General features: G+C 75.6%; 191 protein-coding genes, 2 tRNA genes, 3 pseudogenes and 1 riboswitch (2 of these 197 cut by a window edge). Of the genes and pseudogenes, 113 read left to right on the top strand and 83 right to left on the bottom strand.

All coding sequences use genetic code 11. The annotated features are described in order from the left end of the window. From IPO09_05375 to ttcA, 4 genes are all read right to left on the bottom strand, one after another. Positions 1-791, bottom strand: partial view of a phosphopentomutase gene (locus IPO09_05375; GenBank protein ID MBK9516782.1) — the 5' portion only. It extends 373 nt beyond the left edge of the window; 791 of the gene's 1,164 nt are visible here — the first part of the coding sequence; it begins with the start codon at positions 789-791; its stop codon lies off the left edge, out of view. A 142-nt stretch (positions 792-933) separates the two neighbouring features. Continuing rightward, entirely contained in the window at positions 934-1,614 is a 681-nt protein-coding gene (deoC, locus tag IPO09_05370; GenBank protein ID MBK9516781.1) for a deoxyribose-phosphate aldolase, read from the bottom strand. A gap of 3 nt (positions 1,615-1,617) precedes the next feature. Continuing rightward, complete coding sequence (locus IPO09_05365; protein ID MBK9516780.1) at positions 1,618-3,129, bottom strand: zinc-ribbon domain-containing protein; 1,512 nt, start codon at positions 3,127-3,129, stop codon at positions 1,618-1,620. After that, a complete protein-coding gene (gene ttcA / locus IPO09_05360) occupies positions 3,126-4,073 on the bottom strand; it encodes a tRNA 2-thiocytidine(32) synthetase TtcA (protein MBK9516779.1) in 948 nt (315 codons plus the stop codon). The genes IPO09_05365 and ttcA overlap by 4 nt, the downstream gene beginning before the upstream one ends. Here ttcA and IPO09_05355 point away from each other — a divergent pair. Next, the gene (locus tag IPO09_05355) at positions 4,072-4,335 is read left to right on the top strand and encodes a TIGR02300 family protein (protein ID MBK9516778.1); all 264 of its coding nucleotides are present in this window, start codon (positions 4,072-4,074) and stop codon (positions 4,333-4,335) included. The genes ttcA and IPO09_05355 overlap by 2 nt on opposite strands. A 3-nt stretch (positions 4,336-4,338) precedes the next feature. Here the strand turns inward: IPO09_05355 and IPO09_05350 are convergent, their stop codons facing one another. Continuing rightward, on the bottom strand, positions 4,339-5,064 hold the full coding sequence (locus IPO09_05350) for a TonB-dependent receptor (GenBank protein MBK9516777.1): 726 nt from the start codon (positions 5,062-5,064) through the stop codon (positions 4,339-4,341). A gap of 123 nt (positions 5,065-5,187) precedes the next feature. On the opposite strand from IPO09_05350, the gene IPO09_05345 reads away from it, so the two are divergent. The 16 genes from IPO09_05345 (at position 5,188) to IPO09_05270 (ending at position 23,462) form a co-directional block, all read left to right on the top strand. Next, a complete protein-coding gene (locus tag IPO09_05345) occupies positions 5,188-6,105 on the top strand; it encodes a heme A synthase (GenBank protein MBK9516776.1) in 918 nt (305 codons plus the stop codon). A 3-nt stretch (positions 6,106-6,108) separates the two neighbouring features. Beyond that, a complete protein-coding gene (cyoE, locus tag IPO09_05340) occupies positions 6,109-7,032 on the top strand; it encodes a protoheme IX farnesyltransferase (GenBank protein MBK9516775.1) in 924 nt (307 codons plus the stop codon). After that, a complete protein-coding gene (locus IPO09_05335; protein MBK9516774.1) occupies positions 7,029-7,463 on the top strand; it encodes a DUF420 domain-containing protein in 435 nt (144 codons plus the stop codon). The genes cyoE and IPO09_05335 overlap by 4 nt, the downstream gene beginning before the upstream one ends. 6 nt (positions 7,464-7,469) lie before the next feature. Next, positions 7,470-9,200, top strand: a complete 1,731-nt coding sequence (locus IPO09_05330; protein MBK9516773.1) for a serine/threonine protein kinase — start codon at positions 7,470-7,472, stop codon at positions 9,198-9,200. 204 nt (positions 9,201-9,404) lie between these two features. Then, on the top strand, positions 9,405-9,929 hold the full coding sequence (locus tag IPO09_05325) for a carbonic anhydrase (GenBank protein MBK9516772.1): 525 nt from the start codon (positions 9,405-9,407) through the stop codon (positions 9,927-9,929). Between the two features lie 455 nt (positions 9,930-10,384). Beyond that, positions 10,385-10,633 carry a hypothetical protein gene (locus tag IPO09_05320; protein MBK9516771.1) on the top strand — a complete coding sequence of 83 codons (249 nt, stop codon included), beginning with the start codon at positions 10,385-10,387 and terminating at the stop codon, positions 10,631-10,633. Next, positions 10,630-10,872: a hypothetical protein gene (locus IPO09_05315; GenBank protein MBK9516770.1), complete on the top strand. Its 243-nt coding sequence runs from the start codon at positions 10,630-10,632 to the stop codon at positions 10,870-10,872. Before IPO09_05320 ends, IPO09_05315 begins: the two co-directional genes overlap by 4 nt. A gap of 131 nt (positions 10,873-11,003) precedes the next feature. Then, positions 11,004-13,655, top strand: a complete 2,652-nt coding sequence (locus IPO09_05310; protein ID MBK9516769.1) for a glycosyltransferase — start codon at positions 11,004-11,006, stop codon at positions 13,653-13,655. 11 nt (positions 13,656-13,666) lie between these two features. Further along, the gene (locus IPO09_05305) at positions 13,667-15,478 is read left to right on the top strand and encodes an ABC transporter ATP-binding protein (protein MBK9516768.1); all 1,812 of its coding nucleotides are present in this window, start codon (positions 13,667-13,669) and stop codon (positions 15,476-15,478) included. Positions 15,479-15,481: 3 nt separating this feature from the next. Then, positions 15,482-16,663, top strand: coding sequence for a hypothetical protein (locus IPO09_05300; GenBank protein ID MBK9516767.1), 1,182 nt, complete (start codon positions 15,482-15,484; stop codon positions 16,661-16,663). Then, on the top strand, positions 16,660-17,361 hold the full coding sequence (locus tag IPO09_05295) for a ChbG/HpnK family deacetylase (GenBank protein MBK9516766.1): 702 nt from the start codon (positions 16,660-16,662) through the stop codon (positions 17,359-17,361). The genes IPO09_05300 and IPO09_05295 overlap by 4 nt, the downstream gene beginning before the upstream one ends. After that, entirely contained in the window at positions 17,351-19,372 is a 2,022-nt protein-coding gene (locus tag IPO09_05290; GenBank protein MBK9516765.1) for a sulfatase-like hydrolase/transferase, read from the top strand. The genes IPO09_05295 and IPO09_05290 overlap by 11 nt, the downstream gene beginning before the upstream one ends. A gap of 29 nt (positions 19,373-19,401) precedes the next feature. Next, a complete protein-coding gene (locus IPO09_05285) occupies positions 19,402-20,889 on the top strand; it encodes a metallophosphoesterase (protein ID MBK9516764.1) in 1,488 nt (495 codons plus the stop codon). Between the two features lie 53 nt (positions 20,890-20,942). Next, the gene (locus IPO09_05280) at positions 20,943-21,842 is read left to right on the top strand and encodes a DMT family transporter (GenBank protein MBK9516763.1); all 900 of its coding nucleotides are present in this window, start codon (positions 20,943-20,945) and stop codon (positions 21,840-21,842) included. 55 nt (positions 21,843-21,897) lie between these two features. Next, positions 21,898-22,626 carry an Ig-like domain-containing protein gene (locus IPO09_05275; protein ID MBK9516762.1) on the top strand — a complete coding sequence of 243 codons (729 nt, stop codon included), beginning with the start codon at positions 21,898-21,900 and terminating at the stop codon, positions 22,624-22,626. Then, positions 22,623-23,462 (top strand): c-type cytochrome, encoded by an 840-nt coding sequence (locus IPO09_05270; GenBank protein MBK9516761.1) that lies wholly within the window; start codon positions 22,623-22,625, stop codon positions 23,460-23,462. Before IPO09_05275 ends, IPO09_05270 begins: the two co-directional genes overlap by 4 nt. A 4-nt stretch (positions 23,463-23,466) precedes the next feature. On the opposite strand, the gene IPO09_05265 is transcribed toward IPO09_05270, so the two are convergent. After that, positions 23,467-25,767: a tetratricopeptide repeat protein gene (locus IPO09_05265; GenBank protein ID MBK9516760.1), complete on the bottom strand. Its 2,301-nt coding sequence runs from the start codon at positions 25,765-25,767 to the stop codon at positions 23,467-23,469. Between the two features lie 114 nt (positions 25,768-25,881). On the opposite strand from IPO09_05265, the gene IPO09_05260 reads away from it, so the two are divergent. Next, a tRNA-Ala gene (locus IPO09_05260) sits at positions 25,882-25,954 on the top strand. 69 nt (positions 25,955-26,023) lie between these two features. Here IPO09_05260 and IPO09_05255 read toward each other — a convergent pair. Then, the gene (locus IPO09_05255) at positions 26,024-27,244 is read right to left on the bottom strand and encodes a mechanosensitive ion channel (protein ID MBK9516759.1); all 1,221 of its coding nucleotides are present in this window, start codon (positions 27,242-27,244) and stop codon (positions 26,024-26,026) included. 268 nt (positions 27,245-27,512) lie between these two features. Between IPO09_05255 and IPO09_05250 the strand changes: the two genes are divergently transcribed. The 4 genes and pseudogenes from IPO09_05250 to amt all read left to right on the top strand — a co-directional run bounded on the left by IPO09_05250 (position 27,513) and on the right by amt (position 33,243). After that, the gene (locus IPO09_05250; protein MBK9516758.1) at positions 27,513-27,791 is read left to right on the top strand and encodes a hypothetical protein; all 279 of its coding nucleotides are present in this window, start codon (positions 27,513-27,515) and stop codon (positions 27,789-27,791) included. A 209-nt stretch (positions 27,792-28,000) separates the two neighbouring features. Continuing rightward, positions 28,001-30,798, top strand: a pseudogene (locus tag IPO09_05245) (HAD-IC family P-type ATPase). A gap of 219 nt (positions 30,799-31,017) precedes the next feature. Further along, the gene (locus IPO09_05240) at positions 31,018-31,617 is read left to right on the top strand and encodes a hypothetical protein (GenBank protein MBK9516757.1); all 600 of its coding nucleotides are present in this window, start codon (positions 31,018-31,020) and stop codon (positions 31,615-31,617) included. Between the two features lie 192 nt (positions 31,618-31,809). Continuing rightward, on the top strand, positions 31,810-33,243 hold the full coding sequence (gene amt / locus IPO09_05235) for an ammonium transporter (protein ID MBK9516756.1): 1,434 nt from the start codon (positions 31,810-31,812) through the stop codon (positions 33,241-33,243). A 102-nt stretch (positions 33,244-33,345) separates the two neighbouring features. Here amt and IPO09_05230 read toward each other — a convergent pair whose 3' ends face one another. The 6 genes and pseudogenes from IPO09_05230 to IPO09_05205 form a co-directional block, all read right to left on the bottom strand. Next, a complete protein-coding gene (locus tag IPO09_05230) occupies positions 33,346-34,344 on the bottom strand; it encodes a paraslipin (protein MBK9516755.1) in 999 nt (332 codons plus the stop codon). A 55-nt stretch (positions 34,345-34,399) separates the two neighbouring features. Next, a complete protein-coding gene (locus IPO09_05225; protein ID MBK9516754.1) occupies positions 34,400-34,819 on the bottom strand; it encodes an NfeD family protein in 420 nt (139 codons plus the stop codon). A 63-nt stretch (positions 34,820-34,882) separates the two neighbouring features. After that, on the bottom strand, positions 34,883-35,287 hold the full coding sequence (locus IPO09_05220; protein MBK9516753.1) for a nuclear transport factor 2 family protein: 405 nt from the start codon (positions 35,285-35,287) through the stop codon (positions 34,883-34,885). Between the two features lie 7 nt (positions 35,288-35,294). Continuing rightward, complete coding sequence (locus IPO09_05215) at positions 35,295-36,143, bottom strand: DUF4010 domain-containing protein (GenBank protein MBK9516752.1); 849 nt, start codon at positions 36,141-36,143, stop codon at positions 35,295-35,297. 45 nt (positions 36,144-36,188) lie between these two features. Continuing rightward, positions 36,189-36,584 (bottom strand): annotated as a pseudogene (locus IPO09_05210) (MgtC/SapB family protein). Then, complete coding sequence (locus IPO09_05205) at positions 36,581-37,012, bottom strand: hypothetical protein (protein ID MBK9516751.1); 432 nt, start codon at positions 37,010-37,012, stop codon at positions 36,581-36,583. The pseudogene IPO09_05210 and the gene IPO09_05205 overlap by 4 nt, the downstream one beginning before the upstream one ends. Between IPO09_05205 and IPO09_05200 the strand changes: the two genes are divergently transcribed. Further along, positions 37,011-37,547 (top strand): four helix bundle protein, encoded by a 537-nt coding sequence (locus IPO09_05200; protein MBK9516750.1) that lies wholly within the window; start codon positions 37,011-37,013, stop codon positions 37,545-37,547. The genes IPO09_05205 and IPO09_05200 overlap by 2 nt on opposite strands. On the opposite strand, the gene IPO09_05195 is transcribed toward IPO09_05200, so the two are convergent. Both IPO09_05195 and IPO09_05190 read right to left on the bottom strand, forming a co-directional pair. Beyond that, entirely contained in the window at positions 37,537-38,091 is a 555-nt protein-coding gene (locus tag IPO09_05195; GenBank protein MBK9516749.1) for a four helix bundle protein, read from the bottom strand. The genes IPO09_05200 and IPO09_05195 overlap by 11 nt on opposite strands. A gap of 89 nt (positions 38,092-38,180) precedes the next feature. Continuing rightward, positions 38,181-38,549 carry a hypothetical protein gene (locus IPO09_05190; GenBank protein ID MBK9516748.1) on the bottom strand — a complete coding sequence of 123 codons (369 nt, stop codon included), beginning with the start codon at positions 38,547-38,549 and terminating at the stop codon, positions 38,181-38,183. On the opposite strand from IPO09_05190, the gene IPO09_05185 reads away from it, so the two are divergent. Both IPO09_05185 and IPO09_05180 read left to right on the top strand, forming a co-directional pair. Beyond that, complete coding sequence (locus tag IPO09_05185; protein MBK9516747.1) at positions 38,548-38,880, top strand: P-II family nitrogen regulator; 333 nt, start codon at positions 38,548-38,550, stop codon at positions 38,878-38,880. The two genes, IPO09_05190 and IPO09_05185, sit on opposite strands and share 2 nt — an antisense overlap. A gap of 65 nt (positions 38,881-38,945) precedes the next feature. Then, positions 38,946-39,782: an EamA family transporter gene (locus tag IPO09_05180; protein MBK9516746.1), complete on the top strand. Its 837-nt coding sequence runs from the start codon at positions 38,946-38,948 to the stop codon at positions 39,780-39,782. A 120-nt stretch (positions 39,783-39,902) separates the two neighbouring features. Here IPO09_05180 and IPO09_05175 read toward each other — a convergent pair whose 3' ends face one another. From IPO09_05175 to IPO09_05165, 3 genes are all read right to left on the bottom strand, one after another. Beyond that, positions 39,903-41,366, bottom strand: a complete 1,464-nt coding sequence (locus tag IPO09_05175; protein MBK9516745.1) for an ammonium transporter — start codon at positions 41,364-41,366, stop codon at positions 39,903-39,905. A gap of 275 nt (positions 41,367-41,641) precedes the next feature. Continuing rightward, positions 41,642-43,078: a response regulator gene (locus IPO09_05170; GenBank protein ID MBK9516744.1), complete on the bottom strand. Its 1,437-nt coding sequence runs from the start codon at positions 43,076-43,078 to the stop codon at positions 41,642-41,644. A 128-nt stretch (positions 43,079-43,206) separates the two neighbouring features. After that, positions 43,207-43,872, bottom strand: a complete 666-nt coding sequence (locus IPO09_05165; protein ID MBK9516743.1) for a helix-turn-helix domain-containing protein — start codon at positions 43,870-43,872, stop codon at positions 43,207-43,209. On the opposite strand from IPO09_05165, the gene IPO09_05160 reads away from it, so the two are divergent. The 3 genes from IPO09_05160 to fusA all read left to right on the top strand — a co-directional run bounded on the left by IPO09_05160 (position 43,871) and on the right by fusA (position 48,054). Continuing rightward, positions 43,871-44,932 carry an SPASM domain-containing protein gene (locus IPO09_05160; GenBank protein ID MBK9516742.1) on the top strand — a complete coding sequence of 354 codons (1,062 nt, stop codon included), beginning with the start codon at positions 43,871-43,873 and terminating at the stop codon, positions 44,930-44,932. The genes IPO09_05165 and IPO09_05160 overlap by 2 nt on opposite strands. A 134-nt stretch (positions 44,933-45,066) precedes the next feature. Beyond that, entirely contained in the window at positions 45,067-45,906 is an 840-nt protein-coding gene (locus tag IPO09_05155; protein ID MBK9516741.1) for a M23 family metallopeptidase, read from the top strand. 75 nt (positions 45,907-45,981) lie between these two features. Next, positions 45,982-48,054 (top strand): elongation factor G, encoded by a 2,073-nt coding sequence (gene fusA, locus IPO09_05150; GenBank protein MBK9516740.1) that lies wholly within the window; start codon positions 45,982-45,984, stop codon positions 48,052-48,054. Here the strand turns inward: fusA and IPO09_05145 are convergent. Continuing rightward, a complete protein-coding gene (locus IPO09_05145; protein MBK9516739.1) occupies positions 48,017-49,525 on the bottom strand; it encodes a hypothetical protein in 1,509 nt (502 codons plus the stop codon). The two genes, fusA and IPO09_05145, sit on opposite strands and share 38 nt — an antisense overlap. 51 nt (positions 49,526-49,576) lie before the next feature. Then, positions 49,577-50,380 carry an inositol monophosphatase gene (locus IPO09_05140; GenBank protein ID MBK9516738.1) on the bottom strand — a complete coding sequence of 268 codons (804 nt, stop codon included), beginning with the start codon at positions 50,378-50,380 and terminating at the stop codon, positions 49,577-49,579. A gap of 156 nt (positions 50,381-50,536) precedes the next feature. On the opposite strand from IPO09_05140, the gene IPO09_05135 reads away from it, so the two are divergent. Further along, positions 50,537-50,815: a hypothetical protein gene (locus tag IPO09_05135; protein ID MBK9516737.1), complete on the top strand. Its 279-nt coding sequence runs from the start codon at positions 50,537-50,539 to the stop codon at positions 50,813-50,815. Next, a complete protein-coding gene (locus IPO09_05130) occupies positions 50,815-52,617 on the top strand; it encodes a histone deacetylase (GenBank protein ID MBK9516736.1) in 1,803 nt (600 codons plus the stop codon). The genes IPO09_05135 and IPO09_05130 overlap by 1 nt, the downstream gene beginning before the upstream one ends. Before the next feature lie 23 nt (positions 52,618-52,640). On the opposite strand, the gene IPO09_05125 is transcribed toward IPO09_05130, so the two are convergent. After that, a complete protein-coding gene (locus IPO09_05125) occupies positions 52,641-53,165 on the bottom strand; it encodes a TlpA family protein disulfide reductase (protein ID MBK9516735.1) in 525 nt (174 codons plus the stop codon). A 188-nt stretch (positions 53,166-53,353) separates the two neighbouring features. Here IPO09_05125 and IPO09_05120 point away from each other — a divergent pair, with 188 nt between their 5' ends. Then, positions 53,354-54,703, top strand: a complete 1,350-nt coding sequence (locus tag IPO09_05120) for a hypothetical protein (GenBank protein ID MBK9516734.1) — start codon at positions 53,354-53,356, stop codon at positions 54,701-54,703. Continuing rightward, complete coding sequence (locus IPO09_05115; protein MBK9516733.1) at positions 54,703-55,788, top strand: hypothetical protein; 1,086 nt, start codon at positions 54,703-54,705, stop codon at positions 55,786-55,788. Before IPO09_05120 ends, IPO09_05115 begins: the two co-directional genes overlap by 1 nt. Positions 55,789-55,894: 106 nt before the next feature. On the opposite strand, the gene mpl is transcribed toward IPO09_05115, so the two are convergent. The 3 genes from mpl to IPO09_05100 all read right to left on the bottom strand — a co-directional run bounded on the left by mpl (position 55,895) and on the right by IPO09_05100 (position 59,730). Next, entirely contained in the window at positions 55,895-57,322 is a 1,428-nt protein-coding gene (gene mpl, locus IPO09_05110) for a UDP-N-acetylmuramate:L-alanyl-gamma-D-glutamyl-meso-diaminopimelate ligase (GenBank protein ID MBK9516732.1), read from the bottom strand. Positions 57,323-57,576: 254 nt separating this feature from the next. Then, the gene (locus tag IPO09_05105; protein ID MBK9516731.1) at positions 57,577-58,749 is read right to left on the bottom strand and encodes a beta-lactamase family protein; all 1,173 of its coding nucleotides are present in this window, start codon (positions 58,747-58,749) and stop codon (positions 57,577-57,579) included. Positions 58,750-58,752: 3 nt separating this feature from the next. After that, positions 58,753-59,730 carry an LD-carboxypeptidase gene (locus IPO09_05100; GenBank protein ID MBK9516730.1) on the bottom strand — a complete coding sequence of 326 codons (978 nt, stop codon included), beginning with the start codon at positions 59,728-59,730 and terminating at the stop codon, positions 58,753-58,755. A 298-nt stretch (positions 59,731-60,028) separates the two neighbouring features. Between IPO09_05100 and acs the strand changes: the two genes are divergently transcribed. The 4 genes from acs to IPO09_05080 all read left to right on the top strand — a co-directional run bounded on the left by acs (position 60,029) and on the right by IPO09_05080 (position 64,819). Then, positions 60,029-61,924: an acetate--CoA ligase gene (gene acs, locus IPO09_05095; GenBank protein ID MBK9516729.1), complete on the top strand. Its 1,896-nt coding sequence runs from the start codon at positions 60,029-60,031 to the stop codon at positions 61,922-61,924. 43 nt (positions 61,925-61,967) lie between these two features. After that, entirely contained in the window at positions 61,968-62,675 is a 708-nt protein-coding gene (locus IPO09_05090) for an FKBP-type peptidyl-prolyl cis-trans isomerase (protein ID MBK9516728.1), read from the top strand. Positions 62,676-62,859: 184 nt separating this feature from the next. Continuing rightward, positions 62,860-64,083 carry a carboxypeptidase regulatory-like domain-containing protein gene (locus IPO09_05085; protein ID MBK9516727.1) on the top strand — a complete coding sequence of 408 codons (1,224 nt, stop codon included), beginning with the start codon at positions 62,860-62,862 and terminating at the stop codon, positions 64,081-64,083. Positions 64,084-64,117: 34 nt separating this feature from the next. Further along, a complete protein-coding gene (locus IPO09_05080) occupies positions 64,118-64,819 on the top strand; it encodes an HAD family hydrolase (protein ID MBK9516726.1) in 702 nt (233 codons plus the stop codon). A gap of 31 nt (positions 64,820-64,850) precedes the next feature. On the opposite strand, the gene IPO09_05075 is transcribed toward IPO09_05080, so the two are convergent. From IPO09_05075 to IPO09_05065, 3 genes are read right to left on the bottom strand one after another with little or no spacing between them, the layout of a single operon-like run. Beyond that, positions 64,851-65,315 carry a GNAT family N-acetyltransferase gene (locus IPO09_05075; protein ID MBK9516725.1) on the bottom strand — a complete coding sequence of 155 codons (465 nt, stop codon included), beginning with the start codon at positions 65,313-65,315 and terminating at the stop codon, positions 64,851-64,853. Positions 65,316-65,324: 9 nt separating this feature from the next. Continuing rightward, complete coding sequence (locus IPO09_05070; GenBank protein MBK9516724.1) at positions 65,325-67,247, bottom strand: hypothetical protein; 1,923 nt, start codon at positions 67,245-67,247, stop codon at positions 65,325-65,327. A gap of 5 nt (positions 67,248-67,252) precedes the next feature. Continuing rightward, entirely contained in the window at positions 67,253-67,663 is a 411-nt protein-coding gene (locus IPO09_05065; protein ID MBK9516723.1) for a hypothetical protein, read from the bottom strand. A gap of 123 nt (positions 67,664-67,786) precedes the next feature. Here IPO09_05065 and IPO09_05060 point away from each other — a divergent pair, with 123 nt between their 5' ends. Continuing rightward, entirely contained in the window at positions 67,787-68,221 is a 435-nt protein-coding gene (locus IPO09_05060; GenBank protein MBK9516722.1) for a pyridoxamine 5'-phosphate oxidase family protein, read from the top strand. 31 nt (positions 68,222-68,252) lie between these two features. On the opposite strand, the gene IPO09_05055 is transcribed toward IPO09_05060, so the two are convergent. Both IPO09_05055 and IPO09_05050 read right to left on the bottom strand, forming a co-directional pair. Continuing rightward, positions 68,253-69,317 carry a chemotaxis protein gene (locus IPO09_05055; GenBank protein MBK9516721.1) on the bottom strand — a complete coding sequence of 355 codons (1,065 nt, stop codon included), beginning with the start codon at positions 69,315-69,317 and terminating at the stop codon, positions 68,253-68,255. A 90-nt stretch (positions 69,318-69,407) separates the two neighbouring features. Then, the gene (locus IPO09_05050; protein ID MBK9516720.1) at positions 69,408-70,421 is read right to left on the bottom strand and encodes a methyl-accepting chemotaxis protein; all 1,014 of its coding nucleotides are present in this window, start codon (positions 70,419-70,421) and stop codon (positions 69,408-69,410) included. Between the two features lie 222 nt (positions 70,422-70,643). Here IPO09_05050 and IPO09_05045 point away from each other — a divergent pair, with 222 nt between their 5' ends. Genes IPO09_05045 through IPO09_05025 form a run of 5 tightly spaced genes read left to right on the top strand, consistent with a single transcriptional unit; the run spans position 70,644 to position 75,913 of the window. Further along, the gene (locus IPO09_05045) at positions 70,644-71,111 is read left to right on the top strand and encodes a hypothetical protein (protein MBK9516719.1); all 468 of its coding nucleotides are present in this window, start codon (positions 70,644-70,646) and stop codon (positions 71,109-71,111) included. Between the two features lie 2 nt (positions 71,112-71,113). Then, the gene (locus tag IPO09_05040) at positions 71,114-72,700 is read left to right on the top strand and encodes a type IV pilus twitching motility protein PilT (GenBank protein MBK9516718.1); all 1,587 of its coding nucleotides are present in this window, start codon (positions 71,114-71,116) and stop codon (positions 72,698-72,700) included. A gap of 26 nt (positions 72,701-72,726) precedes the next feature. Beyond that, on the top strand, positions 72,727-73,869 hold the full coding sequence (locus IPO09_05035; protein MBK9516717.1) for a hypothetical protein: 1,143 nt from the start codon (positions 72,727-72,729) through the stop codon (positions 73,867-73,869). A gap of 8 nt (positions 73,870-73,877) precedes the next feature. Beyond that, positions 73,878-74,300, top strand: coding sequence for a hypothetical protein (locus IPO09_05030; protein ID MBK9516716.1), 423 nt, complete (start codon positions 73,878-73,880; stop codon positions 74,298-74,300). Between the two features lie 8 nt (positions 74,301-74,308). Next, a complete protein-coding gene (locus IPO09_05025) occupies positions 74,309-75,913 on the top strand; it encodes a methyl-accepting chemotaxis protein (GenBank protein ID MBK9516715.1) in 1,605 nt (534 codons plus the stop codon). Between the two features lie 51 nt (positions 75,914-75,964). On the opposite strand, the gene IPO09_05020 is transcribed toward IPO09_05025, so the two are convergent. Beyond that, on the bottom strand, positions 75,965-76,735 hold the full coding sequence (locus IPO09_05020; GenBank protein ID MBK9516714.1) for a DUF481 domain-containing protein: 771 nt from the start codon (positions 76,733-76,735) through the stop codon (positions 75,965-75,967). Positions 76,736-76,886: 151 nt separating this feature from the next. Between IPO09_05020 and IPO09_05015 the strand changes: the two genes are divergently transcribed. The 3 genes from IPO09_05015 (at position 76,887) to IPO09_05005 (ending at position 80,313) form a co-directional block, all read left to right on the top strand. After that, complete coding sequence (locus IPO09_05015; protein MBK9516713.1) at positions 76,887-79,433, top strand: DUF3516 domain-containing protein; 2,547 nt, start codon at positions 76,887-76,889, stop codon at positions 79,431-79,433. Between the two features lie 241 nt (positions 79,434-79,674). Beyond that, complete coding sequence (locus IPO09_05010) at positions 79,675-79,872, top strand: hypothetical protein (GenBank protein MBK9516712.1); 198 nt, start codon at positions 79,675-79,677, stop codon at positions 79,870-79,872. A 78-nt stretch (positions 79,873-79,950) separates the two neighbouring features. Continuing rightward, positions 79,951-80,313: a hypothetical protein gene (locus tag IPO09_05005; protein ID MBK9516711.1), complete on the top strand. Its 363-nt coding sequence runs from the start codon at positions 79,951-79,953 to the stop codon at positions 80,311-80,313. 35 nt (positions 80,314-80,348) lie between these two features. On the opposite strand, the gene IPO09_05000 is transcribed toward IPO09_05005, so the two are convergent. The 4 genes from IPO09_05000 to IPO09_04985 are packed head-to-tail and all read right to left on the bottom strand — an operon-like array spanning position 80,349 to position 83,877. After that, on the bottom strand, positions 80,349-80,720 hold the full coding sequence (locus tag IPO09_05000) for a peptide chain release factor-like protein (protein ID MBK9516710.1): 372 nt from the start codon (positions 80,718-80,720) through the stop codon (positions 80,349-80,351). After that, the gene (locus IPO09_04995) at positions 80,717-81,421 is read right to left on the bottom strand and encodes an ABC transporter ATP-binding protein (GenBank protein MBK9516709.1); all 705 of its coding nucleotides are present in this window, start codon (positions 81,419-81,421) and stop codon (positions 80,717-80,719) included. The genes IPO09_05000 and IPO09_04995 overlap by 4 nt, the downstream gene beginning before the upstream one ends. Further along, positions 81,414-82,631, bottom strand: coding sequence for an ABC transporter permease (locus IPO09_04990; protein ID MBK9516708.1), 1,218 nt, complete (start codon positions 82,629-82,631; stop codon positions 81,414-81,416). The genes IPO09_04995 and IPO09_04990 overlap by 8 nt, the downstream gene beginning before the upstream one ends. Further along, positions 82,621-83,877 (bottom strand): efflux RND transporter periplasmic adaptor subunit, encoded by a 1,257-nt coding sequence (locus IPO09_04985; protein ID MBK9516707.1) that lies wholly within the window; start codon positions 83,875-83,877, stop codon positions 82,621-82,623. Before IPO09_04985 ends, IPO09_04990 begins: the two co-directional genes overlap by 11 nt. 119 nt (positions 83,878-83,996) lie before the next feature. Here IPO09_04985 and IPO09_04980 point away from each other — a divergent pair, with 119 nt between their 5' ends. The 7 genes from IPO09_04980 (at position 83,997) to IPO09_04950 (ending at position 92,281) form a co-directional block, all read left to right on the top strand. Further along, a complete protein-coding gene (locus tag IPO09_04980; GenBank protein MBK9516706.1) occupies positions 83,997-84,293 on the top strand; it encodes a cytochrome c3 family protein in 297 nt (98 codons plus the stop codon). Positions 84,294-84,547: 254 nt separating this feature from the next. Continuing rightward, entirely contained in the window at positions 84,548-86,125 is a 1,578-nt protein-coding gene (locus tag IPO09_04975) for a transglutaminase (GenBank protein MBK9516705.1), read from the top strand. Beyond that, entirely contained in the window at positions 86,122-87,039 is a 918-nt protein-coding gene (locus IPO09_04970) for a hypothetical protein (GenBank protein MBK9516704.1), read from the top strand. Before IPO09_04975 ends, IPO09_04970 begins: the two co-directional genes overlap by 4 nt. A 29-nt stretch (positions 87,040-87,068) precedes the next feature. After that, the gene (locus tag IPO09_04965; GenBank protein MBK9516703.1) at positions 87,069-88,943 is read left to right on the top strand and encodes a tetratricopeptide repeat protein; all 1,875 of its coding nucleotides are present in this window, start codon (positions 87,069-87,071) and stop codon (positions 88,941-88,943) included. An 18-nt stretch (positions 88,944-88,961) separates the two neighbouring features. Next, positions 88,962-90,209: a hypothetical protein gene (locus IPO09_04960; protein ID MBK9516702.1), complete on the top strand. Its 1,248-nt coding sequence runs from the start codon at positions 88,962-88,964 to the stop codon at positions 90,207-90,209. A 5-nt stretch (positions 90,210-90,214) separates the two neighbouring features. Next, positions 90,215-91,438 carry a hypothetical protein gene (locus tag IPO09_04955; GenBank protein ID MBK9516701.1) on the top strand — a complete coding sequence of 408 codons (1,224 nt, stop codon included), beginning with the start codon at positions 90,215-90,217 and terminating at the stop codon, positions 91,436-91,438. A 75-nt stretch (positions 91,439-91,513) separates the two neighbouring features. Beyond that, positions 91,514-92,281, top strand: a complete 768-nt coding sequence (locus IPO09_04950; protein ID MBK9516700.1) for a class I SAM-dependent methyltransferase — start codon at positions 91,514-91,516, stop codon at positions 92,279-92,281. A 15-nt stretch (positions 92,282-92,296) separates the two neighbouring features. Here IPO09_04950 and IPO09_04945 read toward each other — a convergent pair whose 3' ends face one another. Next, positions 92,297-93,499, bottom strand: a complete 1,203-nt coding sequence (locus IPO09_04945; GenBank protein MBK9516699.1) for a GNAT family N-acetyltransferase — start codon at positions 93,497-93,499, stop codon at positions 92,297-92,299. Between the two features lie 153 nt (positions 93,500-93,652). Between IPO09_04945 and IPO09_04940 the strand changes: the two genes are divergently transcribed. The 5 genes from IPO09_04940 (at position 93,653) to IPO09_04920 (ending at position 99,524) form a co-directional block, all read left to right on the top strand. Then, the gene (locus tag IPO09_04940; protein ID MBK9516698.1) at positions 93,653-94,627 is read left to right on the top strand and encodes a fumarylacetoacetate hydrolase family protein; all 975 of its coding nucleotides are present in this window, start codon (positions 93,653-93,655) and stop codon (positions 94,625-94,627) included. Then, positions 94,624-95,286, top strand: coding sequence for a maleylacetoacetate isomerase (gene maiA / locus IPO09_04935; protein MBK9516697.1), 663 nt, complete (start codon positions 94,624-94,626; stop codon positions 95,284-95,286). Before IPO09_04940 ends, maiA begins: the two co-directional genes overlap by 4 nt. After that, positions 95,283-96,455, top strand: a complete 1,173-nt coding sequence (locus IPO09_04930) for a VOC family protein (GenBank protein MBK9516696.1) — start codon at positions 95,283-95,285, stop codon at positions 96,453-96,455. Before maiA ends, IPO09_04930 begins: the two co-directional genes overlap by 4 nt. Before the next feature lie 21 nt (positions 96,456-96,476). Continuing rightward, positions 96,477-97,631, top strand: coding sequence for a homogentisate 1,2-dioxygenase (locus IPO09_04925; GenBank protein MBK9516695.1), 1,155 nt, complete (start codon positions 96,477-96,479; stop codon positions 97,629-97,631). A gap of 174 nt (positions 97,632-97,805) precedes the next feature. Next, entirely contained in the window at positions 97,806-99,524 is a 1,719-nt protein-coding gene (locus IPO09_04920) for a B12-binding domain-containing radical SAM protein (GenBank protein ID MBK9516694.1), read from the top strand. Positions 99,525-99,585: 61 nt separating this feature from the next. On the opposite strand, the gene IPO09_04915 is transcribed toward IPO09_04920, so the two are convergent. Next, the gene (locus tag IPO09_04915; GenBank protein MBK9516693.1) at positions 99,586-100,152 is read right to left on the bottom strand and encodes a hypothetical protein; all 567 of its coding nucleotides are present in this window, start codon (positions 100,150-100,152) and stop codon (positions 99,586-99,588) included. A 104-nt stretch (positions 100,153-100,256) separates the two neighbouring features. On the opposite strand from IPO09_04915, the gene alr reads away from it, so the two are divergent. The 7 genes from alr to IPO09_04880 all read left to right on the top strand — a co-directional run bounded on the left by alr (position 100,257) and on the right by IPO09_04880 (position 111,273). Beyond that, the gene (alr, locus tag IPO09_04910) at positions 100,257-101,438 is read left to right on the top strand and encodes an alanine racemase (GenBank protein ID MBK9516692.1); all 1,182 of its coding nucleotides are present in this window, start codon (positions 100,257-100,259) and stop codon (positions 101,436-101,438) included. Between the two features lie 126 nt (positions 101,439-101,564). Next, positions 101,565-102,629, top strand: a complete 1,065-nt coding sequence (locus IPO09_04905) for a tetratricopeptide repeat protein (GenBank protein ID MBK9516691.1) — start codon at positions 101,565-101,567, stop codon at positions 102,627-102,629. Positions 102,630-102,643: 14 nt separating this feature from the next. Next, positions 102,644-104,140 carry an exo-alpha-sialidase gene (locus IPO09_04900; GenBank protein MBK9516690.1) on the top strand — a complete coding sequence of 499 codons (1,497 nt, stop codon included), beginning with the start codon at positions 102,644-102,646 and terminating at the stop codon, positions 104,138-104,140. Between the two features lie 155 nt (positions 104,141-104,295). Beyond that, positions 104,296-106,968, top strand: coding sequence for a protein kinase (locus tag IPO09_04895; protein MBK9516689.1), 2,673 nt, complete (start codon positions 104,296-104,298; stop codon positions 106,966-106,968). 134 nt (positions 106,969-107,102) lie between these two features. Continuing rightward, the gene (locus IPO09_04890) at positions 107,103-110,105 is read left to right on the top strand and encodes a phosphoribosylformylglycinamidine synthase (protein MBK9516688.1); all 3,003 of its coding nucleotides are present in this window, start codon (positions 107,103-107,105) and stop codon (positions 110,103-110,105) included. Next, on the top strand, positions 110,102-110,905 hold the full coding sequence (locus IPO09_04885; GenBank protein ID MBK9516687.1) for a phosphoribosylformylglycinamidine synthase subunit PurQ: 804 nt from the start codon (positions 110,102-110,104) through the stop codon (positions 110,903-110,905). Before IPO09_04890 ends, IPO09_04885 begins: the two co-directional genes overlap by 4 nt. A 2-nt stretch (positions 110,906-110,907) precedes the next feature. Beyond that, the gene (locus tag IPO09_04880) at positions 110,908-111,273 is read left to right on the top strand and encodes a CZB domain-containing protein (GenBank protein ID MBK9516686.1); all 366 of its coding nucleotides are present in this window, start codon (positions 110,908-110,910) and stop codon (positions 111,271-111,273) included. 69 nt (positions 111,274-111,342) lie between these two features. Here IPO09_04880 and IPO09_04875 read toward each other — a convergent pair whose 3' ends face one another. After that, a complete protein-coding gene (locus IPO09_04875) occupies positions 111,343-112,464 on the bottom strand; it encodes a branched-chain amino acid aminotransferase (protein MBK9516685.1) in 1,122 nt (373 codons plus the stop codon). A 108-nt stretch (positions 112,465-112,572) separates the two neighbouring features. On the opposite strand from IPO09_04875, the gene IPO09_04870 reads away from it, so the two are divergent. The 3 genes from IPO09_04870 to IPO09_04860 all read left to right on the top strand — a co-directional run bounded on the left by IPO09_04870 (position 112,573) and on the right by IPO09_04860 (position 115,789). After that, on the top strand, positions 112,573-112,974 hold the full coding sequence (locus tag IPO09_04870) for a hypothetical protein (protein MBK9516684.1): 402 nt from the start codon (positions 112,573-112,575) through the stop codon (positions 112,972-112,974). Positions 112,975-113,061: 87 nt separating this feature from the next. Then, entirely contained in the window at positions 113,062-114,546 is a 1,485-nt protein-coding gene (locus IPO09_04865; protein MBK9516683.1) for an amidase, read from the top strand. A gap of 142 nt (positions 114,547-114,688) precedes the next feature. Beyond that, positions 114,689-115,789, top strand: coding sequence for an aldo/keto reductase (locus tag IPO09_04860; protein MBK9516682.1), 1,101 nt, complete (start codon positions 114,689-114,691; stop codon positions 115,787-115,789). Here IPO09_04860 and IPO09_04855 read toward each other — a convergent pair. Beyond that, entirely contained in the window at positions 115,776-116,315 is a 540-nt protein-coding gene (locus IPO09_04855; protein MBK9516681.1) for a hypothetical protein, read from the bottom strand. The two genes, IPO09_04860 and IPO09_04855, sit on opposite strands and share 14 nt — an antisense overlap. Positions 116,316-116,353: 38 nt before the next feature. Beyond that, positions 116,354-116,626, bottom strand: a complete 273-nt coding sequence (locus tag IPO09_04850) for a hypothetical protein (protein ID MBK9516680.1) — start codon at positions 116,624-116,626, stop codon at positions 116,354-116,356. 221 nt (positions 116,627-116,847) lie between these two features. On the opposite strand from IPO09_04850, the gene IPO09_04845 reads away from it, so the two are divergent. Further along, positions 116,848-117,183, top strand: a complete 336-nt coding sequence (locus tag IPO09_04845; GenBank protein MBK9516679.1) for a hypothetical protein — start codon at positions 116,848-116,850, stop codon at positions 117,181-117,183. A gap of 29 nt (positions 117,184-117,212) precedes the next feature. On the opposite strand, the gene IPO09_04840 is transcribed toward IPO09_04845, so the two are convergent. Further along, positions 117,213-118,094, bottom strand: a complete 882-nt coding sequence (locus IPO09_04840) for a hypothetical protein (GenBank protein ID MBK9516678.1) — start codon at positions 118,092-118,094, stop codon at positions 117,213-117,215. 130 nt (positions 118,095-118,224) lie between these two features. On the opposite strand from IPO09_04840, the pseudogene IPO09_04835 reads away from it, so the two are divergent. The 3 genes and pseudogenes from IPO09_04835 to IPO09_04825 all read left to right on the top strand — a co-directional run bounded on the left by IPO09_04835 (position 118,225) and on the right by IPO09_04825 (position 123,271). Then, a pseudogene (locus tag IPO09_04835) lies at positions 118,225-118,581 on the top strand (VOC family protein). A gap of 313 nt (positions 118,582-118,894) precedes the next feature. Then, positions 118,895-122,533: a DNA polymerase III subunit alpha gene (dnaE, locus tag IPO09_04830; protein ID MBK9516677.1), complete on the top strand. Its 3,639-nt coding sequence runs from the start codon at positions 118,895-118,897 to the stop codon at positions 122,531-122,533. A gap of 207 nt (positions 122,534-122,740) precedes the next feature. Next, complete coding sequence (locus tag IPO09_04825) at positions 122,741-123,271, top strand: helix-turn-helix transcriptional regulator (GenBank protein ID MBK9516676.1); 531 nt, start codon at positions 122,741-122,743, stop codon at positions 123,269-123,271. Positions 123,272-123,489: 218 nt separating this feature from the next. Here IPO09_04825 and leuB read toward each other — a convergent pair whose 3' ends face one another. The 4 genes from leuB to leuC all read right to left on the bottom strand — a co-directional run bounded on the left by leuB (position 123,490) and on the right by leuC (position 128,207). Continuing rightward, complete coding sequence (leuB, locus tag IPO09_04820; GenBank protein ID MBK9516675.1) at positions 123,490-124,551, bottom strand: 3-isopropylmalate dehydrogenase; 1,062 nt, start codon at positions 124,549-124,551, stop codon at positions 123,490-123,492. A 104-nt stretch (positions 124,552-124,655) separates the two neighbouring features. Next, a complete protein-coding gene (locus tag IPO09_04815; GenBank protein MBK9516674.1) occupies positions 124,656-126,200 on the bottom strand; it encodes a citramalate synthase in 1,545 nt (514 codons plus the stop codon). Beyond that, positions 126,197-126,796 (bottom strand): 3-isopropylmalate dehydratase small subunit, encoded by a 600-nt coding sequence (leuD, locus tag IPO09_04810; GenBank protein ID MBK9516673.1) that lies wholly within the window; start codon positions 126,794-126,796, stop codon positions 126,197-126,199. The genes IPO09_04815 and leuD overlap by 4 nt, the downstream gene beginning before the upstream one ends. A 13-nt stretch (positions 126,797-126,809) precedes the next feature. Continuing rightward, positions 126,810-128,207, bottom strand: a complete 1,398-nt coding sequence (gene leuC, locus IPO09_04805; GenBank protein ID MBK9516672.1) for a 3-isopropylmalate dehydratase large subunit — start codon at positions 128,205-128,207, stop codon at positions 126,810-126,812. A 153-nt stretch (positions 128,208-128,360) separates the two neighbouring features. Here leuC and IPO09_04800 point away from each other — a divergent pair, with 153 nt between their 5' ends. The 4 genes from IPO09_04800 to IPO09_04785 are packed head-to-tail and all read left to right on the top strand — an operon-like array spanning position 128,361 to position 133,880. After that, the gene (locus IPO09_04800; GenBank protein MBK9516671.1) at positions 128,361-129,572 is read left to right on the top strand and encodes a threonine ammonia-lyase; all 1,212 of its coding nucleotides are present in this window, start codon (positions 128,361-128,363) and stop codon (positions 129,570-129,572) included. Continuing rightward, on the top strand, positions 129,569-130,159 hold the full coding sequence (locus IPO09_04795) for a sigma-70 family RNA polymerase sigma factor (protein MBK9516670.1): 591 nt from the start codon (positions 129,569-129,571) through the stop codon (positions 130,157-130,159). Before IPO09_04800 ends, IPO09_04795 begins: the two co-directional genes overlap by 4 nt. Then, entirely contained in the window at positions 130,156-133,431 is a 3,276-nt protein-coding gene (locus IPO09_04790) for a protein kinase (protein MBK9516669.1), read from the top strand. Before IPO09_04795 ends, IPO09_04790 begins: the two co-directional genes overlap by 4 nt. Beyond that, positions 133,428-133,880 (top strand): hypothetical protein, encoded by a 453-nt coding sequence (locus tag IPO09_04785; GenBank protein ID MBK9516668.1) that lies wholly within the window; start codon positions 133,428-133,430, stop codon positions 133,878-133,880. The genes IPO09_04790 and IPO09_04785 overlap by 4 nt, the downstream gene beginning before the upstream one ends. Before the next feature lie 10 nt (positions 133,881-133,890). Here the strand turns inward: IPO09_04785 and bioF are convergent, their stop codons facing one another. The 3 genes from bioF to IPO09_04770 all read right to left on the bottom strand — a co-directional run bounded on the left by bioF (position 133,891) and on the right by IPO09_04770 (position 142,903). Then, positions 133,891-135,078: an 8-amino-7-oxononanoate synthase gene (gene bioF, locus IPO09_04780; protein ID MBK9516667.1), complete on the bottom strand. Its 1,188-nt coding sequence runs from the start codon at positions 135,076-135,078 to the stop codon at positions 133,891-133,893. Between the two features lie 95 nt (positions 135,079-135,173). Next, positions 135,174-136,244, bottom strand: coding sequence for a biotin synthase BioB (bioB, locus tag IPO09_04775; GenBank protein MBK9516666.1), 1,071 nt, complete (start codon positions 136,242-136,244; stop codon positions 135,174-135,176). A 224-nt stretch (positions 136,245-136,468) separates the two neighbouring features. Beyond that, positions 136,469-142,903 carry a hypothetical protein gene (locus IPO09_04770; GenBank protein MBK9516665.1) on the bottom strand — a complete coding sequence of 2,145 codons (6,435 nt, stop codon included), beginning with the start codon at positions 142,901-142,903 and terminating at the stop codon, positions 136,469-136,471. Positions 142,904-143,231: 328 nt separating this feature from the next. Here IPO09_04770 and IPO09_04765 point away from each other — a divergent pair, with 328 nt between their 5' ends. From IPO09_04765 to IPO09_04750, 4 genes are all read left to right on the top strand, one after another. Continuing rightward, complete coding sequence (locus tag IPO09_04765; protein MBK9516664.1) at positions 143,232-143,999, top strand: hypothetical protein; 768 nt, start codon at positions 143,232-143,234, stop codon at positions 143,997-143,999. Between the two features lie 102 nt (positions 144,000-144,101). Next, positions 144,102-145,493 (top strand): DNA repair protein RadA, encoded by a 1,392-nt coding sequence (gene radA / locus IPO09_04760; GenBank protein MBK9516663.1) that lies wholly within the window; start codon positions 144,102-144,104, stop codon positions 145,491-145,493. A gap of 85 nt (positions 145,494-145,578) precedes the next feature. Continuing rightward, positions 145,579-146,859, top strand: a complete 1,281-nt coding sequence (locus IPO09_04755) for a PLP-dependent transferase (GenBank protein ID MBK9516662.1) — start codon at positions 145,579-145,581, stop codon at positions 146,857-146,859. A gap of 172 nt (positions 146,860-147,031) precedes the next feature. Continuing rightward, complete coding sequence (locus IPO09_04750) at positions 147,032-149,254, top strand: OmcA/MtrC family decaheme c-type cytochrome (protein ID MBK9516661.1); 2,223 nt, start codon at positions 147,032-147,034, stop codon at positions 149,252-149,254. A 3-nt stretch (positions 149,255-149,257) separates the two neighbouring features. Here the strand turns inward: IPO09_04750 and glpK are convergent, their stop codons facing one another. Together glpK and IPO09_04740 are read right to left on the bottom strand one after the other, a co-directional pair. Next, a complete protein-coding gene (glpK, locus tag IPO09_04745) occupies positions 149,258-150,736 on the bottom strand; it encodes a glycerol kinase GlpK (GenBank protein MBK9516660.1) in 1,479 nt (492 codons plus the stop codon). Between the two features lie 81 nt (positions 150,737-150,817). Then, positions 150,818-151,660, bottom strand: coding sequence for an alpha/beta fold hydrolase (locus IPO09_04740; protein MBK9516659.1), 843 nt, complete (start codon positions 151,658-151,660; stop codon positions 150,818-150,820). Between the two features lie 83 nt (positions 151,661-151,743). Between IPO09_04740 and IPO09_04735 the strand changes: the two genes are divergently transcribed. From IPO09_04735 to IPO09_04685, 11 genes are all read left to right on the top strand, one after another. After that, positions 151,744-152,052 carry a DUF3467 domain-containing protein gene (locus IPO09_04735; protein ID MBK9516658.1) on the top strand — a complete coding sequence of 103 codons (309 nt, stop codon included), beginning with the start codon at positions 151,744-151,746 and terminating at the stop codon, positions 152,050-152,052. Beyond that, a complete protein-coding gene (locus IPO09_04730) occupies positions 152,052-152,912 on the top strand; it encodes an ABC transporter substrate-binding protein (protein ID MBK9516657.1) in 861 nt (286 codons plus the stop codon). The genes IPO09_04735 and IPO09_04730 overlap by 1 nt, the downstream gene beginning before the upstream one ends. 234 nt (positions 152,913-153,146) lie before the next feature. After that, entirely contained in the window at positions 153,147-155,051 is a 1,905-nt protein-coding gene (locus IPO09_04725) for a PAS domain-containing protein (GenBank protein ID MBK9516656.1), read from the top strand. Positions 155,052-155,252: 201 nt separating this feature from the next. Next, positions 155,253-155,516: a hypothetical protein gene (locus tag IPO09_04720; protein ID MBK9516655.1), complete on the top strand. Its 264-nt coding sequence runs from the start codon at positions 155,253-155,255 to the stop codon at positions 155,514-155,516. Next, positions 155,513-155,833 carry a helix-hairpin-helix domain-containing protein gene (locus IPO09_04715; protein ID MBK9516654.1) on the top strand — a complete coding sequence of 107 codons (321 nt, stop codon included), beginning with the start codon at positions 155,513-155,515 and terminating at the stop codon, positions 155,831-155,833. Before IPO09_04720 ends, IPO09_04715 begins: the two co-directional genes overlap by 4 nt. 153 nt (positions 155,834-155,986) lie before the next feature. Then, a riboswitch (cobalamin riboswitch) is annotated at positions 155,987-156,154 on the top strand. A 155-nt stretch (positions 156,155-156,309) separates the two neighbouring features. After that, positions 156,310-158,142 carry a TonB-dependent receptor gene (locus IPO09_04710; GenBank protein ID MBK9516653.1) on the top strand — a complete coding sequence of 611 codons (1,833 nt, stop codon included), beginning with the start codon at positions 156,310-156,312 and terminating at the stop codon, positions 158,140-158,142. Next, on the top strand, positions 158,139-159,485 hold the full coding sequence (locus IPO09_04705) for a hypothetical protein (GenBank protein ID MBK9516652.1): 1,347 nt from the start codon (positions 158,139-158,141) through the stop codon (positions 159,483-159,485). The genes IPO09_04710 and IPO09_04705 overlap by 4 nt, the downstream gene beginning before the upstream one ends. Before the next feature lie 173 nt (positions 159,486-159,658). After that, positions 159,659-160,555: an ABC transporter substrate-binding protein gene (locus IPO09_04700; protein ID MBK9516651.1), complete on the top strand. Its 897-nt coding sequence runs from the start codon at positions 159,659-159,661 to the stop codon at positions 160,553-160,555. Next, entirely contained in the window at positions 160,552-161,598 is a 1,047-nt protein-coding gene (locus IPO09_04695; GenBank protein MBK9516650.1) for an iron ABC transporter permease, read from the top strand. The genes IPO09_04700 and IPO09_04695 overlap by 4 nt, the downstream gene beginning before the upstream one ends. Positions 161,599-161,609: 11 nt before the next feature. Next, positions 161,610-162,425 carry an ABC transporter ATP-binding protein gene (locus IPO09_04690; GenBank protein ID MBK9516649.1) on the top strand — a complete coding sequence of 272 codons (816 nt, stop codon included), beginning with the start codon at positions 161,610-161,612 and terminating at the stop codon, positions 162,423-162,425. Between the two features lie 47 nt (positions 162,426-162,472). Continuing rightward, positions 162,473-163,324, top strand: a complete 852-nt coding sequence (locus IPO09_04685) for a 1,4-dihydroxy-6-naphthoate synthase (GenBank protein ID MBK9516648.1) — start codon at positions 162,473-162,475, stop codon at positions 163,322-163,324. Between the two features lie 21 nt (positions 163,325-163,345). Here IPO09_04685 and IPO09_04680 read toward each other — a convergent pair whose 3' ends face one another. Beyond that, the gene (locus IPO09_04680) at positions 163,346-164,257 is read right to left on the bottom strand and encodes a hypothetical protein (GenBank protein ID MBK9516647.1); all 912 of its coding nucleotides are present in this window, start codon (positions 164,255-164,257) and stop codon (positions 163,346-163,348) included. Between the two features lie 60 nt (positions 164,258-164,317). Here IPO09_04680 and galU point away from each other — a divergent pair, with 60 nt between their 5' ends. Together galU and IPO09_04670 are read left to right on the top strand one after the other, a co-directional pair. Further along, positions 164,318-165,181 carry a UTP--glucose-1-phosphate uridylyltransferase GalU gene (galU, locus tag IPO09_04675; protein MBK9516646.1) on the top strand — a complete coding sequence of 288 codons (864 nt, stop codon included), beginning with the start codon at positions 164,318-164,320 and terminating at the stop codon, positions 165,179-165,181. Between the two features lie 20 nt (positions 165,182-165,201). After that, on the top strand, positions 165,202-165,933 hold the full coding sequence (locus IPO09_04670; GenBank protein ID MBK9516645.1) for a hypothetical protein: 732 nt from the start codon (positions 165,202-165,204) through the stop codon (positions 165,931-165,933). Here IPO09_04670 and IPO09_04665 read toward each other — a convergent pair. Then, a complete protein-coding gene (locus IPO09_04665) occupies positions 165,930-166,373 on the bottom strand; it encodes a hypothetical protein (GenBank protein MBK9516644.1) in 444 nt (147 codons plus the stop codon). The genes IPO09_04670 and IPO09_04665 overlap by 4 nt on opposite strands. Before the next feature lie 190 nt (positions 166,374-166,563). Here IPO09_04665 and priA point away from each other — a divergent pair, with 190 nt between their 5' ends. The 6 genes from priA (at position 166,564) to IPO09_04635 (ending at position 175,202) form a co-directional block, all read left to right on the top strand. Continuing rightward, entirely contained in the window at positions 166,564-168,771 is a 2,208-nt protein-coding gene (gene priA, locus IPO09_04660; protein MBK9516643.1) for a primosomal protein N', read from the top strand. A 45-nt stretch (positions 168,772-168,816) separates the two neighbouring features. After that, a complete protein-coding gene (locus IPO09_04655) occupies positions 168,817-171,780 on the top strand; it encodes a DUF4388 domain-containing protein (GenBank protein MBK9516642.1) in 2,964 nt (987 codons plus the stop codon). 154 nt (positions 171,781-171,934) lie between these two features. After that, positions 171,935-173,017, top strand: coding sequence for a hypothetical protein (locus tag IPO09_04650; GenBank protein MBK9516641.1), 1,083 nt, complete (start codon positions 171,935-171,937; stop codon positions 173,015-173,017). A gap of 91 nt (positions 173,018-173,108) precedes the next feature. Next, on the top strand, positions 173,109-173,678 hold the full coding sequence (def, locus tag IPO09_04645; GenBank protein MBK9516640.1) for a peptide deformylase: 570 nt from the start codon (positions 173,109-173,111) through the stop codon (positions 173,676-173,678). Positions 173,679-173,891: 213 nt separating this feature from the next. Then, positions 173,892-174,545: a hemolysin III family protein gene (locus IPO09_04640; GenBank protein ID MBK9516639.1), complete on the top strand. Its 654-nt coding sequence runs from the start codon at positions 173,892-173,894 to the stop codon at positions 174,543-174,545. A gap of 54 nt (positions 174,546-174,599) precedes the next feature. After that, a complete protein-coding gene (locus IPO09_04635) occupies positions 174,600-175,202 on the top strand; it encodes a class I SAM-dependent methyltransferase (protein ID MBK9516638.1) in 603 nt (200 codons plus the stop codon). Positions 175,203-175,258: 56 nt separating this feature from the next. On the opposite strand, the gene IPO09_04630 is transcribed toward IPO09_04635, so the two are convergent. The 21 genes from IPO09_04630 to IPO09_04530 all read right to left on the bottom strand — a co-directional run bounded on the left by IPO09_04630 (position 175,259) and on the right by IPO09_04530 (position 195,960). After that, complete coding sequence (locus IPO09_04630) at positions 175,259-175,768, bottom strand: ribonuclease HI family protein (protein MBK9516637.1); 510 nt, start codon at positions 175,766-175,768, stop codon at positions 175,259-175,261. A gap of 263 nt (positions 175,769-176,031) precedes the next feature. Further along, the gene (locus IPO09_04625) at positions 176,032-176,775 is read right to left on the bottom strand and encodes a hypothetical protein (GenBank protein ID MBK9516636.1); all 744 of its coding nucleotides are present in this window, start codon (positions 176,773-176,775) and stop codon (positions 176,032-176,034) included. A gap of 24 nt (positions 176,776-176,799) precedes the next feature. Next, positions 176,800-176,871 (bottom strand) — tRNA-Ile (locus tag IPO09_04620). A gap of 49 nt (positions 176,872-176,920) precedes the next feature. Next, positions 176,921-179,170 (bottom strand): RNA polymerase sigma factor RpoD, encoded by a 2,250-nt coding sequence (rpoD, locus tag IPO09_04615; protein ID MBK9516635.1) that lies wholly within the window; start codon positions 179,168-179,170, stop codon positions 176,921-176,923. A 98-nt stretch (positions 179,171-179,268) separates the two neighbouring features. After that, entirely contained in the window at positions 179,269-181,194 is a 1,926-nt protein-coding gene (gene dnaG, locus IPO09_04610; GenBank protein ID MBK9516634.1) for a DNA primase, read from the bottom strand. 58 nt (positions 181,195-181,252) lie between these two features. Further along, the gene (locus IPO09_04605) at positions 181,253-181,702 is read right to left on the bottom strand and encodes a GatB/YqeY domain-containing protein (GenBank protein MBK9516633.1); all 450 of its coding nucleotides are present in this window, start codon (positions 181,700-181,702) and stop codon (positions 181,253-181,255) included. 25 nt (positions 181,703-181,727) lie between these two features. Beyond that, the gene (locus IPO09_04600; protein MBK9516632.1) at positions 181,728-181,922 is read right to left on the bottom strand and encodes a 30S ribosomal protein S21; all 195 of its coding nucleotides are present in this window, start codon (positions 181,920-181,922) and stop codon (positions 181,728-181,730) included. A gap of 155 nt (positions 181,923-182,077) precedes the next feature. After that, positions 182,078-182,404 carry a phosphoribosyl-ATP diphosphatase gene (gene hisE / locus IPO09_04595; GenBank protein ID MBK9516631.1) on the bottom strand — a complete coding sequence of 109 codons (327 nt, stop codon included), beginning with the start codon at positions 182,402-182,404 and terminating at the stop codon, positions 182,078-182,080. Continuing rightward, a complete protein-coding gene (hisI, locus tag IPO09_04590; protein ID MBK9516630.1) occupies positions 182,405-182,788 on the bottom strand; it encodes a phosphoribosyl-AMP cyclohydrolase in 384 nt (127 codons plus the stop codon). It abuts the gene before it with no gap. Beyond that, positions 182,785-183,552, bottom strand: coding sequence for an imidazole glycerol phosphate synthase subunit HisF (hisF, locus tag IPO09_04585; GenBank protein ID MBK9516629.1), 768 nt, complete (start codon positions 183,550-183,552; stop codon positions 182,785-182,787). Before hisF ends, hisI begins: the two co-directional genes overlap by 4 nt. A gap of 27 nt (positions 183,553-183,579) precedes the next feature. After that, positions 183,580-184,329, bottom strand: coding sequence for a 1-(5-phosphoribosyl)-5-[(5-phosphoribosylamino)methylideneamino]imidazole-4-carboxamide isomerase (hisA, locus tag IPO09_04580; protein MBK9516628.1), 750 nt, complete (start codon positions 184,327-184,329; stop codon positions 183,580-183,582). Next, positions 184,330-184,953, bottom strand: coding sequence for an imidazole glycerol phosphate synthase subunit HisH (hisH, locus tag IPO09_04575; GenBank protein ID MBK9516627.1), 624 nt, complete (start codon positions 184,951-184,953; stop codon positions 184,330-184,332). Then, on the bottom strand, positions 184,950-185,570 hold the full coding sequence (gene hisB / locus IPO09_04570; protein MBK9516626.1) for an imidazoleglycerol-phosphate dehydratase HisB: 621 nt from the start codon (positions 185,568-185,570) through the stop codon (positions 184,950-184,952). The genes hisH and hisB overlap by 4 nt, the downstream gene beginning before the upstream one ends. Beyond that, the gene (hisD, locus tag IPO09_04565; GenBank protein MBK9516625.1) at positions 185,567-187,018 is read right to left on the bottom strand and encodes a histidinol dehydrogenase; all 1,452 of its coding nucleotides are present in this window, start codon (positions 187,016-187,018) and stop codon (positions 185,567-185,569) included. The genes hisB and hisD overlap by 4 nt, the downstream gene beginning before the upstream one ends. Positions 187,019-187,093: 75 nt before the next feature. Beyond that, positions 187,094-189,550: a hypothetical protein gene (locus IPO09_04560; GenBank protein MBK9516624.1), complete on the bottom strand. Its 2,457-nt coding sequence runs from the start codon at positions 189,548-189,550 to the stop codon at positions 187,094-187,096. Between the two features lie 12 nt (positions 189,551-189,562). Next, positions 189,563-189,721, bottom strand: coding sequence for a hypothetical protein (locus IPO09_04555; protein ID MBK9516623.1), 159 nt, complete (start codon positions 189,719-189,721; stop codon positions 189,563-189,565). 9 nt (positions 189,722-189,730) lie between these two features. Continuing rightward, on the bottom strand, positions 189,731-190,159 hold the full coding sequence (locus IPO09_04550) for a hypothetical protein (GenBank protein MBK9516622.1): 429 nt from the start codon (positions 190,157-190,159) through the stop codon (positions 189,731-189,733). A 24-nt stretch (positions 190,160-190,183) separates the two neighbouring features. Then, a complete protein-coding gene (locus IPO09_04545) occupies positions 190,184-192,001 on the bottom strand; it encodes a carbamoyltransferase (GenBank protein ID MBK9516621.1) in 1,818 nt (605 codons plus the stop codon). 17 nt (positions 192,002-192,018) lie between these two features. Continuing rightward, positions 192,019-192,507 (bottom strand): hypothetical protein, encoded by a 489-nt coding sequence (locus IPO09_04540; GenBank protein ID MBK9516620.1) that lies wholly within the window; start codon positions 192,505-192,507, stop codon positions 192,019-192,021. Then, a complete protein-coding gene (locus IPO09_04535; GenBank protein MBK9516619.1) occupies positions 192,504-194,030 on the bottom strand; it encodes an AGE family epimerase/isomerase in 1,527 nt (508 codons plus the stop codon). The genes IPO09_04540 and IPO09_04535 overlap by 4 nt, the downstream gene beginning before the upstream one ends. Positions 194,031-194,124: 94 nt before the next feature. Then, positions 194,125-195,960 (bottom strand): alpha-amylase, encoded by a 1,836-nt coding sequence (locus IPO09_04530; GenBank protein MBK9516618.1) that lies wholly within the window; start codon positions 195,958-195,960, stop codon positions 194,125-194,127. Between IPO09_04530 and IPO09_04525 the strand changes: the two genes are divergently transcribed. After that, entirely contained in the window at positions 195,911-198,937 is a 3,027-nt protein-coding gene (locus IPO09_04525; GenBank protein ID MBK9516617.1) for an alpha-amylase, read from the top strand. The genes IPO09_04530 and IPO09_04525 overlap by 50 nt on opposite strands. Before the next feature lie 128 nt (positions 198,938-199,065). Here IPO09_04525 and pulA read toward each other — a convergent pair whose 3' ends face one another. Next, positions 199,066-202,635 carry a pullulanase-type alpha-1,6-glucosidase gene (pulA, locus tag IPO09_04520; protein MBK9516616.1) on the bottom strand — a complete coding sequence of 1,190 codons (3,570 nt, stop codon included), beginning with the start codon at positions 202,633-202,635 and terminating at the stop codon, positions 199,066-199,068. A 215-nt stretch (positions 202,636-202,850) separates the two neighbouring features. Between pulA and IPO09_04515 the strand changes: the two genes are divergently transcribed. Then, complete coding sequence (locus IPO09_04515) at positions 202,851-204,482, top strand: DUF3459 domain-containing protein (GenBank protein MBK9516615.1); 1,632 nt, start codon at positions 202,851-202,853, stop codon at positions 204,480-204,482. A gap of 4 nt (positions 204,483-204,486) precedes the next feature. Here the strand turns inward: IPO09_04515 and IPO09_04510 are convergent, their stop codons facing one another. Further along, on the bottom strand, positions 204,487-205,653 hold the full coding sequence (locus IPO09_04510) for an ROK family transcriptional regulator (protein ID MBK9516614.1): 1,167 nt from the start codon (positions 205,651-205,653) through the stop codon (positions 204,487-204,489). Positions 205,654-206,107: 454 nt separating this feature from the next. Between IPO09_04510 and IPO09_04505 the strand changes: the two genes are divergently transcribed. The 8 genes from IPO09_04505 to IPO09_04470 all read left to right on the top strand — a co-directional run bounded on the left by IPO09_04505 (position 206,108) and on the right by IPO09_04470 (position 212,657). Next, positions 206,108-206,947, top strand: coding sequence for a hypothetical protein (locus tag IPO09_04505; GenBank protein MBK9516613.1), 840 nt, complete (start codon positions 206,108-206,110; stop codon positions 206,945-206,947). A gap of 8 nt (positions 206,948-206,955) precedes the next feature. Then, positions 206,956-208,917, top strand: coding sequence for a hypothetical protein (locus tag IPO09_04500; protein ID MBK9516612.1), 1,962 nt, complete (start codon positions 206,956-206,958; stop codon positions 208,915-208,917). Positions 208,918-209,145: 228 nt separating this feature from the next. Then, a complete protein-coding gene (locus IPO09_04495) occupies positions 209,146-209,310 on the top strand; it encodes a hypothetical protein (protein ID MBK9516611.1) in 165 nt (54 codons plus the stop codon). Then, a complete protein-coding gene (locus IPO09_04490) occupies positions 209,307-210,185 on the top strand; it encodes a hypothetical protein (GenBank protein MBK9516610.1) in 879 nt (292 codons plus the stop codon). Before IPO09_04495 ends, IPO09_04490 begins: the two co-directional genes overlap by 4 nt. Before the next feature lie 113 nt (positions 210,186-210,298). After that, complete coding sequence (locus IPO09_04485; protein ID MBK9516609.1) at positions 210,299-210,463, top strand: hypothetical protein; 165 nt, start codon at positions 210,299-210,301, stop codon at positions 210,461-210,463. A 520-nt stretch (positions 210,464-210,983) separates the two neighbouring features. After that, on the top strand, positions 210,984-211,139 hold the full coding sequence (locus IPO09_04480) for a hypothetical protein (GenBank protein ID MBK9516608.1): 156 nt from the start codon (positions 210,984-210,986) through the stop codon (positions 211,137-211,139). 130 nt (positions 211,140-211,269) lie between these two features. Then, positions 211,270-212,289 carry a hypothetical protein gene (locus IPO09_04475; GenBank protein ID MBK9516607.1) on the top strand — a complete coding sequence of 340 codons (1,020 nt, stop codon included), beginning with the start codon at positions 211,270-211,272 and terminating at the stop codon, positions 212,287-212,289. 77 nt (positions 212,290-212,366) lie between these two features. Beyond that, positions 212,367-212,657: a hypothetical protein gene (locus IPO09_04470; GenBank protein ID MBK9516606.1), complete on the top strand. Its 291-nt coding sequence runs from the start codon at positions 212,367-212,369 to the stop codon at positions 212,655-212,657. On the opposite strand, the gene IPO09_04465 is transcribed toward IPO09_04470, so the two are convergent. The 6 genes from IPO09_04465 to IPO09_04440 form a co-directional block, all read right to left on the bottom strand. After that, on the bottom strand, positions 212,647-213,531 hold the full coding sequence (locus tag IPO09_04465; protein ID MBK9516605.1) for a sugar ABC transporter permease: 885 nt from the start codon (positions 213,529-213,531) through the stop codon (positions 212,647-212,649). The two genes, IPO09_04470 and IPO09_04465, sit on opposite strands and share 11 nt — an antisense overlap. After that, positions 213,531-215,417 carry a sugar ABC transporter permease gene (locus tag IPO09_04460; protein MBK9516604.1) on the bottom strand — a complete coding sequence of 629 codons (1,887 nt, stop codon included), beginning with the start codon at positions 215,415-215,417 and terminating at the stop codon, positions 213,531-213,533. The genes IPO09_04465 and IPO09_04460 overlap by 1 nt, the downstream gene beginning before the upstream one ends. Positions 215,418-215,479: 62 nt before the next feature. Beyond that, a complete protein-coding gene (locus IPO09_04455) occupies positions 215,480-216,658 on the bottom strand; it encodes an extracellular solute-binding protein (protein ID MBK9516603.1) in 1,179 nt (392 codons plus the stop codon). Between the two features lie 65 nt (positions 216,659-216,723). Continuing rightward, a complete protein-coding gene (ugpC, locus tag IPO09_04450; GenBank protein ID MBK9516602.1) occupies positions 216,724-217,818 on the bottom strand; it encodes a sn-glycerol-3-phosphate ABC transporter ATP-binding protein UgpC in 1,095 nt (364 codons plus the stop codon). 247 nt (positions 217,819-218,065) lie between these two features. Further along, on the bottom strand, positions 218,066-218,884 hold the full coding sequence (locus IPO09_04445) for a hypothetical protein (GenBank protein MBK9516601.1): 819 nt from the start codon (positions 218,882-218,884) through the stop codon (positions 218,066-218,068). 259 nt (positions 218,885-219,143) lie between these two features. Then, on the bottom strand, positions 219,144-221,780 hold the full coding sequence (locus tag IPO09_04440; protein MBK9516600.1) for a chemotaxis protein: 2,637 nt from the start codon (positions 221,778-221,780) through the stop codon (positions 219,144-219,146). A gap of 129 nt (positions 221,781-221,909) precedes the next feature. Between IPO09_04440 and IPO09_04435 the strand changes: the two genes are divergently transcribed. After that, positions 221,910-223,025: a VIT1/CCC1 transporter family protein gene (locus IPO09_04435; GenBank protein MBK9516599.1), complete on the top strand. Its 1,116-nt coding sequence runs from the start codon at positions 221,910-221,912 to the stop codon at positions 223,023-223,025. A gap of 322 nt (positions 223,026-223,347) precedes the next feature. On the opposite strand, the gene IPO09_04430 is transcribed toward IPO09_04435, so the two are convergent. Further along, positions 223,348-223,734 (bottom strand): PilZ domain-containing protein, encoded by a 387-nt coding sequence (locus tag IPO09_04430; protein MBK9516598.1) that lies wholly within the window; start codon positions 223,732-223,734, stop codon positions 223,348-223,350. A 64-nt stretch (positions 223,735-223,798) separates the two neighbouring features. Continuing rightward, positions 223,799-224,206, bottom strand: coding sequence for a hypothetical protein (locus IPO09_04425; GenBank protein ID MBK9516597.1), 408 nt, complete (start codon positions 224,204-224,206; stop codon positions 223,799-223,801). A 221-nt stretch (positions 224,207-224,427) separates the two neighbouring features. Between IPO09_04425 and IPO09_04420 the strand changes: the two genes are divergently transcribed. The 3 genes from IPO09_04420 (at position 224,428) to IPO09_04410 (ending at position 226,983) form a co-directional block, all read left to right on the top strand. Next, positions 224,428-226,170, top strand: coding sequence for a gamma-glutamyltransferase (locus tag IPO09_04420; GenBank protein ID MBK9516596.1), 1,743 nt, complete (start codon positions 224,428-224,430; stop codon positions 226,168-226,170). A gap of 149 nt (positions 226,171-226,319) precedes the next feature. After that, a complete protein-coding gene (locus tag IPO09_04415; protein MBK9516595.1) occupies positions 226,320-226,775 on the top strand; it encodes a phosphate-starvation-inducible PsiE family protein in 456 nt (151 codons plus the stop codon). Continuing rightward, positions 226,753-226,983 carry a hypothetical protein gene (locus IPO09_04410; protein ID MBK9516594.1) on the top strand — a complete coding sequence of 77 codons (231 nt, stop codon included), beginning with the start codon at positions 226,753-226,755 and terminating at the stop codon, positions 226,981-226,983. The genes IPO09_04415 and IPO09_04410 overlap by 23 nt, the downstream gene beginning before the upstream one ends. Positions 226,984-227,005: 22 nt before the next feature. Here IPO09_04410 and IPO09_04405 read toward each other — a convergent pair whose 3' ends face one another. Continuing rightward, positions 227,006-228,328 (bottom strand): DUF1704 domain-containing protein, encoded by a 1,323-nt coding sequence (locus IPO09_04405; GenBank protein ID MBK9516593.1) that lies wholly within the window; start codon positions 228,326-228,328, stop codon positions 227,006-227,008. A gap of 160 nt (positions 228,329-228,488) precedes the next feature. On the opposite strand from IPO09_04405, the gene IPO09_04400 reads away from it, so the two are divergent. Continuing rightward, positions 228,489-228,510: the 5' portion of a hypothetical protein gene (locus IPO09_04400; protein MBK9516592.1), read on the top strand. The gene runs 464 nt beyond the window's last position; 22 of the gene's 486 nt are visible here — the first part of the coding sequence; its start codon is at positions 228,489-228,491; its stop codon lies off the right edge, out of view.

The following is a 228,510-nucleotide window of genomic DNA, read 5'->3' as shown; positions in this document are numbered from 1 at the left end:
GCGGTGCGCGCCAGGCCGTCGGCGTTCCCCTCGGTGTGGACCTCCTCGGTGATCCCCTTGCGATCGTAGATGTCCGGGATCTTCCCCACGCCCACCACCGGCACCCCCGCCTCCACCAGCCGCTCCAGCACGGTGCGCTCCGGCGTGGCCAGGGCGAAGTCCCTGCGGTGGTAGGTGCGCCGGTAGGCGCCCGGGGTCCCCACGAAGGGCCGGGCGATGACCCGCGCCACCTTCCAGGGGTCGAGCAGGGCCCGGGTGAGGCGGCACCAGGCGTAGAGGGTCTCGAGCGGCACCGTCTCCTCGTGAGCGGCGATCTGGAAGACCGAGTCGGCCGAGGTGTAGACGATGGGCCGCCCGGTGCGCTGGTGCTCGGCGCCCAGCCGGGCCACGATCTCGGTGCCGCTGGCCACCTCGTTGCCCAGCACCCCGGGCACCCCGGTGGCCGCCACGAAGGCCTCCACCAGCTCGGGCGGGAAGGCGCGCGGGAAGGTGCGCAGCCCCTCGGCCAGCACCACCCCCATCATCTCCCAGTGGCCGGTGATGGTGTCCTTGCCATGGGAGCGCTCGGCCATCTTGCCGAAGTAGGCGCGCGGCCGGTCGGTGGGCGGCACGCCGGCCACCTCGGTCAGGTGCCCGAGCCCCATGGCGCCCAGGACCGGCAGCGACAGGCCGCCCACCGCGCGGCTGACGTTGCCGATGGTGTCCGACCCCTCGTCGCCGTACTCGGCGGCGTCGGGCAGGGCACCGCAGCCGGCGCTGTCGGCGACGAGGATGAGGGCGCGGCGCTTCACCCGGGCAATGTAGCCGGGGAGGGCGCGCCGGTCAGCGACCCGGATGTCCCGTTTCGGCCCGGCCCGGGCGGCGCGCCGGCCGGCCTGGGCGGCGCGGGTCGGCGCGGGGCCGGGCGGGCGGCGGGCGGCCGGGCGGCCGGTCTCAGAAGCCGCCGGTGACGATGCCCACCGACCCCGACGCGCCGATGCGGCTGGCGCCGGCGCGCAGCAGGGCCAGCACCTGGGAGGCGGTGCGGATGCCGCCGGAGGCCTTCACGCCCACCTGGTCGCCCACCACCTGCCGGAGCAGCGCCACCACCTCGGGGGTGGCGCCCCCCGGGCCGAAGCCGGTGGAGGTCTTCACGTAGGCGGCGCCGGAGGCCCGCACCACCGCCGCCGCGGCCACCACCTGGTGGCGGTCGAGCGCCGCCGTCTCGAGGATCACCTTGACCGGCACGCGCACCGCCCGCACCACCGCGCTGAGGTCGTCGAGCACGGCGGCCCACTGGCCCGCCAGCACCAGCGGCAGCGCCACCACCAGGTCGAGCTCGTCGGCGCCCAGCGCCACCGCCGCCGCCGCCTCGGCCACCCGCGCCGCGGTGGTGCCGGCCCCGAGCGGGAAGTCGACGACCACCGCCGTGCGCACCGCCGAGCCGCGCAGCCGCTGGCGCACCTCGGCGGCGAAGGCGGCCCGCACGCAGACCGCGGCGAAGTGGTGGGTCCGCGCCTCGTCGCAGGCCGCCTGCACCTGCGCCAGGGTGGCCTGCGGGGCCAGCACGGTGTGATCGACGTACGGGGCCAGGTCGCGCGGGCTGCGCACCCCTTCGGGCGGGACGGGGGCCATGGGCTAGAGGGCGGTGCTCAGCGCCAGCGGCACCGAGACGTCCACCGGGTCTCCCGAGAAGGCGGGGAAGATCATGCGCCGGGCCGCGCGCACCAGGCACTTGCCGAGCGGGCTCTTGTCGAGCTCGGCCTCGGCGATCCAGGCCGACTGGACCACGCCGGAGGGCTTGATGGTGAGCATGAGGGTGGCACGCCGGCCGTCCACCCTGAGCCCGGGGCTGTCCTTGACCGCCTTGGTGACGCAGGCGCCGTAGGCGTTGGCGTTGGCGGCCATGGTCTGGCGCACCGCCACCTCGTCGAGCGCCGCGCGGCCGGAGTCGAGCTCGGTGCGCGCCACCGCCGCGCCGGGGGCCGGGGCCGCGTCGCCCTTCTTCTCCAGCAGGTCGAGCAGCCGCTTGTCCTTCTTGCCGATGGTGAGGTTCTGCTGGCGCAGCCGCTCGCGCAGGTCGCCGCTGCCACCCCCGCCGCCCACCGACTCGAAGCCGGCCTCGCCGCCCACGCCGCGCGGCGGGCCCTGGGCGCCCTTCTGCTCCAGCGGCGCCTCGGGCGGCAGCTCCACCGGGAGCGGCTCGGGCGCCGGCGCCGCGCCGCGCACCTTCTCGGCCGGCATCACCATGGTCTGCGGCGGCGGGGCCTCCTGGTAGCGGGACCTGGTCGAGGCGTCCGGCGGCCACCGGCGGGCCTGCTGCACCCGCCAGACCGAGAAGGCCAGCCCGCCCGCCACCAGCAGGCCGAGCGCGCCGACCATCCAGACGTAGAGGATGGGGTGCCGCTTCTTGTTCTGCAGGAGCCACTCGGCCGTGACGCGCGGCCGGTGGGTCGGGTCGGACTCGTAGAAGAGGTGGTGCTGGTCGGTGCTCTCGATGCGCGGGCCGTCGAACTCGGAGGCCACCGTGACGGTGCGTGGCGCCGCTGCCGGGGACGCCTCGAGCGGCGGCATGAGCGGCGCGGGGGGGAGGCCGTCGTCGAGGCCGGCCAGGGGGTCGGGGTCGGGGGCCGAGGCCGGGGCCGAGGCCGGGGCCGGGGCCGGGGCCGGGGTCGGGGTCGGGGTCGAGGTCGGGGCCGGGGCCGGGGCCGAGGTCGAGGTCGAGGTCGGGGTCGGGGTCGAGGTCGGGGTCGAGGCCGGGGCCGGGGGCGCCGCCGCGGCCCGCGGCGCCGGGAACGAGCGGGGCGGCGCTGCGGGCGGAGGCGGAGCGACCACCTTCGGAGCAGGCGGCGCCGGAGCCGCAGGCGCCGGGGCGGCCGGACGGGCCGCGGATGGCGGCGGCGGCGGCCAGGCGGCGGGGCGGGCCACCGGAGCGGCCTGAGCCACCGGAGGCGCCGCTGGGGCCGGCGCCGCTGGAGCCGGCGCCGTCGGGGCCGCGGCCGACGCCGGGGCCGCCGGGGAGGCCGGGGAGGCCGCCTTCACCTGGATGACGTGGCCGCACTGCCGGCAGGTCACCTTGAAGCTGCGGCCAGCGACCTTCTCATCGGCGATGGAGTAGAGCTTGTGACACTGGTCGCAGGTGAAGTTCACGGGCCGGCGAGCTTACGGAGCGGGGGGTTCGAAGGCAAGGAGACACGGCCATCCGTCGCACCCTCCTCCTCCTCACCCGAGTCGATCCACGGATCCAGCCCCGTCCCGGCCGCCACCTGGGCCGCCAGCCCGCGGTCGAGCAGGTAGGCCGGCATCACCTTGCCGAGGGCGTTCAGGAGGTTGCCCTTCACCGCGGCGTGCTCGGCCGAGAGCTCGGCCAGGAGCGCCTTGACCCGCCGGCGCCGCAGCTGCGGCTGCGCCCCGCACACGTCGCAGGGCACGATGGGGAAGCCCTTCAGGGCGGCGAAGGCGGCGATGTCCTCCTCGGCGGCGTAGACCAGCGGCCGGATGACGGTGTTGCGCCCGTCGGCGGAGCGGAGCAGCGCCGGCATGGCCTTGAGCGAGCCGGCGTAGAGCGCGTTGAGCAGCAGGGTCTCCACGAAGTCGTCGCGGTGGTGGCCCAGCGCGATCTTGGTGCAGCCCTCCTCCACCGCCACGTTGTAGAGGACCCCGCGCCGCAGCCGGGCGCAGATGGAGCAGGGGGTCTTGCCGGGCCTCACCAGCCGCTGCACCTCGCTCCAGAGCGGGCGGCTCACCATCCGGTAGGGGACGCGCACCCGCTGGAAGTGGCCCTCGACCACGCCGGCCGGGTAGCCCGGCTGCCCCTGGTCCAGGTTGACCGCCACCAGGTCGAAGCGGATGGGGGCCCGCGCCTGCAGCCGCATCAGGACGTGCAGCAGGGTGTAGCTGTCCTTCCCGCCGGAGCAGCCGACCAGGATGCGGTCGCCCGCCTCGACCAGCCCGAAGTCGGCGATGGCCTGCGCGGCGGCCCGGGTGATGCGACGCTCCAGCCTCTCGACTTCCTGCATCTTTCTTTTCCTTTGACGCGCCCGCCCCCCTACGCTAAACGCGCCTCTCTCCGGCGAACGGGAGGGGGGAATCATGCCTGTGAAGGACCTCGGCTCCAAGCACGCCTGTTTCAAGTGCGGGACCAAGTTCTACGATATGAAGAAGCCCGTTCCGGTCTGCCCGAAGTGCGGGGCCGACCAGCGCGAGAGCCCCGCCCTCAAGGCCCCTCCGTCGGAGAAGCGCTCGCGCGCCGCCGCCAAGGTGGTCGAGCCGGTGGTGGACGAGCTGGAGGCCGTCGAGGAGCTCGACGAGGAGCTCGACGAGGACGACGAGGACGAGGCGGAGGACGACGCCTAGTCCTCAGGGGTAGCTGAACCCGAGGGTGGCCGCGCCGCCGGCCGGCACCTCGATGACCAGGCGCTTCTCCCCGAAGCGCTCGTGCCACGCCACCGCCTGCCAGCTCCCTGCCGGCACCCCCGGCAGCGTGAACGCGCCGCCCCGGCCGGTCACCGCCACGAAGGGCGTCTCGGTCACCACCACCGCCGCCGACATCCACGAGTGGACGTCGCAGCCCACCCGGATGACGCCCGGGCGCGCCAGCCGGCGCGGCGCCTTCCCGTCCTGGAACGGCATGGGCACGTTGAAGGCGGTGGCCACGCCGGCGTAGCCGTGCACGTTGTGGAGCACGGGGTCGCCGTTGCGCAGCTCCAGGGTCGAGCCGGGGGCGGCCGCCTGCACCCGCGGCAGGTAGCGGCAGCGGCGCTGGTCCAGCGTGAGCGTGCGCGGCAGGGCCGCCTGGCCCGGCACCTCGACCCGGACCACCACGTTCTCCAGGCCGCCCTCGGAGACCAGCACCACCTCGTCCGGCACGGCCGGCCCGCAGGTCTCGCGGTCCTTGTCGGTGGGCAGGGTGGCGCCGGCGGCGGGCGGCGTGCCGGTGAAGACCACCCGGCCGGTCACCTCGGCGGCGCCGGCGGACCGGGGGGCCAGGGACAGCAGGGCCAGCAGGGCCAGGACGGCCTGTCCGGCCAGGCGGGGCGGCGCGGGGGTGGTGGAGCGCGGCGGCTGGGCGGGGTGGCGGGTCATGACGACTCCGGGAGGACGTGGCGCCGGGGTGGCGGCGGAGTGGGCGGCAGCGGAAGGACCCGCTTGGAGCCCGGGAACGGCCGTTGACCCCCTGCGGGTCCATACCTATATCGTGCGCCGAACATGCGCGAGCACCGCTTCGCTGTCGCCACCGCCATCGCCACCTTCGTCCTCCTGGTCATCGGGGGCATGGTCCACCCCACCGGCTCCTCGCTGGCCTGCCCCGACTGGCCGCTCTGCAACGGGCAGTTCTTCCCGCCCATGCAGGGGGGCATCCTCTACGAGCACGGCCACCGGCTGGCGGCGCTGAGCGTCTCCTTCCTCACCGTGGCGCTCTGCGTGCTGGTCTTCCGGGAGCGGCGGGAGCGCTCGCTCCGGGCCATGGCGCTCTCGGCGGTGGCGCTGGTGGGGGTGCAGGCCTCGCTGGGCGCGCTCACCGTCATCTACAGGCTCCCGCTGGTGGTCTCGGCCAGCCACCTGGCCACCTCGATGGCCTTCTTCGGCCTGGTCATCCTGCTGGCCCACCGGCTCCGCCCCGAGGCGCCCCGCGCCCCCGCCCTGCCCCGCGCCCTGGCCGGCCTGGCCACGGCCGCGGTCTACCTCCAGATCGTCCTGGGGGCGCTGGTGCGCCACACCGGCTCGGCGCTGGCCTGCGGCACCGACCTGGGCCTGTGCGAGGGCCGGCTCTGGCCGGCCTGGGGGCCGGCGCAGGTCCACATGCTCCACCGGCTCGGCGGCTACCTGGTGGCGGCGCTGGTGGTGGCGGCCGGCCTGGCGGCCTGGCGCGCCTCGGCCGGCGGACCTGCCCTGCGCCGCCGGCTGGCGCTGGCCGCGCCGCTGCTGGTGGTGGTGCAGGTGGGGCTGGGGCTCCTCACCGTGGCGAGCTACGTCTCGCTGGTGGTGGTCTCGCTCCACCTGGCCACCGGCGCGGCGCTGCTGGCCACCCTGCTGGTCCTCTTCCTCCAGCTCGGGCCGCGCGGCGCCCGCGCCGAGGCCGGCCCGCACGGCCGGCCGCTCGACCTGGCCGCCGCCCCGGGCTGACCCATGACCACTCCCCCAGCTCCCGCCCCGGCCGTCGAGGCCGTCACGCTGCGCCCCCCGGCCACCGCGCTGGCCTTCGTGCGCGAGGTGCTGCTGCTGGCCAAGCCGCGCCTCTCCGGCCTGGTCATCTTCACCACCGCCGGGGGCCTGTGGCTGGCCCCGGGCACCATCGCGCCGGCGCGGGCCATCCTGGCGGTGCTCTGCACGGCCGCGGTGGTGGGCGCGGCCAACTCGCTCAACTGCTACCTGGAGCGCGAGACCGACGCGCTGATGCGGCGCACCCGCGACCGGCCGCTCCCGGCCGGCCGGCTCGACCCGGTGGTGGCGCTGGCGCTCGGCCTGCTGGTGCCGGTCTTCGCCCTGCCGGTGCTGGCGCTGACGGTGGGCCGGCTCACCGCCTTCCTGGCGCTGCTGGCGCTGATCTCCTACGTGGCCATCTACACGCCGCTCAAGCGGCGCAGCTCGCTGGCCCTCTTCGTGGGGGCGGTGCCCGGCGCCATCCCGCCGCTCATGGGCTGGACCGCCGTGACCGGCCGGCTCGACCCCGGCGGCCTGGCCCTCTTCGCCCTGCTCTTCGCCTGGCAGCTGCCGCACTTCCTGGCCATCTCGCTCTACCTGAAGGAGGACTACGCGCGCGGCGGCATGAAGGTCTTCTCGCTGGTGCACGGCGACGTGGTGACGCGCCGCTGGATCGCCGGCACCAGCCTGCTGCTCCTGCCGGCGGCCCTGCTGCCGGTGGCGCTCGACCTGGCCAGCTGGGGCTACGGCTTCGTGGCGGTGGGCGCCTCGCTGGCCTTCACCGCCTTCGCGGTGGCAGGGCTGGGGGCGCGCGGCGAGTCGCCCCGCTGGGCCCGCCAGGTCTTCCTGGGCACCCTCCTCTACCTCTCGGTCCTCATGGTGGCGCTGATCGCCGGGGCCCGGCCGTGAGCGTGGCGGAGTGGCTGCCGGCCTGGAACGCGGCGCTCAACGCCCTGGCCGGCGTGCTGCTGGTGAAGGGCTTCCGCGCCATCCGCGCCGGGGACCGGGAGCGCCACCGCCGCCTCATGGTGGGCGCGGTGGCGGTGTCGGCGGTCTTCCTGGTGAGCTACCTCACCCGGGTGGCGCTCACCGGCACCCACCGCTTCCCCGGCGAGGGGCCGCTCAGGTGGCTCTACCTCGCGATCCTGCTCTCGCACACCGTGCTGGCCGCCGCGGTCGCCCCCATGGCCCTGCGGGCGCTCTTCCTGGGCCTGCGTGGGCGCTTCGCCGATCACCGCCGCCTGGCCCGGATCACCTTCCCGATCTGGGTCTACGTGTCGGTGACCGGGGTGCTGGTCTACCTGCTGCTCTACCAGGTGGCGCCGCGGGTGGGGTCGTGAGCAGGCGTGGCTGACGAGCGCCGCCCCGGCGGGGAGCCGCCCGGCGCCCCAGGCACCCTGACCCGCCTCATCGAGGACGTGGTGCGCGGCGCGCCGGACCCAGCGCGGGGCGCCGCCTGGACCGACGGCCTGCGCAGCGGCACCGTCATCGGGCGCTACGAGCTCCTCCGCGAGGTCGGCCGCGGCGGCTTCGGGGTGGTCTGGGAGGCCCGCGACCGCGAGCTCGGCCGCACCGTGGCCTTCAAGGCCCTGCGGGTTCGCGGCGAGGCCTCCCGCGAAAGGCGGCTGCTGGCCGAGGCCGAGGTGGCCGCTCGCCTCTCACACCCCAACATCGTCACCGTCCTCGACGTGGGGCGCGGCGAGCACGGCGTCCACCTGGTGCAGGAGTTCCTCACCGGCGCCACGCTCTCCAAGCGGCTCGCCGAGGGCCGCCTTCCGCTCCGCGAGGCCCTGCGCGTCGCCGTCGCGCTGGCCCGCGGCCTGGCCCACGCCCACGCCCACGGCGTGGTCCACCGCGACCTCACCCCGGGCAACGTCCAGCTCTGCGATGACGGCCAGGTGAAGCTGCTCGACCTCGGCATGGCCGCGGCCCTCGGCCGCAGGAAGCTGGAGGGCGGAACCCCGGCCTACATGGCCCCCGAGCAGGCCGAGGCGGCGCCGGAGGACGAGCGGACCGACGTCTACGCGCTCGGCGTCCTGCTCTACCGGATGCTCGCCGGCGTGGCCCCGCAGGAGGCGGACGCGGCCGGCCGGGCCCGCTCCGCGTCGCGCGGGATCGAGGTCGCGGAGGCCCCTGCCCTCGGCGCGCTGGTCGAGGCCATGCTGGCCCGCGCGCCCACCGAGCGGCCGAGGGACGCGGCGGTGGTGCTGGAGGCGCTGCAGGAGATCCAGGAGGCGCTCCCCCGCTCCACCTCCGGCCCGAGCCGCGTCCGCGTCCGGCCGGCCCCCCGCGTGCGCTGGGTCACCGCTGGCGTGGCTGCCGGCCTCGCCGCCGCGGCGCTGATCGGGCTGCCGGCCGCGCTCTGGCTGCGTGGAGGCGGCCCGCCCGCCGAGGCCGCCGCGGCCACGGTGGCCCCGCTGGTCCTGGCCGCCTCGTCGGCGCTGCTGCCCTGCACCTGGAAGCAGGTGCACCGGGTGGACTTCGACACGCCGGTCCCCGGCGCGCGCTGGCGCAACGGGGAGTTCAAGGAGCAGGGGCTCGCAACCCGGGACGGGCGCGGCGCGTGGCGCCAGGCGTCGGACTGGAATCAGCTGATCCTGCCGGCGGGGCAGAGACGGCCCGACGTGTTCGCCGTGGAGGCCTCGTTCCTGGCGGCGCCCGTCACCGACCACGCGGTCACGGTCACCCTCCACGCCTACGGTGATCCCGCCGGCCCCATCGACCACACCTCCAGCGACGTGGTCCACGGCCGCGGCATCGTGCTCCTCCAGGCCCCCGGGAACCCTCCCCGCTTCGAATGGGGGATCCCCGACGGCGTGAACACGCGGATGGTCAGCGCCAAGGGCACGCTGCCGGCCCCCTTCACCGGACGTTGGCGGACCCTCCGCATCGAGGGCTCCCGGTCGCGCTGCTGGCTGCGGGCCTCGCTGGATGGGCAGCCCCTGGTGATCGAGACCGGCGCCTGCGACCTGGAGGGGGGCAGCTTCGTGCTGACCGCCGGCGGCGCGGCCTACGTGTCGGCCGACGTCCTCTGGCGCGAGTTCCGGCTCAGCGAGGGGGACAGCGGGTGCCAGTGAGCGATCCGCCGGAGGCCCGCTCGAGACCCGGCTCGGCCTCTCGAGGGCCACCGCCTGCAGCCGCGAACCCCAGGCACCGCCCGACCAGGTGGGCTCGGACAGGCCGCAAGGGTCCGTTGGCGCCCTCCTGGCACCGGACAGGCGCGGACGGTGCCGGTAGGGCTCCCGGCACCCCGTCCACACCCATCCGAAGGAGGTCCGGACATGGCGACCGCACGGCAGCAGGTCCTGCAGGCCAACGAGGAGTACGTGAAGCGCTTCGGAGATCTGGACACCTTGGCGATGCCGCCGGCCCGCCACTTCGCCATCCTGACCTGCATGGACGCCCGGCTCGATCCGGCCAAGTACGGCGGGCTGCGCGAGGGGGACGCCCACGTCATCCGCAACGCCGGCGGCCGGGTCACCGACGACGCCATCCGCTCGCTGGTCATCTCCCACAAGCTGCTGGGGACCACCGAGTGGCTGGTGGTCCACCACACCAACTGCGGCATGGAGACCTTCACCGACCAGGTGATGCGCGAGCTCCTGGGCGCAGCCTGGACACCGCCGTCTTCGACGGCCGCGGCTGGCGCGACGTGGGGCGCGGCCCGGGCTCCACCGAAGGCGAGTTCATCGACTGGCTCACCATCGACGACCAGGAGGCCAGCCTGGTGCGGGACGTGCGGCGGCTCCGCACCCACCCCCTGGTACCGAGCGACGTCGCCATCTCGGGCTTCATCTACGACGTGAAGAGCGGCCGCCTCCGCGAGGTGCCGGCCGCCACCGAGGCGGGCGCCTGGCAGCCCGCCGGGCCCCCGCCCCAGCCGCTCCAGCCAGACCGGCGACCTGGACGCTAGTCGGGCGAGGGCGGTTGGGAAACACCGTTCGTGCCGAGCAGAGCGCCTGCCCTGCAGGCGCGAAGTCGAGGCACGCCCTGCGGCCACGGGGCGCCTCCCGACGTCGCCTCGCCAGGGCGAAGCGACGCTCGGGGCGAACGGGGTGGCCGCGAATCGTGCGCGGGCGTTTGGGCCCGCCGGACCAGCGCGCCGCTGAGGCCCGGCCGATCCGGCTGCGCACCGGCGCACGCGCGCCGAGCGTCCGGCCTCCCAATGCCCGGGGCGGCCCCCTTCACCCGGCGTTACAGTAGCCTCACGGGATCGTCCCGGGGCTCTACGCCCCGTCGAGGCGCTCCGCGAGGTGACGCCGTGATCGCCTATGACAGCGCCAGCTTCAGCGCAGGGCAGGACGCCGGGGCGCGTACCTCGGCGTGCCTGGCGCGGCACGCCGCGCTCCGCCTGGTCGAGGAGGCCCACTGGTGGAACCGCTGGCGCCGCCGCCTGATGGCCCAGGCCCTGGTCTCCTGCGCCGAGGAGCTGGAGGAGGCCGCCGACGCGACCCGCCCGCCGGCCCCCGACGGCGACGCCGCACCACCCCCCGAGGAGCAGCGCCCATGACCTTCAAGGAAGTCCTTGCCTCGGTTGGGCGCCAGCTCCTCGGCGGGGCGTGGAACCCCCTGGCGCGAGGCGCCTGGTGCCGCGCCCAGCGGCGCCTGCTGGTCCCGCCCGGACGCTCGGTCGTGTGGGTGCGCGGGGAGCTGCTCCCGTGGGCCGAGTGGGGCGCGCAGCACGGCTACTTCGAGGTGGAGCGCATGGACGGGCTGCCGTACCTGCGGAGGCTCGGGGCCACGACCTGAACGGGTGAATTCCGGCCCCGGCCTGCCCGTCTGCTGGGCATGGCGGTGTGCTATACCCCGGCGGGTTTCCCCGGACTCACACCACGAGCTGCACCGCCCAGCACCGGCCGCCAGGAAGGCGGCTCGCCTTGATGCCACAGGCCTCCGCCCCAGCCGCCGCCGCGCCGGCCCCCGCCCCCCTCCCGCCCAGGGTCTGGGTCGATGGGAAGTTCCTCCGCCTCGGCGACGAGAAGTTCTGGGTCAAGGGCGTCACCTACGGCCCCTTCGCCGGGAACTCGCAGGGGCTCTTCCTGCCCGAGCCGGACCAGCTGGAGCGCGACCTCCGCCAGATCCGGGAGCTCGGCGCCAACACGCTGCGCCTCTACCACGCCCCCACCCCGGCGGTGCTCGACCGGGCCCAGGCCCACGGCCTGAAGGTGCTGGTGGACATCCCCTGGTCGAAGCACCGCTGCTTCATCGACGACCCGGCCGACCAGGAGACCGGCCGGGCCGCGGTGCGGGAGACGGTGCGAGCGCTGCGCGGCCACCCGGCGGTGCTGGCCTACAGCGTGGTCAACGAGATCCCCACCGACGTGGCCCGCTGGTCGGGGCACGACCGGGTGGAGCGCTTCATCGACGAGCTGGTGGAGATCGGCCGGGCCGAGGACCCGCAGGCCCTCTTCACCTTCGCCAGCTACCCGCCCACCGAGTACCTGCAGCCGCGGGCCGTCGACTTCTACACCATGAACGTCTACCTGCACGCCCGGGAGAGGTTCCGCTCCTACCTGGGCCGGCTGCAGAACCAGGTGGACGAGAAGCCCCTGCTGCTCGGCGAGTACGGCATCGACTCCATCCGCAACGGGGTGGAGGAGCAGGCGGCGCTGGTGGGGATGCACCTCGAGGAGGTCTTCCGGGCCGGCCTGGCCGGCAGCTGCGTCTTCTCCTTCACCGACGACTGGCACACCGGCGGCCACCCCATCACCGACTGGGCCTTCGGCCTGACCGACCGCGAGCGCCGCCCCAAGCCGGCGTTCGCGCGGGTGGCCCGGACCTTCCGCGCCCCCAGCCCCCTGCCGCCGCTGCCGCGCACCCCCAGGGTCTCGGTGGTGGTCTGCAGCTACAACGGGTCGAAGACCCTGGACGGCTGCCTGCGCTCGCTGGAGCGGCTGGTGTACCCCGACTACGAGGTCATCCTGGTGGACGACGGGTCCACCGACGCGGTGCCCCAGATCGCGGCCCGCTACCCCTTTGCCCGCTACCACCACCAGCCCAACCGCGGCCTCTCGGCGGCCCGCAACACCGGGCTCGGCCTGGCCCGGGGGGAGCTGGTCGTCTACACCGACGACGACTGCTTCGCCGACGAGGACTGGCTCTACTTCCTGGTGGCCGAGCTGCTGCAGCACGACGCCTCGGCGGTGGGCGGGCCCAACTTCCTGCCCACCAAGGACGGCCCGGTGGCCGCCTGCGTCTCGGCCAGCCCCGGCTCGCCGGCCCACATCCTCATCGACGACCACGTGGCCGAGCACATCCCCGGCTGCAACATGGCCTTCTGGCGGGACCGCCTCCAGGCCATCGGCGGCTTCGACCCGCTCTACACCAAGGCCGGCGACGACGTGGACGTCTGCTGGCGCCTGCAGGCCGAGGGCGACACCATCGTCTACAGTCCGGCCGCCATGGTGTGGCACCACCGGCGCGCCACCGTGAAGGCCTACCTGAAGCAGCAGCGCGGCTACGGCGAGGCCGAGGCCCTGCTGAAGCGCAACCACCCCGAGAAGTTCCAGGGGTTCCAGGCCAACCTCTCCTGGCGCGGCCGCATCTACACCCGCGCCGGCGTGGGGGTGAAGCTGGGCAGGCCGGTCATCCACTTCGGCCCCTTCGCCACCGGCCTCTTCCAGACCATCTACAGCGCCCCGCAGGTCTGGTGGCCGCTGCTGGCCACCTCCATCGAGTGGTGGGTGGCCATCGCGCTCATCCTGGGCCTGGCGGTGGTGGCCGAGCCCAGCCTGTGGCTCTCGCACGGCGCCTGGACGGTCTGGTCCAACCTGGGCAACCCGCTGGTCTTCCTGCCGGCCACCATGGTGCTGGCCACGCTGGCGGTGGCCTGGCTGGTGGCCGGGCAGGCCACCCCGCCGGTGCACCAGCGCCGCTGGTGGTCGCGGCTGCTCATCGCGGCCATGCACGTGCTGCAGCCGGTGGCGCGCGGCTACGCCCGCTACCAGGCGCGCTTCCGCACCCGCCACGTCTCCGAGCCGCTGCACGCCCTGTCGCGCCGGTGGGAGGAGCGGGCCGGCGGCCTGCTGGGCCGGCGCGAGCTGGCGCTGTGGAGCGAGGACGGCCAGGGGCGCGACCAGCTGCTGGAGCGGCTGGTGGCCCAGGCCCGCGCCCAGGGCGCCATGCTGCGCGCCGACTCCGGCTGGGAGCCCTTCGACCTCACCATCCGCGGCGACCGCTGGAGCAACGTGGAGCTGACCACGGTCACCGAGGAGCACGGCGGCGGCCGCCGCCTCACCCGGGTGCGCGCCCGGCTGCGCGCCACCCCCTCCCTCTACGCCATCCTGGCCGCCACCTCCTACCTGATGCTCTTCGTCTGGCTGTGGGAGCCGGCCTGGGAGGTGGTCATGGCCGCGCCCGCCACCATGGTGGTCGCCGTGGTGATCTCCTCGTCGCGGCGGCTGCGGCGCGTCGCCATGGCCAGCGTGCTCTCGGTGGCCGAGGCCCTGGGGATGTCGGTGGTGGGCGCGCCCGGCGCGCTGCGGCGGCCGGAGGGCGCCGCCCCGGTCGCCGCCGGCGCCACCCTGCCTTGACGGCCCGCCCCGTGCCCTCCCCACGCCCCACCGTCCGGCGCGTCCTCGGCTACCTGCGCCCGCACCGCCTGCGCTTCGCCGGCGGCCTGGCCCTGACCGGCCTGGGCATCCTGCTCGACCTGGTCAAGCCGCTGCCGCTGGCCCTGGTGCTGGACGTGGTGCTCTCGGGCCGGCCGCCCGGCCCGCGCCTGGCGCCGCTGGTGGGCGGGCTGGAGCCGGGGGCGCTCCTGGCGCTGGCCGCCCTCGCCATCGTGCTGGTCTCGGCCGGGCGCGGCGCCCTCACCCTGGCGGCCAACTACCTCACCATCGACATCGGGCAGCGGATGGTGAACGACCTCCGCACCGACCTCTACGCCCACCTGCAGAAGCTCTCGCTGCGCTTCCACTACCAGCAGCAGTCCGGCGACCTGCTCTTCCGGGTCATGTCGGACACCTTCTGCATCCAGTCCATGGTGATGAACGGCCTGCTGCCGCTGGTCAGCGCCGCCGCCACCCTGGGGCTGATGTTCTGGGTGATGCTGAGCTTCGACTGGCAGCTGGCGGTGGTCTCGCTGCTGGTGGTGCCGCCGCTCTACCTGGCCATCAGGCACCTCTCCGGGCGCATCCACGGCCACGCCGCGGCGGCGCGCCAGGCCGAGAGCGAGCTCTACAGCCGGGCCGGCAGCACCATCGGCGCCGTCAAGCTGGTGCAGGCCTACGGCCGCGAGCAGGCGGCGGTGGACGAGTTCCGGCGCGGCAGCGAGCGCAGCCTGGCGCTCTCGCTCCGGCTCTACAGCTCCGAGAGCTTCTTCGCCCTGGCGGTGGAGACCCTGCTGGCGCTGGGCACGGCCGGCCTGGTCTGGCTGGGCGCCCGCCACGTGCTGGACGGCGCCCTCACCATCGGCAGCCTGACCATCTTCCTCTCCTACCTGCGCGACATGTACCAGCCCATCCAGTCCATCAGCCACAACCTGGCGGAGCTGGCGGCGTCGCGGGCCGGGCTGGACCGGGTCTTCCAGGTCCTGGACCTCGAGCCCGACGTGGCCGACGCGCCCGGGGCCCGGCCGCTGCCGCCGCTGCGGGGCGAGCTCACGCTGGAGGACGTCACCTTCGGCTACGGCGACGCGGTGGTGCTGGACCGGGTCAGCCTGCGGGTCCGCCCCGGCGAGCGCATCGCGCTGGTGGGGCGCACCGGCGCCGGCAAGAGCACCCTGGCCGGGCTGCTGCTGCGCTTCTTCGACCCGCAGCGGGGGCGGGTGCTCCTGGACGGCCACGACCTGCGCGAGGTGACGCTGCGCTCGCTGCGCCAGCAGGTGACGCTCATGCTGCAGGAGCCGGTGCTGTTCCACTCCTCGGTGGCCGACAACATCGGCTTCGGCGACGCCACGGTGAGCCGGGAGCGCATCCAGGAGGCGGCCCGCCGGGCCGAGGCCGACGGCTTCATCCGCGAGCTCCCGCAGGGCTACGACACGGTGCTCGGCGAGGAGGGGCAGACCCTCTCCGGCGGGCAGCGGCAGCGGCTGGCGCTGGCCCGCGCCCTGCTGCGCGACACCCCCATCGTGCTGCTCGACGAGCCCACCAGCTCGCTGGACCTGGCCACCGAGGAGCTGGTGTGGCGCAACGTGGAGGCGCTCCTGAAGGGCAAGACCGCGCTGATCATCGCCCACCGCCTCAGCACCGCCCGCCTGGCCGATCGCATCGTGGTGCTGGAGCGCGGACGCATCGTCGAGGTGGGCAGCCACGACGAGCTGCTGGCCCGCGGCGGCGACTACGCCCGGCTCTGGCAGCGCCACGCGCTCACCCGCACCGTCGCCGAAGACGCCATCCCCGCCACCTGGGACTGACCGATGCCCCCGACGCGCAGGCTCAAGCTGGTGGTGCTGGGGATGATGGGCCGCTGCCCCTTCGGCGGCCAGACCTGGCTGTACCTCAACTGGCTGCGCGGCCTGGCCAGCCTGGGGCACGAGGTCTGGTACGTCGAGGACGACGCCACCTGGCCCTACGACCCGCGCGCCAACGCCATCAGCGGCGACCCGGCCTACGCGGTGGAGTACCTGGGCCGGGTGCTGGCCCGGGTCGGCCTGGGCGACCGGTGGGCCTACCGGGCCCTCTGGCAGGGCGCCGACGCCTGCCACGGGCTGTCGCGCGCCGGGCTCCTCGACCTGTACCGCAGCTGCGACGCCATCCTCAACGTCTGCGGCGCCACCGTGCTCAACGACGACCACCGGCTGGCCCCGCGCCGCGTCTACGTCGAGACCGATCCGGTGGGCAACCAGCTCGAGCTGGCGGTCGGGAAGCAGAAGACCTTCGAGGTGCTCTCGGCCCACGACACCATCGTCACCTACGGCGAGAACTACGGGCGGCCGGGGTGCGGGGTGCCGCTGACCGGCCCCTTCCGCTACCTGACCACCCGCCAGCCCATCGACCTGGGCCTCTGGCCGGCGGCCTTCGACGCCGCCGCGCCGCACTACACCACCGTCGGCAACTGGCGCCAGCAGGGGCACGACGCGGTCTGGAACGGCGAGACCTACCACTGGAGCAAGCACCACGAGTTCCTCAAGTTCGTGGACCTGCCGCGGCGCGCCGGCCGGGCCAGCTTCGAGCTGTGCCTCAACATCGACGACCAGGCCGACCGGCGCCTGCTGGAGGGCCACGGCTGGCGGCTCACCTCGCCGCTCCAGATGTCGCTCGACCCCTTCGGCTACCAGGCCTTCTTCCGCGGCTCGCGCGCCGAGTGGACGGTGGCCAAGGACCAGAACGTGCGCCTGCAGAGCGGCTGGTTCTCCGAGCGGGACGCCTGCTACCTGGCCACCGGCAAGCCGGTGGTGGCCCAGTCCACCGGCTTCGAGCGGTTCCTGCCCACCGGCGAGGGGCTCTTCGCCTTCCGCACCATGGACGACGTGCTGGCCGCGGTGGACGTCATCGAGACCGACTACCCCCGGGCCTGCCGGGCCGCCCGCGCCATCGCCGAGGAGCACCTCGACGCCACCCGCGTGGCGCGGAAGTTCCTGGAGGACGTCGGCCTGTGACGGTCCTGATCGTCAACGCCGACGACTTCGGCTACAGCCGCGGCATCAACCGCGGCGTCGTCGAGGCCTTCGACCGGGGCATCGTCACCTCCACCAGCCTGATGGTGGACGCGCCGCAGGCCGCCGAGGCGGCGGCCCTGGCGCGGGCGCGCCCGGGGCTCTCGCTGGGGCTGCACGTCAACTTCACCAACGAGGAGGAGCGGCTGGTCGAGTTCACCGATCCGGCCGCCTGCCGCGCCGACCTCCTGCGCCAGGTGGCGCGCTTCGAGGCCCTGGTGGGGGGGCCGCCCAGCCACCTCGACTCCCACCAGCACGTGCACCGCGGCCACACCCCGCGCCCCATCTTCCGGGAGGTGGCCGCCCGGCTGGGGGTCCACCTGCGCGACGAGCCGCCGGTGGTCTACAAGGGCGGCTTCTACGGCCAGTGGCAGCACGGCGTCTCGGAGCCCGACAAGATCGGCGTCCCCTTCCTGGCCAGGATGCTCCGCCAGGAGCTGGCCGAGGGCGCCTACGAGCTGTGCGTGCACCCGGGCTACTACGACGAGGCCGCCAGCTTCGTGTACCACCGCGACCGCGAGCTGGAGCTGGCCACCCTCACCGATCCCTCCATCCGGGCGCTGGTGGACGAGCTGGGCATCCGGCTGGTGGGGTGGCGCGGGCTGCAGGGCGTGGCGCCGGAGCCCGGCCGTGGCGGCTGAGCTCCCGCCGCCGGCCGCGCCGGGGGCCGAGGCGCCCGCCGCTCCCGCCCCCCCAGCCGCCCCGCTGGTGGCCGCCGCCGCGCCGGTGCCCTCCGCCGCCTGGCCCACCGCCCTGCTGGCGCTCGGCCTGGCGGCGCCCAAGGTGGTGCAGTGGGGCCTGCCCGAGGCGGACTGGGACCGCGTCGGGGAGTACCTCACCGACCTGGCCACCAGCACCCACGAGGACCTGCTCTTCGCCCTGGGGAGCGGCGCCGCCTTCCAGGCGGCCGCCTGGGCGGCGCGCCGGCGCCCCGGCCTGGCCCGCGCCCTCGACCGGCTGCTGCTGGCCTGGGGCGCCGCCTGCGTGGCCTTCGCGGTGGCCAGCGTCCAGATCTTCGCCTCCCTGCGCTCACCGCTCACCTACCCGCTCCTCTACCTGGCCGGCGACCTGGCCAGCATGCGCTCCTCCCTGGACGCCTTCGTCGACTGGCGGCTGGTGGCCGGGGTGCTGCTGGCGCCGGCCGCCTACCTGGTGGCCGTGGCGGCGGCGCGCCGCCTCCGCCCCTGGCCGGCGGCGCCTGGCCGCCTGGCGCTGGTCGCGCTGGCGGCCGGGCTGCTCGGCCTGGTGGGCTTCGGCTGGGCCACCGCCGAGGGGCGCTGGAGCGACCGCTCCGACCGCCTCATCGCCCGCAGCCCGCACCTGGCCTTCCTGGGGTCCTGCCTGGAGGAGCTGACCGGGCAGCACGCCGAGTCCATGGACGTCCCCTACGGCCCGGAGGACCTGAAGGACTTCGAGCTGCCGGCGGCGCGCACCCGGCAGGCGCGGCGGCCGCTGCCCGGCAAGCCCCCCACGAACGTCATCCTGCTGGTGCTGGAGAGCACCGGCACCCGCTACCTGCAGGCCTACGGCAGCCGCTACCGCACCACCCCGAACCTGGTGGCCGAGTCGCGGCACCTGCTGGCCTTCGACGCCTTCTACAGCCACGTGGGGCTGACCTCCAACGCCATGGCGGCCATCACGCTCTCGGTCTTCCCCTACATGACCTGGCGCGAGTACACGGTGGAGTACCCCCGCCTGCCCGGGAAGACGCTGGCCCAGCTCTTCAAGGCCGAGGGGCGCCGCACCGCCTTCCTGCACACCGGCGACCTCGACTACGTCAACCAGCGCGGCTTCCTCGAGGGCCGCGGCTTCGACGTCCTGTGGGACTTCCGCGACCTGGGCGCCGCCGAGCGGCTCTCCTCCTGGGGTGGCGAGGACCGGCACCTGGTGGACTCGCTCTTCCGCTTCGTCGACCAGGCCAAGGGCAAGCCCTTCTACGTGATGGCCTGGACCATCCAGAGCCACCACCCCTACGACCCCAGCCCCGACCGGCCCCTGGTGGACTTCTTCGGCGCGGACCTCCCGCCCGACGACTACGACCTGGGGCGCTACCTCAACACCCTGCTCGAGGCGGACCGCCAGCTGGGCCGCCTCTTCGCCGGGCTGCGGGAGCGCAACCTGGCGGACGACACCCTGGTGGTCATCACCGGCGATCACGGCGAGGCCTTCGGCTCGCCCCACCAGACCTGGGGCCACGGCTTCCGGCTCTACGACGAGGGGATCAAGGTGCCGCTGCTGGTCTGGAGCCCGCGCCTGATCAAGAAGGGCCGCCACCTGCCCACCGTGGGCAGCCACGTGGACCTCAACCCCACCGTGGCCGACCTGGCCGGCCTGGCCGGCGACGCCTCCTGGCACGGCCGCAGCATGTTCGACCCGGGCCGGCCACCGCGGGCCTACTTCTACGCGGCCAACGACGACTACCTGCTGGGCGTGCGCGAGGATCAGTTCAAGTACGTCTACAACCTGACCGCCGGGCGCGAGGAGCTCTACGACCTGGCGGCCGATCCCGACGAGCAGGTCAACGTGGCGCCCCTCCACCCGCTCAAGTGCCAGCGGCTGCGGCAGCGCGTCGCGGCCTGGCGCGAGCACGAGGCCCGCCACATGGAGCAGCTGCGCGCGGCCACCCCGCCCGCCCCCCCCGACCGGGAGTAGGGGCCGGCGTTCTCTGCTACAAGGAGGGCGTGCCCCCCGCCCCGCCGCGCGACCTGTACGTCGTCTCGGACCTGCACCTGGGGCGCGGCCGCAGGCCCGAGACGCGCCGCTGGTCCCGCCTCGAGACCTTCCTCTACGACGACGACTTCCTGGCCTTCTGCCGCTGGCTCTGCCGCGACGCGCAGGGCCACGCCGCGCTGGTCCTGAACGGCGACGTCTTCGACTTCCTGCGCATCGAGCCGGACCCGGCCCCCGGCGCCCGCGCCACCGAGCGGCGCTTCGGGCCGCCGGCCACCCCCGAGGTGGCGGCCGGCATGGCGGCGGACATCCTGGTGGGCCACCCCCAGTTCCTGGACGGCCTGTGCGTCGTGCTGGCCGCCGGCCACGAGGTGATCCTCCTGCCGGGGAACCACGACCTGGAGAGCCAGACCGACGAGGTCCGCGCGGTGGTGCGGCGGGCCGTGGAGGCCCGGCTCAGCGCCCTGCGGGCGCCGCCGGGCGCCGCCGAGCGGCTGCGCTTCGAGGCCTGGTTCCTGTTCGAGCCGGGGCGGGTCTGGATCGAGCACGGCTGCCAGTACGACCCGGAGAACGCCTTCCGCTACCACCTGCGGCGCGGCCTGTCGCGGCAGGCGGCCGAGTCGGCGGCCGAGGGCGACCTGCCGCTGGGCAACTTCTTCCAGCGCTACCTCTACAACGCCTTCGGCTCCATCACCTTCATCGTCCCCTCCACCCGCGCCAACTACCGCTACTTCCGCTGGCTGCTGGCCAACGAGCCGCGCCTGCTCCTGCAGGTCACCTTCAGCCACGCCCGCTTCCTGGCCCAGCTGCTCCGGCGCCTGGCCCGGATGCCGGTGGACGGCTGGCGGGAGGAGGCGGAGCAGGCCCACCAGGCCGAGCTGGCGGCGCTGGCCGGCCGCCCAGGCCTGGGGGAGGCGCTGCGTGCGGTGGACGCCCTCAAGGCCACCGGCGCCGACGCGGTGCAGGCCATGAGCGGGATGGTGCGCCAGGGGACGCGGGTCGGGGTGGGCGTCCTCGGGGTGGCGGTGCTGGCGCTGGGCGTCTTCTCGGCCTCCTCGGTGGCCATCGGCGCGCTGGAGGCCGGGGTGGGGTGGAAGGCCCTGCTGTCGCTGCTGCTCTACCTGCTCTTCGCGGCCATGACCGCGGTGGGGCTGGTGGCCGCGGCGATGCGCATGCCGCGCGACGAGCCCCCCCACCACCAGCGCGACGCCGCCGCCAGGGTGGCGGCGCTGGTGGGCGTGCCGCTGGTGGTCTTCGGCCACACCCACGAGGAGGTGGTGGAGCCCCTGGCGCTCCCGGCCGGCCCGGGCTGGTACTTCAACACCGGCACCTGGATCGCGGTCTTCACCCACGACGTGCTCCTGCCGCGCGAGCGGGTGCAGCTCACCTTCCTCAGGGTCCGCGGCGCCGACGCCGAGCTGCTGCGCTACAGCCCCGGGCGCGACGCCGCGCTGGCGGTGGTGCTGCTGGAAGAGGACCCGCGGGACCCGTTCGCCTGAGGAGCCGCCCCCTGTCCACCCGCCAGCCCATCGACGCCTCGGCCCTCGGCCTGATGGTGCTCCTGTGCGCCCTGTGGGGGCTGCAGCAGGTGGCCATCAAGGTGGCGGCGCCGGACGTCGCGCCCATCATGCAGGTGGCGCTCCGCTCCGGCCTCTCGGCGGGGCTGGTCTTCCTCTGGTCCCGCGCCCGCGGCGTGCCGCTCTCGCTGCGCGACGGCACCCTCGGCCCCGGGCTGGCGGCCGGCGCGCTCTTCGCCGCCGAGTTCCTCTTCGTGGCCGAGGGGCTGCGGCGCACCTCGGCCTCGCACATGGCGGTCTTCCTCTACACCGCCCCCATCTTCACGGCGCTGGGGCTCCACCTGACGGTGCGGGCCGAGCGGCTGGGGCGGCTCCAGTGGATCGGCATCGCGGTGGCCTTCGCCGGCATCGCGGTGGCCTTCGGCGGCGGGCTGGGCGTCCCGCCGGGCGGCGCCGCGCCCGGGGCCGGCGGCGGCGACGCCCTGACGGCGCTCTCCGGCGACCTGCTGGCGGTGCTGGCCGGCGCCGCCTGGGGCGGCACCACGGTGGTCATCCGCACCTCGCGCCTCTCCGACGCCCCGCCGGCCCAGACCCTGCTGTACCAGCTGGTGGGCGGCTTCGCCCTGCTGCTGGCGGCCGCGGCGCTCACCGGGCAGGCCGGCCAGGTCTCCCTCACCGGCGTGGCGCTGGGCAGCCTGCTCTTCCAGGGCGTGGTGATCTCCTTCGCCAGCTACCTGGCCTGGTTCTGGCTCCTGACCCGCTACCTGGCCTCGCGCCTCTCGGTCTTCTCCTTCATGACCCCGCTCTTCGGCGTCACCTTCGGGGTCCTGCTGCTCGGCGAGCCGCTCTCCGGCGCCTTCCTGGTGGGCGCGGCGCTGGTGCTGCTGGGCATCACGCTGGTGAGCGGGGCCGGCCTGCTGCGCCGCCTCGCCTGACGCCCCGGCGGGTGGGGGCCACGCCCGGCCCGCCGCCTTGGTAGCATCCGGCCGCATGCCCACCCTCGACCGCGCCCCCGCCCCCGCCGTCCCGTTCCTCCTCGCCCTCGCGCTGGCCGGGCTGGCCGGCTGCGGTGGGCCGGTCCGCGTCGAGCTCGAGCCGGCCTCGCTCAAGCTCTTCGGCCGCGGCCAGGCGGCCACGCTGCACGCCACCCCGCGCCTCGCGGGGGGCCAGCCGGACCAGTCGGCCGTCTGTGCCTGGTCCTCCTCGGATCCCGCGGTGGCCACCGTGGCGGGCGCCCACAACTCGGCCACCGTCACCTCGGTGGCCCCGGGCACGGCCACCATCACCTGCGCGGTGGGCCAGGTCAGGGCCAGCGTCACCGCCGCGGTGCGGGCCGTGGCGCGGGTCGCGGCCGGGCCGTCGCCGGCGGCGCTGCAGCTGGCCGACGAGCGCCGGCCGCTGCTGCTGCAGGTGGCGGTCTTCGACGATCAGGGCGCGCCGGTGGCGGGGCGCCTGGTCTTCACCCGCTGCGACGACGAGGCGGTCTGCCGCGGCGACGCGCGCGGCCAGCTCTGGGCCACCGGGGAGGGGCGCACCAGCGCCACCGTGACGGTGGAAGGCGTCAGCACCACGCTGCCGGTGGTGGTGACCGACGTCCGCACCGAGGCCACCCGGCCGCAGGTGCTGAAGCGCGGCTACATGGAGGACCTGGAGCGCCAGGTGCGCCGGCGCGAGGCGGCCGAGGCCGCCGCCGCGGCCAGGGCGGCGGAGGCCCGGTGAGCCGCCGCGCCGCCCTCGCCCTCCTGGCCCTGGCGGGCTGCGCCTACTACGAGGTCCCGCGCTTCGACGCGCCGCAGCGGCTGGGCGGGGTGCTGGTGCCCGCCGAGACGCTCAACCGCGGCGCCCGCGCCTACATGACCTCCTGCCGCCCGTGCCACGGCCACCTGGGCGACGGCAAGGGCCCGCAGGCGGTGGGCATGGCGCCGCCGCCGCGCGACCTGCGGCTCGGCATCGTCTCCTTCGCCTCGGTGCCGGCCGGCAGCCTGTGGCGCGACGAGGACCTGGTGCGCACCGTCCGCCACGGCCTGGCCGGCACCGGCATGCGGCCCTGGAGCGACGTCTCCGACCAGGACCTGGAGGACATCGTGGCCTTCGTGAAGACCCTGGCGCCCCGCTTCCGCACCGAGGCGCCCGAGCCCGCGGTGGCGCGCTCGGCCGACCCGTGGACGGGCCGCCGCGCCGAGGGCGCCCGGCGTGGCCGGGCCGTCTACCACGGGGTGGCCCGCTGCCAGGCCTGCCACCCGGCCTACGCCACGCCCGCCGAGATCGCCGCCTTCGCCCACGCCGCCGGGGTGCTGGCCGAGCCCAGGCCGGACGCCTCGCAGCCGCTGTCGGTGGCCTCCGACTTCGGCCGCCTGCTGCGGGCCACCGACTTCCGCGAGGGGCCGCTGCGCGCGGTCCGGCCGGGGCAGGAGCCGGCGGACCTGTACCGCGCCATCGCGGCCGGCCTGGGCGGCACCGCCATGCCGACCTGGAAGGGCGTCCTGCCGGAGGAGGACCTGTGGGCCCTGGTCCACTACGTGGACGCGCTGGCGCGCGGCGAGGCCGCGCGGTAGCCGGTCAGCGCTTCTTCGGCCTGGCCCTGGCCGGCGGGGCGGGCGCCGGCGCGGCGGCGGGCGTGCCCTCGAGCAGCCGTCGGGCCGCCTCCACGCTGGCCGCCCGCGGGCAGACCTGCACGTAGCGCTCCAGCCGCGGGCGCGCCGCCTCGTCCACCTCGCCGGCGGCGTCCGCGCCCAGCTTGCCGGCCCCCCAGAGCGCCTCGCAGCGCGCCGGGTCCTTCTCCAGCGCCTTCACGTAGAGCGGGAAGAGCACCTCCGGCCTGGCCCCGCGCGACCGCTCGGTCTCCGCCATCTCCACGAAGGCCGCGGCGGCGCCGCCAGGGCTCCCCTGCCCGTACTCGGTGATGGCCAGGTCGAGCTCGGCCAGCGCCTGGGGCACGTTCTTCTGGTCGCGCAGCAGCCGCGCCAGCGCCACCCGGGCGTCGGGGAACGGCTTGCCCAGCTGGATGGAGCGCTCGTACTGCCCGCGCGCCCGGTCGGCGTCGCCCTGCGCCCGGTAGGCGTCGCCCAGCAGCAGGGCGATGCGGGGGTGGTCGCCGGCGCGGGCGGTGGCCTTCTGCAGGAGCTCGGCGGCCCGCAGGGCGCCGCCCTCGGTGGCCAGCAGCGCCTCGGTGAGATCGACGTAGAAGGCCACCCGCTTGCCGTCGCCGTTGACGGCCCGCTGGATGGAGGCCACCGCGGCGGCGGTGTCGCCGTCGCGCAGCTGGCGGCGGCCGATGAGCCAGGGGAGGTCGGGGCTCTGCGGGTCGAGCTCCAGCGCCTTCTTCTCGTCGGCGGCGCCCTCGGCGGCCTTGCCCTGCGCGTAGAGCACCGAGCTGCGGACGGCCAGCGCCAGCGCCTGCTGCCGGCCCGAGACGTCGCCGCCGGCCAGCGCCTGGCGCACCGACTGGGCGGCCTGGTCGTAGAGGCCGCGGTCGAGCAGCAGCAGGGCCCGGCCCAGCAAGGAGGGGACGTGGTCCTTCTGGAGCCGCAGCGCCAGCTGGTAGGCCGCCTCGGCCTGCGCCTCGTACCCCTCGCCGCGGCGCCGGTACTGCTCGGCCAGCTGCTGCGCCAGGCGGGCGTCGCTGGGGTTGGTCTTCTGGGCGCGCACCAGCCAGTCGCGGGCGCCGTCGAGATCGCCGGCGTTCATGAGCAGCACGCCCAGCGTGCCGGTGAGCAGCGCCGTCTGGCGCGCCGGCTCCTCCAGGGTGCGCGTCAGGTCGGCGATGGCGGCGGCGGCGTCGCCGCCCCCGGCGCGCAGCAGGGCCTCGGCGGCGATGAGGTGCGAGTGCGGCCCGATCCGGCGGGCCGCGTCCACCTGCACCATGGCCTCGCCCTTCACCGCGTCGCCCTCGGCGTGCTCGGCCACCCGGAGCGCGTCCACGTAGGCCAGGAAGGCGTGGCCGGCCAGCGAGTCCTCGTCGAGCGTGAGGATCTCCCTGGCCTTGTCGGCGGCGCTCCGGTAGCCGGAGGCCGAGTCGCGCGCGATCAGCTCCTGGGTCTCCTTGAGGAGCCGGCTGATGGCCTCGTCGCGCTCCTTGCGGCCGACCGAGATCACGTACCAGCCGCCCAGGACGAGGGCCAGCACCACCGCCAGCCCGATGGAGCCGAAGATGGCCGCCTTGGCCCCCCGGCGGCGCGCCGGCGCGCCGGCCGGGCCGAGCTCATGGGTCTGGGTGCCGTACTTCTCGGCCAGGGCGGCCGCGTAGGCCTCGCCGGCGGCGCGCCGCACCGGCGGCGGCGTGGGGATGGGCTGCGCGGCGGGCGCCCCGGCGGACCGGCCGCCGGAGGGTCCGGGGGCTGGAGCCGGCGTCGTGGCGCCGGACACCCCGACCTCCAGGGCCGCGGGGGCGGCCTCCACCGCGGCCGGACGGGCCGGCGGCGGCGGCGCCGGCGGCGCCACCACCACGCCGTGCTTCTCCAGCGCGGCCAGCACCTCGGGATCCGACGGGGCCGCCTCGGCCGCCCGCCGCAGCGCCGCCTCGGCCTCGGCCCGGGCGCCCAGCCGGGCGTGCAGGTGGCCGGCCAGCAGGTGCGCCGCCGCGAAGTTGGCGTAGGACGCCAGCGTCGGCGCCAGCTCCTCGAGCGCCTTGCGGTCCTTGCCCTGGTCGGCGTAGACGCGCGCCAGCAGGACCCGGGCCCCGGGATCGTCGGGGTGGGCCTTGACGCCCTTCTTGCAGACCACCATCGCCTCCATGAACCGACCGGCGGCCAGGTAGGCCTCGGTGAGCGGGCGGTAGGCGTCTGAGACGGGATCGGCGGCGAACGCGTGCTCCAGGGCCGCGAGCTCCGCGGCCGAGAGCTGTCGCTTGGGACCGGGCATGGGCGAACCGAGGATTAACACGGGGGCCGAAGGTGCTCAAACCCGCCACTTGACACCCCGGCCCGGACCCCGCTAAGCAACGCATCCCCCAGCGACCTCTGGGGGGTTTTTCCTGGGGATGTAGCTCAGCTGGGAGAGCGCTAGAATCGCACTCTAGAGGTCGTCGGTTCGATCCCGATCATCTCCACAGTCCATGAGGGCCCGGTTCGCCACGGCAGACCGGGCCCTCGTCTCGTCCGGGGGCCGGGACGGCGCCTCAGGGCCCGGGCGCGGCAGGCGCGCCGGGCGGGGCGCCGGGCGGCAGCGACTCGACGTGCAGGCTGCGGGTCGGGAAGGCGAAGCCCGAGCCGCCCTGCTCCACGATCTCCATGAAGCGCAGCAGCAGCTCGCCGCGCAGCCGGCCGAACTCGTCGAAGTCGGCCGCCTGCAGCCAGGCCATCACCTCCACCGAGAGGCTCGAGTCGGCCAGGGCGACGAAGCGGACCACCGGCGCCTCCGGCCCGCGGGCCGGGTGGGCGGCCAGCTCGGCCGCCAGGGCGGCCAGGATGGCCCGCATCTGCGCCGCGGTGGTGGCGTAGCGCAGCCCCAGCGTGGCCGAGAGACGGAAGCGGTCGCGCGCGGCGAAGGACTCGATGCGCATGTCCGCCAGCTTGCCGTTGGGCAGGGTGACCAGCGTCCGGTCGAGGGTGCGGATTCGGGTGGACCGCATCCCCACCACCTCCACCGTGCCCTGCGTGCCGTCCACCTGCACGTAGTCGCCCACCCGGAACGGCTGGTCCACGCCGATGGCCACCGAGCCGATGAGGTTCTCCACGGTCTTCTGCGCCGCCAGCGCCACCGCCAGGCCGCCGATGCCGAGGCCGGCCAGCAGGCTGGTGACCTGGAACCCCAGCTCGGTGAGCACCGCCACCATCCCCAGGGCCAGCGCCGCCGCCTTGGCGCTCTTGCGCAGGAGCGGCACCAGGCCGTGCAGGCCCGGGTTGGAGCGGGTGGTGGGGGCCTCGGCCAGCACGCCGAAGGCCACGTCGATGGCGCGGAAGGCGCCCCAGAAGACCGCCAGGAAGAAGCCGGCCTTGACCCCGCGCCCCAGCGCGTCGTCGAAGGCTGCGTCGAGGGCCAGGGCCGGCCGGAGGCCGCTGGCCACCACCAGCGCCCAGAAGAGCGTGACCGGCTGCGCCAGGCGCGCCAGCAGGAGATCGTCCCAGGTGGACTGGGTGCGCGAGGCCACCTGCCCGAGGGCGCGGCGGGTCAGCCAGGCGAGCACCCACCCCAGCGCCAGGGCGAGCACGGCTGCCAGCGGCAGCGCCACCCACTGCCACCAGAGCAGGCCGCGGGGGCCGACCCCGAGCAGCGGGGCCGGCAGGAGCCCCGCCAGGAAGGAGGGCGCCTGGCGCTCCAGCTGCGCCAGCCGGACCACCGCGGCCGCCGCCGCGACCTGCGTCGGGGAGAGGGTCCCCCTCGACTCCGCGTCGTCGATCGGGGTCGAGGTCGAGGTCGAGGTCGAGGTCGAGGTCGAGGTCGAGGTCGAGGTCGAGGTCGGGGTCGAGGTCGAGGTCGGGGTCGAGGTCGAGGTCGAGGTCGGGGTCGAGGTCGGGGTCCCTTCACCCGGCTCGGCCGCGGCGACGCCGAAGGCGAGGAGCAGCGCGGCGAGGCTGGCGACGGGGCGTGAGGTCATGGCGCGCGGAGGATAACGCATGCCCGCCGCGGCGGGTCTCGGGTACCATCCGGCGCCGGAGGTGGCACCGATGGCGAGGCAGGCGATGCACCTGTTCGGCGAGGGCACGGAGCTGGTGCGCGTCTACCTGGCGGCCGCCCTCGACGAGGCGCAGGCGGCGGAGCGGGCGCTCGACGCTGCCGGCCTGACCTACGCGGTGGAGGTCGAGGAGTACCTGACCCGCACCATCCTCGGGTCCGGCTCGCCGCGGCAAGGGGTCGGGGTGTGGCTCCTGGAGTCCGACCTGGACGCCGCCTGCGCCGCGCTGGAGCAGGCGGGCCTGGAGAAGGGGCTGGTCGTCCGGGGCTGAGCGCCGCCGGAGCGCGCCCTACCCCTCGCCGGATCGGGGGTCCCCGCCCAAGGCGCCCGGCGCCCGGGCAGGCCGCCCCGCCCGGTCCTGGCGCGCCCGCCCTTCGCCCACCGCTGCGCCGTCGAGTCCCTCTCGGGTCATTCCCCCGAGGGCGGCCATTGGCCGCATGTCTGGCGCCCGGCGCCGGCGGGGTTAACCTCCAGTGCACCATGACCAACCCGCCGCCGGCGGGCGCCCAGCCAAGCTGGCACGCCCTCTCCGCCGACGACGCCCTGGCCCGCACCGGCAGCGCCTCGATCGGCCTCTCCAGCGATGAGGCCGCGCGCCGCCTCGCCACCCACGGCCCCAACCTCCTGGTCCGCTCCGGCGGTGACGGCGGCTGGCGCATCCTGTGGCGGCAGGTCGACAGCCCGCTCATCCTGGTGCTGGTGGGCGCCGCGGTGGTGGCGGCGCTGCTCGGCGAGGTGACCGACGCCGCGGTGGTGGGCGCGGTGGTGGTCCTCAACACCCTGATCGGCTTCTTCCAGGAGTACCGCGCCAGCCGGGCCATCGAGGCGCTGGCCGGGATGGTGCCGGAGAACGCCACGGTGGTGCGCGATGGGGCCCGGCGCGGCCTGCCGGTGGCCGAGCTGGTGCCCGGCGACCTGGTGGTGCTGGCCTCCGGCGACAAGGTGCCGGCCGACCTGCGCCTGCTGGCGGTCAAGGGCCTGCGGGTGGAGGAGGCGGCGCTCACCGGCGAGTCGGTGCCTGCCGACAAGGACACCCTGGCCCTGCCGGAGGCCACCCAGCTCGGCGACCGGCGCTGCCTGGCCTTCGCCGGCACGCTGGTCTCGTCCGGCACCGCCACCGGGCTGGTGGTGGGCACCGGCCAGGCCACCGAGCTGGGCCGGATCTCCGGGCTGCTGACGCAGGCCGAGTCGCTGGAGACGCCGCTGACCCGGGCGCTGGCCCAGGTGGGCAAGGCCATCACCTGGTCCATCCTGGCGCTCACCGTGGTGATGCTGGCGGTGGGCACCTGGCGCTCGGTGGGCCAGGGCGTGGCGCTGGGCGACGCGCTGCGGGAGATGCTGGTCTTCTCCATCTCGCTGGCGGTGGGCGCCATCCCGGAGGGGCTGCCGGCCATCGTCACCATCGCGCTGGCCATCGGCGTGCAGCGCATGGCGGCGCGGCGGGCCATCATCCGCAAGCTGCCGGCGGTGGAGACGCTGGGGGCCACCTCGGTCATCTGCTCGGACAAGACCGGCACCCTGACCCGCAACGAGATGACGGTGCAGGTCCTCTGGACCCCGGCCGGCACGCTCACCGTGGAGGGGCACGGCTGGGCGCCGGCGGGGCGCTTCCTCTCCGGCGGGCAGCCGGTGGCCCCGGGGCCCGAGGCGCGCGACCTGCTGGCCGCCGGCGCGGTCTGCAACGACGCCACCGTGGAGCCGGACGGCGGGGGCTTCGCGGTGGCCGGCGACCCCACCGAGGCCGCCCTGGTGGTGGCGGCGCGCAAGGCCGGGCTGGAGACCGCGCCGCTGCGGGCCGGCGCGCCCCGCCTCGACGCCATCCCCTTCGAGTCGGAGCACCAGTACATGGCCACGCTGCACCGCTGGCCGGACGGCCGGCGCCGCCTGGTGGTGAAGGGGGCGCCGGAGGTGGTGCTGGCCCGCTGCGCCGCCCGCGCCGGCGGCGGGGCCCTGGCGCCGGAGGCGGTGCTGGCCGAGGTGGAGGGGCTGGCGGCCCGCGGCATGCGGGTGCTGGCGGTGGCGGCCCGCGCCTGGGACGGGCCGGGCCACGAGCTCGGCCCCGCCGACGTGGCGGGCGGGCTCGAGCTGCTGGGGCTGGTGGGCATGATCGACCCGCCGCGCCAGGAGGCGGTGGAGGCGGTGGCCGCCTGCCGCGCCGCCGGCATCCGCGTCAAGATGATCACCGGCGACCACCGCGGCACCGCCCAGGCCATCGGGCGGCAGCTCGGCCTGCTGGCCGAGGGGGAGAGGAGGCCCTCACCGGCGCCGAGCTCTCGGCCACCTCCGACGAGGACCTGAAGGCGGTGGCCACCACCACCCACGTGTTCGCCCGGGTCTCGCCCGAGCACAAGCTCCGCCTGGTGCGGGCGCTCCAGCGCAGCGGCCAGGTGGTCGCCATGACCGGCGACGGCGTCAACGACGCCCCGGCGCTCAAGCAGTCCGACATCGGCGTGGCCATGGGCATCACCGGCACCTCGGTCTCCAAGGAGGCGGCCGACATGGTGCTCACCGACGACAACTTCGCCACCATCGTGGCGGCGGTGGAGGAGGGGCGGCGGGTCTACGACAACCTGGTCAAGTCGCTGGCCTTCGTCCTGCCCACCAACCTGGGCCTGGCGCTCATCTTCGTGTGCGCCGTCTTCGCCTTCCCCTTCGACGCGGCCACCCAGACCCTGCTCCTGCCGGTGCGCCCGACCCAGCTGCTCTGGATCAACCTGGTGGCGGCGGTGGCGCTGGCGCTGCCGCTGGCCTTCGAGGCCAAGGAGCGCGACGTGATGCGCCGGCCGCCGCGCCCGCCGCGCGAGCCCATCCTCTCCACGCTGGTGCTGCGGCGCACCGTGGTGGCGGCGGTCCTCATGACCGCCGGCTCGGTGGGGCTCTTCCTGTGGGAGTGGCACCACGCGCTGGCCGCCGGGGAGTCCCCGGCCCTGGCGCTGGCCGAGGCGCAGACCCTGGCGGTCACCTCGGTCATCTTCTTCCAGGTGCTCTACCTGATGGAGAGCCGCTCGCTGACCCGCTCGCTCTTCGCCAGCAGCATCCGCGACAACCCGGCGGTGCTCCTGGGCGTGGCCGCCATCCTCGGCCTGCAGGCCCTCTTCGTGTACGCGCCCTTCATGCACCGCGTCTTCGGCACCGCGCCGCTGGCGCTGGCCGACCTGGGCCGGGCGGCGCTGGTGGCCTCCGTGATCCTGCCGGTGATGGTGGTCGAGAAGCTCGTCACCCGGCGGGCCAAGCGCCCGGCCTCCGGAACGGTGGCGGCCCCTCCAACCGGGCGCTGAGCGGGTGCCGCCTACCCCCCGGGCGGAGCGGCGCAGGGTCTGCGCGGCTGTCCCTCTCCGCCCCCACGCCACGCCGCTCACCCCGATAGCGCGCCTGCGCGCTGGCCGAGGGTGGCGCCGGGCGTCAGGGGGTTGACGCCCGCCAGAAAGGCCGAATGATTTCGGCCATCTGGGAGTGGCACGCGCCCTGCTAATAGTCTCCCCAGGAGCGACCACGCCATGCTGACCATCGACCCGACCGATCCCACCTCGCCGGCCCGCCGCGCCACCACCTTCGTGGACGAGGTCGTCAAGCGCGCCCGCGGGCTCACCCCGCTGGTCGAGTTCTTCCGCGCCCACCTCGAGGCCGGCGCCCCGGGGGCCGCCCGCACCTCGGCAGAGCACCTGGTGGACCTCCTGACCCTGGGCGTGCGCTGGCGGCTGCACGCCCGCGGCCCGCTGCGGCGCCCCACCGCCCGCCCCGACCACGACGCCATCTCCTCGCTGATGGTCCGGCTGCGCGCCGCCGGCCGCCCGGGCGCCGAGGTGGCTCGCCTGAACGCCTGGAACGAGTTCGCCCTGGCCGAGTGCTGCCCCGAGGCGCTCGACGAGGCGGTGGAGCTGGCCGCCTGGTTCGAGCCGGCCGCGGAGGCCGCGCTGGGCCGCTGCGGGGCCGGCGTGGAGGCGCACCTGGAGCTGCTGCGGGCCGAGGTCCTGTCCCGCTCGCTGCGGGAGCGGCGCCTGGCCGCCCCGGTGGCCAGGCTGCAGCTGCCTGTCCGGCACTCCTCGACCGGCAGCGTGCCGCGCCCCTCGGTGGCGCGGGCTGGCAGGGCCTCGTAGCCGCCGGCGGGGCCGCCCTCACCGCGCGCACCACCTGCCGCCCTTTCGAGCAGCACCCCGCGGCGGTGGGCGAATCCCCACGAAACCAGCGTTTCCCCTCCGGGCGTGCCCCTTGCAGTCGGGCAGGGCCAGGGCGCGCGTACCGCACGGCGCGCTCCGCACCCTGGACCTTCCACGAGGAGACGCCGCCCGATGAGACACCTGTCCCCACGCGCCACCCGCGCCCTTGCCACCGTGGCCTCCGTCGCCCTGCTGTTCGCCGGCAAGGCCCTCGCCCAGCCCGCCGCCGAGGCCGCCCCGGTCTTCACGCAGGCCATGGCCGACTCCATCGCCAGCCAGAAGGTGGCCATGGACACCATCTGGGTGATGCTGACCGCCTTCCTGGTCTTCTTCATGAACCTGGGCTTCGCCCTGGTCGAGTCCGGCTTCTGCCGGGCCAAGAACACCGTCAACATCCTCTTCAAGAACTTCGTGGTGTTCGCGGTCTCGTCGCTGGTCTTCCTGGCGGTGGGCTACGGCCTGATGTTCGGCGACGGCAACCCCATCGTCGGCACCAGCGGCCTCTTCTTCGCCAGCGGCGCCGACAACAGCCCGGCCATGGGCGACGCCTACCAGGGCGTCTACAAGTCGCTCAGCTGGACCGGCGTGCCCCTGTGGGCCAAGTTCTTCTTCCAGCTGGTCTTCGCCGGCACCGCCGCCACCATCGTCTCCGGCGCCGTGGCCGAGCGCATCAAGTTCTCCTCCTTCCTGATCTTCACGCTCTTCCTGGTCGGCATCATCTACCCGATCGGCGGCCACATGATCTGGGGCGGCGGCTGGCTGGCCGGCATGGGCTTCCTCGACTTCGCCGGCTCCACGGTGGTCCACTCCATCGGCGGCTGGTCGGCCCTGGCCGGCATCATCGTGCTCGGCCCCCGCATCGGGAAGTACGGCGCCGACGGCAAGATCAACGTCATCCCCGGCCACAACATGACCTCGGCCGCCATCGGCGTGTTCGTGCTCTGGTTCGGCTGGTTCGGCTTCAACCCGGGCTCGACCATGGCGGCCGACGGCGCCTCCATCGCCCACGTGGCCACCACCACCAACGTGGCGGCCGCCGCCGGCACCATCTCCTCGATGATCGCCGCCTGGGTCTTCCTGAAGAAGCCCGACCTCGGCATCACCCTGAACGGCTGCCTGGCCGGCCTGGTGGCCATCACCGCCCCGTGCGCCTTCGTCAGCGTGGGCAGCGCGCTGGTCATCGGCCTGATCGCCGGCCTGCTGGTGGTCGCGGCCGTCATCTTCTTCGACAAGATCAAGATCGACGACCCGGTCGGCGCCACCGCCGTGCACCTCGCCAACGGCGTCTTCGGCACCATCGCGGTCGGCCTCTTCGCCGACCCGACCGTGGCCCCCTGCGCCTCGGTCGCCAAGCCCGGCCTCTTCTTCGGCGGCGGGATGGCGCAGCTCACCCCGCAGCTGATCGGCGCGGCGGTGGTGGGCGCCGGCACCTTCGTGGCGGCGATGGTCTTCTGGTACATCACCAAGGCCATCACCGGCGGCATCCGCGTCACCGCCGAGGAGGAGATCGAGGGGCTCGACATGGGCGAGCACGGCAACGTCGCCTACCCCGAGTTCCACCGGTAGCCGCCCCCCGGGACGCCCCGGGACGATCGACGGGGGCTCGGCCAGCGGCCGGGCCCCCGTTCCCTTTGACCCCCGCCCCGCCGGCGGGCCAGGGGCCGCGCCCTACGGCTGGCGCGGCGGCATGGACGGCGGCGCGCCGGGCCGGGGCGCGGCGGTGGTGCGCAGCGGCTCCTGGGGCTTGCCGGTCTTGAGCACGTTCATGGCCAGGGCGATCATCGAGCCCACGTCGGAGAGGCTGGCCGGCAGGACCACCGTGTTGGTGGTCCTGGCGATGTGGCCGAACTGCTCGACGTACTTCTCGGCCACGCGGAGCTGCACCGCCTCCACGCCGCCCTCGGAGTTGATGGCCTCGGCCACCTTGCGGATGCCCTCGGCGGTGGCGGTGGCGATGGCCTGGATGGCGTGGGCCTGGCCGTCGGCCTCGTTGATCTGCTGCTGCCGCTTGGCCTCGGAGGCCTTGATGACCTGCTGCTTCTGCCCCTCGGCGCTGTTGACGGCGGCGTCGCGCTCGCCCTCGGAGCCGAGGATGACGGCCCGCTTCTCCCGCTCGGCCCGCATCTGCTTCTCCATGGCGGCCAGCACGTCCTGCGGCGGGGTGATGTTCTTGATCTCGTAGCGCAGCACCTTGACGCCCCAGGCGGCCGAGGCCTTGTCGAGCTCGGTCACCACCTGGGAGTTGATGTAGCCGCGCTCCTCGAAGGTGCGGTCGAGCGAGATCTTGCCGACCTCGCTGCGCAGCGCGGTCTGCGCCAGCTGGCTGATGGCGTAGTAGTAGTCGGAGATGCCGTAGCTGGCCCGCTGCGGGTCGAGCACCTTCAGGTAGATCAGGCCGTCCACCGCCACCTGCACGTTGTCGCTGGTGATGCAGATCTGCTCGGGGATGTCGAGCGCCTGCTCCTTCAAGGTGTGGCGGTAGCGGATGACGTCGATGAAGGGCAGCAGGATGTGGAAGCCGGCGTCGAGCACCGCCTGGAACTTGCCGAGCCGCTCCACCACGAAGGCGCTCTGCTGCGGGACGACCACGGCGGTCTTGACGACCACGAAGATGGCGAAGATGGCCACCACGATGGAGATGACGAGGGCGGCGCTGACGGATTCCATGAGGGTCCTTCCTTGGGGCCCGTGCGGCGGCCCGGGTGTGGGTCGAGGCGCGCCGCTACTCGGCGCGCAGCCAGAGGGTGAGGCCGTCCACGCGCTCCACCAGGCAGCGCTGCCCGGCCTTGAGCGGGATGCCGGAGGTGGCGCGGGCGGTCCACGGGGTGCCGCGCAGCTCGGCCTTCCCCTCGCCGCCGGCCGGCAGGTCGGCGAGCAGCACCGCCTGCTCGCCCACCAGCTCGGCGGCGCGCTCCGGCTGGCGGTTGAGGCGCCGCAGCATCGGCCCGCGCAGGGTCACCAGGCCGACCAGCGAGAGGACCGAGAAGGCGAACCACTGCACGGTCTCGGAGAAGCCGAAGGCCGCCAGCGGCGCCACCAGCAGCGCCCCCACCCCGAAGAACAGGGCGAAGAAGCCGCCCGGCGTGGCCACCTCGAACGCCAGGAGCGCGATCCCGGCCAGCACCCAGAGCCACCAGATCATGTGTGGGCCCCCTCCACGAGCCGGCCAGGATGGTAGCACCGGCCGGGACTTCGGGTGGACTGTTCAGCTGCGCAGCTCGGGCTCTGGCGGCCGGGCCCGCGCCTGCCCTGGCGCCAGCTGCGAGGCCTGGTGGTGGCACAGTCGCCAGGCCCCCTCCTCCCGCACGAAGAGGTTGGTGGCCACCAGGCGCGCGCCCTGCACCAGCTCGTGGCAGGTGACGAAGGCCACCTCGCCGAGCAGGTGGGCCTGGGCCAGCGTGCAGCGCACCTCGGGCGCGCCGCCCGACTCGAGGATGGCGCGGAAGCTCCCCAGCACCTCCTCGCGCCCGTCGAGCACGTCCCAGCCGGGGTGCACGCAGGCCACCGGCGCCTGGCGGGCCCACAGGGCCGCCATGGCCTCCACGTCGCGCGCCGTGAACGCGCGGTAGAACGCCTGGTTGGCCTCGAGGACCTCGATGTCTTGCTTCATGGCCCGGTCATAACGCCCAGGCCAGGGCCACGCCGCCGGCGCCGGCCGCCAGCATGGCGAGGAGCGCCACCAGCACGCGCCGACCGAACGGCCAGCCGCCCAGCACCGCCGCCATCACGCCCTTGGCCAGCGTGTTGGAGGCGGCCCCCAGGAAGATGGTGGTGGCGGCCACCTGGTGGGTCACCTCGACGCCGCCCAGCCGGGCCATCGAGAGGGTGATGGCGTCCACGTCGGTGGTGCCGGCCAGCAGGCCGGCGGCGTAGGTGCCGGCCGTGCCCAGGTAGAGCGCCGCCGCCTTGCTGCCCAGCAGCACCACCGCGAAGAGCAGGGCGAACTGCAGCGCCCGCCCCAGCTCGAAGGGGTTGGTGAAGGTCACCGCGGCCCCCTCCGTGCCCGACCGCCGCGAGCGGAGCCAGAGCAGCAGGCTGGCCACCAGCCCCGCCGCCGCGGCCGCCGCCACCGGGAAGGCCAGGTCGGCCTGCAGCGCCGGGTTGACCACCGCCACGATGGCGAAGACCCGCACGAACATGATGGTGGAGGCCAGCACCACCGCCAGGGCCGCCGAGTCGGCCAGCTCCGGCCGCTCGCGCGCCCGGCCGGACATGGAGAGGGTCACCGCGGTGGAGGAGACCAGGCCGCCCACCACGCCGGTCAGCCCCAGGCCGCGCTGCGGCCCGAGCAGCCGGATGCCGGCGTACCCAACGAAGGAGAGGGCCGAGATGAGCACCATGAGCCGGCCCACGTCGAAGGGGTTGAGCACGTCGAGCGGCCCGAAGGTCCGGTCGGGCAGGAGCGGCAGCACCACCACCGCCACCACCAGGAACTTCAGGGTGGAGGCCACGTCCTCGCGGCTCATGGCCTGGGCCAGCCTGCGGGTGGTGGGGCGCGCGGAGAGCAAGAAGGTGGCCACCACCGCCACGCCGGCCACCACGAAGATGCGCCGGCTGGTGGGCTCGATCACCCCGCGGGTGCAGGCCAGCACGCCCAGCAGGAAGGAGAGCAGGAAGGCGGCCTCGGAGGTGATGCCGCGGCCGCGGTCGCGCGACACGTCCCCCTGGTAGTTCACCACCAGGAAGGCCACCAGCGCGCCGAGCGCCATGAGGGCGAAGAGCGGCCCGAGCTCGCGGGCCGCCAGGGTGGCGACCCCGCCCACCAGGGCGAAGAGCGGGTGGGTGCGGGCGCCGCCCAGGAAGGGATCGGTGGGCTGCTCCGGCGCCGAGCGCTCGCGCTCCAGGCCGATGAGGAGCCCGGCGGCGGCGGCCAGCCCGAGGGAGACGAAGGGCTCGTACTCGGTCATCGGGGAGATGGTACCCCCGGTTGGCGGGAGGGGACAGGCGGGGCGGCGCGCGATATCGGCGCGGTCGGGGTCGGGGTCGGGGTCGGGGTCGGGGTCGGGGTCGGGGTCGAGGTCGGGGTCGGGGTCGGGGTCGGGGTCGGGTCGGGGTCGCGGTCGGGGTCGGGGTCGGGGTCGGGGTAGGGGTCGGGGTCGGGGTCGAGCTGGTTGCTCACCCTCTCCCCCAGCTTGCTGGGGGAGAGGGCCGGGGTGAGGGGGCCGCCAGGGGTCAGGGCGCCCACTCGTCGCTGCTGCTCGCACTGGCACGCTCGCGCCGGGCTGCGCCCGTCACTGCGCGTGCGGCGTACTCCTGAGACGCGCCGGGTGGGCTCGGGCTCATGGGTGCCGTCGTTCATGTCGCGCTCCTTCTCGGGGTGAAAGGAGCGCGACATGAACGACCACCACTCGCTCTTCGCTGATCACACGGCAACGGTTCCCCGCGGGTTCACCTCTTCTCCGGCCTCGGGTCCCGCGGGTTCCTCTTCATTGGCCTCGGGTCCCAGGGGTTCCTCCTCCACTGCCTCGGGTCCCAGGAGTTCCTCCTCTCCATCCTCGGGTCACCAGGGTCCCTCCTCCTCTCCGCTCGGCGCGGGCGGGGTCTCCCTCCCCCACCACCGGCTCATCGCCTACGGCGTGGCGCTGGAGCTGCTCGCGGCGGTCCGTGCGGCCCAGGTGCGTGACCCCAAGCTGCGCGACGAGGCGCTGCGCTCGGCCAAGTCGGCGAGCCTCAACACGGCCGAGGGCGCGGGCCGGGTCTCGCGCCCGGACAAGGCCCGCTCCTTCGCCATCGCCCGCGCCGAGGCCGGCGAGGCCGCGGCGGCGGTGGAGATCGCCGCCTCCTGCGGGGACGCCTCCCCGGCCGCGGCGGCCCGGGTGAACCAGGTGGCCCACCGGCTGGTGGCCCTGCTCACCGGGCTCATCCGGTAGCCGGCCGGGGGCGGACCGTGGGAGCCGAGGGCAGTCGCCTCGGCTCCCCCGGCCTCCCTCGCCGCAGCAGCCCGCGCAGCAGCGCCCGCACCCGGGCGGCCAGGGCGATGCCCTGCCGGGCCACCTCCTCGTCGAGCGCCCCGATGGCCGCCGCCAGGTCCAGCGCCCCGGCCACCTCGTGCACCGAGCCGTCCGCCTGCCGGAAGTACCGCCGGCGCACCCCCGGCCGATCGTCGGGCAGCCCCTCGCACAGGTTCAGGAACGCCGACTTGGCCGCCCGCGTGGCCTGGTCGCGCAGCTCCGCGTCCGCGATGCCCGCCGTGCAGACCGCCCGCGCCAGCTCCCTCGCCACCCGGTACGCGTCGAGCCGCTGGAAGGGGAGGACTGGTGCTGCAACGGAAACCGCAGCAGGGAGAGCACCGGGGGCGGCCGCCGGAGCAGCTGGATTGGCCACCGGAGCAGCGGGATCAGCCACCGGAGCAGCGAGATCAGCCACCGGAGTGTGAGAGAGCGTCTGGAGCGGAGCGTCGAAGTGTGTGTGCATTGCAGCCTCCTCACCCGCAGGGGGAGGCTGCAATGCAAGCCCGTCCCGCTCCAGCCGCTCGAACACCGTCGAGGTCGTCGAGGAGCCCCTCACCCCGGCCCTCTCCCCGGAGGGGAGAGGGAGAGCGCAACTTCGAGGTCGGGGTCGGGGTCGGGGTCGGGGTCGAGGTCGGGGTCGGGGTCGGGGTCGGGGTCGGGGTCGAGGTCGGGGTCGGGGTCGGGGTCGGGGTCGAGGTCGGGGTCGGGGTCGAGGTCGAGGTCGGGGTCGGGGTCGGGGTCGGGGTCGGGGTCGGGGTCGGGGTCGGGGTCGGGGTCGAGGTCGAGGTCGAGGTCGAGGTCGGGGTCGAGGTCGAGGTCGAGGTCGCCGCCGAAGCCGCCCCCCCCCCCGGCACCCTCCGTGCAAGCGCCCCCTCCCAGGCGCCTCGCACCTGGCGCTGCCCGCCGAGGAGGCGTCCGCATGACCAAGCTCGAGGCCATCGTTCCCCCGGGCCGGCTGGACGACGTGAAGCGCGTCCTCTCCCTCGACTGGGTGGGCGGGCTCACCGTGACCGAGGTGAAGGGCGCCACCGGGGTGGCCGGCGGGCGGTACCGCGGCGTGGCCACCCCGCCCGACCTGGCCCCGCTGCTGCGCATCGAGCTGGTGGTGCCCTCCCCGCTGGCGCCGCGCCTCCTGCACGACCTGACCCGCTGGCTCCGCACCGGCCGCGCCGACGACGGGCTGCTGCACGCCGGGCCGGTGGACGAGGTGGTCAGGCTCCGCACCGGGGAGCGGGGCGAGGGCGCCCTGTGAGGTGACCGCCCGGCCGGGTCCCCTCCCTTCGCGCCCGCGCCGGCCCGTGCCATGGTGCGCGCCCCATGCGCGGCGACCGGGCCATCGGAGCGGGCCTGACGGCCCTGGCGGCCGTCCTCTGGGGCGGCTGGTCGCTGGTGCTGCGCCCGGCCGGCCTGCCGCCGGCGCAGGCCGCCTGGCTGGCGCTGCTGGTGATGGCGCTGCCCCTGCCGCTGGTGGTGTCGCGCGCCCCCTTCCGCGACCGGGGCGCCGTGGTGGCGCTGCTGCTGCTCGGGGTGGCCGACGCCGGCAGCGTGGGCTTCTACTTCGCCGCCATCGACCGCGGCCCGGTGGCGGTGGCGGTGCTGACCCACTACCTGGCGCCGCTCCTCGTCACCCTGCTGGCGCCGCTCCTCACCGGCGAGCGCCGCTCGCGGCGCGCCCTGGTGGCCACCCCGGTGTCGCTGCTGGGGCTGGCGCTGCTGGTCTGGCACCCGGGCGAGGAGGTGGCCCTGGTGACCGCCGGGCTGGGCGCCACCAGCGCCGTCTTCTACGCCGCCTTCGTCTTCGCGGCGCAGCGGGCCGGGCGGTCCTTCTCGCCGCCGGCCGTGGTGTCCTTGCACGCGCTGGTGTCGGCCGGGGTGCTGCTGCTGGTCTTCGGCGGCGGGGCCATCCCGGACGCGGGCCCGGGGGCGCTGCGGGTGGGCCTGGGCTCGCTGGTGTGCGGCGTGCTCGCCACCACCCTCTTCTTCCGCGGGGTGAACCTGATCCCGTCGGCCGTGGTGGGGGCGCTCTCCTACCTCGAGCCCCTCACCGCCGCGCTCATCGGCTGGGCGGCCTTCGGCGAGACCATCGACGGGGTCGGCCTGGTCGGCGCGGCGCTGGTGCTGGCGAGCGGCGTGGCCGTGGCCACGGAGCGCTGAAAAAAGAGACGTCCGGGGATCACTCGATCCCCGGACGCCTCACCCGCGCGCAGCAGACCCCTCTGCTGCCCGTTCCCAGGCCTCTGCCCCCCCGCGGGGGCGAGGCCAGCCCTGCACCCGCTACTCGTGGCTCGGCGACAGCGCGCCGACCGCGGCCGGCGACCTGGAGGGCTCACCCCCCCGCGGCGCCAGCCCGTGCGTCGGGCCGGAGTCGAAGACGTAGCCGTGCACGCCCATCTCGTCGATGTCGAGGCCGGCCACCTCCGACTCGGCCGAGGCCCGGTTGCCGACCAGCTTGCCGATGACCCAGAAGGTCAGCGCCGCCACCGGGGCCACCCAGAGGACGTTGGCCACGATGCCGATCAGGTTGGCGTAGAGCTGCCCGGCGTCGCCGTAGAAGAGGCCGGTCACCTTGCCCGCCACGCCGTTCCAGCCCTCGCCGTACTTGCCGTTGGCGAAGAGCCCCAGCGCCACGATGCCCCAGGCGCCGTTGACGCCGTGCACCGCCACCGCGCCGACCGGATCGTCGACCTTGAGCCTGGTGTCGATGAAGATGGCCGCCACCACCACCAGCACGCCGGCGATGGCGCCCACCAGGATGGCCGCCCAGGACTCGAGGAAGGCGCAGGGAGCGGTGATGGCCACCAGGCCGGCCAGCATGCCGTTGGCCAGCCAGGTCGGGTCGGGCTTGCCGAACTTGATCTTGACGAAGACGTAGGCGCCGAAGGCGCCAGCGGCGGAGGCCAGCATGGTGTTCAGGGCCGCGATGGCCAGCTGGGTGTCCATGCCCGACAGCGTGGAGCCGGCGTTGAAGCCGAACCAGCCGAAGGCCAGGATGAAGGTGCCGGTCATGACCTGGGCGATGTTGTGGGCCGGGATGGGGTTGACCCGGCCGTCGGAGGTGTACTTGCCGATGCGCGGGCCGATCATCTTGGCCAGCACGAAGGCCATCACGCCGCCGGTCATGTGCACCACCGAGGAGCCGGCGAAGTCGACGTGGCCGTGGCCCAGGCCGAAGTTGGCGCCGAGGTCCGCCAGCCAGCCGCCGCCCCAGACCCAGGCGCCGTAGATCGGGTAGATGAGGGTGGAGATCACGAAGGAGAAGATGATGAAGCTGGTGATCTTCCAGCGCTCGGCCGCCGCGCCGGTGGGGATGGTGCAGGTGGTGTCCATGAACACCATCTGGAAGAAGAACATGGTGGCCACCGCCGGCGTGAACATGGCCGGCGGGAGCATGAAGCCGCTGGTGCCGAAGAGCTCGAACGGCTTACCGAAGAGCTCGACGGCGAACATCGGCGAGGAGAGCGTGGCGTCGCCGCCGAAGGTGGGCATGGGGCCGAACGAGCCCATCTGCAGGCCGAAGCCGACGAAGTAGAAGCCCAGGATGCCGATGGCGTAGACGAAGAAGTTCATGCCCATGGTGTGGGCCACGTTCTTGGCCCGCGTCAGGCCGGTCTCCACCAGGGCGAAGCCGGCCTGCATGAACATCACCAGGGCGCCGGCCAGCACCGTGTAGACGATGTTGAGCGCGGTCTGGGTGTCCGCCAGGTTCTTCGCCAGCTCTGCGACGGTCGGATCAGCCATCTTCTCTCCCTGGGGACCAAGAGGTGTCGTGAAGGTCGCCCGGACCTGCCGGGCGTCGAGCGTGTCGTTCGCCAGGCCGGTAGTGCAGCCGCCGTGCCGCCACCGGAAGGCGCTGGGACGCCGCATTTCGCACGAACGGGCCCGATCCATGGGCAGCGCCCGGGCAAGCCGGTGCCCGGATCACGGGCATGGCGCCCACGCCCTCGGCGCGGCCAGCGCGCCTGGGCCCAGGGGCGGACGTGGTCGGGCCGGGGAGGACTCCGCCCGCCCCGGCCTCAGCCGATCAGCGCCAGCAGGTCCTGCTTGATGGCCTCGCGCACCGGCTCGTCGCCGGCGGCCAGCAGGGCCCGCTCCAGCGTCTCGGCGGCCTTGCGGCGGAAGCCCTTCTCCTCGTACAGCCCGGCCAGCGCGCGCAGGGCCGGCAGGTAGCCCGGCCGGAGCTCGGCGGCGCGCTCGAAGGCCGTCATGGCGGCGAAGGCGTCGCCGCGCGCCCGCAGGGTGCGGGCCAGCTGGGCGTGGGCCTCGGCCGACCAGGGGTCGGCCCCGATGGCGGCCTCGAAGGACGCCTGCGCCTCGGGCAGCCGGTTGGCCAGCAAGAGCTCCTTGCCGCGGGCGATGTGCGGCGCGGCCAGGGCGGCGCCGGTGGTGGGGCGGGAGGCGGTGGACTCCAGCACCGCCTCGATGCGCCTGAGCACGTCGTCGAAGCGGAAGGGCTTCTCGATGTAGTCCTCCGCCCCGTAGGCCTCGCGGGCGTCCTGGGCGAAGCGCCAGCCGCGGTAGACGGCGGTCATCATGATGACCGGCACGTGGCGGGTGCGCGGTGAGGACTTGATGCGGCGGCAGGCCTCGAAGCCGTGCACCTTGGGCAGCATGGCGTCGAGCAGCACCAGGTCGGGCACCAGCGCCTCGCACTTGGCCAGCGCCTCGGCGCCGTCGACCGCCACCTCCACCGCGAAGCCGTGCTTCTCCAGGGCCCTCTGCACCAGCAGCCGGATCTCCGCCTCGTCGTCCACCACCAGCACGGTGCGGCGGCCAGCGGCCCGCACCGCCAGCACCACCTCCTCGCCGGCGCCGGGGCGGCCCATGGGCTCGTCCTCGCCGGGCAGGATGGGCGCACCGCTCTCGACGGCCACCAGGTCGTCGTCGGCCAGCTCGGGCAGCACGTCCTCCGCGATGAGCACCTCCACCTCGGGCGGCTCGGCGGCGGCGCCGGGCGGGAGCACCGCGGCCAGCACCGGCGGCGGCCCAGGGTCGGCCAGCGGCCCGCGCCAGGTCGCCTCGCCCCGCTCGCGGGCGTCGTAGGCCTGGGTGATGGCCTGGCGGGCGGCCGACTGCACGCAGACGTAGGCCGAGACCTCCCGCCCCGTGACGAACCGGACCTCCGAGAGCACCCGCTCGTCGTGCGGCGTGGACATGGCCAGGTGGAGCCGGCCGCCCTCGTCGGAGAGCGGCAGGATCAGGTCGTGGTCGGCCACCAGCCGGGGCACCAGGTCGAGCAGCGAGAGGTCGATGACGCAGCGGGAGAGGTCCACGCCCGGCACGCCCTGCTTCTCAGACAGGACCTCGGCCAGGTGGCCCTGGTCCACCCCCATGGCCAGGAGGCGCGAGCAGAGCCGCTCCCCGTGCGCCTTCCCCTCGCGCCAGGCCTGATCGACCATGGCCTGGGTGGCCACGCCCCGCTGCACCAGCAGTACGCCCGTCGGAGTGGACACCGTGCGGCCTCTCGCCGGCCCCCCACCTGCGGGCCGGAGCCGGGAGCTTACCGCGGCGCCGTCAGCGGACGGTCCGTGTCGGAGGAGCCGCGACGAAGGGGGCCCTTCGGGGGCTGCGGCGGGACGCCCTACCCCACCGTGTCGGCGTAGGTCATGACCAGGAACATCACCGCCTCGCCGCCCGACCGGTTGCGGTAGACGTGCGGCACGTCGGCCTCGAAGACGATGGCGTCGCCGGCGTCGAGCTGCTCGCGCCGGCCGTCGGCCTCGATCTCCACCGACCCCTGCGCCACCACCAGGTTCTCCACCGTGCCGGGGTTGTGGGCGTCGGCCTTCTCGGCGGCGCCCGGCCTCAGGGTCAGCTGGTAGAACTCGACCCGCCGCGGGGAGTCGAAGGGGAAGAGGGCGCGCGAGCTGAAGGCGCCGTCGTGGCTGGTGAGCAGCTTGGCCTGCCCGGCCCGCAGCACGTGCACGCTCCCCTCCTGCCGGGCGCTGATGAGGCCGGAGAAGGGCACGCCCAGGGCGCTGGCGATCTTCCAGAGCACGTTGATGGTGGGGGCGCTCTGGCCCAGCTCGATCTGCCCCAGCATGGCGCGCGACACGCCGGAGAGGCGGGCCAGCTTCTCCAGCGAGAGGCCGCGCTGCCCGCGCAGCCGCCGCAGGTTCGAGCCCACCACCGGCGTCAGGTCGGACGCCGCCGCCGCCACCTCGCGCGGCTCACCGGCCGCCTTGGACTCGGGCGCGGCCGTCCGCCCGCGCCCTCTCTTGACGGTCCCCTCGCGTGTGCTCTTCATGGGTGGAGACTTTTCCGTTACAACGGATCACTTGTCAACGCGCCTCCCCCACCCCGCCGGCCCCTGGCGCCTCACCCTGGTCACCGACCCGGACGACTGCACGCTGGCCTGCGACATGTGCGAGTGCGGCCAGGCGCGCGCCGCGGCGGGGCCCCGCGCCGGCCCGCCCCGCCGCATGGACCCGGCCCTGGCGCTCTCGGCCCTGGCCCAGCTGCGGGGCGGGGCGCTCCGCGAGGTCATCCCCTCCACCATGGGCGAGCCCCTGCTGTGGGCCGGGTTCGACGCCCTGCTCGACGCGCTGGCGGCGACCAGGCTGCGGCTCAACCTCACCACCAGCGGGACCTGGCCAGGGCGCGGCGCGGCCGCCTGGGGGGCGCGCCTCTACCCGCTGGCCAGCGACGTCAAGGTCTCCTGGAACGGGGCCACCGCCGCCACCGCCGAGGCCATCATGGCGGGGCTCGACTTCGCCGCGGCGATCGAGGGGGTGCGCCAGGTGGCGGCCGCCCGCGACGAGGCGGCGGCGCGCACCGGGGTGCGGGGCCGGCTCTCCTTCCAGGTGACGGCCCAGGCCGGGAACGTGGACGAGCTGCCCGACCTGGTGCGGCTGGCCGGCGCCCTGGGCGTGGACCGGGTCAAGGTGAACCAGCTGCAGCCGCGGGCGCCGCACCTGCTGGCGCGGGCGCTGACCCGCAGCGCCGCCGGCCTGGCCCGCTGGAACCGGGCCGCCGCCGCCGCCCGGGCCGCCGCCGCCGAGGTGCGCCGCCCCGCCGGGCCGCTCGAGCTGGCCGGCTGCGGGGAGCTGGCGCTCGACCCGGCCGCGCCGGCGCCGCTCGGCCCCTGCCCGTTCCTGGGGCGCGAGGCCTGGCTGCTGCCCGACGGGCGGCTGGCCCCCTGCCCCCACCCGGCCGCCTGGCGGGGCGAGCTGGGCGACTTCGGCAGCGCCGCCGCCTCGCCGCTGCGGGAGCTCTGGACCTCCAGGGCCTTCCGGACCTTCACCGAGCGTCACGAGGAGCACCCGGTCTGCGCCGCCTGCCCGCTGCGCCGGCCGGGCGGGGCCTGAGGGGCCGCCAGGAGATCCCCTCGCGTCGCCGCACCCCCTGAAGCGCCCGCCGCGCCGGCGCGCCGTGCCCTCCCGCGCGGCCCCCGGCCAGCCGGGGTTCCCCCGCCGCCGGATCCGCGGCAGGATCCCGGCCCATGCTCGCCCCGCTGATCCTGGCCGCCCTGCTGCCGGCCGCCACCGCCGAGGTCTCCCCGCCCCGGGCCCGCCCGGGCGACGCGGTGCTGGTCACCGTGGCCGGCGCCGAGGCCGCGCCGGAGGGCGCCCTGCTGGGCCGCCCGCTCCGCTTCTTCCCGGCCGGGGAGGGCCGCTGGCGGGCCCTGGCGCCGCTGCCCACCGAGGCCGCCCCGGGGCCGGCCGCGCTCTCCCTCTCCAGCGGCGGCGCGCCGGTGCCGGTGGCGCTCGAGATCGACGCGGCCGCCTTCCGCGCCACCCGGCTCTCGGTGGCGCCGCGCTTCCTCTCCCCGCCCGCCTCGGCCGCCGCCCAGATCGCCGCCGACGCGGCCGCGCTGGCCGAGGCCTACCGGCAGCCCTTCGAGCCGCCGCTCTTCGGGGCGGCCTTCGGGCGCCCGCGCGTGGCCGAGGTCACCGGCCGCTACGGCGACCAGCGGGTCTTCAACGGCACCGCCGCCAGCGTGCACTACGGGCTGGACCTCGACGGCGCCCGCGGCGACCCGGTGCTGGCCGCCGCCGACGGCGTGGTGGTGCTGGCGCGCCGCTGCTACCACTCCGGCTGGACCACCGTCCTGTGGCACGGCGCGGGGGTCTACTCCTCCTACCTGCACCAGGCGGCGGTGGAGGTGGGCCCCGGCGCGCGGGTGGCGCGGGGCCAGCGCATCGGCCAGGTGGGCTCCACCGGCCGCTCCACCGGGCCGCACCTCCACTGGGGCGTCAAGGTGGACGGGCTGTGGGTGGACCCGGAGTCGGTGCTGCGCCTCGACCTCGGCGACCCGCCCCGGCCGGCCCCCGCCCCCTGAGCGACCGGCCGCCCCGCCGCTCCCGTGGCCGGCTCGGCGCCGCTCGGGGCTATGCTGCGCCTCGGGAGGAGCGCCATGGGAGGGGACGAGGCGGGGCCATCGAGGGCCGCGACGAAGCGCATGCGGGCCATCCGCAACCTCGGGATCATGGCCCACATCGACGCCGGCAAGACCACCGTCACCGAGCGGCTGCTCTTCGTGGCCGGCCGGACCCACAAGATGGGCGAGGTGCACGAGGGCCAGGCCGTCATGGACTGGATGGAGCTGGAGCGCGAGCGGGGCATCACCATCACCGCCGCCGTGACCAGCCTGGCCTGGCGCGGCCACGACCTGCACCTGGTGGACACCCCCGGCCACGTGGACTTCACCGTGGAGGTGGAGCGGTCCCTGCGGGTGCTCGACGGGGCGGTGGCGGTCTTCGACGCGGCCCACGGGGTCGAGCCGCAGTCGGAGGCGGTGTGGCGCCAGGCCGACCGCTGGCGGGTGCCGCGCCTGGCCTTCGCCAACAAGATGGACCGGGTGGGCGCCGACCTCCCGGCCACCCTGGCCTCGCTGCGCCGCCGCTTCCCGGACCACGCCTTCGCGGCCGTGCAGCGCCCCCTGGGCGCGGAGGCGGCCTTCGCCGGCTTCGAGGACCTGGTGGCGCGCACCACCGTGCGCTTCCTCGACCGCGACGACCCGCGCGCCTTCACCGCCGCGCCCGGCCTGTCGCCGCAGGGAGAGGCGGACCGGCGGACCCTGCTGGAGCTGCTGGCCGACCACGACGACCAGGCCGCCGAGGCGCTGCTCTCCGACCGCGACCTCGACGAGGCGGGGCTGCGCCAGGCCATCCGGCGCGCCACCGTGGCGGGGCGGTTCGTGCCCCTGCTGTGCGGCTCGGCGCTGCACAACCAGGGGCTGCCGCAGCTGCTCGACGCCATCTGCGACTGGCTGCCCTCGCCGCTCGACGTGGCCCCGCCGGAGGGGCACACCCCGGCCGGCCAGCCGGTGCCGCCGCGCCCCGCCGACGAGGCCGGGCCGCTGCTGGCGCTGGCCTTCAAGGTCTCCCTGCTCGACGAGCGGCGCCGCTTCGTCTTCCTGCGGATCTACGCCGGGCGGCTGGCCGAGGGGGACGAGGTCTGGAACGCCAGCCTGGGCCGGGCCGAGCGGGTCTCCCGCCTGCTCCTCATGCACGCCGCCCAGAAGACCCGCCTGGCCCAGGCCGCGGCCGGGCAGCTGGTGGCGGTCATGGGGCTCAAGGAGACCCGCACCGGCGACACCCTGTGCCACCGCGACCACCCGGTGCTGCTGGAGCGGCTGGGGGCCTGCACCCCGGTGGTCTCGCAGGCCATCGAGCCGGCCGCCCAGGCCGACCGCGACCCGCTGCTGGAGGCGCTGGCGCGGCTGGCCGACGAGGACCCCTCCATCACCTTCGGCGAGGACCGCGAGACCGGCCAGCTCCTGGTCTCGGGCATGGGTGAGCTGCACCTGGAGGTGGTGGCCGAGCGGCTGCGCCGCGAGTTCGGCCTGGCGGTGCGCACCGGGGCGCCCCAGGTGGTGCTGCGCGAGACGGTGTCGGCCGCCGGCCTGGGCGAGGCCACCTTCGAGCGGCTCCTCGACGGCGCCCCGGTCTTCGGCCAGGTGGCGGTGCGGCTGACGCCGCTCGGGCGCGGGGCGGGCCTGGTGGTGGAGCTGGCCCCGGCCGCGGCGGCCCTGCCCTTCCTGCGCGGCGAGGCGCTCGAGCTGCTGCTGGCCGGCGCGCGCGAGGGCGCGGAGAGCGGGGTCCTGCAGGGCCACCCGCTGCAGGACGTGCGGGTGGAGGTGACCGGCGCGTCCTGGCGCGAGGGCGCCTCCCGCCCGTTCGCCTACAAGGTGGCGGCGGCGGCGGCGGTGCGCCAGGCGGCCGAGCGGGCCGGCCCGGTGCTGCTGGAGCCGGTGGCGCGGGTCGAGGTGGTGGCGCCGGCCGAGCACCTGGGCGACGTCATCGCCAGCCTGGACCGGCGGGGCGGCACCATCCTCGACGTGGCGGAGCGCGGCGCCGCGGTGCGGCTGGTGTCCGGCGAGGCCCCGCTGCGCCGGCTCTTCGGCTACGCCACCGACCTGCGCTCGCTCACCCAGGGGCGCGCCACCTTCACGCTCCGGCTGGATCGCTTCGACGTGGCGCGCTGAGCGCCTGGCCGGCCGGCAGCCAGATCCGCGCCCGGGTGCCGCGCCCCGGCTCGCTCTCCAGGGTGAACTGCCCGCCCATGGCGCGCACCAGGCCGTGGCTGACGGAGAGGCCGAGGCCGCTGGCCCCGTCCGCCTGGTTGGTGGTGAAGTACGGCTCCAGCACCCGCCCCAGGTGCTCCCGCGGGATGCCGGGGCCGTGGTCCTCCACCTCGAGGAGCACCCGCTCGCCGTCCCGGCGGGTCCGCACCACCACCGCGCCCGGGGTGCGGCCCCCGGCCGGCAGGGCCTGGGCCGCGTTGGTCAGCAGGTTGAACAGCACCTGGACCAGGCGCGCCGGGTCGGCCTCCACCGCCCCCGCCCCGCCGTCCTCCACGGCCACCACCTCGGCCTGCCCCAGCTCGTGGCGCAGCAGCCGCACCGCCGAGTCGATGACGGGGCGCAGCTCGACGCTGGTGGCCCCCACCCGATCCGGCCCGCGCGAGAAGAGCGCCAGGTCCAGCACCACCTCGCGGATGCGCTGGGCCGCCTGGCCGATCTCGACGGCCGCCTCGCGCAGGTCCGCGGTGGCCGGGGGCGCCTGGGCCGCGCCCAGCTCGGCGTGCAGGAAGCCGGAGTTGGCGGTGATGGCGGAGAGCGGGCTGTTGATCTGGTGGGCCACGCCACCGGCCAGCCGGCCCAGCGCCGCCAGCCGGTCCTGCTGCGCCAGCGCCTGGTGGGCCAGGGCCAGCTGCGCGGTGCGCTCCTCCACCGTCCGCTCCAGCCGCGCCGACAGCGCGGTGAGCCGCTGCGCGTCGCCGGTGGCGCGCCCCACCAGCTCGGCGCCGATGGTCAGCGTGGCCACCAGGAAGCCGACGTCGAGCAGGTACGGCGCCGCCAGCAGCTGCCCCGCCGTGAGCACCTCCACCACCGCCGTGCCCAGCAGCACGGCGAAGCCCGCCAGGTGGGGCCAGGAGCCGGGCACGCCGGCCAGGGCGCCGCGCAGGTAGCGCCCGGCCGGCACCACCATGGCCAGCAGCGCCAGCAGCAGGGCGGCCCCGCCCAGGGGCGTGACGTCCGCGGTGTGGTAGCGCAGCCCGAGCGCCGGGACGTCGTGGGCGTGGACGGTGGCGCGGGCCAGCGCTCCCGGCCAGGGGCCCAGCAGCGCCACCCCGGCCAGGCCGACGCCCAGGAGCCGGTGAAGCCAGCCGCCGCGGCGCGGCGGCGCCCCGTGACCCGCGCTGTAGTGGAGCCAGGCCAGCGCGTGCAGGGCGCCCGCCGAGATGGCGAGCCGGCTGGCCGGGACGATCACCGAGGGCGCGGCGCTCAGGGTCTGCGGCACGCTGGCCAGGCTGTAGGCCGCCGCGGTGAGGGCCACCAGGCCGAACAGGCGCAGGTGACCCCAGCCGGGCGCCCGGCCGAAGCCCAGGCAGAGCATGGCCACCAGGATCTCGAGGGCGGCGGCGGTGGCGGAGAGGGACGACGCGAGGGTCATGGCCTGGGGTCGGACGGTGCGTCGGCAGCATAGCCAAAGGCCCGGCGGGGGTCACATGGGCTCACCCCGCGAGGCCTGGTGGATGAGCGCCAGCAGCCTGGGCTGCAGCGCTGGCGACGCCGCCACCACCCCGCCGCTCTCCAGCACCCGGTCGCCGCCCTCGAGGTCGGTCACCACCGCCCCGGCCTCCCGCGCCAGCAGGAGGCCGGCCGCCAGGTCCCAGGGCTTGAGCCGGGCCTCCCAGAAGCCGTCGAAGCGGCCGGCCGCCACGTAGGCCAGGTCGAGCGCCGCCGACCCGAGGCGCCGCACCCCGCGCGCCCGGGTCACCGCGGCGCCGAAGACCCGCAGCAGCACCTCGTGCCGCTGGAACACGTCGTACGGGAAGCCGGTCACCAGCAGCGCCTCGCCCACCTCGGCGCAGCCGGAGCAGCGCAGCGGCACGCCGCCCAGGGTGGCGCCGCCGCCGCGCGAGGCCAGGAAGAGCTCGCCGCGCAGGGGGTCGCAGGTGGCCCCGGCCACCACCCCGTGGGCGTCGCTGGCCGCCACCGTGACGGCGAAGTGCGGCAGGCCGTGGGCGTAGTTGGTGGTGCCGTCGAGCGGGTCGACCACGAAGCGCAGCCCGCCGCTGGCGCCGCCCGAGGCGCCCGACTCCTCGGCCAGCACCGCCGCCCCCGGGAAGCGCTCGGCCAGCAGCGCCAGCACCGCCGCCTCGCTGGCCCGGTCGGCGTCGGTGACGAGGTCGATGGTCCCCTTCTTGTCGATGGTGCGGGCCTGGCCCCATCGGGCCCGCAGCACCGCCGCGCCCGCCTGCGCCGCCGCGGCGCACCCCGCCAGCAGCTCCGCCGCCTCCCGCACGCGCCACCTCGCCCGGCGCCGGTCCGTGGGCGCCCTCCCCCTGGCCGCGCCATCGCGGCGGGGGGCGGGGAGGATACCGCGCGCCGGCCCGCCGCGGACGCCCGCCGCGCCCCGTCGGAGCCGAGCCCCGGCGCGGCCCCCTGCTAGACTGCCCGCATGAACCTGGCCCTCGCGGTCGTCCGCACCCTCTACCTCGCCTTCGTCGTGGTCTACCTCCTGGTGGCCCTCCCCTGGGGGCTGCTCGTCAGCAGCGAGGCCAAGCTCGGCACCGTGGCCGTCGGGCTGGACACGGTGCAGCGGGTCGCCACGGCCGCCTGGCTGGCGGTGGCCTGGATCGCGGTGGAGACCGCCTTCGCCTGGGTGAAGGTCTGGCTGGCGCGCCGCAAGGCGGCCGCCGCCACCACCGCCGCGCCGCCCGCCGCGCCGGCCACCTGATGCCGCTGCGCGCCCTCGGCCGCCGGCTGCTCGGCCTGCTGGCGCGCCGCCCGGTGACGCTGTGGCACGACCCGCGCTACCGGCTCCCCCTCTCCGGCGTGGAGGCCTCGGCCGGCATCGAGCCGCGCCGGGCCGACTTCGCCGCCTGGTGGCTGGCCACCTCGGGGGCCGTGCCGCGCCAGCGCATCCTGGTCCCGGCGCGCCTGCCCATCGCCGAGCTGGCGCGGGTCCACACGCCCCGCCTGCTCGAGTCGCTGGGCCGCCCCGAGGCGCTGGCCTCCATCTTCGGCGTGGACCCCGGGGAGGTGGCGGTGGACGAGCTGATGGACACCATCCGGCTGGCCTGCGGCGGCACCCTGGAGGCCACCCGCGAGACGCTGCGCTCCGGCCACCCGTCGCTCAACCTGCTGGGCGGCTTCCACCACGCCGGGCCCGACGCCGCCGGCGGCTTCTGCCCGGTCAACGACGTCTCGGTGGCCATCGCCTCGCTGCGCGCCGACGGCTTCCGGGGGCAGGTGGTGATCCTGGACCTGGACGCCCACCCGCCCGACGGCCTGGCCGCCTGCCACGCCGGCGACCCCACGGTCTTCGTCGGCTCGCTCTCCGGCTCGGACTGGGGGCCGCTGGCGGAGGTGGACGAGACGGTGCTGCCCGAGGGCTGCCCGGACGACCCCTACCTCTCGGCGCTGGACGGCCTGCTCTCGCGCGCCCCGCGCCCGGCCCTGGCCTACGTCATCGCCGGCGGCGACGTGCTGGCCGGCGACCGGATGGGGCGGCTCGGCCTGACCCTGCGCGGCGCGCGCCGGCGCGACCTCGCGGTGTCGCGCTGGCTCGCCGGCGTGCCGCAGGTCTGGCTGCCGGGCGGGGGCTACACGCGCGACGCCTGGCGCGCGCTGGCCGGCACCGGGCTGGCCATCGCCACCGGCTCGCTGCGCCCCATCCCCCCCGACGCCGACCCGCTCTCGTCGCGCTTCGCCGGCATCTCGGCCGGGCTCTCGCAGCTGGAGCTGGGTGACTCCGGCGAGCTGACCGCCGAGGACGTGGAGGAGGCGCTGGGGCTGCGCCCCGAGCGGCAGCGGCTGCTGCTGGGGTTCTACACGGCCTCCGGCATGGAGCTGGCGTTCCACCGCTACGGCGTCTTCCAGCAGCTGTCGCGCCTGGGCTACGCCGACTTCCGGGTGGCCTTCGACCAGGGCGGCGCCGGCGAGCGGCTGCGGCTCACCGGCGTGGCGGACGGCCAGACCCATGTGCTCATCGAGGCCATCCTGGAGAAGCGGCGCTGCCTGGGGGTGCCGGTGCTCTACATCCACTGGCTCAGCCTGCGCCACCCGCGCGCCCGCTTCAGCGAGCGGCGCCCGCAGCTGCCGGGGCAGGAGGCGCCCGGGCTCGGCCTGGCGCGCGAGGCCGGCACCATGCTGGCGCTGATGGCCATCCGGCTCGGGCTGGGCGGCGTGGCCTTCCGGCCGGCCCACTACCACTCGGCCTTCACGGCCCGCCACGCCTTCACCTTCGTGGACCCGGCGCGGCAGGGGCGCTTCGAGGCCCTGATGCGCGACCTGGCCGACCAGCCGCTGCTGCAGGCCACCCGGGCGGTGAGCGAGGGGCGGGTCCTCATGAACGGCGCGCCGTACACCTGGGAGGCCGAGGAGATGGTCTACTGGCTGCGCGAGTCGCCGGCCGAGCCTGGCGAGACGGAGCGCGAGCGGTCCGAGACCACCTTCGCCCTGGCCCCCGGCCCGGCGCTCCCCCTCCCGCCGTGCCCCGCCGCGGGCGGACCGGCGGACCGGCCCGGCGCGGGCTGAGCGGGCGGCCCGGCCCCGGCATCTCAGCCGGCCGGGACCGGCTCGGCCAGCAGCAGCTTCACCTCGCGCGCCAGCTCCGCGGCGTTCTTCGCCTCGTACCCCTGGTGGACGAAGCGGACCAGCCCGGCCCGGTCGATCACCAGGGTGGTGGGCAGGCGCTGCACGTCGAGGCGCTCGGTGTGGCGGGCGCCGCCCTTGTCCCACAGCACCGGGAAGTCGAAGGGGGTGGCCGCCAGGTAGGCCTTCACCTGGGCCAGGTCCTCGTCCACCGAGACGCCGTAGACCCGCAGCCCCTCGGCGGCGTGCGCCCGGGCGAGCACCTCGAGCGCCGGCAGCTGCTCGCGGCAGGGCGTGCACCAGGTGGCCCAGAAGTCGACCACCCGGACCGTGCCCGGCGAGTCGGAGAGCCGCACCTCCCGCCCCTGCAGGTCGGGCGCCACCACCTCCGCCGGCTTGCCCAGGAGGGGTGAGACCACCAAGGAGGACCGGCCGGTGGCGCAGCCGGCCAGGGCGAGGAGGGCGACGGTACGCAGGGTGCGCCAGGTCATGACGGACCATTCTAGGTGGTCGGCGACGCACGCGCCCCCATTGGCCCGTCGCAAGTGGGTTTTTTCCCACCCGGACTGATCTCGATCAATTTCGCCCCATATCCCCTGTGCGATGGTCCGTGGGCCGTGCCGCCGGAACTTCCCGGCGCAGCGGGCATGGCCCGCTCCAACGGCACGCCGAGGTCCCGATGCGCACCACTCCACGCTTGTTCGCCGCGGTCCTCGCCGTCGCCACCGCGACGGCCTCCAGGGCCGACGTGGTCGAGGCCACTTCCACCACCATGGTGACCGCCGGCCAGCAGCTGCGCGGCGCCCCTGCGGGGAGCACCCCACAGCTCGACACCGTGGCGCCCGTCTACGAGATCCTGACGGTCACCGCCCGGGAGCTGCGCAACCCGCTCTTCGAGAACCTGGAGGTGGTGGTCTCGGGCTGGGGCTCCTACGACCTCGGCGAGGTGCGCTGGAGCTCCGGCACGCCCGACAACTTCACCGGCGACCTGACCACCGGCTACGTCCGCGGCCAGCTGCTCGACCGGCGCATCACCCTCAGGGCCGGCCGCGCCTACGTGGCGGCCGGGGCCGGGCGCATGCTGCAGCTCGACGGCGGTGACCTGCTGGTCCGCCTGCCGGGCGGCCTCTCGGTGGCCGGGTTCGCCGGCCTGCCGGTGGCGCAGCGCTTCCGCACCCGCGCCGGCGCGCAGAGCTGGAACCCGGCCGGCGGCGACATGGCCTACGGCGGGCGGCTCGGCTGGACGCTGCCGCTGGCCGGCGCCTACGGGCGCGGCCTGGAGGTGGGCGCCTCGATGGTGGTGGTCACCGACGACGGCGACACGGTCCGCGAGGACGCCGGGCTCGACCTGCGCTTCCAGCCGGTGGCCGGGCTGGTCTTCACCGGCACCGGCACCTACAGCCTGGCGGCCGGCCGGCTGGCCGAGGCCAGCCTGGTGGCCCTCTGGACCGCCTCCCGCAAGCTCTTCCTCACCGCCGACCTGCGGCTGACCGCCCCCGACCTGTTCCTGTCGCAGACCTCGATCCTCTCGGTCTTCACCGACACCGAGCGCAAGGACGTGGGCGCCGGCTTCCGCTACCAGCTCACCGAGGCCACCTCGGTGGGCGTCGACTACCACGCGCTCATCGAGCCCACCGGCGAGGCCTCCAAGACCGAGCTGGGGCACGAGGCCGCGGCGCGGGCCGAGTGGGACCGCGCCGACACCCGGCTGGGCGGCGAGGTGACCTACCTGACCACCGGCGGCCTGGGCTCCACCAAGAACGGCTACGTGGGCGGGCGGCTCTACGGCCGCCGCGAGCTGGGCCGGGCCTTCCTGGCCGGCGACGTGGTGGCCCACGTCCTCCAGGAGGCCGTCAACGGCCAGAAGAGCGCCTTCACCGGCACCCTCTCCGGCGGCTACCAGCTGGCCCCGGGCTGGAGCGCGGTGCTGGCCGGCCGCGCCGGCGTCACCCCGTTCCTCGAGCAGCAGGCCGACCTCATGGTGAAGCTCGTGTACAACCAGACCTACCGCGTGCGGGAGGTGAAGTGATGAACCGCCACCTGCTCGTCGCCGTGACCGCGGCCTTCCTGGCCGCCTGCGCGGCGAAGGACACCAAGCCGGCCGCCCGGGTCGATCCGGAGTTCGTCTTCCCGCACACGCCGCACGTGGAGGGCGAGGTCGACTGCCTGTCCTGCCACGCCTCCATCGTGAAGGACAGCACGCTCGAGGCGCGGGTGCGCCACGTGGCGCTGCCCAAGAAGAACTCCGACGCCTGCAACGGGTGCCACGACGACAAGGAGTTCAAGGACAAGATCTCCAAGAAGGTCATCCCGGCGCGCACCCGGGCCTTCTCGGTGCGCTTCAACCACGCCGCCCACCTGGCCAAGCCGGGCGTGACCTGCACGCAGTGCCACACCGCCCTGCCCGATCCGGGGCAGGAGGCGCCGCCCCGCCTCAGCATGAGCGCCTGCACCGCCTGCCACCAGCACCAGCGGGACTTCGCCGAGGCGCGCTGCACGCCCTGCCACGTGGACCTGAAGCAGTACGAGAAGCCGGTGGCCGCCTTCCAGCACGCCGGGGACTTCCTGAAGACCCACGGCCAGCTGGCCCGCCCCACCGCCGAGAGCTGCGCCCAGTGCCACGAGCAGACCTACTGCGCCGACTGCCACTCGGCCACCACCGCCCCGGGGCGCCAGGCCGTCATCTTCCCCGAGGCCGTGCAGCGCGACTTCATCCACCGCGGCGACTACGTCTCGCGCCACATGATCGAGGCGGGCGCCAGCCCGGCCTCCTGCCGCAAGTGCCACGGCTCCAAGTTCTGCGAGTCCTGCCACGAGCAGCAGAACCGCTTCCAGCCGCCCACCTCGGCCCTGCAGCCCATCAACCCGCACCCGTCGGGCTGGGGGCTGAACAAGGCCGGCGGCAACTTCCACGGGACGGCGGCCCGCAAGAACATCGTGGCCTGCGCCGGCTGCCACGACAACGGGCCCACGGCCATCTGCATCAACTGCCACAAGTCGGGCGACCTGGTCCCCGGCACCGGCCAGCCGATGCCCAGCCCGCACCCCGCCTCCTGGAACAAGAAGATCTCCGACATCGCCAAGAACAAGATGTGCGGCGCCTGCCACACCTGACCTGACGCTCGGCTCCCTCCTCGGAGCCCTTGGGCCCGGTCGCCGCGAGGTGGCCGGGCCCGTTCTCTTGAAGGGGTCGGGGTCGGGGTCGGGGTCGCGGTCGCGGTCAGCTCCGCCCGAGCGCCGCCAGCAGCTTCCCCCAGACGCCGCCGAAGGCGCCGTTGGACATGGCCACCACCACGTCGCCGGGGCGGGCCTGGGCCGCCACCGCGGCCACCAGGGCGTCCACCTCGGCGAAGGTCGCGGCCGGGGTGCCGGCCGCCGTGAGCTCACGGCAGACGGCCGCCACGTCGAGCCGCTCCGACTCCGGCACCCGGTCGGTGGGGGCCGGGGTGAGCAGGAAGACGCCCGCCGCGCCGCTCCAGGTGGCGGCGGCGGCATAGTCGGCCTGGTGCAGGTTGCGCCGGCTGGTGTTGGAGCGCGGCTCGAAGCAGGCCAGCAGCCGCGCCCCGGGGTGGCCGCCCTGGATGGCGGCCAGGGTCTTCTGGACCGCCCGGGGGTGGTGGGCGAAGTCGTCCACCACGGTGACGCCGCCGGCCACGCCGCGCACCTCCTGGCGGCGCTTCACGCCGTGGAAGGCCGCCAGCCCGGCGGCGATCTCGGCGGGCGAGAGCCCCAGCGCCGTGGCCGCGGCGGCCACGCCGAGCGCGTTCTCCACGTTGTGGGCGCCGCCCACCGGCAGGAGCACCTCCGCCAGCGGGGCGCCCTGGCGACTCAGCGTGAAGCGGGCCCCGTCCGCCCCCAGGCGGAGGCCGCGCGCCTCCCAGTCGGCCCCTGGCCGATCCACCGCGTAGGTCTCCACCCGGCAGCGGGCCCGGCCAGCGATGCGCAGCACGCTCTCATAGGAGGCGCAGGCCGCCAGGAAGCCGTCCGGGGGCATGAGGTCGGCGAACCGCTCGAAGGCCGCCTCGTAGTGGGCCTCGTCGCGGTAGATGTCGGCGTGGTCCAGCTCGCAGCTGGTGAAGATGGCGGTGCGCGGCCGGTAGTGCAGGAACTTGGGCCCCTTGTCGAAGTAGGCGGTGTCGTACTCGTCCCCCTCGACCACGAAGTGGGGGCCGGCGCCCAGCCGGTAGTTGGACTCGAAGTCGCGGGTCACGCCCCCCACCAGGAAGGACGGGTCGCGGCCGGCGTGGTGCAGCAGGAAGCCGAGCATCGCCGAGGTGGTGGTCTTGCCGTGGGTGCCCACCACCACCACGCCGTGGCGCGGGGCGATGAACCGCTCGCCCAGCGCCGCCGGGAAGGAGAGGTGCGGCAGGCCCCGCTCGCGCATGGCGACGGCCTCGGGGTTCACCTGGCGGACCACGTTGCCCACGATGACCAGGTCCGGCCGGGCCCGGTCGAGGTTCTGGGCGGCGTAGCCGCTCATGGCCTCGATGCCCCAGCGCTCGAGCTGGGTGGACATGGGCGGGTAGACGTTCTCGTCCGAGCCGGTCACCTCGTGCCCGGCCGCCTTGAGCATGCCGGCGAACGAGCCCATGCCCGTGCCGCACACGCCGATGAGGTGCACCCGCTTCACCTTGGACCAGTCGACCACGCACGCCTCCGCCAGCACCGACCCCGACCTCGACCTCGACCTCGACCCCGACCCCGACCTCGACCTCGACCCCGACCCCGACCCCGACCCCGACCCCGACCCCGACCCCGACCTCGACCTCGACCCCGACCCCGACCCCGACCCCGACCTCGACCTCGACCCCGACCCCGACCCCGACCTCGACCCTGTGGCCCCCTCACCCCGGCCCTCTCCCCCACGGTGTGGGGGAGAGGGTGAGCAGACCGACCCCGACCTCACCCGACCCCGCAGCCCCCGGCCACCGCGTCGTGGAACCTGCGCCGCAGCGCCAGCATCCGCCCCTTGTGCACGCCCACCGGGTGGACGTGGTTGGTGAGCAGCACCGCCACCAGCTCCTCGTCCAGGTCCAGCCAGAGCGAGCAGCCGGTGAACCCCAGGTGGCCCAGGCCGCCTCGCCGCCCCAGCCCCAGGCGCGTGCCCAGGCTGGAGGCCTCGCCGCTGGGCGTGTCCCAGCCGAGCGCCCGCGCCGAGCCCGGGGTGGCGTCGCGGGCGGCGAAGAGCGCGGCCTCGGGCGGCACCACCGAGGCGCGCCCGGCCAGGGCGTCCAGCCAGGCCTGGCCGATGGCCGCCACGTCGGCGGCGGTGGAGAAGAGCCCGGCGTGGCCGGCGGCCCCGCCCATGGCCCAGGCGTTGTCGTCGTTGACGGTGCCTTGCAGCCGCTCCTCGCGGGCCTCGCTGAAGCCGGTGGGGGCGCAGGCCCGGCCGGCCAGCCGCGCCAGCGTGGCGGCCGGCTCCAGCCCGTCCACGAAGAGGGTGGCGGCCAGGCCGAGCGGGTGGGCCACCCGGGCCTGGAAGAGCGTCGGCAGCCGGCCGCCCAGGGCCCGCTCCACCACCATCCCGAGCGCCATGAAGCCCGGATCGGAGTAGACGGCCCGGGTCCCGGGCGGAGCCTCCAGCGGCTCGTGCAGCAGCGCCGAGGTCACGAGGGCGCGCCCCACCGAGAAGGGACCGGACAGCGCGCCGAAGGGGGGGCGGGCCGCCGGCGGCCGGAAGACCACCCCGGCCTCCGGGTCGCCGGCCACCAGCTGGTGCCAGGGGCGCCACCAGGCCAGCCCGCTCGAGTGGGCCAGCAGCTGCCGCACCGTGACGCGCTCCTTGCCCTCCGCCTCGAAGCCGTGGAGCCAGCCGGCCGCCGGCGCGTCCAGGTCGAGCAGCCCCTCGGCCACCGCCTGGGTGGCCAGCGTGGTGGTGCACAGCACCTTGGTCAGCGAGGCCACGTCGAACAGATCGTCCGGCCCGAGCGGGCGCAGGCCCGGGGCGGGCAGCGTGCCGTACCAGCCCTGGTGCACCAGCTCGCCGCGCCGCGCCACCACGGCCGAGAGCGCCGCGGCCACGCCCTCGGCGCGCCCCTGCTCCAGCACCTGGGTGACCGCCGCCAGCTCCGCCACCGGTCAGGCCTCCCGCGGGGCCAGGCGCGTGGGCGGCGGGGTGGCGGTGGCCCCCTCGTCGAAGAGCAGGCGCGGCGGCCCCTCCTCGCCGGGTCCGGGCGCCACCAGGGTGGCCCGCGGACCGAGCGGCAGGGCCAGGTTGCGGTCCTCGTGGCCCACCGGCAGCCCCTCGATGGCCGGCACGCCGAGGGCCCGCACCAGCTGGCGCACCACCTCGGCGGCGGCGCCGTCGCCGTCGTCGCAGGCGGTGAGCTGGCCCACCGCCACGCCGGCCAGGTGGTCGAGCGCGCCGGCCAGGCGCAGCTGCGTCAGGGTGCGGTCGAGCCGGTAGGGGCGCTCGCCCACGTCCTCCAGCACCAGGATGGCGCCGTCGAGCGGGGGCAGGTACGGCGTGCCGCACAGGGCGGCCAGCAGCGTGAGCGAGCCGCCCAGGAGCGGCCCCGAGGCGCGGCCCGGCACCAGCGTGGCGGTGCCGACCAGTCCGGCCCCCGGCGCCGGCGCGGACCACGGGCCGGCGGGCGGGGCCCGCCCCGTGAGCAGCGCGGCCAGGTGCTCGATGGCGTCGTCGGGGGCGCGCCCCAGCTGCGTCACCACCGGCCCGTGCACGGTGGCCAGGCCGGCGCGGTTGAGCAGGGCGTGCAGGGCGGTCACGTCGGAGAAGCCCACCAGGATCTTGGGGCGGGCCAGCAGCGGCGCCGGGTCGAGGTGGGGCAGCAGGCGCATCACGCCGTAGCCGCCGCGGGCGCAGAAGATGGCCCGCGCCTCGGCGTCCCCGACCGCCTCGCGCCACTCCTCCAGGCGCCGGGCGTCGCCGCCGGCCAGGTAGCCGGTGCGGGACGACAGGTCGGCGCGGTGGCGCGGCCGCAGCCCCAGCCGATCGCGCAGCACCGCCAGCCCGGCCTCGAAGGGCGCCGGGTCGAAGGGGCTCGACGGGGCCACCACCCGGACCACGTCACCGGGCACGAGCGGCGGAGGGCGGATCACGGCGGCAGGATACCCGCGCGGGATCCCCGGGTCGAATCCGCGGCGGCGACGCGCCGCTGCGACCCCGCGTGAACGGCGGCGGCCGCCCGGCGCGACCCCACCCCGCCGTCCAGGCCGCACCGGGCCGGAGAGGCCAGGACCACGGGCCCGGGCGGCGCCTGGCCGGGGCGGGCGCCATGTGGGTGCTTGGAGGTGGAGGTGGCGTTTGTTAACGTCCTCGGTCCCCGGACCCATCCCCCTGATCCTGCGCGCCGCCGCTGCGCGCCGCCGCCACGCAGCCGAAAGGAGCACCGAGATGCCCACCAAGCCCCAGCTGGAAGGCGAGGTCTTCTACCCGACGGCCGAGGTCGTCGCGCAGGCCCGCGTCAAGAGCTGGGACGAGGTCGCGGCGCGCGCCTCGGCGGACCTGGAGGGCTTCTGGGGGGCCGAGGCCGAGGAGCTCGAGTGGTACCGCAAGTGGGACAAGGTGCTCGACGACTCCAAGAAGCCCTTCTTCCAGTGGTTCAAGGGCGCGCAGTGCAACATCGTGCACAACGCCCTGGACCGCCACCAGCGCACCTGGCGCAAGAACAAGCTCTCGCTCATCTGGGTGGGCGAGCGGAACGAGGTCCGCACCTACTCGTACTTCGCGCTCAACCGGGACGTCTGCAAGTTCGCCAACGTCCTCAAGGCCATGGGCGTGAAGAAGGGCGACCGCGTCACCATCTACATGCCGCGCATCCCGGAGATCGTCATCGCCATGCTGGCCTGCGCCAAGATCGGCGCGATCCACTCGGTGGTCTACGGCGGGTTCTCGGTGGACGCGCTGCAGGGGCGCATCGAGGACTCCGAGTCGAAGGTGGTGGTCACCGCCGACGGCGGCTTCATGAACGGCAAGGTGGTGGAGCTGAAGAAGATCGTGGACGACGCCGTCCGCAAGTGCCCCACCGTGGAGACCGTCATCGTGGTGCAGCGCACCGCCCACGAGATCCGCATGGAGGCCGGCCGCGACTACTGGTACCACGAGCTCATGAAGCTGCCGCTGGCCACCGGCAGCTGCCCCACCGAGGTGATGGACTCGAACGACCCCCTCTACATCCTCTACACGTCGGGGACCACCGGGAAGCCGAAGGGGCTGACCCACGGCCACGGCGGCTACATGACCGGCATCCACGCCACCCTGAAGTACGTCTTCGACATGAAGGACGAGGACCGCTACTGGTGCGCCGCCGATCCGGGGTGGGTGACCGGCCACAGCTACATCGTCTACGCCCCGCTGCTGTGCGGCGCGACCACCTTCATGTACGAGGGGGCCCCCACCTACCCGTACCCCAACAAGTGGTGGTCGCTGGTCGAGAAGTACGGCATCACCATCCTCTACACCGCCCCCACCGCCATCCGCGGCCTGATGCGCTTCGGCGCCTCGTGGCCGGCCCGCCACGACCTCTCCACCCTGCGGCTGCTCGGCTCGGTGGGTGAGCCCATCAACCCCGAGGCGTGGAAGTGGTACCACCGCGAGATCGGCCGCGGCCGCTGCCCCATCATGGACACCTGGTGGCAGACCGAGACCGGCATGTTCCAGATCACGCCGGTCCCGTCGATGCCGCTCAAGCCGGGCTCTGCCGCCAAGCCGTTCTTCGGGCAGGAGGCGGTGGTGCTCGACGAGAAGGGCGCCGCGGTGGCGGACGGCGAGGAGGGCTTCCTGGTCCTCAAGAAGCCCTGGCCGGCCATGGCCACCACCATCTACAAGGACGCCGAGCGCTGGGCCAAGACCTACTGGACCACCTACCCTGGCATGTACTGCGCCGGGGACTCGGCCAAGCGCGACAAGGACGGCTACTTCTGGGTCATCGGCCGGACCGACGACGTCATCAAGGTCTCCGGCTACCGGCTCGGCACCGCCGAGGTGGAGAGCGCGCTGGTGTCGCACCCGGCCGTCTCCGAGGCGGCGGTCATCGGCCTGCCGCACGAGGTGAAGGGCCAGGCCATCCACTGCTACTGCGTGCTGCGGCAGGGGCGCGTGGCCTCCGACGATCTGGCCGAGGAGGTGCGCAACCACGTGGCCACGCACATGGGCCCCATCGTCAAGCCGGAGAAGGTCACCTTCGTGGACACCCTGCCCAAGACCCGGTCCGGCAAGATCATGCGGCGGGTCCTCAAGGCGCGCGCCCAGGGGCTGCCCGAGGGCGACGTCTCGACCCTGGAGGACTAGGGCTCGACGGGCGGGGGGCCTCCGCGGTATCCACTCCCCGCCCCTGCCGTCCCCACCCAATGGAGACTCACCAGTGAAGACCGCCCTCACCGCCACCCTCGCCGCCTCCCTGCTCCTCGCCGCCTGCGCCCCCTCGGCCCCGCCGAAGCCGGCGCTCAAGACCGACGACGACAAGACCGTCTACGCGGTGGGCGTGGCCATCCACAAGAGCCTGGAGACCTTCGCCTTCACCCCGGCCGAGCTGGACCTGGTCCTGGCCGGCATCAAGGACGCCGCGGGCAACAAGGCGGAGGTGAAGCTGGAGGAGAAGCAGAACGACATCCAGAAGCTGGCCCTGGCGCGCCGCGCCGCCGCCGGCGCCGCCGCCCAGAAGTCGGGCGGCGAGTACCTGGAGAAGGCCGCCAAGGAGCCGGGCGCGGTCAAGACCGCCTCCGGCCTGATCTACATCCCGGTCAAGGAGGGCACCGGCGCCGCGCCGGCGGTGACCGACCAGGTGAAGGTGAACTACAAGGGCAAGCTGACCGACGGCAAGGTGTTCGACGCCTCCGAGAAGCACGGCGGTCCGGCCACCTTCCCGCTCAACGGCGTCATCCCCTGCTGGACCGAGGGCGTGCAGAAGATGAAGGTGGGCGGCAAGGCCCGCCTGGTCTGCCCGGCGGCCATCGCCTACGGCGACCGCGGCGCGGGCGGCGACATCCCGCCCGGCGCCACCCTCGACTTCGAGGTGGAGCTCCTCGAGATCGTGAAGTAGCGGCGCAGGCGGCCCCGCGGGGCCGCTCTGGTGGTCGCCACTGGAGCCGGGGGGTCCGCGGGAGCGGGCGCTCCGGCTCCTCGCTTTCCTGACGTCGCCGGGGAACGGGGTGGCCCGGGGGCGCGCCGAACGGCTAACCTGTCCTCCCCGGCCGCTCCTGGACGGCCCGCCGAGAGGAGGTCACATGAAGCGCGCGCTCATCCCCGCCATGGTGGCCACCTCGGTGCTGCTGGCCGGCTTGCTGGGCTTCCTGGCCTGGAAGCGGTTCCTGGCCGCCCCCCCGCCGCCACCGCCCGCCGCCGAGCAGGTGGCCCACGCCCCGGCCGCGCCAGCGGCGGTCACCACCCCGACCCACGCCGAGGCCGGCCACGGGGCGGAGGCGGCGACCCCGACCCCGACCGCGACCCCGACCCCGACCGCGACCCCGACCGCGACCCCGACCGCGACCCCGACCGCACCCCCGGCCCACCGCGACGGCCACGGCGAGCCACCATCCGCCGGCGCCGATCGGCGCAGCGCGGCGCAGCGCGACCTCGAGCGCCAGCGCGCGCAGGAGGCCGCCAACGCGGCCATCTTCTCCGACCGGCCGTCCACCGGAGACGAGCCGCCGGAGCCCGGCCAGGTCCGCAGCGGGCCGCGCATCCCGACCCTGCGCGCGCCCAACCGCGCCATCGCCCGGGCGCCCTACCTGGCCCAGCCCCTCCCCGCGCCGCGCGCCCCGCGCGACCAGGCCTCCCCGCGGGACGCCCCGATCCACCGCGCCACCGGCCCGACTCCCGCGCCGGCGTCGGGGCCGGCCCGCGCGCCGGGTGGCCCCCGCCTCACCGGCGCCATCTCCGGCACGCTGCGCCGCGCCGCCGGGGCCCCGCTGCCGGGCACCACCGTGCTGGCCCTCACCAGCGCCGGCGACGACGCCTTCGAGACGGTCACCGACGACGAGGGCTTCTTCCTGCTGGCCGCCCTGGAGCCGGGGCGGTACCTGCTCTTCGCCGGCCTGGGCGGGGGCGGGGCCGCGCGCCTGCCGGCCCGCGCCGTGGAGGTGGCCAGCGGGGCCGTGTCGCGCGCCGACCTGCGCGAGCCGGCCGGTGGCGCCACCGTCCGCGTCCGTGCGCTCGGCGCCTCGGGGGCCCCGGTGCCCGGCCAGGCCGTGCTGGTGGCCGGCCCGGTGCCCGCCCCGGCCTCCCTCCCGGCGCTGCTCGGCAGCGACGCCATCTTCTTCCCCGAGCCCGGCGCGGGGGGCGTGCTGACCCGCGTCCCGGCCGGCGTCTACACGCTGGTGCTCCTGCAGGAGGCCGGCGCCCCGCCGCGGGTGGCGCGCCAGCGCGTCCTGGTGCGCGGCGAGGGCGAGCAGCAGATCGAGCTGCGGCTCCCGGCCGACGTGCTGGTGGCGCGGCCGGACGCCGGATGACCCGCGGCGCTGGCCGGCGCGGCGGGGGCGCGCCGTGACGCTCCGCGCGCTCGACGAGCCGGGCCCCTTCGAGGCGGTGCTCTTCGACTTCCACGCCACCCTGGTGGACCAGGGAGACCCGCACGCCTGGCTGGAGCTGGCCTGGCGGCACGCGGCCCGCCCCGCGACGGCGCGAGACACCCTGGGGCCGGCCCGCGCCGACCGGCTGGCCGCCTGGGTCGACCGCATCTGGGAGCACGTGCTGGAGGTCGACCCGCACAACCAGCGCGACCTGTCCTCGCGGCGCCACCGGGAGGTCTACGATACCCTGGTGGCCCGCCTCCCCGAGGTGGACCCGGCGCTGTCCCAGGCCCTCTACCAGGTCATGCTCGAGACCTGGATCCCCTACGACGACGCCCTGCCGGTGCTGCGCGAGCTCAGGCGGCGCGGCCTGAAGCTGGCCCTCATCTCCAACGTGGGCGTCGACGTGCGCAGCGTGCTGGAGCGCGGCGGGATGGCCGGGCTGTTCGACGCGGTGCTCCTCTCCTTCGAGGTGGGCGCCGTGAAGCCGCACGCGCCCATCTTCGAGCGGGCGCTCTCGGCCCTGGGCGTCGCCCCGGGCCGCGCCCTCATGGTGGGCGACAGCGCCCGCGACGACGCCGGCGCGGCCCAGCTGGGCATCCGCACCCTGCTCCTCCCGCGCACCCGCGGCGCGGTGCACGGGCTGGACCTGGTGCTCCGGCTGGTCGGGCCGTGAGCCGCGGCCGGGCCGGCCCGACACGGGCACCTCAGATCGGGCGCACCCGCTTCCAGTAGACCAGCTCCCCGACCCCCGGCAGCACCAGCCCCGGGAGGGCGCCCACCCGGCTCCAGCCGTGCCGCTCGTAGAAGCCCTGCGCCGCCTCGTTGAAGTCGGAGCAGAGCAGGAAGGCGTGGGCGCACCTGGCCGCCACCTCGGCCTCGAAGGCCGCCAGCAGCGCGGCGCCGGCGCCGCGGGCCTGCGCCTCGGGCAGCACGGCCATGAGCCGGAGGTAGCCGCCCAGGCCGAAGGTCCCGTCCCGCAGGTACCAGGCCAGCCCGGCTGGACGTCCCGCCTCCACCGCCAGCAGCAGCCCGTCGCCGCGCGCCAGCGCCGCGGTCAGGTCGAGGGCGATGCGCCCTTCGCTCCGCCCGTAGCGGACCAGCAGCGGCAGGCGCGCCAGCCCGGTCGCCAGGGCGGGGAGGTCGGCGGCGGTGGCGGGGCGGAGCTCCATGGCGGTGCCTCAGGGTGCGCCGGGCGTGGCCCAGGAGTCCAGCGACGGGGTCGGGGTCATGACCAGCGGCACTGCGCCCCCCAGCAGCGTGGCGCTGACGACCCTCGTGGCCCCCGCCGGCAGGTCGAACCAGAGCCGCGCGCCGGCCGGATCCGCGGCGGCTGGACGGCCGTCCACCCACCAGTCGAGGCCGGGCACCGGCGCCGCCAGGGTCAGCCCCTCGAGCCCGTGCGCTCCGTGGTTCACCACCTCGGCGGCGCCGTCCGACCGGTAGCGGACCTCCACCTCGCCGAGGGCCCGCAGCCGGTCGCCGGCGTCGGACCAGGGCAGCGAGACCAGCCGGCCGGCCGCCGCGTGGCTGGCCAGGCGGGCGAAGGCCTCGTCGAGGTCCGGGGCCACCTCCAGCCCGCCGCCGGGCGCCCGCCGCACCGCCAGCCGGGCCTCGGCCTGCGCCCCGCGGGTGCTGGCCGGACCAGCGCCCAGGTAGGTGTGGCCCACGAAGAGCCCCTGGTCCCGCTCCAGCCGCGCCAGGGCCTCGTCGGAGAGGGCCGCCGCCAGCTCGGCCGGGGGCGCGTAGAAGAAGCTGGTCTGGAAGAGCCAGAGCCCGGGCTCGCCTGGCAGGGGGTAGAGCACCGGGCAGGGCGCGCCGGGCGGCGCCGCGGCGAAGAGGTCGGCCGCCTCCACCCGCCGGAAACCGGCCACGTCACCGGCCGCCCAGCCCCACCGCACGCCGCCCTCCACCAGCAGGTCGGTGATGCCCGGGGCGCCGCCGGTGGCGCCGCGCGCCGACAGCGCCTCGCAGTTCACGTACGGCTCGTGGTCGATCCAGACCGCCGGGGCCCATCGGGCCGCCGCCTCGAGCCCGGCCGCGACCTGCGCCCGGTCGTCCCGCCCCTCGCTGACGGAGTGGAGCGCCACCTCGGAGCCGGCGGCCGCCAGCCGCCAGGCCAGCGCCGCGGTGGCCGGATCCGCCAGCGTGCCTGGCCCGGGCCAGGCGAAGAAGCTCCGCGTCACGGCCAGGCCGCGCCCCAGCAGCCCGGCCCCGGCGCCGCCCTCGGCGCGGGGGTCGGAGTGGCCGTACAGCACGGCGCGCAGGGCGCCCGCCTCGGTCCGGTCGGCGTGGTCGGTGAGCACCACCGCCGCGCCGGCGCCTCGCGGCCAGCGCAGCGGGACCAGCGGCCCGGCCCCGCCGGGCGCCCGCGGCCAGAGGGTGGCCTCCAGGTGGTCCTCCTGCCCCGGGAGGCGCTGCGCCAGCGGCCAGGGGCGCTTGCGCTCCAGGCCGGCGTAGCTCCGCGCCGCCTGCCCGTCGAGGCGGGGCAGCGCCTCCAGGCAGTCGCGGTAGGTGGCGAAGGGGCGCTCGGCCGCGTCGTCGAGGTAGAGCGTGGCGGTGAGCCCGTCGTCCCGCGGCGTGGCGGCCAGCGCGGCGGCCACCAGCCCCGGCCCGCCGGTGAGCAGCGCCGGACCGGCCCAGGCCAGGAGCGGCGTCCCCCGGCCGGTGCGGACCGGCCGATCGAGCGGCCTCGCCCTGAGGTCGCGCCCCACCGCGCCGGGCCAGGCGCCGGCCCAGCCGAGGCGCAGCGCGGCCCGCTCCAGCCCGGCGGCGCGCCGCCAGCGCAGCCGCACCGAGAGCCGCCTGGCACCGCCCGGGCGCGGCGCCAGGCGGACCTCCGCGTCCAGGGCCGGCGCCTGCGCCAGGCCGACCAGCGCCCCGTCCGGCTCGGTCCGCCAGGTGAGCGGCAGCGCCAGATCGGCGGCCGCGGGGCCCGCCCCGCCGGGTCCCTCCGGGCCAGCCCGGTCCGGCCCGTGGGCGGCGCCGGGCGCCGCGCGCACCTCCAGGCCCACCGCCAGCCGCAGCACCGGGCCGCCCAGGTCGAGCGCGAACGTGGCCGGGGCGGCGGCGACCAGCAGCGCGAGGAGGGGCGGCAGCGCCACGCCTGCTACCGCACCCACTCCGCCGGCTCGAGCGTCAGGAGCGCCAGCGCCTGGCCGTCGTCCTCCGCCGGCGACGCCGAGACGCGGAGCTCGACCCGGCACGGGGCGCCGTCGCGCACCAGCACCATGGCCACCGGCACCCGGTCCACCCGCCCGCCGGCGATGGCGGCGGCGATGGCCGCGCGCACCGGGCACTGGGCGCAGCGCGGCCCGCGGCCGCAGCCGGCGTCGCGGGCGTTGAGGCAGCCCATCAGCTCGCCGGCCGGGCGGTCGAAGGGGGCGCGAGCCCAGCCCGCCAGCAGCGCGCCGGCCGGGCCATTGGCGGCCACCACGCCGGCGTCGGGCCGGCACAGGAAGGCGGGAACCTCGAGGCCGTCCAGCAGGGTGGCGGCGGTGGGCCTGGCGGCGTGTCTCACGGGTCTCGCGTCCTCTCCGGCTGGCCCGATCATGGCGCGATTCCGCCCGCAGGCCTAGGGCCCCGGAGTCCCGCCGGGGTGCGGTATGCTGCCACTTCTCCTCCAGCCACCAGCCAGGCCGCCATGACGGAACGCGACTACGCCACCCTGCTCGCCGCCTACCGGACCGCCATCCTCACCACCCGCGGCGCCGATGGCCACCTCCACTCCCGCCCCATGGCCATGCGCCAGCGGGTGCGCGGCGAGGAGATCTGGTTCGCCACCTCCATCGGCTCCAACAAGTGCAAGGACCTGGACCACGAGCCGCAGTGCGCCCTCTCGTTCACCGGCGAGGAGGGCCAGCCCACGCTCTCGGTCTCGGGCACCGGCGAGGTGATCCGCGACCGCCGGCTGATGCGCGAGCTGTGGGACGCCTCCTGGGCCCGCTGGTTCCCCGGCGGCCCCGAGGCGCCCGAGGCGGCCCTGATCCGCGTCATCCCGGAGCACGTGGAGCGCCACGGGCCGGGGCCCGGCCGGCTGGAGGTGCTCTTCACCGCGGCCAGGCGGGCGCGCCGCTGACCGGGCCACGCCGGCGCGTCGCCCACCCCGGCTAGTCCGCCACCGCCCGCTTCAGGCCGCTGGCCAGGTCGTTGAGGGCCTTGGCCTCGGTGGCCACCGCCTGGGTGGAGCTCATGGTCTCCTGGGTGGCCAGGTAGATCTCGTTCATGGCCTTCAGCACCTGGTCGATGCCGTGGTCCTGCTGCTGGGCCACCGTGGCGATCTCCCGGGCCGCCCCCGACGACTCCTTGAGGGCGTTGGCCAGGCGCCGGATGGTCTCGCCGGTGCCGGCCGCCACCGAGGCGCCCTGCTCGGCGCGGCGGATGCCCACCTCGGCGGCGGTCATGGCCGAGAGCATGGCCTTGTGGACCTCGGAGAGGATGCCCTTCACCTGGGCGGCGGCCCGCTTGGCGTCCTCGGCGTGGTGGCGCATCTCGGCCACCACGTCGGCGAAGCCGACGCCGGCCGGCCCGGCCTTCTGGGCCTCCACCACGGCGCGGTCGGCCAGCCGCTGCGAGCGGTCGGCGATGTAGTTCACCACCGAGGCGATCTCGAAGATGTCGCGCATCCGGCCGTTCAGCCCCTCGATCTTCTGCGACAGGGCCTTCACCTCGTCGGCCAGCTTGGACATCTCGCCCTGGCTGGTCTCCACGGCGGCCAGCCCCTCGGCCGAGACGCGGGCGCCCTGCTGCGCCAGGCCGATCACGGTCTCGGCGGTGAGGGCCGCCTGGGTGGCGGTGTGGCCCAGCTGGCCCATGGTGGCGGTGGTCTCGCGCACGCTGGCGGCGGTCTCGGCCGTCATGCTGGAGAAGGCGCTCACCGAGGAGAGCAGCGACTGGGCCGCCGACACCAGGGTGCGGGCGGTGTCGAGGAACTCCTCGCGCTTGGCCGCCTCCGACCGCACCAGCAGGTCCTGCTGGCGGCCGGCGATGGAGGCCAGCACGCCCAGGAAGAGCGGCGCGGTCCAGATGATCCAGAGCAGCGGCCGCGCCTGGGCCTCCACCAGGCCCTGGACGGTGAGTCCGGCTGGCCCGAGCGCCGCCTCGATCACCGAGCCGGCCAGCGGGAAGAGCAGGCCAAAGGCCGCGCCGTAGAAGAAGTACCTCCGCGTGTACATGGTGCTCCTGCGTGGGGTCCGGGGGTGCCGGATTCTGGATCAACGGGGCCGGCCTCGCCAGTCCTGCGACCCCGGATCGCGACGCCTACCTCACCCTACGCGCGGCCCCGGCGTCGCCTTGACCGCCTGCCGCAGCGCCGTGGCCAGGTCGTTGAGGGCGCGCGCCTCCTTGGCCACCTCCAGCGTGGAGGCGGTGGCGCCCTCGGTGGCGTGGGAGATCTGGGCCATGGCGCGCAGCGCCACCTCCACCCCCTGCTCCTGCTGCTGGGCCACCCGCGCGATCTCGCGGGCCGCCCGGGCCGACTCGCCCAGCGCCGCCTCGAAGGCCTGCACCACCCGCGGGGTCTCCCCGGCCTGCAGCGCGCCGGCCTCGGCGCGCACCGCCCCGGCCCGGGCCAGCTCCAGGGCCCCGCCCATGGTCCGCTGGGCCGCGGCCAGCGCCTCGGCCAGCCGCTCCGGCAGGCGCGCCCCCGGGCGGTCGACCCCCGCGGCGGCCACCACCTCGGCCAGGCGCCCGTCGAGCGCCTCGATGCGGGCCGCCAGGTCGCGCACGTCGTCGGCCAGCTGCACCAGATCGCCGTGCACCGCCTCGGCCTGGCGCAGCCCCTGGTCGCCGGCCCGCTCGGCCTTGAGCGCGATGCCGACCACCTGCTCGGCCGAGAGGGCCGCCGCGCTGGAGGCCTGCGCCAGCGCGTGCAGCGTGCCGGAGGCCTGGCGGACGCTGCCGGCGGTCTCCTCGGTGGTGGCGGTGAAGTTGGAGACGTTGCCCAGCAGCCCCTGGGCCCTGGCGAAGAGCTCGGAGGCGGTGCCCTGCAGGCTCTCGCGGCGCGCCTGCTCCAGCGTCACGATCTCGCCGCTCTGCCGCACGATCTCGCTGCTCTGGCGGACGATCTCGCCGTGCTGGCGCACCAGCACGTGGCCCAGGCCGCCCAGCACCACCGGGGTGGTGGCCATGATCCAGAGGAGCGGCTGCCCTGCGAAGGCCGCCGCCAGGGCCTCGGGCGAGACGCCGCCGTGGCGCGTCCAGGCCTCGAGCAGCGTGCCGAGGACGGGCAGGCCGACGCCGACCAGGGCGCCGTAGAGATCGTAGCGGGTGCTCCTCATCGCGGGTTCCCCTCCGGGTGTGAAAGCGGCGGGATTCTGCTCCCGGATGGCGCGCCGCGCCAGAGGCGGGGGCGCGCAGCCACCCGGGCGCGGTCACCCGGCCCGGGGCGGGTGGCGCCGCCGGCCGGGTGCCGTCGGACCCGGGGGTCCGTGACGTCCCGGCCCTCGACCCGCGCCACCGCACGGGTCCGGTGGGCACGGCCTTCGCACCGTGCCTCCGCCATGGACGAGCTTCGGGTCCCCAAGCGGAAGGTCTCGGTGCAGGTCATCATGCCCGGCGGCGTGGCGCGGCAGATGGCCCTCTTCCTGGCGGAGGCGGCGCCCGGCCACGCCGGACCCGAGGTGCCGCTCGATCTGCTCAACGGGCGGGACGACTTCATCCCGGCGCTCGACGAGGCCGCCGGGGCCATGAGCTTCCTGCACCGACCCGGCGTGCCGGTGGTGCGGGTGGCGCGCGCCCTCGACGCCGACGCCGACGAGGTCACCCTGCCCACCGAGCACGAGGTGGAGGTCCAGCTGCAGGACGGGACCGCCCTCGGCGGCCTGGTCTCCTTCGTGCGCCCGCCCGACCGGACCCGCCTGGTGGACGTGCTCAACGAGCCCCAGCCCTTCTTCCGCCTGATCCAGGGCGAGGAGATCGCCTACGTCAACAAGCGCCACGTCGCCTGCGTGGCCCTCCGCACACGGTGACCATGTCCCGCCTCGACCCCCTCATCGACCGCCTGTACGCCGAGCCCGGCTCGGAGCTCTCCCTGGTGACCGGCCAGGGCGCCAGCCTGTCCACGCCACGCGGGGACCAGCTGCTCATCAAGCAGCCGCTCACCACCCCGCAGATCGTGGGGGCGCTCACCGAGATCCTGCCCGAGGACCTGCGCCCCGGCTTCCCCCAGCCCGGCCCCACCACCTTCAACTACCTGGCCCCGGCCGGCGCGGTGGAGGTGCGCTTCGCGCTCGAGGGGGCCCTGGCGCGGGCCCAGGTGCTGCGCCGCGTCGCCGTCGCCCCGGCCCGGCCGGCCGGCCCGCTCGACCTCGACCTGCCTGGCACCCCGGTGGGCCAGTCGCCGCGCCGCACCCCCAGCGGCGCCTCGCCGGCGGTCATCATCCCCCCCGCGCCGCCCCCCGCGGCGCCGGCCACGCCGGTCCAGCCCGCCGCGACCGCGCCGGCGCTCACCGTCCCGGCCCCGGCCGATCCGCGCGCCGCCTTCGACGCCCTGCTGGAGGCCATGGTGGCACGCCGCGCCTCCGACCTGCACCTCTCCAGCGACAACCCGCCCAGCCTGCGCATCGACGGCGACATCACGCCGGTGCTGGGCTACGGCCCCCTCTCCCCCGAGCGGCTCAAGGACATGCTCTGGACGGTGGCCCCGGAGAAGAACCGCGAGGAGTGGCACGCCCGCAAGGACACCGACTTCGCCCACGAGACGGCCCAGGCCCGCTTCCGCGTCAACGTCTTCTGCGACCGCAAGGGCATCGGCGCGGTGCTGCGGCAGATCCCCACCGAGATCCTGACCGCCGAGAAGATGGGGCTCTCGAAGCCGGTGCTGGACCTGTGCCACCTCAGCAAGGGGCTGGTGCTGGTGACCGGCCCCACCGGCTCCGGCAAGTCCACCACGCTGGCGGCCATGATCGACCACGTCAACCGCACCCGCGAGGACCACATCATCACCATCGAGGACCCCATCGAGTTCGTGCACCCCAACCGCAAGTGCCTGGTGAACCAGCGCGAGGTGGGGGTGCACACCAGCGGGTTCAAGGCGGCCCTGCGGGCCGCGCTGCGCGAGGACCCGGACGTGGTGCTGGTGGGCGAGCTGCGCGATCTCGAGACCATCGCCATCGCCATCGAGACCGCCGAGACCGGCCACCTGGTCTTCGGCACGCTGCACACCAACACCGCCCCCTCCACGGTGGACCGGATCATCGACCAGTTCCCGGCCGACCGGCAGGCCCAGATCCGCATGATGCTCTCCGAGTCGCTGAAGGGCGTCATCGCCCAGACCCTGTGCAAGAAGATCGGGGGCGGGCGGGTGGCGGCCCTGGAGGTGCTGCTGTGCAACTCGGGCGTGGCCAACCTGATCCGCGAGGGCAAGACCTTCCAGATCCCCTCCATCATGCAGACCGGCAAGGCGGCCGGCATGGCCACCCTGGGCGACTCGCTGCTGGAGCTGGTGAAGAAGAAGCTGGTGGAGCCGAGGGAGGCCTGGGCCAAGGCCGTCAACAAGGCGGAGCTCAAGGGGCTGCTGGAGCGGGCCGGCATCGCCTTCGATCCCGCCGCCGCGTGAGCCGCGAACCTGCTAGGACTGTGGGCGTGCGCCCCACCCGGCCCTCCACCCTCCCCGCCGCCCTGCTGGCCGCCGCCGCCCTGGCGCTGCCGCTGGCCGCCCGCCCGGTGGACGTCGCCGACGGGCAGCTCACCGTGCACGGCGACGGCCAGTGGGCCTACCAGCGGACCACCTCGGGCAACTCCTTCGGCGAGGCCACGCCGGACGGCAACTACGACACCGCCATGTTCGACCTGGTGCTGTCGGCCCGCCCCTCCCCGGACCTGGTCATCTCGGCCCAGCTCGGCTTCGATCCCCAGGAGGTGGAGGCCGAGTGGGTCTTCGCCGAGTGGCGCTTCTCCGAGCAGCTGCGGGTGCGGGTGGGCAAGGTGCAGCAGCCCATCGGCAACCTGAACGAGCTGCGCTTCGCCGGCACCACCCGCGCCTTCTTCACCCTGCCCACCTCCGTCTACGGGCCGGCCAACGTGACCGGCACGGCCTACCTGGGCGCCGGGCTGACCGGCCTGGCCATCAGCGAGGACGGCTGGACGGTGGCCTGGGACTTCTACGCCGGGGCGGTCAAGCTCTCCGAGCTGGAGGGCTACCGCGGCCTGGAGTCGGGCGGGGGCGACGCCCTCCTGGACCTGGCCCCCGAGCCGCAGCAGGGGCGCGATCTCCTGGGCGGCCGGCTCAGCCTGACCACCCCGTCCGACCTCACCGTCCGGCTCTCCGGCTACGGCGGCCACCTCACCAAGGACGAGGGGAAGAGCGAGACCTTCCTGGTGGCGGGGCTCTCGGTGCAGCACCGCGGGGAGCGGCTCTGGCTCGACGCCGAGGCCTTCCTCACCGCCGAGATCGGCACCGAGCGGGCCTGGTCGGGCTACGCCACCGCCGCCTGGTGGTTCACCGAGCACCTCCAGGCGGCCCTGCGCCTGGAGGCCCACCGCACCACCCTGGACGGCTACGCCGGCTCGAGCCCGCTGCTGCGCCACCAGGAGGTGGCGGCCAGCCTGAACTACTGGGTCAGCCCCAGCCTGGCCTTCAAGGCCTCCTTCCACCAGGTGGAGGGCAACCGCTTCGCCTACCCGGAGGAGACGCTGGGGCGGCCCACCACGCCGCGCGACCTGGTGGACTCGCCCCCGCCCACCGGCACCGGCGTGCTCGTCGTCGGGACCCAGTTCGCCTTCTAGGCCAGCCGATGCGCCCCGCCCTCCGCCTCCTGGCCGTCCTGCTGCTGTGCGCCGCGCCGCCGGCGCTGGCCGAGGACTTCAAGGTGGTGGTCCACCCGGACAACCCGGCCGGCGAGCTGGGCCGGGTGCAGGTCTCGCAGCTCCTCCTCAAGAAGGTGCTGCGCTGGCCGGACGGCACGCCGGCCATGCCGGTCGAGCCCGCCTCCGAGCGGCTGCGCCGGCGCGTCGCCGAGGCCGTTCACCAGAAGAGCCTCAACGCGGTCCGCTCCTACTGGAACCAGCAGATCTTCTCCGGCCGCGACGTCCCCCCCCTGGAGAAGGCCGGTGACGCCGAGGTGGTGGCCTACGTGCGGGCCAACCCGGGCGCCATCGGCTACGTCTCCCCCACCGCCGACGTCACCGGCGTGAAGGTCGTGGCCGTCAGGCCCTGAGCGTCCCCATGTCCTCCGGCCTCAAGTTCCGCCACAAGATGGTCCTGCCGGCCGCGGCCGTGGTGGCCGCCGCCCTGGTGGCCACCGGCGTCTCGGCGGCGCTCTCCAGCCGGGCCTCGCAGGAGCTGACCCGCGTCGAGCGGGAGCACGCCCCGGCGCTGGAGGTGTCGCGCGACCTGGAGGAGCTGCTGGCCCGGCTGCAGGGGCAGCTGCGGGACTCGGCCGGCGCCGAGGACCTGGCCGGCCTGGAGCTGGCCGACGGGCTGCACGCCGAGATGGGCCGCCGCATCGAGCTGGCGGAGGCGGCCGGCCTGGAGGAGGAGCAGGCCGAGCGGCTCCACGGGCAGGTGGACGAGTACTACCAGCTGGCGCGCCACACCACCGAGCGGCTCATCCGGCGCGACAAGGGCGAGGTGGTGGTGGCGGCCACGCAGGCCATGGCCGGGCGGTTCCGCGCCCTGGGCGGCGAGCTGGCCGACCGGACCGCCCGCGCCCGCGCCTCCATGGCGACCGGCTTCGAGGCGGCCCGCCGGCTGCAGGCCCGCTCGGCGGCCCTGGGCGCGCTCATCATGATCCTGGCCGCGGTGGGGGCCACCGCCTTCTCCTGGTGGCTGGCCGCCGGCCTGTCGCGCCCGCTCGAGACCCTGCACCGGGCCGCCCTGCGCATCGCCGAGGGCGACCTGACGGTGCCCATCGAGGTGACCTCCGGCGACGAGGTGGGGGCGCTGGCCGGCGCCTTCCTGCGCATGACCGGGCGGCTGCGCGAGATCATCGCCACCCTGGGCACCGCCTCCGGCGACCTCTCGGGCGCCGCCGTCGAGCTGGACCAGCTGACCCGGGCGCAGACCGCGCTGCTGGAGCGGCAGGCCACCGGCATCGCCCAGACCAGCACCACCACCCGCCAGCTGGAGCAGACCTCCGCCCTGGCCTCCAGCCGGGCCACCTCGGTGCTGGACGTGGCGCGGCGCGCCGCCGACTTCAGCCTGCAGGGGCAGGGCTCGGCCCAGCAGTCGGTGGAGGGCATCCGGCAGATCCAGGACTCGGTGGGGCGCATCGTGGCCCAGAGCACCCTGCTGCTCGACCAGGCCCGCGCCGTCGGCGAGATCGTCGAGACGGTGAAGGACCTGGCCACCCAGTCGCACGTCCTCTCCCTCAACGCCTCCATCGAGGCGGTGCGGGCCGGCGAGGCCGGCAAGGGGTTCGGGGTGGTGGCGGCCGAGGTGCGGGCCCTGGCCGAGCAGTCCGGCCAGGCGGCGGCGCGCATCGGCCGGATGGTGCAGGAGATCCAGGCCGCCATCCAGGCCACCCTGGACCTCACCGAGCGCTCGCGCCGCGGCATGGAGGGCAGCCTGGACGCCATCCGCGCCTCCGGCCAGAGCCTGACGCACATCGGCGCCATCGTGAAGGAGACCAGCGAGGCGGCCCTGCAGATCGCCACCGCGGTGCAGCAGCAGTCCACCGGGGTCGGCCAGATCGCCGGCGCCATGCGCGACCTGGACGCCGGCATGGAGGAGACCCTGGCCCGCATCCAGGGGCTGGAGCAGGCCGCCGCCCACCTCAAGGCCACCTCGGTGCGGATCTCCGAGATCGTCAGCGGGTTCCGGGTGGAGTGAGCCGGCGCCGCGGGCCCCGGGCCGGGGCGCGCGGGCCGGCGCGGGACCCTGCTAGAAGCCGACCTCCAGCAGCGCGGTCAGCGCGGTGTCGGTCTTCACCTTGCCCGCCGCCGGCAGGCTGTCGTGGCTCACCGTGTAGCCCACCCCGAAGGTGACGGCCTGGGTGAGCCGGCTGGAGAGCTTGCTGACCGACTTGGCCAGCACCCGCGACTCGCCGTTGAGGGCCGTCATGACCTCCGCCTCCTCGGTGAAGAAGACGTCCTTGGAGAAGCCGTAGCGGAAGGCCAGGCCGAGGCGCGGGGCGATGAGCTCGACGCCCGGCTGCGGCCCGATGGGGGTGCCGTAGTACTGGTAGCGCGCCTCGTAGCCGTAGCGCAGGCCGAGGTCGGTGCGCAGCGCCAGCTTCTGCCAGTCGGCCTCCTTGACGTCCACCCACTGGGCGCTGGCGCCCAGCTCGCTGATGGTGCGGTACTCCACGCTGGCCACGTGGTCCGTCTCGGCCCCGCCGATGACGAACACCGTCCAGGTCTCGCCGAGCTTCCGGTCCAGCCGGACCTGGCCGGCGGCGCTGAGCGCGGTGGTCTCGCTGGCCGCCCCCGGCGACCGGTTCTGGCCGTAGGCCCCGGACGCCTTGGCCGAGAGGATCCAGCCGAGGGTCTCGCGGCTGGCCTGCGCCGCGCCGGTGAAGGTGGTGGTCTCGGAGTTGCCGGTCAGGACGATGAGGCCGGCGCCCACCGTGCCCTTCCACTCGACGGGCTTGGCCTCCTCGGCCAGGGCGATGAGCGGGAGGGTGAGCAGGGCAGCGAGGGCGAGGCGGCGCATGGTGGGCTCCTGGTGGTGGTGACGGTGCGGCGCCCGGCGCCTGTCGCACCGGGGGTGCGGGCAAGATAGCCCGGACGCGGGAGATGCGCACCAGGTCGCGGCGGGGGCGCCCTACCGCCCCGCCGGCCCGCGCGGTAGCTTGCCCCCGCCCATGACCGAGCCCACCCGCGAGGCCCCGCTCGCCGCCCTGCTGCCCGCCCCGGGCGAGACCCTGGCCCTCGACGCCGTCCTCGACCGCTTCGTCGGCTGGGCCAGCCGGGCCGGCCTGGTCCTCTACCCGCACCAGGAGGAGGCCCTGCTGCACCTGCTGGACGGCACACACCTGGTGCTGGCCACGCCCACCGGCTCGGGCAAGTCGCTGGTGGCCACCTTCCTGCACTTCCTGGCCCTGGCCCAGGGGCGCCGCAGCTTCTACACCTGCCCCATCAAGGCGCTGGTGAACGAGAAGTTCTTCGACCTGTGCCGCCTCTTCGGCCCGGAGCGGGTGGGGATGATGACCGGCGACGGCGCGGTCAACCGCGACGCCCCCATCCTCTGCTGCACCGCCGAGATCCTGATGAACCTGGCGCTGCGCGAGTCCACCCTGCGCGACGACGCGGTGGTGATGGACGAGTTCCACTACTACGGCGACAAGGAGCGCGGCGTGGCCTGGCAGGTGCCGCTCCTCACGCTGGAGAAGGCCACCTTCCTGCTCATGTCGGCCACCCTGGGCGACACCGCCGAGGTGGAGGCCTCGCTGCAGGAGGTGACCGGGCGCGCGGTGGCGGCGGTGCGCAGCGCGGTGCGGCCGGTGCCGCTGGAGTTCGAGTGGCGCGAGACGCCGCTGCACGAGACCCTGGAGGAGCTGGTCAAGGCCAACAAGGCGCCGGTCTACCTGGTCAACTTCACCCAGCGGGCCGCCGCCGAGCAGGCCCAGAACCTGATGAGCGCCACCTTCTCCACCAGGGAGGAGAAGGAGGCCATCAAGCTGGCGCTCGACGGGGTGCGCTTCGAGTCGCCCTACGGCAAGGAGCTGCAGCGCTTCCTGCGCCACGGGGTGGGGCTGCACCACGCCGGGCTGCTCCCCACGTACCGGCTGCTGGTGGAGAAGCTGGCGCAGCAGGGGCTGCTCAAGGTGGTCTCCGGCACCGACACGCTGGGCATGGGGGTCAACATCCCCATCCGCACCGTGCTCTTCACCCAGCTGTGCAAGTTCGACGGCGAGAAGGTGCTGGTGCTGCCGGCGCGCGACTTCCACCAGATCTCCGGCCGGGCCGGGCGCAAGGGGTTCGACGAGCGCGGCTACGTGGTGGCGCAGGCCCCCGAGCACGTGGTGGAGAACAAGCGGCTGGCCGAGAAGGAGCGGTCCGGCAAGAAGGTGGTCAAGAAGCAGCCGCCCACCAAGGGCTACGTCCACTTCGACCGGCTCACCTTCGAGCGGCTGCAGGTCAAGGCGCCGGAGCCGCTGCAGAGCCGCTTCGAGCCCAGCTTCGCCCTGCTGGTCAACCTGCTGCAGAGCGAGACCAGCGAGGTGGGCGGCGGCTACGGCCGCCTGGTGCGGCTCATCGCCCGCTCGCACGGCACCGAGGTGCTGCAGCACCGCCACCGGGTGGCGGCGGCGCAGCGGCTGCGCACCCTCAAGGCCGCCGGGCTGGTCCAGCTGGAGCGGGTCGAGGGCTGGCGCGGCGCCTACCTCCGGCCGGCGCCCGGGCTGCAGCGTGACTTCTCGCTCTTCCACACCCTCTCGCTCTACCTGCTCGACACCCTGCCCAAGGTCCCGCGTGAGTCGGAGACCTACGCGCTGGACCTGCTCTCCATGGTGGAGTCGATCCAGGAGAACCCCGACCAGATCCTGTGGAAGCAGCTGGACCGGGCCCGCGGCGAGGCGGTCAACCGGATGAAGTCCGAGGGCATCGAGTACGACGAGCGCATGAAGCTGCTGGAGGAGGTGGAGTACCCCAAGCCCAACCGGGACTTCGTCTACGCCACCTTCAACGAGTTCGCCGCCAGGCACCCCTGGGTGGGCGCCGAGAACATCCGCCCCAAGAGCGTGGCCCGCGAGATGGTGGAGCGGTTCATGACCTTCGGCGAGTACGTGCGGGAGTACGAGCTGCAGCGCAGCGAGGGGCTGCTGCTGCGCTACCTCACCGAGAGCTACAAGACGCTGGTGCAGACCGTGCCGGAGGGGTACCGCGACGAGGTGACCGACGACGTCATCGCCTTCCTGCGCACCACGGTGCGCGGGGTGGACTCGTCGCTGCTCGACGAGTGGGAGCGGCTGCGCGACCCGACCTTCCAGGCCGCGCCGCTGGCCGCGCCGGAGCGGGTGGTGGGGCCGCCGCCCATCTGGGCCGACGCCCGCGGCTTCGCAGCGCGCCTGCGCACCGAGCTGCACCGGCTGCTGCTGGCCCTCTCCCGGAAGGACTGGGAGGGCGCCGCGGCGGCCCTGCGCGCCGGCGAGGGGGCCTGGACCCCGGCCCGCCTGGAGGCGGAGCTGGCCCCCTACTTCGAGGCCCACCCGCGCATCGACGTGACCCCGGCGGCCCGCAAGCCGCACCAGACCTTCGTCACCGCCCTCGGGCCGCGCCGCTGGGAGGCGGTGCAGCGCCTGGTGGACGAGGCCGGCGAGGTGGACTGGATGCTCCAGTGCCAGGTGGACCTCAGCGGGGACTTCGACCCCGACGCCCCGCTCCTGACGCTGCTGCGCGTCGGGACCTGAGCGCCCGCCACGCCGGTAGGGCGGCCCTTCGGCCCGCCGTGCGGGCAGGGTGGCCCGGCCCCGCCGAACCCTTCCGCCCCTCCCCGGGCTCCAAGGCTCCATGGCCACCTCCGCCACGACCACCACCGAAGCCACCGACGTCACCGTGACCTCCGAGGCCCGCGCCCTGCTGGAGGGCCACCTGGCCGGCGCCGGCCCCGGCAGCACCATCCGGATCCACGTCGGCCGTGGTTGAGGGGGCGTGAGCTATCACCTGTCCCTGGATGGGGCAGCCGACGAGGCCGCAGACCTGGCGCTCACCGCCAACGGGATCCCGTTCCTGGTGGAGGCGCGCCTGCGCCACCTGGTGCCGGGCCTGCGCATCGAGGTCCAGCGCGTGCTGGGGCGCGAGGGGCTGGTGGCCTGGAACGCCGGCGGCGAGCCGGGCGGCTGCGGCTAGGGGCGGGCCGCGGGGGCCGCCGGCGCACAACTGCCCCGTTGACTTGCCCCCTCGATCGGGCGGATACATCGCGCCCCGATGGTGCCCGACCCCCTGCCCACCTCCGCCGTGCCCCGGCGCTGGCCCCGCGGCCAGAAGTTCACCCTCTCCGTCGCCGGCCTCGAGGCCGAGCAGGCGCACCGCGAGGTGGTGAACGGCGCCCGCTCCAGCGGCCGCGCCTCCCTGCAGGCCGCCCTGGCGGCCTGGGCCGCGCCGCTGCAGGTGAGCGCCGGCGACGGGGTGCTCCTCGGCGAGCTGCGTGGCCAGAAGAAGGGGCTCAACGACCTGAGCCGGGCCCTGCAGGACGCCGGCATCGAGGCGGCCGAGGTGAAGGCCGCCATCGACCGGCTGGTGCTGGCCGGGCTGGCCGAGCCGGTGCCGCTGGCCTCGCAGGTCGCGTAGGGCCGCCCCGGGCGCCCGGCGCCCGCCCCCCGCCTTCAGTCGAAGTCCTTCCGCTCCGCCTTGCGCGCGGCGCGGTGCTTCTTCTCGCCGATGCGCCGCTCCTTCGAGCCGCGGGTGGGCCTGGTGGCGCGGCGCACCTTGGGCTCCACCCCCAGGGCGGCCAGCCGCTCCCGCAGCCGCTTCAGCGCCTCGCCGCGGTTCTGCGCCTGGCTGCGCCGCTCGGTGGCGGTGACCGTCACGCCGCTGGGGCGGTGGACCAGCCGCACGCCGCTCTCGGTCTTGTTGCGGTGCTGGCCGCCCGGGCCGCTGGCGATGAAGAAGGCCTCGTCGCACTCGGCCAGCAGGGCCTCCTCGGGCAGCGCCACGGCGCGCCGGGCCAGGGCGCGGAAGGCCGCGGTGGTGGTCATGGTCCCTCCCTGCGGTTGGGCCGGTCGGAGACGATGCGGCCGTCCACCAGCTCGATGATCCGGTCGCAGCGCGCCGCCAGGCGTGGGTCGTGGGTCACGATGAGGAAGGTGACGCCGGCCCTGGCGTTGAACTGGCGCAGCAGCGTGAAGATGGCGTCGGCGCTGACGGTGTCGAGGTTGCCGGTGGGCTCGTCGGCCAGCACCACGCTGGGCGCCATGGCCAGCGCCCGGGCGATGGCCACCCGCTGCTGCTGGCCGCCGGAGAGCAGGTTGGCGCGCCGCTGGGCCACCGCCCCCAGCCCCACCTGCCCGAGCAGGTGGCCGGCGCACTCGGCCATGTCGGGGGTGAGCCGGCCGCGCGCCGCCGCCATGGGCAGCATGACGTTCTCCAGCGCGGTGAACTCGGGCAGCAGGTGGTGGAACTGGAAGACGAAGCCCACCGCCTTGCCGCGGTAGCGGGTCAGCCCGTCGTCGTCGAGCGCGCCGGTGTCCTGGCCGCCCAGCACCACCCGCCCCTCGGTGGGCCGGTCCAGCAGGCCGATCAGGTTGAGCAGCGTCGACTTGCCCGAGCCGGAGGGGCCCATCAGGGCGGTGAACTCGCCCCTGGCCACCGAGAGGTCCACCCCGTGCAGCACGCGGGTGCGGACCACCTCGCCGTAGTCCTTCACCACGCCCTGCAGCTCGAGGACCGGCTCAGCCACCGCGGATCACCTGGGCCGGATCGAGGCGGGCGGCGTGCCGGGCCGGGTACCAGGCCGCCAGCAGGCCGGTGCCCAGCGCCACCGCGGAGGCGGTCAGGAACAGGCGCGGGGTGAGCGCCATGGGGAAGAGCGACTCGCCGTAGGGGTTCTTGACGGCCCGGGCGAAGAAGCCGGACAGGCCGGCGCCGATGAGCCCCCCCGCCACCGAGCCGAGGATGCCCACCACCGCCCCCTCGATGAGGAAGACCCGCATCACCAGCCCGGTGCTGGCGCCGGTGGCCTTGAGGATGCCGATCTCGCGGCTCTTCTGGATGACCGAGACCCCCAGCACCGAGGCGATGCCCAGGGCCACCGAGATGATGACGAAGACCTGGATCATCACCGAGGAGGAGCTCTGCGCCTGCAGGCCGGAGAGGAGCTGCTGGTTGAGCTTCATCCAGCTGTCGGCCTGCAGCCCGGTGGAGGCCCCCAGCACCTGCGCCGTGGCCTCGGCCTGGAAGACCTCGTCCACCTTGGCCTCGATGGTGGTGGCGCCGCCCACCAGGTCGAGCAGGGTCTGGGCCTGGCGCAGCGAGACCAGCACCCAGCGCTGGTTGACGTCCTTGTTGCCCACGTCGAAGAGCCCGGCCACGGTGAAGACGTCGCCGCGCCCCTCGGCGCTGGTGAGGCGCAGCTTGTCGCCCACCTCCAGCCCCAAGTCGTGGGCCAGCACCGTGCCGATGACGGCCTCGGCCCCCTCCACCCGGAAGCTGCCGGAGACCACCTTGGGCGAGACGTGGACGACCTGGTCGAAGGAGACCGGGTCGATGCCGCGCAGCGCCACCGAGCGGGAGAGCTCGCCGCGGCTGGCGAAGGCCGAGCCGGCGGCGGTGGCGGTGGCGGCCACCACGCCCTCGGTGGCCCGCACCTGGCCGAGCACCAGCTGCCACTGCTCGATGGAGCGCTCGCGCTCCGGGGTCTTCTCGGCCCGGGCCACCACCGCCTCGCCGCCAGGCGCCGGCAGGATCCGCGTGATCCGATCGGGCCGCTTCATGATGACGTGCGCCTGGGCCGAGAGCGTCTGATCGATGAGGGTGAGCTGCAGGCCGGTGATCAACGCCGAGAGGAAGACGATGACCGCCACGCCCACCGTGGTGCCGCCCAGGATGAGGGCCGTCTGGGCGCGCCCCTCGCGCAGGAAGCGCAGGGCCACGAAGAGCTCAAAGGGCACGGTCGGCCCTCGCCGCGGGCCGCACCAGCGCCCGCACCCGCGTGCCCGGCGCCACCTGGCCGGCCGACGGCGCCACCACCAGCTCGCCCGCCGCCAGCCCCGCCGCCACCTCCACCAGGCCGTCGCCGCGCAGCCCGAGCCTCACCGGGCGCCGCGCCGCCGCGCCGTCCGCCACCACCAGCACCCAGGGCTCGCCGGCGGGATCCCGCACCGCCTCGGTCGGCAGGACCAGCGCCGCCGCCTTGCGCCCCACGTCCACGTTGATGGCCACGGTCATGTCGGCCAGCAGCACCGGCGGCGGCGTCGGCACGGTGAGGCGCACCTCCACCGTGCCGCGGGCCGGGTCGACCGAGGGGGCCAGGAAGGCCACCCGTGCGTCGAAGACCTGCCCGGGGAAGGCGTCGGAGCTGGCCTGGGCCGGCTGGCCGACCGCCAGCAGCGCCAGGTTCTTCTCGTCCACCTGGGCGGTCAGCTCGGCCGGGCCCTCCAGCGTGAGGGAGAGCAGGGGCTTGCCGGCCGCCACCACGTCGCCCGGCTCGCACAGCCGCGCCACCACCAGCCCGGCCGCTGGGGCCCGCACCTCGCTCTCGCCGAGGCGCGCCTGCGCCGCCGCCCGCGCCGCCTCGGCCTGGGCCAGCGCCGCCGCCGCCTGGCGGGTCTCCGGGCCGCCGGCCGCGGAGGCCGCCTGGGCCGCCGCCGCCTCGCGGCGGCTGCGCGCCACGCCCAGGGCCCGCACCGCCTCGTCCTCGTCCTGCGCCGAGGTGGCGCCGGCCGCGGCCAGGGCGTGGGAGCGCTCGGCGTTCCGCTCGGCCTGGGCCACCTCGAGCTCCGCCTGCTGCAGCGCCTCGGCCGCCTGCGGGCCGCTCACCCCGCGCACCTGCGCCAGCCGGGCGGCGGCCTCGGACACCCGCCCACCCGCCTGCCGCAGCGCCGCCGACGGCTCGGCGTCCTCCAGGGTGACCAGCACCTGGCCGGCCACCACCGCGTCCCCTTCGCGCACCAGCACCTGGCGCACCCGCCCCAGCGCCAGGCTGGCGAGCGAGACCCGCGCCGGCGGACGGACCCGCCCGGTGGCCACCACCCGTTGCACGATGGCGCGCGACTCCACCCGGTAGGCCGGCACCTCGCGGCCGGCCACCAGCCTGGCTCCGATGAGCACCGTGAGCAGCGCCGCGACGAGGACGGCGGCGCGCCGGGGCCAGGTGGCCCAGAGGAGGTGACCGGTGCGAGCCAGGAGCGCGAGCATGGAGGCGGTCAGTCTAGCCCTAAGCCGCGACCCTTGGTCGCACGGCCCGACGGCCCCGGTGGGCCGGGTGGCCCGCGTATCCTGCGGGGCCGCCACGCCACCTGCCCCGGGGACCCGCCATGCCTGCCACCGCCCTCTTGCTCCTCACGCTCGTCGCCGGCGCCCTGCCGCCGCCGCCCGCGAAGGTGGTGATCCCGGCCAAGCTGGGCGACGTGGTTTTCCAGCACGACCGCCACCTCTCGCGGCGCGAGACCTGCCGCGCCTGCCACGGCGCCGGACCCATAGGCAAGGTGCCGCTCGGCAAGGACCGCGCCCACGCGCTCTGCACCGGCTGCCACAAGGAGAAGAGCGGCCCCACCGCCTGCTCGTCGTGCCACGCCATCCACCGCGCCGAGGAGGGTGGGACGGGCAGGTAGCCGCGGGCGGGCGCCCTGTCCGCCGCTGGGTCGAGCGCGACCGACCTCAGCGCCCCGCGCCGCCGGCCCGGGCCGGGAGGTGGTCCAGCCGTCGCCGCGCCAACTGGATGTGCTCCCGCAGCACGTTGGCTCCGGAGGATGGCCCGACCGAGGGTGCGCCCTCTGGTACCATCGAGGGCACCCAAGGGTGAAGTCGAGCGTGTGGCCACCCGGACGGGTCCCGGGGTCATCAAGTCCAGCGCCAAGACCGCGAGATGCCTCCCAGCCACGCCACCAAGATCACCGCCGTCTCCGCCGCCCTGGTCCTCGGCGGCCTGGGGCTCATGGCCTACAAGGTCCGGGCGCTGGGCTACGTCGTGTCGGACGTCCTCCCCGTCACCCAGTACGAGGTGACCTACGCCATCGAACTCGACGGCCGGGGGGGCGAGGTCAAGGTGCGCAGCTTCCTGCCCTCCAGCGACGCCCACCAGCACGTCACCGAGGAGAAGGACGTGGCTCTCGGCCTCCACCTCACGCAGGCCATGGAGGGGGCCAACCGGGTGGCCACCTGGACGGGCGATCGGGTGCCCGACGGGGCCCAGATCCGCCACACCTTCAAGGTGCTGCCCCACAGGATGCGGTACGAGGTCTCCCCCGACCTGCCGGTCCCCACGGCCTACCCGGCTTCGGTGGCGGTCTCGCTCCGGCCGGAGAAGGAGATCCAGGTCGACGCGCCGGAGATCGCGGCCCTGCTCGGCAGGCTCGACGCCGGCCAGGGGCCGGCCCTGCAGCGGCTCACCCGCATCTACCAAGCCACCGCCGACCTGAGGCCGCGGCCCTTCAAGGGGACCACCGACGCGCTGACGGCGCTGCGGCTCGGTGAGGCCTCCTGCAACGGCAAGAGCCGGCTGTTCGTGGCGCTGGCGCGCAAGGCCGGCATCCCGGCGAGGCTGGTGGGCGGGCTCATCATGACGCCCGGGACCAAGAAGACTTCGCACCAGTGGGTCGAGGCCTGGGTGGCTGGCCACTGGGTGCCCTTCTGCCCGACCAACCGCCACTTCGCCGAGCTGCCCGAGCACTACCTGACGCTCTACGTGGGGGACGAGCCCCTCTTCCGCCACACCGCCGACGTCAACTTCGACTACCGCTTCGAGACCCACGCCACCCTCATCCCCTCTCCGGCCGCCAAGGCCAGCTCGACGAGCTTCGACGTCTGGGGGCTCTTCGACCGGCTCCACCTGCCCTTCTCCCTGCTGCGCACCATCCTGATGCTGCCGGTGGGTGCGCTGGTGGTGGTGATCTTCCGCAACGTCATCGGCATGCCGACCTTCGGCACCTTCCTGCCGGCCCTGCTGGCCGCCTCGGCGGGCGAGACCGGCGCCGCCTGGGGCGTGGTGACGGTGGTGATCGTGGTGGCGGCGGTGGCGGCGGTCCGCTGGGTGCTTCAGGAACTGGAGCTGCTCCACTCGCCGACGCTCGCCATCCTGCTGGCCGCGGTGGTCTTCACGCTGCTCACCACCACCCTGCTGGCGGAGCGGCTCGGCCTGGCGCCGCTCACCAAGGTCACGCTCTTCCCCATCGCCGTGCTGGCCATCTGCGCGGAGCGCTTCTACCTCTCCCTCACCGAGCACGGCGGACGCGCCGCCGGCCAGGAGCTGGCCGGCACGCTGGTGGTGACGCTGGCTTGCTACGTGGTGATGAACTCGCTTGCGCTGCAGGTGCTGCTGATCGGCTTCCCCGAGGTGCTCTTCCTGGTCATCGCCGCCGACATCTACCTGGGGCGCTGGGTGGGGATGCGCCTCTCCGAGTACCTGCGCTTCCGCGGCCTGCTGCGGCGGGAGGCCAGCCCATGACGGTGGTGCGGGCCCTGCGGGAGCGGCTCGGCGGCCTGCTGGCCCGCCGCGCCCGGGTGGTGGGCATCAACCGTCGCAACCTCACGCTGGTCTACCCGAACAACCGGCGGCGGGACTACCCGCTCGCCGACGACAAGCTGCTCGCCAAGGAGCGATTCCTGGCGGCCGGCGTGCCGGTGCCGGAGACCCTGGCCACCTGCCGCGGGCTCTTCGAGGTCCCGACCACGGTGGACGCCCTGGTGGGCCACGGCGCCTTCGTGGTCAAGCCCGCCAACGGCTCGGGGGGCGGCGGCATCCTGGTGGTGGGCGAGTGGGACCAGGTCGCCGGCGCCTGGCGCAGGGCCGGCGGGCGGCTCCTCACGCCCCTCACCATGGCCCGGCACCTCGCCGACATCGTCTTCGGGGTCCACTCCAACCAGCTGGAGGATCGGGCCTTCGTGGAGCGGCGGGTGTCGCCGCACGCGCTCTTCGCCGGGCTGTGGGCCGATGGCCTGTGCGACGTGCGGGTCATCACGCTGCGGGCCCGGCCGATCATGGCGATGATCCGGGTTCCCACGGCGGAGTCGGACGGCCGGGCCAACCTCCACCAGGGCGGCCTGGGCATCGCCATCGACCTCGCCAGCGGGCGGACCTGCCGCGCGCTCCACCGCGGCCGACCGGTCACCCACCACCCGGAGTCGGGGGCGCCGCTGCTCGGGCTCGACGTCCCGGACTGGTCCGCCGTGCTCGAGACGGCGCGCCGGGCCGCCGCGGCGGTGCCGCTCGGCTACCTCGGTGTCGACGTGGTGGTCGACGCCGAGGCCGGGCCGCTGGTCCTGGAGATCAACGCCCGGCCCGGGCTGGAGATCCAGAACGTCCTCGGCCTGGGGCTGGGCGAGGCGCTGGCGGCCGCGGCGGTAGCGGTGGCGCCGTGAGCCGGCTGGTGGTGGACCGGCTCTGGCCGATGCTGGTCGGTCTGGCGCTGCTGCTGTCCGGGGCGCTGGCGCTGCAGGCCTACGCCGGCCAGCGCGGCAACGCCGAGGTCCGCATCGTCATCCTGGAGGGCGCGCCGCTCGCGGACGAGGACGCTGGCGAGGCGACCCCCGACGGCACGGGCGCCGAGGGACCGCCGCGGTCCGAGCGCCACGCGAAGGCGCGGCTGCTGGCCCGGCGGGCCGAGTTCCAGGCGGCCCTCCCGCTCCTCGAGCAGGAGGTGGCCGCCAACCCGGAGGAGGCCGGGCTGGCTGGCGAGTACGGCGCGTGGCTGGCCGCGGCGGGCCGGCCGGACCGGGCGCTGCCCTGGCTGGAGAAGGCCGACCGGCTCCGGCCCTCGCCCCAGAGCGCCCTCGACCTCGGCGCGCTCCGCGCCCGGCTGGGCGATCGGGCCGGGGCCGAGGCCGACCTGCGGCGCTCCCTGGCGCTGCGACCTGGGCTGAACGCCGCCCGGGTGGCGCTCGGCGCGCTCCTGCTCAGGAAGGGCGAGACGGCCGAGGCCATCTCGCTCCTGGAGGCGGCCGCGAGCAGCGGCTCCAACGAGGACCGGGCCGGGGCGCTGGTCCGGCTGGGCGGCGCCCAGTTGACGGCCGGGCGGCGCGCCCAGGCCGAGAAGGCCTTCGAGGAGGCGGTGAACTTCGCGCCCGCCCGCCCCGACGTCCGGCTCGGCATCGCCCGGGCCTGGCTCTCCACCGACGCCAAGGAAGACGTGCGCCGAGCCCTCCCGGTGCTGGCGCGCACCCTGGAGCTGGCCCCTGACGTGCCCTCGGTGCTGGCGGCCGTGGGGCGCGCCCGCGAGCGGCTGGGCGAGGACGCCGCCGCAGCGGACGCCTACGAGCGGGCCCTCCGGCTCGATCCCTCCTACCACTACGCGCGCCGCCGCCTCATCCGCCTGGCGCTGGGCAACCGGGACTTCAGCCGGGCGCAGCGGGAGGTGGAGCGGCTGGTGACCGACGGCCCGGACGCGCCCGAGCACCACTTCCTGGCGGCCCTGGTGGCCGATCGCGCCGGGCGGCGGGACGACGCGCGCCGGGCCTACCGGGCGGCCATCGGGGCCGCGCGGGGCGACTACCCCGAGGCCTACCTGAACCTGGGCGTGCTCGAGCGAAACGCCGGCGACCTCGCCGCGGCCCGCGCCGCCTATGACACCGCCCTCCGCCAGCGCCCCGCTTACCCCGCCGCCTGGCTCAACATCGGCAAGCTCGAGGAGGCGCGGGCGCGCCCGGACGACGCCGAGCGGGCCTACCTGAAGGCGCTCGAGCTCGACCCGCGCCACGCCGCCGGCTGGCTCCAGCTCGGCCAGCTCCGCTCCGAGCGGGGGCGCTGGGCCGAGGCGGAGGCGGCCCTGCTACGGTCCCTCGAGCTGCGCCCGGGCTCGACCGCCGCGCTGGTCTCGCTCGGGGTGGTGGCCGCCCGGGCCGGCCGGCTGGATGCCGCGGTGGACGCCTACCGCCGGGCGCTGGCCATCGACCCGCGCCAGGTCGCGGCCCACCTCGACCTGGCGCTGGCGCTGGAGCGGCAGGGGAAGTCGGAGGAGGCCCGCGCGGAGGTCCTGAAGGCGCTGGAGGTGGACCCCGGTCACGTCGCCTCGCTGCGCGAGCTCGCGGAGCTGGAGCAGGCGGCCGGGCGCCTCCCGGCGGCCCGCAAGGCGCTGCAGGACCTCCTCGACGCGGTGCCGGGCGACCGGCCGGCCCGCGCCAGCCTCGCCGGGCTGCTGGCGCTCGATGGCGACGCCGCCGGCTGCCTGGCCGAGGCGCGGCGGCTCCAGGCCGAGGCCCCCGCCGACGCCACCCTCCGCGAGCTTCAGGCCCGCTGTGGCGCAGGTACCACCGGCCCGAAACGCTGAGCCAAGGAGCGCCATCCCGTGAACGCCTCCAGTCCTGCCCTGCCGCTCCTCCTCGCCGCCGCGCTGCTGGCGGGGTGTGGAGGGGCCGGTGGCGGCAGCGAGCCCCGGCCACCACCCATCGATCCCGCCCGCCCAGGGGACACCCTCTACGCCGCGGGGCTGGCCGGCTACGGCGCCGCTGGCCAGGCCCTCGCCCAGGCCGAGGCGGCCCGGGCCGCCGGTGACCTCGCCCTCGAGCAGTCGCGCCTGGCCGAGGCCTCCGCCGCCTTCGGGCAGGCCCGCGCCACCTTCGACCGGGTCCCCCTGGAGTTCCCGGCCTCCATCCGGCTCGACCAGGCCGCCTACTACGGGGGGCGCTGCAGCTACGAGCTCGGGCTGGTCTCCGGCCAGGCGGCGGACCTGATGGACGCCCGGGCCCGCCTCGAGGCGATGATCGCCGCCCACCCGGCCTCGCTCCTGCTCGATCACGCGCAGTACGTGGCCGGGCGCGCCGTCTTCCTGCTGGCCTCCGGCCCAGCGTCGGCGGCCGACCAGACCTTCACAGCGGCCCGTCTCCACCTGGCCGCCTCGCTGGCGCAGGCGCCGGGGGGCACCTACGCCGACGACGCACAGTACTGGCTGGGGCGGGCCTGGTTCCAGGAGGGCTTCGCGCTCGCCAACGTGGTGCCCTCCCCCCTGCCCGGCTCGCTGGAGTTCGCCGCCGCCAAGGCAGACCTCCAGGCCGCCGGGGCCGAGCTCGCCAGGGTGCCGCAGCGTTTTCCGTCCTCGCCGCTCGTCGACAACGCCTGGTACTACCTCGGCCAGAGCCACTACATGGAGCCGGTGGACACCGCCGCCGGCAAGGCCGAGCGCACCGCCCTGCTGCGCGCCGCGGTGGCCGACCTCTCTCACGTGGCCGGCACGGCCAGCCCGTTCTCGTCCGGCGCCCGCTACTGGCGTGGCAAGGCCCACTACGCGCTCGCCTTCGTGCTCGCCGCCGGCGCGGCCAAGGACCAGGGGGAGGTTGCCCTGGCCATCGCCGACCTGCAGGCCGTGCCGCCACCCTCGGTCTACGCGGACAACGCCCTCTCCTGGCTCGCCAAGGCCTTCATGCACGTCGAGCCGGCCCCGACCTGCAGCGGCACCGCGGCCACGCCCCCGGCCTCCGGCTGCAGCGCCCTGGCGGTCCTCCAGGCGCTGGTGGCCGCCGACCCCGCCTACGCCGCCAGCCCCTACCCCGCCCAGGCCATCGCCTACCTCTCCACCAACGGCTGCACCTGCCCGTGACCGCCATGCCCAAGCTCAAGCTCGCGCTCGCCCTGACCGCCGTCCTCGCCCTCCCCGCCGTGGCCGGCGCCGCCCGCCCCGAAGCGGCACCCCCACGAGCGTCCCCAGCGGCCCTGGCCCCGGCCGAACCAGCCTGGACCTGGTTCTGGGAGCTCTCCGCCGCCGCGGGCGGCTTCTCCGGCCAGAAGACCCGCACCGACGCGGGCGGCCTGCTGGTGGTCGAGGCGGGCGTGGAGCCGACCTACGCGAGCGGCCCGCTCACCGTGAAGCTCCCGGCCTCGCTGGCCCACCGCCAGACCGTGGGCGCCTCGCTGAGCGAGACGCGGGTTCGCGCCGCGGTGGAGCCCGGCTGGCAGGCCGGGAGGTCGCTCAAGCTCGGGGCCGAGGTCGGGCTCCTGGGCGTGCTGCGGCCCGACTGGCCCGACCAGTACCAGCGGGAGGCCAGCGGCCTCACGCCGGGCACCGACCGATACTCGCACCTGGCGTGGCGGGTCGGGGCCAACCTCTACGCCCAGCCGGCGCCCCACCAGCACCTCCGCCTGCGCTACCGGCTGGAGTCGGTGACCTATCGGCGCGACTCGGCCTTCGACCCGGCCACGCCGATGCACCTGACGCCGCGCGACCACGTGGAGCACCTCCTCCAGGCGTCCTGGCGCCGGCTCCAGCCGGCCTGGGCCGTGGCGGTCCGGCTCGACGCCGCCTTCCGGCGCGACGCCGTCTACCTCGCCCGCCGGGCCGGCACCGGCGGCTCCTCCGGCAACCCCGAGCAGTCGCTGAACGACTACGAGCCCTCCGTCGAGCTGGAGCTCCGCCGCCTCGGCGGCCTGGCGGATCTCTCGCTCAGGTACGGGCACGAGATCCGGGTGGACACCTTCCAGGGCTACTACTCGTTCACCGGCCACCACCCCGAGTTGAAGCTGGAGGCGCCGCTCGCCAAGGGGCTCGACGGTCGGCTCTCGCTGGAGGCGTGGCTCCGCACCTACGGGCCGGACTCCAAGTCCAACACCGAGGACGGGGCGCGCCTCACCGACCAGAAGGTCCGCGTCGCCGCGGCGCTGGAGTGGGCGCTGCGGGACGACCTGACCGTCGTCGCCAAGGCGGACTGGACCCACCGGACCACCAACTACCCGGACTACGTCCCCGGCGTCTACCCGGCCACCCGCTCCTACGAGATCGGCTGGGACTACGACAACGTCGAGGCGCTTGTCGGCGTGCGCTGGAGGCGATAGGGCCCGCACGGAAGGGCCCGCACCATAGGGGCCCGCACGCTTGCCGGTGCCGGCACCCCGTGGGAGCGTGCCGGCGTGTCGCGCCGCGCCATCTCCGTCGAGGACGACGCCCGCTGGGTCTTCAACCGGCTGGCGGCCGACTACGCGGCTCGTCCGGGCTACCCGGACGAGCTGGTGGCCAGGCTGCTCCGGCTGGCAGGCGGCCCGGGCGCGCGGGTGGCCGAGCTGGGCGCGGGCACGGGGCTGCTGGCGCTCCCCCTGGCGCGGAGCGGGGCGCGGGTCCACGCCGTCGAGCCGGCCCGGGCGATGCTCGAGGTGCTGGAGGGGACCCTGCGCGCCGGGGTCGGGGCCGGGTCCGTCGTCCCCGTGCACGCCACGGCCGAGGCCACCGGCCTCCCGGCCGGCGCCTTCGACCTGGTGGTGCTGGCCGACGCGCTCCACTGGGTGAGCGCCGAGCAGGCGGGCCGGGAGGCGGCGCGGCTGCTGGCGCCGGGCGGGACCCTGGCGGTGGTGGCGCCCCGCCTGGCGCGCACGCCCTTCCTCGAAGCCCTCTCGGCGCGGCTGGCGGCCGCCAACCCGAAGGCGCGGCCGGGGCCGCCGCCCGTGGCGCGCCTGCTCGGTGCGGCCGGGCTCGGCGCGCCGGCCACGGAGCGGTTCCAGCACCAGGAGCGGCTCTCGCCGGAGCGGCTGGAGCAGGTGCTGCGCTCGCTGTCGCTGGTGGGCCCGGCGCTGGGGCCGGCCGGCCTGGCCGCCCTGCTGGCCGACGCCCGGGCGCTGGCCGAGGCCCACGGCGGCGCGGACTGGCGACGGGAGCTCGAGCTCCACTGGGCGCGGCGACGCTGAGGCGGCCGCCGCGGCCTACCCGCCCAGCCGGTCGTGTGCGGCCCGCCACCCGGAGATGCCCGCCAGGCGCGCCTTGCGCTCGGCCGCCACGTGCCGGCGCACCGCCCGGTCCAGCCCGGGGTCGGTCAGCGCGTGGCAGCTCCAGGTCTCGGCCGGCTCGAAGCCGCGGCTGAGCTTGTGCTCGCCCCCGGCGCCCCCCTCGAACCGGAGGACGCCGCGGCCGATGCACTCGGCGATGGAGTGGTAGAGCGCCACGTTGAAGTGCAGGAAGGGGTGCTCCTCCAGGTTGCCCCAGTAGCGGCCGTAGAGGACCTTCGGCGAGGCCAGGTTGAAGGCCATGCCCACCAGCCGCCCCTCGCGCCGCGCCTCCACCACCTCCACCGCGTCGGCCATGCCCGCCAGCACCCGCTCGTAGAACTCGCGGTTCACCCAGCGCATCCCCCAGGCCATCTGGTCGGTGGAGGCGCGGTGCAGCTCGAAGCAGTCCTTGGCCCAGCCGGCCGGGTCGCGCGCCAGCTCCGCCCCGCGCACCGTGCGGATGGTGATCCCCTGCTCCCCCGGGGCGCGCAGCTCACGGCGCAGGGCGTTGCGCCGCTTGGAGGGGAAGCGGGCCAGGAAGTCCTCGAGGGCGGCGTACCCCGGGTTGCGCCAGTGGTACTGGAAGTCCACCCGGCGGAACAGGCCGGCCGCCTCCAGCTCCAGCGCCTCGTCACCCGGGGTGAAGAGCACGTGCAGGCCGCCGGCCTGCTCGGCGGCCGCCAGCGCCAGGGCCGCCTCCACCAGCTGGGGCACCAGCCGGGCCCGGTCCTCGCCGCCGGCCACCAGGAGGCGCCGCCCGGTGGCGGGCGTGGCGGGCACCGCCAGCGTGAGCTTCGGGTAGTAGCGGACGCCGGCCCGCGAGGCGGCCCCGGCCCACTCCCAGTCTCGCGAGAAGTCCCCCTCCGAGCCGTCCTTGAGCCAGGCCGGCGCCGCCGCCACCAGCGCCCCGCCCCGGTAGAGGACCAGGTGGCGAGGCCGCCAGCCGGCCCGCGGCCCGGCCGACCCGCTCCGCTCCAGGGCCTCCAGGAAGGCGTGGCGGACGAAGGGGCTGGCCAGGTCCGGCTCATGGGAGGAGAGCGCGTCCCAGGCGGAGGCCGGGACCTCCGAGATGGAGGCGAGGACGCGGACGTCGCTCTGCGGGATCGGGCTGCCGGACTGCGTCACGGGTGCCGGAGTCATAGCGCCTGCCCGGGGGCCGCCGCCACGACACCGCCATCCGCGCCTCGACCGGCCGGCCGGCGGCCCTCCAGCGGAAGGACGCCCTCCCCGCGGACGGTCCGCGCCCCGGAAGGGCGGTCCGCCGGACGGGCCGTGCGGTTACATGGGGCGCCGATGCGGCTCGCGACCCTCGACGACGGCACCCGCGACGGCCGCCTGGTGGTGGTCCGCCGGGACGGCCAGGCCTGGGCCGACGCGGCGGGCGTGGCGCGGACCCTCCAGGCCGCGCTCGATGGGTGGGACGAGCTCGCGCCGAGGCTGCAGGTCCTGGCCTCGGACCTCGACGCCGGGCGGGTCGAGGCGCGGCCGCTCGAGCCGCGGACCGTCCGCGCCCCGCTGCCGCGCGCCTACGAGTGGATCGACGGCTCGGCCTACCTGAACCACGTCCGCCTGGTCCGCCGGGCCCGCCAGGCGGAGCCGCCCCCCACCCTGACCACCGACCCGCTGGTCTACCAGGGCGGCTCCGGCGTGCTGCTCGGCCCGACCGATCCCATCCCGCTCGGCGACCCGGCCTGGGGGCTCGACTTCGAGGGGGAGGTCTGCGTGATCACCGGCGACGTGCCCATGGGCGCCTCGCCCGCCGCCGCCCTCGGCCAGGTGCGGCTCCTCTGCCTGGCCAACGACGTCTCGCTGCGCCACCTCATCCCCGCCGAGCTGGCCAAGGGGTTCGGCTTCTTCCAGTCGAAGCCGGCCACCGCCTTCTCCCCCTTCGCGCTGACCCCCGACGAGCTCGGCCCCGCCTGGCGCGACGGGCGGGCCCACCTGCGCCTCACGGTGCGCCTCGACGGCGCGGTGGTGGGCGACCTCGAGACCGGCCCCGAGATGCACTTCTCCTTCGGCGACCTGCTGGCCCACGCCACGCGCACCCGCGCCCTCTGCGCCGGCACCATCCTCGGCTCGGGCACCGTCTCCAACCAGGATCCGGCCCGCGGCGTCTCCTGCCTGGCCGAGCGGCGGGTGCGCGAGCAGCTCGAGCACGGCGCCCCGCGCACGCCCTTCCTGGCGGCCGGCGCCCGGGTGGAGGTGGAGGCGCGCGACCAGTCCGGGCGCAACCTCTTCGGCACCATCGACCAGCGGGTGACGGCATGACGCTCCGGCTCTACGGCTACTGGCGCTCCTCCTCCGCCTGGCGGGTGCGCCTCGGCCTGGCGCTCAAGGGGCTGCCCTACCAGTCGGTGGCGGTGAACCTGCTGGCCGGCGAGCAGGACGCGCCCGACCACGTGGCCCGCAGCCCCTTGCACCACGTGCCGGTGCTGGAGGTGCTGGACGGCGCCACCCCGCTCCGGCTGGTCCAGTCGATGGCCATCCTGGAGTGGCTCGAGGAGGTCCACCCGGCGCCGCCGCTCCTGCCCGGCGACCCGGCCGGCCGGGCCCGGGTCCGGGCGCTGGCCGAGCACGTCAACTCCGGCATCCAGCCCTACCAGAACACCGCGGCCCTGACGTGGCTCCGGGAGCGCCACCCCGGCACCGAGCTCGCCTGGGTGCGCCACTGGATCGGGCGCGGGCTGGCCGGCCTGGAGGCCTCGGTGGGCGAGCGCGCCGGCGCCTTCTGCCACGGCGACGCGCCGGGCCTGGCCGACTGCTACCTGGTGCCGCAGCTCTACGCGGCGCGCCGCTTCCAGGTGGACCTGGCCCCCTTCCCGCGGCTGCGCGCCGTGGAGGCCGCCTGCGCCGCCCTGCCGGCCCTCCAGGCCGCCCACCCGGACCGGCAGCCGGACGCCCCGCCGCCGGAGGCCAGGACCGCGTGAGCCCGCTCCCCTCCCTCGGCATCGTCCGCCTCGAGGCCCTGCACTACTACGTGCACGACCTGGCGCGGAGCCGGCGCTTCTACACCGAGCGGCTCGACTTCGCCGAGGTGGCGGAGAGCGGCGAGCGGCTCACCCGCGAGGGCCGGCAGCGCTCGGCCCTCTTCCGGGCCGGCCAGGTCTCCGTCCTCTGCTCGGCGCCCGAGGGCGAGGGCGGGCGGGCGGCCCGCTGGCTCCGCCTCCACCCGGACGGCGTGGGCTCGCTGATCTTCGAGGTGGAGGACGCCGCCCGCGCCTTCGCCCTGCTGGAGGAGCGCGGCGGCACCCCCACCGGCGAGCTGCTCGACTTCACCGACCCCGCCGGCGGCGCCCTGCGCACCTTCGCCGTCACCACCCCCTTCGGCGACACCACCTTCCGCTTCGTGGAGCGGCGCGGCTGGCGCGGCCCCTACCCCGGCCTGGTGGCCCACCCGGCCCCGCGCGGCGGCGCCAACCGCTTCGGCTTCGGGGCCATCGACCACGTCACCTCCAACTTCCGCACCATGAAGCCGGCCCTGCTCTGGCTGGAGCACGTGCTCGGCTTCGAGGCCTCCTGGGAGGTGCGGTTCCACACCCGGGACGTGGCCGACGAGGCCCACCGGGCCCGCGAGGCCAGCCGCGGCTCCGGCCTCTCCTCGGTGGTGATGCGCGACCCGCGCTCGGGCGTGACGTTCGCCAACAACGAGCCGCGCCGGCCGGCCTTCCGGGCCTCGCAGATCCACCACTTCGTGGAGGACCAGCGCGGCGACGGCGTGCAGCACGCCGCCCTCACGGTGGGCGACATCCGCGCCGCGGTGCGCGGCCTGCGGGAGCGCGGGGTGGAGTTCATGCCGACCCCGGGCAGCTACTACGACCTGCTGCCGGCGCGGCTGGCGGCCACCGGCATCGGGCGGCTCGACGAGCCGCTCGACGAGCTGCGGGCCCTGGGCGTGCTGGTGGACGGCGCCGCGGCCGGCCGCTACCTGCTGCAGGTCTTCCTGCGCGACTCGGCCGGCCTGTACCAGGAGCCCGAGGCCGGCCCCTTCTTCTTCGAGATCATCCAGCGCAAGGGCGACCAGGGGTTCGGCGCCGGGAACTTCCGCGCCCTCTTCGAGTCCATCGAGCGGGAGCAGCCGCCGGGGGGGCGCGCCTGAGCGGCGCGCCAGGGCACCGCGATGCTGGAGCGCCGGCAGCAGGGCGAGGTCCCCAGGAAGCACCACCTGGCGCTGCGCGGCCCGGACGGCGCCCTGCGCCACGAGGAGGCCACCACCCGCGCCGGCTTCGACGGCCCCTACACGCTGGCCTACCACCTCCACCGCCCCCACCCGACCCGCCCGGCCGAGGCCGGGCTGGGCTGGGCGCTGCCGGCGCCGCTGCCGCCCGGCCCGCTGGCGCGCCGCCACTACCGGACCCAGGACCTGCCGGCCCGCGGCGGACCGCCGGTGTCGGCCCGCACCCCGCTCCTGGCCAGCGCCGACCTGACGCTGGGGCTCTGCGCGCCCACCGTCGAGGACCCGGTCTACGTCCGCAACGGCGACGCCGACGAGCTCTTCTTCGTGCTGGAGGGCGGCGGGGTGCTGCGCTCGCCGCTGGGCGACCTGGCCTTCGGGCCGGACGACTACCTGGCCGTGCCGCGCGGGACGCTGCACCGCTTCATCCCGGGGCCGGGGCCGCAGCGCTGGCTCTGGCTGGAGCTGTCGAACCTCCACCTGCCGCGCCAGTGGCGCAACGAGGTGGGGCAGCTGCGCATGGACGCCCCGTACTGCCACCGCGACTTCCGGGCGGTGGCCTGGCAGCCGCCGCGCGACGAGGGGATCCGCCGGCTGGTGGTGAAGCGGGGCGGCGCCTTCCACGGCTTCACCCTGCCGCAGTCGCCGCTCGACGTGGTGGGCTGGGACGGGGCGGTCTACCCCTTCGCCTTCCCCATCCTGGCCTTCCAGCCGCGGGTCGGCCTGGTCCACCTGCCGCCCACCTGGCACGGCACCTTCGCCGCCGACGGGGCGCTGGTCTGCTCCTTCGTGCCGCGGCCGCTGGACTTCCACCCCGAGGCCGTCCCCTGCCCCTACCCGCACGCCAGCGTCGACGTGGACGAGGTGCTCCTCTACGTGCGCGGCCAGTTCACCAGCCGGCGCGGGGTGGGGCCCGGCTCGCTGAGCCACCACCCGGCGGGGGTGCTGCACGGGCCGCACCCGGGGGCCTACGAGGGGTCGCTCGGGGCGCGCGCCACCGACGAGCTGGCGGTCATGCTCGACTGCACCGCGCCGCTCCGGCCCTGCGCCGCGGCGGCGGACCTGGAGGACGCCGGCTACGACGAGAGCTTCTCGGGCTGAGCGCGGTCCAGGCCCCGGCGGAGCGGCCGGTGGACGGGCGCGCCTCGACGACACTGCGGCGGGATGGCGCACGCGGCGTTTGGCCACCCTCCGCCTCCGTTGAGGATCCAGCCGCGGAGTGCGAGGGTCCCGTCTTCCCATGACCCCCGCACCCACGACATGGACGCCCTTCACATGAAGATCGCCCTCATCTCGCCCGAGTTCCCCTTCTCGGCCAAGGTGCCGATGGTCCCGCCCATCCTCGAGTACCTGGGCGCGCTCACGCTGCGCGAGGCCCCGGGGACGACGCTGTCCCTGCACGACGCCAACCAGCGCCGGGTGGACCCCACCACCCTCGACGCCGACCTGGTCGGGATCTCGGTCTGGACCGCCACCGCGCCGTGGGCCTACCGCTTCGCCGACGCCTGCCGCGCGGCCGGCAAGAAGGTGGTGCTCGGGGGGATCCACGCCACCGCCCGCCCGGACGAGGCCGCCAGGCACGCCGACGCGGTGGTGACGGGCGAGGCCGAGAGCTGCTGGGGCGAGGTGCTGCGCGACGCCGCGGCCGGCCGCCTCCGCCCGCGCTACCTGGGCGAGCAGCGCCCGCTCGACGGCCTGGTCCGGCCCATCGACGCGAAGCTGAAGGGCAACTACCAGTTCCGCGCCTTCTTCACGATGCGCGGCTGCCCGTACGCCTGCTCCTTCTGCAGCGTCCACCACTTCTTCGGCCGCACCATCCGGTACCGGCCGGTGGAGGAGGTGGTCGCCGAGGTGGAGGCCCTGGCCGGCAGGGTCTGGTTCAACGGCGACGACAACATCTGGGGCGCCGACGTCGACCGGGCCGTCCAGCTCTTCGACACGCTGGCGGCCCGCACGCCCCGCCCCTGGTACGGCTTCGGAGACCTGCGCAGCGTGCAGGGACCGCAGGGCGAGCGGCTGCTCCGGGCCGCGCGGCGGAGCGGCCTCTTCTCGGTCTGGGCGGGCTGGGAGAGCGACACCCCGGCCGCCCTGGAGGCCTTCGGGGCCTCGGGGAAGCAGGGGCGCGACCGCGAGGAGGCCGTGCGGCGCATGCAGGGGCACGGCCTCGAGGTGGTCCTCTTCGTGGTGCTCGGTGGCCGCGAGGACGACTTCGACGCCTACCGGCGCACGCTCGACCTGGCCGACCGGCTGCGGGTGGGCGTCCACCCGGTGCTGCTCACGCCGCTGCCCGGCACCGCGCTGTGGGACGCCTACCAGCCGCACCTCCTGCCCGGCCTGGGCTGGGACGCCTTCACGGGCGTGCGGGCCACCTTCCACCACCCCGACCCGCGCATGACGACCACCGAGCGGGAGCGCCAGTTCCACGAGGTGTGCCGGGAGATCTACCGCCCGCGGCGCATGCTGCGGCGGCTCGGGGCCATCCACCGGTCCGGCTTCCCGGTGTCGCACGGGCTCTCCCTGATGAGCCAGCTCCCGATGCGCCACGCGCTCGGCAAGGCGCGGAAGGAATGGCTCGCGGCGCAGCCCCCGGCCGGCCAGCCCCTGCCCGGGCCCGCTCCCGCGCTCGCGGCGGCGGCCGTTGTGGGAGCCAGGCGGCGACCAGAGCCCCGGCGCTTCGCCCGGACGGCGCGCCGGCTCCACCTGGCCGCGACCGGCGCCTGGACCTCCTCGCTGGCCGGCGCCTCGGCGGCCCTGGTGGCGGCGGAGGAGCCGGCCCTGCTCGGCTCGGCGCTCCTCCTCGAGCACGCCGGCGAGTTCCTGGCCGGCACCGGCTGGGTGGCCGCGTCCCTGGCCGCCACCACCGGGGCCTGGCGCGCCCGCCGGCTCCTGGCCAGGCCCAGGCTGGCGCCGCGCGCCCTCCCGCTCGGGAGGGCTGCGGCAATCGGCTTCACCTTCGCGGCCGCGCTGGCCTGGCAGGTGGCCGTCACCTGGTGATGGGAGCCAGCCGGCGCCGCGCCGTCCAGCCCCCGGGCGGCCGCCGCCGGCGGCGGGGAGGCTACGCCCCGCCGGCGATGTGGGCCTGCCGGGCGGCCGTGAAGGGCAGGTGCAGGTTCTGGCCGCGCTTGTCGAGGAAGAGCCGCAGGCCGTCATCGTAGTGGCGCCCCACCGAGGTGTAGAGCTCGTCGAAGACCGGCTGCAGCGCCGACGAGCTGGGCTCGGCCAGCTCGAAGTCCTCGTGGCCGAAGAGGTTGACCACGTAGAGCTTCTCGAGCTTCTTGAAGCGGATGTGCAGCGGGATGTCGTCGGCGGGCTTCTCCACGATCTTCTTCCCGTCGCGCTCGGTCACCTGGTCGAAGGTGAGCCGGAGCCTGAGCCCCAGGTGGTAGTAGGTGTCCTCGTCGAGGTGGATGGCCTCCTCCGGCTTCACCGGGCCGTCGCCCGCCCGGGCGCCGCCCACGGCCTCGAAGGTCACCATGTCGCGCGGGCCACCCAGGTACTCGGTGAGCTGGCGGGCGAACTGGGAGGCGAAGAAGACGCAGTCCGAGCGGTAGTCGCGGTACCGCTCGCGGGCGTCCTCGAACTTCGAGCAGAGCTCCAGGTAACGGGTGGTGGCAGGGCTCACGTCGGTGTCCTCTCGGCCGTCCGGCTCGGTCCAAGGGTTGGTCGGCGGGCTGCCGCCGGGGGTGAGCAATCTACCATCCCGGCGGGCCCGCCGTATCATGTGGCATGCCCTACCTCCCGGAGGCCTACCCCGGCCGGCCCTGCTGGGCCGAGATCGACCTCGACGCCCTGGCCGCCAACGTCGCGCTGCTGGCCGGCCGGGCCGCGCCGGCCCGCCTCTACGCGGTGGTCAAGGCCAACGCCTACGGCCACGGCGCGGTGGCCTGCGGGCGGGCCGCGCTGGCGGCCGGCGCCCACGGCCTGGCGGTGGTCTGCGTGGACGAGGCCGAGGAGCTGCGGCGCGCCGGGGTGACCGCCCCGCTCCTGGTGGTGGGCTACACGCCGCCCTCCGACGCGGCCCGGGTGGTGGCCCTGGACCTCATGCCCACGGTGGGCGCGCCGGCGCTGGCCGAGGCGCTGTCCGCCGAGGCGGCCCGGCGCGGCGCGCGGATCCCCATCCACCTGGAGCTGGAGACCGGCCTCAACCGCCACGGCCTCCTGCCCGAGGACTGCGTGGCGCTGGCCGAGCGGGCCCGCGCCCTGCCCGGGCTCGAGGTGCGCGGCCTCTTCACCCACTTCGCCGCCGCCGAGGAGGGCGACCAGCGCTTCACCCGGCGCCAGTTCGAGGTGCTCCAGCGGGTCTCCGAGCGGCTCCCCTTCGTGGCCGAGCGCCACTGCGCCGCCTCGGCCTCGGTGCTGCTCGACCACGAGATGGCGCTCGACGCGGTGCGCGCCGGGCTCTCGCTCTACGGCTACCGGCCGGCCCCCTGGTGCGGCACCGAGGCGGCCCTCCGGCCGGTGCTGGCGCTGCGGGCCCGGGTGGCGCGGGTGCTCCCGGTGGAGCGCGGCGCCACCGTGGGGTACGGCCGCACCTGGGCCGCCACCCGCCCGAGCCGCGTCGCGCTGGTCATGTGCGGCTACGCCGACGGCTACCGGCGCGGCCTGGGCAACCGGGCCCACCTGCTGGTGCGCGGCCGTCGCGCCCCGGTGGTGGGCCGGGTGGCCATGGACATGTGCATGGTGGACGTCACGGCCGTGCCGGAGGCCGAGGTGGGCGACGTGGCCACGCTCATCGGCCGCGACGGCGCCGAGGAGGTCACCGCCGACGAGCTGGCCGCGCTGGGGGACACCATCTCCTGGGAGATCCTGGCCGGCCTGTCGGCGCGGGTGCCCAGGCTCTACCTGCGCGGCGGCCGGGTGACCGAGGTGTCCACCCTGTCGGACCGGGTCCCGGCGCCGGCGGCCTGAGCGGCCGCGGACGGATCCCCTCCCGGCCTCGGAGGGCCCCCGTCCGGACGCCACCCCTTTCCCGGGGGGCCCGGCCGTGCATCCCCGGCGCGACTTCGTTAGGCTGATCGTCATGTGAGGCCTCCCATGACGGGTCGAGCCAGAGCCGCCTGCCTGGCGGCCATCGCGCTGTCGAGCGCCGCGGGGTGCGCGGGTGCCACCCGGCAGGTCTTCACGCCGGCCGACCTGCGGTCCGAGCTGGCCACCCGGGGCGCCGCGCTCCCGCCGGCAGACGTGGTGGTCCCCTTCGAGCTGCCGCCCGCCGCGCTGGCCTCCGCTCGTCGCCTGGTGCGCAACGCCAACACGGACGCCCAGCGGGTGGAGCTGCTGCTGGCCGCGCTCTTCGATCCCAGCCTCTACGGCCTGCGCTACGAGTCCGCCGCCACCACCACCGGCGCCGAGGCCTTGCTGGCCGGGCGCGGCAACTGCGTGGCCCTGGCGTCGGTCTTCATCGGGCTGGCCCGCCACGTTGGGCTGGACGCCCGCTACATCGACGCCTCCAGCCGGGTGCACGAGACGCGCTACGGCGAGGACGGCACCACGGTGAACTTCGGCCACGTGACCGCCATGGTCATGACCGGCCAGGAGAAGATCGGCCTCGACTTCGAGCAGGTCGGCCCCTTCACCTGGTACCGCGTCCTCGACGACCTGGAGGCCCTGGCCCACTTCTACAACAACCGCGGCTACGAGGCGGTGGACCTGGCCCGCCAGCAAGGCGGGCCGCCGGACTGGGGCGAGGCGGCCCGGCAGTTCGGGCTGGCGGTGGCCGTCAAGCCCACCTTCGCCCGGGCCTGGAACAACCTGGGCATCGCGGCGGCGCAGCAGGGGCGCCCGGAGGAGGCGCGGCGCCACTACCAGCAGGCCATCGCCCTGGATCCCGCGCTCTCGGCGCCGCACGCCAACCTCGGCGCCCTGGCCCTGAAGGCCGGCGACCTGCCGGCGGCGCTCGACTCGCTGGTGGCGGCCTCGCGGCTCGATCCCGCCGGCGCGCACATCCAGTACAACCTGGCGGTGGCCCTGCTGCGCAGCGGCGACCGGGGCGGCGCCATCCGCGCCCTGCAGCGGACCCTCTCGCTGCGCGGCTCCTACCCGGGCGCGCAGGCGCTGCTGGAGCGGCTCTCGCCCGGCGCCCCGGGCGCCGGCGGCGGGTGACCAGCGGCCCAGGGATGGCGCGCTCCCGCAAGCCGTCGCCGGCCGGACCGGCCCCCGCGGTCCTGCTCGCCCTGCTCGCCGCGGGCGCCGCCGGGTGCCACGACGCCCCCGCGGAGCGCTGGCCGGCCCCGCTGGTCGAGCCGCTGCTGGTCTCCGGCCCCTCGCCCTACCCGGCCGGCTGCAACCCGCCCGCGGCCGGCGCCACCCTCTTCCTCGGCGCCGAGGTCGAGCCGCACCTCGTCCTCGACGCAGAGGACCCCTCGCACCTGGTGGCCGCCTGGCAGCAGGACCGCTGGCTGGGCGGCGGCGCCAACGGGCTGGGCGTGGCGGCGTCCTTCGACGGCGGGCGCACCTGGACCCGCAGCCAGGCCCCCTTCACGGTCTGCTCGGGCGGGACGCTGGCCGGCGGCGCCTACCTGCGGGCCAGCGACCCGTGGCTGGCCCTGGCCCCCGGCGCGGCCACGGTGCACCAGCTGGCGCTGGCCTTCGACAACCCGGGCACCGACCCGTCGACCGCCCGGAGCGCCATCCTCGCCAGCCGCTCCACCGACGGCGGCCTCACCTGGGGGGCGCCGCGGACGCTGGCCACCACCGCCGATCCCGACCTGACCCTCGACAAGTGCACCCTGACCGCCGATCCCATCCGGCCGGGGCACCTCTACGCGGTCTGGGACCGGCTGGCCGGCCTGACCGGCCCGCCGGCGCTCGCCACCGGCCCGGCCTACCTCGCCCGCAGCACCGACGACGGCCTCAGCTGGGAGGCCCCGGCGGTGCTCCACGACCCGGGCCCGGACGCCCAGACCATCTCCAGCCAGATCGTGGTGGCACCGGACGGGACGCTGGTGAACCTGCTGATCCTCATCCTCCAGTCGAGCCAGGTGGCCCCGCTGGTGGAGGTGGCGGTGCTCCGCTCGGCGGACGCGGGGCTGACCTGGGGGGCGCCGATCACGGTGGCCGACTGGCGGAGCGTGGGGGTGGTGGACCCGGCCGGCGGGCGCGTCGTCCGCGGCGGCGACATCGTGCCCGGCATCGCGGTGGACCGGGCCAGCGGCCACCTCTACGTGGTCTGGCAGGACGGCCGCTTCAGCGGCGGGGTGCGCGACGGCATCGCGCTGTCGCGCTCGCAGGACGGCGGGGTCACCTGGTCCGCGCCGGTGCGGGTGAACGGCGACGGCAGCGCGCCGGCCTTCACCGCGGCGGTGGCGGTGGCCGGGAGCGGCCGGGTCGGCGTGGGCTACTACGACCTGCGGCCCGACGCCGCCTGGGACGCCGCCCTGTGGCCGGCCACGCGCTGGCTGGCCACCTCCGACGACGGCGGGGCCACCTTCACCGAGGCGCCGGTGGGCGGGCCCTTCGACCTGCGGCGCGCGCCGCAGGTGCCCGGCTACTTCCTCGGCGACTACGTCGGGCTGGTGGGCGGCGACGCCGCCTTCACCTCGCTCTTCGCCATGACCCGGGCCGGCGCCGGGCCGGAGGGGACCGACCTCTTCGCCTGGCCGCCGCAGCCCTGAGCGGCCAGCGCGTCCGCCGGGGGCCTGCTCCGGTCGGGCGCGCGCCGAAGGCCCGGCCGCGCCACCCGAGCCCCGTCCCGAGCCCTTGCCCGGGTCCGAGCGGTCGTGACAGGCTGGACCCTCCGTCGGTCCTTGCCCCGGCGGGCCTCCCCCCCGTGGCCACCGACGACGACGCCACCACCCCGCCCGGTCCAGGGGTCCGCCCCTCGGCCCTGTCGCGGCTGCTCGGCGAGCTGGCCGCGGTGCCGGACGCCGCCGACGCCTGGAAGGCGCTCCTCTCGGCCGGGCAGCGCATCGGCCGCTTCGAGCTCCGGCGCGAGCTGGGGCGAGGCGGCTTCGGCGTGGTGTGGGAAGCGCAGGACACCGAGCTCTTGCGGCTGGTGGCCTTCAAGGTGGTGCGGCCCGGCCGCGCCAGCCATGGCGGGGCGCGGCTGCTGCGGGAGGCCGAGGCGGTGGCCCGGCTGCAGCACCCCAACCTGGTGACGCTCTACGACGCCGGCACCTGCGACAGCGGCCCGTACCTGGTGCTCGAGCTGCTGCGCGGGCAGACCCTGGCGGAGCGCCTGGCGGCGGGCCCGGTGGCGCTCCCGGAGGCCGTCCGCATCGCCGCCGAGGTGGCGCGCGGCCTGGCCCACGCCCACGACGAGGGGGTGATCCACCGCGACCTCAAGCCCTCCAACGTCTTCCTCTGCGAGGGCGGCGCGGTGAAGGTGCTCGACTTCGGCATGGCCCACGCCTTCGGGTGGCAGCGGGCCGCCGGCGGCACGCCGGCCTGCATGGCGCCGGAGCAGTGGCACGGCGCCCCCGAGGACCAGCGCACCGACCTCTTCGCCCTGGGGGTGCTGCTGCACGAGCTGCTCTCCGGCGAGCTCCCCTTCGGCGAGGACGGCGCCGCCTGCCGGGCCGGCCGCGCCGCCCCCGCGCTCCCGGTGCCGGCGGCGCCGGGCCTGGGCGACCTGGTCGGCCGGCTGCTGGCCCAGGACCCGGCCGACCGGCCGCGCCGCGCCGCCGAGGTGGTGGCGCTGCTGGAGGCCGAGCGGCGCCTGCTGGCGCCCGGCGACACCAGCCTCACCGTGGCCCTGCCGGTGCCCCGGCGCCCGCCGCGGCGCCTGGCCGCGCTCACGGCGCTGGGGGTGGCCGTCGGCCTGCTGGTGGGGGCCGGCCTCACCTGGTGGGGCGGCGCCGGCGCGCGGCCGGCCGGCGCTGGACCGCCCTCGGTGGCGGTGCTCCCCTTCGACAGCCTCTCCACCTCCCCCGACGACCAGGTCTTCGCCGAGGGGATCCACGGCGAGCTCATCACCCAGCTGGCACGGCTGCCGGGGCTGAAGGTCATCGCCCGCGGCTCGGTGCTGGGCTTCCGGGGGGGCGGGCGCGACCTGGCCGCCATCGCCGGGGCGCTGGGGGTGACCGCGCTGGTGGAGGGGACGGTGCAGCGCGCCGGCCAGCGGGTGCGCGTGCAGGCCCACCTGGTGGACCCGCGCACCGGCCAGGAGCGGTGGGCCGAGCGGTACGACCGCGACGCCGGCGACGTCTTCGCCATCCAGACCGAGGTGGCGCTGGAGATCGCCCGCACCCTGGGCGCCGCCCTGACGGCCCGCGAGCGCGACGACCTGTCGCGGCCGCCCAGCCGCGACGCCCAGGCGCTCGAGCTGTACCGGCGCGGCCTCTACACCTGGCAGCGCTCGGTGGGGGTGGAGGCCGACAACACCCAGGCCGGGGAGCTCTTCCAGAAGGCGCTGGCGCGCGACCCGGCCTTCGCGGTGGCCCACGCCCAGCTGGCCATCCTGCTGGCCGAGGACCGCAAGGACTGCCCGGGCGCCCGGCGCCACGCCGACCGGGCCCGGGCGCTGGAGGCGCGGCTGCCCCTGGCCCACGCCGCCCTGGGCCGGGTGCTGGTGGACTGCGAGGACGACCCGGCCGGCGCGGTCGCCGAGCTGCGGCTGGCGGTGGCGGGCGCACCCGGCGACGCCCTGGCGCGCAACCTGCTCGGCATGCTGCTCACCGCCACCGGCGCGGTGGAGGAGGGGCTGACCCAGCTGACGGCGGCGCTCGACCTCGACCCGCGCTCCTTCTACGTGGCGGTGGAGCTGGCCCGGCAGGCCACCTTCCTGCGGCGCTACGACCTGGCCGCCCGCGGCTGCGCCCAGGCCCTGGCGGCCGAGCCGGGCGACGTGCACGCCCTGGTGAGCTGCGCGCTGCTGCCGGCCTGGCGCGACGGCGACCTCACGGCGGCCCGCCGGGCGGCGGCGCTGCTGCCCCGCGACCTGCCGGCCGGCGGCGACGGCGCCATGTCGCTCCTGCAGCTGCTCACCTTCCTGCCGGAGGAGGCGCTCCTGCTGGCCGAGGCCGGGCGGCTGCGCGAGCCCTTCTCCTCGGCCCCCTTCCTGCCGCGGGCCTACGTGCTCGGCGCGGCGCACGCCACCCTGGGCCACGCGGCGGAGGCCCGGGCGGCCTTCCAGGCGGCCGAGGTGGCCCTGGCCGCGCGGCTGGCGCAGGCGCCGGGCGACCCGCTCCTGCAGGTGCTGCGGGCCCGGGCGCTGGCCGGCCTGGGCCGGGCCGACGAGGCGCTGGCCACCCTGCGCCGGCTGCAGGGCGAGGTGCAGGACGAGCAGCGCCGCGGGGGCGTGCTGCGCTTCACCGCCGAGATCGCCGCCGCCGCCGGGCGGCGCGAGGAGGCGCTGGCCGCGCTCGGGGCGGTGCTGGCGCGCCCCGACGGCCTCTTCACCGCCGCCTCGCTCCGGGTCGACCCGCGCTTCGCCGCGCTGCGCGGCGACCCGGCCTTCGAGGCCCTGCTGGCCGGGCGTCCGGCCCTGGCGCCGCGGCCATGAGGCCCGCCGTTCCCGGCCGCCCGAGGGCGCCCCCCGAACGGCGCAGCGGGCCTGCCCCGCGGCCCGTGCGATGACTCCACCACCCATGCCGGATCGGGTATAAGGACGCCTCTTTCCGAAAGGTTCCGCCACCCGTGGCCGACGTCACCCGCATCGAGATCGCCACCCGCGCCAGCTTCGCCGACAGCCGCGGGCTCTCCGTCGCTCGCGCCATCCGGGAGCACCTCGGCCTGGCCGTGGCCGCCGTCCGCACCCGGGACGTCTTCCACGTGGAGCCGGCCCTGCCGCCCGCCGAGGCGGCCCGGGTGGCCGCCGAGCTGGCCGGCCCGGTGGTGCGCCAGGGCGCGGTGGGCCGCCTCGAGGACGGCCCCTTCGACGTGGTGGTGTCGGTGGGCACCAAGCCGGGCGTGACCGACCCGGTGGGCAAGTCCGCCCTGGTGGCCATCCAGGACCTGCTGGGCCGCCCCCTGGGCGACCACGCCGCCGTCTACGCCTCGCGCCTCTACCTGCTCTCCGGCGTGACCAAGGCGCAGGCCACCCTCATCGCCACCCGGCTCCTCGCCAACGAGGTGATCGAGCGCATCGTGGTGGCCACCCACGCCGAGTGGCAGGCCGCCCCGCCCGACCTGACCGTGCCGCGCGTGGTGGAGCACCCGCCCCGCCCCACCCTGCCGGCGCCGCTGGCCGGGCTGGACGACGCCGCGCTGGCGCGGCTCTCCCGCGAGAAGCTGCTGGCCCTCTCCGTCGAGGAGCTGCGCACCATCCGCGCCCACTTCGAGCGGGCCGCCGCCACGCCGCGCCGCGCCGCGGCCGGCCTGGGCGCCGCCCCCACCGACGCCGAGCTGGAGTGCCTGGCCCAGACCTGGTCGGAGCACTGCAAGCACAAGATCTTCAACGCCACCATCACCTACCGCGAGCCCGGGCAGCCGCCCGAGGAGATCCGCTCGCTCTTCAAGCGCTACATCCGCGGCACCACCGCGGCGGTGGACGAGGCCATCGTGGCCCGCGAGGGGAAGAGCTGGCTGGTGTCGGTGTTCCACGACAACGCCGGCGTCATCGCCGCCACCGACGCCTACCACCTGGTCTTCAAGGTGGAGACCCACAACAGCCCCTCGGCGCTCGACCCGTACGGCGGCGCCATGACCGGCATCGTGGGCGTCAACCGCGACCCCTTCGGCACCGGGCTGGGGGCCGACCTGCTCTCCAACGTGTGGGGCTACTGCTTCGGCCCGCCCGGCTGGGCGGGCGAGCTGCCGCCGGGCCTGCTCCACCCCCGCCGCATCCGCGAGGGCGTGCACCACGGCGTCATCGACGGCGGCAACCAGTCCGGCATCCCCTACGGGCGCGGCTGGGAGTACTTCGACGAGCGCTACCTGGGCAAGCCGCTGGTCTACTGCGGCACGGTCGGGCGCATGCCGGCCGTCTCGGCGGGCCGCCCCACCCACGTGAAGCTGGCCAGGCCGGGCGACCGCATCGTCATGGTGGGCGGGCGCATCGGCAAGGACGGCATCCACGGCGCCACCTTCTCCTCGGCCGAGCTCACCGAGGAGAGCCCGGTGCAGGCCGTGCAGATCGGCGATCCCATCACGCAGAAGATGATGTTCGACTTCCTGCTGGAGGCGCGCGATCGCGGGCTCTACTCGGCCATCACCGACAACGGCGCCGGCGGCCTCTCCTCCTCGGTGGGCGAGATGGCCACCCAGCCCGGCGGCGCCTGGCTGGACCTGGCGCGCGCGCCGCTCAAGTACCAGGGGCTGGCCCCCTGGGAGATCCTGGTCTCCGAGGCGCAGGAGCGCATGACGCTGGCGGTGCCGCCCGACCAGCTGCCGGCGCTGCTCGAGCTGGCGCGGCTGCGCGAGGTGGAGGCCACCGACCTGGGCGCCTTCACCGACGACGGCCACCTGGAGGTCCGCTTCGGGGCCGAGGTGGTGGCGCTGCTGCCGCTGGCCTTCCTGCACGACGGCGACCCCGGGCTGGTCATCGAGGCCGTGTGGACCCCGCCACCGCACCGGCCGGCCCCCCCGCTGGCCCAGCCGGCCGACGCCGCCGCGGGCTCGGCGCTGCTGGCGGCCTTCCTGGGGCGCGACAACCTGTGCTCCTCGGAGCAGCTCGGCCGCACCTACGACCACGAGGTGAAGGCCCTCTCGGTGGTGAAGCCCTGGGTGGGCGTGCACCGCGACGTCCCCTCGGACGCCGCCGTCTTCATGATCGCCCACGACGCCGCGCCGCACGGCTACGCCGTCTCCGAGGCGGTCTTCCCCGGCTACTCCGACCACGACGCCCACGCCATGGCCCAGGCCGGGGTGGACCTGGCGGTGCGCCGGGTGGTCTGCGCCGGCGCGCGGGCCGACCGCATCGCCGCGCTCGACAACTACTGCTGGCCGGACCCGCTGCCGGGCCCCACCAACCCGGACGCCGCGCAGAAGGCGGCCCAGCTGGTGCGGGCCTCCAAGGGGCTCTCCGAGATCTGCGTGGCCTACGGCGTGCCGCTCATCAGCGGCAAGGACTCGATGAAGAACGACGCGGTGGTGGGCGGCGTGCGCATCTCCATCCCGCCCACCCTGCTGGCCTCCACCATCGCGCTGGTGCCCGACGTGCGCCGCGCCGTCACCCTGGAGGCGGCGGTGGTGGGCGAGGTGCTCATCCTGGTGGGGGACAGCCGCGAGGAGCTGGGCGGCACCGAGTGGGCCGGCGCCCGCGGGCTGCGCGGCGGCGAGGTGCCCCGCTGCCGCCCCGCCGAGTTCTGGCCCCGCTACGAGGCGGTGGCCCGCGCCATCCGCGACGAGCTGGTGGTGGCGGCCCACGCCGTCGGCCGCGGCGGCCTGGCCACCTCGCTCTTCCTGATGGCCCGCGCCAGCGGCATGGGCCTGGGGGTCAACCTCTCCATGGCGCCCTGCGCGCCCGGCACCAGCTGGGAGGGGCTGCTGTACGGCGAGACGCCGGGCCGGCTGCTGCTGGCCTGCCGGCCGGAGCGGATGGACCGCCTGCGCAAGCAGCTGGGCGCCGCCCCCCACGCCGTCATCGGGTCGTTCACCGCCTCGCCGCGCCTCAAGGTGGCCCTGGGCGACGCCCCGCTGGTGGACGCCCCGGTGGCCGACCTGGCCCGCGCCTGGAAGCGCGAAGGAGGTGCCGCGTGAGCCCCCCGGTCCGCGTGCTCATCCCGGTGGGCTTCGGCTTCAACTGCGAGGACGAGACCGCCACCGCCTTCCGCATGGTGGGGGCCGAGGTGGACCTGGTCCACCTCACCGACCTCTTCGCCCGCCGCCACCCCCGGCCCATCGCCAGCTACCAGATCCTGGCCCTGGTGGGCGGCTTCTCCTACGGCGACCACGTGGCCTCCGGGTTCGTGGCGGCCACCCGGATACGGGCCCACCTGCAGGCCGACCTCTCCGCCTTCCTGGCCGGCGGCGGGCGCGTGCTCGGCATCTGCAACGGCTTCCAGGTGCTGGTGCGGCTCGGGCTCCTGCCCGGCCCGGACGCCGGCCCGCACGACTTCGTGCCGCGCGCCGCGCTCACCAACAACGACCGGCTCGGCTACCGCGACGCCTGGGTCCGGCTGGGGGTGGACCGCAAGTCCACCTGCGTCTGGACCCACGGCCTCTCGACCCTGCAGGTGCCGGCCCGCCACGGCGAGGGCAAGTTCGTGCTGGAGACGCCGGCGGCGCTGGACCACCTGGAGCACCGCGGCCAGGTGGCCTTCCGCTACCTCGACGCGGCCGGGCAGCCCACCGAGGCCTGGCCGGAGAACCCCAACGGCTCGGCCCACGGCGTGGCCGGCGTGACCGACGCCACCGGGCGCATCCTCGGCCTGATGCCCCACCCGGACGCCTTCCTCTACCCCTGGCACCACCCCGACTACGCGCGGCGCAAGAAGGAGATCGAGGCCCAGGAGCCTGGGGGCCTGGGCATCTTCCGCGCCGGCGTGACGGGGCTCTGACGGTGGAGCGGCTCGTCCTGGTGCAGCACCTGCGCGCCGCCCTGGCGGCCCACGAGCTGTGGCGGTCCCACCTGGTCTCGGCGGTGCTGACCGGCAAGGCCACCATGACGGTGCCCGAGGCGCGCAGCGAGGACCGCTGCGACTTCGGCCGCTGGCTGCTCCGGCTGGGCCGCCTGCCCGAGGTGCCGCAGGTGGCCCAGGTGGCGGCGCTGCACGCCCGCTTCCACGAGGAGGCGGCCGACGTGCTCGACCTGGCGCTGGCCGGCCGGCGCGCCGACGCCACCCGGGCCATCGGGCCGGGCAGCCGGTTCGACCAGGCGTCGCAGGAGCTGACCGCCGCGCTGGGCGCCTGGGCCGAGCAGGTCTGAGCGGGGCGGGGCGTCCCGCCGCCGCCCGCTGGGGGGCGGGGCAGCGGCGCGGACGGGCCGGGGCGCCGGTCAGGCCCGCGCCACCGGCGACGCCCCGACCTCGAACACCCGCGGGGCCTTGAAGAGCCAGCCCTTGGGCGCGGGGCGCAGCCCGTACTGGATGCCGGTCACGGCCTCGAAGACCCGGCGGGTCACCGGGCCGATCCGGCCCCCGGAGACCTGCAGCTCCTGGCCGTCGTCGAAGACGTAGGCCCCGACCGGCGAGACCACCGCGGCGGTGCCGAAGCCGCCCGCCTCGGTGATCTCCCCGCTGCGCACGCCGGCCAGGAAGCCCTCGAGCGGGATCCGCTCCTGGACCACCTCGACACCCAGCGCGGCCTTGCCCAGCGCCAGCACCGACTCGGAGGTGACCGAGCGGAGGATGGAGTCGGTGAAGGTCGGGATGACCAGCCTGCCGTCGCGGGTGACGTGGAAGTGGTTCATCGCGCCGGCCTCCTCGATGAACGTGTCGGTGGTGTCGAGGTAGAGCACCTGCGAGGCGCCCAGCGCGTGGGCCTCCTCGCCGGCCTTGAGCGAGGCGGCGTAGTTGCCGCCGGTCTTGAGCGCGCCGGTGCCGCCGGGGGCGGCCCGGTGGAAGCGCCTGGTGACCAGCAGCTTCACCGGCTTGGTGAAGCCGGCCGGGTAGTAGGGGCCGGAGGGCGAGAGGAACACGCAGAAGAGGTAGCGGTTGGAGGGCTTCACCCCCAGCGAGTCCTGCGTGCCGATCATGAAGGGGCGGATGTAGAGCGAGGCCCCCTCCTGCTCCGGGAACCAGAGCCGCTCCACGTCCAGGAGCGCCAGGATGGCCTCCACCTGGTCGGCCACCGGGATGGTGGGCATGCAGATGCCGGGGGCGGAGCGGTTGAGCCGCGCGGCGTTCTGGTCGATCCGGTAGGCGTAGATCTCGCCGTCGGCGTGCTTGAAGGCCTTGGCCCCCTCGAAGATCTCCTGGCTGTAGTGCAGCACCACCGCGCCCGGGTCGATGGCGAACGGCCCGTAGGGCACGATGCGCGGGTCCTTCCAGGCCCCGTCCGCGAAGTCCATCAGGAACATGTGGTCGGTGCGGAGCTGGCCGAAGGAGAGCGGCCCCTGCGGCTGGAAGGGCTCGGTGCGGCGAGCGGCGGCGGGCTTCAGGTCGTAGCGGATCTTCATGGCGATGGGACCCCGGCGGGCGAGGGGACAGTGTAGCGCAAACCCCCGGGCCGCCGCCCGGAGGCCCTCCTTGGCTCTGGCCCCCCTCCCCGGCTATACCCTGCGCCCATGAGCGTCACCGTGGCGACCGGCACCACCCTGGCCTTCGACAAGTTCTGGCGCTGGCTGAAGCGGCACCCGCACTGCATCCTGCGCGCCGGGACGCCGGACGCCTTCCTCTACGACCAGGACGACCTGCACTGGCGCATCGACGAGGACGACGACCGCACCCCCACCGTGCAGCTGATGCGCGGCAAGGCGCTGCTGGCCGAGGTGGCGCTGGAGGTGCGCGACATCCTCTTCGTGCAGGTGACCCCCGACGCCGAGGGGGAGGCCGGGGGCGAGGCCGGCCAGCACCTCTTCGAGGTGATCGGCGGCGCCGAGGAGCCGTTCCCCGTCTACCACTTCCTCCTGGCCCACGGCTTCGAGGACGAGGGGGCGGGCCACCGGCAGAACCAGCTGAAGCAGTAGCCGGCCGCCGCCGCCCGCCACGCACCCTTCGCTGGCCCCGCGGCCGCCGCCGGTGCAGAGTCGTCGGCTCTCGCCAGGGGGTGCCGCATGAGGTTCCCGGAGTACGACGCCCTCGACGCGCTCGGCCTGTCGGCGCTGATCGCCCGACGCCAGGTTTCGGCCGGCGAGGTGCTGGAGGCGGCGCTGGAGCGGGCCGACGCCCGCAACCCCCGGCTCAACGCCCTGGTCGGGCGCTTCGACGACGAGGCGCGCCGCCGCGCCGCCGGGCCGCTCCCGGTCGGGCCGCTCAGCGGCGTGCCCTTCGTCCTGAAGGACCTCATCACCGCCTGGAAGGGCCACCCCATGTCCGGCGCCTCGCGGCTGGGCGCGGGCTACGTCCCCGACCACGACTCCGAGGTGGTGCGCCGGCTCGAGGCGGCCGGGCTGGTGCTCTTCGGCCTCACCAACTCGCCGGAGCTGGGCATCCTGGCCCACACCGAGCCCCGCCTGCACGGCCCCTGCCGCAACCCCTGGAGCCTGGCCCACACCGCCGGCGGCTCCTCGGGCGGCTCCGGCGCCGCGGTGGCGGCCCGCATCGTCCCGGCCGCCCACGGCAACGACGGCGGCGGGTCGATCCGCATCCCGGCCTCGCACGGCGGCCTGGTTGGGCTGAAGCCCTCGCGCGGCCGGATCAGCCTGGCCCCCGACCTCGGCGAGTCCTGGCTGGGGCTGGTGGCCGAGGGGGTGCTGACCCGCACGGTGCGCGACACGGCCGCCCTGCTCGACGTCCTGGCGGGCGCGGTGGCCGGCGATCCGGCCGGGCCGCCGCCGCCCGCCCGGCCCTTCCTCGCCGAGGTGGGCGCGCCGCCCGGCCGGCTGCGGGTGGCCTTCACCGTCGAGTCCTTCTTCGGCCACGGCACCTCGGCGGAGGCGCGCGCCGCCGTGGAGGACGCGGCCCGCCTGCTGGCCTCGCTGGGGCACGAGGTGGTGGAGGCCCGGCCGCGCTTCGACCGGGAGCGGCTGGTGCTGGCCTACCTGCACGTGGTGGCGGCCTGCGTGGCCAGCGAGGTGGACGAGCTGGCGCGCCGCACCGGCCGCACCGCCGGCTGGGACACCCTGGAGACCGAGACCCTGGGCCTGGCCGCCGGCGGCCGCGCCCTGCCGGCCAGCACGCTGGTGGACGACCTCGACGCCATGCGGGTGATGGCGCGCGACTTCGCCGCCTTCTCGGACCGCCACGATCTCCTGCTCACCCCCACCGTGGCCGCGCCGCCGGTGCAGGTGGGCTCGCTGCAGCCGAAGCCCTGGGAGCGGGCGGCGCTGCGGGTGGCGGTGGCCTCCGGGCTGCGCCCGCTGCTGGACCAGCTCTTCAAGCAGGTGGGCGACCGCTCCTTCGAGGCCACCGGCTTCACCATGCCCTTCAACCAGACCGGGCAGCCGGCCATCTCGCTGCCGCTCCACTGGACCGCCGAGGGGCTGCCGCTCGGCGTGCAGCTGGCGGCCGGGTATGGCGCCGAGGCCACCCTGCTCCGGGTGGCGGCGCAGCTGGAGGAGGCCAGGCCGTGGGCGGGGCGGCGGCCGCCGGGGATCTAGCGCGGTCTGGGTCGGGTTGGTTGCTCACCCTCTCCCCCAGCTTGCTGGGGGAGAGGGCCGGGGTGAGGGGGCCGCCCGCGGTCAGGACCGAGCCCCCATCGGAGCCGTGCCGGCCCGCGGCCCGGGTGGCAGGCTCAGGCGCATGCCCACCTCCGCCTTCCCCGGCCTGGCCGACTACTCGCTCCTGGGCCGCTCCGGCCTGCGCGTCTCACCCCTCTGCCTGGGCACCATGACCTTCGGCACCGAGTGGGGCTGGGGCGCCGACGAGGCCACCGCACGCTCGCTCTTCCGGCGCTACGTGGAGGCCGGCGGCAACTTCATCGACACCGCCGACCTCTACGTCAACGGCCGCTCCGAGGAGCTGCTCGGCACCTTCATGAAGGACGCCGGCAACCGCCACCGGCTGGTGGTGGCCTCCAAGTTCACCTTCAACGCCCACCCGGGCGATCCCAACGCCGGCGGCAACGGGCGCAAGAACATCCTCCGGGCGCTGGAGGGGAGCCTGCGGCGGCTCGGCACCGACTACCTGGACCTCTACTGGCTGCACGCCTGGGACGGCCTCACCCCGGCCGAGGAGGTGATGGCCACCTTCGACGCGCTGGTCCGCTCCGGCACGGTGCGCCACGTGGGGCTCTCCGACGTGCCGGCCTGGTACCTGGCCCGGGCCCAGACGCTGGCCGAGTGGCGCGGCTGGGAGCCGGTGGCGGCGCTGCAGCTCGAGTACTCGCTGGTGGAGCGGACCATCGAGCGCGAGTTCGTGCCGGCGGCGCTGGAGCTGGGCGCCGGGATCTGCGGCTGGTCACCGCTGGGCGGCGGCTTCCTCACCGGCAAGTACCAGCGCGCCGAGGGGACCGACGGCAGCGGCGCCGGCCGCCTGCAGCAGACCAAGGGCTCCGGCAACCCGGTCTTCGTGAAGTTCACCGAGCGCAACTGGCGGGTGCTGGAGGTGCTGCGGGCGGTGGCCGCCGAGGTGGGGCGCTCGCCGGCCCAGGTGGCCCTGAGCTGGATCACCCGGCGGCCCGGGGTCAGCTCCACCATCGTGGGGGCCACCACGCTCGGGCAGCTCGAGGACAACCTGGGGGCGCTCTCGCTGGCGCTGCCGGCCGAGGCGGCGCGCCGCCTGGAGGAGGCCAGCCGCCCGGACCCCGGCTTCCCCTACGCCTTCTTCACCGACGCCATGCGGGGCGCCGTCACCGGCGGCACCTCGGTGCGGGCCGAGCCGCCCTGGTTCAGGGCGCGGTGACCTGGCAGGCCTGGCGCTCCAGCCGCGCCTCCCGGCCCGCCGCCACCACCGCCGGGACGGAGGGCGCCCCCGCCGGGCTGGGCCGCACCAGCGCCACCTGGGCGGACAGGGTCCCGACCTGCCGCCAGACCAGCGCCAGGCGCGCCTCCGGCCGGTCCGCCGCGGCGCTCCACTGGACCACCACCCGCCGGGCCGTCAGCTCCGCGCCGGCCGCGTCGAGCAGCCGCACCACCGCCACCGCGGCGCCCTCGGTGAAGGTGTCGGGCTGCCAGACCATGGCGCGCAGGGTGGCCGTGCCGTCGGTGCAGGGCGCCTCCCGCAGGTGCGGCGCCAGGTCCACCGCGTCCAGCTCGATCCGCACTGTGGCGCCGCCAGCCGCCCCGCAGCCGCTGGCCGCGGGCGCGCCGTCGACGGTCCAGGTGAAGGTCACGTCGGCCTCGGTGATGGGCATGCGGCAGCACATGCCGTCGACGAGGCACCCCGTGCCGAGCAGGGCGGTGGCGAGGGCGAGTGCTCGGACTGCCATGGCGGAGGCCTCGCGGCAGGAGGGCTGCGGGCGAGAGCCTACTGCGGATCGGGGAGGGCCGGACGTGCGGTCGGGGTCGGGGTCGGGGTCGGGGTCGCGGTCGGGGTCGGGGTCGCGGTCGGGGTCGCGGTCGGGGTCGGGGTCGCGGCCGGGGTCGCGGTCGGGGTCGCGGTCGGGGTCGCGGTCGGGGTCGGGGTCGCGGTCGGGGTCGCGGTCGGGGTCGGGGTCGCGGCCGGGGTCGGGGTCGGGGTCGCGGCCGGGGTCGGGGTCGGGGTCGGGGTCGCGGTCGGGGCCCCCGCCCCTTCCGGCATCAGCCCTGGCTCGCCGCGCCACCTACGCTCTGCCGAGCCCTTCACCGGAGGTCTCCGTGTCCCTCGTCACGCTCGCCCGCAGCCGCCCAGTCCCCCCGGCGCTCCTCGCTGCCCTGGCCCTCGCCACCTCCGCCCTCCCGGCCCGCGCCGCCGAGCCCGCGCCACCGGCCGCCGCGCCGGCGCCGGCGCCGCCTGCCCCCCCCAAGGAGGCCCCCTTCGAGATGGAGACCTACCAGCTCGTCCTCCTGGTCCGTGCGCCCACCTGGAAGAAGCTGCCCGCCGAGGAGTCCGCGGCGCTGCAGGCCGCCCACCTGGGCCACCTGACGAAGATGGGCGAGGCCGGCCACGCGGTGGTCTGCGGGCCGTTCGCCGACCAGCAGGACCCCGGGCTGCGCGGCGCCTGCATCTACGCGGTGCGGGACGTGGCCGAGGCCCGCGCGCTGGCCGAGGCGGACCCGGTGGTGAAGGCCGGCCAGCTCCGCATCGAGGCGGTCACCTGGTGGGTCGGCGCGGGCTACATGACCTTCCCCAGGCGCCCGCCGCAGCCGACCCGCTAGGCCGCCGGACCGGGGCGGGAGGGGCCGCCTCAGCGCCTCCGCGCCGGGCCGGGCCGCTCCGGGCCCGCCGGCTGGCCAGGCGGAGGCGGCGGGCCTGGCTCCGCCCCCTCCGGCGGCAGGACCCTGACGGCCCGCAGCGACGCCACGGTCTCGCGGATCCGCTCAAGCGCCCCCTGCGAGTCCAGCAGCGCCTCCTGCACGTCGGGGGCGCCGCCCCGACCGGCGGCGAGCTCCTCCCGCACGAAGGCCAGGTTGGAGCGGAGCGAGCCGAGCGGGCTGTTCACGTCGTGGGCCACGGCCGCGGAGAGCTGGCCCACCGCGGCCCACTGGTCGGCGCGCTGCCGCTCCTGCTCCAGCTCCACCTGGCGCTGGGCCAGGCGCGCCCGCTCGGCCAGGAGCACCTCGACGCGCCGCAGGTGGCCCACCGAGGCGTGGATGGCGGCGGCGGTGACGGCCGTCACGATCAGGCCGTAGAGGATCAGGCGCGGGAGGGCCTGGCCCTCGTGCACCTGCAGCGCGGTCCCGAGCGCCAGCACCACCAGGCCCTGCAGCGCGGCGCCCAGGGTGTCGTCCGGGGAGAAGAGCACCGAGAGGACCGGGATCATGGAGGCGACCAGGAAGTAGAGGCTGTGTGAGCCGCTGCCGGTGGCGGCCAGGGCGAACAGCGCCAGCAGCGGCGCCCCGGCGGTGAAGGCGCTGACGACGTACGTGACGAGCGGCGGGCCGCGCTCGATGACCAGGGCCGCCCCGAGGTAGAGCGCCACCCAGCCCCCCCACACCGCGGCGCGGACGGGCTCGCCGCCGGAGAGGGCCACGTCGGCGGCGCCGGTGACGCCGATGGCCAGCGCGCCGGAGCGGAGCGCCCGGCGGCGGCCGGCGCGGTCCAGCGCGGGGGCCTGACGAACCGGCATGCCCCTACTCTCAGCAGACCCTGGCCCGCGAGGCAAGCCCGGGAGACCCCGACGAGCCCCACCCTCCCCGGGGCCTGTTCACGGCCCGTCCCGGGTGCTGGAGTGGCCCCTCCACCCCCAAGGAGCCGCCATGCTCGACCACGTCACGCTGCGCGTCCACGACCTCGCCACCTCCAGGGCGTTCTACGCCGCCCTGCTGGCCCCGCTCGGCTACGCGGTCATCGCGGACTATCCGGAGGCCATCGGCATGGGCGCCGACGGCAAGCCCGACCTCTGGCTCTCCCCCGACCGCGCCGCCGCCCCGCAGCACCTGGCCTTCTCCGCGCCCACCCGCGCCGCGGTGGACGCCTTCCACGCGGCCGGCCTGGCCGTCGGGGGCAAGGACAACGGGGCCCCCGGCCTGCGGGTGCACTACCACCCCAACTACTACGGCGCGTTCATCGACGACCCCACCGGCCACCACCTGGAGGCGGTCATCCACACGCCGCCGGGCGTGCTCGCCAGGCCGAAGGCCAGGAAGGCGGCGCCGCGCCAGGCCCCGGCGCGGAAGCCGGCTGGAAAGCCCGCGGCGAAGCGGGCGTCGTCGAAGAAGGCCCCCTCCAGGAAGCCGGCCAAGAAGCCGGCCCGGAGGTAGCGGCGCTCGCCCGCCGGGCCGGGGCCAGGGTCTCTCCGACCACCCTCGGATCCTCCCGTCTCCACGGGTGAAATTCCGCTTCCCGCCAGGGGTCCTCGGACCCCTGTCTCGGGTCAGACCTGCCTGCTAAGGAAGGCTCCCCTCCCCACGCCTCCTCCGGACGGTCATGGCCGACTTCACGCACCTCCACCTGCACACGCTCTACTCCCTCCTCGACGGGGCCATCCGCATCAAGGACCTGCTCAAGACCGTCACGGCGCGCGGCATGACGTCGGTGGCCGTCACCGACCACGGCAACCTCTTCGGCGCCGTCGACTTCTACAAGAAGGCCAAGGAGGCCGGGGTGAAGCCCATCCTGGGCATGGAGGCCTACGTCGCGGGCGAGAAGGGGCGCGCCGACCGCACCGAGCGCATCGGCCGCCACCTCATCCTGCTCGCCAAGGACGCCGAGGGCTGGGCCAACCTGCGGGTGCTCTCGTCGAAGGCCTTCACCGAGGGCTTCTACTACGACCCACGCATCGACAAGGGGCTGCTGCGCCAGCACTCGAAGGGGCTCATCGGCCTCTCCGCCTGCCTGGGCGGCGAGGTGCCCCGGCTCTGCCGGCAGGGCGACATGGACGGCGCCCGCCGCGCCGCCCGCGAGTACCGCGACATCTTCGACCCCGGCGCCTTCTACCTGGAGGTGCAGTCCAACGGGATGAAGGACCAGCTCGAGGTGAACCAGCGGCTGGCCGAGCTGGCCGAGGGGGAGGGCATCCCGCTGGTGGCCACCGCCGACGCGCACTACGTGGACCGCAAGGACGCGCGGGCCCACGAGGTGCTGATGTGCATCGCCTCCAACAAGACGCTCAACGACGACAAGCGCATCAAGCACGACACCGACGGGCTCTTCATCACCAGCCCCGACGACATGGTGCAGGCGCTGCCGCAGTTCCGCGAGGCCATCGACAACACCATGCGCATCGCCGAGCAGTGCAACGTGGAGCTCCAGCTCGGCAAGAGCTTCCTGCCGCGCTTCCAGCTGCCCGACGGCGTCAGCGAGGACGAGTACATCGACGAGCTGGCCAAGAAGGGGCTGGACCGGCGCTTCGCCGAGATCCACCAGCGCTACCCGCACGAGCGCGACGCCTACCGGGCGCGCCTCGAGCTGGAGCTGGGGGTCATCAAGAAGATGGGCTTCCCCGGCTACTTCCTCATCGTGGCCGACTTCATCAACTGGGCCAAGGCGCACGGCGTGCCGGTGGGCCCCGGCCGCGGCTCCGGCGCCGGCTCCATCGTGGCCTGGGCCCTGCGCATCACCGACCTCGACCCGCTGCGCTGGAACCTGCTCTTCGAGCGCTTCCTCAACCCGGAGCGGGTCTCGATGCCCGACTTCGACATCGACTTCTGCCAGGACCGGCGCGACGAGGTCATCACCTACGTGCGCGGCAAGTACGGCAAGGACAACGTCGGGCAGATCATCACCTTCGGCTCGCTCAAGGCCCGCTCGGTGATCCGCGACGTGGTGCGGGTCATGGGCCTGCCCTTCGCCGAGGGCGACCGCATCGCCAAGCTGGTGCCCGACCCGGTGCAGGGCAAGACCCCCACCCTGCGGGAGCTGGTCTTCGGCGTGCCGGGCAAGGACGGCCTGGCGGCCCAGCCACCCGAGCCGCGCCTGGCCGAGATGTGGGAGAAGCCGCAGCCGCTGCACAGCTGGACCAGCTCGGCCGGGGTGCAGGAGAAGGTCACCACCAAGGACCTGCTCGACATCGCCATGAGCCTGGAGGGGCTGAACCGGCAGGCCGGGCTGCACGCCGCCGGCGTGGTCATCGCCGACAAGCCGCTCTGGGAGTACGTGCCGGCCTACCAGGACGACAAGTCGGACATGCTGGTGTCCCAGTTCGCCAAGGACGAGGTGGAGGCGGCCGGCCTGGTGAAGTTCGACTTCCTGGGGCTGAAGACCCTCACCGTCATCGACGACGCGCTCCGGCTGGTCAAGGCCAACCACCCCGAGCTCTCGGCCCTGCAGGCCTGCGACATCCCCATCGACGACCCCAAGGTCTACGAGCTGATCAGCCGCGGCGACACCGCCGGCGTCTTCCAGATGGAGTCCTCGGGCTTCACCGAGATGGTCACCAAGATGAAGCCCTCGCAGTTCGAGGACGTCATCGCGGCCGGCGCCCTCTACCGCCCCGGCCCCCTCGACCAGAAGCTCGAGGACGGGCGCACCATGGTGGACGTCTACATCGACCGGAAGCACGGCCGCGACCGGGTCAGCTACGACCACCCCAAGCTGCAGCCCATCCTGGAGAGCACCTACGGCGTCATCGTCTACCAGGAGCAGGTGATGCAGATCTCCCAGGCGCTGGGCGGCTACAGCCTGGGCCAGGCCGACCTGCTGCGCCGCGCCATGGGCAAGAAGAAGGCCGACGTGATGGCCAAGGAGCGCGCCCGGTTCATGGAGGGCGCCACCGCCCAGGGCGTCGAGCCGAAGGTGGCCGGCGGCGTCTTCGACCTGATGGAGAAGTTCGCCGCCTACGGCTTCAACAAGAGCCACTCGGCCGCCTACGGCCTGCTCACCGTGCAGACCGCCTGGCTCAAGGCCCACTACCCGGTGGAGTTCATGGCGGCGCTCATCTCGAGCGAGGCCTCCAACACCGACAAGGTGGTGGCCCACATCGGCGAGGCGCGGACCAGCCGCATCGAGGTGCTGCCGCCGGACGTCAACGAGTCCAACGCCGAGTTCCGCGCCCTGCCGGGCAAGAAGGGCGAGAAGCAGAAGGGGCACATCCGCTTCGGGCTGGGCGCGGTCAAGGGCGTGGGCGACTCGGCGGTGGAGGCCATCCTGGCGGCGCGCGCCGAGGGCGGGCCCTTCACCTCGCTCTACGACTTCGCCGGGCGGGTCGACAGCCGCCGCATCAACAAGAAGGTGGTGGAGGCGCTGGTGAAGTGCGGCGCCTTCGACTTCGAGCGGGTGCCGCGCTGGCAGCTGCACGCCGGCATCGAGCAGGCCTTCTCGGCCGGCGCCTCGGCGCAGGCGGACCGGCAGAGCGGGCAGGCCTCGCTGTTCGGGGCCCTGCCGGCCGCGGCGGTGGTGCCGCGCTACCCGCGGCCGGGCGACCCGCTCGGCGAGGGGCGCGTCGAGGAGTGGCCGGAGCGGGTCCGCCTGGCCTTCGAGAAGGAGGCGCTGGGCTTCTACATCACCGGCCACCCGCTGGCGGGCCACGAGAAGGAGGTGCGCCGCTACGCCTCCTCGACCTGCGCCTCGGTGGCCGGCAAGCGCGAGAAGGACAAGGTCACCGTGGTGGGCGTGGTGGCGGGGCTGCGGGAGCGCATGAACAAGGAGAAGGGCACCCGCTTCGGCTTCATCACGCTGGAGGACCTGTCCGGCACGGTGGAGGTGGCCTGCTGGGCCGGGCGCCCCGGCCAGGGCAACAAGCCGGCGCAGCGCGGCTGGGCCGACTGGGAGGTCTTCCTCAAGAGCGACGAGCCGCTGCTCATCCACGGTGAGGTGAAGGTCAACTCGCGCGACGAGGACAACCCGCGGGCCGAGCTCACCGCCATCGAGGTGGAGCCGCTCTCGCGCGTCCGCACCCAGAAGACCAGCGAGGTGCTGCTGCGCATCGACGCCGACCGGCTCGACGCCGCGCTGGCCACGGCCGTGAAAGGTTTGTTTGCCAAGTACCCGGGCACCTGTGCGGTGACCGTGCGGGCCACCATCCCGCGGGAGTCCGAGACCACCATCTCGGTGGCGCAGCGGGTGGCCACCAGCGACGCGCTCATCGAGGCGGCCCGCCGCCTCGGGTTCGAGGTGGAGCTGCGCTAGGAGCCGGGTTCCCCCGGCCGGCGTGGACCGGAGGCGCTAACCCCGCCGAACCCCCCGAAATCGATTTTTCAGTTGCTGCGCTAAAGATGCGCGCACAAAATGCCGAATCCTCCTGGGTAGTTACCCAATTGGAGTGATCTCTTACTCACACCTCTGTACGCTGGCTCCTGGTTCCCACCCCGGGACCCTACTGAACAGGGGACAGCCATGATGCGCGCCAACGTTCGCGTACCCGCTCCGAGGGGGGCCGCCGCTCACGCCGAGCTGGGCGGAGAGCTGCGCTGCGACCGCCAGGCCGAGGAGATGCTCAAGGTCTTCTTCCCCGAGGTCTCCGACGGGACGGTGCTCCCGCCCGAGCTGAAGGGGCTCACCGACGGCGCCCAGGTCGGCCCGCCCGGCGTGCGCCGCACGCTGGTGATGGAGGGGCACGGCGAGCGGCTCCGCATCGAGGTGACCGCCGTCGGCAAGGGGCGGACCCAGCTGCACCTGTGGCGCGAGCCGGCCGCCGAGGCGCCCGAGCCGCTGGCCGGCGAGGTGGTGCTGCCCATCCCGTCCGACGGCCTGACCCAGCGCGAGCGCGAGGTGGCCCTGCTGGTGGCCGACGGCCTGCGCTCCCGCGAGGTGGCCGACCGGCTCGGCATCGCCTCGCAGACCGTCAAGAGCCACCTGAAGACCATCTTCGACAAGCTGGGCGTGCGCAACCGCGTGGAGCTGGCGCGCCGCCTGGTGCAGCACTGAACTCCAGGGGGCGCCTCGCCCCCTCCCCGCTGGGCAAAGCCCACCGGGGCCCCACCCCCCGAGAAGAAGCCGCTCCGCGGGCCCGGGCTACGCCCGGGTCGTGAGGGGGGCTCGCCGCCTCGCGCGCGCCGCTCCCCGGCGGCGCGCGAGGCGGCGGGCCCTTCTCGGCCCGTCCAGGGCCCGCCCCGCCCTGGACGACGGGGCCCCGGCGGGGCGCCCTACCCCAGCCGCTTCAGGATCTCGTCGGCCATCTGGCGGGTCGAGAGCTTCCCGCCCAGGTCGACGGTGCGGCAGCCCTCGGTGATGGCGCGGTCCACCGCCGCCTCGATGGCGGCCGCCTCGGCCGGCAGGCCGAGCGAGTGGCGCAGCAGCAGGGCGGCCGAGAGGATGGTGCCCACCGGGTTGGCGATGCCCTTGCCGGCGATGTCCGGGGCCGAGCCGTGGATGGGCTCGTAGAGGCCGGGGCCGCCGTCGCCGATGGAGGCCGAGGGCAACATGCCCATGGAGCCGGCCAGCACCGAGGCCTCGTCGGTGAGGATGTCGCCGAACATGTTCTCGGTGACCACCACGTCCAGCCAGGCCGGCCCGGTGATGAGCCGCATGGCGGCGGTGTCCACCAGCATGTGGTCGAGAGCCACCGCGGGGTGCTGCTGCCCGATGGCGGTGGCCACCTGCCGCCACAGCCGCGACGACTCCAGCACGTTGGCCTTGTCCACGCTGGTGACCTTCTTCTTGCGGTCGGCCGCCAGCCGGAAGGCCAGCTCCACCACCCGGCGGATCTCGAAGTCGGCGTACTCCAGGGTGTCCACCGCCCGCTCCACGCCGCCGCTGCTGGAGCGCCCCTTGGGCTGGCCGAAGTACAGGCCGCCGGTCAGCTCGCGGATCACCAGGATGTCCACCCCGGCCAGCCGGTCCGCCTTGATGGGCGAGGCCTCGAGGAGCGCCGGGTGGACCTTGACCGGCCGGAGGTTGGCGAAGACGCCCAGCCCCTTGCGCAGCGCCAGCAGCCCCTGCTCCGGGCGGACCTTGGCGGTGGGGTCGTCCCACTTCGGGCCGCCCACCGCGCCCAGCAGCACCGCGCTGGAGGCCTGGCAGTCCTTCAGCACCTCGGGCGTCAGCGCCACGCCGTGGGCGTCGATGGAGCAGCCGCCCATGAGCCGCTCGGCGAAGGTGAAGGCGTGGCCGCCCTGGCGAGCCACGGCCTGGAGCGCCCGCACCGCCTCGGCGGTGACCTCGGGGCCGATGCCGTCTCCCGGCAGCACGACGATGTGGGCCTGCATGGTGGACTCCTGGGCGGCCGGTGGCCGGGTGACGGGTGGGTGGTGCCCGGCCCGAGGGCCGGCGGTGGAGCGGGGCGGCGGTGCGGACCGCCGGGGCGTGGCCCTCAGCGGGCCAGGGTCAGGCCGTACTCGACGGCGTCCGAGAGGGCCCGCCAGCTGGCCTCGATGATGTTGGCCGAGGCCCCCACGGTGCTCCAGCGCTTGGTGCCGCGCTGGGTGTCGAGCAGCACCCGGGTGACGGCGCCGGTGCCGGTGCCCGGATCGAGGATGCGGACCTTGTAGTCGGTGAGCTGGATGTCCTCGATCTCGGGGTAGCGCCCCTTGAGCGCCTTGCGCAGCGCGTGGTCCAGCGCGTCCACCGGGCCGTCGCCCTCGGCGGCGGTGTGCAGCAGCTCGCCGTCCACCCGCACCTTGACCATGGCCTCGGCGAACAGGCCGCGGCCGGCCCGGTGCTCCACCGTGACCAGGAAGTCCACCAGCTCGTAGGGCGGCCGGTAGCCGGGCTGCTGGCGCTTCAGCATGAGCGCCACGGTGGCCTCGGCCGCCTCGAAGGAGAAGCCCTTCGACTCCAGCAGCTTGATCTCGTCGAGGATGCCGGCCAGGTCGCCGCCGGCCACGCCGTACTCCTCGGCCTTCGACTGGAGGTTGCCGCGGCCGGAGAGCTCCGAGACCACCACCCGCATCTCGTTGCCCACCAGGTCCGGGTCGATGTGCTGGTAGGAGGCGGCGGTGCGGCGCATGGCGGCCACGTGGATGCCGCCCTTGTGGGCGAAGGCCGACTGGCCGACGTACGGCTGGTGGGTGTCCTGGGCGAGGTTGGCCACCTCGGCGACGAAGCGCGACACCTCGCCGATGGTCCTGAGGCGGCCCTCCGGCAGGCAGGGCTTGCCGAGCTTCAGCTCCAGCGCCGGGATGACCGAGCAGAGGTTGGCGTTGCCGCAGCGCTCGCCGTAGCCGTTGATGGTCCCCTGGATCTGGATGGCCCCCTCGGCGAGGGCGGCCAGCGAGTTGGCGACCGCCGTCTCGCTGTCGTTGTGGCAGTGGACGCCGAGCGGGTGGCCGAGGGCGGCCTTCACCTCGCGGACCGCCTCGGCGATCTGCCAGGGCATCGAGCCGCCGTTGGTGTCGCAGAGGACGAGCGTCTCGGCGCCGCCGCGGACGGCGGCCCGCAGCGTCTCGAGGGCGTAGGCCTGGTCGGCCCGCCAGCCGTCGAAGAAGTGCTCGGCGTCGTAGATGACCCGGCGCCCGGCCGCCTTCAGGTGGGCCAGGCTCTGCTCGATGATCCGCAGGTTCTCCTCGGCGGTGGTGCGCAGCACCTCGGTGACGTGGAGCGACCAGGTCTTGCCCACCACCGTGCAGACCGGCGCGCCCGAGTCGAGGAGCGCCTTGATGTTGGCGTCCCCCTCCGGCGTGCCGCCCACCCGGCAGGTGGCCCCGAAGGCGGCGATCTTCGCGGTGGCCCAGGTCAGCTCGCGGGCCCGGGCGAAGAACTCGGCGTCCTTGGGGTTGGACCCGGGCCAGCCGCCCTCGATGAAGGCCACCCCCAGCTCGTCGAGCCGCCGGGCGATCTTGAGCTTGTCGTCGACGGAGAGGCTGATCCCCTCCATCTGCGTCCCGTCGCGGAGCGTGGTGTCGTAGATCTGGATCACGCCGCCCCTCCGGGGACGCCCCGCTCGTGCGCCGCGATGCGCGCCTCGTGCTTGAGGATGTAGCCGAGCTCGTCGACGCCCTCCAGCAGGCAGGTGCGCGAGAAGGCGTCGATGGGGAACCGCACGGCGCGCCCGCCCGGCAGCGTGACGGTCTGGGCGGCCAGGTCGATGGCCACGGTGGCGGCCGGGTCCTTCGCCAGCGCCGCCAGCAGCTCGGCGTGGGTGGCGGCGTCGACCGTCACCGGGATCAGCCCGTTCTTGAGGGCGTTGTTCTTGAAGATGTCGGCGAAGGAGGTGGAGACGACGACCCGGAAGCCGAAGCCGGTGAGGGCCCAGGGGGCGTGCTCGCGCGAGGAGCCGCAGCCGAAGTTGTCGCCGGCCACCAGCACCTGGGCCCCGGCGGCCCCCGGCTGGTTGAGGACGAAGTCGGGCTTGGGCGAGCCGTCGGCCAGGTAGCGCCAGTCGGCGAAGAGGCTCTTCCCCAGGCCGAGCTTGTCGGTGGTCTTGAGGAAGCGGGCCGGGATGATCTGGTCGGTGTCGATGTCGTTGACCGGCAGGACGACGGCGCGGGCGGTCAGCGTGGTGAAGGTGGCCATGGCGTCCTCGCGGTCAGGGGAGCAGCGTGCGCGGGTCGGTGACCCGGCCGGTCACGGCGGCGGCGGCGGCGGTGAGCGGCGAGGCCAGGAAGGTGCGCCCGCCCTTGCCCTGCCGCCCCTCGAAGTTGCGGTTGGAGGTGGCCACGCAGTACTCGCCGGGCTGCAGCTGGTCGCCGTTCATGGCGATGCACATCGAGCAGCCCGGGTTGCGCCACTCGGCGCCGGCCTCGGTGAAGACCTGGTCGAGCCCCTCGGCCTCGGCCTGCTGCTTCACCGCCCAGGAGCCGGGCACGATGAGGGTGCGGACCCCGGCCACCTTGCGCCCCTTCATGACGGAGGCGGCGGCCCGCAGGTCCGAGATGCGGCCGTTGGTGCAGGAGCCGACGAAGACCACGTCGACCTTCTGGCCCAGGAGCGGGGCGTTGGCGGTCAGCCCCATGTACCTGAGCGCCTTCTCCAGGGCGGCGCGGGAGGCGGCGTCCGGGGCCTTGGCCGGGTCCGGGATGCGGTCCCCGATCGCCATCCCCATGCCCGGGTTGGTGCCCCAGGTGATCATGGGGGTGAGGGCCGAGGCGTCCAGGGTCACCGTCTTGTCGAAGGTGGCGCCCGGGTCGGTGGGCAGCGCCCGCCAGCGGGCCAGGGCCTGGTCCCAGGCCGCGCCCGTGGGGGCGTGCTCGCGGCCCGCCAGGTACTGGAAGGTGACGTCGTCCGGGGCGATCAGGCCGGCGCGGGCCCCGCCCTCGATCGACATGTTGCAGACCGTCATCCGCTCCTCCATCGAGAGGGCGCGGATGGCCTCGCCGGTGTACTCGAAGACGTGGCCGGTGCCGCCGCCCACGCCGATCCTGGCCAGCAGCCCCAGGATGAGATCCTTGGCCGTGACGCCGCGCCCGAGCGTGCCCACCACCTTCACCTCGAAGGTCTTGGCCTTGTTCTGCAGGAGGCACTGGGAGGCGAGGACGTGCTCCACCTCGCTGGTGCCGATGCCGAAGGCCAGCGCCCCGAAGGCGCCGTGGGTGGCGGTGTGGCTGTCGCCGCAGACGATGGTCATGCCCGGCAGCGTCAGCCCCTGCTCCGGGCCGATGATGTGGACCACCCCCTGCTTCGGGCTGCCCCTGATCTGGACGCTGACGCCGAACTCCGTGGCGTTGGCCTCGAGCATCTCGAGCTGCTTGCGCGCCTCCTCGTCCACCACCGGCCCCTTGGTGGGCACCGAGTGGTCGGCGGTGGCGAAGGTCAGGTCGGCGCGCCGGACCTTGAGGCCGCGGGCCCGCAGGCCGGTGAAGGCCTGCGGCGAGGTCACCTCGTGCACCAGGTGGCGGTCGACGTAGAGGATGGCGGGCGCGCCCGGCTCCTCGGCGACGACGTGGGCGTCCCAGATCTTCTGGAAGAGTGTGCGTGGTCCGGTCATGGCTCTCGCTGCTGCGGCTGTAGGGAAAGGGAGGGGAGTATACACAAACGGGCCAGGTGGTCGCAGGCCCACCTCCCCCGGGTCGGGGCCGGGCCGCGGCCGGTCCGGCGCCTTGCCTGGCCGCTCCGCCGCAGGGTAGCGTCCGGCCCTTCCATGGTGACCCTCCCCGCCGTCCAGGCCGCCCTCGGCCGGATCCGCGACCAGATCTACCTGTCGCCCTGCGCCCGCTCGGAGACCCTGTCGCGCCTGACGGGGACCAGCGCCTTCCTCAAGCTGGAGAACCTCCAGATGACGGGCGCCTACAAGGAGCGCGGCGCCCTCAACCGGCTGCTCACCCTGACGCCGGCCGAGCGGGCCCGCGGCCTGATCGCCGCCAGCGCCGGCAACCACGCCCAGGCGGTCGCCTACCACGGCGGCCGGCTCAAGGTGGCGGTGACCATCGTCATGCCCGAGACCACCCCCATCATGAAGGTGGCCAACACCCGGGCCCACGGGGCGCGGGTGGTCCTCTTCGGCGCCAACTACGACGAGGCCTACGCCGAGGCGCGCCGCCTGGAGCACGCCGAGGGGCTGACCTTCGTGCACCCCTTCGACGACCCGGAGATCATCGCCGGCCAGGGCACCATCGGCCTCGAGATCCTGGAGCAGGTGCCGGAGGTGGAGGCGGTGGTGGTGCCGGTGGGCGGCGGCGGCCTGATCTCGGGCGTGGCCGCGGCCATCAAGGCCAGCCGCCCCGGGGTGCGGGTGGTGGGCGTGGAGGCCGAGGTCCTCCCCTGCTTGAAGGCCGCGCTGGCCCAGGGCGGGCCGGTGACGCTGGACCCCGCCACCACGCTGGCCGACGGCATCGCCGTCAAGCGCGCCGGCGACCTGACCTTCGAGCACGTGCGGGCCCACGTCGACGAGCTGGTCACCGTCTCCGAGGAGGAGATCGCCTCGGCCATCCTCTACTGCCTGGAGAAGGAGAAGACGGTGACCGAGGGGGCCGGCGCGGTGGGCGTGGCGGCGCTGATGCACCGCAAGGTCCGCGGCCTGGACGGCCGGCGGGTGGTCACGGTGGTCTCGGGCGGCAACATCGACGTCAACCTGATCGCCCGCATCATCGAGCGCGGCCTGGTCAAGGACGGCCGCCTGGTGCGCGTCAGCATCGCGCTGATGGACAAGCCCGGGCAGCTGGCCGTCACCTCCGGCATCATCGCGGGCTGCCGCGCCAACGTCATCGAGGTCCACCACACCCGCGCCTTCGCCTCCCGGGTCGGCGGCACCACCCTGCAGCTCACCCTGGAGACCCGCGGACCCGAGCACGTCGAGGAGATCCTGGCGGCGCTGCGGCAGGTGGGCTACGCGGTGGAGCAGATCGGAGCCTGACCGTGGCCGGGGAGGAGGTCGAGGCCCGTTGCCTGGAGGCGCTGGACCGCGGCGATCAGGCCGGGGCCGCCACCGTGGTGGTGCGCGGCTACGGCCCGCAGCTGCTCGGCTACCTGTGCTCCGTGCTGCGCAGCGAGGCCGACGCCGGCGAGGTCTTCTCCATGTTCTCGGAGGACCTGTGGCGCGGCCTGGCCGGCTTCCGGCGCGAGTGCCCGCTGCGCGTCTGGTGCTACCGCCTGGCCTGGCACGCCGCCGCCCGCTTCCTGCGCGACCCCTACCGCGGCCGCGGCCGCCGCCTCGAGACCAACGAGCTGTCGCACCTGGTGGCGGAGCTGCGCTCCAGCGTCTTCCTGGGGCGCGACCAGGCCCGGCAGGCCACGCTGGACCGGCTGCGCCAGGGCCTCTCCCCCGACGAGCGGGCCCTGCTGGTGCTGCGGCTCGACCGCGGCCTCTCCTGGGCCGAGGTGGCGCTGGTGCTGGCCGAGGAGCGCGGCGCCCCGGTGGACGAGGCGGCCCTGCGCAAGCGGTTCGAGCGGCTCAAGGACAAGCTGGCGGAGCGGGCGCGCCAGGAGGGGCTGCTGGAGTGACCGCCCCGACCCGCGACGAGCCCGCCAGCTCCATCTCGGCGCTCCTCTCCGAGCTGGCCGAGTCGCCGGATCGCTCCCCCGAGGCGCTCCTGCCCGAGCTGCGCCCGGGCGACGTGGTGGCCGGCCGCTTCGAGCTCCGCCGCGAGCTGGGGCGGGGCGGCTTCGGGCTGGTCTTCGAGGCGCTCGATCGGGACCTGGGGCGGCTGGTGGCCTTCAAGGCCATCCGGCCGGTGCGGACGCGGGCCCTGGAGATGCTGGCCGCGCCGCTCAAGGCGGAGGCCGAGGCGGCCGCCCGGCTCAACCACCCCAACGTGGTGACCCTGCACGACTCCGGGGTCCACGAGGGCACCCCCTACCTGATCATGGAGCTCTTGCGCGGCGAGACGCTGGCGGCGCGGCTGCGGCGCGGCCCGCTGCCGCCGGCCGAGGCGCTGCGGGTGGCGCTGGAGGTGGCCCGCGGCCTCGACGCCGCCCACGCCGCCGGGGTGCTGCACCGCGACCTCAAGCCCGGCAACGTCTTCCTCACCGAGGTGGGCGCGGTGAAGCTGGTGGACTTCGGCCTGGCCTCCATCATGGGGCGCGCCTCGCTGGCGGCCGGCACGCCGGCCTACATGGCGCCGGAGCAGCAGCGCGGCGAGCCCGAGGACGCCCGCGCCGACGTCTTCGGCGCCGCGGCGGTGCTCCACGAGTCGCTCACCGGGGCCCTCCCCTACCCGGTGGCCGGCGGCCGCTCGGCGGCGGCCGAGCCCGGCCCGCCCCCGCCCCTGCCGCTGGCCGACCCGCCGCCCGAGCTGGTGGCGCTGCTGCTGGGCGCCCTGTCGCGCGACCCGGCCGGCCGGCCGCAGGACGCGGCGGCCTGGCTGGCCGGGCTGGAGCGGGTGGAGCGGGCCTACGCGGTGCGCGCCCAGGCCGAGGGGCGGGCGGTGCGGCGGCGCCGGCTGCGGCGGCTGCTGTGGGCGGCCGGGGCGGCCTCCCTGGTGGTGGCCGGGCTGGTGGCCTCGGCCCAGGTGCGGGCCCGCGCCGCCGCCGAGCTGGCCCTGCGGCAGAGCCGGCTGCTGGCCGCCGCCGACGCCGCCGCCGACCCGCTGCTGGCGGCGCTGCTGCTGGCCGAGCTGCCCGACGACCCGCCGCCGCGGGCGGTGGAGGTGGCCCAGCGGGTGCTCCACCTGGCCATCCCGAGCGCGGCGCTGGAGGGGGCCCGTGGCGGCTTCGCGCTGGCCCTCTCGCCGGACGGGGCGCTGGCGGCGGCCGGGATGCGCGACGGCACCACCACGGTGTTCCGCACCGACGGCAGGGGGGCCCCGCTGGTGCTGCGCCACCCGGGCACCCGGGTGAACGACCTGGCCTTCACGCCGGACGGGGCGCGGCTGGTGGCGGCCGGCCACGAGGGGGCGCTGCACCTCCACCGGCTGGCGGCGACCCCGGACAACGGCGCCCCGGCGGCCACCCCATCCTCCCTGCCGCTCGGCCAGGTGCCGCTGGTGCGGCTGCGCCTCTCGCCGGACGGGGGGCGCGCCGCGGTGGCCTCCCAGGACGGGAGGGTCCGGCTGGTGGACCTGGCGGCCCTCTCGGTGATCGCCACCGCGGTCCACGACGCCCCGGTGCTCGACCTGGCCTTCTCCCCCGACGGCCGCTCCCTCTACACCGCCGACGGCGAGGGGGTGGTGCGGCGCTTCGACGGGCGCACCGCCGCGGCGCTGGAGCGGCTGGCCACCGCCACGCCGGCCCTGGCCCTGGTGGTGGCCCCGGGCGGCCAGCGGCTGGCGGTGGCCGGCGAGGACGGCCAGATCCGCCTCCTCGGACCGCGGCTGGTCCCGCTCGCCACCCTGGGCGCCGCCGGGGCGCCGGTGACCGGCCTGGCCTGGTCGCCCGACGGCGCCCGGCTGGCCAGCGCCGCCGCCGACGGCACGCTGACGGTGCAGGCCACCTCCGGCGCGGGCGAGCCGGCCCGCCGCCGGGCCCACCGGGCCCCCTTCGCGCTGGCCTGGTCGGCGGCCGGGGAGCGGCTCCTCACCTTCTCGAGCGACGGCCGGGCCCTGCTGTGGCGCGCCGACGGCGAGGCCGCGCCGGTGGCGCTGGAGGGGCCGTCGCTGGCCGGCGCCGCCTTCACCCCGGACGGCGCGCGGGTGGTGGGCCGCTCCCGCGAGGGGACGCTGCGTGTCTGGCCGGTGGCCGCGCCCGGCGGGCCCGACGTGCTGATCGGCCACCACGGCCACCTCGACACCGTGGAGTGGAGCCGCGACGGCACCCGGCTCCTCACCTCGGGCCACGACGGCACCGCCCGGCTGTGGGATCGGGCCACCGGCCGCGAGCTGCTGGTCATCACCGACCCGGCCGGCATGATCCACTCGGCCGGGCTCGACCCCGGCGAGCGGCTGGTGCTGACGGCCTCCGAGGACGGGGTGGCGCGGGTGTGGCGCTGCGACGACGGCGCGCTGGTGCGCGAGCTGCCGCCGGCCGGCGCCCCGCTGCTCTTCGCCGCCTGGAGCCCGGACGGCGGGCGCATCGCCACCGCCGCGCTCGACGGGGTGGTGCGGGTGCACGGCCCGGGCGGCGGCGCGCCGCTGCGCCTCACCGGGCACGAGGCCGGGGTGACGCACGTGGCCTTCTCGCCCGACGGACGGACCGTGGCCTCGGCCTCCCAGTTCGACGCCACGGTGCGGCTCTGGCCCGCCGCGGGCGGCCCGGCCCGCACCCTGCGCGCCGACCGGGCCGTCTACCGGGCCGGCCTCTCGCCGGCCGGCGACGTCCTGGCGGTGGCCGAGGTGGACGGCCCGCTGCGCCTCTTCCGGACCGCCGACCTCACCGAGCTGCCGCCGCTGCAGGCCTGGCCGGAGCGGCTCTGGGCGCCGGCCTGGAGCGCCGACGGCGCGCGCCTGGCGCTGGCCAGCGCCGACGGCTCGGTCCGGGTGGTCTCGGCCGACGGCCGCGGCGAGCCGGTGGTGCTGCGCGGCCACCAGGGGCTGGTCTCCCACCTGGCCTTCCGGCCGGACGGGCGCGAGCTGGCCTCGGCCTCGTCCGACGGCACCGCCCGCATCACCGCGGTGGACTGGCCGCTGCTGCGCGAGCGGCTGGCCGCCGCCACCGGCGCCTGCCTCACCACCGCCCAGCGCATGCACCTCCTGGACGAGGCGGAGGCCGAGGCCCGGCGACGCCACGACGCCTGCGAGCGGCGCCACGGCCGCGAGCCCCCGGCCACGCCGGCCGCCCCGGCGGGCACGGGCGGCTCCCGGGCCTCGCTCGAGCCGGAGCGGGACCGGAGGGGCACGTGAGCGCGGCCGGGCTGCTGGCCGCCCTGCTCCTGGCGGCCCCCACCGCGCCGGCCCCGGCGGCGCCGCCGCCGCGCGCCCCGCCGGCCGACGGGGCGCGCGCCGAGATCGTGGTCCGCTTCCCGCCCTGGCAGTTCACCGGCGACTTCACCCTGGGCGCCGGCCCGCTGGCCGACCGCGGCGTGGCCCGCGACCGCGGCTCGCTGGTGGGGCCGGACAAGTCGGTGGAGCGGGTGCTGGAGGGGGCGCTCGGCACCCTGACCCTCACCCTGCAGGTGGAGACGGTGGGCGCCGCCTTCCCGCCCATCTTCGGCCGCTGGTGGGTCAGCGGCGCCACCGGCGGCTACGCCGGGCTCACCGGCGGCGGGACCTTCACCGCCACCGACGGCGGCCGCCAGGGCGGCAGCCCGTTCGAGATCCAGACGCTGCTGGGGCGGGTGGCGCGGCGCTGAGCGGCCGCCGTCAGGCCGGCCCGGCCGGCGGCAGCCCGGGCAGCACCTCGTCGAGCGCGCCCAGGAAGGCGTCCAGCTGCGCCTCGTCGTGGCCGGCGGTGAGCGCCACCCGGAGGCGGCTGGTGCCGCGCGGCACGGTGGGCGGCCGGATGGCGCGCACGAAGAAGCCCCGCGCCCGCAGCCCCTGGGCCGCCGCCAGGGCCCGGGCCTCGCTGCCCAGCACCACCGGGAAGATGGGCGAGGCCACCCGCGCCACGTCGAAGCCGCGGGCCGTGAGCCCGGCCTTGAGGTGGGCCATCAGCGCGTGGAGCCGGGCCCGCCGCGCCGGCTCGTCGCGCACCACCTGGAGCGCCGCCAGGGCCGCCCCGCAGGCGGCCGGCGGCAGCGCGGTGGTGAAGACGAAGGACCGCGCCCGCGAGATGAGGAGCTGGCGCAGCCGCGCCGAGCCGGCCACGTAAGCGCCGAAGGCGCCCAGCCCCTTGCCGAGCGTGCCCATCTCCACGTCCACCCGGTCCTTGACCCCGAGCTGCTCGGCCAGCCCGGCGCCGGTGGGCCCCAGGACCCCCACCGCGTGGGCCTCGTCCACGTAGAGCATGGCGCCGTGGCGGTCGCACAGGTCGGCGATGGCCCCGAGCGGCGCGGCGTCGCCGTCCATGGAGAAGACCGCGTCGGTGACCACCAGCTTGCGGCGGGCCGTGGAGGCGGCCAGCAGGTCGCCGAGCTCGGTCACGTCCAGGTGGCGGTAGCGGACCAGCCCGGCCCGGGAGAGCAGCGCCCCGTCCACGATGGAGGCGTGGTTGAGCACGTCGGAGAAGATGGCGTCGCCGCGCCCCACCAGCGCGGCCGGCACCCCGACGTTGGCGTGGTAGCCGGAGTTGAAGAGCAGGGCCGCCTCGGCCCGGTGCAGCGAGGCCAGCGCCGCCTCCAGCCGCCCGTGGATGGCGAGATCCCCGGCCACCAGGCGCGACGCGCCGGCCCCGGCCCCCTCGGCCAGCGCCGCCGCGGCCGCGGCCTGGGTGAGGCGCGGGTCGCTGGCCAGCCCCAGGTAGTCGTTGGAGCAGAGGTTGACCAGGACCCGCCCGCCCACCCGGACCAGCGGGCCCTGGGCCGAGGAGAGCGGCTCGAGCGAGCGGCGCAGCCCCTTCTGCTCCAGGTCGGCGAGCTCGCGGTCGATCCAGTCGAGGGCGGTGCGGGTCATCGGGCCGAGGTGGGTCGGGGGCAGGTGGCCCGCAGTTCCTCCTCTCCCCTCAGGGGAGAGGCCGGGGTGAGGGGCGTCCGCGGGGCTCGCTCGGCTCAGCGCACCACCGGCAGCGACCGCGCCTTCGAGGTCGTGGCCTTCTCGTTCCAGTGGATCTCGTGCTCCGCCTCGCCGGTGAAGGCCCACCTCCCGGTGGAGGGCGGGCGCAGCGAGAGCCCCTGGTCCTTCACCATGCCGTTCACCTGGTCCGGGGTGCCGCCGGCGCTGGTGAGGTAGTTGCCCACCATGGTCCCGTCGGCGCCGGCCTCGAAGATGCGGTGCTGCAGCTCGCCCAGGTTCACCTCGCGGCCGCCCATGACGAAGATGTGGGCGGTGGGCATCATCAGCCGGAAGACCGCCACCGCCGCCAGGCACTCGCCCGGGGTGATGGCCTTCACGTCGGCCATGGGGGTGCCGGGGCGCGGGTTGAGGAAGTTGACCGGCACGCAGTCGATGCCCAGGTCCCGGATGGTCTCGGCGAACTCGACCCGCTGCTCGGGGGACTCACCCATGCCGAGGATGCCGCCGGAGCAGACCTTGTAGCCGAGGTCGCGCGCCGAGCGGATGGTGTCGAGCTGCTCGTCGTAGGTGTGGGTGGTGCAGACCTGGTCGAAGAAGCTGCGGGCCGTCTCCAGGTTGTGGTGGTAGTGCATCAGCCCGGCGTCCTTGAGCCGCGCCAGCTCCGGCGCCTGCATCAGGCCGAGCGAGGCGCAGGGCTCCACGCCCGACTCCTGGCGGATGAGCTTGACCGCCTCCTCGATGGTGCGCAGCTCCTGCTCCTTGGCCACCCGGGTGCCCGAGGTGACGATGGAGAACTCGCGGGCGCCGGCCCGCTCGGCCACCTTGGCCTGCTCGGCGATGTCTCGGGCGCTCATGAGCGGGTACTCGGGCGCCTCGGCCCCCTCGAAGTGGGCCGACTGCGAGCAGAAGCCGCAGTCCTCCGGGCAGTGGCCGCTCTTGGCGTTGACGATGCCGCACAGGGCCACCTCGGCGCCGTGCACCGCCTGGCGGACCCGGGCGGCGCGGGCGATGAGCGCCTCGAGCGCCTGCCCCTCGGAGTGGTGGATGAGCCGGCGGGCCTCCTCGCCGGAGATGGGCTCGACACCTGCTGGGAGCGTGGCCTTCATAGGGGCGGCGAGGATGTCAGGCGCCGCCGCACTCGTCAACCTGCCGACCCGAGCAGGTTGACGAGTGGAAACGGACGCTTGGGCGAGGGGCCCCGACCCCGGGCGGCCCCCTCACCCCGGCCCTCTCCCCCACGGTGTGGGGGAGAGGGTGAGCAGACCGCCGCGAGCCCCCGACCGCGACCCCGACCGCGACCCCGACCGCGACCCCGACTGCAACCCCGCCCTCACCTCCCCCGACGCCGCCGCCTGGCCCCGCCGAGGAGCGCCAGCCCGACCAGCACCAGGGCCGGCAGCCCGGCGCCACCGCCGCTGGCGCAGCCCCCACCGCCGCCGCCGGGCGGCGCGTTGAAGGTGACGCTGGCCGGCGTCACCGCCACGCCGCCCACCGTGGCGCTCACGGTGGCGGTGCCCGCCTGCGTGGCGGTGAGCCACGAGAGGTGGGTGCCGGCCGCGTCGGTGTCGCCGGTGGGCGCGCCCAGGGTGCCGAGCGTGGTGGTGAGCGCCACGGCCCGGCCGCGGGCCGGGTCGCCGCAGGTGTTGACCGCCGCCACCGTCACCTCCACCTGGGTGGTCCCGTCGGCCACGCCGGGGGTCCCGGCGGCCGAGACGCCGGAGGCCGCGCCGTCCACCGGCGCGCAGCTCACGCCGATCGAGGCGCCCGGCGGCGTGAGCGTCACGCCGTTGACCGTGACCTCGAGGGTGCTGGTCGGGGCGGCGCACCCGGCGGCGGTGAGCGTGGTGGTGTAGGTGCCGTCGAGGGCGTCGGCCGCCGGGCCGCCGGTGAAGCCGGGCAGCGCCAGCAGCACCGAGTGGCCGGGCCCCATGGCGACGCCGGCGTCGTCGCGGGGCGTCACGGTGACCTGCACGCGGTCCTTGGCGGCGTTGTCGCAGACCACCAGCTCGGCGCGGTCGAAGGCCACGGTGGTCTCGGCCGACGAGGGGGCCAGGCAGGTCACCACCAGGTCGATGGGCGTGAGGTCGAGGGCCCCGATGCGGGCGGTCACCTGGGTGGCGGGGGTGGCGGGGCAGGGCTGGATGGCCACCGTGGCGCCGTACACGCCGTCGCCCAGGACGCGGGTGGGGGTGATGGTCCCGGGCCCGTTCAGGCCGATGGTCACGGTGGGCCCGGGCTCGGCCGGGTTGCCGCAGGCGGTGCGCGGCATGACCGTGAGGTTGGCCCGCCCGGAGAAGGCGGTGAGCGCCGCGGTGTCGCTCACGAAGATGCTGGCGGCCGCGTCCACCGGCCCGAGGAGCCAGGTCAGCGGGAGCGAGGCGCTGGTGAGGCCGGCCGCCGAGACGGTGACGGCGGCGGTCTCCGGGGTCTGGTCGCAGACGGTCACCGCCGCGGTGCCCCCGGCGCCCAGCGCGCCGGTGCCCGACTGGCCCGGCAGGCCGGCGAAGGTCGGCGTGGTGGCGGTGATGCTGGCGCTGCCGCCGACCGCCACGGTGACGCCGGTCAGGCCCTGGGCCACCGGGTTGCCGAACTGGTCCTGCAGGCCCGCCGTCAGCACGTAGCAGCCGCAGTCGAGGACCGGCCCGGCGCCCTGCCGCACCAGCGTCAGGCTGGTGCCGGCGCCGGCCACGGCGGTCACCGTGAAGGAGGCCGGCGAGCCGGCCAGGCCGGCCACGCTGGCGGTGAAGAGGTACGGCCCGACGGCGGTGCCGACGGTGGGGGTGGCGGAGGCGTGGCCGCTGGCGTCGGTGGTGGCGGTGGCCGGGCTGATGCTGGCGCCGGCCGGGGCGGCGAAGGTGACGACCACGCCGGACCGGGCGTTGCCCAGGCTGTCCTTCACCAGCACGGTGGCCGGCGAGGTGCTGGCCGCGCCCGCCGGGGAGGTGGTGCCGGGTGAGGCCACCAGCTCCAGGGTGGCCGGGGCGGCCGCCAGGACGTTGGTGGTGGCGGTGGCCACCAGCGCCAGCACCTGGGCCGTGACCGAGCGGCTGCCCAGCGTCCTCAGGACCACCGGGAAGCTGCCGGTGCCGGCCGAGAGCGCCGCGCCGACCGGCAGCACCGCCGCCGGATCGGTGGAGGTGAAGATCACGGCGCCGGAGGCGCCGGTGGCCAGGTTGCCGAAGGCGTCGAGGGCGGTGACCACCAGGGTGCTGCTGGTGCCGGCCGCCAGCTCACCCGGCAGGCCGGCCAGGGTGAGGCTGGCGGCGGGGCCGGGCGCGGCGGTGGCGTCGAAGGCCACCGGCGAGCCGGAGAGCCCGGCCGAGGCGGCCGTGAAGGACTGCGCGCCGGCCAGCTGGCCCAGGGTGGCGGTGGTGCCGGCGGTGCCGTCGGCCGCGGTCACCGCGGTGGCCGGGGAGACCGTGCCGGTGGCGGGGGCGGCGAAGGTGACCGACACCCCGGCCTTCGGGTTGCCGAAGAGGTCGGTGGCGCGGACCACCAGGGCCGCCGCCAGGGCCGTGCCGACCTGGCCGGTCTGGCCGCGGCCGGTGGCGTAGGCCAGGGCGCTGGCCGGGCCGGCCACCACGTCCAGCGCGATGGTGTCGGCCACGCCGGGCTGGGCGGCCAGCGCGGCGGTGACGGTGCGGCTCCCGGCGCCGACCAGGGTGACCGCGAAGGTGCCGGTGCCGAGCGCCAGCGCGGGCGAGGCGGGCAGGATGGCCCCGGGGTCGCTGGAGGCGAAGGTGAGCGGCCCGCTGAAGCTGGTGGCCGGGTTGGAGAAGGCGTCGAAGGCCTCCACCGTGACGCTGAAGGCGGTGCCGGCCGGCGTGGTGACGGTGGCGCTGGTGAGCGCCAGCCTGGTGGGGAAGCCCACCGCGGCGGTGGCGGCGAAGGACACCGGCGAGCCGGCCAGGCCGGCCGCGCTGGCCGTGAAGCTGGTGAGCCCAGGGGCGGTGGGCAGCGTGCCCACGGCCGAGGCGGCGCCGTCGGCGCCGCTGACGGCGGCGGTGGGCGTGACGCTGCCGGTGGCGGGCGCCGTGAAGGCCACCGTGGTGCCGGCCACCGGGTTGCCGAAGGCGTCGGCCACCCGGACCACGAAGGGCCCGGCCAGCGCCACGCCGACGGCGCCGGTCTGGCCGCCGCCCGAGACGGCGGCCAGCGCGGCCGCCGGCCCGGCCAGCACCGTGGTGGCGGCGCCGCCGGTCACGGCGGCGGCGCCGGTCACGGTGGCGGTCAGGGTGCGCGGCCCGGCGGTGCGGAAGGTGACCGCGAAGGCCCCCACGCCGGCCGAGAGGGCGCCCGGCGCGGGCAGCGTCGCCGCCGGGTCGGTGGAGGTGAGGGTGACGGTGCCGGCGAAGGTGGTGGCCAGGTTGCCGAAGGCGTCGCGCACCGTCACGGTGGCGCTGGTGGCCGCGCCGGCCGTGCTGGTGGGCGGCAGCCCGGTCACGGCCAGGGTGGCCGGGGCGCCGGGCGCGGCGGTGGCGGCGAAGGTGACCGGCGAGCCCGCCAGTCCGGCCGCGGTGGCGGTGAAGGCCTGCGCGCCCACCGCGCCGCCCAGGGTGCCGGTGGTGGCGGCCCGGCCGGCGGCGTCGGTGTCCACGCCGGCGGGCGCCACGGCGCCGCCCGGCGGGCCGGCGAAGGCCACGGTCACGCCGGCCACCGGGTTGCCGAAGGCGTCGACGGCGCGGACCACCAGCGGGGCGGCCAGCGCCAGCCCCACCACGCCGGCCTGCCCCCCGCCGGAGACCGCGGCCAGGGTGGAGGCGGCGGCCGCGGCCACCGTGGTGGAGGCGCCGCCGACCACGCCGGGGGCCCCGGTCACGGCGGCGCCGAGCGTCTGGGCGCCGGCGCTGCGGAAGGTGGCGCTGAAGGCGGCGGTGCCGGCGGTGAGGGCGCTCTGCGCCGGCAGGGTGGCGGCGCCGTCGCTGGAGGTGAAGCCCACCGTGCCGGCGAAGCCGGTGGCCACGTTGCCGAACGAGTCGCGCGCCGTCACGGTGAAGGCGGCGGCCACGCCGGCGGTGGTGGAGGCGGCCAGGCCGGTCACGTCCAGCACCGCCGCGGCGCCGGGGGCGGCGGTGGCGCTGAAGGTCACCGGGGAGCCGGCCAGGGTGCCCGAGAAGGCGGTGAAGGTCTGGGCGCCCACCGCGCCGCCCAGCGTGGCGGTGGCCGAGACCTGGCCGGCGGCGTCGGTGGAGACCAGCAGCTGGGTGATGGAGCCGCCGCCGGTGCCGACCGCGAAGGTGACGAAGTGGCCGAACACCGGGTTGCCGAAGGCGTCGGTGACGCGGGCCACCAGGGGGGCGCCCAGGGCCAGGCCCACGGTGCCGGACTGGCCGCCGCCGGAGACAGCGGCCAGGCTGGCGGCGGACGCCGCGACCACGGTGGTGGGCGCGCTGCCGGAGATGGTCGGGGCGCCGACCACGGTGGCGGTCAGGACCCGCGCGCCGGCGGTGCGGAAGGTGGCGCTGAAGGCGCCGGCGCCGGCGGTGAGCGGGCTGGCCGCCGGCAGGGTGGCGGCGGGGTCGCTGGAGGTGAAGGCCACGGTGCCGGCGAAGGAGGTGGCCGTGTTGCCGAACGAGTCGCGCGCCGTGACGGTGAAGGCGTCGGGCACGCCGGCGACGAGCGAGGTGACGAGGCCGCCCACCGCGAGCGCGGCGGCGGGGCCGGGCGCGGCGATGGCGCCGAAGAGCTGGGTGCCGCCGCTGGGCACCTCCGCGGTGGCGGCGAAGGCCTGCGCGCCGGCGACCGGGCCGAGCGTCCCGAGCGAGGCGGCGGTGCCGTCGGCGCCGGTGACCGGGGCGAGCGGGGTGACCGCGCCGCCGCCCTGGGCCGAGAAGACCACGGTGACGCCGGGCTTCGGGTTGCCGAAGGCGTCGTCCACCCGGACCACGAAGGGGAGCGCCAGCGGCAGCCCGACCGTGCCCCCCTGGCCGCCGCCCGACACGACGGTCATCGCGTCGGCGGGGCCGGCGGAGACCAGCGTGGCGGCGCTGGCCGTGGCGGCGGGCCTGGCGGTGAGGGTGGCGGTGAGGGAGCGCGAGCCGGCGGTGCGGAAGGTGGCGGCGAAGGTCCCGCTGCCCAGGGTGAGCTGGGCCGCGGCCGGCAGGGTGGCGGCCGGGTCGGTGGAGCTGATGGTGATGGTTCCGGCGGCGCCGCTGGCCAGGGTGGCCGGGTTCCCGAAGGCATCGAGGGCCTGGACCGTGAACCCCGTCGACGAGCCCGCCAGGACCCCTGGCGACAGGCCCGTGATGCTGAGGGAGGTGGCCTCCCCCGGGACGCCCGCGGTGGCCGTGAAGGTGACCGGCGCGGCCACCCCCGCGGCGGCCAGCGAGAAGACCTGCTCCCCGGCGGCCGGGCCGAGGGTGCCGACGGCGCTGAACTGGCCGGTGACGAGGTCGGTGAGCCCGCTGGCGGGCGAGGCCGAGCCGCCGGCCGGCGACGTGACCGTGACCGAGACGCCGCCCCTGGGGTTGCCGAAGGCGTCGGCCGCGCGCACCACGAAGGGCGCGCCGAGCGCCGCGCCGGTGCCGCCCACCTGCCCGCCGCCCGACACCGCCACCAGCGAGGCCACCGGGCCTGCCGTGACGGTGGTGGTGGCGCTGCCGGTGACGCCGGTGCGGACGGTGTCGGTGGCGGTGAAGACGAAGCTGCCCACCGTGCGCGGGGTGGCCAGGAAGGTGCCCACGCCGTTCACCAGGGTGGCGTCGCCCGGCAGCGAGGCCAGCGGGTCGCCGGAGGTGATGCGCACGATGCCGGTGTAGCCGGTGGTGGTGTTGCCGTTCACGTCGGCGGCGGTGACCGTGTAGGTCTGGGCCACCCCGGCGCCGGCGGTGGCGGGGCCGGAGACCGCGAAGCGGGTGGTGGGGCCGCCGGCCGGGTTGAACCGCCGGCCGACGACGGTGAAGAGGATCCCCTCGGCGCAGTTGACGGTGGCGCCGCAGGTGGTGCCGAGGTCGCCCGAGCCCGGCCCGCTGGTCGGCCCCTGGATGCGCACCAGGTTGGTGCCCCTGGGGCTGCCGGTGACCTGGACCTTGGCGCCCCCGTCGCCGATGAACCCGAGTGGCGGCACGAAGACCGGCAGGAAGCTGCCGACGGTGGTGTCGTTGGGGTTGGTGCTCAGGTTGGCGCCGAGCACGCCGGTGAACACGCCGTTCGGCGCCGCCGCCGGGAAGGTGATGTCGCAGGCCTTCTGGTTTGCCGGGCAGAGGTCACCATTTTCGTCGGTGGTGAGGGTGAACACGCCATACGGGTGGGTGATGGTGTAGGTGGTGAAGGCCGTCAGCGACTCGTTGGTGTCGAAGCGCAGGTGGGTCGTCACCGTGGCCGTCGCCACCGGCGGCGGCGTGAGCACGCCGACCAGCTCGGCGATGTAGACCAGGCCGCGGTTGTTGAGCCGACCGCCCACCAGCGTGGTCACCTCGGCGTTGGCCCAGGTGTAGTGAACCGTGGACGGGAAGTTGGTCGGATAGGCGACCGGCAGCGTCCGATCGAAGGGTCCGCCGAGGCCGGCGATGGGCCCGCCCGCGACGAAGCGGCACGGATCCGCCGGGGCGGTGGTGGTGGTGTCGAGGCAGGGCTCGAGCTGGATCCCGTTCGAGTCCTGGTACCAGAGCGGCAGCGGGTGGACCGGGCTGACCGGGCCGACCGCCGCCAGCGGGGGATTCCTGGGGGCCGGCTCGGCCCTGGCCGGACCGGGCGCGGCCACGGCCGTGGCGAGGACCAGCGCGGCGGCGGCGATGAGGTGAGGCCTGCAGGAGGTGGCGGACATGGAACCCCGTGGCGCCGGCGGTGGGTGGAGAGCCGGCAACCTGCGACAAGGTGTGGTCGAATGCCGCAGGTCCGTAGTCCCCTGATTGCCCTTCACGGAAGAGGCCTCCGGAAAAGATGAAACCAGAGTGGTGACGGGCGCTTGGGAGAATTCGACGGGGTGCTGGGCGGCCTGGCACCTGGCGCGGACGCTGGGTGTCATCCTCGATCAGGCCGACGCGTCGAAGGCGCCGGGGCCCGACCTGGGGTAGTTGGATTCCCCTGGCGGTCCGACGCCTTGAGCCCCTCCTGCCCCACCCGTGGCCCCCTGGCCGCCCCCGGAGCCCGCCTTGCCCACCGCCCCCGCCCACCGCCTCTGGTCCTGGCACCGCTGGCTCGGCCTGGCGCTCCTCGTCCCGCTGCTCTGGTGGACGCTGACCGCCCTGGTCTTCGCGCTGCGCCCGATGGAGGAGATCCACGGCAAGACCTGGAGCACCGGGCGGCAGGCCCCGCCCGCCGGCCTCACCGCCGCGGCCCTCCCGTCCCCGAGGAGCCTGGGCGGCGCCACCAGCCTGACCGCCCGCGTGGTGGAGGGGCGGGAGCTCCTGGTGGTGGAGCGCGGCCCCGACCGCGAGCCCGAGGTGCTGGACCTGGCCACCGGCGCCTCGCTCGGCGCCGCCATCCCGCTGGAGCTGGCGCTCGCCGCGGCCCGCCGCGACTTCGCCGGGGAGCTGGTGGTGGAGGGCGCCTGGCTCTACCCGCGCAGCGGCGACGGCCGGCGCGTCCTGGGCGACGGCCCGGCCTCGGCGGCGCGCCCGGACGAGTACCTCGGCCCGCGCCCGGCCTACGGGTTCGCGCTCCGCGGCTGGCCCGGCATGCACCTCTACGTGGACGGCCTGGACGGCGCGGTGCGGGCGCGGCGCACCTTCCTGTGGCGGGTCTACGACCTGGCCTTCCGGCTCCACGCGCTGGACTTCCTGCCCGACGGCGGCAAGCGGGCGGTGACCTGGCTGGTGGTGGCGGGGTGGCTGGGGCTGGGGGCCACCGGGCTGTGGCTGGCGGTGCGCTGGATGGTCCGCCAGTCGAGGCGCGGACCCGCGGCCGGCGCGCGGACCTGAGGGCCGGCGCCCGGGCGTCTCCGCACGCCCGGCGGTGGCAGCCGCCGGGCCCGGCGCGCCCAGCCGCGCCCCCGGCCCGTCAGATGCAGCGGCTATGGCACCATGACCGTGTCCCGCCCGCCCGCCAAGCCGAAGACCGTCTACGCCTGCGCCGAGTGCGGCCAGACGAGCCCCAAGTGGCTGGGCCAGTGCCCCGCCTGCCGCCGCTGGAACACCATGAACGAGGAGGTGGCGGTGGCCGAGGCCAGGGGCGCCTCGCCCCGCGGCTGGCTCACCACCGCCGGGGCCAAGCCCGTCCCGCTGCACGAGGTGGAGGCCCGCGAGGAGTCGCGCCTCAAGACCGGCATCGGCGAGCTGGACCGGGTGCTGGGCGGCGGCGTGGTGCCCGGCTCGCTGGTGCTGCTGGGCGGCGACCCCGGCATCGGCAAGTCCACGCTGATCCTGGCGGCGCTCGACCGGCTGGCCCGGGCGGCCGCCCCGCGGCCGGTGCTCTACGTCTCCGGCGAGGAGTCGGCGCGCCAGGTGAAGCTGCGGGCCGACCGGCTGGGCGCGCTGGCCCCCACCCTGCAGGTGCTGGCCGAGACCGACGCCACCAAGGTGCTGCACGCCGCCGAGGTGCTGCAGCCGGCGGCCATGGTCATCGACTCCATCCAGACCCAGTACCTGCCGGAGCTGAGCAGCGCCCCGGGCACGGTGACGCAGATCCGCGAGTCCACCGCGCGCCTGATGGCCTTCGCCAAGACCACCGAGACGCCGGTGTTCCTCATCGGCCACGTCACCAAGGACGGCGCCATCGCCGGCCCGCGGGTGCTCGAGCACATGGTGGACACGGTGCTCTACTTCGAGGGCGGCGGCGCCCACCCGTACCGCATCCTCAGGGCCCACAAGAACCGCTTCGGCTCGGCCTCCGAGATCGGCGTCTTCGAGATGAAGGCCGGCGGGCTCTCCGAGGTGCCCAACCCCTCGGCCCTCTTCCTGGCCGAGCGGCCGCTCGACGCCCCGGGCAGCGCGGTGACGGCGGTGCTCAACGGCACCCGCACCGTGCTGGTGGAGATCCAGGCGCTGGTGGCCCCCACCACCTTCGGCACGCCGCGCCGCACCGCGCTGGGGGTGGACTCCAACCGGGTGGCGCTGCTGGCGGCGGTGCTGGAGAAGAAGGTGGGGCTGGAGCTCCTCTCCTGCGACCTCTTCGTCAACGTGGCCGGCGGCCTGGAGGTGGACGATCCGGCGGCCGACCTGGCCACCATCGCGGCGCTGGCCTCCTCCTTCCGCAACCAGGCCATCGCCGGGCGCACCCTGCTGCTGGGCGAGGTCGGGCTGGCCGGCGAGGTGCGAGCGGTGTCGCAGCCGGAGCTCCGGCTGGCCGAGGCGGCCCGGCTGGGCTTCGGCCGGGCCCTGCTGCCCGCCGCCAACACCCGCCACGTGTTGGCCCCGGCCGGTCTGGAGCTGGTGGGCGTGGAGACCGTGGCCGAGGCCCTCGACCAGCTCGGCTGACCGCCCGGGTTTGTCTTCCGGCGCCCGAGCGGTTACCACTCCGGTCCCGGCCATGGCGGCCGGCCGACCACCTCCTGGGGCTCCGATGTCCGACGAAGTCCACCTCGACGCCAACGTCCCGGGCAACCCGGCCTACCACTTCACCATCGTGCCGGCCGGCTCGCCGGCCGCCGCCGGCTGGGCCGAGCGCGCCCCGCTGGTGCGCGGCGCCGGGCTCTCCACCCAGTGCGTCCACGCCGGCGTCCAGCCCGACCCCGCCTACGGCGCGGTCATGCCGCCCATCTACCAGACCTCCACCTTCGCCTTCCGCGACGTCTGCACCAACGCCGGCTACGACTACACCCGCAGCGGCAACCCCACCCGGGCCGCGCTGGAGGACGCCATCACCATGCTGGAGGGCGGCCAGGGGGCCACCTGCACCAGCACCGGCATGAGCGCCGTGCTGGTGGCGCTCAACCTGCTGCCCCACGGCAGCCACCTGCTCTGCACCGTCGACTGCTACGGCGGCACCTTCCGCACCCTGGAGCACGCCAAGCTGGCCTACGGGCTGGAGGTGACCTACCTGGACCTGGCCGATCTGGCGGCGGTCCGGGCCGCCCTGCGACCGAACACCCGCATGGTCTGGATCGAGACCCCCTCCAACCCGCTGCTCCGGCTCACCGACGTGCGGGCGGTGTCGGCGCTGGCCCGCGCCGCCGGCGCCCTCACGGTGGTGGACAACACCTTCCTCTCGCCGGCCCTGCAGCGCCCCTTCGAGCTGGGCGCCGACCTGGTGGTCCACTCCACCACCAAGTACCTGAACGGCCACAGCGACGTGGTGGGCGGGGCGGTGGTGGCGGCCCCCGGGCAGGTGGCGCTGGCGCAGCGGCTCCAGAGCATGAACAACCTGCTCGGCACCGCGCAGGGGCCGCACGACTGCTTCCTGGTGCTGCGCGGCCTGAAGACCCTGGTGCTGCGCATGAAGGCCCACGAGGCGGGCGCGGCGGCGGTGGCGGCCTTCCTGGCGCGCCACCCGGCGGTGGCCAGGGTCCACTACCCGGGCCTGCCCGGCCACCCGCAGCACGCGCTGGCGAAGGCCCAGCAGCGGGGCTTCGGCGGCATGCTGAGCTTCGAGCTCCAGGACGGCCGCAAGGACCGGGTGGACCACGTCCTCAGGACGCTGCGCTGGTTCACGCTGGCGGAGAGCCTGGGCGGCGTGGAGAGCCTGGTGGCCCACCCGGCCTCCATGACCCACGCCTCGATGACCCCGGAGGCGCGGCGCCGCGCCGGCATCACCGACGCGGTCATCCGGCTCTCGGTGGGCATCGAGGACCCGGCCGACCTGCTGGCGGACCTGGAGCGGGCGCTGGCCTCGCTGCCGGCCTGAGCGGCCGGGCGCGCCGGCCCCGCGCCAGAGGCCCAGGCCAGGCGCACCCTCCTCGCCGCCGCCCCAGGTCGCGGGGCGCGCGGCACCGGCTATGCTGCGCGGCTCACCGGCCACCGCCCGTTCCGACGGGGGCCTGGCTGGCTGGCAGGCCTCACACCTCGCAGGAGCCCCCATGACCCCGGCACGGCGCACCCTCCTCCGCTCCAACCTCCCGCTGGCGCTGGCGCTCACGCTGCTGGGCGCCTGCGGCGGCTCGGCTGGTCCGGCGGGCTCCGACGGGCCGAACGGCTCCACCGGGCCGACCGGCCCGGCCGGTCCCACCGGTCCCACCGGTCCCACCGGTCCCACCGGCCCGGGCGGCCCCGCGGGCCCCACCGGACCTGCCGGCGAGAACGCCTGGCTGGTCGGCCCCGGGCTGCAGGTGACGCTCTCCGACGTCGCCGTGGCGGCCGACGGCACCACCAGCGTCACCGTGGCGCTCGCGGATGCGGCCGGCCGGCCGCTCGACCGGACCGGCCTCCGCTCGCTGGGGCCGGTGGACCTGGCCTTCGTCTCCGCGGCGCTCGGCAGCCCCGGGGCCAGCGGCGAGACGGCCGCCTACACGCCCTACACCACCCGGCTCGACGCCGGGCCGGCCGGCGCCTTCCTGCAGCCGGCGGCCGAGACCTCGGGCGCGTTCGCCCAGCTCGGCGAGGGGCGCTCCCGCTACACCCTCTCGGCGCGCGGCGACCCGGCCCGCGCCGGTGCCACCCACGTCCTCCTGGCCACGGCCGGCCGCAGCTTCGACGGGCGGCGCGTCACCGCCTCCGCCGCGCTCCACTTCCGCCCGGACGGGGCGCCGCCGGCGGTTCGGCCGGGGGTCGTCGGCGACGCCGCCTGCGCCGCCTGCCACGGCACGCTGCGGGTCCACGGCGGCGCCTGGACCACCACCGAGGCCTGCGCCGTCTGTCACGGCGCCGAGTCCCGCGACGGCGACACCGGCGAGTCGCTGGAGCTCCGGGTCATGGTCCACAAGCTCCACCGGGGCCGGGACCTCCCCAGCGTGGCGGCGGGCGGGTCCTACCGCTTCGAGGACGATCTCGGCGTGACCCGCGACTACGCCCCGGTGGCCTTCCCCCAGGCCATCGGCCGCTGCACCAGCTGCCACCTGGGCGCCGGGACCTGGGCCTCCGCCCCCACCCGCGCCGCCTGCGGCTCCTGCCACGACCTGACCTCCTTCGTGCTGCCCGTCACCGCGCCCGGCCAGGTGCTGCACGGCGGCGGAGCGCTCCCGGACGACTCCAGCTGCCGGGTCTGCCACGGCGCGACCAGCGGCCTGAGCCCGGTGGTGGCGCGCCACCGGCCCGCCGTCGACACCGCCCCGCTGGTGGAGGTCACCATCCTCTCGGTGACCGGCGCCGGCCCTGGCCAGGCGCCCACCGTGACCTTCTCGGTGGCGGTGGACGGCCTGCCGCGAGACCTCCTCGCGAGCCCGCTGACGCGGCTGGCGCTCACCCTGGCCGGCCCCACCACCGACTACGCCACCGTCCTGCAGGCCACGGTGCAGGGGACCGGGGCGTCGGGCACGCTCAGCGCCACCCCGACGCCGGGCACCTACGCCTACGCGGCGCCGTTCGCGGCGACCATCCCGGCCTTCGCCACCGGCACCTACGCCGCCGTCCTGGAGGCCGCCCTGCAGCCCTCCCCGCTCGACCCCCGCGCGGCCGCCACCACCACCCCGGTCTTCTTCGCGGTGACCGACGCCGCCGCGCAGCCCCGGCGCGCGGTGGTCACCTCGGCCGCCTGTGCGGCCTGTCACCACCGGCTCGAGGCCCACGGCGGCGGCCGCAACACGGTGGAGTACTGCGCCTTCTGCCACAACCCGCTGGCCACCAACGCCCAGCGGGTGGCCCGCTTCGAGGGCGCGTCGGTGGTGGCGGCCTCGCTGGACCTGAAGGTCATGATCCACGCCATCCACCGCGGCCCCGCCCACGCCAGGCCCTACGTGCTGGGCGGCCTCCCGGCGCCCACCGCCGCCAACCCGGCCGGCACGCCCCTGGACCTCACCGGCCTCCGCTCCCCGGCCGAGAGCGTCCGCTGCGCCACCTGCCACCTGGGCGGCAGCTTCACCCTCCCGCTGGCCGGCTCGGTGCGCCCCTCCACCGAGGTGACCCTGGCCTGCAGCGAGGACCAGGCCGCCGACACCAACGCCTTCTGCGACTCGCCCTTCTTCACGGTGGCTGCCACCCGGACCATCCCGCCCACCCAGGCCGCCTGCGGGGGCTGCCACGACGCGGCCTCCACCGCCATCCACGCCGAGGTGATGACCAACGCCGCCGGCCAGGAGAGCTGCACCACCTGCCACGGGCCCGGCTCCGCCGAGGACGTGGCGCGGGTCCACGCCACGGCGCCCTGAGCGCTACGCCGCCGCCACCGCGGCCCGCCAGCGGGCCAGCATGGCCTCGCGATCGGTGGGCTTCATGCGCGGGGTGAAGCGTCGGTCCACCTGGAAGACGCGCCGCAGCTCGGCGCGCCCCGGCCAGACCCCGGCCGCCAGGCCGGCCAGGAAGGCGGCGCCGAGCGCGGTGGTCTCGATCATCCTGGGCCGCACCACCGGCACGCCCAGCAGGTCGGCCTGGACCTGCATCAGCAGGTCGTTCTGGCAGGCCCCGCCGTCCACCTTGAAGGACGGCATGGCCTGCCCCGACTCGACCCGCATGGCCTCGGCCAGGTCGAAGACCGAGAGGGCGATCCCCTCCAGCGTGGCGCGCGCCAGGTGGGCCCGGGTGGTGCCGCGGGTCAGGCCGCGGATGACGCCGCGCGCCTCGGGCCGCCAGTGGGGCGCGCCCAGCCCGGCCAGCGCCGGCGTGAAGGTGACCCCCCCGGAGTCCTTCACGCTGCGCGCCAGCGGCTCGATCTCGGCGGCGCTGCGGATCAGCCCGAGCCCGTCGCGCAGCCACTGCACCGCCGCGCCGGCGATGAAGGAGGAGCCCTCCAGCGCGTAGGCCACCTCGCCGCCCACCTCCCAGGCCACCGTGGCCAGCAGGCCGCGCGAGGAGTGGACCGGGGCCGCCCCGACGTGCTGCAGCAGGAAGGCGCCCGTGCCGTAGGTGCACTTGGCCTCGCCGCGCTCGAAGCAGGCCTGGCCGAAGAGGGCCGCCTGCTGGTCGCCCGCCAGGCCACACACCGGCAGGCCGTCCGGCAGGAACCCCAGGCCGCGGGTGGCGCCGTAGACCTCCGAGGAGGAGCGGATCTCCGGCAGCGCGGCGCGCGGCGCGCCGAGGAGCGAGCAGAGGCCGTCGTCCCAGCGCCGGGTGGCGAGATCCATGAGCAGGGTGCGGCTGGCGTTGGACACGTCGGTGACGTGGACCGCCCCGCCGGTGAGCCGGAAGGTGAGGAAGCTGTCGATGGTGCCGAAGCACAGGTCGCCGGCCTCGGCCGCCGCCCGCGCCCCCTTGACGTGGTCGAGCAGCCAGCCGAGCTTGGTGCCGGAGAAGTAGGGGTCGAGCACCAGGCCGGTCTTCTGCCGGATCCAGGCCTCCCGGCCGGCCGCCTTGAGCGCGGCGCAGGCGTCGGCGGTGCGCCGGTCCTGCCAGACGATGGCCCGGTGCACCGGCCGCCCGGTGGTGCGGCGCCACAGCCCGGTGGTCTCGCGCTGGTTGGTGATGCCGATGGCGGCCACGTCGCGGCCGCGGGCGCCGGCCTGGCGGAGCGCCGCGGCGACGGTGGCGCGCACCGAGCGCCAGATGTCCTCGAGGTCGTGCTCCACCCAGCCTGGCCGCGGGAAGTGCTGCGGGAACTCCCGGTTGACCCGGGCCTTGACGCCCAGCTTCCGGTCGATGAGCAGCGCGGTGGTGCCGGTGGTCCCCTGGTCGATGGCGAGCACGTATCTGGACACCCTGGCCTCCTGGCGCGCCGTCGGGGGGCGCGCTCCGCCCAGCCTCGCTGCCCGGGCGGACCGGCCGCCCCCTGCCACACCCTACGATCGCACCTTGGCGCCGGGCCGGCGCGCCGCCCTGGGCGCCCCGGCCAGGGCCCGCGGCCGCCGCGCCGCCTGGGTCGGCGCGCCCGGCACCCTGAGCCCGTCCAGGAAGGCCAGCGCCTCGGCGGCGCAGCGCTCCCGCTCCACGTCCACCCCCACCAGGTGCCAGCTCTCCGGCAGCACCACCACCGGGGCCGGCCCGCTCCCCAGCCGGCGCGCCAGCCGGCGGGCGCCGGCCAGGGTGACGGTGTGGTCCTGCCCGCCGGCGATCACCAGCGCCGGCGCGGCCACGCCCGGGACCACCCGGTCCACGAAGGCCGCCAGCGCCTGCAGCTCCGCCACCGCCGCCAGCGGCACGCCGTCGAGGCAGGGGTTGCGCCGCCGCATGTCCGCGTCGGCCACGTCGGAGCCGGAGCCCTTGGGCACCACGGTGCGCCACAGCAGGCCGCTGCGCCCCAGCAGCCCGGCCAGCCGCCCGGGCGCCTTCAGCTCCAGCGCCGGCGCCAGCAGGACGAGGCCGTCCACCTGCTCCGGGTGCTCGTGGGCCAGGGCGCAGGCCACCAGCGCCCCCATGGAGCAGCCGGCCACGAAGGTGCGGCGCGCGCCGGCCAGGCGGTCGAGGTCGCGGCGCGCCTTGGCCACCCACTCGGTCCAGGGCACGCCCACCAGGTCGCCCGGCGCCCCGCCGTGGCCCGCCATCACCGGGGCCAGGCAGCGGTGGCCGGCCGCCGCCAGGGCCAGCGCCAGGTGGTGCATCTCGAAGGTGGAGCCGGTCAGGCCGTGCAGCAGCAGCACCGCGTCGGGGCCGCCCTCGAGCTCGAACTCGCGCCCCCGCGCCATGGCGTCGAGGACCTGCGCGGGTGGGGAGGCGGTGGTGGTCACGGGTCTCGCGGGGCGGCCCGACATGGTGCTACGACACGGACATGTCCGACAAGCCCTCCCCGCCGCCGCACACCGTCCAGCTCCAGATCGAGATCGACCCGGCCGTGGCCAACGGGGTGTTCGTCAACATGGCCATGGTGAACCACACCGACACCGAGTTCACCCTGGACCTGGTCTACATCCAGCCGCAGCAGCCGCGCGCCACCGTGCGGGCCCGCGCCATCACCACCCCCAAGCACATGAAGCGGCTCATGCTGGCCATCCAGGACAACCTGCGCCGCTACGAGGAGCGCTTCGGCGCCATCGACCTGGGCGACGCGCCGCACTTCCCGGGCGGCGTGGTCAACTGATGCCCCCGGCCGGCGCGGCGCCGGGCGCGCCAGGCCGCCAGCCCGGGGCGGTGCGCGTCGGCTGCCCCCTGTCCGGCGCCAGCTTCGACCTGCCGCCCGCCCCGCGGGTGGTGAGCCTGGTCTCCTCGGCCACCGAGGTGCTCGACGCGGTGGGGGCGCGCCACCTGCTGGTGGGGGTCACCCCGTACTGCGCCCGCTACGTGCCCGGCCTGGCCGCGCCGGTGGTGGCCGACTACCTGGTGGCGGAGCCCGAGGCGCTGCGCGCGGTGCGGCCCGACCTGGTGGTGGCCACCGACGGCGTGCAGCTGCCGCTGGCCCGCCGGCTGGCCGCGGCGGGCCTGCCGGTCTACGTGCTGCCGGTGCCCTCCTCGCGCTTCGGGCTGCTGGAGAACGCGGTGGTGCTCGGCGCGCTCACCGGCCGCCTGCCCGAGGCGCGCGCCCTGTGCGACCGGCTGGAGCGGGAGGCGGCCGCCCTGGTCGCGGCGGCCCCGGCGCCCAGGCCGCGGGTCTACGCCGAGCTCTGGTTCGGCCACCACGCCCGCCGGCCCGGCGGCCGCTCCTTCGTGCACGACCTCATCACCCTGGCGGGCGGCGAGCACGTCTTCGGAGGCCGCCCAGACGCCTACGCCCCGCTCGACCTCGAGGCGGCGGCGGCGGCGCGGCCGGAGGTGGTGGTGGTCTTCTCCGAGCCCGAGTTCCCGGTGGACGCCGCGGCCCTGGTGGCGGCGCGCGGCTGGACCGCCGCCTTCGCCCCGCGGGTGGTGGTCTCCACCACCGAGCGCGGCAAGAACCTCATCCAGGACGGCCCCTCGCTCCTGGAGACGGCGCGCTGGCTGGCGGCCGAGCTCCGCCCCCGGTAGCGGCGGGCGGGCGGCGCGCCGGCCCTCCTGGCATGGCCCTCCCAGGGGGCTGCGAAGGCGCCGCCGGGTCCTCGCGGAGCCGCCCGCGCCACCCACCCTTGGCGTGGTGCGGGGCTGCCTTCCGGGAGTCCGTTGTCCGCGGTCAAGGGTTTCGCCGCTGGAGCGGGCACACTCGCCCCTGCGACCCGCACCTGGCACCTCCGCGCCGGCGTGCCAGGGAAGCACGGGTGGCCGATGTCCCTGGCGGCTGGTGCCCAGCACGATCCCGCGGCGGCGCCCCGGCCCGCCGGCCGGCGGGGGCCGCCCGCCGCCTACCTGGTGGCCGCCGCCGCGACCCTGCTGGCGTTCGGGCTCCGGCTGGCGCTGGCCGACTACCTCGGGCCGCCGTACCTCCTCTTCTTCCCGGCGGTGGCCCTCTCGGCCATCCTGGGCGGCTTCCGGGCCGGGCTCACCTCCGCAGCGCTCGCCGGGATCCTCACGGCGGCCTTCATCCTGCCGGCTGGGTGGATGGGCGGCCCGCACGTCGCGCGCGAGGCCGGGGGCCTGGCCGCCTTCCTGGTGGTCTCGACCCTCCTCTCCGCCCTGGCGGGCCGGTACCGCCTGGGGCAGCGCACCATCCGCGCGCTCGAGGTGGAGCGGGCGCGGCGGGAGGGCGAGGCCCGCTTCGGCAACCTGGCCGACGCGGCGCCGGTGCTGATCTGGATGGCCGGCGTCGACGGGGGAGGCACCTGGTTCAACCGGACCTGGCTGGAGTTCACCGGCCGCCTCGCGGCGCAGGAGCTCGGCGACGGCTGGGCCGGGGGCGTCCACCCCGAGGACCGCCCGGGCTGCCTGGCGCTCTACCGCGACCACTTCGCCCGGCGGGCCCCGTTCACCATGGAGTACCGGCTGCGGCGCCACGACGGCGCGTACCGCTGGGTCTCCGCCACCGGGTCGCCGCGCCTCGACGAGCGCGGCGCTTTCGCCGGCTACCTCGGCGCCTGCCTCGACCTCACCGAGCGGCGGGAGGCCGAGGAGGCGCTGCGGCTCAACCAGGAGCGGCTCGACCTGGCGCTGCGCTCCGGCAGGCTGGGGCTCTGGGACCTCGACTTCGCCACCGACCAGGCCTGGCGCACGCTGCAGCACGACCGGATCTTCGGGTACGAGACGCTCCTGCCGACCTGGGGCGTGGGCGACGCGCTCCGGCACGTGGTCCCCGAGGACCGGCCGATCTTCGAGCGGGCCTTCGCCGAGGCCTTCGCCACCGACCACTTCCACTACGAGCTGCGCATCCACCCGGAGGGCCAGCCGCTCCGCTGGATCGCCGCGGACGGAGAGATCTCGCGGGACGCCGCCGGGCGGCCCAGCCGCATGCGCGGCACGGTGGTGGACGTCACCGAGCGCAAGGAGCTGGACGCGCGCGCCGCCCGCGCCGAGCGGCTCTCGGCGGTCTCCACCCTGGTGCGCGGCATGTCGCACGAGATCAACAGCCCGCTGGCCTGCGTGGTGTCGAACCTCGACGTGGCCCGCGAGCAGGTGGACTCGGTCTCGGCCCTGGCCGTGGAGGCCTGGCGCCACGACGGGCACGCCCCGCTGGCCGAGGTCCAGGAGGCGCTGGCGGACGCCGCGGCCAACGCCGACCGCATCAAGCTGATCGTGAAGGACATGACCACCTTCCTGCCGCAGCAGCACCGCGTCGAGCGGCGCGCCGACCCGGCCGCGGCGCTGCAGGTGGCGCTCGAGCTGGCCGAGGAGGAGCTCCGGCCCTGCGCCGCCGTGACCCTGGCGGTGGCGGCGCTGCCCGACCTGGCCGTGAGCCGCGAGGAGCTCATCCAGGTCTTCTTCAGCCTGCTCGCCAACGCCGGCCAGGCCACCGGGAGCGGGCCCAACCGGGTCCACGTGGCGGGCGCGCCCGGGCCGCCCGGGTGGGTCACCTTCACCATCGCCGACAGCGGGGTCGGCATGACGCCTTTCGTGCTGCAGCACGTCTTCGAGCCGTTCTTCACCACCCGGGGCGTCGGGCGCGGCAAGGGGCTCGGGCTCCCGCTGTGCCGCGGGGTGGTCGACTCGGTGGGCGGCCACCTCGCCTTCCAGAGCGAGGTGGACCAGGGGACCACCGTGACCGTCAGGCTGCCGGCCTGCCCGACCCCGCCGGCGTGAGCCGCGCCGCGGGGTGGGCGGGCGAGGCGAGGCGACCGGGACCCCGCCCGCGCGCGTCCGCCGGGCGGCCCCCGGTCCGCCGCCTGAACGCCCGTCTCCCTCCCGCCGCGCCTGATCACGGGCGCTTGGCGCCGGCACGCCGCCTGCTCTCCCCGCTCCCGTGCGCGCCGCGCACGCAGCACCAACCTGCAGGGAGCGACCATGAGCGACACCACCCCGCCGGCCGGCGGCAAGCGGCTGGCCGTCTACGCCATCAACGAGAAGGACGGCGACCGCGCCAGCTGGTGGCAGCGGATCGGCCAGGCCTTCACCAACCGCGACGGCAGCATCGCCATCTACCTCGACGCCCTGCCGCTCGGGACCAACAAGCTGCAGGTCCGCGAGCAGCGCGACGAGGCCCGCCCCGGCGCGCCCGGCCAGAACGGGGCCCAGCGCGGCGCCGGGGCCGAGGAGGTGCGCCCGTGAGCCGCCTCCTGCGCGCCCTGGTGGCGGCCGGGTGCCTGCTGGCCGCCCTGCCCGCGCTGGCCGCCAAGAAGCCCCTGGCGCCAGGCGACCGCATCGACCTGAACCGCGCCAGCGTCACCGAGCTGATGCGGCTGCCCGGCGTCGGGCAGAAGAAGGCGCAGGCCATCGTGGCCCACCGCGGCAAGCAGCCCTTCGCCCGGCCCGAGGACGTGGTGGCGGTGAAGGGGCTCGGGCCGTCGTGGTTCGCCAAGGTGAAGCCGCACCTGACCGCCGGCGGCGCCGCCCCGGCCGCGGCCGCGGCCTCCGCGAAGAAGTGAGCGTCGTCGAGGCCGCCCCGCCGGCGCGCAAGGTCCTGGAACCTCCCTCCTTTCCCAGGGCCGGGCGCGCCGCGCGGGGCGCCTCACCCCTCGCTCGCCTTGACTCGGCCCGTGGGCTCCGGTACCGAGGTCCCTGCAGCACCCGCTCGGAGGAACAGGGAAGTCCGGTCGAATGCCGGCGCGGTCCCGCCACTGTAGCCGGGGAGAAGTCGCCTCCAGGGTTGTCACCACTGCCGCGGCCAGCACACGCGGTGGGAAGGTGGGAGGCGGCGAGCGGCGACGGAGCACCCGTCGTGCGCGGCCCCGGGAGCCAGGAGACCTCCCTTCGAGCAGGCCACGGCCCGTGCCGTGGTCGTGGCGGTTGACGCGTCCGAAGGAGACGCGCGGCGTTGAGCTCGACCTTGGTCCCAAGGGGCGCGTGCGCCCTCGTGCTGTCGTTCGCCCTCGGCGCCTCCGCCGACGAGCCGCCCGTCCTCATGGACGAGCTGGTCGTCCGGCTGCCGCGCGCCGAGGCGGCCGGCGATCCCACCGCCTCGGCCACCGTGGTCGAGGCGCGGCGCTTCGCCGGCGAGGCCAAGGACGTGGCGGCCCTGGTGGCCACCGCGCCGGGCGTGGCGGTCAACGAGTACGGCGGGCTGGGGCAGCTCAGCACCGTGTCCATCCGTGGGTCGATGGCCAGCGGCGTGCTGGTGCTGCTCGACGGCCTGCCGCTCGACGGCGGCAGCGGGGCCGGCTCCGACCTCTCCGCCATCCCGCGCCACTGGGTCGATCGGCTGGAGGTGGTGCGGGGCGCCGAGGGGGCCCACTTCGGCGCCGGCGCGCTGGCCGGCGTGGTGAACGTGGTGACCCGGCGGCCCCGCGGCGGCGACTGGTCGGCCGAGGCGGGCGCTGGCTCCTTCGGGACCCTCTCCGCGGCCGGCGACGGCGGGGTGGCGGCCGGCGCCTGGACCCTGCTGGCCGCGGGCTCGTTCGACGGGACGCAGGGCGACTTCCCCTACCGCTTCGACGAGCGGCCCGAGATCTCCGGCGATCCGCTCCTGGCGCGCCGCCGCGAGAACAACGGGGCCTGGCGAGGCGGCCTGCTGCTCAAGGCCTCGCGGCCGGCCGGGGCCGGGCGCCTCGACCTCCTGGCCCAGCTCTCGGCCGGGCGCCGCGAGCTGGCCGGCAGCCCGTACCTGCTCACGCCGCGCGACTGGCAGGAGGACGGCCGGGCGCTGGTGTCGGCCCGCCTGGGCGGCCTGGCGCTCCGCCCCGGCCTGGCGAGCGCGCTCCGGCTCCACGGGCGGCTCGACCAGCTCACCGCCAGGCTGCAGGGCGCGCCCACCGCCTTCACCCAGCGCGGCGCCGGCGGCGGCGCCGAGGGCGAGCTGACGCTGGCGCACCCCGGCGGCCAGGCCCGCCTGGCGCTCTCGGCCGGCGCCGAGGCCCTGGCCTCGGAGGGGCCGGGCGGGGACCGGCGCCGCGCCTCGGCCGCGGCCTCGCTCTCCGACGACCTCGCGCTGGCGGGCGGGCGGCTGCGGCTGGCGCCGGCGCTGCGCGCCGAGGTGGTGGGGCCGTTCTCCGGCCTCTCAGCCAAGCTCGGCGCCAGCCTCTCCCTGGCCCCGGCGCTCCGGCTGCGCGCCAGCGCCGGCCGCTCCTTCCGCGCGCCCAGCTTCGCCGAGCTCTACCTGACGCAGGGGCTGGCCAGCCCGAACCCGGACCTCCGTGCGGAGCGCGGCCTGGCCGGAGACGCGGCGCTGGTCTTCGACGGGGCGCCCGGGCTGCTGAGCCTGGGCGGCTTCGTCCAGCTCTACCAGGACCTCATCCTCTACCAGCGCGCCTCCTTCGAGCAGTTCAAGCCCTTCAACGCCGGGAAGGCGGCGGTCTCTGGCCTGGAGGCCGAGGTGGCCACCACCCCGGCGCCGGCGCTGCTCGGCCTGACCGGCTCGGCCAGCTACACCCTGCTGGTCACCGAGAACCTGCGCGCCGGCGAGGAGGCGCTGGGCAAGTGGCTGACGCTCCGGGCGCGCCACCGGCTCTACGCCCGCGCCGCCATCGCCCCCGGGCCGCTCGACCTGCACGTCGAGCTGCACCACGTGGGGCGCCAGTTCAAGGACCCGGGCAACACCAGGGTCATCCCGGCCGCCACCGTGGTGAGCGCCGGCGGCTCCGTCCGCCTGGCGCGCAGCCCCGCGGTCCGCCTCCACCTCGAGATCGAGAACCTCGCCGACGACCGCGCCCTGCAGGACGGGCTCGGCAACCCCCTCCCTGGCCGGCTGGTGATGGTCACCCTCCGCGCCCAGGGCACCGCACCCGAAGGAGCCCCATGACCCACCGCCCGCTGGCCGCCGCACTCCTCCTGTCGCTCGGCCTGGCCGCCTGCAGCTCGGAGCTCACCTGCCCGGCTGGACGGGTGGACTGCGGCGGCGCCTGCACCGCGCTCGAGACCGACGCGGCCCACTGCGGCGCCTGCGGCGCCCCCTGCGCCACCGGCCAGTTCTGCAGCGCCGGGGCCTGCCTGGCCGGCGCGCCGGACGCGGCCGGCGTGCAGGTGGCCTGCGGCGCCACCGACGAGGTGATCCCGCGCACCGCCACCCTGGGCCCGGCCGGCCCGAGCCGGGGCGTCAGCCCGGGCCCCACCGCCCTGGCCACGCTCGGCGGGGTGGTCGTCTCGGCCTCCGGGTACCCGGCCGCCACGGTGGACTACCTGTCGGCCGACCTGCGCGTCACCGCCCCGGTCCACCGCGTGCCGCTGGCCGGGAGCGACCTGCAGGGCGTCGCCGTCCACCAGGGGGCGGTCTTCGTGGCCAACTCGGGCGTCGGCACGCTGGTGGTCCTCTCCCCCGGCGGCGCGGTGCTCGACGAGATCCCGGTGGGCGACACCCAGACCGGCCCCAACCCGCGCGGCCTGGCCTTCGTGGGCTCCTCCGCCTACGTGGCCCTGGGCGGCAGCAACGACCTCTCCGGGCAGGCGGTGGCGGTGGTGGACCTGGCCGGCCTGCCGGCCTGCCTGGCCGAGACGGCGCCGCCGGCCTGCGGCGCCGGCGGCGGCTGCGCCAGCGGCCGTCACTGCGTCGACGGCGCCTGCCGGCTGCCCTGCGGCGCGCTGGCCCGCACCATCGATCTCAAGGCCGTGCCGGGCGCCGCCGACGCCCCCGGCGCGCCGTTCCCGTCGCGGGCGCTGGCGGTCGGGAGCACGGTCTACGTCACGCTCGGCAACCTCAAGTTCGCCGACTTCGGCGGCGGCTTCGACGGCTGGTTCGAGCCGGCCGGCAGCGGCCGGCTGGCCGTCATCGACACCGCCGCCGGCGACGCGGTCAGCGTGCTCGACCTGGGGGCCTCCTGCGGCAACCCGGGCGGCCTGGCCGTGGCGGGCGAGCGGCTCTTCGTGGCCTGCGGCTCGCTCTCCTTCGCTGCGGCCTGGCCCCCGCGCCTGCAGCCGGTGTCGCTGGCCGGGGCCCCCGCCCTGGAGCCGGCGCTCGATCCGTCGCCGGTCGTGCCCAATGGCGTCGTCATCTGCGGCGGCGTGGGCTACGTTCCCGACATGGCCACCGGAGCGGTGCGGCGGTTCGACGTCGGGACCGGCGCCTTCGAGCCCCCGGTCGAGGTCTGCCCGCTCTCGGGCGGCCAGTTCCCCTTCGCCTACGTCTCGGACCTCGTCTGCGCCCCGTGATCGCCGCCCGGGCCTGCGCCGCTGCCCTGCTCCTGGCCGCCGCCGCCGCGGGGAGCGCCGCGACCGTGACCGCGACCTCGACCTCGACCCCGACCTCGACCCCGACCCCGACCTCGACCACGACCTCGACCCCGGGTTCCGCTCTCCCTCTCCCCTCCGGGGAGAGGGCCGGGGTGAGGGGCGCCCCCGCGACCGCGACCGCGACCCCGACCCCGACCCCGACCCCAACCTCGACCCCCGCCGCCCTGTCCTCCTCCGGCCGCGGGGCCTCGCAGGGCGGCGCCATCTGGATCGGGGCGCCGCCGCGCCGCCCGGCCCGCCGCATCATCACCCTGGCCCCCAGCCTCACCGACGTGCTGGTGGCGCTCGGCGCCACCGGCCGGGTGGTGGGCGTGACCCGCGTGGACCGCGCCCCCGAGGTGGCGGGGCTGCCACGGGTGGGCGGCTTCCTGGACCCCAACCCGGAGATCATCCTGGGCCTGCAGCCGGACCTGGTGCTGTGGGTCACCGACGGCGGCGCCCTGGCCGCCGTGCGCCGGCTGGCCGAGCTGGCCGACGGGGCCTTCCCCATCCTGGCCATCCCCATCATCACCGTGGCCGACGTCTCGGCGGCGGCCCGGCTGACCGGCGAGGCCATCGGCGACCCGGCCGGCGGCGCGGCGCTGGCGGACCGGCTGGACGCCGCGGTCGAGCGGCTGCGCGGCCGCGCCGCCGGGCTTCCGCGCAAGCGGGTGCTCTTCGTGGTGGGGCGCGATCCCCTGGTGGTGGCCGGCCCCGGCAGCTTCCCGGACGAGCTGCTGCGGCTGGCCGGCTGCGACAACGCGGTGGGCGGGGTCCGCCCCTGGCCGGTCTACCCGGTGGAGCTGGCGGTGGGCGTGAACCCGGACCTGGTGATCGACGCCGCGCTCGACGAGCCCCCCGAGGGGCTGGCGCGCCTGGCCGCGGTGCCGGCGGTCCGGGCCGGTCGGGTGGTGCGGCTCTCCAGCGACGCCCTGCTGCGCGCCGGCCCGAAGATGATCGCGGCGCTCGACGAGCTCTTCCTGGCGCTGCACCCGGAGGCCGGGAGGTGACCGGCCTCGGCCGCGGCCGGCTGCTGCTGGCGCTGGGCCTGGGCCTCTCGGCCATCGCCGGCGCGGTGGCCCTCTCGTGCCTGCTCGGCCCGCAGCCGGTGTCGCTGGCCGACGCCCTGGCCGGGGTGGAGCCCCACCGCGCCATCGTGCTCGGCCTGCGCCTGCCGCGCGCCCTGCTGGCGGCGCTGGTGGGCTTCGCCCTGGCGGCGGCCGGCACCGCGCTGCAGGCGCTGCTGCGCAACCCGCTGGCCGAGCCCTTCGTGCTGGGCGTCTCCGGCGGCGCGGCGCTGGGCGGGGCGCTGGTGCTGCTGGCGTCGGTGGGGCTGGCCGGCGTGGCCGGGCCGGCCGGCGCCCTGCTCGGCTCGGCGCCGCCGGTGGTGCTGGGCGCGGTGCTGGGGGCCATCCTCTCCACCCTGCTGGTCTTCGGCCTGGGGCGCATCGGCGGGCGGCTGGTGCCGGAGGCGGCGCTGCTGGTGGGCATCGTCTTCAACGCCTTCGTGGCCGGCGTCATCACGCTGCTCAAGATGCTGGTCCCGCCGGAGCAGGCCGCCCGGCTGCTCTACTGGCTGATGGGCGCCATCGGCTACGAGCCGCCCGGCACGCTGCTGGTCGGCGCGCTGGTCATCCTGGCCTCGGTGGGGACCCTCGGGCTGCTCTCGGCGCGCCTCAACCTGCTCACCCTGGGCGACGAGGAGGCGGCCACGCTGGGGGTGGACGTGCGCCGGGTGCGGACCCAGGTCTTCTTCGCCGCCTCGGCCGCCACCGGCGCGGCGGTGGCGCTGGCCGGCCTGGTGGGCTTCGTGGGGCTGATCGTGCCGCACCTGGTGCGGCGGGTGGTGGGCCCGGACCACCGCCTCCTCCTGCCCGCCTCGGCCCTCTTCGGCGCCGCCTTCCTCACGCTGGCCGACGCCCTGGCCCGCCTGGCCTTCCTGCCGCTCGGCACCGAGCCGCCGGTGGGCGCCGTCACCGCCTTCGTGGGCGGGCCCTTCTTCCTGTGGCTGCTGCGCCGCTCCACCCGCCGCGAGGCCGAGGCGCTGCCGTGAGCCCGGTCCACCTGCCCGGCCCGCCCTGGCCCGACCCCATCGTGGCGGTGGCGGACGCCCACTTCGCCTACGGCGCGCGCCCGGCCGTCGACGGCGTCACCTTCACCGCCCGCGAGGGCGAGTTCGTCGGCCTGCTCGGCCCCAACGGCGCCGGCAAGTCGACCCTGATCCGGCTGGTGGCGGGCCTGCTGGCCCCCTCGGCCGGCACGGTGCGGCTGGCCGGCCTCGACCCGCACGCCGCGCCGCGCCGCCTGGTGGCGCAGGTCTGCGCCCTGGTCCCGCAGGAGCCGCGCCTCGACTGGCCGTTCACCGTCCGCGAGGCGGTGATGATGGGGCGGGCGGCGCACCAGGGGCTGCTGGCCATCCCGGGCCGGTACGACACCGGCGCGGTGGAGGGGGCGCTGGCCGCCTGCGACCTGGGTCACCTGGCCGGTCGGCGGGTCGACGCGCTCTCCGGCGGCGAGCGGCGGCGGGTCTTCTTCGCCCGGGCGCTGGCGCAGGAGCCGCGGGTGCTGCTGCTCGACGAGCCGACCGCCTTCCTGGACCTGGCCCACCAGGTGGCCGCCATGCAGATGGCCCGGGTGGCGGCCCGCGGCGGCCTGTGCGTGGTGGCGGTGCTGCACGACCTCAACCAGGCCGCCGCCGCCTGCGACCGGCTGGTGGTGATGGGCGCCGGGAAGGTGGTGGCCGAGGGGCCGCCGGCCGAGGTGCTGACGGCCGAGCGGGTCCGGCAGGTCTGGGGCGTGCCGGTGTGGCGCGGGCAGAACGGCGCCACCGGCGCGCCGGTGGTGCTGCCCACCGGCGGGACCGGGACGCCGGGCCGCTGAGGCGCGGCGCCGCGCGGTATGCTGCCGGCCCCTCGAGGACGTCCGCCATGAAGCTCACCCTCGGCATCTCGCCCTGCCCCAACGACACCTTCATCTTCGACGCCCTGGTGAACGGGCCGGTGGCAGCCGAGGGGCTCGAGCTCGAGGTGGTCCACGAGGACGTGCAGACGCTCAACGAGTGGGCGCTCGAGGGGCGGCTCGACGTCACCAAGCTCTCCTACGGGGTCCTGCCCAGGGTGGCCCACCGCTACGCGCTGCTGGAGGCGGGCGGCGCGCTCGGCGAGGGGGTGGGGCCGCTCCTGGTGGCGCGCCCTGGCGCCGCCGCCTTCGATCCGGCCACCGCCCGCGTGGCCATCCCGGGGCGGGACACCACCGCCCACCTGCTCTTCTCCCTGGCCTACCCGGCGGCGGCCCACAAGGTCTTCCAGGTCTTCTCCTCCATCGAGGCGGCGGTCCTCTCCGGCGAGGTGGACGCCGGCGTCCTCATCCACGAGGGGCGCTTCACCTACGCGGCGCGCGGCCTGGCCAGGGTGCTGGACCTGGGGGAGCACTGGCAGCGCGTCACCGGCGCCCCCATCCCGCTGGGCGGCATCGTGGCGCGGCGCACCCTCGACCTCACGGTGCGCCGGCGGGTGGACGCGGCGGTGCGCCGCAGCCTGGAGCACGCCCGGGCCCGGGGCTCCGGCCTCTCCGCCTACGTGCGGGGCCACGCCCAGGAGCTGGACGAGGCGGTCATGCGGCAGCACGTGGACCTCTACGTCAACGGCTACTCGCTGGGGCTCGGCGAGGCGGGCCGGCGGGCCGTGGCGCGGCTGCTCACGGTCTGGGCGCAGGTCAACCCGGGCCAGCCCGCGCCGCCGGACGTCTTCTCCGAGCCCGCCGGCGCGCCCACGCCCTGAGCGGGCCCTGGGAGGCGGCGGTCAGGGCTCCAGGAACTGGAGCTTGAGCGTCAGGCCCAGCACCCGCGCGTTGGCGGCGTCGAGCGACTGCCGGTAGCCGAAGTCCAGCCCCACCCCGCCCCGCGTCACCAGCCCGGCGCCGGCGCACCACCAGGTGGTGTCGAGCGTGTCGTCCACCAGGTAGCCGGCGCGCAGCGGCACCAGCGCGCCGAGCAGCACCTCCAGGCCGGCCCCGTAGCGGTTGGTGGTGACGGCCTTGCCGGTCACCGGGTGGCGCACCCGGTCGAGGTCGGCGCGCCAGTCGAGGGTGAGCTTCACGGAGGTGTCGCTGCCGAGGGCCAGGCCGGCCGCCACGGCGCGCGGCGCCACCTGCGGGTGGCCGATGGGCAGCAGGTTGAAGCCGGCGGCGCCCACCGAGATGAGGTCGCTGACCGCCCAGAAGAGGCCGACGTCGGCGGTGACGGCCTGCGTCCGCACGCTGGTGGCAGGCCCCGAGGGTGGGGAGGTGGTGGTGGAGAGGTCGTAGTAGCGCAGCTGCGCGCCCAGGTAGAGCGAGTCGGCGATGGCGCCGGCCAGCCCGCCCACGAAGAGGTTGCCGCGCTGCGCCCCCTCCGTCGAGCGGACCCAGGCCAGCGAGGCGGCCGCCGGCGCCGAGATCGAGTCCACCACCGAGGCGCCCAGGTACTGGCCCGCCGAGTCGGCGCCGCGCCGGTCCACCAGGAAGAGCGACTCGATGGAGTAGCGGCGCTGCACCGCGGTGGCCGCCGGGTTGACGAACAGGCCGTCGTTGCCCGAGACCACGCCGGTGGCGCCGGCCAGCCCCAGGGTGCGCGGCCCGGCCAGGTCCGCGACCCCGCCGGGGGGCGGCGTGGCCGGACGGGCCGGGGCGGCGACGAGGAGGCCGAGGGCGAGGAGCAGGGGGCGGGCGCGCACGGGGCGACCATAGCGGCGCGCCGACGCCGGTGCAAAAGAGTGGTGGTATCGTGCGCCCCCATGGCGAAGCCCATCCGCAAGGCGGTCATCCCGGCAGCAGGCCTCGGCACCCGCTTCCTCCCGGCCACCAAGGCCGTCCCCAAGGAGCTGCTGCCCATCGTCGACACCCCGACCATCCAGTACATCGTCGAGGAGGCGGTGGCGGCGGGGGTGCGCGACGTCATCCTGATCTGCGCCCGCGGCAAGGACTCCATCGTCGACCACTTCGACCTGGCGGCCGAGCTGGAGGCCAACCTGGAGCGCACCGGGAAGCTGGAGCTGCGCAAGCAGATGCGCGCCATCGCCCGGATGGCCAACGTGGTGACGGTGCGGCAGCAGGAGCCGCTCGGGCTGGGGCACGCGGTGCTGTGCGCCAAGGCCCTGGTGGGCGACGAGCCCTTCGTGGTGATGCTGGGCGACGACATCATCGACGCCGCCGTGCCGGCCACCCGCCAGCTCACCGACTGCTACCAGCGCCACGGCAAGGGCACCATCGCGCTCATGGAGGTGCCGCCCGAGGAGACCAGCATGTACGGCATCGCCGCCGGCACGGCCCTCGACGCCCGCACCACCCGCATCGAGCGGCTGGTGGAGAAGCCCAGGAAGGACCCGCCCTCCAACCTGGCGGTCATCGGGCGCTACGTCCTGCCGCCGCGCATCTTCGAGCTGCTGGAGCAGGTGAAGCCCGGCGTGGGAGGCGAGATCCAGCTCACCGACGCCCTGGCCGTGCTGGCCCGGGAGGAGGGGCTGCTGGGCTACCGGTTCGAGGGCGATCGCTACGACGCCGGCGACCGCTTCGGCTACCTGAAGGCCAACATCGCCTTCGCGCTCAAGCGCCCGGAGATCGCGGCGCCGCTGCGCGAGTACCTGAAGGGGATCCTGTGAGGTCTGGCCGGGGCGCGCCGCTGGCGCTGGCGCTGCTCCTGGCCCCCGCCGCCGCGCCCGCCTACGTCCTGCCGCCGTCCGCGGTGGTGGCCAAGGTGGCCGAGCGGCGCGCCGCCTTGCAGGTGGGGGCGGTGGAGGTGACCGGCACGCTCGAGCTGAGCGGCCCGGCCCTGGCCCGGCTGGGGGCGCTGGCCCCGCCGGCCGGCAGCCTCAGCATGCCGGCCCGCGTCCTCTGGAAGACCCCGGGCAAGGTGCGGCTGGAGCTGCAGCCGGCCGACGCCGCCGAGCCCGAGCGCCCCTTCGCCGCGCTGCGCGACGACCGGCTGCGCGGCCAGGGCGGCCTGGAGGCCACCCCCGCCGCCGCCGCGCTGCTGCGGGCGCTGGCCGCCCTGGTGGCCTTCACGCCCGGGGCCGACGGCCGGTGGCTGGCCGAGGCGCTGGTGCGGCGGGGCGTCACGCTGGACGAGGCCGCGCTGGCGCGCTTCAACGGCCGCATCGCGCTGGTGCTGGGCGGCCGGGCGGCCAGCCCGAGGCCGCTGGTCTACGTGGACAAGGATGGCTACCTGCCGCTCAGGCTGCTCTCGCAGGAGGGCGGCGCCCGCCTCGACGTCCGGCTCATCGACTGGGGCTCGGCCACCGGCGGCGACTGGTTCCCCCGGGTGGCCGAGGTCTGGGACGGCCCGGCGCTGCTGCTCCGCTTCACCACCGCCAGGGCCGCCGCCAGACCCGGGCTGCCCGAGGCGCTCTTCTAGCGCCGGCCGAGCCGGACCGGCGCGTCGCCCGTGGGGCCGCAGCGCCCGCCGCCGCAGCCCGCCGCCGCCGCGTCCGGTGGCTCGAGCGGGTCCAGGCCGATCCACTCGCCCACCACCGCCGCCAGGAAGCCCACCTCGCGCCGCGCGCCCACCTGCAGGAGCGGCCGGCGGATCAGGCCCGGCTCGGCGAGCAGGAGCGCCAGCGCCTCGGCGGCCGCCAGCCGCTCCGGCGCCACCTCCCCCGACCTCACCCTGGGTGCGGTGCGGTTGAACCACTCGGGCACCGGGGCGCCGGCCAGGAAGGGCAGCAGCGCCTCCACGGTCCAGGGGTGGGTGAGGAGGTCGCGCACCTCGACCTGGTGGCCGGCGGCGCGCAGCAGCGCCAGCTGCCGCTCGTTCCCCCCGCAGCCGGGCTTCCCGTAGAAGATGACGTGGGCCATGTGGGGCGTCGCTTGCCAGGGGCGTGCCGGGGGGGCGTGACGGCCGTCGATCCCAGGCGCGTCGCGCCCTTGCCGCCCCGGTGCGCGCCCGCCGCGCCTCCGGCTGCCCGCGCCGCGGGCAGGGACCGGCCCGACCCGGCGGCCCGGAGTCCGCCCGGGGCCCGTCCGGCCCGCCTGCTAGACTCCGCCGGTGCTCGTCGAGGTCGCCGTCGCCGCCGCGGTCCGCGGCACCTTCACCTACCGCGTGCCGACGCACCTCGCCGCCGAGGTGGCGCTCGGCCAGCGCGTCGCCGTGCCGTTCGGCAAGAGCAAGCGGGCCACCGGCTACGTGGTGGGGTTCCCCACCGCGCCGCCGGCCGGGTTCGAGCTCCGCGACGTGGTGCAGGTCCTCGACGCCTTCCCGCCCTTCACGCCCCGCCTGGTGGAGCTGCTGCGCTGGGCCGAGGCCTACTACCTGGTGCCCCCCGGCGAGCTGCTGCGGGCCGCCCTGCCCCCCGGGCTCAACACCCGCGGCGGGGCCGAGACCCCGGGGCGCCGCCAGGTGGAGTTCGCCGCGCCCGCCCCCGGCGCCGCCGACGCGGTGGCGCTGCTGGCCCGCGCCAAGGCGCAGCGGGCGGTGCTGGAGTACCTGCTGGTGCGCGGCCGCATCCCGGTGGACGAGCTCAAGGCGGCCTTCCCGGCCGGCCGCGCCGCCCTGACGGCCCTGGCCCGGCGCGGGCTGGTGCTGCTCGACGCCGAGACGCCGGTGGCGGTCAGCGGCATCCTCGAGGCCGCCGACCGGGCCGTGACCCTCACGCCCGACCAGGCGCGCGCGCTCTCCGAGCTGACGGCCGCCTCGGGCGCCTTCACCACCTTCCTGCTGCACGGGGTGACCGGCTCCGGCAAGACCGAGGTCTACCTGCAGGCCATCGCGCGGGCCCGCGCCGCCGGCAAGGGGGCGCTGGTGCTGGTGCCGGAGATCGCGCTGACCCCGCAGCTGGCCGGCCGCTTCCGGGCCCGCTTCGGCGACGAGGTGGCGCTGCTGCACTCCGGCCTCTCCGACGCCGAGCGCCACGCCGAGTGGCTCCGGCTGCGCCGCGGCGAGGCGCGCATCTGCGTGGGGGTGCGCAGCGCCATCTTCGCCCCGGTGGAGGAGCTGGCGGTCATCGTGGTGGACGAGGAGCACGAGGGCAGCTTCAAGCAGGAGGACGGGCCGGCCTACCACGCCCGCGACCTGGCGGTGGTGCGCGGGCGGCTGGAGGACGCGGTGGTGGTGCTGGGCTCGGCCACCCCGTCGCTGGAGACGCTGGAGAACGCCCGGCGCGGCCGCTACCGCACCCTCTCCCTGCCGGTGCGGGTGGACGACCGCCCCATGCCGCGGGTCGAGCTGGTGAACCTGACCGGGGCGCGGCGCGGCGGCCGGGCGCCCGCGCCCGGCATGATCTCCCCGGCGCTGGCGGCGGCGCTCGACGAGACCCTGCTGGCCGGGCAGCAGTCGATCCTCTTCCTCAACCGGCGCGGCTACCAGTCGCTGGTGCTGTGCGAGGCCTGCGGCGCCGAGGCCCGCTGCCCCGACTGCGCCGTCTCGCAGACCCACCACGCGCGGCGCGGCCTGCTCCTGTGCCACTACTGCGGCCGCAGCGAGCCGATGACCGGCCTGTGCCCGGCCTGCGGCGGCCTGCGCTTCGGCATCGGCGTGGGCACCGAGCAGGTGGAGGAGGCGGTGCGGGCGCTGCTGCCCAGGGCGCGGGTGGCGCGGCTCGACCGCGACACGGTGACCACCGCCGACGAGACCGCCGGCGTGCTGGCCCGCTTCGCCAGGCGCGAGCTCGACGTGCTGGTGGGCACGCAGATGGTCACCAAGGGGCACGACTTCCCAGGGGTCACGCTGGTGGGGGTGGTGCTGGCCGACACGGCGCTGGCGCTGCCCGACTTCCGCGCCGGGGAGCGGACCTTCCAGCTGCTGGCGCAGGTGGCCGGGCGGGCCGGGCGCGGCGCCGACGCCGGCCGGGTCCTCATCCAGACCTTCAACCCGCGCTCACCGGCCATCGCCCGGGCGGTGGCGCACGACTACGCGGGGTTCGCCGAGGAGGAGCTGGCGCGGCGGCAGTCCCTGGGCTACCCGCCCTACGTGCGGCTGCTGGCGGTGCGGGTGGAGGGCTCGGACGAGGGGGCGCGGCGCACCGCCGAGGCGCTGGCCCACGCGGCCCGGCCGGCGCTGGCGCCCGGCTCGGCGCTCATCGGGCCGGCGCCGGCGGCCATCGAGCGGATCCGCGGCAAGAGCCGCTGGCACCTGCTGGTCCGCGCCCCCGACCACGCCGCGCTCATGCGGGTCCACCGGGCGCTGGCCCGCGTGGCCCACCGCCCGCCGGGCGGCGCGGCGGTCCGCTTCGACATGGACCCCTACTCGATGATGTAGGGCCGGCCGTCCGCGTACCGTCCGATATCGCGCCCCGACGTGTCGATGGTGCGTGCGCAAGCTTGCTGCACCCTGGTGCCCGATCCATCATCGCGGCCCGTGGCCCGGCTCCTCCTGGTGGACGACGACATCGCCGAGATCTCGGCCGTCAAGCGCGTGCTGGCGCGCGCCGGCCTGTCGCCGGTGCTCGCCACCAACGCCTCCGACGCGCAGGCCGCCATGGGGCAGCGGCTGCCCGACCTCCTGGTGGTGGGCGCCACCTGCGAGGGGGGCGAGGCGCTGGCCCTGGTGGCGCGCCTGGAGGACGACGAGGCCACCCGCGGGCTGCCGCTGCTGGTGCTGGGCACCGGGCCGGGCGTGCCGGCCCACGCGGTGACGCTGCCGCGCCCGGTCGATCCCGCCGCGCTCGCCGAGCAGGTGCAGGCGCTCCTGGCGGCGGGGCGGAGGGTGGTGGTCGAGGAGACCGCGGCCCCGACCTGGACCCCGGCCCCGACCGCGACATGGACCCCGGCCCCACCCGCTCCCTCCCCGCGCCTCCCCTTCGAGCGGCGCGGTCCGCCCATCGAGCTGCCGAAGCCGCTGGAGCGGCGCTCCAACCCCTCGGATCCGGCCAGGGCGCGCCAGGCCGCCGCCGAGGCGCTGCGCGCCCGGGCCGAGGAGCTGCGCCGCTCGCCGGAGGAGAGCCCGAGCCCTGCCGCGGCGGAGGCCGCCGCGGGGCTCGACGCCCTCTTCGAGCTGGAGCCGCCCGCCGGGGTGGATCCGGCGGCGAGGGTCGACGAGCCGTCGCCGGCGCCCGGGAGCGCTGCGGGCCGGCAGGCGGCGCCCGACGCCGATCTGCCGCCTGCTCCACCCGCCACCTGGGACGCCCCGGCCGGCGCCGCGGTGGAGGAGCCGCTGGCGGAGACCCCCTTCGACCTGCCGCCCGACCTGCCGCTCACCTCGGCCATGTTCGAGGAGCCGCAGCCGGACCTCGCGCCCGACGCGGCCGGACCCACGCCCATCGCGCCCGCCGGTCTGGCCCACCAGCCGCCGGCGCCGGACCAGGCGGCGCCGCGCCGCCTGCTGGAGGAGGCGGAGGATCGGGCCCGCGCCGAGGAGACCCTGGCGGCCGAGGCCGAGGCCCGCAGCGCCCGGCAGGTGGCCGCGGCGCAGGCGCAGCAGGAGGCGCAGGCCCGGGAGGACGCCGCGGCGCAGGCCGAGGCCGAGCGGCTGGCCGGGGAGGCCGCGGCGCGCCGCAGCCAGGCGGAGGAGCGGGCCCGCGTCGAGGCGGCCCGCGCCGAGGCCACCCGGCGCGCCGAGGAGGAGGCCAGCCGCGCCAGGCAGGCGGAGGCCGCGGCGCGCGACGAGGCCGAGGCCCGGCAGCTGCTCGAGGCGGAGCTGGCCCGGCTGCGCGCCCAGCTCGACGCCGACCGCGCCGCCCACCGGAGCGAGCTCGAGGACACCCGGGCCCGCGTCGCCGCCGAGGCCGAGGCGGTGGCGGAGCTCCGGGTCCACCAGGCCAGCCAGGCGGGGCGCGCCGCCGCCGAGGAGGCGGCCGCCGAGGCGGCGCGCGCCACCGAGCAGCAGGTGGAGGCGCGCGCCAGCGCCGCGCTGGAGGCGCTGCGGGCCCGAGCCGAGGCCGAGGCGGCCGGCCGGGCCGAGGCCGAGGCCGCGCTGGCCCGGCTCTCCGAGGAGGCCGACCGCCTGGCCGCCGAGCGGGCCGCGCTGGTGGAGGCGGCGTCCGCCGCCACCGCAGCCGCCGCCCTGGCCCCTCCGCGCGGGCCGCGAGACGAGCCCTCCCGCGACCCGTCGGCCGAGCCCGAGCCCGACGGGGCGCCCGATCCGCTGCCCGACGCGCGGCAGGAGGCGGCGCGGCGCCGCGCCCTCTCGCTCCGGCCGCGTCACGAGCAGCCCGCCCCGGCCCGTCCCGGGCCCGATCCCGAGGCGCCGCCGGCCGATCCGGCCCCGGCGCCCGACCTCACCCCCTCCCCGCCTCCGCCCGCACCCCCTCCGGCCGAGCTGCTCGGCGGCGCCCTCGACGACCTCACCGCCCCGCGCCTGCTGGCGCTGGCGGCCCGGGCCCGGCTCGACGGCCGCCTCGACGTGACCGGCCACTCGGTGCGCAGCCTCTGGTTCGAGGGTGGGCGGGTGGTGGGCGCCGCCTCCGGCGCCTCCGGCGAGCGGGTCGAGGAGGTGGCCCTCAGGCTCGGCCTGCTCACCCGCGAGCAGCACCGCCAGGTGGCGTCCTCGGCGGCCGCGTCCCCGAGCCGGCGGGCGGCGCTGCTGCTGGTGGAGCGCGGGTACCTGAAGCCGGCCGAGCTGACCGGCCTGGTGCGCCGCCGCACCGAGGAGGTGGTGTTCGGCATCTTCGGCGAGGCGGGCGCGCGCTTCGAGTGGTCGCCCGAGGTGGTGCCGGGCGACGAGCGCGTGGCGCCCGACCGGCCCACCCTGGCGCTGGCCGTGGAGGGGGTGCGCCGCCGCTGGCTGGCGCAGCGCGCCGACGCGGTGCTGGGCGGCCCGGCCTCGCTGCTCGCGCCCACCGCCGCCCCGCCCGCCACCGCCGAGCTCGGGCTGAGCGCCGAGGAGCGGCGGACGCTCGAGCTGGCCGACGGGCTGCGCACGGTGGACGAGCTCCTGGCCAGCAGCCCGCTCGACCCGCTGTCCGCCCGGCAGCTGCTGGCGGCGGCGGTGCTGGTGGGCGCGCTGGGAGTCCGGGTGGTGCAGGCCGGGCGGCCCTCGGCGCAGGTGGCCGAGGCCATCGACCTGGCCCGGGTGCGCGAGAAGCTCGAGCAGGTCCGGCGCGCCGACTACTTCACCATCCTGGGCATCGGCCGGGGCTGCACGCCCCACGAGGTGCGCGAGGCGGCCGACCGCCTGCTGGCCGAGCTCGGCCCCGAGCGGTTCCACGGGTCGAAGGAGGCCGGGCTCGAGGCGCGCCTCGCCGAGATCCGGCGCGTGGTGGGCGAGGCCCGCGAGGTGCTGGCCGACGACGCGCTCCGCGCCGAGTACCTGCGCGGGCTGCCGAGCTAGGGCCTTAGGCGCCTACTCGGGGATCTTCAGCTTCTGCCCGGGCTTGATGAGGTTGGGATCGCTGAGCTGGTCGCGTCCCGGGATCCCCCTACCCGGTGGGGTCGGCAGGCGACCAGCACCCGGCCCGTGTAGGCTCCTGGCCTGGAGCAGAGCCATGCCCGACCACAGCCCGTCCCGCCCGCCACGCCACGCCGCGCGCCCCCACGCCCTGGCGCCACTCCTGGGGCTGCTGGCCCTGACCGCCTGCGGCGCCTCCGACCCCGGCCTCCAGGCCCCCCTGCTGCTCCAGGCCAGCCCCGGCGCCGGCCGCCAGGTCTCGGTCACCTGGGCGCCGGTGGCCGACGCACGCCTCGACCACTACCTGCTCTACCAGCGCCGTGGCGCCGGTCCGCTCGAGCTGGCGGCCACCGTGGCGAAGCCCGGCACGGGGCGGGTCCTGCCGCGCCTCCAGCCCGGTGACACCTACGGCTTCGCGGTCGAGGCGGTGGACGCCGCCGGGCAGGCCTCGCCGCGCAGCGCCGAGGTGGCCGTCACCATGCCGGCCACGGCCCCCCAGACCGCCCTGCCGAAGGGCACCGACGGGGCGCCCAGCGGCGCCTACGAGTACCTACCGCCCGGCTACGGCGACGGCGTGCCCCGGCCGCTGCTGGTCTTCTGGCACGGCTTCGGGGAGAACGGCGACGGCCTGTTCCTGCTCGACCGGGTGCTGGCCAACGGGCCGCCGCGCCTGGTCCAGCAGGGCAACTGGCCGGCCTCGCGCCCCTTCGTGGTCCTCTCCCCGCAGAACGAGCTGGACTGCCCGACCGCGGCCAAGGTCCACGCCTTCTTCACCTGGGCCATGGCCCGCTACACGGTGGACCCGAAGCAGGTCTTCCTCACCGGCCTCTCCTGCGGCTCCATCGGCAGCTGGGACTACCTCGGCACCCACACCGACACCCTGGTGGCGGCGGCGCTGCTGCTGGCCGGCCGCCCCAATGGCGCCTGGACCCGGGCCGGCTGCGACCTCGGGAAGGTGGCCATCTGGGCCATCCACGGCACCGCGGACCCCATCGTCGAGATCGGCCCGGAGGAGGCGGTCATGGCGTCGCTGGCGGCCTGCCCGACGCCACCCCGCCGGGAGGTCCTGTTCACCCCGGTCCAGGGGGCCGGGCACGACGTCTGGAGCAGCGTCTACTCGGGCACCCTCGGCGCGGTGGGCGACCCCTACGCCTGGCTGCTGGCCCACGCCAAGCCCTGAGGGGCGAGCCACCCGGCGCCGGCGGCCTGGCGTGCGCGCGGCGGCCGTCCGCGCTAGATTCCCCTTCCCGAGCCCCACCTGGAAGGCCCTCATGGTCCGCGAAATCGTCATCTGGCCCGACCCCGTCCTCAAGGAGATCGCCAAGCCCGTCGAGCGGGTGGACGACTCCCTCCGCAAGCTGCTCGACGACATGGCCGAGACCATGTACGCGGCCGACGGCGTCGGCCTGGCCGCGCCCCAGGTGGCGGTGCTCAAGCGGGTGCTGGTCATCGACACCTCGCCGCGGCAGGAGGGGCAGAAGCTCCTGCACTTCGTGAACCCCGAGATCGTCAAGACCGAGGGCATCACCACCTACACCGAGGGCTGCCTCTCCATCCCCGGCGAGGCCGAGGACGTGGAGCGGGCCGACGTCGTCTGGGTGCGGGCGCTCGACTACCGCGGCAAGCCGTTCGAGCTCGAGTGCCACGGGCTGCTCTCCATCGCCGTGCAGCACGAGTACGACCACCTGCAGGGCACGCTCTTCGTGGACCACCTCTCCTCGCTGAAGCGCGAGCTGATCCGGCGCCGCATGAAGAAGCTGAAGCTGGAGCAGGCCGAGGAGCGCGCCGAGCAGAAGGCCGAGCAGGTCAAGGGCGCCAAGCGCCACGAGTCGGCGCTGTAGGCGGCCGCGGTCGCCTGGCTGGTCGGCGGGCCTGGCAGCGGGCGGGCCTGGACGGGAGTTCCGTCGCTCGGCCCACGGACGGGCGCCTCGTCCGCTGGCGCCCGCCCGGGAGTTCCGTCCCTCGGCCCACGGACGCGCACCGGCCCCGCGGCGCGCCGCCATGACGCACCGTGCCGTGACGCGCCCGTGACCAGCCGGATCCATGCTTTCCACATGGACCCGACCGCCAGCGCCCCGCCCAAGCCGCTCCTGCGCGGGGTCTCCCACGAGATCGCCGCCGCCTTCGCGGTGGCCGGGTGGGTGGCGCTGCTGCAGGCCGCCCCCGGCCCGCGCGCGCTGGCGGCGGCGGCCGTCTACGGGCTGGCCCTGACCGCCCAGTTCGCCGTCTCGGCCCTGTACCACCGCCCGCGCTGGGGCACCCGCGCCCGCCTGGTCATGCGCCGGCTCGACCACGCCGCCATCTTCATGCTCATCGCCGGCACCTACACCCCGTTCGGCCTGCTGCTGCCGGACGGCGCCGGCCGCGGCCTGCTGGTGGCGGTCTGGATCGGGGCCCTGGCCGGCATGGTCCTGTCGGTGGCCTGGCCGCTGGCGCCCAAGTGGCTCATGGCGGTGCTCACCGTGGGGCTGGGGTGGATGATCGTGCCGATGCTCCCCGCGCTCCACGGCGCCATCGGCGCCGGCGGGCTGTGGCTCCTGGGCGGCGGCGGCGTGGCCTACACGGTGGGGGCGGTGGTCTACGCCACCCGGCGGCCCGATCCCTTCCCGCGCGTCTTCGGCTACCACGAGGTCTTCCACGCCCTGGTCATCCTGGCCGCCGTGCTGCACTACGTGGCGGTCGCCGGCGTGGTCGGCGCGCTCGGGTAGCCGGGCCCTTTCCACGTTGCCCGCCCCCGCGCCGGCGTGCTCTCCTCGCGCGCCATGACCGCCAGCCAGCGCTTCGACGAGGCCTACTACCGCCGCCACTACACCGGCCGGCGGCGCGTCCACACGGCCAGGGAGATCGACCGGCTGGCGCGCGGCGTGACCGGGCTGGCCGGCTGGTTCGGCGTGGAGCTCGAGCGGGTGCTCGACGTGGGCGCCGGCCCGGGGCTGTGGCGCGACTGGTTCCGGCGCCACCGCCGGGGCGTGGCCTACCGCTCCACCGACGTCTCACCGTACGCCTGCGCCCGCTACGGCCACGAGCGGCGCGACATCTCGCGCTGGCGGGCCCGGCAGCGCTTCGACCTGATCGTCTGCCAGGGGGTGCTGCAGTACCTCGACGACGACGCGGCGGCGCGGGCCATCGAGAACCTGGGGGCCATGAGCCGCGGCCTGCTCTACCTGGAGGCCATCACGGCGCGCGACCTGGCCGAGGTGGTGGACCGGGAGGCCACCGACACCGCGGTGCACGGCCGCAGCGGCGCCTGGTACCGGCGCCGGCTGGCGCCGTGGTTCCAGCAGGTAGGCGGCGGGCTGTGGGCGTCCCGGCGGGCCGGCCTGCCCTTCTACGAGCTGGAGGCGCCGGCGGATCGCGGCGCCTGAGCGGCCGGCCCCTCACCTCGGGGTCCCTCCACCTCCCCCCCCCCCCCGGGGGGCCCCTACAGCCGCTCGTCGATGGCCCGGTTCGACATGGCGTCGGCCTGGGCGTTCTCCTCGCGCGGGATGTGGCGGATCTCGATGGCCGTGAAGGCCTTGAGCAGCCCCTTGGCCTCCTCGTGCAGCGGCTTGAGGTGCTCGGCCTTCACGGCGTACTCGCCGTTGAGCTGCCGCACCATCAGCTCGGAGTCGGCCAGCACGTCGAGCTCCTTGATGCCCATGGCCTTGGCGCGCTTCAGGCCGATGATCAGCCCCATGTACTCGGCCACGTTGTTGGTCTCGTCGCCCAGGAACTTGCCGACCTTGGCCACGATGTGGCCCTCGGGGCTGACGATGACCGCGCCGGCGCCGGCCGGGCCGGGGTTGCCGCGGGCCGCGCCGTCGGTGAAGAGGCGGGTGCGCACCGGCCGGGCGGCCACCTCGGCGGCGGCCACGGTGGCCTGCCGCTCCACCTCGGCGGCGGCGGCCCGCTCGCGCTTCTTGGCCTCCCGCTCGCTCTTGGAGAGGTCCATGGCCTCCTGCAGCTCCTCGGCGGCGCGGGCCGCGGCCTTCTCCACCTCGGTGCCCTTGCGCACCTTGAGGCCGCGCGTCACCGCGCCGGGCGCGGCGGCCCCGCCGGTCTCGCCCTCGGCCTCCTCGAGCCGGTCGGCGGCGGCCGAGAGCAGGGTGCCGAGGGTGTCGCGGGTGTGGCCCTTGTAGCGCGCCAGGGCCCGCGGCAGCTCCTCGTTGGCGGCGATGAAGCGGAGCAGGTCCGCCAGGACCGAGCGCGCCACGGCTAGGCGGGCGGCGGCGCCGGCGGGTTGACCGCCGAGGCCGAGTAGATGATGCGGTGGCAGTTGGGGCAGGCCTCGATGGTGTCGGCCCGCTGCAGCACGATGGAGAGCTGGGGCGGGATGTTGCGGTGGCAGCCCTGGCAGGTCGAGCCCACCACCGGCGCCACCGCCACCCCGGCCCGCTTGCGCTTGAGCCCCTCGTAGCGGCCCAGCAGCCCCGGGTCCACCCGGGTGGCGGCGTCGGCCCGGCGGGTCGCCAGCGCGGCCAGGCGGGCCTCGGCCTCGCCCTGCTTGCGCTGCAGCTCGGCCAGGGCCGCCTGCGCCACGTCCTCCGAGTCGGCCAGCGCCTCGCCGCGCGCCTCCAGCGCCGACCGGATCTCGCCGGCGGCGGCCAGGAGCACCTTGCCCTGCTCGGTCTGGCCGTCGTTGGTCTTCTTGGCGATGTCGATCTCGCGGGAGAGCGCGGCGTACTCGCGCGGGGTCTTGATGTCGCCCAGGCGCCCCTCCCACTTCTTCACCTTGTCGCGCTCCAGGGCCAGCAGCGCCTCGATCTGCCGCCGGTCCCGCTCGTTCTGGTCGAGGCGGGCCTTCTGCTCGTCGTAGGCCCGGCGTGCCTCCAGCACCTTGGCCTCCAGCGTGGCCCGCTGCCCGGGCACCGCGTCCAGCGCGGTGCGGACCTCGTTGCTCTCGAGGTCGATCTGCTGCAGCTCCTCCAGTGCCTTCAACTTCTCACGCAGCGACGACAATGAAGCCCTCCTTGGCCACTCGAGTGGGCCCACCAGGATTTGAACCTGGATGCGTTCGGTTATGAGCCGATTGCTCTGCCGTTGAGCTATGGGCCCGCTTCTCGCCCCGGCCGGCGCAGGCCCGGTGTACCACGTCCGGCGGGCCTCAGTTCTCCACGAAGCTCTTGAGCCGCTTGGAGCGGCTGGGGTGCCGCAGCTTGCGCAGCGCCTTGGCCTCGATCTGGCGGATGCGCTCGCGGGTCACCTCGAAGTCCTGCCCGACCTCCTCGAGGGTGTGGTCGCTCTTCTCGCCGATGCCGAAGCGCATGCGCAGGACCTTCTCCTCGCGCGGCGTCAGGGTGGCCAGCACCTTCCTGGTCTGCTCGGCCAGGTTCATGTTGATGACCGCGTCGGAGGGCGAGACCAGCGACTTGTCCTCGATGAAGTCGCCCAGGTGGCTGTCCTCCTCCTCGCCGATGGGGGTCTCCAGCGAGATGGGCTCCTTGGCGATCTTGAGGACCTTGCGGACCTTGTCGAGCGGCAGCTCCATCTTCTCCGCGATCTCCTCCGGCGTCGGCTCGCGGCCCAGCTCCTGGACCAGGTAGCGCGAGGTGCGGATGAGCTTGTTGATGGTCTCGATCATGTGCACCGGGATGCGGATGGTGCGCGCCTGGTCGGCGATGGCCCGGGTGATGGCCTGGCGGATCCACCAGGTGGCGTAGGTCGAGAACTTGTAGCCGCGCTTGTACTCGAACTTGTCGACGGCCTTCATCAGGCCGATGTTCCCCTCCTGGATCAGGTCGAGGAACTGCAGGCCGCGGTTGGTGTACTTCTTGGCGATGGAGACCACCAGGCGCAGGTTGGCCTCCACCAGCTCGGTCTTGGCCTTCTCGGCCTTGAGCTCGCCCTCCAGGATGGTGCGGTAGGTCCGGCGCAGCTCCTCGCGCGGCACCTTGGCCTCCTCCTCCACCCGCAGCAGCTTGCGCTGCGCCGTGCGCATGGCCCGGTCGACCTCCTCGAGGTCGTCGCCGCGCGCGCCCAGCCGCTTGCCCAGCTTCTTCCAGGCGGCCTCGTCGCCGCGCGCCTCGCGCAGCACCGCCTTGAGCTCGCGCACCTTGAAGCCGGTGCGCCGCTCGCAGTCGAGCTGCTCGCGCTCGGCCTCCTCGACCCGCTTGATGAAGCCCTTGAGCTTCACCACGATGCGGTCGATCTGCTTCTTGTTGATCTGGATGGCCTCGAGGTGCTCCAGCATCTGCCCCTCGATCTCCCGGATCTTGCCGCGCAGCTCCTTGCGCTTGGCGTCGGAGAGCTTCTTGTTCTCGTCCAGCGTCTCCTTGATCTGGGCCACCCGCTTCTCGGCCGAGGCGATCTTGCCGATGTGCTCCAGCACCTTCTCGACCTTGCGCTCCTCCTCCTTGGGCAGGGCCGGCTTCTCCGGCTCCCCGGCCACCACGGCCTCACCCTCGGCGGCGGCCTCGACCTCCTCGACCTCCTCCTCCTCCTCGGTCTCGGCCTGGGCCTCGTCGCCCTGGTCCTTGATGATCTCGCGGACCCGGATCTTGCCCTTGCGCAGCCGCTCGCCCAGCTCGTTGATCTCGGCGATGGCGATGGACGAGGAGAGCACCGCGGCCAGGATCTCCTTCTCGCCCTCCTCGATGCGCTTGGCGATCTCCACCTCGCCCTCGCGGGTCAGCAGGGAGACGGAGCCCATCTTCCGCAGGTACATGCGGACCGGGTCGTTGGACTTGCCGTAGCCGGCGTCCTCCTCCTCCTCCTTCTCCTCCTTCTCGTCCTTGGGGTCCGGCTCGGGCGGCTTCTCCGGCAGCTTCATCTTGGAGGCGTCGTCCACCACCTCGATGTCGTGCTCCCCGAACATCGACATGACGTCTTCGATCTGGTCGGAGGCGATGTCGGAGGGCAGGGCGTCGTTCACCTCGTCGTAGGTGAGGAAGCCCTTCTCCCGGCCGCGCTCCATCAGCGCCTTCACCTCGGACCGCTCGGTGATGTCGCTCATGTCGTCGACGGGGAACTTGTCGTCGTCGAGCTCGTCCTCGTCCTTGGCGGCGACCGGGGCGGCGCCCTCCTCGCCCTCCTCGGCCTCGTCGTCGTCCTCGGCGTCCGGGTCGACGGCCGGGGCGCCCTTGCGCAGCTTGACCGGCTTCGCCTCCGGGGCCGCCTCCCCCCGCTTGCCCTTGCGGAGGAGGGGCTTCTCCTCCTCGGCCTTCTCGGCCTTCTCCGCCTTCTCGGACCGGGCGCCCTTGTGCGGCCGCTCGGGGTGGGCCGCCTTGGCGGCCTTGGCCGGCGCCCTGGCGGGCGGGCGGGCCGCCTCGGGGCGCGCCTTGGCCCGCACCACGGGCGGCCTCGCCGTCTTGGGGGCCTTCTTCGCCTTCGGGGGCTTGACGGGCTTCTTCGGCATGTCGGTCCGACTCCTTCGGGGCGTTGCGTGCAGCGTCGTTTCCTAACAGGGGGCGGGGGTGTGAGCCCAGCCAATGCTGCGGCGGTGCGATGTTCGGTCTACCCGCCTGCGTCCAGGGCGCGCAGGCGGCGCTCCAGGTCCGAGCGGCGCCGGGCCGCCACCTGGGCCTTCACCAGCAGGTCGTCGGGCACCGGCGAGCCCTCGCGGGCGATGAGGGCGTGCAGCCGGCCCTGCTCGGCCACCTGCAGCTCGATGGCGGCGCGGACGCAGGCGCGGCGGAGCTGGCCCGCGGCGGCGGCGGCCTCGGGGCGGCCCGGGCCCGCCAGGGCGCGCAGGCGGTTCAGGGTGGCCTCGTCGGCGGTGGCGGCCAGGCGGGCCAGGGCGGCGTCCAGGCCCATCGGCTCGCGCACCAGGTCGCGGGCCAGATCGGCCAGCGGGCCGGCCGGCAGGAGGCCAGGCAGCCCCTCCTCCTCGGCCACCGGGGCCAGGTCGGGGAAGGCGGCCAGCAGCCCCAGGGCGTCGGCGGCCGACCCCGGCAGGACCACCCGGACCCGCCCCGGCCCCTGCGCCGGGGGGCCGCCCCGGCTGGGGCGGTAGGCCTGGCGCTGCGGCTCGGCGGGCCGGTCGCGGTACTCCGGCGGGGCCTCGTCGTCGTCGAGATCGGGCGGGGCCTCGTCGCGGCGCGGCGGCGGGCGGGCGCCCTTCAGCTCCTCGCGCAGGGCCGCCACGTCCAGCTCCAGCCGCCTGGCGATGGTGTCCTCGAACATGGAGCGGGCCAGCCCCTCCGGCACCAGCTTGACCAGCGGGGCCAGCTCGGCCACCGCCTGCAGCTTGGCCTCCAGGGCCGCGCCGGCCGGCCGATCGCCGCAGTGGCGCTCCACCGCCCGGTCCACCAGGAACTGGGAGAGCGGCACCGCCTGGGCCAGCAGGGCCTCCACGCCGGCGCGCCCGTGGAGCCGGGCGTAGTCGTCGGGGTCCACCTTGCCCGCCTCGGCCGGCAGGGTGGCCACCTTGCCGGACAGGCCGGAGGGGAAGAGGGCGGCGGCGGCCTTGGCGGGCGCGGCCAGGCCGGCCGGGTCGCCGTCGAACAGCACGGTGACCTCGCGGCAGTCGCAGCGCTTGAGGAGGTCCACGTGCTCCGGCGTGAGCGCCGTGCCGCAGACCGCCACGGCGTTCTTCACGCCGGCCTGGTGCAGCCCGATCACGTCGAAGTACCCCTCCACCAGCACCGCCGAGCGGGTGCGCCGGATGCCCTCGCGGGCCAGATCGATGCCGTAGAGCACGCGGCTCTTCTTGTAGAGCAGGGTCTCCGGGGTGTTGAGGTACTTGGCACCCTTCTCCTCGCCCAGCGCCCGGCCGCCGAACCCGATCACCTGCCCGTCCAGGGAGGTGATGGGGAACATGAGCCGCTGGCGGAACCGGTCGTAGGTCCGCCCGTCGTCCTTCTCCACCAGCAGTCCGGCCTTCCGGAGCGCCGCGTCACCGATGCCCTTCTCCTTCAGCCGCCCCCCGAGGTCGTCCCACCCCGGCGCGGCCACCCCCAGGCGGAAGGCCTTCACCTGCTCCTCCGCCACCCCGCGCGACACCAGGTAGGCGCGCGCCGCCTCCCCGTACCGGCTGCCCAGCCGGGCCGCCCAGTAGCGGGCCGCGGCGTCGTTGGCCGCCTGCAGCTCGGTGCGCTCCTGCCGCCGCCGCTGCGCCTCGGCGGTCTCGTGGGCGTCCGACTCCGGGATCTCGATGCCCACCTCGGCGGCCAGCTCGCGCACCACCTCGGGGAACTCCTTGCCCTGCAGCTTCTGCAGGAAGGTGAAGACGTCGCCGTACTCCCCGCACCCGTAGCACTTGTAGTGCTTGTCCTCGACGTAGACGTGGAAGCTCGGGGTGCGCTCCCCGTGGAACGGGCAGCAGCCCTTCCAGGTCCGGCCGGCCCGCTTCAGCTCGACGTGCCGGCCGATCACCGCCACCACGTCGACCCGGGCCCTGATCTCCTCCTTGATCTCGTCGGGGATCAGGGACCCCTCCAAAGGACCTGACGGGCCTGGTGACGCGGGCCGCTTTCCGGCGGGCGCGGCGCCGTGGGCCCTACTTCGCGGAGAGGCGCGCCTTCACCAGCTCCGAGACCAGCTTGCCGTCCGCCTTGCCCTGCACCTCGGGCAGCAGGGCCTTCATGACCGCCCCCATGTCCTTGGGACCCGTGGCGCCCGTGCTGGCCACCGCCGCGTCCACCTTGGCCCGGACCTCGGCCTCGGTGAGCTGGGCGGGCAGCCAGCCCTGGAGGATGGCGATCTCCGCCTCCTCCTTCTCCACCAGGTCCTGCCGGTTGCCGGCCCGGTACTGCTCGACCGAGTCCTTGTGCCGCTTGATCTCCGAGGAGATCACCTGCAGCACGCCGCCGTCGTCCAGCGGCTTCATGATCTCGATCTCGCGGTACTTGACGGCGCTCTTGAGCATCCGGACCACGGAGAGCTTCACCGTGTCCTTGTCGCGCATGGCCGTCTTGAGGTCGGCGTCGAGCTGGTCCTTGAGGGCCATGAGGGTCCCGAGGGCGGAGCGCGACCTAGTAGGTCTTGCGGTTCTTCTTGAGCGCGCGCTTCTTGGCGGCCAGGGCCTTCTTCTTCCGCTTCACGCTGGGCTTCTCGTAGTGCTCGCGCTTGCGGATCTCCGAGAGGATGCCCGCCTTCTCGCACTGCTTCTTGAAGCGCTTCATGGCGTTCTCGAAGGACTCGCCTTCCTTGACACGCACTCCGGTCATTCTTGTCCTCTTGGCCTCTCAGGCCTGGTTCGGCTCGCCGCTGCGGGAAAGCCTGGGTCGTCGGGTCGCCACGAAAACGCAAAGCCGGACGCCTTGTGGGCACCCGGCTTCTCCGCTCTATGGAACGGGCCTCTTAGGAATTTTTCGTTACCTTGTCAAGGGGTTCCGCCGGGTGGGCGGGGGGCGTGGCGCTTCTCCAGCACCTCGTAGACCTCGGTCGGCGTGACCCCCGCGGAGGCCAGCACCACGAACAGGTGGTAGACGAGATCGGCCGCCTCCAGCGCCAGGTGCTCGCGGGTGTCCAGGCCGGCCAGCAGCCCCTGCTGGGCCTCGGCCACCTCGTAGGCCTCCTCGATCACCTTGCGGCGGGCCTTGCCCGGCTTGGCCAGCAGCTGGCGGGTGTAGCTCTGCTCCGCCGCCGGGTCGGCCCGGCGGGCCTCGATGGTGCTCCAGAGCTGGGCGAGGAAGCGCTCGTCGGCCATCTAGATCTCCTGGGAGGTGAAGAAGCAGCTGCGCGCCCCGGTGTGGCAGGCGGGGCCCGTCTGGGCCAGGGTGTAGAGCACGGCGTCTCCGTCGCAGTCCACCGCCACCCGGGAGACCACCTGCAGGTGGCCGGAGGTGTCGCCCTTGCGCCAGAGCGCCTGGCGGCTGCGCGACCAGTAGGTGCCGCGCCCGGTGGCCAGGGTCTCCTGCAGGGCCGCCCGGTTGGCCCAGGCCAGCATGAGCACCGTGCCGTCCGCCTCCTGGGCGATCACCGGCACCAGGCCGCGGTCGTCGAACTTCACCAGGTCCAGCACCGAGGTGGCGGGCACCGGGTCGGCCCGGAGGTCGCCGCCGGCGGCCGGGTCGGGTCGCTTCGCGCTCATGGCCTCACCTCGATGCCGCGGGCCCGGAGGAAGGCCTTGGCCTCGCCCACGGTGTGCTTGCCGTCGTGGAAGATGGAGGCCGCCAGGGCCGCGTCGGCGAAGCGGAGCCCCTCGGCCAGGTGCTCCAGCGACCCGACCCCGCCCGAGGCGATGACCGGGATGGTGACCGACCCGCAGACCCGCTCCAGCAGCTCGAGGTCGTAGCCGGCCTGGGTCCCGTCGCGGTCCATCGAGGTGAGCAGGAGCTCGCCGGCCCCGCGCGCCGCCACCTCGCGGCACCAGGCCAGCCCCTCCAGGCCGGTGGCCCGGGAGCCGCCGGCCACGTGGACCTCCCACTCCTGCGGCCGCCCCTCCGCCCTGGGGCGCCGCTTCACGTCCACCGCCACCACCAGCGCCTGGGCCCCGGCGATGGCCGAGAGCCGGTCCACCAGCCCGGGGTCCTTCACCGCCGAGGAGTTGACGCTCACCTTGTCGGCCCCGGCGTGCAGCAGGGCCACGAAGTCCTGCTCGCTGCGGACGCCCCCGCCCACCGTGAGCGGGGCGAAGACCCGGGCCGCGGTGCGGGTCACCAGGTCGAGCAGGGTGCCGCGGTTCTCCAGGGTGGCGGCGATGTCGAGGTAGGTGACCTCGTCGGCCCCCTGCGCGTCGTAGCGGGCCGCCGCCTCCACCGGGTCGCCGGCGTCGCGCAGGTTCTGGAAGTTGACGCCCTTGACGACGCGGCCGTTCTTCACGTCGAGGCAGGGGATGATGCGCTTGGCCGGCATGGGGGGGCTCCGTTGGCGGCGGCCGCGTCAGGCGGGGCGGGGGCCGGCGGCGGCGCCGGCGGGGGTGCGGGCCAGCGCCACCGCGGCGGCCAGGGTGAAGCGCCCCTCGTAGAGCGCCTTGCCCACGATGAGACCGGCCACCCCGGCGGCCAGGCAGGCCGTCACGTCGTCCAGGCTGGCCACGCCGCCCGAGGCCACCACCGGCAGCCCGGCCTCGGCCTGCAGCGCGGCCGCGCCGGCGGCGTCCACCCCGGTGAACATGCCGTCGCGGGCCACGTCGGTGTACTCCACCAGCGTCACCCCGGCCTCCTTGACCCGGCGCGCCACCTCGGCCGCCTTGAGCCCGGAGCCCTCCAGCCAGCCGGCCACCTTCACCTCGCCGTTGCGGGCGTCGATGCCGCAGACCACCTGGCCGGGGAAGCGCTGGCAGGCCTGGCGCACCAGGTCGAGCCGCTCCACCGCGGCGGTGCCGAGGACGGCGTAGCGCACCCCCAGGGCCAGCACGCGCTCCACGTCGGCCAGCGACCGCAGCCCGCCGCCCAGCTCGATCTCCAGCCCCTGCACCGCGCAGATGTCCCGCACCGTGTCCAGGTTGATCGGCCGGCCGGCCCTGGCGCCGTCCAGGTCCACCACGTGCAGCCGGGTGGCGCCGGCGGCCAGGAACTCGGCGGCCTGCTCGGCCGGGTGGCGCGAGTAGACCTTCCTGGTGGCGAAGTCGCCCTTCTCCAGGCGCACCACCTCGCCGCCCATCAGATCGATCGCCGGGATGACCAGCACCTAGACCTCCACGAAGCGGCGCAGGAAGGCCAGCCCGACCTGCTGGCTCTTCTCCGGGTGGAACTGCACCGCGAACAGGTTGCCGCGCGCCAGGCCGGCGCAGTACGGCACGCCGTGCTCGGCCAGCAGCTGCACGCCGGGGGCCTCGGCCGGCGCGGCGTAGCTGTGGGCGAAGTAGACGTACTGCCCGTCGAGCGGGGCGAAGAGCGGGTGGAGCGGGCCGGCGGCGCGCACCGGCGACCAGCCGATGTGCGGCAGCTTCACGCCCGAGGGCAGCCGGCGGATGGTGCCGGGGATGAGCCCCAGCCCGCGGGCGCCGCCGGCCTCCTCGCCGGCCTCGAAGAGGATCTGCAGCCCCACGCAGATGCCCAGGACCGGCGCGCCGCGGTCGATGGCCTCCCGCAGCGCCGCCTCCACGCCGCTCCTGCGCATGGCGTCGGCGCAGGCCGGCATGGCCCCCTGGCCCGGCACCACCACCCGGTCGGCGCGCCGCACCACCGCCGGGTCGTGCGTCACCACCACCTCGGCGCCCACCTCGCGCAGGGCGTTCTCCACCGAGCGCAGGTTGCCGGCGCCGTAGTCCACCAGCGCCACGGTGCCGGGCGGCCTGGGGCCTCGGGTCACAGCACCCCCTTGGTGGACGGCAGCGCCGTCCCCTCGCGCACCAGCGCGGCCCGCAGGGCGCGGGCCACCGCCTTGAAGGTGGCCTCCACCACGTGGTGCAGGTTGCGCCCGTAGCGCACGTTGACGTGCACGCAGATGCGGGCGTGGTTCACCAGCGCCTGGAAGAAGTCCTGCGTCAGGTCCACGTCGTAGGCGCCGATGAACTTCTTGCCGCTCACCAGCGGGGCGTTGAAGGTGAGGTGCGGCCGGCCGGAGAGGTCCACCACCGCCTCCACCAGCGCCTCGTCGAGCGGCACCACGGCGTGGCCGTAGCGGGCCAGGCCGACCTTGTCGCCCAGGGCCACCCGCAGCGCCTCGCCGAAGGCGATGCCCACGTCCTCCACGGTGTGGTGGGCGTCCACCTCCAGGTCGCCCACCGCCCGCACCTCGAGGCCCAGGCCGCCGTGCCGGGCGATCTGCGAGAGCATGTGGTCGAAGAAGGGCAGCCCGGTCTGGATGGCGGCCACCCCGCCCCCCAGGGTCAGGGCCAGCGTGATGTCGGTCTCCTTGGTCCGGCGGGAGATCCGGCCCCGGCCGGGCTTCTGGGTGGGCTTGCCTGCCTTCTTCGCCGTCTTCATCGCGCTCCCCTCGACCTCGACCTCGACCCCGACCCCGACCCCGACCTCGACCCCGACCCCGACCTCGACCCCGACCTCGACCTCGACCCCGACCCCGACCCCGACCTCGACGTCGACCCCGACCTCGACCCCGACCCCGGCCCCGCCTGTTCGACCCTGAGCCGCACCGCCCGCCAGTGCCCCTCCAGCCCCTCGGCGCCGGCCAGCGCCTGCACGGCCGGCGCCACCGCGGCCAGCGCCCGCGGGGTGAGCTCGAGCACGCTCATGCGGCGGCGGAAGGTGGCCACCGAGAGCGGCGAGGCGAAGCGGGCGGTGCCGGCCGTGGGCAGGACGTGGCTGGGGCCGGCCAGGTAGTCGCCCACCGCCTCCGGCGTGGAGGCGCCCACGAAGATGGCGCCGGCGCGGGAGAGGCGCGGCACCAGCCGGCGCGGCGAGTCGACGTGCAGCGCCAGGTGCTCCGGGGCCCACTGGTCGGCCAGCCGCACCGCCTCGGCCATGCCGTGCGTCACCACCAGCGCCCCGCGCTCCTCGATGGAGCGGGCCGCGATCTCGCGGCGCGGCAGCGTCTCGAGCTGGCGGGCCACCTCGGCCTCCACCTTCCTGGCCAGCCGGGCCGAGCAGGTCACCAGCACCGCCACCGCCCGCACGTCGTGCTCGGCCTGGGCCAGGAGGTCGCTGGCCACCAGGGCGGCGTCGGCGCGGGCGTCGGCCAGCACCAGGATCTCGCTGGGGCCGGCGATCATGTCGATGTCCACCTGCCCGAAGACCAGCCGCTTGGCCGCCGCCACGTAGGCGTTGCCCGGCCCGCAGATCTTGTCCACCGCCGGCACCGTGGCGGTGCCGTAGGCCAGCGCCGCCACCGCCTGCGCCCCGCCCACCTTCACCAGCGACGACACCCTGGAGACGTGGCAGGCGGCCAGCGTCCAGGCGTCCACCTCGCCCGAGCCCTTCAGCGCCGGGGTGGTGACCACCACCTCCTTCACCCCGCCCACCTTGGCCGGGATGGCGGTCATGAGCACCGAGGACGGGTAGCGGGCGGTGCCGCCCGGCACGTACAGGCCGACCCGCTCGAGCGGGCGGACCACCTGCGCCAGCCGGGCGCCCAGCCGGTCGGTGTAGGCCGGCACCTCGGCGTCGCGCTCCCGCTCGTGGAAGGCCCGCACCCGGTCGGCGGCCAGCCTGAGCGCGGCGCGGCCGGCGGCGGGCAGCGCCCTCCAGGCGGCCGCGAAGTCCCTCGGCCCGAGCAGCAGGGCGGCGGCCGAGGTGGGCCTCCAGCCGTCCCAGCGGACGGTGTACTCCAGCAGGGCGGCGTCGCCGCGGGCGCGGACGTCGGCCACCACCCGGGCGGCGGCCTGGCGGACCGGCGCCTCGTCCTCGTCGGAGCCGCGCGCGCAGAGGGCGGCCCAGGCCGCGGGGAAGTCGGGGGCGGTGGTGGTGAGGGTCTTCACGGGAGCCTCGCGGAGAGCCCGGTTTCATACTCCAGCCGGGGCAGGTGCGCCAACGTCGCGGCGGCCCGGCCGGCCTCACCGCGCCGCCGGCGCCTCCAGCGCCCGGCGCTCCGCGTCGAACACCAGGGCGTCCTGCTCCCGCCCGGCCCGGCGCAGGTCGTCGGCCGCCTGACGCGCCTGGGCCACCGCCTCGGCGCCCTGGCCCGCGGCGGCCAGCGCCCGCACCAGCCGGAGGCGCGCCTCGGCCAGGAGCGGCTGCAGCGCCATCGCCCGCGAGAGCGGCGCCACGGCCCCGGCCGCGTCGCCCAGGTCGGCCCGCGTCTTCCCCAGCCCGTGCCAGGCCTCGGCCGACTCCGGGTGGGCCGCCGTGGCGGCCAGGTAGGCCTGCGCCGCCGCCTCCACCGCCGCCTTCGACTCGGCGCCGCGCCCGAGCTTGCCGAGGGCCACGCCGCGCAGGTAGTGGGCCGCCGCCACCTCGAAGGGCTCGCCCCCCGGCGCCGCCGGCGCCAGCGCCGCCACCGCCGCCTCCAGCCGCCCCGCCCCCGCGAGCAGCCGCCCCAGGTCGAGCGCCGCGCCGCGGCCGGTGGGCGCCGCCGGGTCGAGGGCCACGGCCCGCCGCAGGGCGGCCTCCGCCTCCTCGGCGCGTCCGGCCGCCGCCAGCGCCTGCCCCAGCGTCCGCTCGGCCGCGGCGTGGCCCGGCCGCACCGCCAGGAGCGCCCGGCACTCCTCCGCCGCCTCGCCCGCCTTCCGCAGCCGCAGGAGCGACTCGGCCAGGCGGAAGCGGGCCTCGGTGAGCCTGGGCAGGCGCTCGAGCGCCGCCCGGTAGGAGGCCACCGCCCGCCCGTCGTCGCGGCCACCCCGCCGCGCCAGGAAGACGTCGTGGTCGTCGAGCAGCACCCCGCGGGCGAGGTGGAGCCAGGGGTCGTGTGGCCGCACCACCAGCGCCGCCCGGTAGCCGGCCTCGGTCACCTCGAAGGGCTCGGCGGCGCCGAGGTCGCGCACCCGGGCCACCTCGGCCAGGTGCTCGGCGTGGTCGAGCTGGCCGGTGAAGGGGGCGCGGGAGAGCCGGTCGAGCACCTCCTTCGCCACCCGGTACCGGTCGAACCCGGTGAGCGCCAGGCGGGCCGAGACCGTGCCCTCGTCGAGCGAGACGGGGGGCGCGCCGGTGGGCCCGGCCGCCACCGCCCGGAGCGCCGCCGGCACCGCCGCCAGGGCGGCTGGCAGGAGCGCCTTCGCCAGGAGCCAGGCGCCGTGCGGGGCGAGGTGCACGTGCTCCCAGAGCACCTCGCCGCCGGCCAGCCCGGCCGGGCTGCCGGCCCCCACCGCCGCCGCGCCGTCCACCAGGGTCACGCCCGGCCCGGCCTCGGCGGCCACCTCGCGCAGGATGGTCTCCTCCCGGCCGTCGGCCCGGAAGCGCAGCGTGTCGAGGTCCCGGGCCCGCTCCAGCCGGGTGCGGGCCTCGGCCGCGTCGCCCCGCGCCAGCGCCAGCCGGCCCAGCCGGTACTGCAGGGCCGCGTGGCCGGGGTCGAGCGCCTCGGCCTCGAGCCAGCGCGGCCGGGCCTGCTCGGCGCGCCCCGCCGCCGCCGCCGCGTCGCCCAGCGCCACCGCGGCGTCGAAGGCCGCGAGCTCGGCCGGCGTGAGGCCGGCCCGGTGGGCCGAGCCGAAGGGGGCGCAGCCCACCAGCCGCGTCGGCACGGTGGTGACCACCACCCGCGCCCCCGCGCCGCGCGCCGTGGCCAGCACGTCGGCCAGGTTCTGGCGGAAGGCCCGGTAGACGCCCTCCAGCGCCGGCGAGTCGGCCGGCACCTGCCGCTCCAGGAAGAGCTCCATCCCCCTCCAGGCCGCCGGCTGGCCCTGGCCCTCGCGGCGCAGTGCCCGGGCCGCCACCTGCCCGAGCCGGGTGGCGCCGAGGGCCACCGAGGCGCGGATGGCGGCCAGGCCCGGCTGGCCCGTGGTCAGCACCGTGCCGGGGCCGAACGGGCCCACCACCTCGTTGTTGCCGGCGTAGACCACCACCAGGTCGGGCGAGAGGGCCACCACGTCCTTGGCGATGACCCGCAGGACGTGGGAGTTGATGGCCACCACCCCGGCGTTCACCACCTCCACCTGCAGCCCGGGCAGCTCGGCCGAGAGCAGCACCTCCAGGTGGCGGGCGAACCCGTAGGGCGGCGCCGGGTCGCCCTGCGCCGCCGACTCGCCCAGCACCACCACGCGGAAGGTGCGCGGCCCCTTCTCCAGCGTCACGGCGAACGGGGTGGCGCTGCGGGCCAGCCCGGCCGGGAAGAAGCGGCGGGCGAAGTCGGGGTTGTCGCAGGCGCCGGCGCGCCCCTCCACCTGGCAGGGCACGGTGAAGCCGGCCGGGAAGCCCACCCCGAGGAGCCGCAGCCCCCCCTCCAGCAGGCCGAAGAGCAGCGCCGGGACCAGCAGGCTGGTGAGGAGCCGGAAGGCCCAGAGCCGCGCGCCCGAGGGGGCCGGCGCGGCCCCGGCCGGCGCGGGCTCGCCCGCGGGCTTGCTGACGCGGCGCGCGCTCACCGGTCCCGAGCCTCAGAACAGCGCGTAGATGAAGGGGGCCAGCGCGCTCCCCTGCGTCAGCACGATGAGCGCCCCGAAGAGCAGCAGGAAGAGGACGATGGGCAGCACCCACCACTTCTTCTGCTGGCGCAGGAACCCCAGGTAATCGGCCACGATGCGCAGCTTGGACACGCCCCACCTCTAGTACATCTTGGTGAAGTCGTCGCGCCGATCCGGCGGGCGGGGGATCCAGTAGGTGCGGGCGCCGCGATCCGGGCGGAGCTCCAGGAAGCGCCGGCCGGACAGCCGCGCCACCAGGCCGAGCGGCGTCACCACCAGCAGGAAGAGCGCCGTCAGCACCAGGCGCGACACCACCCAGCCGAGCGCCAGCGCCAGCGCCATCCAGCCCCGGTGCAGCAGCCGCAGCCGGGCCGGGGCCAGGAGCCCGGCGGCCATGAGCAGCAGGCCGGCGCCGGCGGGGAGCCAGGCCGCCCAGGCGCCGCCGCGCCAGGCGAGCCAGCCCGCCAGGAGCAGGAGCGCGCCGCCCACCGTGAGGGCGAAGGCGCGCAGCGCCCGCGGCGAGGGGTCGAGCCGGGCCAGGCCGGCGGCCACGTCGGCGGGCAGGCTCACGGGCGCACCCAGGTCCGGAGGGGATCAGTCGAGCGCACGGGTGGCCCTCCCGGCCGCGTCGTCGGTGAGCGGCGGCTGCCCCTCACGCACCAGCAGGTGGTCGCCCAGCACCAGGGCGTCCATCCCGGTGCGCATGAAGCAGCGCCAGGCGTCGAGCGGCGACTCCACCGGCGGCTCGCCGCGCACGTTGAAGGAGGTGTTCACCAGCACCGGGCAGCCGGTGCGCTCGCCGAAGCGGGTCAGCAGGGCGTGGAAGCGCGGGTGGTCGCGGCGGTCCACCGTCTGGACCCGCGCCGAGTGGTCGAGGTGGGTCACCGCCGGGATCTCCGAGCGGACCACGTTGAGCTGGTCGATGCCGAAGCGGCCCGCCTCCTCGGCGGTCATGGCGCGCTGGCGGGAGCGCTTCACCTGGGCGGTCAGCAGCATGTAGGGGCTCTCGCCAGGGAGCTCGAACCACTCGGCGGCCCGCTCCAGCGGCACCGCCGGGGCGAACGGCCGGAAGCTCTCGCGGAACTTGATGGCCAGGTTCATGCGCCGCTGCATCTGGGGCGAGCGGGCGTCCCCCAGGATGGAGCGGTTCCCCAGCGCCCGCGGGCCGAACTCCATGCGCCCCTGGAACCAGCCCACCACCTGGCCGGCCTCGAGCAGCGCCGAGACCTCGTCGAGCAGGGTGGCCTCCTCGAGCCGGCGGTGGGGCAGGCCGCGCGCCGAGAGGAAGGCCGCCACCTCGGCCTCGTCGTACGCTGGCCCCAGGCAGGCCCCCGAGAGGAGGTCGCGCCCGCCCTTGGGCGCCGCCTCCTGGCCGAAGTGGTGGTGCCAGGCCAGCAGCGCCGCGCCCATGGCCCCGCCGGCGTCGCCCGCGGCCGGCTGGATCCAGAGCCGGTCGAAGACCCCGGCCCGCAGGAGCTTGCCGTTGGCCACGCAGTTGAGCGCCACCCCGCCGGCCAGGCAGAGGTCGCGCTCGCCGGTCTCGGCGCGCACGTGGCGGGCGCAGCGCAGCACCACCTCCTCGGTGACCTCCTGGATGGAGCGGGCCAGGTCCATCTCGCGCTGGGTGAGGGGCGCCTCCGGCGCGCGCGGCGGCCCGCCGAAGAGGGCGTCGAAGCGCCGGTTGGTCATGCGCAGCCCGGCCACGAAGTCGAAGTAGGACAGGTCGAGCCGGAGCGAGCCGTCCGGCTTCAGGTCGATGAGCTCGTCGAGGATGGCGCGCACGAAGCGCGGCTGGCCGTAGGGGGCCAGCCCCATGAGCTTGTACTCGCCGGAGTTGACCCGGAACCCGGCCTGGTAGGTGAAGGCCGAGTAGAGCAGGCCGAGCGAGTGCGGGAAGCGCTGCTCGGCCGCCAGGGTGAGCCGGTTGCCCCGCCCCGCGCCGTAGGAGGCGGTGGCCCACTCGCCCACGCCGTCCAGGGTGAGGAAGGCGGCCGCCTCGAAGGGCGACGGGAAGAAGGCCGAGGCGGCGTGGGACTGGTGGTGCTCGGGGAAGAGCACCGGCCCCTCGTACCCCAGCTCGCGCTTCACCAGGTCCGGGATCCAGAGCTTCTGGTCGAGCCAGACCGGGATGGCCGCCAGGAAGGCCGGCAGGCCGCGTGGCGCCATCGCCAGGTGGGTCTCCAGGATCCGGTCGAGCTTGGTGAAGGGCTTGTCGTAGAAGGCCACGGCGGCGAGATCCCTGGCGGCGATGCCGCCCTGGCGCAGGCAGGCCTCGGCGGCGCGGCGCGGGAAGCCGGGGTCGTGCTTCACGCGGCTGAAGCGCTCCTCCTGGGCCGCGGCCACGATGCGGCCGTCGCTCACCAGGCAGGCCGCCGAGTCGTGGTAGTAGGCCGAGATCCCGAGGACGTGCACGCGCGCCTTGGTCTCTCTCAGTTGCAGGCGGTGAGCCGGAGCCCGCCGCCCACCATCCGGTCCGTGGTGCCCACGAAGCCCACGTCGAGGGTCTCGAGGGTGAGGGCGCCCCCGGCGTCCACGCTCCAGGTCACGCTGCCCGAGGCCGCGTCCACCCGGGCGTCGAGCGCGCCGCCGGTGCGCCGCTCCAGCCGCCCCAGCGCCTCGCCCTCCGCGGGGAAGGACTTGGTCGGCACCACCGTGGCGCTGGTGGCGCCGCTGGCGGGCGGCTCGATGGCGAGCGAGAAGAAGGTGGTGGTGGCCACCGGCGCCGCGAAGATGTCGGTGCAGGTGGCCGGGCTGCTGGTGAGCCAGAAGGTGAGCAGGCCAGCCTCCTTGACCACGCCGGTGGACCCCACCCGGAAGGTGAGGGCCCCCACCGTGAAGGTGGGGCCGGCCAGGGCCGGGTCCTTGGGCCCCGGGCCGCAGGCGGCGAGGAGCAGGAGGGTGAGCGCCGCCCGCCTCACCGGAGCTCCGTGAACCAGACCCGGACCTTGTGGCGGGTGGGGTCGCCCGCGAGCGGCCCCAGGTCGTCGAAGCTCGCGACCGTGCCCTGGAAGGTGTAGGGCGTGGCGCTCGCCGCCAGCTCGGCCACCCGGGCGGCCGGGAAGGCGAAGTGGAGCGGCGCCGGCGTGCCGGCCAGGTAGTGGCCCAGCAGGAACATCACCAGGGCGTGCTCGGTGGAGTGGAAGCCGTTCTTCCAGTCGTTGCACTTGGCGGTGCTGGTGGTCGCGGCGCCGCCCCAGGTGCCGAAGGCGTTCACCGAGGGGAACACCTCGCGGGCCGACCGGCCCCGGTCCACGTAGTCGGCGCGGAAGTTGGTGGAGGTCCGGGCCACCACCGGCAGCCAGGTGGGGTCGTGCAGCGCCAGGGTGGCCGCCAGCTGATCCGCCTCCGCGTAGGCCCACCAGTCGGAGCCGTTGGCCGTCTCGGCGTCGATGGACACGGGGGCGCGCCGCCAGCGCCCGAAGGTGGCGTCGTGGGCCCGGGTCAGCGCCGGCGCCGCGTGCCCCGCCAGGAACCCGGCCTGCGGCCGGTCCGCCAGCCGCTTGTCGATCTGCAGCACCGCCCAGTAGGCCTTGAGGAGGTGGCCGAAGTCGGTGTGCTTGCTGCCGTAGACGCCGATGGAGCCGGTGGCGCCCCAGAAGATGCCGTCGCGGAAGAAGGCGCGGACCAGCAGCGCCTGCAGCGCCCGCAGGTCGGCGCGCGCCTGCTCGCGCCGCGCCGGGTCGGTCAGCGCCGGCTGCACCAGCAGCTCGAAGGCCGTCACCGGGTCGAGCTGCGCCACCAGCTGCCAGCTCGCCAGGCTGCCGCCGTCCATGGCCCGCTCCTCGGCGAGATCGGCGGTGCGGCCGTCGCGGATGCGGCCGTTCGCGGCGTCCCAGTAGGTGGCCGGGTCGAAGAGCAGGTCGCGGGTGGCCAGCACCGCCGCCTCGGCGGCCGGGTCGCGGGTGACGAAGAAGTAGGCCGCCGGCCCCATCACCGCGTAGGACATGTCCTGCGCGTACTTCGGCCCGTCGCCGGCCGGCGCGCCGGCCGCGTCGAGGTCGGCGTGCCAGCCGCCGCGCGCCGGGTCGAGGGCGTGCGCGAGCAGCCAGGTGGTGCCGGCGCGGGAGAGGTCCAGCAGCGCCTCGTCGCCGGTGAGCAGGTAGCCAACCGCGTAGGCGTAGGTCTGCCGCCCCAGCATGCGCGGCTTGCGGCTGGTGGCGCCCTGCAGGCTGCCGTCCATGCCCCGGTAGGTCGGGAAGTTGCCGACCGGCGTGCCCTGGGCCTCGGGCATGCGCCAGTAGGGCAGGAGGTCCTCCTCGAGGTGCGTCACCCAGGTGGCTGGCTCGAGGCCGGCCGGGACCGCCGCCGCGGGCGGCGGGAGGAAGAGGTAGGGATCGGGTGCGGCCGCCTTCTCGCCGCAGGCGGCCAGGAGGAGCGCCGCCAGCAGCGCGGCGACGGGGGCGAGGCGGCTCGGGCGGCTGGTGCTGCGGGCGGGGTGCATGGCGCCGGAGCATAGCGCCGGACGGGGCGGCTGGCCCGACCGGCCGGCGGCCGGCCTGCCGGGCCCGCCCCGGATCGGCCGGCCCTGCCGGGGCTCACTGCCGCTTCGTCACCACCACCACCACCTGGTCGGTGCCGGCGCCGCTGCCGGTGGAGCGGCTGAAGGCGTAGCTCCCGGCCGGCGAGGTGAGCCGCTGGTGCGCCCCGGCCCCCACCGCCAGGTGGCGCCTGCGGAACTCGCCGAGCTTCTTCCAGTGGGCCAGCACGGCCGCGTCGGTGGTGTCCCAGTTCATGTCGCTGCGGGTGCCCTGCACCGCCTCGGAGGCGGCCGGCCCGAGCCGGCGGGCGCTCTCGTCGCCGTAGAAGAGCTGCACCCCGCCCGGCGCCAGCAGCAGCGCCGTGCCCGCCTCGCGCTGCTTGGCCGCGTCGTTCTGCAGGATGTCGCCGAAGAAGAGCCGGGTGTCGTGCGACGAGAGGTAGGAGAGCGCCTGCAGCGACGGATCGGCCAGGGCGGTGGCGTAGCTCGCGTAGATCGCCTCCAGCTCGGCCGCGCCGTCCACCAGGTTGCCCCTGGCCAGGAAGAGGTCGCGCACCGCCGGCTGGAAGGTGAAGTTGATGAGCGAATCGAAGCCGCCCGAGGTGAAGTAGCCGTCGCGCACCAGGCCGTGGCCGGGCACCTCGCCGGTCATCCAGAAGGGCGCGTCGTCCAGCTTCTTGCCCGGGTTGAGCGCCTTCCACTCGGCCAGCGCCGCGGTGGCGGCGTCCTTCAGCGCCTTCCAGGCCGGCAGCTCGACGTGCTTGGCGGTGTCGCAGCGGAAGCCGTCGATGCCGTACTGGCGCACCCAGTCGGCGTGCCAGGCCACCAGGTACTGCCGCGCCGTGGCGCCGGGCAGGTCCACCGCGCCGGTGCCGTCACCCAGGGTGGCCTTGCGCACCAGGAAGGGCGGCAGCCCGGCCGCCTGCGTCCCCTCGGTGATGAAGTCGGGCAGGAAGGCCAGCTGGCTGGTCAGGTCGTCGGTGCCGGGGACCTGGTGGAAGGGGAAGCCGGCCCGGATCCACGCGGTGCCCCACCACTGCTGCCACTGCGGCGAGGTGTAGTTCACCAGGTCGTTCCAGGCCGTGAGGGTCTGCCCGGCGCCCGGGCTCCAGGCGGCGAAGGCCGCGCCGGTGCCGTCCTTCCAGACCGCCGGCAGGTAGGTGGTGAGGTCGGCGCCGGTGGCGTAGCCGGGGTGGTTCATGACCACGTCGAGGATCACCCGCATGCCGCGCTGGTGGGCCCCGTCCACGAAGGCCTTGAGCTCGTCGGCGGTCCCCATGTTCCGGTCGAGCCGCGTGAAGTCGAGCGCCCAGTACCCGTGGTAGGCGTGGTGCTTGAAGTCGCCGAGCGTGCCGCCCGAGACCCAGCCGTGGACCTGCTCCACCGGCGAGGAGATCCAGATGGCGGTGGCGCCGAGGTCGCGGATGTAGTCGAGCTTGGCGGTGAGGCCGGCCAGGTCCCCGCCGTGCCAGGTGCCCACCTCGCTCCCGCCGTCCTTCTGCCGACCGTAGCTGGCGTCGTTGCTGGGGTCGCCGTTCTGGAAGCGGTCGGTCAGGACGAAGTAGACGGTGGCGTTGCGCCAGTCGAAGGCGCTGGCGGCGGCGCCGTCCCGCTCCAGCAGGAGCACGCCGGCGGCGGCGTCGGTGGGCAGGGTGATCGAGCCGGCCGCGTCCACCGTGGCGCTGGCGCCGGAGTAGGCGTCGCGCACCACCGTGCCGGCGGGGAAGGTGGCCCCCACGGCCAGCGTCAGCGGCTGGCCGGGCGCCCAGCCGCCGCCCGACGAGCCGCCGCAGGCGGCCGCGGCGACCAGCAGCGCAGCCAGCGCCAGGGCGGAGGCGGCGTGGATGGCGGACGGCCGGGGGCGCGGTGGGCGGCGGATGGTGGGGTCGGTCATGGCGGCGTGCCTCCTCGGGCCCCCCGAGCCTAATCCGAGGGTCCGCCCCGGGCGAGGCCTGAACTTGGCCACGCCGCAGCCCTATGCTGGTCCCGGCGCGAGGCCCCATCCGGGACCGCCGCCCGGAGGCGCCGCCATGCCCACCATCGCCCGTCACCCTCGGTCACACCGGCGCGCCGCCCGCCCCACCGGCCTGGCCCTCCTGGCGGCGCTCCTCGGCCTGGCCGCGGCCGGCTGCAGCTCGGGCGGCGGCAGCCCGCCGCCGGCCTGCAGCTACACCTACTCGGCCTGGAGCGAGTGCGGCCCGGCCGGCGCGCAGGTGCGCACCGTGACCGCGGCCACGCCCGAGGGCTGCGCCGGCACGCCCCTCACCAGCCAGGCCTGCACCTTCGCGCCGCTGCTGCACGTGCCCTCGCCCGACTGGCGCGACCAGGTCATCTACTTCGTCATGACCGACCGCTTCGCCAACGGCGACCGCACCAACGACGACCAGGGGCAGGGCGAGTACGACCCCTCCACGGTGGCCAGGTACTCGGGCGGCGACCTGCAGGGGCTCATCGACCGGCTCGACTACGTGCAGGGGCTGGGCGCCACCGCGGTCTGGATCACGCCGCCGGTGGCCAACCAGTGGTGGGATCCCCTGCAGGTCTACGGCGGCTACCACGGCTACTGGGCGCGGCACCTGAAGCGGGTGGACGAGCACCTGGGCACGCTGGCCACCTACCAGGCGCTCTCCGACGCGCTCCACCGGCGCGGCATGTACCTGGTGCAGGACGTGGTGGCCAACCACATGGGCAACTTCCACACCTGGGCGCCCTACCCGGCCGCCTGCGCCCCGTCCTCCTCGCTGGGCGGCTGCGCCACCGGGCCGGCCATCGCCGGCTGCGACGTGACCCAGGGCTTCGTGAGGAACACCGCCGCGGTGCCCACCAGCCGGCCGGAGCAGGCCCCCTTCGACCAGGACGACGCCACCGATCCGGTGCAGCGGGCCGCCGGCATCTACCACTGGACGCCGGCCATCGCCGACTACCTGAACGCCTGCCAGGAGCGGGCCTACCAGCTCTCCGATCTCGACGACCTGGCCACCGAGAACCCGCTGGTGCGGGCCGCGCTCAAGGACTCCTACGGCTACTGGGTGAAGGAGGTGGGGGTGGACGCCTTCCGGGTGGACACCGTGCGCTTCGTCGAGCACGAGTTCTGGAACGACTTCTTCCACTCCACCTCCGCCACCGAGCCGGGCATCCTGGCCCAGGCGGCCACCACCGGCCGCACCGGCTTCCTGGCCTTCGGCGAGGTCTTCGAGGTCTCCGAGCCCGGGGTGGGCACCGCCGACGTGACGGTGACCAGCTACCTGGGCACCCCGGCCGCCCCGGAGCTGCCGGCCGTGCTGCAGTTCCCGCTCTTCGCCGAGCTGGGCCGGGTCTTCGGCGCGCCGGCCGCGCCCACCACCGATCTCACCTACCGGGTCCGGCGCTTCATGGACCTGGCGCTCTACCCGGACCCCTTCACCACCCCCACCTTCGTGGACAACCACGACGTGCCGCGCTTCCTCGCCAACGGCACGCCGGCCGGCCTGGCCCAGGCCCTCACCTTCCTCTTCACCTCGCCCGGCATCCCGGTCGTCTACTACGGCACCGAGCAGGAGTACGCCGAGCCGCGCGCCGCCATGTTCCAGGGCGGCTACGGCACCACCGGCGACCGCTACGACACCACCTCGGCGGGCTACCGCCGGCTGGCCGCGCTGGCCGCCCTGCGCCGGGCCCACCCGGTCTTCTCGCGCGGCGCCATGACCGTGCTGGCCGACAGCCCCGCCGGCGCCGGCCCCTTCGCCTACCGGCGCACCCTGGGCGCCGAGACCGCGCTGGTGCTCATGAACACCTCGGAGAGCCGCATGCTGGTGAGCGGGCTGGCCACCGGCCTGCCGGCCGGCGCGGTGCTGGAGGTGCTGCACGCCGAGGGGAGCCCGACCACCCCCACGGTGGGCGAGGGCGGCCTGCTCACCACCGTGCTGCCGGCCCGCGCCGTGCTGGTGCTGCGCGCCACCGGCGCGGTGGTGGCCCCGCCGCCGCCGCCGGTCACCATCACCGTGACCACCCCGGTGGAGGGCCAGGTCTTCAGCGGCGACGTGACCCTCACCGGCACGGTCAGCCCGCCCACCACCCGCATCCGCCTGGTGATCGACGGGTACGTCGACCGCATCGCCACCCCCACCGTGGCCGCCGACGGCAGCTTCAGCATCGTCCTGCCGGTCTCCACCTACGCGGTGGGCGTGGTGCAGCACACCCTGGCCTTCTACGCGCTCGCCGAGCGGGTGGCCACGCCCACGGTGCGCTTCACCAGCGACGTGGTCTTCGACCCGGTGGTCACCGAGGTGGCCGATCCGGCCGGCGACGACACCGGGCCCAGCGGGACCTACCGCTACCCGGGCGACGCCACCTTCGCCACCGGCCGCTACGGCGACGTCACCGGCCTCACCATCCAGGCGGCCACCACCACCCTGAAGCTGGTCTTCCACATGGCCGACCTGAGCACCGTCTGGAACCCTGGCAACGGCTTCGACCACGTCTCCTTCAACGTCTTCTTCGAGGTGCCGGGCTTCGGCGGCGCCACCGTGCTGCCGCTCATGGACGCGGCGGCCCCGGCCGGCTTCACCTGGAAGTTCAACCAGACCACCTACGGCTTCGCCAACGTGATGAACACCAGCAGCGGCGCCAGCGCCACCGAGCCCGGCGCGCTGGGCCGGGCCCCCAAGGTGGCGGTCGACCTGGCCGCCGGGACCATCACCTTCACCTACAACCGCGCCGATTACGGCCTGGCCACCTGGTCGGGCGTGCGGGTCTACGCCACCACCTGGGACATCGACGGGCTGGGCGGGCTCAGGCGGGCGCTCACGCTGGCCGGCGGCCCGTGGGAGTTCGGCGGCGCGGCCGGCGGGCCGCTCATCATGGACTCGGTGGGGCCGGTGGCCATCCCCTGAAGCGGCCGTGCGGAACTCCCCCTCACGGCCGCTGAGCCGATGGGGCACGGGAGAGGCGACCCGGCCCCGCCCGAGCTGAAGGCTCGGACGGGGCCGCGGTCCTCAACGAGGCGGGGCCACCCGCTCCGCTACCGCGTGTTGCAGGGCAGCCCGGCGCCCTGCCCCGCCGCCTGCGGCGCCACGAAGACCGCCGCGGTGCGCCCCGGCACGGTGAAGACCTGGCCGGCGGCCGAGGCCCCCACCCCGGCGGTGCGCACCACCGGATCGGCCGAGGCGGCCTGCACCGGGTGGAGGACGAAGCCGGCCGCGCCGGGCACCTCCAGGTCGTGGGCCACCTTGTCGGCGTTCACGATCACCACCAGCGCGTCGGCCCCCGGATCGAGGTCGGCCAGCGCGGGCGCGCAGGAGGCGTGGGTGCCGTCGGCCACGGTCATGACGATGACCCCCGGCACGTGGCCGGCGCCGAAGTTGAGGAAGTCCACCCGCTGCAGCACCTCGGCCTTGGTCCGCAGCCGGAAGAGCGGCGAGCTCGAGCGCACCCGCAGCAGCTCCTCGAAGTGGGCGGCCGCGGCGGCGATGTGGCTGGCGGCCGGGGCGATGGAGGCGTCGGCGAAGATCGGAAGGATGGTGGGCCAGTTGGTCTGGTCCTTGCCGGCGTTGGGCAGGCCGGACCTCCAGCCGTTGGACGCGCCGGTCCAGTCGATGCGGTTGGGCCAGTCGCCCGAGTCGTAGCTGTCGCGCTCCATCGACTTGGAGCGGAGCAGGTCGTCGCCCATGTGGAAGAAGGGGATGCCCTGCCCGAGCCCGACCACCGCCAGCGCCACGTTGCCGGCGCGCACCCGGTCGGCCATGGGCAGGCCGGTGGGCAGCCGGTACTGCATCAGGTCGAAGAGCACCTGGTTGTCGTGCGCCGAGACGTAGTTGATGGCCTCCTGTGGGTCCTGGGTGTAGGCGGTGCGGGCGCCGTTGTAGCCGATGGCGTTGGCCTCCACCGCGCTGCCGGAGCCGGTGCGGCGCAGCCGGAAGTTGGCCAGGTTGCCGGCCATGGCGGCCTTGATCCAGTCGGCGTACTCGGCCAGCTTGGCGGCGTCGTCGGCGGCGCTGGCGGTGGCGGGGGCCAGCTCGTTGGGGTCGGTGACCAGGCCGTTGGCGAAGCCCTGCCGCTTGCGCAGGTCGGCGCCCGAGTCGAAGGCGCTGCCGCCGCGCACCGCGTCGCGGACCCGGTCGTTGAAGGTGCCGATGCCGGTGCCCGCCATGCCGATCTGGGTGGCGGCCGGGCCCTGGTTGTTGTTGGCCGTCTCGCCCATGTTCCACCCCTCGCCGTAGAGGTAGAGCTTCGAGCCGTCGACGCCGTCGGCCGCCGGGGTGAGCCCGGCCAGGGCGTCGCGCGCCGCCAGCACGTCGGCCTTGAGGTGCAGCCCCATCAGGTCGAAGCGGAAGCCGTCCACCTTGTACTGGCGCGCCCAGCGCACCAGCGTGTCGGTCATGAGCCGCCCCATCATGAGGTGCTCGGTGGCGGTGTTGGCGCAGCAGCTCGAGGACTCGACGAAGCCGGTCTCCGGGTTGCGCCGGTGGTAGTAGCCGGGCACCACCTTGTCGAGCACCGCCTTGTCGCCCAGGCCGGAGGCGTTGGTGTGGTTGTAGACCACGTCCATCACCACCCGCAGGCCCAGGTCGGCCAGCCCCTGCACCATCTGGCGGAACTCCAGCACCTTGGCCCCGCCCTCGGCGGTGGAGGCGTAGCTCCCCTCCGGCGCGCCGTAGTGGAGCGGGTCGTAGCCCCAGTTGAAGGAGTCGAGCAGGTGGACGTAGTCGGCCAGCTCCTGCTGCACGGCCGAGTCGCCGGCCTGCGACGCCATGGCCTCCAGCACGGTCTGCCCGGCGAACTGCCCGCAGCGCGCCACCGGCACCTGCGGGTTCTTGACGCACAGGGTGGCGAACGGGTCGCCGAGGTCCACCCGCGCGGCGGGGTCCTCGTTCACGGTGGCGATGTCGAAGGCCGGCAGGAGGTGCACGTGGGTCAGGCCGGCCGCCGCCAGCGCCGCCAGCCGCTGCTGGCCCAGGCTGCGCTCGGCCGGCGAGGCGGCCGTGAAGCCCAGGTACTTGCCGCGGTGGGCCGCCGGAGTGGACTGGTCGAAGGCGCTGAAGTCGCGGATGTGGCTCTCGTAGAGGACGATGTCCTCCGGGGCGGCCAGCGCCGGCTTCACCAGGCCCGCCCAGCCGGGCGGCGCCAGCAGCGGGTCGTCGAGGTCCAGGATCTGCGCCCGCGTGCCGTTGACGTCCAGGCTCACGGCGTAGGGATCCGAGGTGGTGACCGTCTCGATGCGGTTCGAGAGCGGGTGGTAGACGGTCAGCTCCCACTGGTAGTACTTACCGTACCACCCGGCCGGGCCGGTGTGGCGCCACACGCCCATGACGTCGGCCACCGGCGTGAAGGGGCTGCCGGCCACCTCGGTGCGGGCGGCGTCGGCGTCGAAGACGCGCAGCCGGACGGCCTGCGCGGTGGGGGCCCAGAGCGCCAGGGTGGGCGCGCCGGCCACGGTGTCGAAGAGGGCGCCGAGCGGCGCGGTGTTGGCGTAGAGGTCGTCGAGCGCGCCGGCGGTCTGCACCTGGGTGGCCTGCACCGGCTTGGCGGCGGCGTCGCGCGCCACCGCCACCAGCTGCCCCTTGAGCGCCGCCTCGAGCGCCGGCAGGTCGGCCGCCGCCACGTCGAAGGCGCGCCAGGCGGCGAGGTGCGGATACTTCAGCCGCTCGGCCGCGGTCAGGCCGGCGGCCCGGGCGGTGAGCGGGATGGCGGCCCCGCCGGCCACGTCGCCGTCCGGCGTGGCGGCGATCTCGGCGGTCAGCGAGCCGCGCAGCTCGAAGGTGGTGGCGGCCGCGTTGGTGACGTTCCAGGCCAGGGTGTCGGCCGAGAGCAGGTGGGCGGCGGCGCCGGCGATGGAGACGGCGCCCGGCGTCACCGGCGCGGAGGTCAGGGTGGGCGACCCGCTGGTGAGGAAGACCAGGTTGCCCAGGGTGGCGGTGGTGAAGCTCATGTCCGGCCCGGGGTCCTTCAGGTCGGCCTTGTGGGCGATGACGCAGATGGAGCCCACCGGGCAGTTGCTGGGCGCGGCGCCCGGGGCCAGGTTGATGACGAAGGCCGCCCCGAACCCGGGATCGACGCCCACCGCCTGGAGCGGCGAGCCCCAGCTGGTGTTGGTGACCTGGTCGCCCCACAGGTGCAGCCCCCAGCCGGTGTAGTCGGAGTCGGTGCGGTTGCCGTAGTAGACCACCACCTGGCTGGCCGAGGCCGGCAGGGCCGGCAGCGCGCGGGTGATGGCCTCGGCCCAGCCGGAGATGACCCAGGCCGACCGCTGGCTCCCCGACACGTCCACGGTGAGCGGCCCGGCGGCGTCGGTGGCGGCGCCGTTCGCGAGCGAGAAGGCCAACGAGGTGGCGCCCGGGGCCAGTTCGAAGGTGTAGGTGGCGCCGAAGCCGTCGGCCGCCCCGCTGGTCACGGCCCCCTGGGCGCCTGCCGTGGCCACCACCGTCCAGCCGGCGTAGTCGGACAGGGCCCGGTGGTAGTGGACGGTGAAGGTGCTGGGCGGGACCACCGGATCGTCGCCGCCGCCTCCGCCGCAGGCGGCCGCCAGCGCAGCGGCGAGGACGAGGAGCAGCGAGCGGCGGCCTTGGGTCGGCAGCGGATGGCGGGTGGGCATGGGTCACCGCACTATCGCCTCGGAGGCGCGGGTGAAACCCCCCGGCCGGGTCGGAGGGCCGGACGGCGCGGCGATCTCGACCGACCGCGCTCCATGCCGCACCCCCTGGGCGGACCGCCGGGCCGAACCCGTTGCCTGCGGTGCGCCCCGCGAGCAAGATCCCGCCGCCTCGGGCCGCCGGCCCGGGGGTCCCGCTTCACCCGAGGAGGCAGCGAGTGCACCTGCGAGCGCGCGGCGTGGTGGTCCTGGTGGTGCTGGTGGCCGCGGTGGCCGCGGTGGCCGGCGGCTGCGGCGGCGGTGGGGGCGGCGGCGGCCCGGTCAGCCCCAACACCTCCGGCTGGTGGCGCGATCAGGTCTTCTACGAGGTCTTCGTCCGCAGCTTCGCCGACTCCGGCGGCGACGGCCACGGCGACCTGGCCGGGCTCACCGCCCGGCTGGACGAGCTCAACGACGGCGACCCGGCCACCACCTCCGACCTCGGCGTGGACGCCCTCTGGCTCATGCCCATCTTCCGGTCGCCGAGCTACCACGGCTACGACGTGGCCGACTACCGCGAGGTGGACCCGGAGTACGGCACGCTGGCCGACCTCGACGCCCTGCTGGCCGCGGCGCACCAGCGCGGCATGAAGGTCATCCTGGACATGGTGCTGAACCACTCCTCGAGCGCCCACGTCTGGTTCGCCAACTCCCGCACCGGCCCCACCGCGGAGAAGCGCGACTGGTACGTCTGGAGCGCCACCGACCCCGGCTGGCAGAAGCCCTGGGGCGGTTCCGCCTGGTACACCACCCCGAGCGGCGCCTACTACGGCATCTTCGACGGCTCCATGCCCGACCTCAACCTGGCCAACCCGGCGGTCGAGGCGGAGCTGGTCGACAGCATGCGGTACTGGCTCTCTCGCGGGGTGGACGGGTTCCGGCTCGACGCCGTCCGCTACCTCACGGAGACCGGCCCGGGCGTCGGCCAGGTGGACCAGCCGGCCACCCACGCCTTCCTGAAGCGGGTGCGGGCCGCGCTGCACCAGACCCACCCCGCCGCGCTGCTGGTGGCCGAGGCCTGGGCCACCATCGAGACCACCGCCACCTACTACGGCGACGGCGACGAGGTGCAGCTGGCCTTCTCCTTCGACCAGGCCGACGGCATCCGCTCGGCCCTGGTGGGCGGAGCGGGCGGCTCGCTGCTCAACGTGCTGGCGCGCGCCGAGGCCGCCTTCCAGGGCAGGGACCGCGGCTTCCAGGCCCCCTTCCTCTCCAACCACGACCAGCCGCGCGAGGCGCTGGTGGTGGGCGGCGACGCCGCGGCGCTCAAGCTGGCGGCCGCCACGCTCCTGGCCCTGCCCGGCACCCCCTTCCTCTACTACGGCGAGGAGCTCGGCATGCTGGGCGGCGCGGCCGCCGACGACCGGAACAAGCGCACCCCCTACCCCTGGACCGCCGACGCCCCCGGCCACGGCTTCACCACCGGCGCCCCGTGGTTCCAGGCGCCCGAGGCGGCCGGGGTGGACCTGGCCTCGGCCCGGGCCGACCCGGCCTCGCTCTGGCACGTCTACCGGGAGCTGATCGCCCTGCGCCACGCCCGGCCGGCCCTGGCCCGCGGCGAGGCGGCCCGGCCGGTGGTGACGGGCGGCGGGACCGGCGCCCTGGCCCTGCTGCGCACCCACGGCGCGGCGCGCGCCCTCTTCGTGGCCAACTTCGCCGCCGCCCCCAGCGGCCCGTTCACCGTGGCGGTGGCGGGCGCGCCGGCGGTCCTCTCGGCGCGCGGGCTCGACGGAACGCCCACCGCGGCGGGCGGCCAGGTCACCGTGCCGGGGCTGGCGGCCCGCGGGTTCGCCTTCCTGTCGCTCGACTGAGCCGCTACCCGACCTGCAGCAGCGTGTTGAGCACGCTGCCGGCCGCGCCCACCGCGGTGGCGTTGAGCCCCAGCGGGCAGGCCCGCACCTCGGCGTGGTGGTACGGGCGGTCGCCGGAGAGCTGCGCCAGCCGCTCCAGCGCCCCGGCCACCAGCACGTCGAGCCGGCTCAGGGGGCCGCCCAGGATGACCACCTCGGGGTTCAGGCTGACGATCAGGTTGTGGACCAGGAAGCCCAGCAGCGCGCCGGCCTCGCGGGCGCCGCGGGTCAGCGCCTCGTCGCGGCGCGCCAGCCGCTCCACCAGCTCGGCGACGTGCAGGATGGGCTCGTCGCGCCCGGTGGCCAGCCGGCTCATGGCCTTCTGGGACAGCAGGGTCTCGGCGCAGCCGCGCCGGCCGCAGGCGCAGGGCAGGCCGCCCGGCTGCACGATGGTGTGGCCCACCTCGCCGGCCAGGCCGTCGTGGCCCAGGTGGAGCCGGCCGTGCAGGACGATGCCCGCCCCCACCCCGAACCCCAGGATCAGGAAGACCAGCGAGCTGATGGCCGGCGAGGCGCCGAAGACGTACTCGCTCAGGGCGGCGGCGTTGGCGTCGTTGAGCACCGTGACGGGCAGGTCGGTGCAGCGGACCTGGCGCAGCGCCGCGGTCACCTCGTCGCCCACCGCCACGTCGCGCCAGCCGATGGCCGGGGCGAAGCGCAGCAGGCCGTCGGTGGTCACCATGCCCGGCACGCCCACGCCCACCCCGAGCAGGCGCCGCCGCCGGGCCAGCATGGCGGCGCGCGCCTCGACGATGAGCGCCGCCAGGTCCCGGGCCGAGGCGGCCACCTCGCCGTGGCGGTAGTCGGTCATGCGGGAGAAGAGCACCTCGCCGCGCAGGCTGCAGGCCACCACGTTGAGGTAGTCGACGCCCATCTCGGCGCCCAGCACGGCGATCCGGTCCGGGTCGAGCGCCAGCAGCTTGGGGCGCCGCCCGACGCCGCCGCTCCCGGTGGAGTCGCTGGCCCGCAGCCACCCCTCGCCGATCAGCTCCTTGACGAGGACGCTGATGGTGGAGTCGGCCAGGCCGGTCAGGTCGGCGAGATCGCCGCGCGCCACGCCGGGGTGGGCCTTGACGTGCCGGACGATGGACATCCGGTTGAGGCGCTTGAGCAGGCTCTGGTCGCCGGACATCTGGCAGGACCCCTCTCCACCGCGTCGCCGCGCCGACCGCCTGGCCCGGTCCGACCACCACCCCGAGCCGCCCCTGCCCGAGACCGGCCAGGGTTCCTCTCGACCCCTCGCCCGAAGTCCTCTTCCCCACGGGCGTTTTCCGTTCCGCTCCCCGGACCCTCCGACCGCTCCCCTCTGCGGCGTTTCGCCCAAAACCCCTTATGGGTCGGCAGGTTCCGCGCGGCTCGATTTTTTGCTTTATACAGGGTTAATAATTTCGACTCTAGCAAGAATTAAGGGGCCGACCGCCGAGTCGGGCCATCGACCGGAGGGGAGCGCACACTCGGCACCGCCTGTGACCACACGCCGCGTCGGCGGCTGGGCACCAGGCCCCGAATCGTCCTTGCCGCCCGACTCGCCGCCCGCCAATCGCTCTGATGACTCCGCACCCCGTACCCGCACCGGAGAACCGCGAATGCCCACCCACCCCGCAGCCCGCTGGCTCCTCGCCGCCGCCCTCTTGGCCGGCGGCTCCGCCCGCGCCGACGACCCGGGCGCCGTGACCATCACCGACCCGGCCGGGGACGACAACGGGCCGGGCGAGTACACCTACCCCACCGACGCGGTCTACAAGCCCGGCGCCTTCGACATCACCGAGTTCAAGGTGGTGCCCAAGGGCGACACGGTGGAGTTCCACGTCTCGGTGAAGTCGCGCATCGAGGACCCCTGGGACAGCGTGGCCTGGGGCGGCAACGGCTTCTCGGTGCAGATGGTGGCCATCCACGTCGACACCGACCACCTGAAGGGCAGCGGCGTGCGCGACGGCCTGCCCGGCTTCAACGTGCGGTTCGCCGAGGACGAGGCCTGGGACCGGGTGGTCATCGTCTCGCCGCAGGGGCCCACCCGGGTGAACTCCGAGGTGGAGATGAAGGCCGCGGCGGTGAAGGACCGGGTGGTGGTGCCCAAGATCACCCGCGCCGCCGGCAAGACGCTCATCGCGGTGGTGGAGACCAAGGCGCTGGGCGGCCCGCCGCTGCCGGGCTGGGGCTACCAGGTCCTGATGCAGTCCAACGAGGGCTTCCCGGCCAAGACCGATCTCCTCACCCGCAAGGTGAACGAGTTCGAGGGGCAGCACCGCTTCGGCGGCGGCACCGACTTCGACAACGACCCGCAGGTGCTCGACCTCCTGGTGCCGGCCGGCGGCGACCCGGCCAAGAAGCAGCACGAGCTCCTCTCGAAGTACAACAAGGCCGCCACCGAGCCGAAGCCCGAGGACCTGGCGGTGGTGCCCATGGTCTACCCGGCCGCGAAGTGAGGACGCCCATGGCCCTCCCCGCCCCCTGGAGGTTGCTCCTCGCGCTGGCGCCGCTGGCGCTGGCGCCCGCCGCGCGCGCCGACACCGTCAACTTCGACATGAGCGGCAAGATCTACACGAAGTACATGTACAAGAACGACGCCAGCCAGGGCTGCCTGTCGCTGTCCAACCCGTTCTGGGTGGACAACATCGGCGGCTCCAACGGCGCCTGCACCGAGTTCGAGCTCACCATCAAGGGGCGCGTCGGCCCCAAGGTGAGCGCCGGGGTCCGGCTGCAGAGCCGCTGGGGCATGATCTGGCAGGACTGGTGGGAGAACGGCGACCTCAAGCCGGGCGTGGCCGACACCTCGGGCGAGAGCCTGGGCATGAACCACGCCCAGTACATCAAGCTGCGCGGCGCCTTCGTGCGGCTGGCCCCGCCCATCCCCACCGTCAAGTGGATCACCGTGGGCGCCACCGACTACTCGATGTGGAACGAGTGGACCATCGGCAAGGCCCGCTACATCGACCGCGACAACGGCAGCGCCGTCATCGTGGAGGGCGACGTCCTGCCCGCCAAGGAGCTCTCCTACGTGGTCGGCGCCATGGCGCTGCCCAAGCTGTGGGCCGGCCCGGGCTGGAACACCGGCCTGCCCGGCGACAACGGCGCCGGCGGCGACTCGCTGGCCTCGCTCTACGGCACCGACTGGGCCTTCGCCGCCAAGCTGGAGAGCCGGCTGGGCGACCAGCTCAGGCTCCGGGCGGTGGCCAGCTGGCTGCAGGACTGGGAGGCCGACAAGTACAGCCCCTTCCTCACCGGCGCGCCCGACGCGGCCCGCGGCGCCGACCACTCGGTGTCGCTCTCGACCCGCTTCCGCGGTGTCAACGCCACCCTGGACGCGGTCTACACCCCCGAGCCGCTGGAGTGGCTGACGGTCTCGCCGTTCGTGGCCTTCTCCTCCAACTACGTCAACCCCGAGTACGCCACCAACCTGGTGCGCAACGGCCAGGGCTTCTCGCCGGTGCTCTTCAAGGTGGACTCGGCCGGGCGGGCGGTGGCGGCCAACGACATCGCCGCCAAGCTGCTGGTGGAGGCCTTCGACCCCCTCGGCGCCGGCCTGTCCGCCAAGTTCGAGTACTTCAACATCGGCGCCGAGTACAACGCGGTCATGGGGGCCAGGCGCGAGGCCGACGTGCTCCTCACCGACGGCATCATCACCGGCGGCTTCACCCGCGGCGGCCAGCTGCCCACCCTGAACGTGGCCAACGAGTTCGTCGACTGGGACGAGCCCTGGTACGAGACGGTCATCGGCTGGCACGGCGCCACCGGCCTGCTGGAGTACGTGGGCGGGCCGCTCAAGTCGACGCTCGAGTACACCTACGTCGGCTACAACACCAACCAGCAGGGGCGGGACACGCTGAACCAGTACCCGGACTTCCTCTACACGCACGGCTTCACCGACACCACCGCCTTCACCGCCGACGCCGACTACGCCAACGTCTACGACCGCGGCCGCGACCCGCGCAGCGTCTACACCGAGTTCCAGGACCGCCAGACCCACATCGCGGTGGTCAACGTGCAGTACCTGGTGCCCGACTCGCCGGGCGCGGTGCTGGCGCTCAAGGGCAAGTGGGTGGGCGACCAGGACAAGCGCAAGGCCAGCAACCCGGACGACGACTACGACGGCACCATGCTGCTGGCCTTCGCCCAGCTGACGCTGCAGCCCACCAACGAGCTGAAGACCAGCCTGGGCTACGAGTACACCCGGTGGCAGGAGGCCAGGCGGAACGGCACGCAGACCGCCGGCTTCTACGACGCCTTGACCAAGCGCCACACCGTGCACGCCGGCCTCAGCTACGCCTTCGGCGGCGCGCTCTTCTCCTACACGCTGGAGTACTTCCACAAGGACCTGCTCCGCGACGAGCGGGCCTATTACGACATGGTCTGGAACGTCTGGCGTTCCAAGGCCACGTTCGAGGTGGGCTGGTGATGCGCACCCAATTCCTCGTCGGCATCGCGTCGCTCGCGGCCCTGACCGGCTGCGGGCTCGAGACCCTCTTCTCCAACGTCGGTCGCACGGCCGACGAGCGGCCCGCCTCCACGGTGCGCGGCCCCCTCGGCCTGGTCCGGCGCCAGCAGCGCCAGCTTCGTCGCCCTGGACGGCGACGGCAACCCCATCGCGCCGTTCCAGGCCATCGTCGCCGCCGGCGCCTACGAGATGCGCCTGCCCTCGGCCCGCTACACCTTCGTGCGGGTGCAGGCCCGGGCCGGCGACATGGTGTTCCGCCACGTGGTCCCGGAGATCGGCGAGGAGACCACCCTGCGCGGCATCGACCTCGACGCCCGCTCCACCACCGAGGGCTCAGCGCGGCCTTCGTCGTGACCAGGTCAGCCCGGTCACCGCCGGGTTCCTCTCGCCGGTGCCGCTTCGACTACGACGGCGACAACCTCCAGGACCTGGACACCGCCAAGTTCGACGCGCAGCTCGCCGCCGCGGCCCAGCTCTACCAGCCGTCCGGCTGCGCCGATCCGGACAACATCCGGCTGGTCCTCAGCGCCGACTTCAACGAGGGCTGCCTCGACGGCACCGGCACGCCGGTGGACCGGTTCAAGTGGGCGGTCGACAAGCCGGGCAAGCGGATGTTCTTCGTGGGCTGGGTCCACAAGGAGTCGCCGGTGCAGGACCCGGCCATCAACACCCTGGTGGGCGCCAGCGTGCCGAACCAGATCCCCATGTACGACGACGGCACCAACGGCGACGAGGCCTCCGGCGACGGCATCTGGACGGTGGCCTTCGAGGTGCCGGTGGACCCCGGCGCGGTGCTGCGCCTCGGCTACAAGTACACCTGGGGCCTGCGCGGCCAGGTCTGGACCGGCAGCGAGGAGTGGCCGGGCAACTCGCGCATCATCGAGGTGCTCGACGCCGGACCGCCGGGCGTCCCCCGGGCCCGGACGGCTTCGTCTACCGGCGCGACGTCTTCGCCGACGAGAAGACGAACAAGGATCGCGCCAACCTCCACCCCAGCTCCGGAGGGGCCATCGAATGGGACACCGCCCTGCACGGCTGCGGGCCGGAGGCGCGGGAGCAGAAGTTCACCCGCTCGACGCCAGGCCTGCCTGCCTGCCGCACCGGGCTGGGCTTCACGCCCCCGGGCCATCGGCCCGCTGAAGGTGGCCTGCACCGCTGTAAGGCGGCCCTCGCGGCAGGCCAGCGGCCTGGCGCACAGTCAACCGACCGGGCTGGGGCACGACAACTGAGAAGAGAGCCAGTTGGATGATCCTGGCGGCTGCGCTGGTCCCGACGCTGGCCGCCTGCGGCAGCAGCAGCAGCGACCCCCGTCCACCTGGGCTTCCCGCAGCCGGCCGGGACCATGGCCATCAACTTCTACGTCGACGACACGGCCCAGCCAGGTCTGGCAGACCGGGAGCTCCAGTGGAAGGGCCAGGTCCAGTCGACGCCGACCACCCGCAAGATCGCCCAGGACGCCACCTGGGGCGGCCCGTTGGCGCCGCTCTGGACGACGGCCCGTGGATGACGGCCCTGGAACGCCGACCGGCCTGCCCGGTCACGAGCCCGCCGGCCGCGGTCGCCGGCGACCAGATGTGGGGCGTCACGGTCTTCATCGCCCCGCCCACCGCCGCCCCGCTGACCATCGGCTACGGCCTCCTCGACGCCACCAACCCTGATCGGCGAATGGCGGCTGGATCTGGATCGGCAACGCCGGTGAGTTCTCCATCCTGGTCCCGGGGGGCCACCGGCCCGATCAACGCCCCCGGCCTGGCCTTCCCGGCCCGTTCGGGACCAACGACATCCGCCTCGACCTACAACGGCTCGGCCGTCGCGGCCAGGGCGGCTCCTGGGTCGCTGGGACGCCATCGCGGTGAAGGGCAGGGCCTGGGGCTGGTACGAGAAGGTCATGGTGGACGACGGCCCCGCCCAGGGTGACGTCATGGCCGCGGACGGCATCTACACCTTCATCCTCTGTCGGCCGTCCTCGGCAAGACCTACCTCCGTACCGGCCTGCTGGTCCGGCGACCTGGCCCGAGTTCGTCTTCGTGCTCGGCGGCGCCGAGTACAAGGTCGGGGTCGACGCCGCGCTCGAGGGCGTGACCGGCTTCGTCAAGCCGGGCGCTGGCGCCTGGACCACCGCGCCCGTGACGCTCAAGACCGGCGGCCTCGGCGGCAAGAACACCATCATCACCGTGCCGTAGCCCGAGGCACCGTCGAGCAGCCTGGGGCCGGCGGGGGAATCCTCCGCCGGCCCCGTCGTTTCTGAGGGAGGATGGCACGGGGTCACCGACCCCGGGGCGGCCCCCTCACCCCGGCCCTCTCCCCCACGGTGTGGGGGAGGGTGAGCAGACCAATCCGACCTCGACCTCGCCACCGAACCAGCCCCCGAGCCCGACCCTGACCTCCACCCGCCCCGCTCCGCTCGCCCTGCTCCTCGCCCTCGCGCTGGCCGCCCCGGCGCCCGCCGCCGCCGCGCCGCGCCAGGTGGCCATCTTCGAGGACGCCTCCAACGACGCCACCGGCCCAGGCGGCTACACGCCGCCGGGCGACGCCGACTACCGGGACGGGGACTTCGACCTGAGGCGCCTCACCGTGTCGGTGGACGGCGAGGACGTGCTCTTCGAGGTGACGCTGGGCGCCCCCTTCCGGACGCCGCTCACCACCACCCGCTCCGGCTCGACGCCGGTGCAGCTCCTCAACGGCATCGCCCTGCAGAACCTCGACCTCTACCTCGACACCGACCCCACCCCCGGCGCCGGCTCGTCGGCCTGCATCCCGGGCCGCCGCGTCGCCTTCGCCGGCGGGCGCACCTGGGAGGCGGCGGTGGTCTTCACCCCGCAGCCCGGCCCGGCCCGCGCGCTCACCCGCGACGCCCTGGGCGGCGCGGCCGACCGCGTCGTCTTCGTGGACGGGCTGCAGGTGCTGGGGCGCACCGTCACCGCCCGGGTGCCGGCGGCGCTGCTGGGCGGGCCGCCGCGGCCGGACTGGGGCTACTCGCTGCACCTCTCCGGCGCGGCCTGGGAGCGGACCTTCGCCCTCGGCAGCCGGCTGCGCGGCACCCGCCAGCCGGATGCCTTCACCCTGCCGGTGCTGCCGGTGCCCGAGGCCTGGGCCTTCGGCGGCGGCGCCATGGGTGAGGTCCACCCGCGGGTGGTGGACGTCCTGCTGCCGGCCAGCGCCGACCAGCGGCGCATCCTGGGCAGCTACGACGAGGCCAGCGGCGCCTTCGCCAGGGTGCCCTTCCTGCTGGCGGGGTCGACCCCGGGGGGCGCGCGGCTGGCGCCGGAGGTGACCGCGACCCCGACCGCGACCGCGACCGCGACCCCGACCCCGACCTCGACCCGACCCTGACCCCGACCTCGACCCCCTCCGCCACCCCGCCCGGCGCGGGCACGCCGCTCCCCGGCGCCGCCCTCTCCTCCGCCCTCATGCCGCACCTCGCCCCCTCACCCGCCTCCACGCCCTCCGGCAAGCCGGCGGCCGCGGGCGCGCTGCTGGTGGTGGACGTCACCGACGAGCTGGTCTCGGCCCGGGGGCCGGTGGCCGGGCTCCAGCCGATGCAGTTCGGGCGGGTGCTGGACGCCCAGGGCGCCACCGTGGCGCGCGTCATGATCCTGCGGGTGCTCGACCAGGGGGTGCTGGCCAGCGCCATCGCCGGCAAGGAGCGGATCGCGCGCGGCGCGACGCTGCTGTTCGACGCGGCGCCGGCTAGCCCTTGACGCCGCCGGCCGTCAGGCCGCCCACCAGGTACTTCTGCAGGTAGAGGAACAGCGCCACCACCGGGAGGGAGACGATGATCGACCCGGCCGCGAAGTAGCCCCACTGCTGCTGGAAGCCGCCCACGAAGAAGCGCAGGCCCACCGGCGCGGTGTACATCAGCTCCTGGTCCATGAAGGTGGCCGCCAGGATGAACTCGTTCCAGGCGGTCATGAAGCTGAAGAGCGCGGTGATGGCGATGGCCGGCATGGCCAGCGGCAGCACGATGCGCCAGAAGATCATGCCCGGCCCGGCCCCCTCGATGATGGCCGCCTCCTCCAGCTCCTTGGGGATGGTGTCGAAGTACCCCTTGAGCATCCAGACCGAGAAGGGCACCGAGGTGGTGGCGTAGACGATCACCAGGCCGAACTTGGTGGAGCCCAGCCCGAGCCACTGCACGATGATGATGTAGATGGGGATGAGGGTGAGCACCCCGGGGAACATCTGGGAGACCAGGAAGCTCATCATGCCGGCGCGGCGCCCCGGGAACTTGAAGCGCGAGAAGGCGTAGGCGGCGGTGCAGGCCAGGAAGACCCCCACCACCGTGGTGGCCACCGCGATGACGGCGCTGTTCCAGATCCAGCGGGCGAAGGGCTGGTCGGCCATCACCGAGACGAAGTTGGCGCCCGACCAGCGGGCCGGCCAGGGGGTGATGGCGCGCAGCCGGTCCCAGGAGGTGGGGTCGGCCGGCAGGTCGGTGATGGAGAGGCTCTGGTTGCCGGAGAAGGCGATGGTGACCACCCACAGCACCGGGTAGACGGTCACCAGCACCACCACCGCCAGGAAGGCGTGCAGCCACCAGTGCGGGATGTGCTCCTCGCGGCCCGAGCGCGCCATCAGATGGCCTCCGTGGCCCGGGTGACCCGGTTCTGGAAGGTGCCGTACACCAGCAGGATGGCGAAGATCACCACCGAGTAGGCGGCCGCGTAGCCGTAGCGGTAGCGCTCGAAGGCGAACTTGTAGGCCTGGGTGATGAGGATCTCGGTGGCCCCCTCGGGCGCGCCGGCCGTCACCAGGTAGATGATGTTGAACATGTTGAAGGTCCAGACCACCGAGAGGATGACGGCCGGGACCAGCGCCGGCCGGAGCGACGGCAGGGTGATGGCCTTGAACTGCTGCCAGCGGGTGGCCCCGTCCACCCGGGCCGCCTCGTAGATGTCGGCCGGGATGGACTGCAGGGCGCCCAGCGACACCACCATCATGAAGGGGAAGCTGAGCCAGCCGTTGGTGGCCAGCGCCGTCATGAAGGAGGTGAAGGGCTTGTCGAACCAGGACATGGGCTCGACCCCGAACAGCGCCAGCGCCTGGTTCACCACCCCGAACTGGCGGTGGAACATCCCCTTCCAGATGAGGGCGGTGATGTAGTTGGGCATGGCCCACGGCAGGATCAGCACCACCCGGTAGAAGGGGCGCAGCGCCAGCCCCTTGGTGTTGAGGATCAGCGCCAGCAGCAGGCCGAAGCTGACGCCGAAGGTGACGTTGGTGACCGTCCAGACGATGGTGAAGAGGAAGGTCCAGTAGAAGTTGAGGTAGTTCCAGACCAGCGCGCCGTCCTCGCCGCGGCGGGCGATGCCGAAGTCGCCCAGGATGGCGGCGTAGTTCTTCAGGCCGACCCACAGCTCGGAGAGCGGGGCGCTGGTGTTGTAGATGTTGCTGTCGGTGAAGCTGAGGACCACGCCGTAGAAGAACGGGAAGAAGACCAGCACGGTGGTGCCGATCAGGGCCGGCGCCACGTAGGCGTAGGCCTGGCGGTGCTGGCGCAGCGCCCGCCAGCCGGCGGCGAAGGCCCCCAGGCCGGAGAGCAGCAGCACCAGCAGCCCCACCAGGCCGGCCGCCAGGGCCGACCCGCGGGCGTCGCCGCGGGCGGCCCGCGCCACCTCGTCCACCGCCGCCTCGTCCGGCTCGCCGGCGGGGGTGAGCAGGCCGCGCGGCCTGCGGTCCAGGCCCACGTCCCACAGGCCGGGCTGGAGCGCCGGCTCGGCCGCCAGCCCCTGGCTGGCCAGCAGCGCCGCCGCCAGCGCCCCCTGCTCCCTGGCCTGCTCGGCCACCGCCGCGGTGCCGTCCCGCGCCGCCTGGGCCAGCCGCTCCACCGACCCGGACCCGAAGCCGGCCGCGCTCACCGCCAGGAAGGCCAGCGAGGCCAGGAGCAGCCCGCCGCGCCGCGGCGTGCCCCGCCGGGTGGCCACGAACAGCGCCGCCACCGGCGCCAGGACGTACACCAGCGGGATGAGCGGCGAGGGGGGCGCGGTGGGCGGCGGCGGCGGGGTGGTGACCCGCACCAGGCCCACCACCTGCCCGTCCTCCAGGAGCGGCGCGGCCAGCTCCCGCCCGCCGCTCTGCAGCCGCTCGATCTCCAGCTCCGGCTTGGGCGAGCCGCCCTCGGCGTTGCCGGCCAGGTTGGAGCCGAGCCGCTTCCACTGGTCGTAGAGCGGCTTCTCGTCCTTGCCGAGCCGCCGCGGGGCCGCCGCCTCGCCGGCGTCGGCCGCCGCGGTGGAGGCCTCCAGCGCCGTGCCCAGCACCACCCGCGCCTCGGTGCCGGCCGGCTGCCCGGCCTGCCACCCCTGCAGCAGCGCCCGCACCGGCTCGCCGCGCAGGCCGGCCCGCACCACCAGCGCCTCCAGCGACCGCAGGGTGACCACGGCGCGCCGGGTGGCCACCTCCTCGGCCGCCTCGCCGAGCGCGCCGCGCACCAGCAGGGCGGCGCCGCCCACCGCCAGCAGCAGCGCCGCCAGCAGGCCGCCCAGGAAGCGCCAGCGCTGCGCCGGCGCGGGTGCGGGCGCCGGGCTCACTTCGCCTTCCTGAGACCCGCCACGTCCTTCTCCACCGCCTTCTGCGCCACGCCCAGCGCCTCCCTGGGCGACGCGCCCGAGTTCACCTTGTTGAGCGCGGTGGTGGCCGGCGACCACATCATGGTCATCTCGGGCAGGTTGGGCATGGGCACGGCCACCTCCACCTGCCGCTTGAAGGCCGCCAGCACCGGGTCGGCCTTGACGGCCGCGTCGTCGTAGACGGCCCGGGCCGCCGGCGTCTGCCGCCCCTCCAGCGCCATCACCCGGCCGGCCTCGAGGTCGGTGACGTACTTCACGAACTCGAAGGCCGCCTCCTTCTGCTTGCTGGGGGCCGAGATGAAGACCCCCTCCACCGTCATCCACGGGCGGATGGGCTTGCCGCCGGCCTCCGAGATGGTGGGCAGCATGGCCAGGCCGTAGTCGATGTCCCGGCTCACCTCGCCGAGGAACCAGGGGCCGCTGAAGACCATGGCCGCCTTGCCCTCGTTGAAGAGCGAGGTGATGAGCGCGCTCGACGGCTCGGCCGGCAGGAAGCCGGCCCGGGACCAGGCCTGCAGGAGCTCCAGCCCCTTGACGTTCTCCGGGGCGTCCAGGGTGGGCCGGGCGCCCGGCCCGAAGACCGCGCCGCCGAAGCCGTTGAGCAGCGAGGCCACGTAGTAGAAGTCGCCGTAGGCCCATGCCAGCCCGAACTTGCCGGCCGCCTTGTTGCTGAGCTTCTTGCCCACCGTGACCAGCTCGGCGGTGGTCTTGGGCGGCTGCTGCAGGAGCTTCTTGTTGTAGATGAGCGTCAGGACCTTGAAGTTGAACGGCAGGGCGTAGAGGGTCTTCTTGTAGGTGAGGGCCTCCACCGTGGAGGGGATGAAGCGGGCCTTGACCGCATCGTCCACGAAGAAGTCGATGGGCTCCACCGTGTTGCCGGCCTCGATCCAGCCGCCCATGCGGTCCTGGGCGTAGATGAAGACGTCCGGCCCCTTGCCGCGCGGCACCGCCGCCGAGATCTTGTCGGCGAAGGCGTCGAAGGGCACGGCCAGCGTGGTGACCTTCACCGTGGTGGACGGCCTGGCGTTGTAGGCGGCCGCCACCTTCTCGAAGGCGGACTTCTCGACGCCGCGGTAGGCGTGCCAGACCACCAGGTCCTGGGCGGCGGCCACCGCCGGCAGGGCCAGGAGGGCCAGGAGGAGCGAGGCGGAGGCGGGCGAGGCGGGTCATGGGGATCTCCCGGGGTGGGCGCGGAGGGTGGTCAGGCGCCGAGCCGGCGCTCGGTGCCGGCGTCGAAGAGGTGCAGGGCGTCCAGCTCGAGCTGCACCTCGAAGGTGTCGCCGCTCGCCACCGGGCGGTGCGGGTCCTGCTTGAAGACCAGCGGCTCCTCACCGGAGCGGGCGTGGACCACCACCTCGTCGCCCAGCGGCTCGGCGATCTCCACGGTGATGGTGAGCGGGGCCGCCTCGCCGCGCGGCGCGCGGCCGGGGGCGGCCAGGTTCTCCGGCCGGATGCCGGCCACCACCTTCAGGCCGTCCTGGCCGGCCAGGGTGGCGCGCAGGGCGGCCGGGGTCGGCAGGGTGAAGCTGCGGGTGACCAGCCGGGTGCCGCCCTCGGCCACGGTGGCGTCCACGAAGGTCATGGGGGGCGAGCCGATGAAGGCCGCCACGAAGAGGTTGGCGGGCCGCTCGTAGAGCTCCAGCGGCGCCCCCACCTGCTGCAGCTTGCCGGCGTGCAGGACGGCGATGCGGTGGCCCATGGTCATGGCCTCGACCTGGTCGTGGGTCACGTAGATGGCGGTGACCTGCAGCCGCGCCTGCAGCTTCTTGATCTCGGCGCGCATCTGCACGCGCAGCTTGGCGTCGAGGTTGGAGAGCGGCTCGTCGAAGAGGAAGACCGAGGGCTTGCGGACGATGGCCCGCCCCAGCGCCACCCGCTGCCGCTGGCCGCCGGACAGCTCCTTGGGCTTGCGGTCCAGCAGGGGCTCGATGCCCAGGATCTGGACCGCCTCGCCGATGAGCCGCGCCATCTCGGCGGCGGGGGTCTTGCGGATCTTGAGGCCGAACTCCAGGTTCTGGCGCACCGTCATGTGCGGGTAGAGCGCGTAGCTCTGGAACACCATGGCGATGTCGCGGTCCTTGGGCGGGACGTCGTTCACCACCCGGTCGCCGATGGAGATGGTGCCGCCGGTGGTCTCCTCGAGGCCGGCCACCATGCGCAGGGCGGTGGACTTCCCGCACCCGGACGGGCCGACCAGCACCATGAACTCGCGGTCCTTGACCTCGAGGTCGAGCCCCTCGATGACGCTGACCTCGCCGAAGCGCTTCGTGACGTCCTTCAGTACGACAGCCGCCATCGGCGTTCCCCTCTCGGTGCTGGTGCGCGGTGCGGCGACATTTTTTCATTTCTCGTAAGAATCGCACGCACGGCGTGGTGTCCAATTGGGGTGCGCCGGAGGGCGCGTCGTCCAGGCCTGCCGTCGGCGCTCCCGCCTCCCTGCCCCCCCGTGGCGCCCCCGGCGGGGCTGATCCTTCGGGGCCCGGTCGAACCGGGGCTGCGGTCCGCCGCCGCCAGCCTGGAGACGGCGCCGCGAGCGGCGCCATTCACCCGGTCGCCGCGCCCCCGGACCCGCCCGACCCGGCCGCGGCCTCCGAGCGCGCCAGCTGCCGCTCCACCGCCGCCAGCGCCGGTGGAGGAAAGAGCTCCGGCCGGACGTGCCTGGCCAGCGCCAGCACGGCGCGGGCGCACTGGAGCACGGGCAGCGCCAGCGCGCGGTCGAGCTCGGCGGCCTCGGCCGGCAGGGCCTTCTCCAGGCGGCGCACGGGGTCGAGGTCGTCGAGCGGACCGGCGGCCTCGGGCGACAGGCCGGCGCGGAGCAGCGTGACGAGATGGGACACCGCGCCCACCCGCACCAGCGTGTGGCCGGAGAGCCGCTCGCCGCGGGCGTACCGCCCGGCGCCGACCACCAGGTTGGTGAGGAGCTGCCCGGCCTCCCAGGCGGGATCCACCGGGCCGGGCGCCGCCGCCTCGGTGGCGCGGCGCACCTGCGCCAGCCTGGGGCCCACGTCGGCCCGGTCGAGCAGCACGGTGTAGCGGTTGATCCGCGCCAGGGCCAGCTCGTCGAGGTCGAAGACGGCGAACTCGGCCAGGTGGCCGCTGCCGTAGAGCACCTTCAGGCCGTGGGCCGTCTCCCGGAAGGAGAGCGCGATCCCGGCCGCGTCGGGCAGCCAGCCCAGGTCTCGGCGCAGCCGCTCCTGCGCCCCGGGCCGGGTCACCACGAAGAAGTCGTGGTCGGAGAAGGCGTCGGGCAGCGGCGGCAGGCCGGAGGTGGAGCCGAGCGTGACCAGCCCGAGGACGTCGGGGTCGGCGGCCAGCCGCTCGAGGAGCTGCGCGGTGAAGGCGTAGTGGGCGTCTGGGAGCACGGCGCCATCCAAGCACCGCGGCGAAGCCGGGGACAGGACCCCGTGGGGACCGCGGCAGCGGCAGCGACTTCGGCCCCGATCCCGGGCGGCCCCCTCACCCCGGCCCTCTCCCCCACGGTGTGGGGGAGAGGGAGAGCGGACCACGGCGACTGGGACCGCGATCCCGACCGCGATCCCGACCGCGATCTCGACCGCGATCCCGACCGCGACCTCGACCTCGACCGCGACCGCGACCGCGACCGCGACCTCGACCTCGACCTCAGCCCTTCAGCCGCCGCGGCGCTCCCTTCGCCCCGGGCGCCTGGCCCCGGTCGAGCTGGAACGCCCCCACCATCCCCTCCAGCGCCTGCGCCTGGCTGGCCAGCTCGCTGGCCGCCGAGGAGGACTCCTCGGCGCTGGCGGCGTTCTGGTGGGTCACCTTGTCCATCTCGCCCATGGCGTGGCTCACCTGGTCGATGCCGCCGGCCTGCTCCTTGGTCCCCTCGGTGATGGCCGCCACCGTCTCGGTGACCTTGCCCACCACCGAGGCGATCTCGGCCAGGCGGACGGTCACCTCGCGGCTCACCTCCTCGCCCGCCTCGGCCTGCTTCACCGACTCGCGGATGAGCGCCTCGGTCTTCTGGGCCGCCTCCTTGCTGCGCAGCGCCAGCGAGCGGACCTCCTCGGCCACCACCGCGAAGCCGCGCCCGGCGTCGCCGGCGCGGGCCGCCTCCACCGCCGCGTTGAGCGCCAGCAGGTTGGTCTGGAAGGCGATGTCGTTGATGTCCTTGATGATCACCGAGGTGCGCTCGGCCGCGGCGCGCACCTGCACCATGGCGCCGCTCATCTTCTGCATGGCGCCGGCCCCGTCCTCGGCCGAGCGGCGGGCCGTGTGGGCCAGCGTGTCGGCGGCGGAGGCGTGCTCGGCGGTGCGCCGGGTCAGGGCGCCCATGGCCTCCAGGCTGCTGGTGGTCTCGGTGAGGGCCGAGGCCTGCTCGGAGGCGCCGCTGGCCACCGCCTGGCTGGAGGAGGCGATCTGCCCGGCCGAGGCGTTGAGCTGGTCCACCGTGCCGGCCACCTGGGCCAGGGCGTCGTGCAGCGCCTCGGCGGCGCCGTTCACCGAGGTGGTGATGCGGGCGTGGTCGCCCTGGAAGTGGCCGGTGACCCGGGCCGTGAGGTCCCGCCCGGCCAGCCGCTCCAGCACCTGGGCGGCCTCGCCCACCGGTGCGATGACCGCGTCGAGCGTACGGTTCACGCCCTCCACCACGTGGCGGTACTGGCCCTGGTGGCGGCCGGCGTCGGCGCGGGCGGTGAGCCGGCCGGCCACGGCGGCGCCGGCCAGCTGGTCGGCGTCCTCCACCAGCGCGTCGATGGCGCCGATGCAGCGGTTGAGGTTGACCTTCAGGGTGTCGAAGTCGCCGGGCCAGCGCTCGGCGAACTGGGCCGGCACCTCGCCGCGGGCCAGCAGGTCCACGCAGGCCGCGGCCGCGCCGAGCGGCCCGGTGACGGCGTCCAGGGTGGCGTTGACGCCGGCCACCAGGGACCGCCAGTCGCCCCGGTAGGGCGCCGCGTCGGCGCGGGTGGCCAGCCGCCCGGCCACCGCTGCGGCGGCCAGGGCTTGCACGTCGCCGGAGAAGCGGGCCAGGTTGCCGCGCAGGAGGTCCAGCCCCTGGTTGGCGGCCACCAGCTTTCCCGGCAGGCGGCGCAGCTCGGGCTTGAAGTCGCCCTCGGCGTAGCGGGTGAGGATGGCCAGGATCTCCTGCAGCAGCTCCACGTAGAGCCCCACCGAGCCGTTCACGCCGGCGGCCAGCTGCCGGTAGGCCCCCTGGAACTGCGCCTCGTCCACCCGGGCGCCGGTGTCGCCGGCGGCGTGGCCGGCCGCCAGGGCGCCCAGCCCGTCGCGCAGGCCGGACACCGAGTCGATGACGGCGTTGACGCCGTCGCGGATGCGGGCGAAGTCGCCCTGCCAGGGGGCGTCGAGCCGGGCCGGGATGTCGCCCTGGGCGATGCTCCCCATGGCCTGGGCCGCCGCCTCCACCGGCGCGGAGACCGCCGCCATGGTGCCGTTGAAGCCGACCACGATGGGCCGGAACTCCTCGGGCACGGAGCCCTCGTCGGCCCGGACGTCGAGCCGGCCGGCGGCGGCGGCGGCGGTGAGCTGCTCGGTCTGCGCCACCAGCCCGCGGATGGCCTTCTCCAGCGAGCGGCCGATGACCACCCCCAGGCCGACCAGCAGGACGGCCGCCAGCCCCAGCGCGATCAGCTGCCCCTGGCCCTGGCGCGCCCGGGCCTGGTCGGCCCCGATCCGGGTGGCCTCGGCCTCGGCGCCCACCGCGGTGAGGAGCGTGGCGATGGCCTGCTCCATCGGCAGCGAGAGGTCGTGCAGCTCGCGCCACTCGATCCAGAGCCGCGCCTCCACGGCCCTGCCCGCCGGCGTCTCCATCCCACCTGCGGCGGTGAGGCGGGCCCGCTCGGTCAGGGTGGCGCGCAGCAGCCGGGCCCGGCGCAGCCACTCCGTGGCGTCGGTGCGCACCGTGGGCCACGCCGCCTTCACCGCGGCCGAGAGGTGCAGGGCGTCCACCGCCTCGATCCCGGCGGCCACCCGCGCCAGCGCGCCATCGGCGCCCTCGTCGAAGACCGTGGAGTCGCCGTGGCAGTCGCGGCAGTCCTCCGACTGCAGCACCACCCCGGTGTAGCGGGAGAGCCCGAGGGCGTTGAGGAAGCGCTGGGCGTCCTTGAACCCGGACTCGACGCCGGCCAGGGCCCGGGCCTCAGGCAGCTGAGACTCGGTCGCAAGCTCCAGCTGGGCGCCCAGGCTGGCCAGGCCGACCCAGGCAGACAGCGTCAACCCGGCCGCCACCACCAGCGCCGCACCGAAGCCCAGGAAGATCTTGGTCCGCGTCTTCAGCTGTCGCATCGTCCCCACCCGTGACAGGGCCGAGTGGCCCGCCCCCCCCCTCCTTGCACGATCCTTACCGGCCCGAAGGGGCCGAACCTCACCGCCAGGATGGGGCGGGCGGCCCCAGGGGCGGGTACATTCCGCGCCATGGAACCACGCACCGACCTGTGGCTGCAGAACCTGCTGGACGAGCGGGACGGCGCCGCCCTCTACGAGGGGCTGGCCAGGCACGAGAAGGACCAGGGCAAGGCGCAGAGCTTCCGCGAGCTGGCCGAGGCCGAGCGGCGCCACGCCGAGATCTGGATCCGCAAGCTGGAGAAGCTGGGCGTGGCCCTCCCGCCGGACCGCCCCTCCTCGCGCGTCCGGGCCCTCATCTGGCTGGGGCGCCGGCTCGGCTCCGACGCGGTGGTGCCCATGATCCTGGACGCCGAGGCCGGCGACGCCGACAAGTACGACGCCCAGGGCGGCGACGCCTCCGCCATCGCCGACGAGGAGCGGGCCCACCGGGTGGTGCTGGTCGGCATGGGCAAGGACAAGCCCACCGGCGCGCGCGAGCTGATCGCGGTGCGCGAGCGCTGGCACGGCGCCTCCGGGCGGGCCGGCTCCATCCGCGCCGCCATCTTCGGCATGAACGACGGCCTGGTCTCCAACCTGTCGCTCATCCTGGGGGTGGCCGGCGCCGGCGTGGATCCGCACACGGTGGTGCTGACCGGCTTCGCCGGCCTGCTGGCGGGCGCCTTCTCCATGGCGGCCGGCGAGTACAGCTCGGTGGCCTCGCAGCGCGACCTCCTGACCCGCCAGGTGGAGCTGGAGCGGCGCGAGATCGAGGAGGCGCCGGAGGAGGAGGCGGCCGAGCTGGCGCTGATCTTCAAGCAGAAGGGGCTCTCCACCGAGGAGGCCTCGCGGGTGGCGGCCGGGCTGCTCAAGAACCCGGCCGCGGCCGCCGACACGCTGGTGCGCGAGGAGCTGGGGCTCGACCCGGACGACCTGGGCTCCCCCATGGGCGCGGCGCTCTCCTCCTTCCTGATGTTCTCGGTGGGCGCGCTGGTCCCGCTGGCCCCCTTCCTCCTCACCTCCGGCACGCCGGCGGTGGCGGCGGCCTCGGTGCTGGCCGGGCTGGTGCTGGCCGGGGTGGGTGGCCTGGTGGGCTTCCTCTCCGGGACCTCCATCACCCGCTCGGCGGCGCGGATGCTGGGGCTGGCGGCGCTGGCCGCCGGGATCACCTACGCGGTCGGCCGCGCCTTCGGGGCCACGGTGACGTAGCCTCCGGTCCCGGCCGGGTCGAGGACGCCGGGTCCCGGCGCACCGGGTCCAGGGCACCCAGGGGTCGTGGCGCCAGCCCCAAGGAGCAGGGTGAGGGCGGTGACGCTGAGGGCGCGGACCAGGGCGCGCAGGCGCTCGAGCCAGCGGAGGAGCTGACGCCAACGGGGGAGTCCGGCGTGCGGCAGCCCGTGGCGGCGCGGTGCGGCGGCGAGTGACGTCACGGCGGCCTCCCGGGTCCAGGTGAGCGGACGCCTGCCGCTCACCTTGTGGACAGGGCGCCGGCCCGGACCTGACACCCCGACCCGCCGGAGGCGGCCCGCCGCTACCAGTCGCGCTCGGCCACCAGCGCCGCCAGCTCGCGGTGCAGCACGGCCTCGTCGTCGAGGTTCACCTCGACCAGCCGGCGCAGGTGCTCGATGGACTCGAGGTCCAGCTCGTCGCACTTCACGCCCACCTTGCGGCCGTTGACGTGGGCCACCTCGCCGTCCATGCGGATCTGGCTGTCCCCGGCGTCGAGGCGGATGACGAGGGCGCAGGTGTCGCCGGCCTTCACCGCCGCGCCGGCCGGCAGCTCCACCAGCGCGCCCTTGAGCGAGACGTCGTGGACCTCGCAGTCGAGGCGCCGGACCTTCAGGTCCAGGACCGCCGGGCTGTGGAAGGTGATGCGCGAGAAGCGCCGGATGGCGGCGTGGCCGGGCTGGCTGGTCATGGTCTCACCTCGGGCCCATGCTCGCCGGTGGCGGGGGCCGGCGGCAAGCGGTTCGAAGGGGACCTCAGGCGCTGGCCTCGGGTCCGGCCGCCTGGCCCAGGTCGCGGTCGGTGCCGCTCACGTGCGCCTCCAGCCAGGAGGCCACGAAGCGCGCCACCCCGAGGTCCACCAGGGCGTCGGCGCCGCGGCGCGCCAGCTCGTGCGACACCACCTCGAGGTCGTCGAGGAAGCGGCGGTGCTCCAGGGCGTGGCGCTCCAGGCTGGGCGCCCCGACCTCCCGCAGGGTCCGCTCCTCGGTCTCGAAGAGCACCACCGCCACCTCGGCGAGGCGGGCCAGGTGGGCCCGCGTCTCGGGCGCCCGGCGGGAGCGGGCCGCCTCCACGAGGTGGGTGGCGCGGCGGAAGAGCTCGAGCTGGTGGGCGTCGATCTCCTCGATGCCGGTGGCGAGGGACTGGTTCCAGCCGACGTGCATCCAAGGCCTCCCTGACGACTGCGTGTGCCCCCCGGCGGCCGAGAACGCTACCCGGTCCGGACCTCGCCGGACAAGCCACCGCAGGGTCCCGGAGGTCGGAATCACCGGTCGGTCGGGTGCGAGCGCGGACCAGCGCCACCTACCTCCCCCGCCCCGGCGGCGGACCCCGGGACGGGCGCCACCGCGGAATGTTCGCGCGCCGCCCCCGGGCGAGGCAGGCTCTGCCGATGCAGACCTCGCTCCTCGCCCTCGTGCTGGCCGCCTCGGCGCTGTCGCGCCAGGGGGCCATCGCCACCGCCCACCCGCTCGCCAGCCAGGCGGGGGCCGAGGCCCTGCGCGCCGGCGGCAACGCCGTGGACGCCGCGGTGGCGGCCGCCTTCGCCCTCTCGGTGGTGCAGAACGAGTCCTCCGGCATCGGCGGCGGCGGCTTCGCGCTGGTCTGGCTGGCCAAGGCCGGCACGCTCACGGTGCTCGACTTCCGCGAGGTGGCCCCGCAGGCCGCCACGCCCGACATGTTCCTGGTGGACGGGCAGGTGGACCCGCGCCGCTCGCGCCAGGGCGGCCTCTCGGTGGCGGTGCCCGGGGCGGTGAAGGGCTACGCCGAGCTGGCGCGCCGCTTCGGCCGGCTCCCGCTGCCGCGGCTGGTGGAGCCGGCGGCCCGGCTGGCCGAGCGGGGCTTCGCGGTGGGGCGGCAGCACGCCCTGGCTGCGCGCGAGGTGCTGGCCTGCCTGCGCGCGGATCCGGGCGCCTCGGCGGAGTTCCTGCGGGCGGCGCCGGCGGGCGCGGTGGGCCAGGCGGGCTCGGCGGGGCGGGCGCCCGGGGCCGGCGACCCGGCCGAGGCCGGCGCGCGCCAGCCGCTCCTGGCCGGCGACACGCTGCGGCGCCCGGCCCTGGCCCGCACGCTCAGGCTGCTGGGGCGCGATCCGGAGGCCTTCTACCGCGGGCCGCTGGCCGAGCGGCTGGTGGCGGCGGTGCGGGCGCAGGGCGGCGTGCTCACCCTTTCGGACCTGGCGGCCTACCGGACGGTGGAGCGGGTGCCGCTGCGCGGGCGCTACCGCGGCCATGAGGTGGCCAGCGTCCCGCCGCCGTCGGCCGGCGGGGCCATCGTCATCGCGCTGCTGCAGGCGCTCGACGAGGCGCCGCCCTCGGCCGGCTACCGCCCGGTGGCCGAGCTGCACGCCTTCGTGGAGGTGGAGAAGCGGCTCTACGCGCAGCGGGCAGGCCGCTTCGCCGATCCGGCCTTCCTGCCCTCCGCCGACGCCGCGGCCCGCGAGCTGTGCCGGCCGGAGGCGGCGCTGGCGCTGCGCGCCGCGGTGGGCGAGCGCGCCACCCCGGCGGCGGCGCTGGCCCCGCCCGCGCCCGGCCCGGCCGGCGGCGACCACACCACCCACCTCTCGGTGGTGGACGCCGAGGGGAACGCGGTGGCCCTCACCACCACGGTGAACGGCTACTTCGGCAGCTGCCTGGTGGCGCCCGGCACCGGCGTGCTCCTCAACGACCAGATGGACGACTTCGACGCCGCCGCCGGGGTGCCCAACCAGTTCGGGCTGGTGGGCACCGGCGTCAACCTGCCCGCGCCCGGCAAGCGGCCGCTCTCCTCGATGGCCCCCACCCTGGTCTTCGACGCGCAGGGGCGGGTGGTGCTGGCGGTCGGGTCGCCGGGGGGCGCCACCATCCCCTCCACGGTGGCCCAGATCATCATGCGCACCCTGGGCGACCAGATGCCGCTCGCCCAGGCGGTGTCGGCCCCGCGCCTGCACCACCAGTGGCTACCGGACGTGGTGGTGGTGGAGCCCTTCGGCCTGGACGCCGCCTCGGCCGCGGCGCTGGAGGCGCGCGGCCACGCCCTCACCTTCCGCAGCCGGCCCTTCGGCAACCCGCAGGCGGCCGCCATCGACTGGGCCACCGGCCTGCGCGAGGCGGCCAGCGAGGGGCGCGCCGAGGGGCTGCCGGCGGCCCCCTGAGGGCGCGCCCAACCAGCTGATTTCGTTGAGGACCTGAAATGTTCACACCGTCGGGCGGAATCTCGCCCGACGCGATGCGTTAAACCCCCGCCGCCGAGGATGGGTGCTGGTCATCCCCCGAAGGCGCAGGAGGTGAAGCGATGTGGACCATGAAACAGGCCGGGGCCGCCTTCGACTCGAAGGCCACCACGCTCTTCCGGCTCATCACCGACTGGATCGTGAAGCTGCTGGTGCCGCTCTCCATCGTGGCGCTGATGATGGGCGTGGCGCGCGTCTTCCTCGACCTGTGGCACGTCTTCAAGAGCCCGGACATCGGGACCGGCTTCGACACCGTGGTGACCGACATCCTCTCCATGTTCGTGGTCATCGAGCTGCTGAAGAGCCTGGTGGAGTACTTCGAGGTGCACCGGCTCAAGCTCACCTTCATCCTGGACGCGGCGGTGGTCTTCCTGCTGCGCGAGGTGATGATCGGGCTCTACCGCCACACCATGGACGGCGCGCTGCTGGCCGGCGTGGCCGCCCTGCTGGCGGTGCTCGGGGCCTTCCGCGTCGTGGCCGTCCGCTTCCCGCCGGAGGTGGCCCGTGCCGCGCCGCACCCGGGCTGAGCCCACGGCCCACCACCGGCCGCTCCCCGAGCTGCTGGCCTGGGCGGGCGCGCGGCTCGAGCCCCCGCGCCTGCCGGCCCGGCTGCGCGCGCTGGCCGAGCGGCCCGGCGTCCGCCGGCTGCGGGCGCTCCTCTTGCGCCGCCGGCGGGAGCTCCTGGCCCTGGGCCTCGCCGTCGGGATCCTGCTGATGGTGATCCACTGGGCCTGAGGGCCTGGGCCCGGCGCCGCGGCTACTCCCGGTCGCCCTCGTCGTCGCCCACCAGGCCGGGGCGCTCCTCGGAGTCGCCCTCCTCGCGCAGGCGCGCCCGCCCGGCCGCCTTCCTCGAGCCACGCACCAGCTGGCGCCGGGCCGCGTAGTAGCGCGACACCGACGGCAGGCTGAAGCGGTTCATGGTGACGCTGTGGGTGCAGATGGCGTTGAGCCGGTCGATGTCGATGAACCACTCGGGCAGGAAGACCGGGCCCACGCACAGCCCCTCCTCGATGAGGTCGCGCACCAGCTCGGCGTCGTCCACCCGCATCTTGCCGGCCAGGAAGGCGCGCACCAGGTCGAGGTCGCGCTGCTCGATGGCGGCCCGCAGGAAGTTGAAGGTGCGGCAGTAGCCGCGCTGGTAGGCGGCGTCCTTGGTGAACGGGGCGCCGCCCTCCACCACCCCGCCGCGGAAGACCCGCTCGCTCATCTGGGCCGCCTTCTGCGGCGGGAAGCGGGCCAGCAGGTAGCGGTAGACCTCCAGGAAGTCGGCGCCGCGGGCCGCCATGTCGATGGCGATGGTCCGCTCGCCCAGCTCGATGTAGCGCTCGTCGGTGATGTTGCCGGTGAGGTACTCGGCCACGATGCCGCCGCCCTCCTGCGACTCGGTGGAGCCGGGCAGCCCCACCCCCAGCACCCGCAGCACCGGCTGGCGGAAGCCGTTCAGCGAGGTGAGCACGTGCCACAGCCCCTCGTGGTGGGCCAGCGCCCGCACCTGGCGCGGCGAGAAGCGGGCCCCCTTCTTGAGGGTGATGCGGGTGGCGCCGGCGGCGGCGTTGGCGGTGAGCCGGTCGCGCACCACCACCGAGACGTGGCCGCCCAGCAGCGGGGTGCACAGCTCGCCGACCAGCCGGGCCGCCTCCTCGGCGTCGAAGGTGGGCTCCTCGTCGCGGGCGCGCGGGCGGGCCGCCCACAGCCTGGCGATGGCCAGGTTGTCGGCGTTGTGGTCGGGGAAGCGGTCGCGCGGGTCGCCGTAGAGGCGGCGCGACAGCTCGTAGAACTTCTTGGTGCCGCGGGCCCCCAGCATGCGGGCCAGCCCGGAGAGCTCGTCGCACTTGCGCCGCAGCAGCTCCTCCACCGGGTTGCGGCCGCGCAGCTTGCGCTTGATGCGGCCGAGCTCCCGGGCGGTGGCCTCCGGCTCGAAGCCCAGCGGTGGGTACTCCGGGCGCGGCAGCTCGCGGGCGCCGTGCTTGAAGAACCGCTCGTGGACCCTGGGCCCCCAGTTGATGGCGCGCAGGACCTTGATGGGCCGCTGGGCCTGCAGGATCTCGTCGGAGAGGGAGCGGAGGACCTCGCGCGGCACCGGGGGACGCTAGCACGGTCCGCGCCGCGGCCGGCCGGGGCGGCGCGCGGACCGGGTGGCGCGGCGCGCTCGCGCCGGCGGGCAGCGATCCCGGGCGGTTGGCGCCCCGGCGGCGCGGCACGCCGCCTGCTCTCCTCGCTGGCCAGGAGGAGCACCCGCCATGAGCCGGATCGAGTCCATCA

The organism is Anaeromyxobacter sp., assembly GCA_016718565.1.
In the GTDB taxonomy this organism is placed as follows: domain Bacteria; phylum Myxococcota; class Myxococcia; order Myxococcales; family Anaeromyxobacteraceae; genus JADKCZ01.
This window is presented reverse-complemented; position numbering and strand designations above follow the sequence as displayed.

What these genes read in the sequence shown, in the direction of transcription:
- IPO09_04825 (MBK9516676.1), top strand. Translation starts at nt 122,741, where the DNA reads ATGATGCGCGCCAACGTTCGCGTACCCGCTCCGAGGGGGGCCGCCGCT.
- IPO09_05020 (MBK9516714.1), bottom strand. Translation starts at nt 76,735, where the DNA reads ATGCGCCGCCTCGCCCTCGCTGCCCTGCTCACCCTCCCGCTCATCGCC.
- dnaE (MBK9516677.1), top strand. Translation starts at nt 118,895, where the DNA reads ATGGCCGACTTCACGCACCTCCACCTGCACACGCTCTACTCCCTCCTC.
- IPO09_04945 (MBK9516699.1), bottom strand. Translation starts at nt 93,499, where the DNA reads ATGACTCCGGCACCCGTGACGCAGTCCGGCAGCCCGATCCCGCAGAGC.
- IPO09_04725 (MBK9516656.1), top strand. Translation starts at nt 153,147, where the DNA reads ATGTCCCTGGCGGCTGGTGCCCAGCACGATCCCGCGGCGGCGCCCCGG.
- IPO09_04685 (MBK9516648.1), top strand. Translation starts at nt 162,473, where the DNA reads ATGAAGCTCACCCTCGGCATCTCGCCCTGCCCCAACGACACCTTCATC.
- IPO09_04430 (MBK9516598.1), bottom strand. Translation starts at nt 223,734, where the DNA reads ATGACCAGCCAGCCCGGCCACGCCGCCATCCGGCGCTTCTCGCGCATC.
- deoC (MBK9516781.1), bottom strand. Translation starts at nt 1,614, where the DNA reads ATGGCCCCCGTCCCGCCCGAAGGGGTGCGCAGCCCGCGCGACCTGGCC.
- IPO09_05125 (MBK9516735.1), bottom strand. Translation starts at nt 53,165, where the DNA reads ATGACCTGGCGCACCCTGCGTACCGTCGCCCTCCTCGCCCTGGCCGGC.
- IPO09_04510 (MBK9516614.1), bottom strand. Translation starts at nt 205,653, where the DNA reads ATGTCCGGCGACCAGAGCCTGCTCAAGCGCCTCAACCGGATGTCCATC.
- fusA (MBK9516740.1), top strand. Translation starts at nt 45,982, where the DNA reads ATGGGAGGGGACGAGGCGGGGCCATCGAGGGCCGCGACGAAGCGCATG.
- IPO09_05240 (MBK9516757.1), top strand. Translation starts at nt 31,018, where the DNA reads ATGCTGACCATCGACCCGACCGATCCCACCTCGCCGGCCCGCCGCGCC.
- IPO09_05050 (MBK9516720.1), bottom strand. Translation starts at nt 70,421, where the DNA reads ATGAGGAGCACCCGCTACGATCTCTACGGCGCCCTGGTCGGCGTCGGC.
- IPO09_04955 (MBK9516701.1), top strand. Translation starts at nt 90,215, where the DNA reads ATGCCCAAGCTCAAGCTCGCGCTCGCCCTGACCGCCGTCCTCGCCCTC.
- IPO09_04975 (MBK9516705.1), top strand. Translation starts at nt 84,548, where the DNA reads ATGCCTCCCAGCCACGCCACCAAGATCACCGCCGTCTCCGCCGCCCTG.
- IPO09_04720 (MBK9516655.1), top strand. Translation starts at nt 155,253, where the DNA reads ATGAGCGACACCACCCCGCCGGCCGGCGGCAAGCGGCTGGCCGTCTAC.
- IPO09_04705 (MBK9516652.1), top strand. Translation starts at nt 158,139, where the DNA reads ATGACCCACCGCCCGCTGGCCGCCGCACTCCTCCTGTCGCTCGGCCTG.
- IPO09_04525 (MBK9516617.1), top strand. Translation starts at nt 195,911, where the DNA reads ATGGCGGACGGCCGGGGGCGCGGTGGGCGGCGGATGGTGGGGTCGGTC.
- IPO09_04535 (MBK9516619.1), bottom strand. Translation starts at nt 194,030, where the DNA reads ATGCACCCCGCCCGCAGCACCAGCCGCCCGAGCCGCCTCGCCCCCGTC.
- IPO09_04965 (MBK9516703.1), top strand. Translation starts at nt 87,069, where the DNA reads ATGCTGGTCGGTCTGGCGCTGCTGCTGTCCGGGGCGCTGGCGCTGCAG.
- IPO09_04470 (MBK9516606.1), top strand. Translation starts at nt 212,367, where the DNA reads ATGCCGCACCTCGCCCCCTCACCCGCCTCCACGCCCTCCGGCAAGCCG.
- IPO09_04485 (MBK9516609.1), top strand. Translation starts at nt 210,299, where the DNA reads ATGGCCATCAACTTCTACGTCGACGACACGGCCCAGCCAGGTCTGGCA.
- IPO09_05230 (MBK9516755.1), bottom strand. Translation starts at nt 34,344, where the DNA reads ATGGAATCCGTCAGCGCCGCCCTCGTCATCTCCATCGTGGTGGCCATC.
- IPO09_04630 (MBK9516637.1), bottom strand. Translation starts at nt 175,768, where the DNA reads ATGGACCTCTCCAAGAGCGAGCGGGAGGCCAAGAAGCGCGAGCGGGCC.
- leuD (MBK9516673.1), bottom strand. Translation starts at nt 126,796, where the DNA reads ATGGCCACCTTCACCACGCTGACCGCCCGCGCCGTCGTCCTGCCGGTC.
- IPO09_04495 (MBK9516611.1), top strand. Translation starts at nt 209,146, where the DNA reads ATGCGCCTGCCCTCGGCCCGCTACACCTTCGTGCGGGTGCAGGCCCGG.
- IPO09_05220 (MBK9516753.1), bottom strand. Translation starts at nt 35,287, where the DNA reads ATGAAGCAAGACATCGAGGTCCTCGAGGCCAACCAGGCGTTCTACCGC.
- IPO09_05300 (MBK9516767.1), top strand. Translation starts at nt 15,482, where the DNA reads ATGCCCCCGACGCGCAGGCTCAAGCTGGTGGTGCTGGGGATGATGGGC.
- IPO09_04865 (MBK9516683.1), top strand. Translation starts at nt 113,062, where the DNA reads ATGAGGTTCCCGGAGTACGACGCCCTCGACGCGCTCGGCCTGTCGGCG.
- IPO09_05280 (MBK9516763.1), top strand. Translation starts at nt 20,943, where the DNA reads ATGGTGCTCCTGTGCGCCCTGTGGGGGCTGCAGCAGGTGGCCATCAAG.
- IPO09_04710 (MBK9516653.1), top strand. Translation starts at nt 156,310, where the DNA reads ATGGACGAGCTGGTCGTCCGGCTGCCGCGCGCCGAGGCGGCCGGCGAT.
- IPO09_04640 (MBK9516639.1), top strand. Translation starts at nt 173,892, where the DNA reads ATGGACCCGACCGCCAGCGCCCCGCCCAAGCCGCTCCTGCGCGGGGTC.
- IPO09_05185 (MBK9516747.1), top strand. Translation starts at nt 38,548, where the DNA reads ATGACCAAGCTCGAGGCCATCGTTCCCCCGGGCCGGCTGGACGACGTG.
- cyoE (MBK9516775.1), top strand. Translation starts at nt 6,109, where the DNA reads ATGACCACTCCCCCAGCTCCCGCCCCGGCCGTCGAGGCCGTCACGCTG.
- IPO09_05055 (MBK9516721.1), bottom strand. Translation starts at nt 69,317, where the DNA reads ATGTACACGCGGAGGTACTTCTTCTACGGCGCGGCCTTTGGCCTGCTC.
- IPO09_04850 (MBK9516680.1), bottom strand. Translation starts at nt 116,626, where the DNA reads ATGCCGGAAGGGGCGGGGGCCCCGACCGCGACCCCGACCCCGACCCCG.
- IPO09_04940 (MBK9516698.1), top strand. Translation starts at nt 93,653, where the DNA reads ATGCGGCTCGCGACCCTCGACGACGGCACCCGCGACGGCCGCCTGGTG.
- IPO09_04770 (MBK9516665.1), bottom strand. Translation starts at nt 142,903, where the DNA reads ATGTCCGCCACCTCCTGCAGGCCTCACCTCATCGCCGCCGCCGCGCTG.
- hisB (MBK9516626.1), bottom strand. Translation starts at nt 185,570, where the DNA reads ATGAAGACGGCGAAGAAGGCAGGCAAGCCCACCCAGAAGCCCGGCCGG.
- bioF (MBK9516667.1), bottom strand. Translation starts at nt 135,078, where the DNA reads ATGACCCGCACCGCCCTCGACTGGATCGACCGCGAGCTCGCCGACCTG.
- IPO09_05120 (MBK9516734.1), top strand. Translation starts at nt 53,354, where the DNA reads ATGCGCACCACTCCACGCTTGTTCGCCGCGGTCCTCGCCGTCGCCACC.
- IPO09_04605 (MBK9516633.1), bottom strand. Translation starts at nt 181,702, where the DNA reads ATGGCCCTCAAGGACCAGCTCGACGCCGACCTCAAGACGGCCATGCGC.
- IPO09_04985 (MBK9516707.1), bottom strand. Translation starts at nt 83,877, where the DNA reads ATGCTCGCGCTCCTGGCTCGCACCGGTCACCTCCTCTGGGCCACCTGG.
- IPO09_05000 (MBK9516710.1), bottom strand. Translation starts at nt 80,720, where the DNA reads ATGACCACCACCGCGGCCTTCCGCGCCCTGGCCCGGCGCGCCGTGGCG.
- amt (MBK9516756.1), top strand. Translation starts at nt 31,810, where the DNA reads ATGAGACACCTGTCCCCACGCGCCACCCGCGCCCTTGCCACCGTGGCC.
- IPO09_04600 (MBK9516632.1), bottom strand. Translation starts at nt 181,922, where the DNA reads ATGACCGGAGTGCGTGTCAAGGAAGGCGAGTCCTTCGAGAACGCCATG.
- IPO09_04500 (MBK9516612.1), top strand. Translation starts at nt 206,956, where the DNA reads ATGGCCCTCCCCGCCCCCTGGAGGTTGCTCCTCGCGCTGGCGCCGCTG.
- IPO09_04425 (MBK9516597.1), bottom strand. Translation starts at nt 224,206, where the DNA reads ATGCACGTCGGCTGGAACCAGTCCCTCGCCACCGGCATCGAGGAGATC.
- IPO09_04970 (MBK9516704.1), top strand. Translation starts at nt 86,122, where the DNA reads ATGACGGTGGTGCGGGCCCTGCGGGAGCGGCTCGGCGGCCTGCTGGCC.
- leuB (MBK9516675.1), bottom strand. Translation starts at nt 124,551, where the DNA reads ATGCAGGCCCACATCGTCGTGCTGCCGGGAGACGGCATCGGCCCCGAG.
- IPO09_04635 (MBK9516638.1), top strand. Translation starts at nt 174,600, where the DNA reads ATGACCGCCAGCCAGCGCTTCGACGAGGCCTACTACCGCCGCCACTAC.
- IPO09_05265 (MBK9516760.1), bottom strand. Translation starts at nt 25,767, where the DNA reads ATGCCCGGTCCCAAGCGACAGCTCTCGGCCGCGGAGCTCGCGGCCCTG.
- maiA (MBK9516697.1), top strand. Translation starts at nt 94,624, where the DNA reads ATGACGCTCCGGCTCTACGGCTACTGGCGCTCCTCCTCCGCCTGGCGG.
- leuC (MBK9516672.1), bottom strand. Translation starts at nt 128,207, where the DNA reads ATGACCGGACCACGCACACTCTTCCAGAAGATCTGGGACGCCCACGTC.
- ttcA (MBK9516779.1), bottom strand. Translation starts at nt 4,073, where the DNA reads ATGATTCCCCCCTCCCGTTCGCCGGAGAGAGGCGCGTTTAGCGTAGGG.
- IPO09_05075 (MBK9516725.1), bottom strand. Translation starts at nt 65,315, where the DNA reads ATGGAGCTCCGCCCCGCCACCGCCGCCGACCTCCCCGCCCTGGCGACC.
- acs (MBK9516729.1), top strand. Translation starts at nt 60,029, where the DNA reads ATGCCCACCAAGCCCCAGCTGGAAGGCGAGGTCTTCTACCCGACGGCC.
- IPO09_04870 (MBK9516684.1), top strand. Translation starts at nt 112,573, where the DNA reads ATGAGCGTCACCGTGGCGACCGGCACCACCCTGGCCTTCGACAAGTTC.
- IPO09_04925 (MBK9516695.1), top strand. Translation starts at nt 96,477, where the DNA reads ATGCTGGAGCGCCGGCAGCAGGGCGAGGTCCCCAGGAAGCACCACCTG.
- bioB (MBK9516666.1), bottom strand. Translation starts at nt 136,244, where the DNA reads ATGAAGGCCACGCTCCCAGCAGGTGTCGAGCCCATCTCCGGCGAGGAG.
- IPO09_05350 (MBK9516777.1), bottom strand. Translation starts at nt 5,064, where the DNA reads ATGACCCGCCACCCCGCCCAGCCGCCGCGCTCCACCACCCCCGCGCCG.
- IPO09_04980 (MBK9516706.1), top strand. Translation starts at nt 83,997, where the DNA reads ATGCCTGCCACCGCCCTCTTGCTCCTCACGCTCGTCGCCGGCGCCCTG.
- IPO09_05215 (MBK9516752.1), bottom strand. Translation starts at nt 36,143, where the DNA reads ATGAGCCGCGAGGACGTGGCCTCCACCCTGAAGTTCCTGGTGGTGGCG.
- ugpC (MBK9516602.1), bottom strand. Translation starts at nt 217,818, where the DNA reads ATGGCGGCTGTCGTACTGAAGGACGTCACGAAGCGCTTCGGCGAGGTC.
- IPO09_05160 (MBK9516742.1), top strand. Translation starts at nt 43,871, where the DNA reads ATGGGTGGAGACTTTTCCGTTACAACGGATCACTTGTCAACGCGCCTC.
- IPO09_04440 (MBK9516600.1), bottom strand. Translation starts at nt 221,780, where the DNA reads ATGCGACAGCTGAAGACGCGGACCAAGATCTTCCTGGGCTTCGGTGCG.
- IPO09_04415 (MBK9516595.1), top strand. Translation starts at nt 226,320, where the DNA reads ATGAAACAGGCCGGGGCCGCCTTCGACTCGAAGGCCACCACGCTCTTC.
- IPO09_04465 (MBK9516605.1), bottom strand. Translation starts at nt 213,531, where the DNA reads ATGGCGCGCTCGGGCCGCGAGGAGCACATCCCGCACTGGTGGCTGCAC.
- IPO09_04650 (MBK9516641.1), top strand. Translation starts at nt 171,935, where the DNA reads ATGCCCGACCACAGCCCGTCCCGCCCGCCACGCCACGCCGCGCGCCCC.
- IPO09_04750 (MBK9516661.1), top strand. Translation starts at nt 147,032, where the DNA reads ATGACCCCGGCACGGCGCACCCTCCTCCGCTCCAACCTCCCGCTGGCG.
- IPO09_05165 (MBK9516743.1), bottom strand. Translation starts at nt 43,872, where the DNA reads ATGAAGAGCACACGCGAGGGGACCGTCAAGAGAGGGCGCGGGCGGACG.
- IPO09_04855 (MBK9516681.1), bottom strand. Translation starts at nt 116,315, where the DNA reads ATGGCAGTCCGAGCACTCGCCCTCGCCACCGCCCTGCTCGGCACGGGG.
- IPO09_04860 (MBK9516682.1), top strand. Translation starts at nt 114,689, where the DNA reads ATGCCCACCTCCGCCTTCCCCGGCCTGGCCGACTACTCGCTCCTGGGC.
- IPO09_04740 (MBK9516659.1), bottom strand. Translation starts at nt 151,660, where the DNA reads ATGGCGCGGGGGCGCGAGTTCGAGCTCGAGGGCGGCCCCGACGCGGTG.
- IPO09_04655 (MBK9516642.1), top strand. Translation starts at nt 168,817, where the DNA reads ATGGTGCGTGCGCAAGCTTGCTGCACCCTGGTGCCCGATCCATCATCG.
- IPO09_05175 (MBK9516745.1), bottom strand. Translation starts at nt 41,366, where the DNA reads ATGGCTGATCCGACCGTCGCAGAGCTGGCGAAGAACCTGGCGGACACC.
- IPO09_05205 (MBK9516751.1), bottom strand. Translation starts at nt 37,012, where the DNA reads ATGTCGCGCTCCTTTCACCCCGAGAAGGAGCGCGACATGAACGACGGC.
- IPO09_04665 (MBK9516644.1), bottom strand. Translation starts at nt 166,373, where the DNA reads ATGGCCCACGTCATCTTCTACGGGAAGCCCGGCTGCGGGGGGAACGAG.
- IPO09_04730 (MBK9516657.1), top strand. Translation starts at nt 152,052, where the DNA reads ATGCCCCCGGCCGGCGCGGCGCCGGGCGCGCCAGGCCGCCAGCCCGGG.
- IPO09_05310 (MBK9516769.1), top strand. Translation starts at nt 11,004, where the DNA reads ATGCCACAGGCCTCCGCCCCAGCCGCCGCCGCGCCGGCCCCCGCCCCC.
- IPO09_05040 (MBK9516718.1), top strand. Translation starts at nt 71,114, where the DNA reads ATGTCCCGCCTCGACCCCCTCATCGACCGCCTGTACGCCGAGCCCGGC.
- IPO09_05315 (MBK9516770.1), top strand. Translation starts at nt 10,630, where the DNA reads ATGACCTTCAAGGAAGTCCTTGCCTCGGTTGGGCGCCAGCTCCTCGGC.
- IPO09_05030 (MBK9516716.1), top strand. Translation starts at nt 73,878, where the DNA reads ATGCGCCCCGCCCTCCGCCTCCTGGCCGTCCTGCTGCTGTGCGCCGCG.
- IPO09_05190 (MBK9516748.1), bottom strand. Translation starts at nt 38,549, where the DNA reads ATGCGGACGCCTCCTCGGCGGGCAGCGCCAGGTGCGAGGCGCCTGGGA.
- IPO09_04920 (MBK9516694.1), top strand. Translation starts at nt 97,806, where the DNA reads ATGAAGATCGCCCTCATCTCGCCCGAGTTCCCCTTCTCGGCCAAGGTG.
- IPO09_05225 (MBK9516754.1), bottom strand. Translation starts at nt 34,819, where the DNA reads ATGATCTGGTGGCTCTGGGTGCTGGCCGGGATCGCGCTCCTGGCGTTC.
- IPO09_04900 (MBK9516690.1), top strand. Translation starts at nt 102,644, where the DNA reads ATGGCGCGCTCCCGCAAGCCGTCGCCGGCCGGACCGGCCCCCGCGGTC.
- IPO09_05345 (MBK9516776.1), top strand. Translation starts at nt 5,188, where the DNA reads ATGCGCGAGCACCGCTTCGCTGTCGCCACCGCCATCGCCACCTTCGTC.
- IPO09_05250 (MBK9516758.1), top strand. Translation starts at nt 27,513, where the DNA reads ATGGCGAGGCAGGCGATGCACCTGTTCGGCGAGGGCACGGAGCTGGTG.
- IPO09_04905 (MBK9516691.1), top strand. Translation starts at nt 101,565, where the DNA reads ATGACGGGTCGAGCCAGAGCCGCCTGCCTGGCGGCCATCGCGCTGTCG.
- IPO09_04735 (MBK9516658.1), top strand. Translation starts at nt 151,744, where the DNA reads ATGTCCGACAAGCCCTCCCCGCCGCCGCACACCGTCCAGCTCCAGATC.
- def (MBK9516640.1), top strand. Translation starts at nt 173,109, where the DNA reads ATGGTCCGCGAAATCGTCATCTGGCCCGACCCCGTCCTCAAGGAGATC.
- alr (MBK9516692.1), top strand. Translation starts at nt 100,257, where the DNA reads ATGCCCTACCTCCCGGAGGCCTACCCCGGCCGGCCCTGCTGGGCCGAG.
- IPO09_04505 (MBK9516613.1), top strand. Translation starts at nt 206,108, where the DNA reads ATGCCCACCCACCCCGCAGCCCGCTGGCTCCTCGCCGCCGCCCTCTTG.
- IPO09_05085 (MBK9516727.1), top strand. Translation starts at nt 62,860, where the DNA reads ATGAAGCGCGCGCTCATCCCCGCCATGGTGGCCACCTCGGTGCTGCTG.
- pulA (MBK9516616.1), bottom strand. Translation starts at nt 202,635, where the DNA reads ATGCCCACCCGCCATCCGCTGCCGACCCAAGGCCGCCGCTCGCTGCTC.
- IPO09_05015 (MBK9516713.1), top strand. Translation starts at nt 76,887, where the DNA reads ATGACCGAGCCCACCCGCGAGGCCCCGCTCGCCGCCCTGCTGCCCGCC.
- IPO09_04435 (MBK9516599.1), top strand. Translation starts at nt 221,910, where the DNA reads ATGGAACCACGCACCGACCTGTGGCTGCAGAACCTGCTGGACGAGCGG.
- IPO09_05200 (MBK9516750.1), top strand. Translation starts at nt 37,011, where the DNA reads ATGAACGACCACCACTCGCTCTTCGCTGATCACACGGCAACGGTTCCC.
- IPO09_05275 (MBK9516762.1), top strand. Translation starts at nt 21,898, where the DNA reads ATGCCCACCCTCGACCGCGCCCCCGCCCCCGCCGTCCCGTTCCTCCTC.
- IPO09_05130 (MBK9516736.1), top strand. Translation starts at nt 50,815, where the DNA reads ATGCCGCTGCGCGCCCTCGGCCGCCGGCTGCTCGGCCTGCTGGCGCGC.
- IPO09_05195 (MBK9516749.1), bottom strand. Translation starts at nt 38,091, where the DNA reads ATGCACACACACTTCGACGCTCCGCTCCAGACGCTCTCTCACACTCCG.
- IPO09_05025 (MBK9516715.1), top strand. Translation starts at nt 74,309, where the DNA reads ATGTCCTCCGGCCTCAAGTTCCGCCACAAGATGGTCCTGCCGGCCGCG.
- IPO09_05135 (MBK9516737.1), top strand. Translation starts at nt 50,537, where the DNA reads ATGAACCTGGCCCTCGCGGTCGTCCGCACCCTCTACCTCGCCTTCGTC.
- IPO09_05115 (MBK9516733.1), top strand. Translation starts at nt 54,703, where the DNA reads ATGAACCGCCACCTGCTCGTCGCCGTGACCGCGGCCTTCCTGGCCGCC.
- IPO09_05005 (MBK9516711.1), top strand. Translation starts at nt 79,951, where the DNA reads ATGGTGCCCGACCCCCTGCCCACCTCCGCCGTGCCCCGGCGCTGGCCC.
- IPO09_04530 (MBK9516618.1), bottom strand. Translation starts at nt 195,960, where the DNA reads ATGACCGACCCCACCATCCGCCGCCCACCGCGCCCCCGGCCGTCCGCC.
- hisE (MBK9516631.1), bottom strand. Translation starts at nt 182,404, where the DNA reads ATGGCCGACGAGCGCTTCCTCGCCCAGCTCTGGAGCACCATCGAGGCC.
- radA (MBK9516663.1), top strand. Translation starts at nt 144,102, where the DNA reads ATGACCGTGTCCCGCCCGCCCGCCAAGCCGAAGACCGTCTACGCCTGC.
- hisI (MBK9516630.1), bottom strand. Translation starts at nt 182,788, where the DNA reads ATGAGCGCGAAGCGACCCGACCCGGCCGCCGGCGGCGACCTCCGGGCC.
- IPO09_04800 (MBK9516671.1), top strand. Translation starts at nt 128,361, where the DNA reads ATGGTGACCCTCCCCGCCGTCCAGGCCGCCCTCGGCCGGATCCGCGAC.
- IPO09_04875 (MBK9516685.1), bottom strand. Translation starts at nt 112,464, where the DNA reads ATGAAGATCCGCTACGACCTGAAGCCCGCCGCCGCTCGCCGCACCGAG.
- IPO09_05145 (MBK9516739.1), bottom strand. Translation starts at nt 49,525, where the DNA reads ATGACCCTCGCGTCGTCCCTCTCCGCCACCGCCGCCGCCCTCGAGATC.
- IPO09_04755 (MBK9516662.1), top strand. Translation starts at nt 145,579, where the DNA reads ATGTCCGACGAAGTCCACCTCGACGCCAACGTCCCGGGCAACCCGGCC.
- galU (MBK9516646.1), top strand. Translation starts at nt 164,318, where the DNA reads ATGGCGAAGCCCATCCGCAAGGCGGTCATCCCGGCAGCAGGCCTCGGC.
- IPO09_05325 (MBK9516772.1), top strand. Translation starts at nt 9,405, where the DNA reads ATGGCGACCGCACGGCAGCAGGTCCTGCAGGCCAACGAGGAGTACGTG.
- IPO09_05045 (MBK9516719.1), top strand. Translation starts at nt 70,644, where the DNA reads ATGGACGAGCTTCGGGTCCCCAAGCGGAAGGTCTCGGTGCAGGTCATC.
- IPO09_04840 (MBK9516678.1), bottom strand. Translation starts at nt 118,094, where the DNA reads ATGCCGGTTCGTCAGGCCCCCGCGCTGGACCGCGCCGGCCGCCGCCGG.
- IPO09_05155 (MBK9516741.1), top strand. Translation starts at nt 45,067, where the DNA reads ATGCTCGCCCCGCTGATCCTGGCCGCCCTGCTGCCGGCCGCCACCGCC.
- IPO09_05180 (MBK9516746.1), top strand. Translation starts at nt 38,946, where the DNA reads ATGCGCGGCGACCGGGCCATCGGAGCGGGCCTGACGGCCCTGGCGGCC.
- IPO09_05355 (MBK9516778.1), top strand. Translation starts at nt 4,072, where the DNA reads ATGCCTGTGAAGGACCTCGGCTCCAAGCACGCCTGTTTCAAGTGCGGG.
- rpoD (MBK9516635.1), bottom strand. Translation starts at nt 179,170, where the DNA reads ATGCCGAAGAAGCCCGTCAAGCCCCCGAAGGCGAAGAAGGCCCCCAAG.
- hisF (MBK9516629.1), bottom strand. Translation starts at nt 183,552, where the DNA reads ATGCCGGCCAAGCGCATCATCCCCTGCCTCGACGTGAAGAACGGCCGC.
- IPO09_05060 (MBK9516722.1), top strand. Translation starts at nt 67,787, where the DNA reads ATGACGGAACGCGACTACGCCACCCTGCTCGCCGCCTACCGGACCGCC.
- IPO09_04845 (MBK9516679.1), top strand. Translation starts at nt 116,848, where the DNA reads ATGGAGACCTACCAGCTCGTCCTCCTGGTCCGTGCGCCCACCTGGAAG.